The sequence below is a fragment of the Pseudarthrobacter sp. NPDC059871 genome (assembly GCF_042731175.1).
GTDB lineage: Bacteria > Actinomycetota > Actinomycetes > Actinomycetales > Micrococcaceae > Arthrobacter.
In genome coordinates this window covers 401566-597300 of record NZ_JBHWJV010000001.1, presented here as the reverse complement: position 1 = coordinate 597300, position 195735 = coordinate 401566, and the positions used below count along the sequence as shown (strand labels likewise).

Annotated in this window: 174 protein-coding genes, 9 tRNA genes, 1 other RNA gene and 2 riboswitches (1 of these 186 only partly in view); of the genes, 49 read left to right on the top strand and 135 right to left on the bottom strand. The window is 65.9% G+C overall.

Annotated features, from left to right (window positions below; all coding sequences use genetic code 11):
• Positions 1–196, top strand: a 196-nt coding sequence (locus ACFV4R_RS02715) for a hypothetical protein (protein WP_377202092.1), incomplete at its 5' end; no start/stop codon positions are given.
• Between the two features lie 172 nt (positions 197–368).
• On the opposite strand, the gene ACFV4R_RS02710 is transcribed toward ACFV4R_RS02715, so the two are convergent.
• The 16 genes from ACFV4R_RS02710 to ACFV4R_RS02635 all read right to left on the bottom strand — a co-directional run bounded on the left by ACFV4R_RS02710 (position 369) and on the right by ACFV4R_RS02635 (position 19524).
• The gene (locus ACFV4R_RS02710; RefSeq protein WP_377202093.1) at positions 369–1046 is read right to left on the bottom strand and encodes a DUF6308 family protein; all 678 of its coding nucleotides are present in this window, start codon (positions 1044–1046) and stop codon (positions 369–371) included.
• Between the two features lie 220 nt (positions 1047–1266).
• Positions 1267–2010, bottom strand: a complete 744-nt coding sequence (locus tag ACFV4R_RS02705) for a hypothetical protein (protein WP_377202094.1) — start codon at positions 2008–2010, stop codon at positions 1267–1269.
• A gap of 50 nt (positions 2011–2060) precedes the next feature.
• Entirely contained in the window at positions 2061–5486 is a 3426-nt protein-coding gene (locus tag ACFV4R_RS02700) for a DEAD/DEAH box helicase family protein (RefSeq protein ID WP_377202095.1), read from the bottom strand.
• Positions 5487–5606: 120 nt separating this feature from the next.
• The gene (locus ACFV4R_RS02695) at positions 5607–6542 is read right to left on the bottom strand and encodes a restriction endonuclease (RefSeq protein ID WP_377202096.1); all 936 of its coding nucleotides are present in this window, start codon (positions 6540–6542) and stop codon (positions 5607–5609) included.
• Positions 6542–7714 carry a restriction endonuclease subunit S gene (locus ACFV4R_RS02690; RefSeq protein ID WP_377202097.1) on the bottom strand — a complete coding sequence of 391 codons (1173 nt, stop codon included), beginning with the start codon at positions 7712–7714 and terminating at the stop codon, positions 6542–6544. The genes ACFV4R_RS02695 and ACFV4R_RS02690 overlap by 1 nt, the downstream gene beginning before the upstream one ends.
• Positions 7711–9207, bottom strand: a complete 1497-nt coding sequence (locus tag ACFV4R_RS02685) for an N-6 DNA methylase (protein WP_377202098.1) — start codon at positions 9205–9207, stop codon at positions 7711–7713. The genes ACFV4R_RS02690 and ACFV4R_RS02685 overlap by 4 nt, the downstream gene beginning before the upstream one ends.
• 70 nt (positions 9208–9277) lie before the next feature.
• Positions 9278–9715 carry an HIT family protein gene (locus ACFV4R_RS02680; RefSeq protein WP_377202099.1) on the bottom strand — a complete coding sequence of 146 codons (438 nt, stop codon included), beginning with the start codon at positions 9713–9715 and terminating at the stop codon, positions 9278–9280.
• Positions 9715–10455 carry a macro domain-containing protein gene (locus ACFV4R_RS02675; RefSeq protein WP_377202100.1) on the bottom strand — a complete coding sequence of 247 codons (741 nt, stop codon included), beginning with the start codon at positions 10453–10455 and terminating at the stop codon, positions 9715–9717. The genes ACFV4R_RS02680 and ACFV4R_RS02675 overlap by 1 nt, the downstream gene beginning before the upstream one ends.
• A 113-nt stretch (positions 10456–10568) precedes the next feature.
• The gene (locus ACFV4R_RS02670) at positions 10569–11078 is read right to left on the bottom strand and encodes a TIR domain-containing protein (RefSeq protein ID WP_377202101.1); all 510 of its coding nucleotides are present in this window, start codon (positions 11076–11078) and stop codon (positions 10569–10571) included.
• A 472-nt stretch (positions 11079–11550) separates the two neighbouring features.
• Positions 11551–12525 carry a class 1b ribonucleoside-diphosphate reductase subunit beta gene (gene nrdF, locus ACFV4R_RS02665; RefSeq protein ID WP_377202102.1) on the bottom strand — a complete coding sequence of 325 codons (975 nt, stop codon included), beginning with the start codon at positions 12523–12525 and terminating at the stop codon, positions 11551–11553.
• Between the two features lie 97 nt (positions 12526–12622).
• Positions 12623–14743, bottom strand: coding sequence for a class 1b ribonucleoside-diphosphate reductase subunit alpha (gene nrdE, locus ACFV4R_RS02660; RefSeq protein ID WP_377202279.1), 2121 nt, complete (start codon positions 14741–14743; stop codon positions 12623–12625).
• Between the two features lie 20 nt (positions 14744–14763).
• Positions 14764–15234 (bottom strand): class Ib ribonucleoside-diphosphate reductase assembly flavoprotein NrdI, encoded by a 471-nt coding sequence (gene nrdI, locus ACFV4R_RS02655; protein WP_056079970.1) that lies wholly within the window; start codon positions 15232–15234, stop codon positions 14764–14766.
• A 103-nt stretch (positions 15235–15337) separates the two neighbouring features.
• Positions 15338–15583 carry a glutaredoxin-like protein NrdH gene (gene nrdH / locus ACFV4R_RS02650; RefSeq protein ID WP_015937305.1) on the bottom strand — a complete coding sequence of 82 codons (246 nt, stop codon included), beginning with the start codon at positions 15581–15583 and terminating at the stop codon, positions 15338–15340.
• A gap of 397 nt (positions 15584–15980) precedes the next feature.
• Complete coding sequence (locus ACFV4R_RS02645; protein WP_377202103.1) at positions 15981–17351, bottom strand: class I SAM-dependent methyltransferase; 1371 nt, start codon at positions 17349–17351, stop codon at positions 15981–15983.
• Positions 17348–18112 (bottom strand): DUF1365 domain-containing protein, encoded by a 765-nt coding sequence (locus tag ACFV4R_RS02640; protein ID WP_377202104.1) that lies wholly within the window; start codon positions 18110–18112, stop codon positions 17348–17350. Before ACFV4R_RS02640 ends, ACFV4R_RS02645 begins: the two co-directional genes overlap by 4 nt.
• A 14-nt stretch (positions 18113–18126) precedes the next feature.
• Complete coding sequence (locus tag ACFV4R_RS02635) at positions 18127–19524, bottom strand: NAD(P)/FAD-dependent oxidoreductase (RefSeq protein WP_377202105.1); 1398 nt, start codon at positions 19522–19524, stop codon at positions 18127–18129.
• A 149-nt stretch (positions 19525–19673) separates the two neighbouring features.
• On the opposite strand from ACFV4R_RS02635, the gene ACFV4R_RS02630 reads away from it, so the two are divergent.
• On the top strand, positions 19674–20591 hold the full coding sequence (locus ACFV4R_RS02630; protein ID WP_377202106.1) for a LysR family transcriptional regulator: 918 nt from the start codon (positions 19674–19676) through the stop codon (positions 20589–20591).
• 45 nt (positions 20592–20636) lie between these two features.
• Positions 20637–21143 (top strand): DUF2004 domain-containing protein, encoded by a 507-nt coding sequence (locus ACFV4R_RS02625; RefSeq protein WP_015937310.1) that lies wholly within the window; start codon positions 20637–20639, stop codon positions 21141–21143.
• Positions 21144–21203: 60 nt separating this feature from the next.
• Here the strand turns inward: ACFV4R_RS02625 and ACFV4R_RS02620 are convergent, their stop codons facing one another.
• The 7 genes from ACFV4R_RS02620 to ACFV4R_RS02590 all read right to left on the bottom strand — a co-directional run bounded on the left by ACFV4R_RS02620 (position 21204) and on the right by ACFV4R_RS02590 (position 27680).
• A complete protein-coding gene (locus ACFV4R_RS02620) occupies positions 21204–22166 on the bottom strand; it encodes a methylenetetrahydrofolate reductase (protein ID WP_377202107.1) in 963 nt (320 codons plus the stop codon).
• 343 nt (positions 22167–22509) lie between these two features.
• A complete protein-coding gene (locus ACFV4R_RS02615) occupies positions 22510–23364 on the bottom strand; it encodes a hypothetical protein (RefSeq protein ID WP_377202108.1) in 855 nt (284 codons plus the stop codon).
• Positions 23361–24311 (bottom strand): VWA domain-containing protein, encoded by a 951-nt coding sequence (locus ACFV4R_RS02610; RefSeq protein WP_377202109.1) that lies wholly within the window; start codon positions 24309–24311, stop codon positions 23361–23363. The genes ACFV4R_RS02615 and ACFV4R_RS02610 overlap by 4 nt, the downstream gene beginning before the upstream one ends.
• Positions 24308–25318, bottom strand: coding sequence for a VWA domain-containing protein (locus tag ACFV4R_RS02605; RefSeq protein ID WP_377202110.1), 1011 nt, complete (start codon positions 25316–25318; stop codon positions 24308–24310). Before ACFV4R_RS02605 ends, ACFV4R_RS02610 begins: the two co-directional genes overlap by 4 nt.
• Complete coding sequence (locus ACFV4R_RS02600; protein ID WP_377202111.1) at positions 25309–25779, bottom strand: hypothetical protein; 471 nt, start codon at positions 25777–25779, stop codon at positions 25309–25311. Before ACFV4R_RS02600 ends, ACFV4R_RS02605 begins: the two co-directional genes overlap by 10 nt.
• Entirely contained in the window at positions 25769–26662 is an 894-nt protein-coding gene (locus tag ACFV4R_RS02595; protein ID WP_377202112.1) for a DUF58 domain-containing protein, read from the bottom strand. Before ACFV4R_RS02595 ends, ACFV4R_RS02600 begins: the two co-directional genes overlap by 11 nt.
• A gap of 10 nt (positions 26663–26672) precedes the next feature.
• Positions 26673–27680: an AAA family ATPase gene (locus ACFV4R_RS02590; protein ID WP_377202113.1), complete on the bottom strand. Its 1008-nt coding sequence runs from the start codon at positions 27678–27680 to the stop codon at positions 26673–26675.
• 150 nt (positions 27681–27830) lie between these two features.
• On the opposite strand from ACFV4R_RS02590, the gene ACFV4R_RS02585 reads away from it, so the two are divergent.
• The gene (locus ACFV4R_RS02585) at positions 27831–28034 is read left to right on the top strand and encodes a hypothetical protein (RefSeq protein ID WP_015937318.1); all 204 of its coding nucleotides are present in this window, start codon (positions 27831–27833) and stop codon (positions 28032–28034) included.
• Between the two features lie 30 nt (positions 28035–28064).
• Here the strand turns inward: ACFV4R_RS02585 and ACFV4R_RS02580 are convergent, their stop codons facing one another.
• The 3 genes from ACFV4R_RS02580 to ACFV4R_RS02570 form a co-directional block, all read right to left on the bottom strand.
• Positions 28065–29267 (bottom strand): ROK family transcriptional regulator, encoded by a 1203-nt coding sequence (locus ACFV4R_RS02580; protein WP_377202114.1) that lies wholly within the window; start codon positions 29265–29267, stop codon positions 28065–28067.
• Positions 29268–29431: 164 nt separating this feature from the next.
• Positions 29432–30604, bottom strand: a complete 1173-nt coding sequence (locus ACFV4R_RS02575; RefSeq protein ID WP_377202280.1) for a class I SAM-dependent methyltransferase — start codon at positions 30602–30604, stop codon at positions 29432–29434.
• Between the two features lie 74 nt (positions 30605–30678).
• Positions 30679–31761, bottom strand: coding sequence for an FAD-dependent oxidoreductase (locus ACFV4R_RS02570; protein ID WP_377202115.1), 1083 nt, complete (start codon positions 31759–31761; stop codon positions 30679–30681).
• An 80-nt stretch (positions 31762–31841) separates the two neighbouring features.
• Here ACFV4R_RS02570 and ACFV4R_RS02565 point away from each other — a divergent pair, with 80 nt between their 5' ends.
• Positions 31842–33209 carry a class I SAM-dependent methyltransferase gene (locus ACFV4R_RS02565; RefSeq protein WP_377202116.1) on the top strand — a complete coding sequence of 456 codons (1368 nt, stop codon included), beginning with the start codon at positions 31842–31844 and terminating at the stop codon, positions 33207–33209.
• Between the two features lie 57 nt (positions 33210–33266).
• Here the strand turns inward: ACFV4R_RS02565 and ACFV4R_RS02560 are convergent.
• From ACFV4R_RS02560 to ACFV4R_RS02500, 13 genes are all read right to left on the bottom strand, one after another.
• Positions 33267–33339, bottom strand: a tRNA-Ala gene (locus tag ACFV4R_RS02560).
• A gap of 211 nt (positions 33340–33550) precedes the next feature.
• Positions 33551–33623 (bottom strand) — tRNA-Ala (locus ACFV4R_RS02555).
• A 114-nt stretch (positions 33624–33737) separates the two neighbouring features.
• Positions 33738–34127, bottom strand: coding sequence for a ribosome silencing factor (gene rsfS / locus ACFV4R_RS02550; protein WP_091720725.1), 390 nt, complete (start codon positions 34125–34127; stop codon positions 33738–33740).
• A 37-nt stretch (positions 34128–34164) separates the two neighbouring features.
• Positions 34165–35613, bottom strand: a complete 1449-nt coding sequence (locus ACFV4R_RS02545; protein ID WP_377202117.1) for a hypothetical protein — start codon at positions 35611–35613, stop codon at positions 34165–34167.
• 7 nt (positions 35614–35620) lie between these two features.
• A complete protein-coding gene (gene nadD, locus ACFV4R_RS02540) occupies positions 35621–36271 on the bottom strand; it encodes a nicotinate-nucleotide adenylyltransferase (protein ID WP_268157358.1) in 651 nt (216 codons plus the stop codon).
• Positions 36272–36284: 13 nt separating this feature from the next.
• Positions 36285–36524: a hypothetical protein gene (locus tag ACFV4R_RS02535; protein ID WP_377202118.1), complete on the bottom strand. Its 240-nt coding sequence runs from the start codon at positions 36522–36524 to the stop codon at positions 36285–36287.
• Between the two features lie 79 nt (positions 36525–36603).
• Positions 36604–37983, bottom strand: a complete 1380-nt coding sequence (locus ACFV4R_RS02530; protein WP_377202119.1) for a glutamate-5-semialdehyde dehydrogenase — start codon at positions 37981–37983, stop codon at positions 36604–36606.
• Positions 37984–38009: 26 nt separating this feature from the next.
• Positions 38010–39161 (bottom strand): glutamate 5-kinase, encoded by a 1152-nt coding sequence (proB, locus tag ACFV4R_RS02525; RefSeq protein WP_377202120.1) that lies wholly within the window; start codon positions 39159–39161, stop codon positions 38010–38012.
• Complete coding sequence (obgE, locus tag ACFV4R_RS02520; protein ID WP_377202121.1) at positions 39151–40740, bottom strand: GTPase ObgE; 1590 nt, start codon at positions 40738–40740, stop codon at positions 39151–39153. The genes proB and obgE overlap by 11 nt, the downstream gene beginning before the upstream one ends.
• Before the next feature lie 113 nt (positions 40741–40853).
• Complete coding sequence (gene rpmA, locus ACFV4R_RS02515; protein ID WP_009372867.1) at positions 40854–41117, bottom strand: 50S ribosomal protein L27; 264 nt, start codon at positions 41115–41117, stop codon at positions 40854–40856.
• Between the two features lie 60 nt (positions 41118–41177).
• Positions 41178–41486 carry a 50S ribosomal protein L21 gene (gene rplU, locus ACFV4R_RS02510; RefSeq protein ID WP_015937330.1) on the bottom strand — a complete coding sequence of 103 codons (309 nt, stop codon included), beginning with the start codon at positions 41484–41486 and terminating at the stop codon, positions 41178–41180.
• Between the two features lie 334 nt (positions 41487–41820).
• Positions 41821–43350: a bifunctional hydroxymethylpyrimidine kinase/phosphomethylpyrimidine kinase gene (gene thiD / locus ACFV4R_RS02505; RefSeq protein ID WP_377202281.1), complete on the bottom strand. Its 1530-nt coding sequence runs from the start codon at positions 43348–43350 to the stop codon at positions 41821–41823.
• Between the two features lie 9 nt (positions 43351–43359).
• Positions 43360–43458, bottom strand: a riboswitch (TPP riboswitch).
• Positions 43459–43601: 143 nt separating this feature from the next.
• Positions 43602–46994 (bottom strand): Rne/Rng family ribonuclease, encoded by a 3393-nt coding sequence (locus ACFV4R_RS02500; RefSeq protein ID WP_377202122.1) that lies wholly within the window; start codon positions 46992–46994, stop codon positions 43602–43604.
• A gap of 439 nt (positions 46995–47433) precedes the next feature.
• Between ACFV4R_RS02500 and ACFV4R_RS02495 the strand changes: the two genes are divergently transcribed.
• A complete protein-coding gene (locus ACFV4R_RS02495) occupies positions 47434–48105 on the top strand; it encodes a vitamin K epoxide reductase family protein (RefSeq protein ID WP_377202123.1) in 672 nt (223 codons plus the stop codon).
• A gap of 98 nt (positions 48106–48203) precedes the next feature.
• Here the strand turns inward: ACFV4R_RS02495 and ndk are convergent, their stop codons facing one another.
• From ndk to ileS, 4 genes are read right to left on the bottom strand one after another with little or no spacing between them, the layout of a single operon-like run.
• Entirely contained in the window at positions 48204–48617 is a 414-nt protein-coding gene (gene ndk, locus ACFV4R_RS02490; protein ID WP_377202124.1) for a nucleoside-diphosphate kinase, read from the bottom strand.
• 51 nt (positions 48618–48668) lie between these two features.
• On the bottom strand, positions 48669–49127 hold the full coding sequence (locus ACFV4R_RS02485) for a DUF4233 domain-containing protein (protein WP_091720754.1): 459 nt from the start codon (positions 49125–49127) through the stop codon (positions 48669–48671).
• A 3-nt stretch (positions 49128–49130) separates the two neighbouring features.
• Positions 49131–50489 carry a bifunctional folylpolyglutamate synthase/dihydrofolate synthase gene (locus tag ACFV4R_RS02480; protein ID WP_377202125.1) on the bottom strand — a complete coding sequence of 453 codons (1359 nt, stop codon included), beginning with the start codon at positions 50487–50489 and terminating at the stop codon, positions 49131–49133.
• 3 nt (positions 50490–50492) lie between these two features.
• Positions 50493–53834, bottom strand: a complete 3342-nt coding sequence (gene ileS / locus ACFV4R_RS02475) for an isoleucine--tRNA ligase (RefSeq protein WP_377202126.1) — start codon at positions 53832–53834, stop codon at positions 50493–50495.
• A gap of 378 nt (positions 53835–54212) precedes the next feature.
• On the opposite strand from ileS, the gene ACFV4R_RS02470 reads away from it, so the two are divergent.
• Complete coding sequence (locus ACFV4R_RS02470; protein ID WP_377202127.1) at positions 54213–55256, top strand: endonuclease/exonuclease/phosphatase family protein; 1044 nt, start codon at positions 54213–54215, stop codon at positions 55254–55256.
• 46 nt (positions 55257–55302) lie between these two features.
• Here ACFV4R_RS02470 and ACFV4R_RS02465 read toward each other — a convergent pair whose 3' ends face one another.
• Positions 55303–56064, bottom strand: coding sequence for an SDR family oxidoreductase (locus ACFV4R_RS02465; protein WP_377202128.1), 762 nt, complete (start codon positions 56062–56064; stop codon positions 55303–55305).
• 149 nt (positions 56065–56213) lie between these two features.
• On the opposite strand from ACFV4R_RS02465, the gene valS reads away from it, so the two are divergent.
• On the top strand, positions 56214–58832 hold the full coding sequence (gene valS, locus ACFV4R_RS02460; protein WP_377202129.1) for a valine--tRNA ligase: 2619 nt from the start codon (positions 56214–56216) through the stop codon (positions 58830–58832).
• Between the two features lie 344 nt (positions 58833–59176).
• Here valS and ACFV4R_RS02455 read toward each other — a convergent pair whose 3' ends face one another.
• The 6 genes from ACFV4R_RS02455 to ACFV4R_RS02430 form a co-directional block, all read right to left on the bottom strand.
• Positions 59177–59791: a DsbA family protein gene (locus tag ACFV4R_RS02455; RefSeq protein ID WP_377202130.1), complete on the bottom strand. Its 615-nt coding sequence runs from the start codon at positions 59789–59791 to the stop codon at positions 59177–59179.
• 73 nt (positions 59792–59864) lie between these two features.
• Positions 59865–61145: an ATP-dependent Clp protease ATP-binding subunit ClpX gene (gene clpX / locus ACFV4R_RS02450; protein WP_056079756.1), complete on the bottom strand. Its 1281-nt coding sequence runs from the start codon at positions 61143–61145 to the stop codon at positions 59865–59867.
• 176 nt (positions 61146–61321) lie between these two features.
• Positions 61322–61981 carry an ATP-dependent Clp protease proteolytic subunit gene (locus ACFV4R_RS02445; protein WP_015937343.1) on the bottom strand — a complete coding sequence of 220 codons (660 nt, stop codon included), beginning with the start codon at positions 61979–61981 and terminating at the stop codon, positions 61322–61324.
• Between the two features lie 40 nt (positions 61982–62021).
• Entirely contained in the window at positions 62022–62642 is a 621-nt protein-coding gene (locus ACFV4R_RS02440; protein WP_015937344.1) for an ATP-dependent Clp protease proteolytic subunit, read from the bottom strand.
• A 234-nt stretch (positions 62643–62876) separates the two neighbouring features.
• A complete protein-coding gene (tig, locus tag ACFV4R_RS02435; RefSeq protein WP_377202131.1) occupies positions 62877–64271 on the bottom strand; it encodes a trigger factor in 1395 nt (464 codons plus the stop codon).
• Between the two features lie 82 nt (positions 64272–64353).
• Positions 64354–64428 (bottom strand) — tRNA-Pro (locus tag ACFV4R_RS02430).
• 131 nt (positions 64429–64559) lie between these two features.
• Here ACFV4R_RS02430 and ACFV4R_RS02425 point away from each other — a divergent pair.
• Positions 64560–64633 (top strand) — tRNA-Gly (locus ACFV4R_RS02425).
• A 37-nt stretch (positions 64634–64670) separates the two neighbouring features.
• On the opposite strand, the gene ACFV4R_RS02420 is transcribed toward ACFV4R_RS02425, so the two are convergent.
• The 3 genes from ACFV4R_RS02420 to ACFV4R_RS02410 all read right to left on the bottom strand — a co-directional run bounded on the left by ACFV4R_RS02420 (position 64671) and on the right by ACFV4R_RS02410 (position 67230).
• Entirely contained in the window at positions 64671–65636 is a 966-nt protein-coding gene (locus ACFV4R_RS02420) for an Fpg/Nei family DNA glycosylase (protein WP_377202132.1), read from the bottom strand.
• Positions 65636–66130, bottom strand: coding sequence for a ribose-5-phosphate isomerase (locus ACFV4R_RS02415; protein ID WP_377202133.1), 495 nt, complete (start codon positions 66128–66130; stop codon positions 65636–65638). The genes ACFV4R_RS02420 and ACFV4R_RS02415 overlap by 1 nt, the downstream gene beginning before the upstream one ends.
• Before the next feature lie 80 nt (positions 66131–66210).
• Positions 66211–67230 carry a hypothetical protein gene (locus tag ACFV4R_RS02410; RefSeq protein ID WP_377202134.1) on the bottom strand — a complete coding sequence of 340 codons (1020 nt, stop codon included), beginning with the start codon at positions 67228–67230 and terminating at the stop codon, positions 66211–66213.
• Positions 67231–67406: 176 nt separating this feature from the next.
• On the opposite strand from ACFV4R_RS02410, the gene pepN reads away from it, so the two are divergent.
• The gene (gene pepN, locus ACFV4R_RS02405; protein ID WP_377202282.1) at positions 67407–69959 is read left to right on the top strand and encodes an aminopeptidase N; all 2553 of its coding nucleotides are present in this window, start codon (positions 67407–67409) and stop codon (positions 69957–69959) included.
• An 18-nt stretch (positions 69960–69977) separates the two neighbouring features.
• On the top strand, positions 69978–70451 hold the full coding sequence (locus ACFV4R_RS02400) for an OsmC family protein (protein ID WP_377202135.1): 474 nt from the start codon (positions 69978–69980) through the stop codon (positions 70449–70451).
• Here the strand turns inward: ACFV4R_RS02400 and ACFV4R_RS02395 are convergent.
• Complete coding sequence (locus ACFV4R_RS02395) at positions 70448–71464, bottom strand: NAD-dependent epimerase/dehydratase family protein (protein ID WP_377202136.1); 1017 nt, start codon at positions 71462–71464, stop codon at positions 70448–70450. The two genes, ACFV4R_RS02400 and ACFV4R_RS02395, sit on opposite strands and share 4 nt — an antisense overlap.
• A 66-nt stretch (positions 71465–71530) precedes the next feature.
• On the opposite strand from ACFV4R_RS02395, the gene ACFV4R_RS02390 reads away from it, so the two are divergent.
• Both ACFV4R_RS02390 and ACFV4R_RS02385 read left to right on the top strand, forming a co-directional pair.
• On the top strand, positions 71531–72217 hold the full coding sequence (locus ACFV4R_RS02390; RefSeq protein ID WP_377202137.1) for a mechanosensitive ion channel family protein: 687 nt from the start codon (positions 71531–71533) through the stop codon (positions 72215–72217).
• Between the two features lie 2 nt (positions 72218–72219).
• Positions 72220–72669 (top strand): globin, encoded by a 450-nt coding sequence (locus tag ACFV4R_RS02385; RefSeq protein ID WP_315967719.1) that lies wholly within the window; start codon positions 72220–72222, stop codon positions 72667–72669.
• A 4-nt stretch (positions 72670–72673) separates the two neighbouring features.
• Here ACFV4R_RS02385 and ACFV4R_RS02380 read toward each other — a convergent pair whose 3' ends face one another.
• Positions 72674–73333, bottom strand: a complete 660-nt coding sequence (locus ACFV4R_RS02380) for a hypothetical protein (RefSeq protein ID WP_377202138.1) — start codon at positions 73331–73333, stop codon at positions 72674–72676.
• Positions 73334–73396: 63 nt separating this feature from the next.
• Between ACFV4R_RS02380 and ACFV4R_RS02375 the strand changes: the two genes are divergently transcribed.
• Positions 73397–74377 (top strand): acyl-CoA thioesterase, encoded by a 981-nt coding sequence (locus ACFV4R_RS02375; RefSeq protein ID WP_377202139.1) that lies wholly within the window; start codon positions 73397–73399, stop codon positions 74375–74377.
• A 145-nt stretch (positions 74378–74522) separates the two neighbouring features.
• Here ACFV4R_RS02375 and ettA read toward each other — a convergent pair whose 3' ends face one another.
• The 3 genes from ettA to ACFV4R_RS02360 all read right to left on the bottom strand — a co-directional run bounded on the left by ettA (position 74523) and on the right by ACFV4R_RS02360 (position 77554).
• Positions 74523–76205, bottom strand: a complete 1683-nt coding sequence (ettA, locus tag ACFV4R_RS02370; RefSeq protein ID WP_056079796.1) for an energy-dependent translational throttle protein EttA — start codon at positions 76203–76205, stop codon at positions 74523–74525.
• A gap of 61 nt (positions 76206–76266) precedes the next feature.
• Positions 76267–76686, bottom strand: a complete 420-nt coding sequence (locus tag ACFV4R_RS02365) for a DUF6993 domain-containing protein (protein ID WP_377202140.1) — start codon at positions 76684–76686, stop codon at positions 76267–76269.
• A gap of 313 nt (positions 76687–76999) precedes the next feature.
• Positions 77000–77554: a single-stranded DNA-binding protein gene (locus ACFV4R_RS02360; RefSeq protein ID WP_377202141.1), complete on the bottom strand. Its 555-nt coding sequence runs from the start codon at positions 77552–77554 to the stop codon at positions 77000–77002.
• 207 nt (positions 77555–77761) lie between these two features.
• Between ACFV4R_RS02360 and ACFV4R_RS02355 the strand changes: the two genes are divergently transcribed.
• Positions 77762–77834 (top strand) — tRNA-Arg (locus ACFV4R_RS02355).
• 120 nt (positions 77835–77954) lie between these two features.
• Here ACFV4R_RS02355 and ACFV4R_RS02350 read toward each other — a convergent pair.
• Positions 77955–78989, bottom strand: a complete 1035-nt coding sequence (locus ACFV4R_RS02350) for a TM2 domain-containing protein (RefSeq protein WP_377202142.1) — start codon at positions 78987–78989, stop codon at positions 77955–77957.
• A 163-nt stretch (positions 78990–79152) separates the two neighbouring features.
• Complete coding sequence (locus ACFV4R_RS02345; protein WP_377202283.1) at positions 79153–80328, bottom strand: ROK family protein; 1176 nt, start codon at positions 80326–80328, stop codon at positions 79153–79155.
• Positions 80329–80526: 198 nt separating this feature from the next.
• Here ACFV4R_RS02345 and xylA point away from each other — a divergent pair, with 198 nt between their 5' ends.
• Together xylA and xylB are read left to right on the top strand one after the other, a co-directional pair.
• The gene (xylA, locus tag ACFV4R_RS02340) at positions 80527–81714 is read left to right on the top strand and encodes a xylose isomerase (RefSeq protein ID WP_377202143.1); all 1188 of its coding nucleotides are present in this window, start codon (positions 80527–80529) and stop codon (positions 81712–81714) included.
• A gap of 2 nt (positions 81715–81716) precedes the next feature.
• A complete protein-coding gene (gene xylB, locus ACFV4R_RS02335; protein ID WP_377202144.1) occupies positions 81717–83135 on the top strand; it encodes a xylulokinase in 1419 nt (472 codons plus the stop codon).
• Between the two features lie 115 nt (positions 83136–83250).
• Here xylB and ACFV4R_RS02330 read toward each other — a convergent pair whose 3' ends face one another.
• From ACFV4R_RS02330 to ACFV4R_RS02320, 3 genes are read right to left on the bottom strand one after another with little or no spacing between them, the layout of a single operon-like run.
• Positions 83251–84090, bottom strand: coding sequence for a sugar phosphate isomerase/epimerase (locus ACFV4R_RS02330; protein ID WP_091720817.1), 840 nt, complete (start codon positions 84088–84090; stop codon positions 83251–83253).
• On the bottom strand, positions 84087–85301 hold the full coding sequence (locus ACFV4R_RS02325; protein ID WP_377202145.1) for a dihydrodipicolinate synthase family protein: 1215 nt from the start codon (positions 85299–85301) through the stop codon (positions 84087–84089). Before ACFV4R_RS02325 ends, ACFV4R_RS02330 begins: the two co-directional genes overlap by 4 nt.
• Complete coding sequence (locus ACFV4R_RS02320) at positions 85301–86470, bottom strand: Gfo/Idh/MocA family protein (protein WP_377202146.1); 1170 nt, start codon at positions 86468–86470, stop codon at positions 85301–85303. Before ACFV4R_RS02320 ends, ACFV4R_RS02325 begins: the two co-directional genes overlap by 1 nt.
• 169 nt (positions 86471–86639) lie before the next feature.
• On the opposite strand from ACFV4R_RS02320, the gene ACFV4R_RS02315 reads away from it, so the two are divergent.
• From ACFV4R_RS02315 to ACFV4R_RS02305, 3 genes are all read left to right on the top strand, one after another.
• Positions 86640–87728: a LacI family DNA-binding transcriptional regulator gene (locus ACFV4R_RS02315; protein WP_377202147.1), complete on the top strand. Its 1089-nt coding sequence runs from the start codon at positions 86640–86642 to the stop codon at positions 87726–87728.
• Positions 87728–88504 carry an alpha/beta hydrolase gene (locus tag ACFV4R_RS02310; RefSeq protein WP_377202148.1) on the top strand — a complete coding sequence of 259 codons (777 nt, stop codon included), beginning with the start codon at positions 87728–87730 and terminating at the stop codon, positions 88502–88504. Before ACFV4R_RS02315 ends, ACFV4R_RS02310 begins: the two co-directional genes overlap by 1 nt.
• A gap of 62 nt (positions 88505–88566) precedes the next feature.
• Complete coding sequence (locus ACFV4R_RS02305; RefSeq protein WP_377202149.1) at positions 88567–89280, top strand: DNA alkylation repair protein; 714 nt, start codon at positions 88567–88569, stop codon at positions 89278–89280.
• Here ACFV4R_RS02305 and mptB read toward each other — a convergent pair.
• Positions 89277–90833 carry a polyprenol phosphomannose-dependent alpha 1,6 mannosyltransferase MptB gene (gene mptB, locus ACFV4R_RS02300; RefSeq protein WP_377202150.1) on the bottom strand — a complete coding sequence of 519 codons (1557 nt, stop codon included), beginning with the start codon at positions 90831–90833 and terminating at the stop codon, positions 89277–89279. The genes ACFV4R_RS02305 and mptB overlap by 4 nt on opposite strands.
• 155 nt (positions 90834–90988) lie before the next feature.
• Here mptB and orn point away from each other — a divergent pair, with 155 nt between their 5' ends.
• The 3 genes from orn to def all read left to right on the top strand — a co-directional run bounded on the left by orn (position 90989) and on the right by def (position 92523).
• Positions 90989–91615: an oligoribonuclease gene (gene orn / locus ACFV4R_RS02295; RefSeq protein ID WP_082497387.1), complete on the top strand. Its 627-nt coding sequence runs from the start codon at positions 90989–90991 to the stop codon at positions 91613–91615.
• Positions 91616–91744: 129 nt separating this feature from the next.
• Positions 91745–91817, top strand: a tRNA-His gene (locus ACFV4R_RS02290).
• 133 nt (positions 91818–91950) lie between these two features.
• Positions 91951–92523, top strand: a complete 573-nt coding sequence (gene def / locus ACFV4R_RS02285) for a peptide deformylase (protein WP_056079837.1) — start codon at positions 91951–91953, stop codon at positions 92521–92523.
• Positions 92524–92540: 17 nt separating this feature from the next.
• On the opposite strand, the gene ACFV4R_RS02280 is transcribed toward def, so the two are convergent.
• The 5 genes from ACFV4R_RS02280 to rnpB form a co-directional block, all read right to left on the bottom strand.
• Entirely contained in the window at positions 92541–93338 is a 798-nt protein-coding gene (locus ACFV4R_RS02280) for an HNH endonuclease family protein (protein WP_377202151.1), read from the bottom strand.
• Positions 93339–93451: 113 nt separating this feature from the next.
• Complete coding sequence (locus ACFV4R_RS02275) at positions 93452–93661, bottom strand: hypothetical protein (RefSeq protein ID WP_377202152.1); 210 nt, start codon at positions 93659–93661, stop codon at positions 93452–93454.
• A gap of 74 nt (positions 93662–93735) precedes the next feature.
• Positions 93736–95214, bottom strand: a complete 1479-nt coding sequence (locus ACFV4R_RS02270; protein ID WP_377202153.1) for a glyceraldehyde-3-phosphate dehydrogenase — start codon at positions 95212–95214, stop codon at positions 93736–93738.
• A gap of 239 nt (positions 95215–95453) precedes the next feature.
• Positions 95454–95996 carry a TspO/MBR family protein gene (locus ACFV4R_RS02265; RefSeq protein ID WP_377202154.1) on the bottom strand — a complete coding sequence of 181 codons (543 nt, stop codon included), beginning with the start codon at positions 95994–95996 and terminating at the stop codon, positions 95454–95456.
• 45 nt (positions 95997–96041) lie between these two features.
• Positions 96042–96427, bottom strand: an RNA gene (rnpB, locus tag ACFV4R_RS02260) — RNase P RNA component class A.
• 56 nt (positions 96428–96483) lie between these two features.
• Here rnpB and ACFV4R_RS02255 point away from each other — a divergent pair.
• Entirely contained in the window at positions 96484–97248 is a 765-nt protein-coding gene (locus tag ACFV4R_RS02255; protein ID WP_377202155.1) for a YaaA family protein, read from the top strand.
• A 74-nt stretch (positions 97249–97322) separates the two neighbouring features.
• Here ACFV4R_RS02255 and ACFV4R_RS02250 read toward each other — a convergent pair whose 3' ends face one another.
• On the bottom strand, positions 97323–98060 hold the full coding sequence (locus ACFV4R_RS02250; RefSeq protein WP_377202156.1) for a zinc ribbon domain-containing protein: 738 nt from the start codon (positions 98058–98060) through the stop codon (positions 97323–97325).
• Positions 98061–98174: 114 nt separating this feature from the next.
• The gene (locus ACFV4R_RS02245) at positions 98175–99098 is read right to left on the bottom strand and encodes a Nif3-like dinuclear metal center hexameric protein (protein ID WP_377202157.1); all 924 of its coding nucleotides are present in this window, start codon (positions 99096–99098) and stop codon (positions 98175–98177) included.
• 101 nt (positions 99099–99199) lie between these two features.
• Between ACFV4R_RS02245 and msrA the strand changes: the two genes are divergently transcribed.
• From msrA to epsC, 3 genes are all read left to right on the top strand, one after another.
• A complete protein-coding gene (gene msrA, locus ACFV4R_RS02240; RefSeq protein WP_015937379.1) occupies positions 99200–99724 on the top strand; it encodes a peptide-methionine (S)-S-oxide reductase MsrA in 525 nt (174 codons plus the stop codon).
• 64 nt (positions 99725–99788) lie between these two features.
• Positions 99789–100724, top strand: coding sequence for a cysteine synthase A (gene cysK / locus ACFV4R_RS02235; protein WP_091720858.1), 936 nt, complete (start codon positions 99789–99791; stop codon positions 100722–100724).
• Between the two features lie 39 nt (positions 100725–100763).
• The gene (epsC, locus tag ACFV4R_RS02230; RefSeq protein ID WP_091720860.1) at positions 100764–101348 is read left to right on the top strand and encodes a serine O-acetyltransferase EpsC; all 585 of its coding nucleotides are present in this window, start codon (positions 100764–100766) and stop codon (positions 101346–101348) included.
• Between the two features lie 117 nt (positions 101349–101465).
• Here the strand turns inward: epsC and gndA are convergent, their stop codons facing one another.
• A complete protein-coding gene (gene gndA / locus ACFV4R_RS02225; protein ID WP_377202158.1) occupies positions 101466–102902 on the bottom strand; it encodes an NADP-dependent phosphogluconate dehydrogenase in 1437 nt (478 codons plus the stop codon).
• Positions 102903–103105: 203 nt separating this feature from the next.
• On the opposite strand from gndA, the gene ACFV4R_RS02220 reads away from it, so the two are divergent.
• On the top strand, positions 103106–103831 hold the full coding sequence (locus tag ACFV4R_RS02220) for a FadR/GntR family transcriptional regulator (protein WP_377202159.1): 726 nt from the start codon (positions 103106–103108) through the stop codon (positions 103829–103831).
• Between the two features lie 185 nt (positions 103832–104016).
• On the opposite strand, the gene ACFV4R_RS02215 is transcribed toward ACFV4R_RS02220, so the two are convergent.
• The 5 genes from ACFV4R_RS02215 to ACFV4R_RS02195 form a co-directional block, all read right to left on the bottom strand.
• Positions 104017–104307 carry a hypothetical protein gene (locus ACFV4R_RS02215; RefSeq protein WP_377202160.1) on the bottom strand — a complete coding sequence of 97 codons (291 nt, stop codon included), beginning with the start codon at positions 104305–104307 and terminating at the stop codon, positions 104017–104019.
• A 127-nt stretch (positions 104308–104434) separates the two neighbouring features.
• Positions 104435–104507 (bottom strand) — tRNA-Val (locus ACFV4R_RS02210).
• A gap of 114 nt (positions 104508–104621) precedes the next feature.
• Positions 104622–105542, bottom strand: coding sequence for a Sir2 family NAD-dependent protein deacetylase (locus ACFV4R_RS02205; protein WP_377202161.1), 921 nt, complete (start codon positions 105540–105542; stop codon positions 104622–104624).
• 5 nt (positions 105543–105547) lie between these two features.
• Entirely contained in the window at positions 105548–106039 is a 492-nt protein-coding gene (locus ACFV4R_RS02200) for a peroxiredoxin (RefSeq protein WP_377202162.1), read from the bottom strand.
• Positions 106036–106455, bottom strand: coding sequence for a DUF3052 domain-containing protein (locus ACFV4R_RS02195; protein WP_015937387.1), 420 nt, complete (start codon positions 106453–106455; stop codon positions 106036–106038). The genes ACFV4R_RS02200 and ACFV4R_RS02195 overlap by 4 nt, the downstream gene beginning before the upstream one ends.
• Positions 106456–106882: 427 nt before the next feature.
• Here ACFV4R_RS02195 and aceE point away from each other — a divergent pair, with 427 nt between their 5' ends.
• The 6 genes from aceE to ACFV4R_RS02165 all read left to right on the top strand — a co-directional run bounded on the left by aceE (position 106883) and on the right by ACFV4R_RS02165 (position 114923).
• Positions 106883–109624: a pyruvate dehydrogenase (acetyl-transferring), homodimeric type gene (gene aceE / locus ACFV4R_RS02190; protein WP_377202163.1), complete on the top strand. Its 2742-nt coding sequence runs from the start codon at positions 106883–106885 to the stop codon at positions 109622–109624.
• 224 nt (positions 109625–109848) lie between these two features.
• Entirely contained in the window at positions 109849–111093 is a 1245-nt protein-coding gene (locus tag ACFV4R_RS02185) for a CdaR family transcriptional regulator (RefSeq protein ID WP_045732889.1), read from the top strand.
• An 88-nt stretch (positions 111094–111181) separates the two neighbouring features.
• Positions 111182–112111, top strand: a complete 930-nt coding sequence (locus ACFV4R_RS02180) for an ACP S-malonyltransferase (protein ID WP_377202164.1) — start codon at positions 111182–111184, stop codon at positions 112109–112111.
• A complete protein-coding gene (locus tag ACFV4R_RS02175) occupies positions 112108–113169 on the top strand; it encodes a beta-ketoacyl-ACP synthase III (protein WP_377202165.1) in 1062 nt (353 codons plus the stop codon). Before ACFV4R_RS02180 ends, ACFV4R_RS02175 begins: the two co-directional genes overlap by 4 nt.
• Positions 113170–113252: 83 nt before the next feature.
• On the top strand, positions 113253–113498 hold the full coding sequence (locus ACFV4R_RS02170) for an acyl carrier protein (protein WP_009359314.1): 246 nt from the start codon (positions 113253–113255) through the stop codon (positions 113496–113498).
• A 189-nt stretch (positions 113499–113687) separates the two neighbouring features.
• A complete protein-coding gene (locus tag ACFV4R_RS02165) occupies positions 113688–114923 on the top strand; it encodes a beta-ketoacyl-[acyl-carrier-protein] synthase family protein (protein ID WP_377202166.1) in 1236 nt (411 codons plus the stop codon).
• A 124-nt stretch (positions 114924–115047) separates the two neighbouring features.
• Here ACFV4R_RS02165 and ACFV4R_RS02160 read toward each other — a convergent pair whose 3' ends face one another.
• The 17 genes from ACFV4R_RS02160 to ACFV4R_RS02080 all read right to left on the bottom strand — a co-directional run bounded on the left by ACFV4R_RS02160 (position 115048) and on the right by ACFV4R_RS02080 (position 128481).
• Positions 115048–115551 (bottom strand): DUF3145 domain-containing protein, encoded by a 504-nt coding sequence (locus ACFV4R_RS02160; protein ID WP_015937393.1) that lies wholly within the window; start codon positions 115549–115551, stop codon positions 115048–115050.
• A 244-nt stretch (positions 115552–115795) separates the two neighbouring features.
• Positions 115796–116683, bottom strand: a complete 888-nt coding sequence (locus ACFV4R_RS02155) for a tyrosine recombinase XerC (RefSeq protein WP_377202284.1) — start codon at positions 116681–116683, stop codon at positions 115796–115798.
• Positions 116684–116851: 168 nt separating this feature from the next.
• Complete coding sequence (dprA, locus tag ACFV4R_RS02150; protein WP_377202167.1) at positions 116852–118036, bottom strand: DNA-processing protein DprA; 1185 nt, start codon at positions 118034–118036, stop codon at positions 116852–116854.
• A 20-nt stretch (positions 118037–118056) separates the two neighbouring features.
• Positions 118057–119601, bottom strand: a complete 1545-nt coding sequence (locus tag ACFV4R_RS02145; protein ID WP_377202168.1) for a YifB family Mg chelatase-like AAA ATPase — start codon at positions 119599–119601, stop codon at positions 118057–118059.
• Positions 119602–119958, bottom strand: a complete 357-nt coding sequence (locus ACFV4R_RS02140) for a YraN family protein (RefSeq protein ID WP_091720888.1) — start codon at positions 119956–119958, stop codon at positions 119602–119604.
• A gap of 148 nt (positions 119959–120106) precedes the next feature.
• Positions 120107–120433 (bottom strand): DUF2469 domain-containing protein, encoded by a 327-nt coding sequence (locus ACFV4R_RS02135; protein WP_015937397.1) that lies wholly within the window; start codon positions 120431–120433, stop codon positions 120107–120109.
• Between the two features lie 79 nt (positions 120434–120512).
• Positions 120513–121304, bottom strand: a complete 792-nt coding sequence (locus ACFV4R_RS02130; protein WP_377202169.1) for a ribonuclease HII — start codon at positions 121302–121304, stop codon at positions 120513–120515.
• A gap of 2 nt (positions 121305–121306) precedes the next feature.
• Positions 121307–122179 carry a signal peptidase I gene (gene lepB / locus ACFV4R_RS02125; RefSeq protein ID WP_377202170.1) on the bottom strand — a complete coding sequence of 291 codons (873 nt, stop codon included), beginning with the start codon at positions 122177–122179 and terminating at the stop codon, positions 121307–121309.
• Complete coding sequence (gene lepB / locus ACFV4R_RS02120) at positions 122180–122857, bottom strand: signal peptidase I (protein ID WP_377202171.1); 678 nt, start codon at positions 122855–122857, stop codon at positions 122180–122182.
• A gap of 85 nt (positions 122858–122942) precedes the next feature.
• On the bottom strand, positions 122943–123302 hold the full coding sequence (rplS, locus tag ACFV4R_RS02115) for a 50S ribosomal protein L19 (RefSeq protein ID WP_015937401.1): 360 nt from the start codon (positions 123300–123302) through the stop codon (positions 122943–122945).
• Between the two features lie 237 nt (positions 123303–123539).
• Entirely contained in the window at positions 123540–124349 is an 810-nt protein-coding gene (gene trmD, locus ACFV4R_RS02110; protein WP_377202172.1) for a tRNA (guanosine(37)-N1)-methyltransferase TrmD, read from the bottom strand.
• Positions 124350–124895: a ribosome maturation factor RimM gene (gene rimM / locus ACFV4R_RS02105; RefSeq protein ID WP_377202173.1), complete on the bottom strand. Its 546-nt coding sequence runs from the start codon at positions 124893–124895 to the stop codon at positions 124350–124352.
• A 108-nt stretch (positions 124896–125003) separates the two neighbouring features.
• Positions 125004–125246 (bottom strand): RNA-binding protein, encoded by a 243-nt coding sequence (locus ACFV4R_RS02100; protein ID WP_015937404.1) that lies wholly within the window; start codon positions 125244–125246, stop codon positions 125004–125006.
• A 1-nt stretch (position 125247) separates the two neighbouring features.
• Positions 125248–125658: a 30S ribosomal protein S16 gene (gene rpsP, locus ACFV4R_RS02095; protein ID WP_377202174.1), complete on the bottom strand. Its 411-nt coding sequence runs from the start codon at positions 125656–125658 to the stop codon at positions 125248–125250.
• A gap of 225 nt (positions 125659–125883) precedes the next feature.
• Positions 125884–126324 carry a hypothetical protein gene (locus ACFV4R_RS02090; RefSeq protein WP_377202175.1) on the bottom strand — a complete coding sequence of 147 codons (441 nt, stop codon included), beginning with the start codon at positions 126322–126324 and terminating at the stop codon, positions 125884–125886.
• Positions 126325–126420: 96 nt separating this feature from the next.
• Complete coding sequence (locus ACFV4R_RS02085; protein ID WP_377202176.1) at positions 126421–127296, bottom strand: VOC family protein; 876 nt, start codon at positions 127294–127296, stop codon at positions 126421–126423.
• A gap of 102 nt (positions 127297–127398) precedes the next feature.
• Positions 127399–128481 (bottom strand): amidohydrolase family protein, encoded by a 1083-nt coding sequence (locus tag ACFV4R_RS02080; protein ID WP_377202177.1) that lies wholly within the window; start codon positions 128479–128481, stop codon positions 127399–127401.
• Between the two features lie 90 nt (positions 128482–128571).
• Positions 128572–128679, top strand: a riboswitch (TPP riboswitch).
• A gap of 12 nt (positions 128680–128691) precedes the next feature.
• On the opposite strand from ACFV4R_RS02080, the gene thiC reads away from it, so the two are divergent.
• Positions 128692–130491 carry a phosphomethylpyrimidine synthase ThiC gene (thiC, locus tag ACFV4R_RS02075; RefSeq protein WP_377202285.1) on the top strand — a complete coding sequence of 600 codons (1800 nt, stop codon included), beginning with the start codon at positions 128692–128694 and terminating at the stop codon, positions 130489–130491.
• Between the two features lie 48 nt (positions 130492–130539).
• On the opposite strand, the gene ACFV4R_RS02070 is transcribed toward thiC, so the two are convergent.
• On the bottom strand, positions 130540–131274 hold the full coding sequence (locus tag ACFV4R_RS02070; protein WP_091720919.1) for an alpha/beta fold hydrolase: 735 nt from the start codon (positions 131272–131274) through the stop codon (positions 130540–130542).
• Between the two features lie 100 nt (positions 131275–131374).
• Positions 131375–132958: a signal recognition particle protein gene (gene ffh, locus ACFV4R_RS02065; protein ID WP_377202178.1), complete on the bottom strand. Its 1584-nt coding sequence runs from the start codon at positions 132956–132958 to the stop codon at positions 131375–131377.
• 84 nt (positions 132959–133042) lie between these two features.
• Between ffh and ACFV4R_RS02060 the strand changes: the two genes are divergently transcribed.
• Positions 133043–134446, top strand: coding sequence for a glucose-6-phosphate dehydrogenase (locus tag ACFV4R_RS02060; RefSeq protein WP_377202179.1), 1404 nt, complete (start codon positions 133043–133045; stop codon positions 134444–134446).
• 129 nt (positions 134447–134575) lie between these two features.
• On the opposite strand, the gene ACFV4R_RS02055 is transcribed toward ACFV4R_RS02060, so the two are convergent.
• Positions 134576–134914 (bottom strand): P-II family nitrogen regulator, encoded by a 339-nt coding sequence (locus ACFV4R_RS02055; RefSeq protein WP_015937412.1) that lies wholly within the window; start codon positions 134912–134914, stop codon positions 134576–134578.
• Entirely contained in the window at positions 134911–136269 is a 1359-nt protein-coding gene (locus tag ACFV4R_RS02050) for an ammonium transporter (RefSeq protein WP_377202180.1), read from the bottom strand. The genes ACFV4R_RS02055 and ACFV4R_RS02050 overlap by 4 nt, the downstream gene beginning before the upstream one ends.
• 224 nt (positions 136270–136493) lie before the next feature.
• On the opposite strand from ACFV4R_RS02050, the gene ACFV4R_RS02045 reads away from it, so the two are divergent.
• The gene (locus ACFV4R_RS02045) at positions 136494–137762 is read left to right on the top strand and encodes an MFS transporter (protein WP_377202181.1); all 1269 of its coding nucleotides are present in this window, start codon (positions 136494–136496) and stop codon (positions 137760–137762) included.
• 3 nt (positions 137763–137765) lie between these two features.
• Here ACFV4R_RS02045 and ftsY read toward each other — a convergent pair whose 3' ends face one another.
• The 9 genes from ftsY to coaD form a co-directional block, all read right to left on the bottom strand.
• Positions 137766–138968, bottom strand: a complete 1203-nt coding sequence (ftsY, locus tag ACFV4R_RS02040) for a signal recognition particle-docking protein FtsY (protein ID WP_377202182.1) — start codon at positions 138966–138968, stop codon at positions 137766–137768.
• Positions 138969–139082: 114 nt separating this feature from the next.
• Positions 139083–142670 (bottom strand): chromosome segregation protein SMC, encoded by a 3588-nt coding sequence (gene smc, locus ACFV4R_RS02035; RefSeq protein WP_377202183.1) that lies wholly within the window; start codon positions 142668–142670, stop codon positions 139083–139085.
• Positions 142671–142811: 141 nt separating this feature from the next.
• Positions 142812–143930 carry a hypothetical protein gene (locus ACFV4R_RS02030; protein WP_377202184.1) on the bottom strand — a complete coding sequence of 373 codons (1119 nt, stop codon included), beginning with the start codon at positions 143928–143930 and terminating at the stop codon, positions 142812–142814.
• Positions 143927–145231, bottom strand: a complete 1305-nt coding sequence (locus tag ACFV4R_RS02025) for an MFS transporter (RefSeq protein ID WP_377202185.1) — start codon at positions 145229–145231, stop codon at positions 143927–143929. Before ACFV4R_RS02025 ends, ACFV4R_RS02030 begins: the two co-directional genes overlap by 4 nt.
• A gap of 140 nt (positions 145232–145371) precedes the next feature.
• Positions 145372–146343 carry a bifunctional DNA-formamidopyrimidine glycosylase/DNA-(apurinic or apyrimidinic site) lyase gene (mutM, locus tag ACFV4R_RS02020; RefSeq protein ID WP_377202186.1) on the bottom strand — a complete coding sequence of 324 codons (972 nt, stop codon included), beginning with the start codon at positions 146341–146343 and terminating at the stop codon, positions 145372–145374.
• Between the two features lie 6 nt (positions 146344–146349).
• Positions 146350–147078 (bottom strand): ribonuclease III, encoded by a 729-nt coding sequence (gene rnc / locus ACFV4R_RS02015; RefSeq protein ID WP_377202187.1) that lies wholly within the window; start codon positions 147076–147078, stop codon positions 146350–146352.
• 20 nt (positions 147079–147098) lie between these two features.
• The gene (gene rpmF / locus ACFV4R_RS02010) at positions 147099–147302 is read right to left on the bottom strand and encodes a 50S ribosomal protein L32 (RefSeq protein ID WP_009356569.1); all 204 of its coding nucleotides are present in this window, start codon (positions 147300–147302) and stop codon (positions 147099–147101) included.
• Positions 147303–147338: 36 nt separating this feature from the next.
• The gene (locus ACFV4R_RS02005; protein WP_091720936.1) at positions 147339–147863 is read right to left on the bottom strand and encodes a DUF177 domain-containing protein; all 525 of its coding nucleotides are present in this window, start codon (positions 147861–147863) and stop codon (positions 147339–147341) included.
• A 122-nt stretch (positions 147864–147985) separates the two neighbouring features.
• On the bottom strand, positions 147986–148486 hold the full coding sequence (coaD, locus tag ACFV4R_RS02000; RefSeq protein ID WP_015937423.1) for a pantetheine-phosphate adenylyltransferase: 501 nt from the start codon (positions 148484–148486) through the stop codon (positions 147986–147988).
• Positions 148487–148529: 43 nt separating this feature from the next.
• Here coaD and ACFV4R_RS01995 point away from each other — a divergent pair, with 43 nt between their 5' ends.
• A complete protein-coding gene (locus ACFV4R_RS01995) occupies positions 148530–149759 on the top strand; it encodes an aminotransferase class I/II-fold pyridoxal phosphate-dependent enzyme (protein WP_377202188.1) in 1230 nt (409 codons plus the stop codon).
• Positions 149759–150547, top strand: coding sequence for a spermidine synthase (locus ACFV4R_RS01990; protein WP_377202189.1), 789 nt, complete (start codon positions 149759–149761; stop codon positions 150545–150547). Before ACFV4R_RS01995 ends, ACFV4R_RS01990 begins: the two co-directional genes overlap by 1 nt.
• Positions 150548–150587: 40 nt before the next feature.
• Here the strand turns inward: ACFV4R_RS01990 and rsmD are convergent, their stop codons facing one another.
• Genes rsmD through ACFV4R_RS01970 form a run of 4 tightly spaced genes read right to left on the bottom strand, consistent with a single transcriptional unit; the run spans position 150588 to position 155560 of the window.
• The gene (gene rsmD / locus ACFV4R_RS01985; RefSeq protein ID WP_377202190.1) at positions 150588–151202 is read right to left on the bottom strand and encodes a 16S rRNA (guanine(966)-N(2))-methyltransferase RsmD; all 615 of its coding nucleotides are present in this window, start codon (positions 151200–151202) and stop codon (positions 150588–150590) included.
• A gap of 51 nt (positions 151203–151253) precedes the next feature.
• Positions 151254–153527, bottom strand: a complete 2274-nt coding sequence (locus tag ACFV4R_RS01980) for an ATP-dependent DNA helicase RecG (protein WP_377202191.1) — start codon at positions 153525–153527, stop codon at positions 151254–151256.
• The gene (locus ACFV4R_RS01975) at positions 153517–154509 is read right to left on the bottom strand and encodes a DAK2 domain-containing protein (protein WP_377202192.1); all 993 of its coding nucleotides are present in this window, start codon (positions 154507–154509) and stop codon (positions 153517–153519) included. Before ACFV4R_RS01975 ends, ACFV4R_RS01980 begins: the two co-directional genes overlap by 11 nt.
• A gap of 22 nt (positions 154510–154531) precedes the next feature.
• The gene (locus ACFV4R_RS01970; protein WP_377202193.1) at positions 154532–155560 is read right to left on the bottom strand and encodes a thiamine-phosphate kinase; all 1029 of its coding nucleotides are present in this window, start codon (positions 155558–155560) and stop codon (positions 154532–154534) included.
• 147 nt (positions 155561–155707) lie between these two features.
• On the opposite strand from ACFV4R_RS01970, the gene ACFV4R_RS01965 reads away from it, so the two are divergent.
• Positions 155708–156211, top strand: coding sequence for a DUF3515 domain-containing protein (locus ACFV4R_RS01965; RefSeq protein ID WP_377202194.1), 504 nt, complete (start codon positions 155708–155710; stop codon positions 156209–156211).
• Between the two features lie 39 nt (positions 156212–156250).
• Here the strand turns inward: ACFV4R_RS01965 and ACFV4R_RS01960 are convergent, their stop codons facing one another.
• The 6 genes from ACFV4R_RS01960 to leuC all read right to left on the bottom strand — a co-directional run bounded on the left by ACFV4R_RS01960 (position 156251) and on the right by leuC (position 162779).
• A complete protein-coding gene (locus ACFV4R_RS01960; RefSeq protein ID WP_377202195.1) occupies positions 156251–157399 on the bottom strand; it encodes a D-alanine--D-alanine ligase family protein in 1149 nt (382 codons plus the stop codon).
• Positions 157400–157401: 2 nt separating this feature from the next.
• A complete protein-coding gene (locus ACFV4R_RS01955) occupies positions 157402–158448 on the bottom strand; it encodes an NAD(P)H-dependent glycerol-3-phosphate dehydrogenase (protein WP_377202196.1) in 1047 nt (348 codons plus the stop codon).
• Positions 158445–159218: a lysophospholipid acyltransferase family protein gene (locus ACFV4R_RS01950; RefSeq protein ID WP_377202197.1), complete on the bottom strand. Its 774-nt coding sequence runs from the start codon at positions 159216–159218 to the stop codon at positions 158445–158447. Before ACFV4R_RS01950 ends, ACFV4R_RS01955 begins: the two co-directional genes overlap by 4 nt.
• Before the next feature lie 9 nt (positions 159219–159227).
• Complete coding sequence (murA, locus tag ACFV4R_RS01945; protein WP_091720961.1) at positions 159228–160553, bottom strand: UDP-N-acetylglucosamine 1-carboxyvinyltransferase; 1326 nt, start codon at positions 160551–160553, stop codon at positions 159228–159230.
• 159 nt (positions 160554–160712) lie between these two features.
• A complete protein-coding gene (gene leuD / locus ACFV4R_RS01940; protein ID WP_377202198.1) occupies positions 160713–161315 on the bottom strand; it encodes a 3-isopropylmalate dehydratase small subunit in 603 nt (200 codons plus the stop codon).
• Between the two features lie 9 nt (positions 161316–161324).
• Positions 161325–162779 carry a 3-isopropylmalate dehydratase large subunit gene (gene leuC, locus ACFV4R_RS01935; protein ID WP_377202199.1) on the bottom strand — a complete coding sequence of 485 codons (1455 nt, stop codon included), beginning with the start codon at positions 162777–162779 and terminating at the stop codon, positions 161325–161327.
• A 113-nt stretch (positions 162780–162892) separates the two neighbouring features.
• Between leuC and ACFV4R_RS01930 the strand changes: the two genes are divergently transcribed.
• Together ACFV4R_RS01930 and ACFV4R_RS01925 are read left to right on the top strand one after the other, a co-directional pair.
• Entirely contained in the window at positions 162893–163612 is a 720-nt protein-coding gene (locus tag ACFV4R_RS01930; protein WP_009356552.1) for an IclR family transcriptional regulator, read from the top strand.
• 56 nt (positions 163613–163668) lie between these two features.
• Positions 163669–164229, top strand: coding sequence for a DUF1697 domain-containing protein (locus tag ACFV4R_RS01925; RefSeq protein ID WP_377202200.1), 561 nt, complete (start codon positions 163669–163671; stop codon positions 164227–164229).
• Between the two features lie 9 nt (positions 164230–164238).
• Here ACFV4R_RS01925 and ACFV4R_RS01920 read toward each other — a convergent pair whose 3' ends face one another.
• The 4 genes from ACFV4R_RS01920 to ACFV4R_RS01905 all read right to left on the bottom strand — a co-directional run bounded on the left by ACFV4R_RS01920 (position 164239) and on the right by ACFV4R_RS01905 (position 167991).
• Positions 164239–165852, bottom strand: a complete 1614-nt coding sequence (locus ACFV4R_RS01920; RefSeq protein WP_377202201.1) for a GTPase — start codon at positions 165850–165852, stop codon at positions 164239–164241.
• On the bottom strand, positions 165849–167624 hold the full coding sequence (locus ACFV4R_RS01915; RefSeq protein ID WP_377202202.1) for a dynamin family protein: 1776 nt from the start codon (positions 167622–167624) through the stop codon (positions 165849–165851). Before ACFV4R_RS01915 ends, ACFV4R_RS01920 begins: the two co-directional genes overlap by 4 nt.
• 91 nt (positions 167625–167715) lie before the next feature.
• Positions 167716–167791 (bottom strand) — tRNA-Glu (locus tag ACFV4R_RS01910).
• 128 nt (positions 167792–167919) lie between these two features.
• A tRNA-Gln gene (locus tag ACFV4R_RS01905) sits at positions 167920–167991 on the bottom strand.
• A 308-nt stretch (positions 167992–168299) separates the two neighbouring features.
• On the opposite strand from ACFV4R_RS01905, the gene ACFV4R_RS01900 reads away from it, so the two are divergent.
• Positions 168300–169895, top strand: coding sequence for a hypothetical protein (locus ACFV4R_RS01900; protein ID WP_377202203.1), 1596 nt, complete (start codon positions 168300–168302; stop codon positions 169893–169895).
• A 61-nt stretch (positions 169896–169956) separates the two neighbouring features.
• Here ACFV4R_RS01900 and ACFV4R_RS01895 read toward each other — a convergent pair whose 3' ends face one another.
• From ACFV4R_RS01895 to ACFV4R_RS01880, 4 genes are read right to left on the bottom strand one after another with little or no spacing between them, the layout of a single operon-like run.
• Complete coding sequence (locus ACFV4R_RS01895) at positions 169957–170709, bottom strand: HAD family hydrolase (RefSeq protein WP_377202204.1); 753 nt, start codon at positions 170707–170709, stop codon at positions 169957–169959.
• Positions 170709–172223, bottom strand: coding sequence for a glutamate--tRNA ligase (gltX, locus tag ACFV4R_RS01890; protein WP_377202205.1), 1515 nt, complete (start codon positions 172221–172223; stop codon positions 170709–170711). The genes ACFV4R_RS01895 and gltX overlap by 1 nt, the downstream gene beginning before the upstream one ends.
• 50 nt (positions 172224–172273) lie before the next feature.
• Positions 172274–173050 (bottom strand): fumarylacetoacetate hydrolase family protein, encoded by a 777-nt coding sequence (locus tag ACFV4R_RS01885; protein ID WP_377202206.1) that lies wholly within the window; start codon positions 173048–173050, stop codon positions 172274–172276.
• Positions 173051–173053: 3 nt separating this feature from the next.
• Positions 173054–173878, bottom strand: a complete 825-nt coding sequence (locus ACFV4R_RS01880) for an MBL fold metallo-hydrolase (RefSeq protein ID WP_377202207.1) — start codon at positions 173876–173878, stop codon at positions 173054–173056.
• Positions 173879–174011: 133 nt separating this feature from the next.
• Between ACFV4R_RS01880 and ACFV4R_RS01875 the strand changes: the two genes are divergently transcribed.
• Entirely contained in the window at positions 174012–174605 is a 594-nt protein-coding gene (locus ACFV4R_RS01875; RefSeq protein ID WP_377202208.1) for a hypothetical protein, read from the top strand.
• A gap of 93 nt (positions 174606–174698) precedes the next feature.
• On the opposite strand, the gene ACFV4R_RS01870 is transcribed toward ACFV4R_RS01875, so the two are convergent.
• Both ACFV4R_RS01870 and ACFV4R_RS01865 read right to left on the bottom strand, forming a co-directional pair.
• Positions 174699–175811 (bottom strand): branched-chain amino acid aminotransferase, encoded by a 1113-nt coding sequence (locus tag ACFV4R_RS01870; protein WP_377202209.1) that lies wholly within the window; start codon positions 175809–175811, stop codon positions 174699–174701.
• A 104-nt stretch (positions 175812–175915) separates the two neighbouring features.
• Positions 175916–176968, bottom strand: a complete 1053-nt coding sequence (locus ACFV4R_RS01865) for a 3-isopropylmalate dehydrogenase (protein ID WP_377202210.1) — start codon at positions 176966–176968, stop codon at positions 175916–175918.
• A gap of 152 nt (positions 176969–177120) precedes the next feature.
• Here ACFV4R_RS01865 and ACFV4R_RS01860 point away from each other — a divergent pair, with 152 nt between their 5' ends.
• The 4 genes from ACFV4R_RS01860 to ACFV4R_RS01845 all read left to right on the top strand — a co-directional run bounded on the left by ACFV4R_RS01860 (position 177121) and on the right by ACFV4R_RS01845 (position 182422).
• Positions 177121–178314, top strand: a complete 1194-nt coding sequence (locus ACFV4R_RS01860; protein ID WP_377202211.1) for a sensor histidine kinase — start codon at positions 177121–177123, stop codon at positions 178312–178314.
• Between the two features lie 3 nt (positions 178315–178317).
• Positions 178318–179046, top strand: coding sequence for a response regulator (locus tag ACFV4R_RS01855; protein ID WP_377202212.1), 729 nt, complete (start codon positions 178318–178320; stop codon positions 179044–179046).
• Positions 179047–179147: 101 nt separating this feature from the next.
• Positions 179148–179924: an ABC transporter ATP-binding protein gene (locus ACFV4R_RS01850; RefSeq protein WP_377202213.1), complete on the top strand. Its 777-nt coding sequence runs from the start codon at positions 179148–179150 to the stop codon at positions 179922–179924.
• Between the two features lie 2 nt (positions 179925–179926).
• Complete coding sequence (locus tag ACFV4R_RS01845; RefSeq protein ID WP_377202214.1) at positions 179927–182422, top strand: FtsX-like permease family protein; 2496 nt, start codon at positions 179927–179929, stop codon at positions 182420–182422.
• Between the two features lie 74 nt (positions 182423–182496).
• On the opposite strand, the gene metG is transcribed toward ACFV4R_RS01845, so the two are convergent.
• From metG to ilvD, 8 genes are all read right to left on the bottom strand, one after another.
• The gene (metG, locus tag ACFV4R_RS01840; protein ID WP_377202215.1) at positions 182497–184056 is read right to left on the bottom strand and encodes a methionine--tRNA ligase; all 1560 of its coding nucleotides are present in this window, start codon (positions 184054–184056) and stop codon (positions 182497–182499) included.
• Between the two features lie 34 nt (positions 184057–184090).
• Positions 184091–184846: an ABC transporter ATP-binding protein gene (locus ACFV4R_RS01835; protein WP_377202216.1), complete on the bottom strand. Its 756-nt coding sequence runs from the start codon at positions 184844–184846 to the stop codon at positions 184091–184093.
• On the bottom strand, positions 184843–187638 hold the full coding sequence (locus ACFV4R_RS01830) for an FtsX-like permease family protein (protein ID WP_377202217.1): 2796 nt from the start codon (positions 187636–187638) through the stop codon (positions 184843–184845). Before ACFV4R_RS01830 ends, ACFV4R_RS01835 begins: the two co-directional genes overlap by 4 nt.
• A gap of 234 nt (positions 187639–187872) precedes the next feature.
• Positions 187873–189462 carry a phosphoglycerate dehydrogenase gene (gene serA / locus ACFV4R_RS01825; RefSeq protein WP_377202218.1) on the bottom strand — a complete coding sequence of 530 codons (1590 nt, stop codon included), beginning with the start codon at positions 189460–189462 and terminating at the stop codon, positions 187873–187875.
• Between the two features lie 145 nt (positions 189463–189607).
• Positions 189608–190633 (bottom strand): ketol-acid reductoisomerase, encoded by a 1026-nt coding sequence (ilvC, locus tag ACFV4R_RS01820; protein WP_056085271.1) that lies wholly within the window; start codon positions 190631–190633, stop codon positions 189608–189610.
• A gap of 85 nt (positions 190634–190718) precedes the next feature.
• Entirely contained in the window at positions 190719–191231 is a 513-nt protein-coding gene (ilvN, locus tag ACFV4R_RS01815) for an acetolactate synthase small subunit (protein WP_045730609.1), read from the bottom strand.
• Positions 191232–191233: 2 nt separating this feature from the next.
• Positions 191234–193141 (bottom strand): acetolactate synthase large subunit, encoded by a 1908-nt coding sequence (locus ACFV4R_RS01810; RefSeq protein WP_377202219.1) that lies wholly within the window; start codon positions 193139–193141, stop codon positions 191234–191236.
• Between the two features lie 328 nt (positions 193142–193469).
• Positions 193470–195188, bottom strand: coding sequence for a dihydroxy-acid dehydratase (gene ilvD, locus ACFV4R_RS01805; protein ID WP_377202220.1), 1719 nt, complete (start codon positions 195186–195188; stop codon positions 193470–193472).
• Between the two features lie 244 nt (positions 195189–195432).
• Here ilvD and ACFV4R_RS01800 point away from each other — a divergent pair, with 244 nt between their 5' ends.
• Positions 195433–195735, top strand: partial view of a hypothetical protein gene (locus ACFV4R_RS01800; RefSeq protein ID WP_377202221.1) — the 5' portion only. It continues 906 nt past the right edge of the window; 303 of the gene's 1209 nt are visible here — the first part of the coding sequence; the start codon lies at positions 195433–195435; its stop codon lies off the right edge, out of view.

The following is a 195735-nucleotide window of genomic DNA, read 5'->3' as shown; positions in this document are numbered from 1 at the left end:
CCTCGACAAGACCGGAAAATACGGCAGAATAACCAGCGTCAAAGTGGCTCAGTTTTCAGCCCGCGAAATGGCTCAGTTTTCGACCATCGCTGACATGTCCTCAGCATCCGTAGCACGCACCAGTGTCTTGCCAGACTTCCAAAATGTGCGCCCTGGCTTCGCCCAGAGGCGAATGTGGCATTCTCGCGGACTCTGAAGTCCCGGGTCTAGGCCGGACAGGTCCTCGGGTGTGGCTCGGACGGATATGGCGATTTATTCGCAGCGCTTTGTCACCTGGTAGCGTGCAGGGATCCGTCAACAGGAATGGGTGATTCCGCCCCGGGAGGCGGTCGGCGTTGCCTGTGCAGTCCCCAGCAAGATCCGCTCGGCTAACTATCGGATTCCACTGCGGCGTCCTTCCGAAACCCTTGCTGGCCGGCCCGCCATGCGACGATGTCCAACGCCCTCAACGCTGAGATCTTCTCGCCTGGAGCGATTGCCGCCAGAGCCTGCCAATGGTCCAACTGGTCGCTGAGGTCTTTCTGGACGGCTTGAAGCCAAGACCGGCTGTATGCTTCCCAGCTCCGCCCCTTCACCGGTGGGACTGGAGCATCCGTGCAGTCCGTATAGCAGTAAGCCACGTACTTGTCATAGATCGGGATGAGTCCTGGCCGCTTCCTTGCGAGCACCTTGGCGACCTTCGTCATCTTGACCCATTTCGGACGCTTGGGGTCGAGGACGCTGAAAAGCTTTGCGACGGCGTCCAAGGTGTCCGAGCTCGCCTCCTCCAGCGGCAGGTCGAATTCGACGCCCTGGAGGTGCTCGTTCAGCTTTGGTATGAGCGCTTCAAGGGCATAGTACGTAGGTATTGGGTTCCTTGAGACATTCAGCAAAGCGATTGCCAGAAGGTCCGCCTGCCTGACGTCGATCCTTTCCTTCCCGGCCCCCTCATATGTGTCGTAGGCGGGGTATCCGGAACCGCCTGGGTGGTTCACCAGATAGTCCGTAGCCCAGTTCTGGGCCTGCTCATAAGGGACGCTGAGACCGCCAACTCGAAGTGTCGTCATAGGGCCACGCTAACGGGCGCGTGAGCCGCCCGAGTCTCGGCACGCCGCTGTGGACCTCCAGGGAGCGCCGACGCGCGAATCCGCCTCGACACTTCTGCAGCGCAACACCGTGCGGGCACACCGGACGTTCGCGGACCGGTGACGCCGAAATAGAAATCCACACTGATTTCGACCTGGTCACCGCCGTTGGCGTGTATGGTCCCGGGGACGCTGCAGCCAACTACGCGTGCCAGGCAATCGACGAGCGTAGGGATTTCGCGAGGCGCTGGACGGACGCGTTGACGGACGGATCGGTCGTCGAGAAGTCCGCAGCCTGATTGCCAATCACGGCCGAGAGCTCCGTCCAGGTAATCCAGCAGAAGACATCGTGGATCCGTTCAACCAGCCCTTCCAACGCCAGCTGCTCGTTGTTAGCGCGTAGTAGTACGGACTCAAGTTCGGCGGAAATGGCGTCTTCGAGGGTCATTCGGCCACGGCCTCGGACCAGAACCGGAGGGGCCGCGCCCAGCAACAGGATCAGAGGGGTGCGCGTAGCTGCATGCGCCATCGTTGCCACGTATTCCTTTGCCAGCTGCTGTGGTTGGAATGAACTCGATCGAACGCGCTTGGCCTCAACGAGGACAAAAGAGCCCGGAGAAGTGACGAGAGCGTCTGGCTGCACCACGAGCTGGTCAGTTCCTGACCGGTTCGGGGCGAGCGCCATATCCCCCGGCAGGAATCGAAGTTCGGCTTCTTCGATCTCTTTGGCCAGGACATTCCTGGCGTGGTCGGCGCCCTTGGCGGCACGAATTGCCGCACCGAGGAAGCGGTCGCGGGGAAGGAAGTCGAGCGCCATCAAGACTTCTGCGCTGAGCACATTCTCCCGGCCCCGGCCGCCTTGACGGTAACTGGTCGCGTGTTCCCACGAGACTTCCTCAAGCAGCTTTCCGACCATCGACATGGCAATACCCGGCACGGCTTCCACAGAGATTCCTTTCCGACTCGGCTACTGCAAACCTGACCGTGACCGCCGGCTTACCCCACCATCGCGGAGACGCGTACTCGATTCAACGCGTCGGCGAGCAGATCCACATCCGCCTCCGGGAACAAGCTCTCCGGCCCCGCAGGCGCAGCGTCGCTGTAGGGAGACTCGTAGAGAGCGCCGACGTCCACGACACCGTTCTCGGTGAGCTGCTGGACGATCATATCTACGAAGTGCAGCTGATTGGCGTTCAGGGTCTTGTCCCCCACGAACTCCGACAGGGAATCCAACGCCGCCTGGCGGTCCATACCCACCAGAGACCGGACAAACAGTCCAAGTCCCTCGGCTTGTGCAGTGGCTGCTTCAAGCTCCTCGGGCGAACCCGCGCCACTCTCGACCAGCATGCGCTGGAGTTCGGCAAGATCTGTCTCGGTCAGGGGCAGCCCGCGGCGTAGGCGATGGATTGCCATGTGGTCCAGGAACCCCTGGAGATACATCCGGGCCTTCTCGCGGTACCGGACCAGATCTACCGATCCGGTCACGGTCCCCTTCAGCTCACCTTCCACGATCTCGCCGAGGGTGTCTTCGAAGTTCGTGTAGACCACCTTGCGGCGCTTCTTCTCGATCAGGTGCACCAGCCCCCGGAGCCGCACGCGGATCAGCTCAAGCCACTGCGGCGAGACCTGGCCCCATTCCCCTCCCTCCAGGATCGACTGGATCAGAAGCATCTGGGCCGCGATAGCGGGGATGTTCGGCTGATCCTGCAGGGCGGAGGCAATCTCGACGATTTTCTTGCGGTACGGTTCGACGGCGGCCGCGGAGGTCAGCGAAGCCAACTGCGCCTGATACATCAGCAGGTCGAAGCGTTTGGCTTCCTCCGTATCGGCGGCGGAAGCCAGCGTCGCCAAGGGTGCCAGCCTGGTCTGCAGGTCCGTCAGATCCTGCGTGCCAAGGGTGCCCCAGGAAGCGGGCTTCGAGAACTTCTCCACCCACTCCAACTGCGGGCGTACCAAGAAGTTCTCCCGGGGCAGCCCCGCTACTTGCCCCGCCAGGCCGGATTGAAGTGCCGGCACGAAGTCGCCGTCGAGCCCGACCGTGCTGGCTTCGGCCAGCAGCTGTGCCCGGACGGCGAAGCTGCGGTGCGCCAGGGACTGTCCCAGGGACCCCTCGGAACCGGGCAGCTCGGCGTTGAAATATTCAATGTTCTGGCAGACGTCAAAGATGAAGAAGTCCTGCTTGTCCTCACCAGGTCCATACAGCTCCGGCCGGAGCCGGGTACCCCGGCCCACCATCTGCCAGAATTTTGTCTTGGAGCGCACCACCTTGAAGAAGAGCAGGTTGACCACTTCGGGCACGTCGATTCCGGTGTCGAGCATGTCCACGGACACGGCGATGTGCGGGCTGTCCTCGGCGCGGGCGAAGGCGTCGATCAGGGTGGAGACGTAGTTGACGCTGTGCGTGATGATCTTCGCGAAAGTGCCCGCATACTGGGGGTAGTTGGTGTTGAACCGTTCGGCGATGAATTCTGCGTGCTTCTGGTTCTTCGCGAAGATGATCGTCTTTCCGAGCCGGTCTCCCCCGGCGACCTTGTGCCCGCGGGTCATCAGCACTTCTAGTGCCTTGTCCACGGTGTTGGCGTTGAACAGCCACGTGTTCAGGATGGCCGGATCCACGGCGTCGGGGATCTCTCCATCCTCATCCCATTCGGCGGAGTCCCACTCCTCCTTTTCCTCCTCCGAAAGTTCCTCGTATCGGATTCCATCGACCGGGAACTTCAGCGGAGTGGATACGGTCCGGGGCGGTACGAGGTAGCCGTCGGAGATCGCCTGCGTCAGCTCGTAAGCGAACGTGGGGACGTGGTCCTCGATGTCGAACAGGGAATAGGTGTTGCGGTCCACTTCGGACTGCGGTGTGGCGGTCAAGCCCACCAGATACGCATCAAAGTAGTCAAAGATGGCCCGGTACTTCTGGTACACGGAGCGGTGGGCCTCATCGATGACGATCAGGTCGTAGTGGCCGATCCCGAACCGTTGTGTCAGGACCGAGTCGTCGTCCGTCCGTTCGTTGATCAGGTTCATCATCGTCGGGTACGTGGCGATGTGGATGCGGCTGTCAGCCTCCACATCCCGGCCCAGCACCACCGGGGATGATCCGGGGAGATTGGTTTTGAAGGCGCGGGCCGCCTGGTCCACCAGGGCGACCCGGTCGGCCAGGAACAGAACGCGTTTGGCCCAGTTCGCCTGCATCAGCAGGCTGGAGAGCGCGACGACGGTGCGCGTCTTGCCGGAACCGGTCGCCATCACCAGCAGCGCCTTGCGTTCCTTATCCGTTTCCAGGGCATGCGTGACGGCCCGGATGGCGGCCTGCTGGTAGCTGCGGCCCGCGATCTCGGTATTGATGGCCGCAGTGGCGAGGGGTTTCCGGGTGGTGCGGCGGTCCACCATGAGCTGCAGCTGGTCCCGCGTGTGGAAGCCTTGAACAGGGCGGGGAGGATAGCCGGAGGCGTCGTCCCAAATCCAATGCTCGTAGCCGTTGCTGTAGTAAATAACCGGGCGCTGGCCCCTCTCCTTCTCCAGCGCATCGGCATAAAGCTTGGCCTGCTGCTGCCCCTCGTAGGGTGACTTGGCTGACCGCTTGGCCTCGACGACGGCGAGTGGCTGGCCGTCGGATCCCCACAGGACGTAGTCCACAAACCCGGTTCCGGTTGTGGGGCCGGCGTGGGTAGGCATGTGGTGGACTTCGAATTCGCGGTCCTCGGATTGGTCGAGTGCCCACCCTGCTTCGCCCAGGTACAGATCGATGTAGACCCTGGTTTCGGCTTCGGAATAGTCGTGGCTGTCCGGGAGCTTCTTGTTTTCTTCCTTCGCCCGGGCGATCTGTGCGCGCAGGGCCTCAAGCTGGGCGTGCAGCTGCTCGTTGTCCTGCTTCTGCGCGGCCAGCGCTGCGTCCTTGGCCGCCAGTTCTTCGGCGAGTTTGGCCGTCTGGTCCGCAGTGCGGGGCTTCTCGGCGGACACCGGAACGCCCGGCTTAGGGATCGGGCTGAGGAACTGTCCGTTGAACTCAACAGTTGAGGCCGGGCGGTTGGCAGGATCCCGGGTGTAGCGAAGCGCCAGCCAGATGCAGACGTGGAAGAGTTCCCGAACAGTCTGCTCAGAATGCTGGACGGTGATGGCAGCACTGGTGTGGATGGCGCTGTTCGCGACCTTGCGGATAAGGTGGAACTTGCTGACGACCGTCTCGCCCGCGAGCCGCTTGAATGTCGGTTCCGACATCAGGCCGTTGAGATCGCTCTTGTAAGGCACCGTCAGCGAGTCGTCGGCGTCGTACAGCCAGGCCAGCAGCGCTTCGACGGACCGCCGCGCGTAGAGCAGCGAAGACCGAGGGTCTTTCCGCGCATACAGCTCGGCTAGCCGCGCTTCTTTCGCAATAACCGGCCACTCCGCCTGCAGTACAGCGAAGTTGCTGTTCACATCCCCCACTGCCACTCCTCTGTCGAAATTCTCTCTAGAGCCTAAATGGTGGTGACCGGCATGTGGCCCGGCAACACCGCTTTCAGCCCAAACCCGCCGCAAGGCGAAATCGGTTCCATAGGCTTGTGGCTACTCAAAGAAGTCCTCGTCGAGCTCGACAATGTCGTAGCTCTGCTTCACTTGGACACCCACTCTGTACTTGATCATCAGCCCCAGAAGCCGGGGACCGTCGATCAGAATGATGCGCGACGGAACGGCCTTGACGTAGTCCCGTGCGCCCGAGGTGAAAGCGCTGGTGGTAATAAACACGCCGCGCGAGGCTCCGACACCATGGAGAGCGCCAACGAAGGCCTGAATAGATTCACGCCCCACCGTATTGCCTTCGGCGTAACGTTTAGCCTGCACATAGATGCTGTCCAAGCCCAGCGCGTCTTGGTCGATTACCCCGTCGACGCCGCCGTCATTGCTGCCGCCGATACGCTTCCCACGCTGTTCGGCTCCGCCGTAGCCCATCCTGAGGAGCAGGTCGACCACCGCCTGCTCGAAGAAATCGGGGTGACTCTCCCGGAGACGGGTCAGGAGTGCATCGCCGACGTCAGAGTGAATGCGGTTGATCCCGGATTCAATCTGTTCGATCGGGTCAATATCCTCCACGAGCGTCTCATCGACGATGGACAGCATCGGCTTCTGCGCATCCGACTGGGGCCAGAAGGGCGCGAACAGCGTCCGCGCCGTGGAAAAGTCACTGATACCTTCCGGGTGTTTGGAGAACCACTCCCGTCCTGCATCGGTGATGCGGTAATTGGCCCGGACCGGCCGTTCAATCCACCCGGCCTTGAGGAGATTGCTGATAGCCCAGCCGAGTCGCTGCTCTGACCGGAGGCCACCAGTGTTCAAGGTCTCCACCCTTGCCCCGCCAGAGAGGTCCGCAGAGTCGATGGCGCGGCTAACGATGTCTCGCCGGTGCAGTGTTTCGCCGTCGGACAGTGCGCGAAGCACATGAGTCACAAAGAGCGGCCAAATCGGTACCTCCGAGTCGGTGATCACAGACGTCGTCTCCCTCATCAGAGTTCGCCCTTGAACGCTCGGCTCTGAAGCGACGCGAAAAGGGCGTCAGTCTCGGACAACTGAATGCGGTGTTGGTTCTTCAAGTGTTCGATAGCAGAGATCCTCGCCGCAAATTTGTGCTGCGCGGCAAGAGGAGGAACTGGGACAGCTAGGTTTCGAAGGTCCTTGACGTTGAGGTGTTTGGAGGTTGCTCCCACCATCAGATTAGAGATTCTGACAGGGCTGAGCGTGAACAGAAGATAGTGGAGGAGCATCAGGGGTACAACAATTTCCGGATTCGGGCGCACTTGGACTAACCGCTGCCCAAGAGAAGCGACCATGCCTTCTGGGACGATTGCCGCCACACCCACAGTTCCCTCTCGGCTCAAGATGATGTCCTCTGGCTCCAAGTAGGCACGTTTTGAGCGTTTATGATGTTCACCCTCGGAGACGAATCGGTGATCGTTCCAGTCCCAGCCTCCGAAGCCGAGATTGGATGTACGCAAGCAGGTCACTCCCGTTTCTGTCCACTGAGGCGTCGTGTGTGGGCAGTCGATGACCGCCGTTACGACTTCTTCGAGTCGGCGCCGTTCGGACCCCGAGTTTTGGCTCAACAGATCGTGGAACATTGACTGAGTGAGAATATCGAGGTGGGCGAGGGCCTGACGTCGTTGGGTGCGGAGCTCGTCGGCCTGGTCCAGTATGGCCGCAATCCGGCGCTGTTCTGCAAGGGGCGGGAGCGGAATCTTCGTGGACAGAAATTCTCGCCGATTCACATGCTTCATTGTCGCCCCGTGCAGGTGCTCCTCCATGTCTACAAGCGCCCCGGTCAACATGTGCCGAAGGTAGCCCTTGACGACTTTCGAGGAGTCGGGGACAACGCGAAAAATATGCTGGTTCAAAACCGCAACGTCTTCGTTTGCCCAGGTGAAGACGCCGAGAGACGCCGACCATGAGACCAGTAGATCACCAGGGCGGACCTTCAGCTTCTCGGGAACGTCCTTGGTCGTGCGATTGAAAGGCTTCGTAGAGTCGTTTAGATTTTGGATCCGGATTATCCGACGCCCCTCGTCGCCCCAATCCGTCGGCTTGAATGCCGCCCCGTTTATGAATTCGGCCACATCTCCTAAAGGGACTCGCAAACCGTCGTGGCGTTCTCTGGGCTTCAGATGCTCGATTAAGGCTGTCACTTGAGCAGCACCTTCAGCTCGGCCAATCCCACAGTGATTTCCTGCTCAAGGGCCTCAACCGCGGCGATGATCTCGGCCGGATCCTTGTGGTCGACCTCTTCGTGGTCAACTTCTTTGTACCTGTTGACCGAAAGGTCGTAGCCGTTCTCGGCGATCTCAGATTTTGGGACCAAAAACGACTGATCGGTGCGCGCCCGGCCGGCTTCAGTCGTCGTCCGCTGCCGCCATCGAGACACGACGTCATCAAGGTCTGAGGTTCCCACCGGGGTGCGCTTGTCGTCGAGACTAAAGCCGTCCGCGGTCACTTCGTAGAACCAAACGTTGTCGGTGCCACCAGAGTTAGTCTTTGTGAAAAACAGGATCGCGGTGGAGACGCCGGCATAAGGTTTGAAGACGCCGGAGGGGAGTTTGACCACGCCTTCGAGTTTGTGGTCTTCGACCAGCATTTTCCGGAGCGCCCTGTGTGCCGTCGACGAGCCGAACATCACGCCGTCGGGCACGATCACGGCGGCCCGGCCGCCGGGCTTAAGCAGCCTCAGGAACAGGGCCAGGAAGAGGAGCTCGGTCTTTTTGGTCTTGACCAGGGACAGCAGGTCCTTGGCGACATTATCGTAGTCCAGGCTGCCGGCGAACGGCGGGTTGGCGAGGACGACGTCGTATTTTTCCTCCTCGGAACCGTGCAGGTCGGCCAGCGAGTCCCGGTACGTGATGTCGGGGTTTTCCACCCCGTGCAGGAGCATGTTCATCGAACCAATGCGCAACATGGTGCTGTCGAAGTCGTACCCGTGAAACTGGCTGTGGTGGAAAAACTTGCTCTGCTCCGGAGCGGTGAGCAGGTTCGGGTTCTGCCTCCTCAGGTACTCCCCTGCCTGGACGAGGAACCCAGCAGTGCCGACGGCCGGGTCGCAGATCGCTTCCAACGGCTGGGGAGCCGTCATCTTCACCATGAGGTCGATGATGTGGCGGGGAGTGCGGAACTGGCCGTTGGTTCCCGCCGAGGCGATCTTGCCGAGCATATATTCGTAGAGATCGCCCTTGGTGTCGCGCTCGTCCATGGGGATTTCGTCGATGATGTCGACGACTTTTTCCAGCAGCCCGGCGTTGGGGATAGTGAATCTGGCGTCTTTCATGTGCTGGGCGTAGGAGGATTCCTCGCCGTTGGCCAGCTGAGCCAGCCCGGTGCGGAGGAACGGGAAGATGTGCTCGGCGAAGACGGTGTACATCTCGTCGCGGGAGAAGTTCTTGAACTTGCTCCAGCGGAAGTCCTGGTAGGAGCGGCCCTTCTCGTCCAGGCCATCGGGGAAGACAGGTTTTTCGACCGGCTTGCCGGTGCGGTTGGCCTTGTTCTCCGCACGCGTCTGGTTCTCGTCCAGACGCTTCAGGAAGAGCAGATACGTGATCTGTTCGATCACCTCCAGAGGGTTGGAGATGCCCCCTGTCCAGAACGCGTTCCAGACCTTGTCTACCTGAGATTTGATTTCGCCTGTTATCACCGTCTGAGTTTAGTGGGTATTCGATGCTCGGTCCCGCAGCCTCGCGGCGCTGCCGGACCGGCATGTCACTTCACACTCCGCGGCGCAGGATGTCGGCGATTTCGTCGGTCTCCTGGACCGATACCTCTCGAACTTCACCCCAATTGGTTCCACCACCCGGGAGGGTTCCAGCCACATGAAAGTGAAGGTGCGGAATGTCCTGATGGGCAGGTACACCGTTGTTCTGCCACACGGCAATGCCGGGACGGCTGAAGTTGAGGTCGATTGCTCGGGCGGCGGCGACAACGCCATCCATCAGCGCCTTGGACTCCTCACTGGTCACGTCCAAGATTGTTGGGCAATGACGCTTAGTCACGACCAAGAGATGAGGTAGTCCGCGCTGCTCTCGCGTGACCAATGTTGCGATAAGTGGCCCCGACCATAGCACCGTAAACGGCCGTCTGCCGCTCAGATAGTCGCAAAAAGCACAGGAGTCTTTTTCAGGAACCTCCAGGTTGGAATCGGTCACTAGGACATCCGCAGCGACTTGAGGAAGGCCTGTATCTCCAACATATCAATGCTGGGAGCATCCTGAGGTCGAACAACAATATTCAATTTGTCACAGACCTTTTCCTTGCGGGACGCCAAAATGAAAGACATGGCAATGAACCGAATAGAGTCTTGGGCTGGCAATTGCTGAGAAATCCGAGCCTGCCCCCCTCCGATTACCGGAATTGAGACCTCTCCGCCATTTGCGTGCTTTCTGACTTCATCCCACAGATTCTCGAGGCTACTCCACAGAGAACCCACTGTCGTGCGGGCCTCATTGTGCTCATTCATCTCCGTGTACGCGAAACAGAAATAGCATGTTGCGCCTGCTCGTACCCGCGCAACAGTTCCCCACGGGTATTGATCCGTTTTACCTGCCTTTGTGATTGTGCCGACAGGCGAAACACCAGCCAACGCAGAGGAAAGTTCGCTATTCAGCTTTGCGACATCGCTGCGGAACACGCGAGTCAGCAACTGTCCCTGAACACTATTGGTCTGGATAATGTCTGGAATTGCCGTATCGAAGGTATTCGCCATACCAACCACAATGTTCTCCGGCTGGGCGAACAAGTCCCCCTCTATGATCCGAATCTCCGTGTTGGGAGTGGAAAACTTCTGCTCGATAGGACGAGGCCAAGCTCGATGAAGGCTCCATATCAGCGATAACAGGACCACCGATGCTGGCCCAAAGCCACCAAATTTATCGAGGGTGTCTTTCACGAATATATCTAGGAGCCCAATGACAGCGCCCAACAGACCGAAGCAGGCCAGAAAGTGGATCGAAAGAGTCCGCCAGAACCGGGCGGTCCGAAGATCTCTAGCGACTCCCCTGTTCAAAGTCCAAGCCTTGAATAGACAGGTTCTTGATAATAATGCGGTCCGGACTTGCCGCTGGAGCCGAAGCTCGGTGCGTAACCGTCCAGGGCGTGCATGATGATCTTTGGCTGGAAAGACACCGATAGAGTGTAGTAGTTGGTGTTCAAAAAGGGCTGTGGGATGAACTTTCTGTCAATGCTTCTATCGCCGTCCAGGTTTGCTACGACCACAGGCAACTTCAGCTCGATGGCCGTTTCGATTTCGTAGGACAGGAAGGACTGGCCGTCGCCACCTTTTCTTCTGGCATGGTCACTGCCGAGAAGTACAACCTGCTTCGTGTTATTCAGCCGCTCGCGCAAACGCCGACGGATCGTTGCCGGCAGACTCGTATCCAGGGCCGTGACTAGGTCGTGTGCGTCCGAGAAGTCGAACCCGATGTGGTCGTTGTCGCGCCAAGCTTCCATGAGACGGTAGTACCGGATGTCTTCGCTAGCGAATGCTACGTAAGTCTTGTTCCTATAAGACACTGCTCAGTCCTCTGCGGCTCGGCGATTTTAGACGGTGTACTCGGTATTGCTCGGCTCAGGCGGCACGTGCTGCCCAATCGTGTATGCCGGGCAGCGTGCCCCGTTGCCTTTGGCAGGGGACGGCAGAAGTTCGAGCTGTGACGGGGTCAGCGGTCCCGGGACTCGATCTGGTGTGCTAACCGCCGACCAGACTCAGACGTCAACTTGCCAGTCCAGGTTCGCCACCTACCGCGCGAACCGCCGACCAGCGCCTCCGACCTCACAGCTCAAGACTTCCAAGCGGACGAGCCATTGGCGGTCCGCAATATATGACGGAGCCGCCAACCACCCTTCGTCCAAACCGCTGCCAACTAACTTGTCACGGATGCCATGTCGTTTGTCACTCGCCAACTAACTTGTCACTTGTGCCAACTAACTTGGCAACTCACACCCGATGGAGCTGGGGGCCATTTGCTCTGCAAAAAGGAACGACTTAGAAGTCCCAGTCCTCATCCTCTGTGTTCACGGCCTTGCCGATCACGTAGGAGGATCCGGAGCCCGAGAAAAAGTCGTGGTTCTCGTCCGCGTTCGGGGACAGTGCCGAGAGGATGGCCGGGTTCACGTCGGTGACGGACGCCGGGAACATGGCCTCGTAGCCCAGGTTCATCAGGGCCTTGTTGGCGTTGTAGTGCAGGAACTTCTTGACGTCCTCTGCCAGGCCAACGCCGTCGTAGAGATCGTGGGTGTACTGGACCTCGTTCTCGTACAGCTCGAAGAGCAGCTCGAAGGTGTAGTCCTTGATTTCCTGGCGCTTCTCCTCGGAAACCCTCTCCAGGCCCTTCTGGAATTTGTAGCCGATGTAGTAGCCGTGCACGGCTTCGTCGCGGATGATCAGGCGGATCAGGTCAGCCGTGTTCGTCAGCTTGGCGCGTGAGGACCAGTACATGGGCAGGTAGAAGCCCGAGTAGAACAGGAAGCTCTCCAGCAGGGTGGAAGCCACCTTGCGCTTGAGGGGGTCGTCTCCTTGGTAGTAGTCCATGACGATCTGGGCCTTCTTCTGAAGGTTCTCGTTCTCGGTGGACCAGCGGAACGCTTCGTCGATCTCCTTGGTGGAGGCCAGCGTGGAGAAGATGGAGGAGTAGCTCTTGGCGTGCACAGACTCCATGAACGCGATGTTCGTGTAGACGGCTTCCTCGTGCGGGGTCAGCGCATCCGGGATCAGGGAGACAGCGCCCACGGTGCCCTGGATGGTGTCCAGCAGGGTGAGGCCGGTGAAGACGCGCATGGTGAGCTGCTGCTCGACGGGGGTCAGCGTGTTCCATGACTGGACGTCGTTGGACAGCGGCACCTTCTCCGGCAGCCAGAAGTTGTTCACCAGGCGGTTCCAGACGTCGACGTCCTTATCGTCCTGGATGCGGTTCCAGTTGATGGCCTCGACGTGGCTAAGCAGCTTGACCTTCTCGGTCATGTCATCCCCTAAGCGTTGGGTGGGTTTCTCTAAGTCAAAGCGTACGACGGCGGGCGGGCACCCGCCGTCGTACGGAGCTAATTAGTTGAATCTACAACTACAGCATGCAGGAGACGCAACCCTCCACTTCCGTCCCTTCCAGCGCGAGCTGGCGGAGACGGATGTAGTAGATGGTCTTGATGCCCTTCTTCCAGGCGTAGATCTGGGCCTTGTTGATGTCGCGGGTGGTGGCGGTGTCCTTGAAGAACAGCGTCAGAGACAGGCCCTGGTCCACGTGCTGGGTGGCGGCGGCGTAGGTGTCGATGACCTTCTCGTAGCCGATCTCGTACGCATCCTGGTAGTACTCCAGGTTGTCGTTCGTCAGGTACGGCGCCGGGTAGTACACGCGGCCCAGCTTGCCTTCCTTGCGGATCTCGATCTTGGACGCCACCGGGTGGATGGAGGAGGTGGAGTTGTTGATGTAGGAGATCGAGCCGGTGGGCGGGACAGCCTGCAGGTTCTGGTTGTAGATGCCGTGCTCCATGACGGAGGCCTTGAGCGCCAGCCAGTCAGCCTGCGTGGGGATGTGCACGTCCTTGAAGAGCTCGCGGACCTTTTCGGTCTGCGGCACCCATTCCTGCTCCGTGTACTTGTCGAAGAACTCACCCGAGGCGTACTTGGACTTCTCGAAACCGCCGAACGTCTGGCCGGTCTCGATGGCCAGCAGGTTCGAGGCGCGGACCGCGTGGAACACCACCGAGTAGAAGTAGATGTTGGTAAAGTCCAGGCCCTCTTCCGAGCCGTAGTGGACCCGCTCGCGGGCCAGGTAGCCGTGCAGGTTCATCTGGCCCAGGCCGATGGCGTGGCTCTGGTCGTTGCCCTTGGCGATGGAGGGCACGGAGGTGATGTTGGACATGTCGGACACTGCGGACAGCGAACGGATGGCCGTCTCGATGGTCAGGCCGAAGTCCGGCGAATCCATGGTCTTCGCGATGTTCAGCGAGCCAAGGTTGCAGGAGATGTCCTTGCCGGTGGCATCGTAGGACAGGTCATCGTGGTACGTGGTGGGCTGGGAAACCTGGAGGATCTCCGAGCACAGGTTGGACATGATGATCTTGCCGTCGATCGGGTTGGCCCGGTTCACGGTGTCTTCGAACATGATGTACGGGTAGCCGGATTCGAACTGGATCTCCGCGAGGGTCTGGAAGAACTCGCGGGCCTTGATCTTGGTCTTCTTGATCCGGGAGTCGTCCACCATCTCGTAGTACTTCTCGGTGACCGAGACGTCGGAGAACGGCATGCCGTAAACCTTTTCGACGTCGTACGGAGAGAACAGGTACATGTCCTCATCCTTCTTGGCCAGCTCGAACGTGATGTCCGGGATGACAACACCCAGCGAGAGGGTCTTGATGCGGATCTTCTCATCCGCGTTCTCGCGCTTGGTGTCCAGGAACCGGTAGATGTCCGGGTGGTGCGCGTGCAGGTAGACAGCACCGGCACCCTGGCGGGCACCGAGCTGGTTGGCGTAGGAGAAGCTGTCCTCGAGGAGCTTCATCACGGGGATGACGCCGGAGGACTGGTTCTCGATCTGCTTGATGGGCGCGCCCACCTCGCGGATGTTGGTCAGCGCAAACGCCACGCCGCCGCCGCGCTTGGACAGCTGCAGGGCGGAGTTGATGGAGCGGCCGATCGACTCCATGTTGTCTTCGATGCGGAGCAGGAAGCAGGAGACCAGTTCGCCGCGCTGCTTCTTGCCGGCGTTCAGGAATGTGGGGGTGGCCGGCTGGAAGCGGCCGTCGATGATCTCGTCCACCATCTGGAGGGCAAGCTTTTCGTCGCCGCGGGCCAGGTGCAGGGCCACCATGCAGACGCGGTCCTCGTAGCGCTCCAGGAAACGCTTGCCGTCGAACGTCTTCAGCGTGTAGGACGTGTAGAACTTGAACGCGCCGAGGAAGGTCTCGAAGCGGAACTTCTTCTTGTACGCGCGGTTGAAGAGATCGCGGATGAAGTTCATCGTGTACTGGTCGAGCGTCTCGCGCTCGTAGTAGTCGTTCTTGACCAGGTACTCGAGCTTCTCTTCCAGGTCATGGAAGAACACGGTGTTGTTGTTAACGTGCTGCAGGAAGTACTGGTGCGCTGCCTCGCGGTCGGCGCCGAACTGGATCTCTCCGTTCGGGCCGTACAGGTTAAGCATCGCGTTCAGCTCGTGATAGCCCAAACCCTTGTAGGCGGCAGGCATCTCCGGCTTCTGGGCCATGGTTACTTCTGTGTCTGCGACAGTCGTGTCCAAAACGTGTCCAATCCTTGGTTGACCCGGGTGACGTCTTCCGGCGTTCCCATAAGTTCGAATCGATAAAGGTGGGGTACCTGGCATTTGGCGGCGATGATGTCCGCCGCCAGGCAGTAGTTGTCCCCGAAGTTTGTGTTTCCGGCGCCGATCACTCCGCGGAGCAGCTGCCTGTTCTGCGGGTTGTTCAGGAACCGGATGACCTGCTTCGGGACGGACCCCTCTCCCCCGGTGCCGCCATAAGTGGGCACCACCAGCACGAACGGCCGGGTGGCGAGGAGGGGTGCGTCCTTCGCGTAGAGCGGGATCCGGGCCACTTCCCGGCCGAGCTTCACAACGAAGCGGCTGGTGTTCTCGGAAGTCGAGGAAAAGTAGATGAGCTGGCTGCCGGTCCGGACTGCTTCGGTTTCATCCGATGCCCGGACGGGCGGGGACACCTCCACGCGCTGAGCCGCGTGGTTGCGCAGGGCCCTGCGTCCCTGCTGTGCTGCTGGTGCTGCGATGGAAGTCACCTCAGCTGGCTGGTTTGAAGGAAAAGCGGATTTCCTAGGCCACGGAGGAAACTGCGGAAAGCGCCAGTTCCTCGATCTTGTCCGGGCGGAAGCCGGACCAGTGGTCCTGGTCGGTGACCACAACGGGAGCCTGCATGTAGCCCAGCGCCTTCAGGCGGTCGAGTGCCTCGGCGTCCTGGGAGATGTCAACGCTCTGGTAGGTGATGCCCTTTTTATCAAGAGCGCGGTAGGTGGCGTTGCACTGAACACAAGCAGGCTTCGTGTAAACCGTTACGGTCATTGTCCCTGTCCCCTTAGTCGAAATCTTCGCTGGTCCGGTGTCCCCGTCCAAGCTGTATGTCGATACTACATGTAGTGCAGACGCCGCTTAGGAACCCCTAGATGATGTATTACAAGTATGTCATTTAATGCACCTTTAATCCACAGGCGGGCCCCTTCAAAATGTCCGGAATCCCGGCGATTTCGTGGACGCCATCCACACCCTGTGGAGTACTTAGCCACATTTAAACCCCAGCGTGTCGGGGAAAAGACGGCGTGTCGCGGCCGTCCGCGGGACCGTTCCGGACAGCCAAAAGGGGGTCCCGAAGTGACCTTCGGAACCCCCTTGGGTGAGCAAACGCACGACGGCGGCAGGCCGGCGTCGTGCGCCCCCCAGCTTTCACCCGGGGAAGGTGGCGCTAGAGCTGCGCCTCCCGCCGGTCCAGCACGATCTGCTGGACATCCAGGTAGCCGGACTGGAACCCGGCACGCGAATAGCAGAGGTAGAAGAGCCACATCCGCTGGAACACCGCATCGAAGCCCAGCCCGTCCACTTCGGCGGACCTGGTCAGGAAGCGCTCCTCCCACAGGCGGAGGGTGGCTGCGTAGTGGTCACCCATTCCCATGCGCTCCCGCACGCGGAGGGTGGTGTGCTGCTGCGTAACCCCTTCGATGGCCCGCACTGACGGCAGGAACCCGCCCGGGAAGATGTACTTGTGCACCCAGGTGTAGGCGTTGCGGGTGGCCAGCATCCGGCCATGGGGCATGGTGATCGCCTGGATGGCCACCTTCCCGCCCGGAGCCAGGACGCGGTCGATGGTCTGGAAGTAGATGGGCCAGTACTCGTAGCCCACAGCCTCGATCATCTCCACGGACACCACGGCGTCGTACTCGCCTTCCACCGCGCGGTAGTCCTGCAGTGCCACGGTCACCTTGTCCGCGTACCCGGCATCGGCGATGCGCGCCTGGGCCAGCGCCTGCTGCTCGCTGGAGAGCGTCACGCTGTAGACGGTGGCGCCGCGGGCTGCGGCCCGCAGGGCAAGTTCGCCCCAGCCGGTGCCGATTTCCAGGAGCCTGGTGCCCTCGCCAACGCCGGCCTTGTCCAGCAACCTGTCGATTTTCGCCTGCTGCGCCTCCGCCAGGACGCCGAAGTCCACGGAGTCCAGCGGTCCCGCCCCTGACGGGAACAGCGCCGACGAGTAGCTCATGGTGGTGTCAAGGAAGTTGGCGAACAGCTCGTTGGACAGGTCGTAGTGCCGTGAGATGTTGCTTCGCGTGTTCTGCTCCGCGTTCCGTTCCTGCCGGGGCGTGCGCGGCAGGTAGAGCGTCCGGAGCTTCTGCAGCGGCATGGGAATCAGGCTGTCAACGGAGGCAGCAAAGACCTCCAGGACGGCTGCGAGGTCGCTGGCTTCCCAGTCGCCGGCCATGAAGGATTCGCCGAGCCCGATCAGGCCGTTGTCACCGATCCGGACTTCGAAGGCTTCCGGACGGACCATCGTCATCACCGGCGCGTCGGGACCGCCCGTGCCCAGCACCGTTCCGTCCGGGTACGCCACGCGGAGGGGAAGCCGTTTGGCGGCCCCTTTGAAGAGCAGGCCTGCCGCCTTGCCGGCCACGGCAGCTTTGGCTCCCGACGGCGGCTGGGCAACTCCCGGCCAGATCTCCGGATCGATGGTGGCGGGCGATGCCGGCACTCCGGTGGGCGTCCAGGTGGCGGGGCCGTTGCCCTCACCCGGTGTGCCTGCCTTGGAGTGGGCTGCGGCGGTGCCGTTGTCGTCCGTCATTGTCATTGAACTGCCTCCTGTGAGGTGTGGTGTGGCTTGGTGACGACGGGCAGGCGTCTTGCCCAGAGTTTAATGCCCTGCACCCTGATCAGGGCGGATACCAGCAGCGGCGCGGCCGGGACCTGGATGGCGGCGGCGATGATGTTCCGTGCGGTAGCAGGACGCCGCCGCCCGTCCATGGTGGCCACGAAGGGCCGCTGGCCTTCGCGCTCCAGCACGATCGAGACCGCCAGCCGCTCCCCCGGCGCAGGCAGCTTCATCCGGTACTGCCCGTCGACGTCGTTGAAGGGTGAGACGTAGAACGCTTTGGGTACAGAGGCCCGGCCTGCCGAGTCCGTCCGGAGCAGGTAGCAGTGGCGCTCACCGTACGTGTTGTGGACCTCGGCAACGACGCATTGGAGGTCGCCATCGCTCCGGTAGCACCAGAACAGGGACAGCGGGTTGAAGACATAGCCGAAGACCCGGGCGCTGGTCAGCATCCGGATGGCGCCGCCGTCGGGCTCTATGCCCTGGGTCCGCAGGTAGCGTTCCACGTTTGAGCGGATGCTGTCTTCCGGGTTTCCAAGGTGGTCGCCGGCATGGAATCCCGCCAGCGGCCGCAGCCAGGCGGGGACGCGGGGCAGCCGGTCGACGTCGACGAACCAGCTGTAGCTCCGGTAGGTGAACGCGTTCTTCAGCGGGCTTTGCCGAACGTGTGAAATCGAGGTCCGGTAGATGGCCGCCGCAGGTGCCGCGGCACCATCGGTGGTGGCTGTGCCCGCGTTCATGGCTACACCGTAGCTCACGAGGGTTCCGCCGCCTGGGCGAACTCGCGCTCCCCCTCGTCGGCAACATCCGTGGGGCCGGCCTGGACGGGAGCCCACTGGCGGCCCAGCTTCTCCGCGGCGCGGACTCCTGCGAGGGCTCCGTCTTCGTGGAATCCCCACCCGAGGTAGGCGCCGGCAAAGGCAACTTTGCTGTCGCTCAGGGCCGAAATCGCTTCCTGTGCCTTCAGCGATTCGGGCGTGTACTGGGGGTGTTCGTACACCATCCGCTCCAGCACGGTGCCATCGCCGATGAGATCGGACTCGCCGAGGCTGACAAGGTAGGGGCGGCCGTCCTGCGGTTCAAGCCGCTGCAGGCGGGTGAGGTCGTAACTGACCAGGACCCTGTCCGGCCGGGCATCACAGGACGGCAAACGGTAATTCCACGAGGCCCTCGCGTTCTCCGCGGACGGCAGCACGGCCGGGTCGCGGTGGAAGACCGTCTGGTTCACGGAATAGGGCATGCCGCCCAGTGCTTCCTTCTCCTCCGGGGTGGCGTCGGCAAGGAACCCGAGGGCCTGCGCCGGATGGGTGGCAATCACGACGGCGTCAAAGCCTTCCAGCGTGTCTCCGGCCGCGAGCTCCACGCCCGAGTCGTGGCGCCGGATGGCGGTAACGGGCGTGTTGAGCCGGACGTCCGGCAGCGTCGCCGCCAGCTTTTCCACGTACCGCGCCGATCCGCCCGTGACCGTCCGCCACTGCGGCGAGCCCTTGAGGCCGAGCAGTCCGTGGTGGCCAAGGAAGGTGAACAGGTAGCGGGCGGGGTAGTTCAATGCGGTGGTCGGATCGCACGACCACACCGCGCTGACCACAGGCGTCATGAAGTGGGAAATGAAGTACTGGCTGAAGTTTTCGCGGGCCAGGAACTCTCCGAGCGTAGGTTCCGGCGTCTTCGGGTCGCCGCTGACGGAAGAGGCCGGGGCAGTCTTCAGCAGAGCGCGGGCCCTCCGGTAGAACCGGGTGACTTCCAGCAGCATCAAGAGATAGCGTCCACGCAGCAGGCTGGACGGCCGGGCAATGATGCCGCGGGCTCCGTCACGGGCCCCCGCGTACTCCAGGCCGCAGCCGTCGCAGCGGATGGACATGCTCATCTCGGAGTCCTGGGTTTCGACACCAAGCTCGGCAAACAGCCGCAGGAGGGTGGGATAGGTGCGTTCGTTGTGGACAATGAACCCCGTATCCACGCCCATCAGGGAGCCGTCCGGCTGGGGCATGTCGTGGGTGTGGGCGTGCCCGCCCAGGCGGGAATCGGCCTCGAACAAGGTGACGTCGTCCTGCCGGTTGAGGACGTAGGCGGCGGTCAGGCCTGCCACTCCGCTGCCGATGACGGCAACGCGCCGCCTCTCGCCCCCACTCGCTGCTGGGTTAGGTGACAATCCATGCTCCTCTGCTGAACATCTGCCGCTGGACGGCTATACAAACGGCTATTCGGCGCCGGACCCGAAGCGGATGGGCTGATTGCCGCGCTTCTTGTCCAACTTTCTGTCCAACCCTATGGGCACGGCACTCGGAGTACTGTTGGCTGGTGGTCAATCCGGTACACCTGAAGACACTGATGGAGGTCACCCGCCTGGGCTCATTTGCTGCAGCGGCGGCAACCCTGGGCTACACGGCGTCAGCGGTGTCCCAGCAGATGTCTGCCCTGGAGCGGGACACGGGCACCATACTGTTCCAGCGCTCGGCGCGCAGCGTGGTGCCCACGGAGGCGGCCGTCGTCATGACCCGGCATGCGGCCAAGGTGCTCACCGACATCGAGGCCCTGATGGCCGCCGCGTCGAAGACCCAGGATGCCGCCAGCCAGGAACTCCGGCTGGGCATCTTCCCCAGCCTTGCCACCTATGTCCTCCCCCGGATCCTCAAGAATCCGGCCTGGAAGAACCTCGGCATTGACCTCCGCGTCTCGGTGGCCGAGCCGGGACAAACCATCCAGGGGCTGCGCGCGGGCGGAGACCTGGACCTCGCCGTGGTTTTCCAGGTGGGGCAGACCGGGGTGGCGTGGCCGGCCACCATTAACAGGCAATGGATTGGCGATGACGACTTCCGGGTGGTCCTTCCGCGTGACTGGGGATTCCGGCCGGATGCCGGGGTGGCGGCCGAACACCTGTCCGAGCTGCCGTGGATCATGCATCACCCCGGCACCAGCGACGCGATGGTGATCGAACGGCTGTTTGCCGGCTGCAACCTCCATCCCCGCGTCGTGGCGCACAGCGACGACTTCCACGCCAGCCTGGAAATGGCGGCCGCCGGACTGGGTGCAGCGCTGGTCCCCGAACTGGCGCTGCGGAACAAGCCCGCCGGCGTCGTGGTACTCGACGTCCCCGAAATCCGGCTTGCGCGCAACGTTTTTGCGCTCCTGATCAATGACCGGAAAACGGCCCGGGTGCAGTTGTTTGTCGACCTGCTGGCGGAGACACTGGCCGGAATGCGCACCGCGGTGAATTAGGCCTGAACGCTGGAATGCGCTGCCCTTGGGGGCTATGTTGAAACTATGAACAAGGTAGCCAGCCAGCATTTTGGCGAGATTGAGCTCAATCACGGCAGGGATCACCTCTTTGCCGCCAAGCATGAGCTGCGTGGCCACCCGCTCAAGATTGACCTGAATGTCACTGCCCACGACCACTTCGATGAAGCGGCCCTGCGCAAGGTGGACTACCGGCTCCGTTTCCTGCCTGAACTCGTCGATGAAGTGCGCGAGATGATCGCCGAGGAACTCGACCAGGAAGGCACCAGCCCGCAGGAGTACCTGCACTTCCACTGCAACGCCCTCAAGGACGAGCACCTGCAGAAGGTGTTTGGTGTGGAGGAACGCAGCCAGCTCACCAACGATGTCTTCCTCAAGGCTCTGAAGCTGGGGCATCTCGCTATCTACCCCGGGCAACCCGAGCGCTACTTTGTCCTGGACTTCACGCTGGGCGAGCACTTTACGGACGAGGTGCTGGTTGCCTCTGCCGACGAGGACGGCGTGGTGGACGACGAAATCGTCTGGGAATCCTGATTAGAGCACGACGGCGGCGGGGCACCATCAAGCGAAAGTGACGCAGCGCCGCGAAGCGGCTCAGCTGGCGAGCTGTCCCCGGTTGGCGATGCTGCGGCTGCCGGAGCGGCTGTGGCGTGGAAGGGCCAGCTTGTCCAGCACCTCGAGGGCGCTCTGGTGCTCGTTGAACGTGTAGAGGTGGATTCCGGGAGCGCCGGCGTCCAATGCCGCGTTGGCAAGGTCCACGGTGGCATCGACGCCGACGCGGCGGCGCTCGGTGTCCGTGTCGGCCGCGGCCAGCCGCTCCGTGAGTTCCGCCGACGGTTCCACGCCTGCGAGTTCACCCAGGCGCTTGACGCGCCGAAGGCTGGTGAACGGCATGACGCCCGGGATGATCGGGATGGTCACTCCGGCACGGCGTGCCCGGGTGAGGAGGTTCAGGTACTGCGAGGAATGGAAGAACACTTGGGTGATGGCGAAGTCGGCGCCGGAGCGCTGCTTGGCCAGCAGAACTTCGACGTCGTGTTCCTCGCTGGGTGATTCCGGGTGGCGGGCGGGATACGCCGCCACGCCCACCGCAACCTTGCCCGCACACAGCAGGGCCGACCGGCGCTGCTCCACACGGCGGATCAGATCGATCAGGTCCTGGGCATAGCGCAGGGAGCCGTTGACCGGCTGGCTTGCGTCGCTGGAAAAGTCACCGCGGAGGGCGAGGATCCCACGGACACCGGTGTCCAGCAGTTGGCCGATGACGCCGGCAAGCTGTTCCGGCGTGTTCCCCACGCAGGTGAGGTGCGCCAGCGGCCGGAGGGTGGTTTCCAGGAGGAGCCGGTCGATCAGCTCGATGGCGTTGTCCCGGTTGGATCCGCTGGCACCGTACGTGACAGAGACGTAGTCCGGTTCCGTGGTTTCCAGTTCCCGGATGGTGGTCCACAGCGTTTCGGCAGCGGCCGGCGAACGGGGTGGGAAGAGTTCGTAGGACAGCGCCACCGGAGCGGCGTCTGAGGGGTTTGGCTGTGTCTCAATAGGGCTTGGCGGTGACATTTGCGTCCTTGGCTTTGGGCCATTGGAGCTCCCCGCGGATGATGCTGCAGGGAACCGGCAATGAATTTGAGTTTGGGAAATACGGAAGAACTCCACAGGGACGCAGCCGGGACTGTTACGCCTGTGTTGAAGTTGTCCGTGAGCAAATGTCAGGCCCACATGGGGGCACCCACACCCTCCGAACGGAGGATCGCTGACACGTTACCAGGTAACTTGCCTACGACTCTATGAGCGGGCTGGCGGCCCGTTCAAGTCACCCCCGAATTAAGACGCAGTCTTACGCCCGGTTTCGACGCGCTGCTGAAGATTGTTCGCTCCAGCTGCCCCACCGGGGTCCGCACGCCTACCAGGGCCGGTCCGGGCCCTGGTTGTACCCGGTGTCGTTGAGGTAGTCCTCCCGTTCCCGTCCGGTGTTGCGTTCGCGCTGCGACTGCCGTGCGCTCTCCTCAAGCTGTTCCAGCTGGCTTTGCTGCGGAGAGTCCGCTTCCTTTTCAAGGGGGCCTGGATCTTCGGTGGGCTGCTGTGCTGCGTCACCGTCCTTCCCGGCGGCTTCCAGTTTCCCGGCCAGGCGTCCGCCGGCTTCGTCCAGCCGCTCCCCCGCAGAACCATCACCTGTCCCCGAGGGACTGGCGAAGCATCCGTCCGGTGCAGCCTTGACCACGTCCAGGGCGTCGGAGAAAAGCGCTGCGGCCGACGCCGGGTCCTCCGCGCGCAGCTTGTCGTCGCCCAGGCGTTCGGTCGCCAGCACGAGGTTCACCCTGATGACGCAGGCATCGGCGGACCCGGCGGCGGCTCCGGGAACCAGGTCCAGGGCTTCGGCGAAACGTTGCCGGGCGGCGTCGAAGTTCCCGCCGAGGACTTCGGCGTCCCCGGCGGCGAACGGGGCCTTGTGGGGCTCAGGAATATTGAGGGGCAGCAGCCACCCGGCGGCGGCCCGGGCAGCGCGGGCATCCTTGGCGTCGAATGCCGCCGCTGCCTGGCCACCGAAGACGCCCAGGCTCAGGAGCTTAGCGGCGATGCCGAGTACCAGGATGACCGGCACGGCCGAGCCCACCAGCAGCAGGCGTCGTTTCCGCAGACGTCGAAGGCTCTGCTGAGGACCCTGGTGTTGGTCCTTCCCGTTGGCCCGGCTCCCGTGTGCCGTTTCCGCCGTGTGGCCCTGGGGGCCCCGGGGTGGCAAGGGTTTGGTGGCGGTCATGGGACGCGCTCCCCCCGTTCGACTGCCTTGGCCGGGGCGGGGGACGCTGCGCGGGGCAGCTCCCGGTACCGGCGGATGATCATCACAGCATCCGGCAGGGCGAGCGCAAAGGCGCCCGCCGCAAACAGCCAGTACAGCTCCGACCGGCCTTCCAGGGAATCGCCGCTGCGCTCGAGGGTGCCCGGACGGGCCTCCTGCATCATGGGGCCAACGGGGTCTCCGGCTTGCCGGTGCACATATGGGACGCCCAGTTGCCCGGCCACATCCTGTAGCCGCGGCTCATCGATGCTGGACAGGGCGTCTGCCCCGGCACCGTCACGCACGTAGGGCCCGTCAGCAGCTTCACCCGGATTACCGGAGTTTTCCTTCATGCGTGCGCCGGCGGCGGTGCCGTACCCCAGTACCGCTCCCCCGGCCACCAGGCTGCCGTCCAGGTTGAAGCGTTCCGGCTCCTTTCCGCTGGTCTGCTCGCCGTCGCCCAGGTAGTAGACCAGCCGCGGGCGCTCCGGGTGGCTCCCACGCGCGGCGTCGAGGCGCTTGGAAAGGACCTGGCGGGCGGCCGTGATGCTGCTGCCCTTGGCGAAGGCTGTCACCTGCGGCTCCAGGACGGTGACCACGGTCTGCAGTGCCAGGGTGTCAGTGGTCAGGGGCATCCGGACAAAGGCTTTCGTATCGAAGGTAATCAGCGAGAACCGTGCCCCGGGCAGTTCCTTGGCAATGGCCATGATGTCCTGCCGGACACCATCCATCCGCGGAGCTGAGGTCCCGTAATCCTCGGCCACCATGCTGGTGGTGGTGTCCACTACAAAGAACACGTTCAGGTCCGTAGTGGCTGCCTGCGAGGTGCCCCCCGGCAGGGCAGGGCGGCACAGCGCCGCCACCAGGAACACTGCCAGCACGCCGCGGCGCAGCCAGGGGCGCCGCCCCGTCAACCGGATCCGGTTCATAGCCGCATCCTCCATAGTGCGGCTCCGAGCGTTATCCCGGACAGGACGGCCACCCCCAGCGGAAGGGCCGGCTGGTCTGAGACCACTGCCCTCGGGGCGCCTTTCAAAGTGGTGGCCTCCGTTTCTTGCACTGCGGCAACGATTCCCGGCACTGCCCCGGGGTTGTCCAACGCGTAGTAGGAGCCCCCCGTGGATTCCGCTGCCTTCCTGAGCTGAGCCCCCGGCTGCCCGGCATCGGGACCGTAGTCCAGGTCCCCCGGGTTCAATGCGTACACGCGAACTGTCCTGTCCTTGGCCAGCGACGCTGCCTGCGAAAGCGTCAGGATCGGATTGCCGGATACATAGTTGTCAGTGGCAAGCACCACCGACCGGGATCGTTTCGCTGCCGTGCCGTCCGCGCCTGCGTCACTGTCCTGGGTACGGGGGAACCCGCTGAGGCAGGAGGCCAGCCCGTCGCCGATGAGCGAGGAGCCGCGTCCGCCCCAGGTGCCGTCCAGGAAACCGGAGCTACCCGGTTTACCGTCGAAGGCATCGCGTGCCAGCAGCAGCTGGTCGCGGGCATACCCGTAGTCGTCCGTCAGCGGGAAGACCTGGCTGCCGCTGCTGTCGAAGACGGTCAGCCCGATCCGTTCACCATCGAATTCCCGGGCCAGCTCGGCGAAGACTTCCACCACGGCAGCGTCGGCGCTGCTCATGGAGCCCGAAACGTCCAGGCACAGCATGATGTCCCGGTTGCGTTGCTCCGGCACCGTGGTGGTGAGCTGGACGGGCCGCGCCGCTGCAACGGCGGCCGATGTCAGCAACGCGGCGCAGGCAAGCCCTGCCACGGCCAGCCACCGGCGGTGGCGGCGCAGGGCGTCCTGGTATTCGGGCAGCATGGTGAGGCGGTCGCTGTGGGCGGCAGGACGGCGTCGTACGTCCGCCTGCCGGTGGCGCACGGCGATCCAGGCTGCTGCACCGGCCGCCAATGCTGCTCCAGGGAGCAGCCACCAGAACATCAGCTCCATGCCCGCACCGTCTCCCGGGCCGTGGCCGCGGTGGCCGATACGGGCGGCAACGGCTCAGGACCGAATTCTCCCGGGTAGATGGCTCCGACGGCGGCGGCCGCCGCCGGCAGGGGATGCCGTTCCAGGTCGGCGTGCGTCATCCGCGGGGCGTCCACTCCTGAGGCGTCGCGGACGAAGCGGCGCAGCAGGTGGCTGATGTCCTGATGGGCCGCACGGGCATCCGTGCTTCCGGCCGCGGCGTCCTGCTCAGCGTCGTTGATGCGCTGGATATAGGCGGCCTTGAGGGCGGCGAGGTCGGTCAGCTGGGCGGGCCGCTGGTTTTCGGGCGCGGCGCGTGGCGGACGGGTGGAGGCGAAAACGAAGACGTACCACGCTGCCACGAGCGCGATCAGGGCGAAGCCGGCCCACATCCATGCCGGGCTGTACTGGAGGGGGCCGAAAAAGGCGGGCTCATCCTGCACGGCGGTGCCTTTCCAGGAGTGCGAAGAGGGCACTGACTACGTCCTGGCTGCCGTCCACTGTCCCCTCGGTGATGCCGGCCCGCCGCAGCATAGTGTTGCGGCCCGCATCCCGCTCGGCCGCGGCATTGGCGTAGGCGGCGGCAATGGCCTCTGTGGCGGCAAGGTGCATCGGGAGGACAGCGGAGTCGCTGACACTGAAGTACCCGGCACCGTCGCCGGGCCTGGCTCCGGAGGGCACCAGATCCGCGTCCCGGATGGTGAGCCAGAGGATTTCGTGTTGGGCCCGGAGCCTGCGGAGGAGTTGCTCCAGGGCAGGGGACGCAGGGATTTCGTCAGCGACGACGAAGAGGAGGTTGCGTCCTTTGATGGTCCGCGCCACGTGGTCCAGCTGGTCCTCAATCCTGCTGGGGGCAGCATCCAGGCCCGCACGGGAGTCGATATGCCGGAGGAGCCGTTCCAGGTGGGCTTCGCCGGCCTTCGCGGGGATGGTGCCGGTGGCGGCAGAGTCGCCGCTGACCAGCCCCACCACGTCGCCGTGCCTGTAGGCCAGGTATCCTGCCACGCCCAGGGCCATGACGGCGATGTCCTTTTTCACTTCGCCTGACCGCGAGACAGCTGCCATGTTCCGCCCGGTGTCGGTGACCAGGATGACCGTCTGCCGCCGGACAGCGACGTAGCGGCGGATCAGCGGCGATCCGTGCCGGGCCGAGGCTTTCCAGTCGATATCGCGGACTTCGTCGCCGGGGACGTAGGCGCGCAGGTCATCAAAGTCGAGGCTGCGTCCGCGGAAGACTGAACCGTACTCGCCGTCGAGCATTCCCCGGGCTTTGCGGTGGGCGAAGATGGCCATCTTCGATTTCACCCTGTGCAGGAGGCTGGTCATCCCGGCAGCCTTAGGGGGTCTGGACGGCGGCTACGACGGCGTCAATCACCGTTTCCACCGGCACCTGCTCCGCGACGGCGTCAAAGTTGAGGATGATCCGGTGGCGCAGCACCCGGTGCGCCAGAGCCTTGACGTCCTCAGGAATAACGTGGTCGCGGCCGTGCAGGAGGGCCACGGCCCGGGCGGCTTGGCTGAAGGCGATGCTGGCACGTGGGCTGGCGCCGAACTCGATGAAGTCCGCCAGCCGCCGTTCAATGTACTGGCCCGCGTTGCGGGTTACGAACACCAGTCCCACGATGTAGTTGACGATCGCGGGGTCGAGGTAGATGCGCCGGACCAGGTCCTGCGCAGCCCTGACCGCGTCCAGCGATACGGCGGCGGCCGGGACCTGCTCCGGGCTGAAAACGCCGGCGTCGATGCGCCTGATGATTTCTGCCTCTTCCGCGGGCGATGGATAGTCCAGCACGTCCTTGAGCATGAACCGGTCCATCTGGGCTTCGGGCAACTGGTAGGTGCCCTCCTGCTCGATGGGGTTTTGCGTGGCCAGCACCAGGAACGGGGACGGCAGTTTGTAGTCCTGGCCGCCGATGGACGTCTGCCGCTCCTGCATGGCTTCGAGCATGGCGCTCTGGGTTTTGGCGCTGGAGCGGTTGATCTCGTCCAGCAGCACGATATTGGCGTGGACCGGGCCAAGCTGCGTGACGAAGGTGCCCTTGGCGGCGTCGTAGATCTGCGTTCCCACGATGTCGCTGGGCAGGAGGTCCGGGGTGCACTGGATGCGGCGGAATCCTGCGCTGACCGCCTCCGCCACGGTTTGGGCTGCAGTTGTTTTGGCCAGCCCAGGGACGCTTTCGAGCAGGACGTGGCCGCCGGTCAGCAGGCCAACCAGCAGGGATTCGCGGAGCCTGGCCTGGCCCACCACCTTGGCCTCGAAGCTGCGGGAAATGCCGGCCACCACCTGCTGCGCCCGGGCCAGTTCGGCCGGTTCGATTCTCGCGGACGCGCTGGTTTGAAGCACTGGATTCCCCCTGGTGGATGTTCGTGGCGCGGCGGGCCTGCCCGCTGCGCTCCGCCAGCAATCCTATCCACATCCGGTGCGCCACGTCCCGGTAAGACAGCCCGATGGGGACCCCTCCCCATCCAGGGCACGCAGGTCTATCCTTTTGCCATGAGCGAGCTTCCAGCCAGTTACAAGGAATTTCTTTCCGACAAAAGCGAGCTGTTCATCAGCACGGTAAAGCCTGTCCTGCAGCAGTCGGCAGCGGACAAGCTCCACGGCGTCCGGGTCACCTACAACCCCGGATCCACCGGCCACCAGGCGCATGTGGATGACACCCTGCCGTTCGGTGTGGTGTTCGAAGACATCGACTGAAGCGGGCTGAACCGGCCGTACACGGCGCCCCTAGCTTTCCAGCAGGAGCCGCTGCGCCCGGGGCGCCAGGGTGTGTTCGAGGACAAGTGACGCTGCGCCGATCGCACCCACGTCTTCGCCCACGCCTGTGCCGACTACTTCGATGGGATGGATGAGCCGGGCGGCGCTGTTTGCTTCGAGCAGCTGGGGCACCTTGGCCAGGAACCGGTCCGCCATGCCGCTCCAGAAGGGTCCGCCGAACACTACCCGTTCCACGTCCAGCGTATTGGTCACCACGGAAATGGCGCGGGCCACAAGCGTGGCAGATTTGTCGATGATGGCCATGGCGCGTTCGTCACCGGCGTCGGCCAGTTCACACAGCCTCGCGAAGCTCTGCTGGACCTCCGCGCCGCTGTTGCCGGGCCGGGTGCCGTTGAGGATGCCTGCGGCCTCCGCCTCGGCCACCAGGACCTGCGGGATGCAGGACGATTTAACACAGCCGCGCAGCCCGCAATCGCACGGGGGTCCATCCGGATCCACCATGATGTGGCCGATTTCCCCGGCGTTGCCAGACGTGCCGCGGATGACTTCGTCATTGAGCACAATGCCGCAGCCGATGCCGGTGCCCATGTACATGAAGACGAAGCTGCCGGCCCCGCTCGGACCGCCGGCCCAGGTTTCGGCCACGGCGGCGCTGGTGACGTCCTTGTCCACCAGGACGGAGTATCCGGTGGCCTCGGACAGGGCGTTGCGCAGCTCCACCCGGTCCCACCCCGGAAGCAGCGGCGGGTCCACCACGGTTCCGTTGTCCAGGTCGATGGGGCCGGGCGCCGCCACGCCGAGTCCGGCGATCCGGTCCCGGTCGACACCGGACTCCTCCACTACCCGGGCAACCTGGGCGGCGATGGTGGCAATGACGGCTGACGGATCGTTGCCGCCGGGAGTGTCGATCCTCGCGTGCTGGACCACTGATCCCACCAGGTCCATCACGACGAAGGTGGTCACGGCGGGGTCGAGATGGACGCCAACGGCGTACATGCCCTTGGGGTTGAGGCGGAGGATGGTCCGGGGTTTACCCGGGCCGCTGCCTTCCTTGCCTGCTTCGACAATCAGGTTCTGGTCCAGCAGGCGTCGGGAGATGTTGGAGATGGTCTGCGGGGACAATCCGACGATCTGGGCCAGTTCAACCCGGCTGAGTCCGCCCGAGGTCCGGCGGATGGCGTCGAGGATGACTGTGAGGTTGAAATCCCCCATCCGTGGCAGGTTGGTTCCGCGCCTCGGTGAGGATTGGCGGATTTCAGACACGGTTACCCCTAAACGTCTTGGGCCACGTAGTTGTGGTGCTGCTTGAATCGTACGTTACGCGTGGTCACAGACACATAGCCGGGTTGGCTGCCCGGCGTGGCGGCGGTCCGTGGCTATCTGGCGGGCCGCCGGACACTGCGCGTGACAGTGAATTTGGGGTTGTTTCCTTCCACAGTGGTGGGCCCCACCTCCCGCTCCAGGGCAGGAAGGTAGGGGAGGTGCCTGTTGTAGACGGTCCAGAGTTCACCGCCGGGAGCAAGGACACGCCCGGCCGCATCAATCAGCTTCAGGCCCGCCCCCGCGTGGACCCCTGCACCGACGTGGAACGGCGGATTCAGCAGGACCAGGTCCGCGCTGGCGTCGGGCATGGTGCCCAGGGCATCATCCTGCAGCGCGCTGATCCGCTCGCCGAGCCCGTTTGCCCGGGCGGTGGCAAGTGCCGAGGCAACAGCCGCGGCCGACTGGTCCGTGGCGGTCACCTGCGCCTCCGGGTATTTCCTGGCGTACATGGCGGCGAGGATTCCTGTCCCGCAGCCAAGGTCCACCGCATGCCGGGCCGGTTTCATGGCCGGAAGGAAGGTCAGCAGGAACCGGGTGCCGATATCCAGTTTGGGGCCGGCGAACACGGCTCCGTGGGCTGCCACATCCAGGCCGAGTTCGTCGAGGTGCACGACGACGGGAAAGGACGTTGGCGGCTGGCCCTCCTTCGCGTGGGAAGCCACAATGACGCGGGACTTTTGCCGGGCGAGCTGAGGCTGGACCGAGTCGAAATACCGTTCGAGGACGCCGTTCATGCCGAGCGACATGTGTTTCACCCGCCCGCCGGCGAGCAGCATCGCCCCGGGCGCCGCGTGCCGGGCAACCGCGGCAGCCACTTCCTCCAACTCGGCCAGGGTTTTCGGCAACTGCAGCAGCACCACCTCTGCTCCGGTGAGGAGTTCGGCGCCGAGCGGCAACTGGCGGAACGCCGGCACCCGGCCGCTGCCGGCGTCGTCCGTTTCCTTTTCCGCTTGCCATGCGACGGCGTTTTGCTGCAGCGCCCGTTCTCCGGTGACCAGGTCCTGGTGCACGCGAAGCGTGGCAGGTGCCAGCAGGTCCAGGGCACCCAGCGTGAGGGCACCGTAGCGGTCGCCGATGATGGCGACAGCGCTGCCGGGACGTGCCGAAGCTGCGGCAGTTTCCAGGAGGAGCCTGTCCGTGGCGTCCCATGCCTGCAGGTTGGGCGCTTCCACGTCCGGGTGCCGGCGGAGGATCCCGAAGATCCGGTCAAAACTGTCTGTCACCACGTGTTCCCTGCCGTTGTTCGTTAGCTGCCGGGTGTCCTCCACCCGTGAATTGGCCGTGCTCCATTCCCTCCGGGTCAGCCCCAAGGTGCCGGCTCCGGGGACGGGGCTAATCCGGGCAGCTTGAGGATCTCCGCCACTGCCGCCCGGCCGGCCCGGTTGGCGCCGATGGTGGACGACGACGGGCCGTAGCCCACCAGGTGGACGCGCGGCTCGGCTGCCACCCGGGTTCCGTGCATGGCGATTCCGCCGCCCGGCCCGCGAAGGTGCAGCGGAGCCAGGTGTTCCAGCTCTGCCCGGAACCCGGTGGCCCACAGGATCACGTCCGCCGCAAGGAATCCGCCGTCCGCCAGCCGGACTCCGCCGGGCTCGATCGCGGTGAACATGGGCTGCCTGTCGAGGGCGCCGCGTGCCGCAGCGGCCCGGAGCGCCGGCGTCCTGATAAGCCCGGTCACTGACACCACGCTCTGCGGCGGCAGGCCTTTCCGGACCTGCTCCTCGACGAGTGCCACGGCGTCGTGCCCGGCGCGGGCGTCAAATTCGTCGGCGCGCCAGACCGGCTCGCGGCGGGTGAACCAGCTGGTGGTGGTGACCTGGGAGATTTCGTCGAGGAGGCCGACAGCCGAGATTCCCCCGCCCACCACAATGACGTGCTTGCCAACAAATTCGGTGGCGGAGACATAATCCGCCACGTGCAACTGCCTGCCACGGAAGCTGTTCCGCCCCGGGTAGATGGGCCAGAACGGCCTGGTCCAGGTGCCTGTGGCATTGATGAGTGCCTTGGCGCTCCAGTCCCCGCTAGAGGTGCGCACGCGAAGCCGGCCTGCCGGGTCATCGTCTTCGCGGCTGACTGATGAGACCTTGACCGGCCTGCGGACCGTCAGGCCCAGTTCCTGCTCGTAGTCCCCGAAGTAGCGGGTGAGGAATTCGGAACTGGGTTCGCGGGGATCCACTGCGGGCTTGGCGATGTCCGGCAGATCGCTGATTCCGTTGACTGTGCCCATGCGGAGGCTCTTCCAGCGGTGGCGCCATGCGCCGCCGGGCCCGGCCTCGGCGTCGAACATCTCGTATGCGAGCCCCCGGCGCTGCAGGTGGAAGGCGGCGGAGAGTCCGGCTTGCCCCGCACCGATCACTACGACATCGGTTTGGGCAGCAATCACTCCCCCATGATAGCCGGGCGGGATGTGCTGGCCTTAGGGTTGGCCCATAGAGGCCCGGCCAGCGATACCGGAGGACGATGATGGCAGGAAGAGCACGCAGCGCAGCGGACACCGGCAGGAGCAGTGCGGCCAGGCTGGCGAAGGCTTTGGCCATTGTTCTGGGCACACCTGATGTGCCCTTGCGGCTGAAAGCCTGGGATGGTTCCGAAGCAGGACCCCCGGATGCTCCCGTCCTGGAGTTTCGGTCGCGTCGGGCGCTGCGGCGGATCCTGTGGTCGCCGGGCCAGCTGGGACTCAGCCGGGCTTATGTGGCCGGGGAGCTCGACGCGCCGGGCGACGTTTTCGCCGCTTTCACGGCCCTGAGTTCGGCGGGCAAGTTTGCCGAGCCGGGACCGTTCCGCCGGCCGACGCTTGCTGAGCTGTGGACGCTCGCGGCTACGGCCGTACGGCTGGGCGCTGTGGGACCCAACCCGGCGCCTCCGCCCGAGGAGGCCCGCGTGGCCCGCAGAGGCCGGTTGCACTCCCGCCACCGTGACGCCGCGGCCATCTCCCACCATTACGACGTCGGCAACGACTTTTACGCCCTGGTCCTGGGCAACTCCATGGTCTACTCCTGCGCGGTCTGGCCTGAGGCGCCTGGTGAAGCCAGGGAGGGCAGCACCAGAGAGAGCAGCACTGGTGGCCGCCGAACCGGCGCCGACGGCCTGGACGCCGCACAGGAAGCCAAGCTGGATCTGGTGTGCCGGAAGCTGGGCCTGAAGCCCGGAATGCGCGTGCTGGATGTGGGCTGCGGCTGGGGCAGCTTTGCCCTGCATGCGGCGGGAAAATACGGCGTCACCGTGCTGGGCGTGACGTTGTCTTCGGAACAGGCCAACCTGGCACGCAAGCGGGCAGCCGAGGCGGGGCTTACGGAGAAGGTGGAGATCCGGGTCCAGGATTACCGGGATGTGGCGGACGGGCCGTTCGACGCGATCAGCTCGATTGGAATGTCCGAGCACGTGGGCCGTGAGCAAACACCCGGCTACGCCTCCTCCCTGTATTCACTGCTCCGCCCCGGCGGGCGGCTCCTTAACCACGCCATTTCCTGGAATGCCGGCCCCACCGATCCGGACCCGGACTCGTTCATTCCCCGGTATGTGTTTCCGGACGGGGAGATGATCAGCCTGGGTGAGATGGTGGTGGCTCTCGAGGGAGCCGGGTTTGAGGTCCTTGATGTTGAGGCGTTGCGGCAGCATTATGCCCTGACGCTGCGTGCGTGGGTGCGGCGGCTGGAGGAGAACTGGGACCAGGCTGTTGCCCTGGCCAGCGTTGGCCGGGCACGGATCTGGCGGCTGTACATGGCCTCGAGTGCCATAGGCTTTGAAAATGGCCTTACCGGGGTGAACCAGGTCCTGGTGCAACGCCCGGGCGGCGCCGAGCCTCCGCTTCGCCGCACGGCGTGGATGTGACGCCACCGCCGGAAACGTAAAAGGGAACCATCACAAGTGATGGTTCCCTTTTTTCCGTGGAGCTGAGGGGACTCGAACCCCTGACCCCCTGCATGCCATGCAGGTGCGCTACCAGCTGCGCCACAGCCCCGGAAAATTTGCTGTCCCGGTCGGTTTCCCCGGAGCAACCTGACCAGCTTAATGCACTTTCCGCGCAGCACCAAATCGCTCCAGCGAGCGGGCCGCCGGGGTCCCCTGGCAGATGCTTGCGCCCCCTCCGGCCAGGCCTCCGGAAACCCGCCGGCCCATCGAACGCATAAAAAAATCCACCGGAATCATGATGATTCCGGCGGATTGTCCGGTGGAGCTGAGGGGACTCGAACCCCTGACCCCCTGCATGCCATGCAGGTGCGCTACCAGCTGCGCCACAGCCCCGAACTGCTGCCGCTCCTGAGAGCTTTTTTCGGGTTTCCCCGAAGCAACTCCAATATCTTAGATCAGCGGTTCCAAGAATTCCAAATCGGGAATACTCCCCGGAGCGGCGCGGGTTTATTCGCTTTCGGACGCAGCCGCAGCGGCGTCTTCCAGCTGCAGGTCCACCACGGGGCAGTCCTTCCAGAGCCGCTCCAGCGCGTAGAAGACCCGGTCCTCTTCGTGCTGGACGTGGATGACGATGTCGGAGTAGTCCAGGAGTACCCAGCGGCCGCCGGAACGGCCTTCGCGGCGGACGGGCCGCAGGTCCTGCTTGGCAAGTTCTTCCTCGATCCCGTCTACGATCGCGTTGACCTGGCGCTCGCTGGGGGCCGATGCGATGAGGAAGACGTCGGCCAGTGCCAGGCGCTCACTCACGTCAAGGGCAACAATGTCATGGGCAAGCTTGTCCGCGGCAGCCTTTGCGGCGTCGCGGGCAATGGTGATGGATGTATCTGATGCAGTCACGGGACTCCTCGTTGATGGAAAAACAGGGTGCGGCAGGTCAGGGGGTAATGCCGCTGATGATAAGGACGACGCCGGACACCAGGGCCACGACACCGAAGGCCAGGATGCAGAGCTGCAGGATGCGGTTGCGCCTCGCGCGGCCCAGGCCGGCGGTGGCTGCATCCAGGGGTTCAAGCCCGTAGGCCGAGCTGGCCGGGACCCGCGGAACGTCCTCGAAGGTGGCCTGGCTGTCCGGGAAGACAACTGGCTTCGGCCGGGTGGCCGCCTTGGCCGCCGCTTCGGCCCGCGCAATGACCTGCGACCGGCCGGACACCGGCTCGGCCGTGCGGCCGGTCCTGCCAGCAGGCTTCTTCTTGCCGCCGGCTGCAGGAACCTTGGTTCCCGGCCGGGTGGTGACCGGAACGTGGGATGTGGCCGGCGGCTTCATGACGGGACGGTCCAGGCCGGGAACCTGGACGAATTCCAGCGGCGTGACCATGGCCAGGTTGCTCGTGGTGGACGGGCCCGGCCGGTCCTTGGGCGGATTTGCCCCTGGCTGGCTTGCCTTCGGCTGGGAAGCCATAGGCGATGCCGCCTTGGGCGCCGGGTTCCCGAAGTGCGCGGCCTTGGGCTGGGCCGGCGTCGTTGAGGCGTCCGCAGTCTGGCTCTCGCCGGGGGCAGCAGCTCCGCCGGCCTGCTCCGCGAGTTTCTGCCGGGCCATCGCACGCCGGTTCAGCACTGCCGCACGTTCCGCCAGGGCGATCTGCTCGGCAAGGATCCCGGGATCCACCGCCTCCGGATCCATGGAGGCGATGTGCTCCATCTTGGCGATCTGGTTCTTGGCCTGCTCGGCAATCAGGGAACGGGCAGCAAGCGCCTGTTCCACTGTCATCCCTGCGGGGCCGGAAGGAACGCCGGCAGCCTTCGGGGCTGGAGCGACGGAAGGCGCACCCGGCGCCGCCGGTGCCTTGCCCTCTCCCCCGGCGGAGGGTGCAGCTTTACTGTCGACGACGGGTCCCGGCCGGGCAGGCGCCTTCGACGGGACACCAGGCGCAGTGGCGGCGGGTGGAACGATCGGGTTGGCCGAGGTGAGGGCCTGCTCCTTGAGCTGCTGCAGGCGGAGCTGACGGCGGGTGGGAGGACCGCCGGCGGCAAGCTGGCCTTCCTTTTCCTCCAGATCCTTGATGGTGCGCAGGGCTGCCCTGTCCCTGGCACGGATTTGCGAGGACCGTTGTGTGTGCGCCGGCACCGCGGCGGGCTGGTCCACGGGCTGCTGGTCCTGGTCCGGAGCGGCGGCAGGCTTCGCGGCAACAGGTTTGGCGGGCGCAGGCGCAGCGGCGGCCACGGGCTGTTGGGGCTTCCCACCTGTCCCGTCCGGCGCGGAGGGCGACGGTTTTGTGGCAGGCGAAAGGAGGTCCTGACCCGTGGGGGCGGCCGACTCCTGGGCGGCGTCCCGCGCCTTCCGGAGTTCCCGGCGGCTGCGGATGGGGGGCTGTTCCTGGCTCATGGAGAACTCATTCAGTGCTGGCTCGTTCGCGTGCTTCGGAAGATTGATCGTCCCCGGCTGCCGGGGCGTACAGGCCATACTTCGCGATGTACTGCACCACGCCATCAGGTACCAGGTACCAAACGGGATCGTTCCCCGCTACCCGGGTGCGGCAGTCCGTGGAAGAGATGGCCATGGCCGGCACTTCGAGGAGGCTGACGTCGTCGCGGCCCATCCCGTCAAGGACGTGGCCCGGACGGGTAACTCCAACGAAATGGGCCAGGGACCACAATTCGTCGATGTCCTTCCAGGACAGGATCTGCGCGAGGGCGTCTGCGCCGGTGATGAAGAACAGGTCTGCGTCCGGCCGCTGCGCGCGAAGGTCGCGCAGGGTATCGATGGTGTACGTGGGGCCGGGCCGGTCCACATCCACCCGGCTCACCGTGAACCGCGGATTGGAGGCGGTGGCGATGACTGTCATGAGGTAGCGGTGTTCCGGCTCGGTCACCCGTTTATGGGACTTCTGCCATGGCTGTCCGGTCGGGACGAAAACCACTTCGTCCAGGTCAAATTCGGCAGCCACCTCACTGGCGGCAACAAGGTGGCCGTGATGGATGGGATCAAACGTCCCGCCCATCACGCCCAGCCGGATCCGGCCCTTGTCACTGCTCCGGCGCAAAGTGCGGGAAATGTTAGTGGCCCTGCCCGTGATCGTGCTTGTTCGGGTGCTGGCGGTGCGGGTCCGCGTGCTCCTCGGTGGCGGTGTGGCGGTTGCCTAGGTTGTTGTAGGACAGCGTGATGAACATCATGACCATGAGGATCGCAAACATGACGATGCCGAAGACCCACGGCTCAGCCCACAGCGGCGCGAGTTCCTCGTGTTCTGCTTCGCCTGCTGCGGCGATGGTCGTGGCGATCTGCTGGAACAGCATGTTCTCCCCTAGGTTCAAGTATTTTGGGGCAGCGGACTTTTCCGCTGCTTTTTGGCGTCTGGTCTATGTTACCGCGTTGCTACCCGCGGACCTGGCCTTCGCCTTGGACGATCCACTTGGTGGTGGTGAGCTCGGTGAGCCCCATGGGCCCGCGGGCGTGCAGCTTCTGGGTGGAAATGCCCACCTCGGCGCCGAGCCCGAGCTCCCCGCCATCGGTAAACCGGGTGGAAGCGTTGACGATCACCGCAGCCGAGTCCACCTCGGCGATGAACCGTTCTGCGTTGGCGAGGTCGTTGGTAAGGATGGCCTCCGTGTGGCCCGTGGACCACTTTCGGATGTGGCGGACGGCGTCATCCAGGCTGTCCACCATCGCCACGGCAAGGTCAAGGTCCATGTACTCCGTGCCCCAGTCCTCATCCGTGGCGGCATCGGCAGCTACCGAGGCCGGCAGGGCCGCGCGGATGCGTTCATCGGCATGCAGGCGGACGCCGGCCTTGCTGAGCGCTGTGGCCACAGCGGGGAGGACGGAGGACCCGGAGTGAACCAGGAGGGTTTCCACGGTGTTGCAGACGCTGGGCCGCTGTGTCTTGGCGTTGAGGAGGATCTCCACCGCCATGTCCTCGTTGGCCGATTCGTCGATGAAGATGTGGACGTTGCCTTCGCCCGTTTCGATGACCGGCACGGCAGAGTTGGTCACTACCGACTGGATGAGGTCGCGGCCACCGCGCGGAATCAGGACGTCCACCCTGCCGCGGGCACGCATCAGGACGTTGGCGCCCGCACGGCCGTACTGGTCCACTGTTTGGACGGCGTCGGCGGGCAGTCCCACGGACTCCAGGGCTTCGCGCAGCACCCGGACCAGGACTTCGTTGGTTGACTCCGCTGCGCTGCCGCCGCGGAGGATCACGGCGTTGCCGCTCTTGAGTGCAAGTCCTGCGATGTCCACGGTGACGTTGGGCCTGGCTTCGTAAATAGCCGCCACGACTCCCATGGGAACGTTGACCTGGCGCAGGCGCAGTCCGTTCGGAAGGGTCTGGCCGCGGACCACGTTGCCTACGGGGTCCGGCAGGTTGGCGAGGTTCTCCAGGGCGGCAACCAGGCCGTCGATGCGGGCGTCGGTGAGGGTCAGCCTGTCCAGCAGCGCTGCGGACGTACCGTTGGCTTTGCCGTTGGCGACGTCGCGCGCGTTGGCGTCGAGAATGGCGCGCGCGTTCGCCTGCAGTGCCGCCCCCACGGCGCGCAGGCCGCGGTCCTTCGAGGCCCGGTTGGCCATGGCCATGCGTCGGGCGGCGTGGCGGCTGCGGTCGGCAATGGCGTGTACCGCGGATTCGATCCCGGCGTCGGTGAGCGGAGCGTCGGCCGGGTCAGGAGCTGCTGAGGGGGCCTGCTGCTGCGGGGTGGTCGCGGCGGCGGTGTCTGCGGGGTTGTCGGCAGTCGTGTGGATCAGGGCCTCAGTCATGGTTCAAGTTTAGGCGAGGCCCCGGTTCAAACCAGCACCAGGTCGTCAACATGAACAACTTCACGGTCGTAGCCGGTGCCGAGTTCCTCGCCGAGGTCGCGCGTGGAACGTCCCAGCATGCGGGGCAGCTCTTCGGAGGAGTAGTTGACCAGGCCGCGGGCCACGACGGTGCCGTCGGCACCTGCGATCTCGACGGCGTCGCCCGCTTCGAAGACGCCTTGCACGGCTGATATGCCGGCCGGCAGCAGCGAGGTCCGGTGGTGGCGGACGGCCCGGACCGCGCCCTCGTCCAGGACAAGCCTGCCCTGGACAGAGGCTACGTGGGCCAGCCACAGCAGCCGGACGGGTTTGCGGGCGCCGTTGACGGTAAACCAGGTCCCAACGTCCTCACCGTTGAGTGCGGCGGCAGCGTTGGGCGTGGAGGTCACCAGGGCGTGAATGCCGGATCCTGCGGCCATGCTGGCCGCCTCAACCTTGGTGAGCATGCCGCCGGTGCCAACTCCGGCTTTGCCGGCCTTGCCGATGGACACTCCCTCAAGGTCGTGCGGGCCGGCCACCACGGGAATGCGCTTGGCCCCGTGGGCCGGCGGACCGTCGTAGAGCGAGTCGACGTCGGAGAGCAGCACCAGCGCGTCGGCGCGGACCAGGTGCGCCACGAGGGCAGCCAGCCGGTCGTTGTCGCCGAAGCGGATTTCGTGGGTGGCCACGGTGTCGTTCTCGTTCACCACCGGAACCACGCCCAAGTTCAGGAGCCGATCCAGGGCCCGGAAGGCGTTGGTGTGCTGGCTCCGCCGCATCAGGTCCTCTGCGGTGAGCAGGACCTGGCTGACGGTGACGCCGTGGGCGCCGAACGCCTGTGTGTACCGGGCCATGAGGAGTCCCTGCCCCACGCTGGCAGCAGCCTGCTGGGTGGCGAGGTCCCGGGGACGCTTCGGGAGGCCAAGGGGTGCCAGCCCGGCAGCGATGGCGCCTGAGGAAACCAGGATGATTTCGGTGCCACTGTTGCGTTTGGCAGCCAGGGCATCCGCGAGGGCCGTGAGTGACTCCTCGGAAATGCCGCCCTTGATGCTTGTCAGCGACGAGGAACCGACCTTCACCACAACCCGGCGGGCGCCGGCCAGCACGCTCCTGTCCACGGAACCGGAAGCCGGTCCCGTGGCTGTTGCCCTAGGACTCATCGCCGGAGTCCAGGCCACTTTCCTTAATGGGCTGGGCCGCGCGCCGTCCACTGACGGACTCTGTCCAGATGCCGGCCTTGCGTTCGGCTTCGAGTTCGGCGCGGGCTGCGGCCTTGGCATCCCGGCGTTCCTGCTGCTCCTCGCGCTTCTGGGTGCGGGTGGGGCGGTCGCCGGTGTCGGCGAAACGGATGTCGGTGCCGCGCGGCGATGCCAGCAGTTCGGCGCCAGCCATCATGGTGGGTTCCCAGTCGAAGACCACGCCATCGTCTTCACCGATCACCACGGTGTCGCCCGGCTTGGCGCCCATCTTGAACAGCTCGGTTTCCACGCCCAGCCTTGCGAGCCGGTCGGCCAGGTATCCGATGGCCTCTTCGTTGGTGAAGTCTGTCTGCTTGACCCAGCGGACGGGCTTGTCGCCGAGGACGCGGAACAGCGGCTCGTTGGCCTTCTCCTCGCGGCGGATCCGGAATCCGGTTTCGTTGACGGCGCGCGGACGCAGCACCGTGGGGGTAACCTTCGGCGGAGCCGCTTCTACGGCATCCCGTGCCGCCTTGACGATCTCGGCCATGGCGAAGCCGAGCTGGCGCAGGCCCTCGTGGCTGGTGGCCGAGACTTCGAAGACCCGGTATCCGCGGGACTCCAGTTCAGGGCGGACGAATTCAGCCATGTCCTTGCCGTCCGGCAGGTCCACTTTGTTCAGTGCCACGAGGCGGGGCCGGTGGTTCAGCGGGACCACTTCGCCGTCCTGGCCGGCGTAGCTCATGTCCACCGCGTACTTTTCAAGCTCGGTCTCGATGATGGAGAGGTCAGAAAGGGGATCGCGTTCGGATTCGAGCGTGCCGCAGTCCAGGACGTGCACCAGGGCGGCGCAGCGTTCCACGTGCCGCAGGAAGTTGTGGCCGAGGCCCTTGCCTTCGCTGGCACCTTCGATAAGTCCCGGGACGTCCGCGATGGTGAACCGGACTTCGCCTGCCTGGACCACACCCAGGTTGGGGATGAGGGTGGTGAACGGGTAGTCGGCGATCTTGGGGCGCGCGGCGGACATGGCGGCGATAAGGCTGGATTTGCCGGCGGACGGGAATCCCACCAGGGCGATGTCTGCAATGGACTTCAGCTCAAGGACGATGTCGCTGGATTCACCCTCGATGCCGAGCAGGGCGAAGCCTGGCGCGCGTCGCTTCTGCGACGAAAGGGCAGCGTTGCCCAGACCGCCGGGCCCGCCGGCGGCGGCGATGTACTCTGTGCCCTCCCCCACCAGGTCTGCCAGGACGGTGCCGTCCTTTGACTTCACCACGGTGCCGTCGGGGACAGGCAGGACCAGGGTTTCGCCGTTCTTGCCGCCGCGCCAATCGCCCATGCCGGGACCGCCGTTGGTGGCGTGCCGGTGCGGAGCGTGGTGGTAGTCGAGGAGGGTGGTGGTCTGGTGGTCCACGCGGAGGATGACGTCGCCGCCATTGCCGCCGTTGCCGCCGTCGGGCCCGCCAAGGGGCTTGAACTTCTCACGGTGGACGGAGACGCAACCGTGGCCGCCGGTACCGCCGGATACGTGCAGTACTACCCGGTCTACAAAGCTGGCCACGTAAATCTCCTCAGTGTCGTGTGGGCGCCCATGGACGCCCTATCGATTGTAATGCGCTTAAAAGAACAGTGGAGCGGGCCAACTGGCCCGCTCCACCGCTTCAGAACTGGTTGTTACTCTGCAGCTGCAGCAGCAACGATGTTGACGACGCGACGACCGCGGCGGGTACCGAATTCAACGGCGCCCGGGGTCAGTGCGAACAGGGTGTCGTCGCCGCCGCGGCCAACGCCGGCGCCCGGGTGGAAGTGGGTGCCACGCTGGCGGACGATGATCTCGCCGGCGGAAACTACCTGGCCACCGAAGCGCTTGACGCCGAGGTACTGTGCGTTGGAGTCACGACCGTTGCGAGTGGAGCTCGCGCCCTTTTTATGTGCCATCTGAAATGCCTGCCTTTAAATTCTGGGGAATCTGCTGAAAACCTGAACAGTAACCAGTGGTTACTTGATGCCAGTGATCTTGACCTTGGTCAGTTCCTGACGGTGACCCTGGCGCTTCTTGTAACCGGTCTTGTTCTTGAACTTCTGGATGACAATCTTAGGACCACGGAGGTCCTGGAGGATTTCAGCCGTAACGGTCACCTTGGCCAGGTCAGCAGCGGCAGTGGTGATCTTGTCACCATCAACCAGGAGCAGTGCGGGCAGCTCAATGGTGCTGCCAGCCCCACCGGCGACGCGGTTCAGGGTAACGAAGTCTCCAACGGAAACCTTCTCTTGGCGGCCGCCTGCGCGGACAATCGCGTACACCACTTGGGAACTCACTTCTCTCGACGTTTATAACTAAAATTGCGTGCGGCACCCGTTGCACTGTTTGGCTGGGTTCCCGCTGTGCCTCAACGCCGTGGATTTCCCGAAGGTCTCCATGAGTTATCCCGCAGGACTGCCTTGTGTTATCCACGTTGGCATGTTCCCGGGGTCATAACCCAAGTGTTGGCGTAAGCACCGAAGATCTAGAATACGCTAATTCCGTCTCCGGCCGCAAATGAGGCTGGCTCCGGCGGGTCGGCCGTGATAGGAACCACAGACATCGTCCGCCACCGGGGCCGTGCCACACCATAGTACCGGCAGCACGGCCGGGGCAGGTTCAGGCGTAGAGCCGCGGCGCGTCGAAGAACTCCACTTCCAGCCGGCAGGACTGCCGGAAAGCGGTAGCCATGGCGTGCCGCTCGTCATCGGAGGCCTTGCGTGCCGCTTCGTCCACCACAGCGATGGCCCGGCGCGTTGCCTCCGCGAAATCCTCGTCGGCATACGTGCGGAGCCAGTCGGCGTAGGGGTGTCCTGCCGGCTCCCCCTCGGCAAGGAACCTGGCATGGAGCACCTCCCCGGCGTCCGCATACAGCCAGAAGCACGGGAGGACAGCTGCTGCCAGGACTGCATAACTGCCCGACGCCGAAGCGGCGGTCAGGTGGTCCACGTAAGCCTTGGTGACAGGCCCCAGTTCGGGGCGGACGGTGCGGGTGCTGAGCCAGGAACGGTGCAGTTCCGACTCCACTTCGAGGCACTGCTGGGCCGACGCCGCCCAGAACAGCTGCTCGGCTTCCGTGGGAGCCAGCGCGCTGGCCCGGGCGAGGACGCGCGAGTACCCGTTCAGGTAGATGGCATCCTGCGCAAGGTAATACGCGAACTCGCCCTCCGGAAGTGTCCCCGAGGCCAGGGCCTGGATGAAGTCCAGGGAGTAGATCGATTCAAGGTGGGCGTCGGCATCTTTCCGCAGCTGCGCCGTGAAGTCGCCTGGCCGAAGCGCTTGGCGGATGTGGTGGAAATGGTGGACGGGCCCGTTGCCGGTTCCCACCTCCAGCACGGCAGACGCCGCCAGCGCCCCCGCAAGCCAGGGTTTCACTTCCCGCAGGGCCACTTCCCAGTTGCCTACCTGCGCCTGGACCGTGGCCATGGCGGAGGACAGGGTACAACCTGTGCCATGGCTGTTGCGCGTTGCCACCCGCTCCCCCGGGATTTCGACGACGTCCGCTGAAAGCATGCCGGCCGGGCCAACCAAGGCGTCCGGGCAGGTGCTGCCCTGCAGGTGGCCGCCCTTGACCAGCACGGCAGCGCCGGTGGCATCAGCAAGCCTCCTGCCCTGTTCCAGGGCTGCCTCCCACGTGTCCTGCACGTCTTCGTCCAGCAGCATGGCCAGCTCGGCCAGGTTGGGGGTGACCAGGTGGGCCAGCGGCACCAGGTTGCGGAGCGCAGCTTCGGCGCTCTCCTGCAATAGCCGGTCTCCGCTGGTGGCAACCATGACGGGGTCGAGGACTACGACGGCGGGGCGCACCTTCTCCAGCCAGGTGCGCACGGCGGCAATAACGTCGGCGTCGCCGAGCATGCCGATCTTGACGGCGTCCACGTGGATGTCGTCACTGATGGCTGCCAGTTGCTGTGCCAAAAAGGATGCCGGAGGAACATGGACCGCGGTCACCCCGTGGGTGTTCTGGGCCGTGAGGGCAGTGATGGCGGCCATGCCGTAGCCGCCGTGGGCCGCGATGCTTTTGAGGTCCGCCTGGATCCCGGCCCCTCCGGAAGGGTCCGAGCCCGCGATGGCAAGGACACGGGGCATGTCCCGTCCGGCAGCCGGCAATACGGTCGCGGAGGGATTCGGCAGCGGGGTGGCTGCAGGCATGGCAAGGGTCGAAGACAAAAGAGACATCCCTTCGCCGGTACTAACCGGACAGGTTCAACGGGTGTGGATCTCAGCCGGGCCTGGTGCGCGGCACCCCGTGTCGGTTCCCCAGCCTAGCCGCTGGACGGCAGTCAACCGAAAGGTGACTGCACCTGTTAAGTGCGCTGCCGAGGGCCGTTCCCGGTTAACGGCAGATGCCCGGCCCCACCACAAGGAGTGGAGGGCCGGGCATCTGCAGTGCCTGGGTCGGGTCAGAGCTCGGAAGCAGGAACCCCTACGCCAAGGATGATGGGCGCATCGGCTTTGGCCGCAGGTTCTGCCGGCGCGGCATGCTGGGGCGCCTTGGCGGCATGGGAGTGGCCTTCGCTGGCCGACGGGACGTTCTCATGGTGTTCCACGGTGGTCTCGTTGGCTGCGCCCTGCGCCCTGCTTGCACTGCGGTTACGCCGCGGACGGCGCTGCCGGGACAGGTCGGGGGCGGCAGTCGCAGCGGGCTGCTGGGGTGCCGCAACCGCTGCCTCCACCGATTCAGCGGTGGCCGGCGCGGCCTGGGCCGTGCCGGACTCCCGTGACGGGCTGCCTACAGGCGAAGCCGGCTGGCCCAGGTGGGCGAACGCTTCGGCCAGCCGGTCAAGCGACAGCGCAGGTGAGGCCTGGTGCTCGTCTGCGTGCTCAACGAAGGGCAGCGCGACCTTCTCGCCGCCGAACGTCAGGACAGCTGCCGGGCGTGCCGGCGTCCCGTCGTCGTGCTTTTCCGTTGCGCCCGTGTCCTGCTGGGCTGGGGCTTGACGGGCCGCCACCTCGTCATCGTGCAGGTGTGCGGCGTGGGCAGCAGCGGCAATGTTGGCCAGGGCCAGCCTGGTGGCTTCAGCCTTGGCGTGGCGTTCGGCCTCGTGCGGGTCCGGCTGGACGGGGTGGGCAATCACGGCTGCGGGTGCGGGTGCGGGTTCGACCGGCTGGCCGCCACGTCCGCGGCGGCGCTTGCGTTCGCCGCGCGTACCTTCCTGGCTGCTGTCGGTGCGCTGGCCCTCATTGCGCTGGCCCTCGCTGCGGTTACCCTCGCTTCGGTTCCCGCTGGGGCGGGAATCGGAGCGGTTGTCTGAGCGGTGGACGTGCTGTTCGGCTGCCACGATGTTGGCGCGGCGGTGCTCCACGGGGTCGTCATGGGTGACGACGCCGCGGCCCGCGCAGGCTTCGCACTGCTCGCCAAAGACTTCCAGGAGCCCGGTGCCCATGCGCTTGCGGGTCATCTGGACGAGTCCCAGCGAGGTAACTTCCGCCACCTGGTGCTTGGTCCGGTCGCGGCCCAGGCATTCCACCATGCGGCGCAGGACGAGGTCGCGGTTCGATTCCAGGACCATGTCGATGAAGTCGATCACGATGATGCCGCCGATGTCGCGCAGCCGCAGCTGGCGCACCACTTCCTCGGCCGCTTCAAGGTTGTTCTTCGTGACGGTTTCTTCGAGGTTGCCGCCGCTGCCGGTGAACTTGCCGGTGTTGACGTCCACCACGGTCATGGCTTCGGTCCGGTCGATCACCAGCGAGCCGCCGGAGGGCAGGAAGACCTTGCGTTCGAGGGCCTTGTGGATCTGCTCATCAATCCGCCAGGCAGCGAAGATGTCCTGGTCCTTGGTCCACTTTTCCAGGCGTCCCACCAGGTCCGGGGCCACATAGGTGACGTAGGCCTCGATGGTGTCCCAGGCTTCCTCACCGGAGACGATCAGCTTGGAGAAGTCCTCGTTGAAGACGTCACGGACCACCTTGATGGTGAGGTCGGGCTCGCCGTACAGCAGCTCCGGAGCCAGGACCTTGGTGGAGGAGGACTGGCTTTCGATGCCTTCCCACTGGGCGCGGAGCCGGTTGATGTCGTGGGTCAGCTCCTCCTCGGACGCCCCTTCGGCCGCCGTGCGCACAATGACGCCCGCCTGCTCCGGCAGGCGGTCCTTGAGGATGCGCTTGAGCCTGTTCCGCTCGACGTCGGGCAGCTTGCGGGAGATTCCGGTCATGGAACCGCCGGGGACGTACACGAGGTAGCGGCCCGGCAGCGAGATCTGGCTGGTCAGGCGGGCGCCCTTGTGGCCCACGGGGTCCTTGGTCACCTGGACCAGGACGGTGTCGCCGGACTTCAGCGCGTTCTCGATACGGCGCTGCTTGCCTTCAAGGTTGACGGCTTCCCAGTTCACTTCGCCCGCGTAAAGGACGGCGTTGCGGCCGCGTCCGATGTCCACGAAGGCAGCCTCCATGGACGGCAGCACGTTCTGGACCTTGCCCAGGTAGACGTTGCCGATCAGCGAATCCTGCTGGGTCTTGGACACGAAGTGCTCGGCCAGGACGCCGTCCTCGAGGACGCCGATCTGGATTCTGTCGTCGCGCTGGCGGACGATCATCTGCCGGTCCACGGATTCGCGCCGGGCCAGGAACTCCGCTTCGGTGATGACGGTGCGGCGGCGGCCCGTGTCCCGGGATTCGCGCCGGCGCTGCTTCTTGGCTTCCAGCCGGGTGGAACCCTTGACGCTGGTCACCCGGTTGTTGGCGGGTGCCTCGCTGACGGCACGCGGTGCGCGCACGCGGGTAACTGTGTTGGGCGGATCGTCGTCGTTTCCGCCAGTCAGTTCAAGGTCCTGGTCACCGCGGCGGCGGCGACGGCGACGGCGGGACGTCACGCCGTCCTCGGCCGGACCGGCTTCTTCCTCGTCAGATTCGTCAGCGGCGTCATCCGCCTCGGAGCCATCAGTTCCGGCGTCGTCGCGCTCGTCCAGCCGGCTGCGCCCCCGGCGGCCACGGCTGCGGCGCCTGCGGCGGCCGGAGGATTCCTCGGATTCGTTGTCCTCGGCGTCGTCCTCGTCCTCGACCTGCTCCGCTGCGGCGGGCGCAGCGGGGCGGACGACGGTGCTCAGGTCCGGTGCCTGGAACAGCACGGAGGTGGGCGAGGCGGGCTCAAGGAAGAGGGAGGCAAACGCGCCAGGTTCCTCGACTGCCGCGGCGACTGCCGTGCCGGGAGCCTCCTCCGGGGCGGCCTCGGCTGCAGCTTCGCCGGTGGCGGGCTCCTGTTCCGCGGGCTTCGTTGCTGCTGCCTCTACGTCCGCCGCCCGGGCCACGGCGCCCTGGTCCGCCGTTTCAGCGTCCGGCGCGGCAGCGGTGGCCGGCAGTTCCTGGGCAGGGGCCGGCGTTTCGGCGGGCGCCGGTGTTTCCGCGGGGTCGCCCGCAGGAGCAGCCTTCCGCGTGGCAACGCGACGGCGGCGGACCGGCTTGGTCGCGGCCGGTTCCGCGGGCACTTCGCCGGCCGCGGTCGCTTCTACGGCGGAGGCAGCTTCGGCGGGAGCCGCGTCAGCGGCCGCACCGGATTCAGCGGGGTCCGCATCGGTGGCGAAGGCGGGCAGCGGCTCGGCGGCCTCTGCCTTCTTCTTGGCCCGGGGCCGGCGGGCGGCGGTTTTAACCGGGGCCGCGGGGGCGTCCGCAGTGCCGGGCGCCGCAACAGCGGCTGGAGCATCGTCCGGAGCCACCTCGGCGGCGGGGGCGGCGGCTACGGCGTCATCGGCCTTCGGCGCTGCCTTGCGTCGGGTCCGGGGAGCCTTTTTGGGTTCGGCCGCGGCTTCCACAGCCGCTTCAACCTCGTTAACGGAAAGCTCAGTTTCATTGTTCATCTGTGGCAACACTCCTGCCCCTGACGTACCGCCACATCCGGCACCCATTGGGGCACATATTGTCAAAACCCGCAGGCGCTGACAGAAGTCAAGTGGATGCTCCCAGGTTCGCACCGGCATTGGGGTGCGGCAGCCCGTGGGAGCCAGTGGAAAGTTCTGAAACCCGTTGTTCTACATGCCACAACCAGGTGCCGTCCAATGGAGATTGCGGGAGTGTCGGAACGTTCCGAAGCCTGCCCTGCTCGTCATTGGCGGTCTTGGGAACAAACCACCGGACCGGAGACCGAATGTGGTTCGGCTTCCAGCCACGTTCATTCTCTCACACGCGGGGTAAATCACGTGGGAAGGTACCGGGGGCATTCTGTTTCCTGGGCGTTGCGTCCAGCCGCCGGCGTTACAATCAGGCTCAGGAGCACCGGACGAAAAGGACGCCATACCAATGCCCAGCATCTCCCCCGTCAGCGGCACACCAGCCCAGGAGCGGACCATCACCCCGGACAGCGCCCCGGCGGCCAACACGCCGGTGATGGCCCGGAACCGGCCCTTCGGCTGGCTCCTGGTGATTACCGGAGTTATCGGCTGGCTCGCTTCCGGAACCCTGGTCCTGGAAAAGCTCGCGGTGCTGCAGGACCCCAACCACACCACCGTGTGCGACGTGAACCCGTTTATCTCCTGCGGCGAGGTGATGAAGACCTGGCAGAGCTCACTCTTCGGCTTCCCCAACATGTTCATCGGGATCGTAGCGTTCGCCATCATCATCACCGTAGGCATGGCCCTGTTGTCCGGCGCCACGTTCGCCCGCTGGTACTGGATCGGGCTGCAGACCGGCGTTACCCTCGGCTTCATCTTCGTGGCGTGGCTGTGGTCCCAGGCCCTGTACGACATCCACGTCCTGTGCCCGTTCTGCATGATCGTCTGGGCCGCGATGATCCCGCTCTTTGTCTGGACCACCATCCGCAACATCTCGGCAGGAGTCATTCCCGTCCCGTCGGGTGCCGCCCGCATCGTGGGAGATTCCGGCTGGATCATCGTGGCGCTGATCTACGTGGGCGTGATTGCCAGCATCTTCTTCGCCTTCATCCAGGTGTTCGCCGGCACGTCAGGGTTCTAGCCGTCCAAACCCCGAAGCAACAGATAAGGCCAATGTTCACGAAGAACATTGGCCTTATCTGTTGGTCCGCACCACCATGGCGGTGCGGAGGGCGGGTCCTAGAACCAGATCTTGATCTCGCGCTCAGCGGAGTCCGTGGAGTCTGACCCGTGCACAAGGTTCTGCTGCACCTTCAGACCCCAGTCACGGCCGAAGTCACCGCGGATGGTGCCCGGAGCCGCGGTGGTGGGATCGGTGGTGCCTGCCAGTGAACGGAAGCCTTCGATGACGCGGTGGCCTTCGAAGATCGCGGCAACTACCGGGCCGCTGAGCATGAACTCCACCAGCGGCTCGTAGAACGGCTTGCCCGCGTGCTCTTCGTAGTGCTGTTCCAGGAGCTGGCGGGTGGCGTTCACCTTTTTGAGTTCGGCCAGGACATAGCCCTTGGCTTCGATCCGGGCCAGGATGGCGCCGGTGAGGTTACGGGCGACGCCGTCGGGCTTGATCAGGACGAGGGTGCGCTCAGTGGTCACAACTGCTCCAATGCGTTGGTGGGGTTTCGGGTCAAGTCTACGGGGGCTGCCCTACTGGGCCGGACCGGATCCGGCGGGCTGGTCCGGGTTGGCTGCCTCCCACGCGGCCTGTTCACGTTCGCGCTGCCCGGCCTCGCGGTCCAGCCTGATTCCCGTGCGGATGCCGTACCACCAGCAGATGGCGAACAGTACGCCCACCAGGAACATGGCAGGTTCGAAGATGCCGGTAAGGATCAGCACCACCTGCAGCACCCAGCCAAGTCCGATGCCCCAGGGCTTGCGGAGGAACGCGCAGGCCAGCACCATGACCACGCTGAGGGCTATCCCGACACCCAGGATCAGCGCCGGCGGGAACTCGCCGCGGCGCAGGCCGAACACTGCAAGGGTGGCAAAAAACATGACGAACGCCTCCAGCAGGAGGACCGTCGAGGCGAACATGACCTTGGTGGAGCGCCGCTTCTTCGGCATGCCCGGGCGCCATTCGCGCTGGGCCTTGGTCAGCCTGGCCATGTTTTACGCCTCCGTCTTTCCGAGCAGGATGCGGGCCTCGGCCACGAGGGTGATCGAACCCGTGACCAGGACACCGCCGGAGAGGTCGTCGTTTGCTTCGGCCCGTTCCACCGCCCATTCCAGGGCGTCGTCGAGCTTTTCTTCAACATGCACGTTGTCCTCGCCGAAGCCGAGGTCAATGGCCAGCTCGGCCAGTTCGGCGGCCGGCACGGCCCGCGGCGAGTTGGACTGCGTGAAGCAGAATTCCTCTGCCACGTCTCCCAGGGATTCCTTGAGTTCACGGAGGATCTCTTCCGCGTCCTTCTCCTTGAGCACGCCCACCACGGGGACCAGCCGGGAGAAGGTAAAGGCCTCCTTCAGGGCCGCTGCCGAAGCCTTGATGCCGTCCGGGTTGTGGGCAGCGTCCACAACGATGGTGGGCGCAGACCGCACCACTTCCAGCCTGCCGGGCGAGGTTGCAGCGGCGAAGCCCTCCTGCAGGACGTCGAAGGGCAGTTCCTTTTCGCCGCCAAAGAACGCCTCCAGGGCCGCCACGGCCACGGCTGCGTTCTGCGCCTGGTGGGCGCCATGGAGCGGCACCAGCAGGTCCGGGTAGCGCCCGGCGATGCCTTGGATGGTGACCATCTGGCCGCCCACGGCAACGGTGCGGGATTCAACGCCGAACTCCACGCCCTCGAAGCGGAACGGCACGCCAACTTCCTTGGCTTTCTCCAGCAGGACCTGTGCGGCGTCCAAGGGCTGCGCGGCACTGACCAGGAAACCGCCCGGCTTGATGATGCCGGCCTTTTCGTGCGCGATGTCCTCGGTGGTGTCCCCCAGCAGGTCCGTGTGGTCCAGCGAGATCGGGGTAATCACCGATACCTGTCCGTCGCCCACGTTGGTGGCGTCGGTGATGCCGCCCAGGCCCACTTCGATGATGGCCACGTTGACGGGCTGGTCGGCGAAAACAGCGAAGCCCAGGATGGTGAGGCATTCGAAGTACGTCAGGCGGGGCTGCCCTTCCGCCTCCAGCTCGGCATCCACGATCTGCAGGTAGGGACGGATCTCGTCCCAGATCCGAACGAACGTTTCGTCGGAGACCGGGTGCCCGTCGATGCTGATCCGTTCCGTGACCTTGGACAGGTGCGGGCTGGTGTAGCGCCCGGTGCTCAGGCCCTGGGCCCGCAGCACGGACTCGATCATGCGGGATGTGGACGTCTTGCCGTTGGTTCCGGTCACGTGGATGATCGGGAATGCCTTGTTGGGTTCGCCGAGCACATCCATGGCGCGGAACAGCGGAGCGAGCCGGGGTTCCATCTTGTTTTCCGGCGCACGCCCCAGCAGTTCGGCGTAGACGCTTTCCACGGAAAATTCGTCAGTCATGCCTTAGGCCTCCACTTTTTCTACGACGACGGCGGGCTCCGGCACATCTGCCGGTTCGGCCGTCAGGTCTACCGTCAGCGTCTCCCCCTTGACCAGTTCCGAGTTGGCCTGCAGGGCGTCCACGACGTTCTGCGCGGCGGTAACGGTGGTCCGGATGCGGTCGCTGACGTTGAGCCCGGCGTCCTTGCGGGCCTGCTGGATGGCGCGGACCATGTCGCGGGCCAGGCCTTCTGCTTCCAGCTCCGGTGTGACCTCGGTGTTGAGGACGACGAAGCCGCCGCCGGGGAGGACTGCGACAGCAGAAGACGCAGTGGAGGCGGCAGCACCGCCGTCGGACTCTGCAACCACCGTCTCGAGGGTGTATTCCTGCGGCTCGAGCTGCAGGCCCCCGGCGGTGACGACGCCCGAGTCATCCACAGACCAGTCCCCGGACTTGGAGCCCTTGATGGCCAGCTGGACGTTCTTGCCAAGGCGCGGCCCTGCGGCGCGGGCGTTGACCACCAGCTTTTGCTGGATGCCGAACTCCTCCGGGGAGGCTGTGGCGGCGTCGAGGAGGCGGACGGAGCGGATGTTGAGTTCATCCGCGACGACGGCGGCGAAGCCTTCCAGCGCGTCCGCACCGGGTGCCACCACGGTGAGTTCCTGCAGCGGCAGGCGGACACGCAGGTTGGCGGCCTTGCGGAGGGAGGACCCGGTGGAGCAGATCTGCTGCACCTTGTCCATGGCGTCAACGAGGTCCGGGTTGGCCGGGAAGAGGTTTGCGTCCGGCCAGTCAGCCAGGTGCACGGAACGGCCGCCGGTCAGGCCGCGCCAGATTTCCTCGGTGACCAGCGGCAGCAGCGAAGCAGCGGCACGGGAAACAGCCTCCAGGGCAGTGAACAGGGCGTCGAATGCATCCTGGTCCTCGTCGAAGAACCGCTGGCGGCTGCGGCGGACATACCAGTTGGTGAGCATGTCCAGGTAGCTGCGCAGCGCGTCGCAGGCGCCTGAGATGTCGTAGTCATCCAGCCGCTCCGTCATGCTGCGGACCAGGTCTCCGGTGTTGGCCAGCAGGTACTGGTCCATCGTGTCGGCGTAGCCGTCGTAGCGGAGCCTGGCGTCGTAACCGCGCCCGCCGTCGGCAGCGTTGGTGTACAACGTGAAGAAGCTGTAGACGTTCCAGAGCGGCAGGATCACCTGCCGGACGCCGTCGCGGATGCCCTGCTCGGTAACCACGAGGTTGCCGCCGCGGAGGATGGGGCTGGACATCAGGAACCAGCGCATGGCGTCGGAGCCGTCACGGTCCAGCACTTCGGACACGTCCGGGTAGTTCCGGAGGCTCTTGGACATCTTTTGCCCGTCGGAGCCCAGGACGATGCCGTGGCTGATGACATTGCGGAACGCCGGCCGGTCGAACAGCGCGGTGGAGAGGATGTGCAGCATGTAGAACCAGCCGCGGGTCTGGCCGATGTACTCGACGATGAAGTCCGCGGGGTTGTGGGTGTCGAACCAGGCTTCGTTTTCGAACGGGTAGTGGACCTGGCCGTACGGCATGGAGCCGGAATCGAACCAGACGTCCAGGACGTCCTCCACGCGCCGCATCACGGACTGTCCCTCTTCCGGGGTGCGGGGATCGTCCGGGTTGGGCCGGGTCAGTTCGTCGATGAACGGACGGTGCAGGTCCACCTGGCCGTCCTTGTTCAAGGGCAGGCGGCCGAAGTCCGCTTCGATCTCCGCGAGGGAGCCGTAGACGTCGGTGCGAGGGTACTCGGGGTCGCTGGACTGCCACACCGGGATGGGGCTGCCCCAGTACCGGTTGCGGCTGATGGACCAGTCGCGGGCATTTGCCAGCCATTTGCCGAACTGGCCGTCCTTGACGTTCCCGGGGATCCAGTTGATCTCCTGGTTCAGTTCGGACATGCGGTCCTTGAACTTGGTGACCTCCACGTACCAGGAGGACACCGCACGGTAGATCAGCGGGTTGCGGCACCGCCAGCAGTGCGGGTAACTGTGCTCGTAACTGGCCTGGCGGACCAGGCGGCCCTGGGCGCGGAGCACCTGGGTGATGGGTTTGTTGGCCTCGAAGACCTGCAGGCCGGCGATGTCGTGGAGGTCGCCGTGCTTGAACAGCGGCAGGAACTTGGCGCCTTCGTCGACGGAGAGGACCACCGGAATGCCGGCTTCCTCACACACCTTCTGGTCGTCTTCACCGTAGGCGGGAGCCTGGTGGACGATGCCGGTGCCGTCAGTGGTGGTCACGTAGTCGGCCACGAGGAAGCGCCAGGCGTTTTCCATGCCGTACTTTTCGTTGTCGCTGAAGTCGTCCCAGAGCCGCTGGTACTGCAGCCCCTCAAGTTCGGTACCGGTATGGGTGGACAGCACTGCCGCTTCCGCGTCTTCGAATCCGTCGTAGCCGAGGTCCTTGGCGTAGGCGGCGATGAGGTCGGCTGCCAGGAGGAAGGTGCCCGTGACAGGGGCATCGGCGGATGCAGCTTTGATGCCGTTGGGTCCGGCGGGCAGCACGGCGTACGTGATGGAAGGCCCGACGGCGAGCGCGGCGTTCGTGGGAAGGGTCCAGGGGGTGGTGGTCCAGGCGAGGGCCTGTACGCCTTCCAGTTGCCGGGAGAGTTCCGAGTCACCCGCGAGGATGGGGAACGTGACCGTGACGGTCTGGTCCTGGCGGTTCTTGTAGACGTCGTCGTCCATGCGCAGTTCATGGTTGGACAGCGGCGTCTCGTCCTTCCAGCAGTAGGGCAGGACGCGGTAGCCGTTGTAGGTGAGGCCCTTCTCGTGGAGCTGCTTGAAGGCCCAGAGGACGGACTCCATGTACTCGACGTTGAGCGTCTTGTAGTCGTTGTCGAAGTCCACCCAGCGCGCCTGGCGGGTGACATATGCGCGCCATTCGTCGGCGTATTTCATCACGGAGGCGCGGCAGGCGTCGTTGAATTTGTCGATGCCCATGGTTTCGATCTGGGTTTTGTCGGTCATGCCCAGCTGCTTCATGGCTTCGAGCTCTGCCGGGAGGCCATGGGTGTCCCAGCCGAAGCGCCGCTCAACGCGCTTGCCGCGCTGGGTCTGGAACCGGCCCACCAGGTCCTTGGCGTAGCCGGTGAGCAGGTGGCCGTAGTGCGGGAGGCCGTTGGCGAACGGCGGACCGTCGTAGAACACGAATTCGTTGCTGCCGGGCTCGCCGCCGGGCAGGTCTGCGCTGCGCTGGTCGATGCTGGCCTGGAAGGTGCCGTCCCGGTCCCAGTACTTCAGGATGCGCTCTTCGATCTCCGGAAACTTCACGGAGGCGGAAACGCCTGCGCGGCCGTCGGACGGGCCGCCGCTGGTGGAGGCTGAGGCCTTGGGATAATACGTCATTCTCGACATCCTGGGTTGAGCTGGGCTAACCGGCAGTTGCCGGCCACTTTCCGGGATGCGAGGACGGCTTGCTGTGCGGTCCAAGGACTGCACGCTTACCGCGGTACCACCTCACTTACCGGCGCAGTGTGTTCCACAGGAACGGTGCTGCCCCGGCCTCTCATTACTGCTGTAACGGGCTTACCCGTCCGGTTCTACTGGCACGCACCGCGAGCTGCGGTGGTGGGTTCTTCCGGAAGCTCACCGGTGATTGCCGGGTCATAGCCTTTGACGAGTCTACTATCGGGTCCGCCTGCATTTCCATTCCCCGGGGCTGGCCCATGGCGGCGCACTGGTCAGCCGCGGGTTCGGGCGCCTGCAGTGCCTAGACTCACTTCCATGACTGCTTCCGGCCGGCGGGTCCCCTCGCGCCTCTCCACGGTGTGCACGTGGTTATCGGTCCTGGCTGCAGTGCCCGTGCTGGTGATGTCCGTATTCCGGGCGGTCGGCGCGGAATGGCCGGTCCTGGTGGTCCAGCTGCTCGCCTTCACGCCATGGCTGTCAGTCCCTGCGGGCGTGGCCCTGGTCCTGTCAGTGTTCGGAGGACGGAGGTGGCTGCAGCTGGTGACGGCAGCGCTCCTGGTGTGCCAGCTTTTCTGGCTGTTTCCCCTGGACGTTGCCCGACCCTCCCCCGCTGCTGCCGCAGCGCCGGCGGCGTCACCAACAGAGCAGCAGCCACCGGCCACGGTGGAGCTGAGCGTCATGAGCATCAATTCCCAGTATGGCCGGGCGGACGCCGCCACCATTGTCCGGCTGGTGAGGGAGAAGAAGGTGGCGTTCCTCGCCATCCAGGAACACTCCCAGGCTCTCCAGGAACGGCTGGCCGCCGAAGGCCTGGACGCGCTGCTGCCCCACAGGATCAGCCAGCCCACGGATGACGGCGCGGGCAGCGCCGTGTACTCCAGTCATCCGCTGGAGCAGGTGGGTGTGCTGCCGGACACGCCGTTCCTAATGCCGACGGTCAGGCTCACGGCCACCGGAAGCGGAGCCGATGCCAGTGCCGTGCTGGAACTGACCAACGTCCATACCCTGCCCCCGGTGGACACCCGGGTGGGTCAATGGCGGAGCGACCTCACGGCCTTGTCCCGGGTGGCGGAACGGCCCGGCCACAGGCTGTTGATGGGTGATTTCAACGCCACCTACGACCATGCGGAATTCCGGACCCTCCTCCGGGCTGGAGAGGAAGGCCTGGTGGACGTGGCTGCCGCCGCCGGGTCCAGGCTCCTGCCTACGTGGCCCATGGATGGCACCCGCCTGCCCGGCATCGCCATCGACCATGTGGTGACAAGTCCCCGGGTGGGCAGCAGTGGCTACCAGGTCCACAGGGTTCCCGGCACTGACCACGCGGCTATCTTCGCAACGGTCGCGGTTCCGGCCGCCTGAACACCCAGGAAGGCTGTGGGGCTGTGGCGGTGGCCTGCCGGCGGGCTCAGCCCTTGCGGATCAGCTTGTGGTTGGCGGCCTGGGCAACTGGCCGGATGACTATTTCGTCCAGGTTGACGTGGTGCGGGACGCTGACGGCGTACCGGACGACGTCGGCCACGTCCGCCGCGGTCAGCGGCTTCTCCACGCCTTCGTAGACCTTGTCCGCGGCCTGTTCGCTGCCGAGGCGGTTGAGCGCGAATTCCTCGGTCTGCACCAGGCCGGGCGCTACTTCGACCACCCGGATGTTGTTTTCCACTTCCTCCAGCCGGAGCGCATTGGTGAGGGCGTGCTGGGCGAACTTGGCCGCGTTGTAGCCGCCTCCGCCTTCGTAGGCTGCAATCGCGGCAGTGGAGGTCAGGTTCAGCACCGTTCCCTCGCCGTTGGCACGGAGCATCGGCAGGAACGCACGGGTCAGTTTCATGGTGCCCAGCACGTTGACCCGGTACATCCACTCCCAGTCCGCGGTGCTGGCTTCCGCCACCCGGTCCGCTCCGCGGGCGCCGCCGGCAATGTTGATGAGCGTATCGATACCCCCGGCAGCGGTGACCTTTTCCAGCAGCCGGGACACGTCGTCGTCCTCGGCAATGTCGGCGGGAACGGCGACGGCGCCGGTCTCGGCCGCCAGGGACGCGAGGCGGTCTTCGCGGCGGGCTACGGCGAACACCGTCCAGCCGTCCGCGCGCAGTGCGCGCACTGTCGCTTCACCAATACCCGTGCTTGCACCGGTCACCAGGGCTGCCTTGCTGTGCTGCAATTCGTCAGTCATGGGACCACCCTAATGGGAGGTTCCCGCAACAGGCGGACCGCGCGTTACACAGCGTCAAGGGGACGCCCTGTGGGCCGGATCTACCGCAGGATGCTGCCCAAGCCACTGGCGTTTCTCCGGGATTGAACGGAGCATGAAAGAATTGCCCAATGGCTGAAGACATACAGGGTACAGACACGCCCACCACCGCCCCCATCAACGTTCCCGACAAGCCGGCACTGGAAGGCCTCGAGGCTGCCCTGACCCGGCGCTGGCTGGATGAAGGAACCTACAGGTTCAACCCGGACACCACCCGGGAGCAGGTCTACTCGATCGACACTCCCCCGCCGACGGCGTCGGGTTCGCTGCACGTTGGCCACATGTTCTCCTTCACGCAGACCGATGTCCAGGCGCGGTACATGCGGATGACCGGGAAGAACGTCTTCTACCCCATGGGCTGGGACGACAACGGGCTGCCCACCGAACGCCGGGTGCAGAACTACTACGGTGTCCGCTGCGATCCCGCCATCCCGTACAACGCCGATTACCGGCCGCCGGCGCAGCCTGCCAAGAACCAGCGCGACTTTGACGTCGTCTCGCGCCAGAACTTCATCGAGCTGTGCGAGGAACTGGCCGTTGAGGACGAAAAGGTCTTCGAAAACCTGTTCCAGACCCTCGGCCTGTCCGTCGACTGGAACCTCACCTACCGCACCATCGACGACACCTCCCGCGCGGTGTCCCAGCGCGCGTTCCTGGCCAACCTGGCCGCCGGTGACGCCTACATGGCCGAGGCACCCACCCTGTGGGACGTCACGTTCCGTACCGCCGTGGCCCAGGCCGAACTGGAGGACCGCGAGGTTCCCGGCGCCTACTACCGCTACCCCTTCTTCACCGAAGCCGGCGACAAGATCTTCATCGAGACCACCCGGCCGGAGCTCCTGGCCGCGTGTGCCGCGCTGGTGGCAAACCCCGACGACGAGCGGTACCAGCCGCTGTTCGGCAAGACCGTGCGGTCTCCCCTCTTCGACGTCGAGCTTGAGGTCAGGCCCCACCCGCTGGCCAAGGCTGACAAGGGCTCGGGCATCGCCATGGTGTGTACCTTCGGCGACCTCACCGACGTCACCTGGTGGCGTGAACTCCAGCTGCCCACCCGGGCCATCATGGGCCGCGACGGCCGCATCATCGCCGAAACCCCGGACTGGATCACCACAGAAGCCGGCAAGGAAGCCTACGCTGCGATCGCCGGCAAAACGGCGTTCTCCGCGAAGGAAGCTGTGGTGGAACTGCTCGGCGCTGCGGGCCTGCTGGACGGTGAACCGAAGAAGATCACCCACCCGGTGAACTTCTTCGAGAAGGGCGACAAGCCGCTCGAGGTTGTGACCTCACGCCAGTGGTACATCCGCAACGGCGGCCGCGACGAAGAGCGCCGCGAACGCCTGATCGCCAGGGGCCAGGAGATCAACTTCCACCCGGCCTTCATGCGCTCCCGCTACGAAAACTGGATTGCCGGCCTGAACGGTGACTGGCTGGTATCCCGCCAGCGGTTCTTCGGCGTGCCCATCCCCGTCTGGTACCCGCTGGACGCCCAGGGCAACCCGGACTACGACAACCCCGTCATGCCCTCCGATGACATGCTGCCGGTGGACCCCGCAGCGGACGCAGCCCCGGGCTTCGACGAATCCCTGCGCGACCAGCCCAACGGCTTCACCGGCGACGCAGACGTCCTGGACACCTGGGCCACGTCCTCGCTGACCCCGCAGATCGTTGGTGGCTGGAGCCGGGACGAGACCCTGTTCGACAAGGTCTTCCCCTTCGACCTCCGCCCCCAGGGCCACGACATCATCCGCACCTGGCTCTTCTCCTCCGCTGTCCGTGCCGATGCACTGCAGAAGACCGCACCTTGGAAGCACGCAGCCATCTCCGGCTGGATCCTGGACCCGGACCGCAAGAAGATGTCCAAGTCCAAGGGCAACGTGGTGGTACCCACGGATGTCCTCAATGAGTTCGGCTCGGACGCCGTCCGCTACTGGGCGGCCTCGGCCCGCCTGGGCGCCGACACCGCCTACGAGATCGCCCAGATGAAGATCGGCCGCCGCCTGGCCATCAAGCTCCTGAACGCCTCAAAGTTCGTGCTGAACCTTGGTGCCACCGAGAACTCTGTGGTGTCCGGCGATCTTTCGGTGCTGACCAACAAGCTGGACCGTGCCCTGCTGGCCCAACTGTCCGACGTCGTTGCCCAGGCCACGAAGGCGTTCGATAACTACGACTACGCCCGGGCGCTGCAGCTGACCGAAACGTTCTTCTGGCAGTTCACGGACGACTACGTGGAGCTCATCAAGGACCGTGCTTACGGCGCGGCCGGCGAAGCGGAGCAGGCATCGGTGCTGGCGGCCCTGGCCACCACGCTGGATACGCTGCTGCGCCTGTTCGCGCCGTTCCTGCCGTTTGCCACCGAGGAAGTCTGGGGCTGGTGGCGCACGGGCTCGGTACACCGCGCCGCATGGCCGGCCGGCGTCGAGGTGGACGGCGACACCACCATGCTCGCCACCGTCGGCAACGCACTGAGTGGTGTCCGCAAGGCAAAGTCCGAGGCAAAGGTGAAGCAGCGGACCGAGGTCCTCTCTGCCACCATCAGCGCCTCGGAGGCTCTGACCACCCAGCTGCAGGCCGGTCTGTCCGACCTCAAGGCGGCGTCCAACGCGCGGGAGATCACCCTGGTGGTGGGCGAAGGGGAACTGACCGTGAGCGACGTGACCCTGGCTGCCCCCGAGGAGACAGCGGCCGTCTAGTCCGGTGCACGCCCTGTTTCAGGGCAAAGGGGAAGCCCCATCAGCGTTTTGCCGTTGGTGGGGCTTCGACTTTTCGGCCATCTCGTGACGAACTTGATGGTCTGGCAGAATCCGGGGATTTCCAGGTCTTCCTACCTCGTCACTGGTAGCTCGTATCCGACTTCGCCAAAGGCTGCGTCGAATACATTTCACTGGATCTTTGGTTCCTGCGTCCCCCTTCTTTCGAAGTTGGTAAGAACTATTTTGATCCTGTGCGCAGGCGAGCACAAGGGCCCCGGAAGAACTACATGGCAGTAGTTCTTCCGGGGCCCTTGAAGACTATGGAGCGGCAGCCGCGCGCCGGCTCAGCCGAACTCGGGGCGTTCGCTGCGGCTGCGCTTCAGCTCGAAGAAGTGCGGGTAGGAGGCAATCGCAGTGGTGGCATCCCACAGCTTGCCGGCCACCTCACCGCGCGGGATGCGGGTGAGGACCGGCCCGAAGAATGCCGTTCCGTTAAAGGCGACCACAGGGGTGCCGACGTCCTGGCCCACGAGGGAAATGCCTTCTTCGTGGCTGGCACGGAGCTTGGCATCGTAAGCGTCAGACTCAGCAGCCTCTGCCAGGGAGGAGGGAAGCCCGCACTCGGCCAGGGCCTTGGTGATGACAACTGAACGGTCCTTCTCGCCGCCCTCGTGGATCAGGGTGCCCATGGCATCGTAGAGAGCCTTGACGGTGGCGTCACCGTGTTCCTGCTGGGCGGCGATAATCACGCGGACCATGCCCCACGCGTTGTCCATGGACTTGCGGTACTCGGGGTCGAGGTCGCGTCCTTCGTTGAGGACTGCCAGGCTCATCACGTGCCAGACGGTTTCGATGTCGCGGACGGCTTCCACCTCGCCGATCCAGCGGGAGGTGATCCAGGCGAACGGGCACAACGGATCAAACCAGAAGTCGGCCCGGTTCTTAGCGGTTTCAGTCATGGCTAATCCTTCAGGTAGGGGTGGCTGCACAGGCGGCAGCCACCGCTGACGGGGGTGTTGCGGGCAACGCGGCTCAGGCGGACTTCCGCCGCTTGGTCACGTGCGGGATCATGGTGGGCTCGGCGCCGCGGAGGACGACATCCTCGGTGATGACGACGCTGGCCACGTCTTCCCGGCTGGGAAGATCGAACATCACCGGAAGCAGGACTTCCTCGAGGATGGCGCGCAGGCCGCGGGCGCCGGTGCCGCGCTCCAGGGCTTGGTCCGCGATCGCATCCAGGGCGCCGTCGTCGAAGACCAGCTCCACGCCGTCAATCTGGAACATCTTCTGGTACTGCTTCACCAGTGCGTTCTTGGGTGTGGACAGGATCTGGATCAGGGCGTCCCGGTCCAGGTTGGAAACCGTGGTGATGACCGGGAGGCGGCCAATGAACTCAGGGATCAGGCCAAACTTGAGCAGGTCCTCCGGCATCACTTCGCCGTAGGAGTCCACCTTCTTGCTCGCGTCATTGAGCGGTGCACCGAAGCCGATACCCTTGCGGCCGGACCGGGATCCGATGATCTCCTCGAGTCCGGCGAAGGCACCTGCCACGATGAACAGGACGTTGGTGGTGTCAATCTGGATGAATTCCTGGTGCGGGTGCTTGCGGCCGCCCTGCGGCGGCACCGAGGCAACAGTGCCTTCGAGGATCTTCAGGAGCGCCTGCTGTACGCCTTCACCGGAAACATCGCGGGTGATGGACGGGTTTTCGCTCTTGCGCGAGATCTTGTCGATCTCGTCGATGTAGATGATGCCCTGCTCAGCCTTCTTGACGTCGTAGTCCGCGGCCTGGATGAGCTTCAGGAGGATGTTTTCGACGTCTTCGCCGACATACCCGGCCTCGGTCAGTGCGGTGGCGTCGGCGACGGCGAACGGCACGTTGAGGCGGCGGGCCAGCGTCTGGGCGAGGTAGGTCTTTCCGCAGCCCGTGGGGCCGATCAGCAGGATGTTCGACTTGGCGATCTCGACGTCGTCGTGGTGGCCGCCGTCGCCGAGGTTCCCGGACTTCGGCGCGTGGCCGGCCTGGATGCGCTTGTAGTGGTTGTAGACCGCCACGGCGAGGGACCGTTTGGCCGGTTCCTGGCCAATGACGTATTCCTGCAGGAAGTCGAAGATCTCGCGTGGCTTGGGAAGTTCGAAGCTGCCGAGGTCGGCGACCTCGGCGAGTTCCTCTTCGATGATTTCGTTGCACAGTTCGATGCACTCATCACAGATGTAGACACCGGGCCCGGCAATGAGCTTCCGCACCTGCTTCTGGCTCTTTCCGCAGAAAGAGCACTTCAGCAGATCCGTGCTCTCGCCAATCCGAGCCATATGTGAACCCCTTAGTATCCTGCTGCCGCGCAGCTTGCACCGTTGCTGGAATCTTCCCCGGACCGTGCGGGCCGGTTTGTGACAACTTCCACTCTAGGTCACATTGGCTCCCAAGGGTGGAAGGAAAAGGCCGGCGGGGCCAAAATGAACTGGCCCCGCCGGCCTTTTGGGTACTGCTACCTCGTAATTGCCTGAGGTTTGATCTTGCGTGAATCCAGGACCTGGTCGATCAGGCCGTAGGACTGTGCCTCTGCCGCGGTCAGGATCTTGTCTCGCTCGATGTCGTTGTTGACCTGCTCGGACGTCCGGCCGGAGTGGTGGGCGAGGGTGTCCTCGAGCCAGGACCGCATGCGCATCACTTCGGCTGCCTGGATCTCCAGGTCCGATGCCTGTCCACCCTGGCCGCCGGACAGGGCGGGCTGGTGGATCAGGACGCGGGCGTTGGGCAGTGCCAGGCGCTTGCCCGGGGTTCCTGCAGCAAGCAGGACCGCTGCGGCGCTGGCGGCCTGGCCCAGGCACACCGTCTGGATCTCCGGGCGGATGTACTGCATGGTGTCGTAGATGGCAGTCATTGCCGTGAACGAGCCGCCGGGAGAGTTGATGTACAGGGTGATGTCGCGGTCCGGGTCGGTGGACTCGAGCACCAGCAGCTGGGCCATGATGTCATCGGCCGAGGCGTCGTCCACCTGTACGCCGAGGAAGATGATGCGGTCCTCGAAGAGCTTGGTGTACGGGTCCTGGCGCTTGAAGCCGTAGGGTGTGCGTTCCTCGAACTGCGGCAGGACGTAGCGGCTGGACGGAAGATTACCGGCGGACCACCCGAAGTTGTAGTTCATAGTTATTGCTCCTGATCGAAAGGGTTCTGGTAGCCGGGAATTAGTTTTCGGAGGACGACTGGCCGGAGCCGTTGGAGGTTCCGCCGCCGCCGGAGACGGAGCCCGCGTGCGCGGCGATCTTGTCGAAGAAGCCGTACTCGAGCGCTTCGGCGGCCGTGAACCACTTGTCGCGGTCGTTGTCCTTGAGAATGGTCTCGACGGTCTGGCCGGTCTGGTCGGCGGTCAGCTCTGCCATGACCTTCTTCATGTGCAGGATGAGCTCAGCCTGGATCTTGATGTCAGAGGCAGTGCCGCCGATGCCGCCCGAGGGCTGGTGCATCAGGACGCGGGCGTTGGGGGTCGCGTAGCGCTTGCCCTTGGTGCCGGAGGAGAGCAGGAACTGACCCATGGAAGCCGCAAGGCCGGTAGCCACAGTGACGACATCGTTGGGGATGAACTGCATGGTGTCGTAGATGGCCATGCCGGCCGTCACGGATCCGCCGGGAGAGTTGATGTACAGGTAGATGTCCTTCTCAGGGTTCTCGGCGGAGAGGAGCAGCAGCTGCGAGCAGATGGCGTTGGCGTTGTCGTCACGCACCTCCGACCCGAGCCAGATGATGCGCTCCTTCAGGAGTCGGTTGTAAATGTAGTTGTCCTGGGCTGCGGGATCGACGGTCGCCATCCGGGGGGCCTCTTGGTGCTGTGACATGTTTACTTACCTCTCGCTGGTGACGGTGACATCACTGAAAATCACTACTTGGACACTAACCGGTTTCACCGACATTTTGTTCGCGCCCCTGCGGCTGTTCGCTGACGGCGCACGATGCCGGCGCCCGGCGCCCCGCCGCGGGGTTTCAACGCGAACGGCCCCCGGATCAGAAGATCCGGGGGCCGTTCGTCGATGCCTGTGTGGAGGCTATGCCTTGGCTTCAGCCTTCTCGTCCTCGGCAGGAGCCTCAGTGGCTTCGCCCTCTGCGGCGTCAGCCTCAGTGACCTCGGCAGCCGAAGCTTCTTCTTCGCCGCCGGGGCGGACGAAGTCGCTCAGGTCAACGGTGTTGCCTTCGGAGTCGGTGACCGTGGCCTGGCCCAGCACAACTGCCAGCGCCTTGCGGCGGCGGACCTCGGAAACCATCATGGGGACCTGGCCGCTCTGATCGATAATCTGGGCGAACTGGTTGGGGTCCATGCCGTACTGGCTGGCCGTGGTGACGATGTAGTCGATCAGCTCGTTCTGGCTGACGTCGACTTCTTCCTTCTCGGCGATGGCGTCGAGGATGATCTCGTTCTGGAAAGCGCGGGCGGTGTTCGCGCGCACTTCCTCGCGGTGCTCCTCGGTGTCGTGCTCGCCTTCGCCGTGGCCGTTACCTTCCTTGAAGTGGGCCTCGAGCTGCTCTTCGACAACGCTGTCCGGCACGGGGACCTCGACCAGCTCGACGAGCTTGTCCAGGACCTTGTCGCGGGCCTCGACACCCTGCTCCACGACCTTGGATTCAGCAGCCTGCTTGGCCAGGTCTTCGCGCAGTTCGGCGAGGGTGTCGAACTCGGAAGCCAGCTGGGCGAAGTCGTCGTTGGCCTCAGGCAGCTCGCGCTCCTTGACGGCCTTGACGGCAACCTTTACCTGCGCGGCTTCGCCGGCGTGGTCGCCGCCCACCAGGGTGGTGTCGAAGATTGCGTCTTCGTCCACGCTGAGGCCGGTCACTGCCTCGTCCATGCCCTCGAGCATGGTGCCGGCGCCAACCTGGTAGGACAGGCCTGCGGCGGAGTCAACCTCTTCGCCGTCGATCGTGGCGGTGATGTCGATGGTGAGGAAGTCACCATCGGCGGCCGGGCGGTCAACTGACTTCAGCGTGCCGAAGCGGCCGCGGAGTTCGTCCAGGGCCTTGTCAACGTCTTCGTCGGAGGACTCGGCCGCGGCAACCTCAACCTTGATGCCGGCGTAGTCAGGCAGCTCGATCTCGGGACGGACGTCAACTTCGGCAGCGAACTTCAGGCCGCCGTCGGTGGCGGTGGGGTCCGGAACCTCGGTGATCTCAACCTCGGGACGGCTCAGCGGGCGGATGCCTGATTCCTGCACGGCAGCCTGGTACCAGCCGTTGAGGCCATCGTTGATGGCGGTTTCGAGGACATAGCCGCGGCCGACGCGCTGGTCGATGAGCTTTGCGGGGACCTTGCCCTTACGGAACCCAGGGACCTGGATCTGCGAAGCTACGGTCTTGTAAGCCGAGTCGATGCTGGGCTTCAGTTCCTCAAAGGGAACCTCAACGTTGAGCTTGACCCGCGTGGGGGTGAGGTTCTCGACAGCGCTCTTCACGGTCTAAGTACTCCTGGGATTGTGGGATGGGTCTCTGCGAAACGCAATGTTCCTGCCCGATCCGAGTGGCCGGGCCGCAGAGTCGGGGTGACAGGATTTGAACCTGCGACTTCCTGCTCCCAAAGCAGGCGCTCTAGCCAAGCTGAGCTACACCCCGTAAGTGCACAGGCAAGTCTACGGTGATACGCGTCGCGAATGCACATTTGACACGTGGGCCATGGATTAGGTTTAGTTGTATCCGGCTTGAACAGCCAGCCCGAAGATTCCGCGAAAAACGGAGCTTCCTTCGGGGACGTAGCTTAATGGTAAAGCCTCAGTCTTCCAAACTGATTACGCGGGTTCGATTCCCGTCGTCCCCTCCAACCAGCAAGGGCCCCTCCTCGGAGGGGCCCTTGTGCTTTAAGCGTGTGCCTGCGACTGCTGGCAGGACGGGCACCAGTACAGGTTGCGGCCCGCGAGTTCGGCGATCAGCACCAGGGTGCGGCAGACCCGGCACGGCAGGCCCTGCCGTTTGTAGACATAGTGGGCGTCCTCGCCCCGCGGAAAGCTGCCGCTCTTGGCCGGAACGTCCTGCCCGGCACGCGCAGCTTTTGCCGCCGTGGTGCCGTTGACCGCCCAGTACCGCGGCGGCGTGGTGATGATCCTGCCGTCCGCCACGCCGTCGGTCATGACGCTGACGACGTCGCGCCACAGGGTCCGGGCGTCCGGTTCCGTCACGTCCGTCCCCGGCATCCAGGGGTCCAGCCGGCGGCGGAACAGGACCTCCGCACGGTAGACGTTGCCCACGCCGGCGATGATCTTCTGGTCCATCAGCAGTGCCGCGACGGGAGTCTTGCGGGTGCGGAGGTTCCTTGCGAAGCGCCCCGCGTCACCGCGCAGGTTCCGGAGTGGATCCGGCCCCAGGCGTGCCAGCACGGCATCGGCTTCAGCGGCAGTAATGGTTTCGCACGTCGTGGCACCGCGCAGGTCAGCCCAGCCATGGCCGCTGGCCAGCCGGACCCGGACGGCACCCACGGGGGCGGGCGGCCCCGCGTAGGCGGCCCCGGCGTCGGCCTCACTGCCTGCAGGGGACTCCTGCTCACCTACCCGGCGGGGCGCTCCGATGCTGGAAGACCCGGTGAACGTCCGGTCACCGCCAAAGCTCCACGCGCCGTACAGGCCAAGGTGGACGTGCAGCACCAGGGCGTTGTCGAAGTGCAGGAACAGGTGCTTGCCGTGTGCTTCGGCGGCCACCAGGGCGTGGCCGTCCAGCAGGGCCGCTCCCCCGCTGAACCGGCCCTGCGGGCTGGAGACAGCGAGGCGCTCTCCCGTGAAGACGTCCCCGAACTGGCGGGCCAGGCGGCGGACGGAGTGGCCTTCCGGCACTACTCGATGACCTCGCCGGTGGTTTCGTAGGCCGCGATTTTGCCGATCCGGCGGACGTGGCGTTCGTCGTTGCTGAACGGCTCTGCCAGGAACGCCTCGATCAGCACGGTGGCTTCCTCCACGGAGTGCTGGCGGCCGCCGACGGCAACCACGTTCGCGTCGTTGTGTTCACGGGCCAGCGTGGCGGTGGAGAGGTTCCACGCCAGTGCTGCCCGAACGCCCTTGACCTTGTTGGCAGCAATCTGCTCGCCATTGCCCGAGCCGCCCAGCACGATGCCCAGGGCGTGGACGCCTGACTGCTGGTCGGCCACGACGGCGAGGGCTGCGTTGATGCAGAAAGACGGGTAGTCGTCCTGGGCGTCGTAGGCCTTGGGTCCGTGGTCCACCACGTCGTAGCCCTTGGCGGTGAGGTGGGAGACCAGGTGGGCGCTGAGCTCCATTCCTGCGTGGTCGGTGGCGATGTGGACCCGCGGGAAGGAAGGGGATGAGGTCACGTTCAGGGTTCCGTTCGGTTTGGCGGCACTGGCGGCCGGCGGGGTGGGCGCCGGCCCGGGAAACAACACGGACAAGGATACTAGGAGCCCGGGCCTTGCCCGCCGGATGACGGGTTTCCGCCCTTCCGGGCCCTGGCGGCCACCCGGGTGAGTACGTCTGCAAGGCGCGCGGCGGATGCCTGGCTGCCGCCGCTGACGGCAAGGCGGCGGCCGTCGGTTTTGCTGACGACGACGGCGGGGCCGCTGCCCACCAGCATGGCGTCGGTGCCGCCGTGGTGCCGGTAGCCCCACCCGCCGTAGTCCGCGGCCTTCAGGTCTGCTGCGCTGGCGGCGGTGATGGATCCGGCCGGAACATCCATGACCGGCAGGACGCCCGCCAGCAGGACCTTCAGCCCATACCTGTCCGCCTTCACCCGGGCGAAGAGGAAGCCCGCACCCACCACCGCGAGGAGTACCAGGAGGCCACCGAGCCAGGGCAGCGCGATGGCAATCAGCGCGGCGGGGAACAGGGACGCAATGCCGATCATGACGAAAACGGAACTGCGGGCGTGGACCCACAGCCGTATGGTGTCCCGGTTCAGGTCCGGGTCCCCTTCCGTCGTCACCGCCCGCCGGAGCGCCCGGTCGTCATCCACGGACCAGTGCTGGTCCGCCTTGTAGACCATGGCCAGGGTGACCCCCAGGGAAACCGCCGCCCCGCTTCCCAGCGCCAGGACTGTCGCGTCCACGTGCGAAGTGCGGGCATCGGTCACGCCGGCCTGGCCCACCAGGCCGGCGGCCAGCACGGTGGTGACGAAGAGGCACAGGAACAGTCCGACCCCCATCATGATCCGGCGCATGATGGCCGGGCGGGACAGGGGAAGCGCCTGTGACAGGACCAGCCACCCGGTGGCCAGGATCATGGCTGCGCCCCAGCCCACGTAGATGCCGTACGGCGCAAAGGCGGCACCGCCGTCGTCCGTCCACTGGATGGCGAGCGGCTCCGGAAGGTCACGCCGCAGCAGCGACGCGCAGAAGACGAACGCACCGGCCAGGACCACGGGGAAGCCGATGGCGAAACGCAGCGCCTTCCGGTCCACCCTGTCCAGAATCTTTCCCATGGATTAACGCTACCCCCGCCGGCGGGCACTCCCGGAGGGATCGGAGCGAAAGGTGCAGTGGGGACGTGACCTGATCAACGTGCCGGGCTCCGGGCAGTGTAAGAATGATCTGAGCCGGAGCCGGCTACCGCCGGCGCCGCAGCAGCCAACGTCTTCTGGAGGTCTCCTTGCCAGGCATGAACCTGACGCGCGATGAAGCCCGCGCCCGCGCCGAACTGATAACCGTCGAGTCCTACGAGGTCAGCCTGGACCTGACCCGCGGCAGTGAGGTCTTCGGCAGCACAACGACCGTGAAATTCGGGGCCGTTGCCGGGGCTGAGACGTTCATCGACGCCGTGACGCACACGGTGCACAGCGTCACCCTGAACGGCCAGAGCCTGGACCCCGCCGCTGTGGCCGACGGCGTGCGGATCGAGCTGCCCGGCCTGCAGGAGCACAACGAGCTGACGGTGGTTGCGGATGCCCCGTATATGAACACCGGCGAAGGCCTGCACCGCTTCGTTGACCCAGTGGACAATGAGGTCTACCTGTACACGCAGTTCGAAGTGCCGGATTCCCGCAGGATGTTTGCCGTCTTCGAGCAGCCGGACCTCAAGGCAACGTTTGCCTTCACGGTCACCGCACCCTCGCACTGGGACGTCATCTCGAACTCCCCCACGCCCGCACCCGCCGAAACCTCTGCCTCCGGCGACGGCGGAGCCCGCTCTGTGTGGACCTTCGCGCCCACGCCCCGGCTGTCCTCCTATGTGACAGCCCTGATCGCAGGCCCCTACCAGTCGGTCCGCAGCGAGGTCACAAGCTCCGACGGGCGGGTCATCCCGCTGGGCGTCTTTGCCCGCAAGTCGCTGATGCAGTACCTGGATGCGGACAACATCTTCGAACTCACGCGCCAGGGCTTCGGCTTCTTCGAAGCACAGTTCGGCTGCCCCTACCCGTTCGAAAAGTACGACCAGCTGTTCGTGCCGGAGTTCAACGCCGGCGCCATGGAGAACGCAGGTGCCGTGACCATCCTGGAGGGCTACGTCTTCCGGAGCAAGGTGACGGGGGCGCAAATTGAACGGCGCGCCATCACGGTGCTGCACGAGCTCGCCCACATGTGGTTCGGCGACCTGGTGACCATGCGGTGGTGGAACGATTTGTGGCTGAACGAGTCCTTCGCCGAGTACATGTCCCACCTGGCGGCCGTGGAGGCCACATCCTTCACCAGCGCCTGGACCACTTTCGCCTCGGTGGAGAAGTCCTGGGCCTACCGCCAGGACCAGCTGCCCACCACCCACCCGATCTTCGCTGAGATCAATGACCTTCAGGACGTTGAGGTGAACTTCGACGGCATCACCTACGCCAAGGGCGCCTCGGTCCTGCGGCAGCTGGTGGCCTGGGTGGGTCCGGAACAGTTCATGGCCGGCGTGAGGGAATACTTTGCCAAGCACTCCTGGGCCAACACCGAGTTGAGCGACCTGCTGGTGGAGCTGGAAAAGGCCAGCGGCCGCGACCTGGACGACTGGGGACGGCAGTGGCTGGAGACCGCCGGCGTGAACACCTTGGTTCCCGAACTGGACGTGGACTCCGACGGGACGCTGCGCTCCTTTGCCATCCTGCAGTCCGCCGTACCCGAGTGGCCCACCATCCGTCCGCACCGGCTGGCTGTGGGCTTCTACAACCTGAACGCCGCCGGAAAGCTTGAACGCGTGCACCGGGAGGAACTGGACGTCGACGGCGAACGCACCGACGTGCCCGCCCTGGCCGGGCTTCAGCAGCCGGACCTCATTCTGGTCAACGACGACGACCTCGCCTACGCCAAGGTCCGCCTCGACCCGAAGTCCCTGGCCACCGCGACGGCCCACCTGAAGGACTTCCAGGAAAGCCTGCCACGCACCCTGGTATGGAATTCGGCGTGGGACGCAGCACGGGACGGCGAAACTCCGGCGCGTGCCTACGTGGAGCTGGTCCTCGCCAACGTGGCCGCAGAAACAGATTCCTCCGTCATCCTGGTGCAGCTGCGCCAGCTGGCCACCACGCTGAATTTCTATGTGGCCGAGGAACACCGCGAAGCCACCACCGCCGCGGCCGCGGACCGGCTCTGGGACCTGGCGCGGGAAGTTGCCGGCGGATCCGACGCGCAGCTCCAGTTCGTTAAGTCCTTCGCCCTGCTGGCCGGCAGCACTTCACAGCTGGAGCGGGTGGCCGGACTCCTGGACGGGTCAGTCGCTTTGGAGGGCCTCACCGTGGACCAGGACCTGCGCTGGGAGCTGGTGGCTTCGCTGGTGGCCGGCGGCAGGCTCGGCCAGGACGGAATCGACGCCGAGCTGGAACGGGACAGGACCGCCAGCGGGCAGAACGCTGCGGCCCTGGCCACGGCTGCCATCCCCACCCCCGAGGCCAAAGCCGCCGCCTGGGAGTCGATCGTGGTCAAGGGCGATCTCTCCAATGCGTTGCAGGGTTCGGCCGTGGCCGGGTTCATGCGGGTGCTGGACCGGTCGCTGCTGGAACCCTACGCGGAGAAGTATTTCGCCGCTGTCCCGGGCATCGTGGCCACCCGCACGCACGCCCTTGCCCAGCAGATCGTCGTCGGGCTCTACCCGGCGCTGCTGACCACCCAGGCCACGGTGGACCGCACGGACGGATTCCTGGCCTCGCTCCCCCACGAGAGCGCCGCGCTGCGCCGGATGATGCTGGAAAACCGCGACGGCGTGGCCCGGGCACTGCGCGCCCGCGCCGCGGACGCCTGACAGGAAGGGAACGCAGCCATGGGCCTGCACGAACACAAGTACGCCTTGACCGTCCAGTGGACAGGTAACCGCGGTGAGGGGACCTCGTCCTACCGCGGTTACTCGCGGGACCACGACGTCGCCATTCCGGGCCTGCCGGTACTGAAAGGCTCGGCGGACCCTACCTTCCACGGTGACCGTGAGCGGTACAACCCGGAGCAGCTGCTGCTGGCCGCACTGGCACAGTGCCACATGCTGTCCTACCTTCACGTCGCGGTGAAGCACGGCGTGGTGGTCACGGACTACCGTGACGACGCCACCGGGGAGATGGTGCTGAACCGCGACGGGAGCGGCCAGTTCCAGAGCGTGACCCTGCATCCGCAGGTCACCGTGGCGGACCCGGGGCAGGTGGAACTGGCAGCGTCACTGCATCATGAGGCGAACAAGGTCTGCTTCATTGCCCGGAGCGTCAATTTCCCGGTAGGCCACGAACCCGTCACAGCGGTGGCTTAGGCGACGCTGCCGGCGCTGGCCCGCCCTTCCGCAGGGAACTGGCGGGCCAGCCTGGCTTCGGTCTCGGGTGCCAGCCCGGCATTGCGTGGCCGGTGCAGGCCGCGGGCACGCTCATCCCGCAGGACATCCGTGATGGTTTCCTGCCAGGGGCGCAGCACAAGCCCCGTGTCCCTGGCTGCCTGGTTGCTGCGGGCCATGAACCCGTCGTGGCCGGCCGGAAGCCACAACGGCAGCGAATCCGGCCCCGACCAGTAAGCGATGCCCTGGCCGGCGAGCCACTCCGGCGGGGCTTCCAGAATGGGGCCGGTGCGGCCTGCGGCCTCCCGCGATGCAGCCACGTACGCGGCAAAAGGAACCTGGTCCCCCAGGGCGTTCAGAGCGCCCGTGATGCCCTGGCCGGCGGCTTTGAGGATCCATGCCGCGAGGTCCCGGACGTCGATGACCTGGGTGGGGGCGGCGCCGATGCCAGGGACTACAGCAGGCATGTTGTCCCGGGCGAAGCGGGCGGGCCAGTAGCCGTAGCGGTCCGACCCGTCGCCGGGGCCTGCGATCAGGCCCGCACGGACAATAAGGGCCTTACCGCCGGCTGCTTCCGCGGTGGCCGCTTCAATGGCTGCTTTGGACTCGCCGTAGGTCTCCGGCGTCGAGGCCTCCCCGTCGGGCAGCGGCTGCAGCAGTGCCGCGTCCTCTGCGGCGCCGGGCACGGAATGGTCCGCATACACCGAGCAGCTGGACACCAGCGTCCAATGTCCAGCGCGTGCCGCGAGGCTCGCCAGCGCATCGCGTGCGAGGGCGGGGTCGCGTGCCACCTCGATCACTGCATCCCATTCCCCGGCCGCGTCGTCGTAGGCGTTCGCGCCCAGTGAACGGTCGGCCTGCAGCCACACCGCGCCCTTCGGCGGCCGCCCGGACGCGCCCCTGGCCAGGCACGTTACGCGCTGGCCTGCGGCTATGGCCTGGCGGGCGATTTCTGCTGACAGGAAGGCGGTTCCGCCCAGGACGAGGATGCGCATTGCTCCACGCTACGGCGCTAGGGTTGAAGGTGAACAGAGCCAAGTTTCAAGGAGTACTTCCCCCCTATGGTCAGCATGTTGTCAGTCCTTCCGTCCGCCGCCACCGATCCGAACGGCATCAGCATTACCGGGATTGTGATCAGCCTCGGTGTGGGTGTTGCCGTCTGGCTGGTGGCGACGTTCGTTATCTCGCGGATCACCACCCGCGTGGCAGCCGGAAGCAACTTCTTCAAGAAACGCACCTTCAAATGGGTGGCTCCGGCGCTCCGGGCGCTGGACCACGAACGTCGCGTACAGCGCGCGGAAACCATCGGTTCGTTGCTGAACAGCGTGGTGGGCGTACTGGTGGTGGTCATCACCGGCATGTACGTGCTCCAGAACCTGGACATCAATATTGCGCCGCTGCTGACCAGCGTGGGCATCCTGGGTGTGGCCATCGGCTTCGGCGCGCAGCAGCTGATCCGCGATTTCCTGGCCGGAATCTTCATCACCATTGAAGACCAGTTCGGCATCGGCGACGTCATTGAAACCAGTGAGGTAGTGGGAGTGGTGGAATCCATGGGCCTGCGCATCACCCGGGTCCGGTCCGACGACGGCGCCATCTGGTATCTGCGCAACGGTGAGATCCTGCGGGTGGGCAACCGTTCGCAGGGCCGTTACGTGCCGCTGCATGAAGGGCCTACGGGCACCACTGACCAAAGCTCTGACCACGGCGCCGAGAACACGAAGACCGAGCAGAAAGCCGGAGAGTAGCCATGAGCCTCCCCATTGAGCCGCAGCGGCCCCAGCTGATGCAAAACGATCCCTTCAGCCAGCCGGCCTACACCGACAGCTTTTACGACGCCGTGGGCGGCCACGATACCTTCGTCAAACTGATCGACGTGTTTTACGACGGCGTGGCCACCGACCCGCTGCTGCGCCCCATGTACCCGGAAGAGGACCTCGAGCCGGCCAAGCGGCGTTTCCTCATGTTCCTGGAGCAGTATTGGGGCGGCCCCACCACGTACGGCGAGGAACGCGGCCACCCCCGGCTCCGGATGCGGCATATGCCGTTCAGGGTGACGCCCGAGGCCAAGGACCGCTGGCTGTTCCACATGCGCGCCGCAGTGGACGCACTGGAGCTGCCGGCACTCTACGAGGGCACGTTGTGGGAGTACATGGAGCGCGCGGCGCTGTCCATGATCAACAGTCCGTCGGGCGCGTAGCCGCCTAAAGGAGTCCGCTGCCGGTCCGCGCCAGGACATGGCCGCGGCTGCCGGAGAGGCGGAACCAGCGGCCGGCCCGGTAGAGCTTCTGGTCTCCATCGGCGAGGAACCCAAGGGCCAGCGCGGCAAATGCGGCACCGGCCGGCAGCCCGGTGGCGTCCAGTTCCCTGCCCCACACTGCGGCTCGGGCGTTGTTCACTATCAGCGCTCCGGGATTGTTGGGCACGGCGCCGGCCACCTCGCCAATGCCGGCCTCCGCGGCGGACTTAAGCTCGGCGTCCGGAACCGAACCCAGCAGCTCCCAGCCGCCCCGCGGGGCACCGACGCCCGTCCACGATTCGGTGACGGTGGTGGGTGGAACGGGCAGTTCAACGTCGTCCGCCCCTGCCCGGGCCAGCCGGTCCAGGACCGCCGCCAGCGGCACCGTGACATCGGTTTCCGACGGCGCGGCAAGCTCCATGGTGCGCAGGCCAAGGATGGTGGGGGTGGCTTCGCCCAGGATCCGCGGCCGCAGCACGCAGACGTAAGCTGCCAGCACGGAGCCCGCCGCCTGCAACCTGATGGCGCCGTCGTCAATCGCTTTAGCGCGGGCCGCGAAGGTCTTCAGGTCAGCAAGATCCCGCGGGTCGGCGAAGCGGAAGGACGAAGTAAGAAGATCAGACACACCAAGAACACTACCGGCTGCGCCTTGTTTGAGCGCTGCCGGGGGTCCGTCTAGAGTCAAACCATGACTGAAGCCGAAGCCGGAATCCTGGCTCTTCCCGGCGATGACCCTACGTCGTCGCTCATTAACCTCCTGGACCTGGGCGAGCTGGAAGGTGCGCGGACGGACGAGGATATTTTCCTTGGTCCGTCCCAGCAGCAGCCGCATCACCGGGTGTTCGGCGGCCAGGTGCTGGCACAGTCGCTCGTTGCGGCCACGAGGACGGTGGAGGAAGACCGCGCTGTCCACTCCATGCACGGGTACTTCCTCAGGCCCGGTGACGCCAACAAGCCCATCACGTTCGGTGTCCAGCGACTCCGTGACGGCCGGTCCTTCTCCGCCCGGCGGGTCCACGCCTACCAGGAAGGCACACCCATCCTGTCGATGATCGCGTCCTTCCAGACTGAGGACGAAGGCATCGAGCACGAGTCTGCGATGCCGGCCGGGATTCCCGACCCCGAAACCCTTCCCACCACGGCCGACCTGCTGGGGAAGTTCGACCACCCCGTGGCCCGGCACTGGGCCTATGAGCGGCCGTTCGACATCCGGCACGTCAATCCCCCGCTGTATGTTTCGGCGACGGGCGAGAAAGAGGCCGCCAACGCCGTCTGGATGAAAACCTTCGGCCCCATGCCGGACAACCCGAACCTGCACCGTGCTGCCCTTGCCTACGCCAGCGATTACACACTCCTGGAATCCATCCTGCGGCGCCACGGCCTCAGCTGGATCACTCCGGGCATGAACGTGGCCAGCCTGGACCATGCCATGTGGTGGCACCGCCCGGCGCGCGTGGACGAGTGGCTGCTGTACGTCCAGGAGTCACCCAGTGCGCAGTCAGCCCGGGGCCTGGCAACAGGAAAGATCTTCAACAGGGCCGGACAGCATGTTGCCTCCGTGGCCCAGGAGGGCATGGTCCGCGTGCCCTCGGACCTGAAAAGCAAGGTGGCAGGGGCCGTGCAGTCCAAGGTGCTGGAACACCAGCTCCGCAAGGCGGGCCGGGCGTAGGGCTCCGGCCGCCGGGTTCCTTCTGGCCCGCTGGCCCGCTGGCCCGCTGGCGGCGCTTTACCACACGGCAAAGGCCGGCGCAGGTGGACCATAGTCCACCTGCGCCGGCCTCTTTGTGCCCGGAGCCGGGGCCCCGGCGCATGACTTAGTCGCGGGTCAGGCGGCGGTGGGTCACGCGGTGGGGCTTAGCGGCGTCGGGGCCGAGGCGCTCCACTTTGTTCTCCTCGTAAGATTCGAAGTTGCCCTCGAACCAGTACCACTTCGACGGGTTCTCCTCGTCGCCTTCGTAGGCCAGGATGTGGGTGGCCACCCGGTCCAGGAACCAGCGGTCGTGCGAAACCACCACGGCGCAGCCGGGGAATTCGAGCAGCGCGTTCTCCAGGCTGCTGAGGGTTTCGACGTCGAGGTCGTTGGTGGGTTCGTCAAGGAGCAGGAGGTTGCCGCCCTGCTTCAGGGTCAGCGCCAGGTTCAGGCGGTTGCGCTCACCGCCGGAGAGCACACCGGCCTTCTTCTGCTGGTCCGGGCCCTTGAAGCCGAATGCTGCCACGTAGGCGCGGGACGGCATTTCGACGTTGCCCACCTGGATGAAGTCCAGGCCGTCGGAAACGACCTCCCACAGCGTCTTGTTGGGGTCAATGCCCCCACGGCTCTGGTCAGCGTAGGAGATCTTGACCGACTCGCCGATCTTCAGATCGCCGCCGTCGAGCGGTTCCAGGCCCACGATGGTCTTGAACAGCGTGGTCTTGCCGACGCCGTTGGGGCCGATGACGCCAACGATGCCGTTGCGCGGCAGGGTGAAGGACAGCCCGTCGATGAGCGTCCGGTCCTCAAAGCCCTTCTGGAGGTTCTTGGCTTCCAGGACGACGCCGCCCAGGCGCGGTCCCGGCGGGATCTGGATCTCTTCGAAGTCCAGCTTGCGGGTCCGGTCGGCTTCGGCAGCCATCTCCTCGTAGCGGGCCAGACGGGCCTTTGACTTGGTCTGGCGGCCCTTGGCGTTGGAGCGGACCCACTCAAGTTCCTCGGTGAGGCGCTTGGCCTGCTTGGCGTCCTTCTTGCCCTGGACTTCCAGGCGTGCACGCTTCTTTTCGAGGTACGTGGAGTAGTTGCCCTCGTACGGGTACAGGTGGCCGCGGTCAACCTCGGCGATCCATTCGGCCACGTGGTCGAGGAAGTACCGGTCGTGGGTGACGGCGAGCACTGCGCCGGGGTAGCTGGAGAGGTGCTGCTCGAGCCACAGCACGCTTTCGGCGTCGAGGTGGTTGGTGGGCTCGTCGAGCAGCAGCAGGTCCGGCTTCTGCAGCAGGAGCTTGCACAGTGCCACGCGGCGGCGTTCACCACCGGAGAGGTTGGTGACGTCAGCATCAGCCGGCGGGCAGCGGAGGGCATCCATGGCCTGCTCCAGCTGGGAGTCGAGGTCCCAGGCGTCTGCGGCATCAATGGCTTCCTGGAGCTTGCCCATCTCGTCGAGGAGGGTGTCGTAGTCAGCGTCGGGGCTGGCCATTTCCTCGGAGATTTCGTTAAAGCGCTGGATCTTGCCGTAGATCTCGCCCACGCCCTCCTGGACGTTGCCGAGGACAGTCTTTTCCTCATTCAGGGGCGGTTCCTGGAGCAGGATGCCCACGGTGTAGCCGGGGCTCAGCCGGGCCTCACCGTTCGATGGGGTGTCCAGCCCGGCCATAATTTTCAGGATGGTGGACTTACCGGCACCGTTCGGACCCACAACGCCGATCTTGGCGCCCGGGAAAAAAGACATGCTTACGTCATCGAGGATGAGTTTTTCGCCAACGGCTTTGCGGGCCTTGGTCATTGTGTAGATAAATTCCGCCATGGTTCCAAATCTAGTGGGTTGGCGGGCATATCTCACATTTGCGTTGAATGGGCCACCGGCCTCATGAGCCCACGAAGCACTTGCCGCTCGCGAGAACGGGGAGGACCGTCACGGTGACGGACCCTTCGCGGACCTGGCCGATCACGCAATCCTTTCCCTGCAGCACGGCGGCTTCGATGGCATCTGCTTCAAGCCCTGTTGGTGTCCGGCTTTGCGATACCTGAAGCGCTGCGGGGGCGATACCGGCCGCCGTGAGCACCTCTGTGACCTGGGCAGTTGCGGGTTTTGGTGTGCCTGCTGCCAACCCGGTGAGGGTCTGGGTCACCGTACGTTTCATTGCTTCGGTGGCGGCTTTGTCCGCGTCGGATGTGGTTGCCGGCGCCTGTCCGCTGGGCGTGGCCGCCACTTCAGGAGAGGCCGAAGGCGGGGTGCCGCCTGCCTGCTGCTCCGGGGCCGGCTGGCTCGGCGCCTGCTGGTCCATGGCCGGATTGTCCGCGCCCGGACCGGCAGGCGAAGGGCCACTGACGCACCCTGACAAAAGCAGCATCAAAGCTGCTCCCGTTGTGGCGGTGAGACGGGAGGTTACAGAGTGCCGCATGGTGTCATTCTGCCATGTGCCGGGCTGCCACCCGGTCGCGGCGGTATCCCGGCAGTCCCAGGTTGGCACGGGCCGCCGTATCCGGTTGCGGGCTCCGCTTGAGCGCCGGCAGCGTGTGGCGGGCGGACGGAATGCGGCCGGGGTGTGCCGCGTTCCGTCCGCCCGGGACTGGCAGGACGGTGAACTCTGATGGGCCTTAGACTTCGGCGAGTTCCCCCGTTTCGAGATCGAGGGAAGCGAGTTCGCCATTGCTGTCCTCGATGACAACGGCTGGTTGGGCGTCGTCGTCGGGATGGTCGAAGTCGTGGTCTTCTGCCTCGTCCTGGGTCAGGCCCACGTCTGCCTGAGGGTCGTCGGGAACGGCGGGTGGCTCCACCAGGGACAGCGGGGGCTTGGACGACGTGCGGGTGAAGTTTGCCGAGCCGAGCGAAAGGTCGTGGCCCACAGCATCGGCGTAGATGACTGTCGAATGGTAGACGCGTCCCTCCTTCTCCCAGGTGCTGAGCCGTAGTTTCCCGACCACGATGACCGGCTGGCCCTTCCTGATGCTGCACCCGATGGTCCCCGCAAGTTGGCGGTACCCGTGGACGGTAAACCAGTTGGTGTGCTCGTCCACCCATGCCTTGGCGGACTCGTCGAAGCGGCGCGAGGTAACCCCTACACGGAAGGATGCCTTCGCGGTGCCCCGCCCGGTGGTGGAACTCGTTACATCCGTGGCCACGAAGCCCCGGATGGTCATTAGGTCTTTCATCTTTCACGTCCTGTCTCAATGGTGGTGCCCTTGCAGGCAGTACCAGCATTGCGCCGCCAGGCAGCCGGAAGGAGGGGCCGGTTGGGCTATGTGCATAACGCACCGGCGCAGGCGGATGTGGAGGAAGAGTCACCCGTAGATGACGGCACCGGCACCCCGGGCAGGGTAAACTTTTTGAGGCACTGGCCGAGAGGCCGGAGACCGGATGCCTCAGTAGCTCAGGGGATAGAGCAGCGGCCTTCTAATCCGCCGGTCGGGGGTTCGATTCCCTCCTGGGGCACCGAAAAGAGGTCCTGGCCTTGCGCATGCAGGCCAGGACCTCTGTTGCTTAAACGGCCCGCAGGAATCCGGCCGGGTTATCGCATCCGTGTGAACGCAAAGCGCGGTGCTTCCATACCGGCTAACCCCGGTGGCTCGCAGCGCGAAGCGATACCACTCCTGCCTGCGGGACCGGGGCGGGGTCAACCGACCAGTCGCCATCTGAAACGATCTGAATGTAACCCGGGGTGGTGAGCTTCACCGTGCCGGAGAATCTGCCCGTGGTTTCGACCGGGACTTCGGTGAGCTCAGAGCCGAACCCCCTGACGATAAAGCGGCCTTCACCGTTGTTCGTTAACCCGGCTTCGGTTCCCTCGGTATCGAGATACAACACGGCGTCGCCATGGCCTTCGACGCGGCCATCCCACGCCGGGATGTCTGATAGATCCCGCACCGTCAGGGACCAGTGACCCGCCGCGGTGACCTCGAATTCATCAGTGATGGATCCGTCGAAAATGTCTATCAGGTGCTCCCCGAGATACGGCCCGGTGGTGTCCACCAGAATCCCTTCGAGCCCGTTGGCCCGCAGCGTGATACTGCCTGTGCAGTCATCACACCGGAAAGTCACAACCGCGGGCAGCCCGTCAAGCTCCAGGGTGTTCACGCGGTCGGGCCCGAAACCAGTTACGGTCTGGGTGGCGACCGTGGTGAACTGGCCCATCGGGCCATGGGTCGGCGCAGGCGGCGACACCAGGGCAGAATCAGCGTGTGCGCTGCCAGGTGCCTGCGTCGCAGACGCGTGCAGGCCTGCGACAAAGAGAATGACACCTACAACCGCTGCGGCGACGAAGTTCAAAACGACAACAACACCGGTGACCACAAAAGCAGGCACCCTATGGCGTCCGTAGTCGCGCAAGGGAAGCCCGAGCGCATCTGTTTGCCTATTGGCCAATACCAGCACAAGGTCCACCAGGGTCCAGATTCCCAGTCCGCCCAGGGTCAGCAGCTTTGCTATCCCGGTGCCGGTCCGGCCCAGGTAGAACCGGTCCGCGCCCAAGCCACCCAGAAACAAGGCGAAGAGCCAGGTGGCGACGAAGGACCTGCTACTGACAGTTGGCGCGGAGCCATAACCCTGAACTGCATGCGCGGAGACATACCCCGGCTGGTCTTGCTGCATCGATCCGTGTTCCTTCCGGCGCCACCGCCCGCCCCAAAAACGTTGACGTGGAGACCCACACAAGTGGATGATACCTTCCCGAAATCAGCCAACGGCAAGGATATGCGCAGGTGTTTGTCCGTGTCTCGGGATGGATCGGCGAGGTCATTGGCCTACCCCGCGGCTAGCGCTGCAGCAAGTGCGGCGCGTCTACCAGCGAGCGCAGGACGCTTCCCGCCGCGCCCAGGAGCGCGCCCTCCTCACCCACGGCTGAGGTGACAACATGGTCGGCGGCCAGCTTGCCTGGCGCATACGTGGAAAGGCTGTGAAGCAGCGGAGCCCGCAGCCACTGGTCAAGGACGGCAAAGTGGCCGCCGAGCACCACCGAACCGATGTCCACCACCCGCGCAGTTGAGGCGAGGGCAATGCCCAAGTACTTGCCGGCACGTTCGACGGCGGATATCGCCCGGGTATCCCCCGCGGCGAGCGCTGCAAGGAGGCTTCGCATGGCTGCGGAGCGGCTTTCGCCGCTCGTTTCGACGCCGGCGGCAGCGAAGATGGCATCCTGGCCGGCAATTGTTTCCAGGCAGCCGGTCCCTCCGCACGAGCAGCGGCTTCCCGCCGGGTCCACCACCACGTGTCCTACTTCGCCGGCATGGCCGGCGGGCCCGGTGAAGAGTTCGCCGCCCAGGACCAGGCCGCCGCCAACGCCCACCTCGCCGGAGACGAACAGGAAGTCGGCGTCATTGCCTGGCCTGTGCCGGAGTTCAGCCAGGGCCGCAGCGTTCGCTTCGTTGAACAGGGCGACGGCCAGCGGGGCTTCCGGAAGCAAGGCACCAGGGTCAAGGTCAACACCGGTCCACCCCAGGTTGGGGGCGGTCAGGATTCCCGTCCCTCCGTGTCGCACCAGCCCGGGCACGGCGAGGCCGCCGCCGAGGATTTCCACGCCCCGCTCCCCCGCGTCGCTGCGCGCTTTGGCCGCCAGGACAGCGAGCGCCTCCAGGACGGGTTCAGGTTGGCTTCCACGGTTGTCGCGTTCCCGGACTTCCAGAAACACGACCGTCCCGGAAAGGTCCATCACGCCGGCAGCTATGTAGTCGACGTTGACCTCCATACCCATCACGGCCCGCATGGTGTTTAGGTCCAGGCCCACCCCGGGACGGCCACGCTCCCCCCGTGCATTGAGTCCGACCTCGCGCACCAGGCCTGCGTCGAGAAGGTCCGTCACCATGCTTGAGACCGACGCCTTGGTCAGGCCGGTGGCGGCAGCAACCTGGGCCCTGGTGGGGAACGCTCCCCGGGGCGCACCGGCGATGGCACCGAGAACCAGGGAAAGGTTGCTCCTGCGCACGTCCCCCATGCTCCCCGGAGCCGTTGGCCCGTGGGGCGTCGACGCCGGTACCGGCAACCTCATGGCACTCCTCGCTGCGGATCCCGCCAAAGAAAATCTGTTGGTCCGCACCGCCGGACCCTTGACCACAGCCTACGTCCACCCATAAAGTTCAAGCAATAAACTAAACCTCCGCCAATCGCGGACCATCGATCGCAAGGACGCATCATGACTCTCGCCCCCACCCCTGCCGACAAGTTCACCTTTGGCCTTTGGACGGTGGGCTGGACCGGCGCCGACCCATTCGGTGTGGCCACCCGCGCAGCCCTTGACCCGGTGGAGGCGGTCCACAAGCTGGCGGACCTCGGCGCCTATGGCATCACCTTCCACGACAACGATCTGGTCCCCTTCGACGCTCCGGCGTCCGAGCGCGAACTGATTCTCAAGAACTTCCGCGCGGCACTGGCCGAAACCGGACTCAAGGTGCCGATGGTCACCACCAACCTGTTCAGCCACCCGGTATTCAAAGACGGCGGCTTTACTTCCAACGACCGCTCTGTGCGCCGGTTCGCCCTGTCCAAGGTCCTCCGCAACATCGACCTCGCAGCAGAGCTCGGCGCAGAGACCTTCGTCATGTGGGGCGGCCGCGAAGGCAGCGAATACGACGGCTCCAAGGACCTCGCGGCCGCACTGGACCGCATGAGGGAAGGCGTGGACACGGCCGCCGGTTACATCAAGGACAAGGGCTACAACCTGCGCATCGCCCTCGAGCCCAAGCCCAACGAACCCCGGGGAGATATCTTCCTGCCCACCGTCGGCCACGGCCTGGCCTTCATCGCCCAGCTGGAACATAGCGACATCGTGGGCCTGAACCCCGAAACCGGACACGAACAGATGGCCGGACTGAACTTCACCCACGGCATCGCCCAGGCACTCTGGGCGGGCAAGCTCTTCCACATCGACCTCAACGGCCAGCGCGGCATCAAATATGACCAGGACCTCGTCTTCGGCCACGGCGACCTCACCAGCGCCTTCTTCACCGTGGACCTGCTCGAGAACGGCTTCCCGGGCGGCGGCCCCACGTACGAGGGCCCCCGCCACTTCGACTACAAGCCCTCCCGCACCGACGGCTACGACGGCGTCTGGGAATCCGCCAAGGCCAATATGGCGATGTACCTCCTGCTCAAGGAACGGGCGCTGGCCTTCCGCGCGGACCCGCAGGTTCAGGAAGCCCTCAAGGCATCGGGCGTCTTCGAACTCGGCGAACCCACCCTCAACGTCGGCGAAACCACAGCAGACCTGCTCGCTGACGCCGCCGCATTCGACGACTTCGACGCCGATAAGGCAGCCGAACGCTCGTTCGCGTTCGTCCGGCTCAACCAGCTTGCCATCGAGCACCTCCTCAACGCCCGCTGACCATGGCGCTGGTCGCGGGAATCGACAGTTCCACCCAGTCCTGCAAGGTAGTAATCCGCGATGCCGGTACAGGCGTTTTGGTCCGGCAGGGCCGCGCGCCACATCCCGAGGGCACCGAGGTCCACCCTGAGGCTTGGTGGGACGCACTCCAGGACGCCGTCGCCCAGGCCGGCGGCCTCGACGAGGTCGCCGCCATCTCCGTCGCCGGGCAACAGCATGGCATGGTCTGCCTTGACGCCGACGGCGCGGTGGTCCGCCCTGCCCTGCTGTGGAACGACACACGGAGCGCCGGTGCCGCCGCGCAGCTCATTGACATGGCGGGCGACGGCGATGCTGCCGCCGGCGCCCGCTTTTGGGCACACGCCACCGGGACAGTTCCGGTAGCGTCGCTGACGCTGACCAAGCTGCACTGGCTCCGGGAAAACGAACCGGAAAACGCAGCCAGGGTTGCCGCCGTCTGCCTCCCGCACGACTGGCTGACCTGGCGCCTGGCCGGGTACGGACCGGGGAGCGGAACGGCTGGGCTTGATGCGCTGGTGACGGACCGCTCGGACGCTTCAGGGACTGGCTACTTCTCGACGGCGGAAGGAAAGTACCTGCCCCACCTCGTGGCCGCATCGCTTGGCCACACACCGACGCTGCCGCGGGTCCTTGGTCCGTTGGAAGCAGCGGGAAGGACGCCGGCCGGCAGCCTTCTCGCATCGGGCGCGGGCGACAACGCTGCAGCCGCACTGGGTGCTGGTGCAGGGTTGGGCGACGTGGTGATGTCCTTGGGCACGTCCGGCACCGTCTTCGCGGTTTCGGAGACGCCGGCGGCCGACGCAACCGGACTGGTGGCCGGGTTTGCGGATGCGGCGGGGCACTACCTGCCCCTCGTGTGCACGCTGAATGCCACGCGCGTTTTCGATGCAACAGCAGCGCTCCTGGGAGTGGACCTGGCCGAATTCAACGGGCTGGCCCTGTCAGCGCAGCCTGGCGCGGGTGGCCTGACACTGGTGCCCTACTTCGACGGGGAACGCACCCCCAACCTGCCGGATGCCACCGGTTCCCTGCACGGCATCACACGGGCAAACTACACGCCGGCGAACGTGGCGCGCGCCGCCGTCGAAGGCGTGGCGTGCTCCCTTGCGGACGGGCTGGCCGCGCTCGTGGAACAGGGCGTGGAGGCCAGACGCATCGTCCTGGTGGGCGGCGGCGCGCAGTCGGAGGCCGTCCAGGACGCCGCGGCACGGCTGTTGGGGGCCGCCGTCGCCATACCGCGGCCGGGAGAATACGTGGCCGACGGCGCTGCCCGCCAGGCCGCCGCAGCGCTCACTGGCGCTTTCCCTGCCTGGGCGTCAGACGCTGTCGTGCTCCCCCGGAGAACGGACGACGCCGGTGTGCTGGCGGCATACCGGCGGTTCGCCTCCCTGTACGCCTGACTTGGGGATAGGCAGAAGACCCGGACCGCAAGCGGTCCGGGTCTTCTGTATGTGGAGCGCAGGCCACTGCCTGTCACTTTCGAGAGCGCGGCAGCGGCCCGCGGCGTGGACCAGGTCAGGCGTACGGCAGGACAAGCTCCGCGTAGCGTTCCTTGACCGTGGACAGGACGGTGTTGCCGTCGGTGTCCCAGATCTCCTGGTTGAAGATTTCGACTTCGATGTCGCCGGTGTAGCCGGCGTCCCGCACCCAGGTGCCGATGGTGGCGAAGTCCACGACGCCGTCGCCCATGTATCCGCGGGAGAGCAGCGGATCAGCGGCAATGGGCATGTTGAAATCACACACCTGGTAGGAAGCGATGCGGTTTTCCCGTCCGGCGCGCTCGATCTGCGCCTTCAGCTCCGGATCCCACCAGACATGGAAAGTATCGACGGCGACGCCCACCGTCGCGGCATCGAAGGGCGCCGCGAGGTCCAGCGCCTGGCCAAGGGTGGAGATGAGTGCGCGGTCCGCGGCGTACATCGGGTGAAGCGGTTCCAGCACCAGCCGGACCCCGTTTTCCGCAGCAAACGGAACAAGGTCCGCCAACCGGTCCGCCACTCGCTGCCGTGCCGCCACGACGTCCTTCTCCCCCGGCGCCAGGCCGCCGACCACCAGGAACAGTTCCCTGGTGTCCAGTGCCACGGCCTCGAGGATTGCTGCGCGGTTGTCAGCGAGCGCGGCCGCCTGCCCCTCGGCGTCGGCCGCGGTCAGGAAGCCGCCGCGGCACAGCGAGGAGACCCGCAGGCCTGCATCCTTGATCAGGCGGGCAGCCTTGTCCAGGCCGGCCTCCTCCACGCGGTCCCGCCACGGGCCGATGGAGGGAATGCCGGCGTTGACGCATCCCTCGACCACCTGGGCGAGTGTCCATTTCTTGGTGGTGGCGCTGTTGATGGCCAACCTTGAGAAGTCGCTCATACGCCCACCCCATTGATCCGCAGGTAGTCGGACATCCGGAAGGCGGCGAGGGCGGGATCCTTCAGCAGGCCGGCCTGGTCGGCGAGTTCGAAGGTCTTGGCCAGGTGGCAGACGGAGCGGCCGGAGTGCAGGCCGCCCACCATCTGGAAGCCCGGCTGCTTGCCATTGAGCCAGGACATGAACGCAATGCCGGTCTTGTAGTAGAACGTGGGCGCGCTGAAGATGTGCTTGCCCAGTTCGCGGGTGGAGTCCAGGATCTCGCGGGCCTTGGCGGCGTTGCCGGCGTCGTAGTTCTGCAGGGCTACCGAGGCGGCCGGGTAGATGGCTGCGAAGATGCCGAGCAGTGCGTCCGAGTGGTGCGTGCCGTTTCCGTCGATGAGCTCGGGGTAGTTGAAGTCATCGCCGGTGTAGAGACGGACGCCCGCGGGCAGGGCCGCACGCAGTGCCACCTCGTGGCTTGCATCGAGCAGGGAGACTTTGACGCCGTCAACCTTGTCCGCGTTGTCCTTGATGAGGCCCAGGAAGGTCTCGGTGGCAGCAGCGACGTCGTCGGAGCCCCAGTAGCCGGCAAGCGCTGGATCGAACATGGTGCCGAGCCAGTGCAGGATGACCGGCTGGTCAACTTCCTGCAGCAGCGTGGAGTACACGTTCAGGTAGTCCTCCGGACCGCTGGCCACCTTGGCCAGGGCACGGGAGGCCATCAGGATGACCTTCGGCCCGGCTTCGCTGATGACGGCAATCTGTTCGCGGTAGGCCTCGAGGACAGCCTTGAGGCCGGCTTCGCCCACGGGAAGGGAGTCGATGTCCAGCTGGTCGGTCCCTGCTCCGCAGGACACGAGGTCACGGACGGACTTGCCGGCGGTGGCCGCGTTGTTCGCTGCGACCACGGACGCCGCCTCGACGCCGGTGCGCTTGATGAGCTGCTGGGTGGCTGCCCAGTCAAGGCCCATGCCCCGCTGTGCGGTGTCCATCGCATCGGCGACGCCCAGGCCGTAGGACCACAGTTCGTGGCGGTAGGCCATCGTGGCGTCCCAGTCCAGGCGTGCCGGGGCGCCGGGGGTGTTGTCGGCAAGGACCTCGGGGATGACATGGGCTGCGGCGTACGCCCGCCGCGCCGTCAGGGGGGCAGCGGGGCGGGCCCAGGTGGTGCCGCCCTGCAGGCGGTATTCCCTGGTGCCGCCGTCGTGGGAGGGAAGGATGAGGGACGTCATTAGAGCGTGATCTCCGGGATGTCGATGGTGCGGCGTTCGTCGTTGGACTGCAGTCCGAGTTCTGCAAGCTGGACACCCCGGGCGGCGGAGAGCAGGCCGAAGCGGTGTTCGCGGCCGGCGACGACGTCGCGAAGGAATTCTTCCCACTGCAGCTTGAAGCCGTTGTCGAGTTCGGCGTTGGCGGGAACTTCCTGCCACTGGTCGCGGAAGGATTCGGTGACGGGCAGGTCCGGGTTCCATACGGGCTTGGGGGTGTGTGCGCGCTGCTGGGCAACGCACTTGTTGAGGCCTGCGACGGCGGACCCGTGGGTGCCGTCAATCTGGAATTCCACCAGCTCGTCGCGGTAGACGCGGACGGCCCAGGACGAGTTGATCTGGCCCACGACTGCGTCTCCCGCGGGGGTCTCAAGCTCGAAGATGCCGTAGGAGGCGTCGTCGGCCGTTGCCTTGTATTCCTTTCCGGCCTCGTCCCAGCGGGCGGGGATGTGCGTAGCGGTCTTGGCGCTGACGCTCTTGACCTTGCCGATGATGCCTTCGAGGACGTAGTTCCAGTGGCAGAACATGTCCGTGGTCATCCCGCCGCCGTCTTCCTTGCGGTAGTTCCAGGACGGGCGCTGGGCTGCCTGTACGTCGCCTTCAAACACCCAGTAGCCGAACTCGCCGCGGATGGAGAGGATGCGGCCAAAGAAACCTTCGTCCACCAGGCGGCGGAGCTTGACCAGGCCCGGGAGGTACAGCTTGTCGTGGACGACGCCTGCGGTGACACCGGCTTCCTTGCCGATGCGGGCCAGTTCGATGGCTTCTTCCAGGGTTTCCGCGGTGGGCTTTTCGGTGAAGATATGCTTGCCGGCCAGCATGGCCTTCTTCAGGGTGGCCGCACGCAGGCTGGTCATTGAGGCGTCGAAGATGACGTCAACCGTGGGATCGTTGATGACCGATTCCAGGTCGGTGGTCCATTCGGCAACTTTGTGCTTCTCCGCCAGTTCGCGGATCTTCGCCTCGTTGCGCCCCACCAGGATGGGCTCAACCTGCACGCGGGTGCCGTCTGCCAGGGTGAAGCCGCCGGCGTCACGGATCGGCAGGATTGACCGCAGCAGGTGCTGGCGGTATCCCATGCGGCCGGTGATGCCATTCATGGCGATGCGGATCGTCTTTGTTTCGAAGCCCATGTGTCCTCCACGGTGAGTGAGCAAGTTTTACTCAAGCCTGATTGGGAAAGCGCATTCCCACTTGTTCCATCATGCACCGCGCGCGCCGAGGTTGGCAAGCGCTTTCCGGAAGAACTTTCAACTGCCATAATGTGGTGACCGTTATCTTCCTCGACGTCCAGGAGCTGCTGTGGCTGCTAGTACCCTCACCGAGGTGGCCCGGCTTGCCGGGGTGTCTCCCGCCACCGCCTCCCGCGTCCTTAACGGCTCAGCGCGCAAGCCCGGCAAGGACATCGCCGAGCGGGTCCGCCAGGCGGCAGATTCACTGGGCTACATTCCCAACGCGCAGGCACAGGGACTGGCGAAGTCGAGTTCCGGCCTGATCGGCCTGATCGTCCACGACATCGCGGACCCCTACTTCGCGGCAATTGCCAGGGGCGTCCAGGAGGCTGCCCGCGAACAGCGCCGGATGGTGCTGCTGGCCACTACAGGCGGAGCTCCCGGGGAAGAAAAGGAAGCAGTTGCCGCCTTCGCTGCGCGGCGCGCAGACTCGATCGTGATCGCCGGCTCGCGCTCGTCGCGGGCTGAGGATGGGGACGGGAACGCGGAACTGGCCGCGGAGCTGGACCGCTACTGCCGCAACGGAGGGCAGGTTGCTGTGGTGGGACACCCCGTAGTGGGCGCCTCCGCCCCGGAGGGCTACCACGTGGTGTCTGTCCCCAACCAGGAACTTGCCGCAGACTTGGCCGCGGAACTGGCCGCGGGGTGGGACGGCGACTTCGTCATCATCGGCGGCCCGGAAGGGCTCTTCACCTCCGATGACCGGATCCGCGGCTTCCAGGAAGGGCTCAGCCGGGCAGGCCGCGGCCCCGCCGAGGTACTGCGGAACTCCTTTAACCGGTCCGGAGGATACGAGGCCGGCCTCAAGCTGGCGGCACGGATCAAGGCCGGCGGAACGGGCGGGAGCGGCCGGCCGGCCGGCCAGGGGCTGGGTATTTTCGCTGTCAATGACGTCATGGCCATCGGTGCTGCGGCCGCTTTACGGGAAGAAGGCCTCCGCATCCCGCGTGATGCACGGATCGCGGGCTTCGATGACATTGAGACCCTGCGCGATTTCAGGCCTGCGCTTTCCACGGTCAGCCTGCCGTTGGAGGAGATTGGCCGGCTCGCCACCAGGGCCACTGCACCACTAACAGCCGACGGCGACGAACAGGATTCCGCACCGCTTCCGGTGACCGGCAGGGTCATGTTGCGCCGCAGTACGGAGGCCACGGACTGATGGTGCCGAACGGCCTGACCTTCATTCCCGCCAGTTGCCCCGGCAGGGGGTTGCGGCCCGCCGTCCTGGTCCTGCCCGGCGGCGGCTATGCGCGGCAGGCCGACCATGAGGCCGAACCCGTGGCCGAATGGCTCTCTTCGCTGGGTATTCACGCCTTTGTCCTGCGCTACCGGGTAGCTCCCCACCGGCACCCCGCTCCCCTGGCGGATGCCAAGGAAGCCATGCTGTACATCCGCGGCGGCGCCCATGGCCTGGCGGTGGATCCGGAAAGGATCGGGGTGCTGGGATTCTCGGCGGGCGGCCACCTCGCTGCAACACTGTCGACGGCGGTTTCCACGGGAGTCCGGGCCCTCGATGTCCCCGGCGCCGTGCCCAACCTGGCAGTGCTGTGCTACCCCGTGGTGTCGTTGACCCGGGACGTGCACCAGGGGTCCGTAGACAACCTCGTGGGCCACGCACCGTCCCCGGACCTGCTCTCGACTCTTTCCGCGGACCGTCAGGTGACCTCCCAGACCCCGCCGGCTTTCCTGTGGCACACGGCCGACGACGAGGCGGTGCCCGTCAGCCACAGCCTGGGATACGCGCAGGCGCTTTTCGACGCCGGCGTCCCCGCAGAACTCCACGTCTTCCCGCATGGCCGGCACGGCATCGGCCTGGCAGCCGGAGCACCGGGCGCCGAGGAGTGGCCGGCACTGTGCTCGGCGTGGCTGGAGCGAGCCGGTTGGACGTATCCCGGCCAGCCAGCCGCCCCCGAACCTGCAACAGCGGCGCCCTGAGCGTTACCGGGGCTGTGGAGGCCGTGGCTGCGATGGCCCGGCGGGCTGGCTAAGGTTGCCTCATGGGAAGCCCAGCAACTTCCAACCCCGAGGTGCTCGCAGCAATCCGGTCTGAACTGCGGGAACATGCCGATCCCGCGCGGGCAGCGGGGGCCCAGGCGTACATGAGGTCGAGCCTTCCCTCGCTGGGAGTCCGGGTGCCGGAAGTTCGCCGGATCGCGAAGGACGCGGCTGCCGCGGCGCCGTTCCGGTCCGGGGAGGAACTGCGTGCCACAGTCCTCGATCTGTGGCGCCACTCCGAGGTGCGCGAGGAGCGGTACGCCGCCATTGATTTGACCGCGAACAGGATGGTGTCCCGGGACCTGCACATGCTGCCGGTCTACGAGGAAATCATCCGTACCGGCGCCTGGTGGGACTTCGTGGATGGCGTTTCTGGGCGCATCTTCGGCCTGCTTCAGGCCCACCGCGAGGAAATGACTGCGGTGCTGCGCGCTTGGAGTACCGATGAGGACTTCTGGTTCAGGCGGGCATCCATCATCGCCCAACTGAAGGCCAAGGCCGCCACGGACACCGCACTGCTGGCCGCGGTGATCGAACCAAACCTGGGAGACGGGGAATTTTTCGTCCGGAAAGCCATCGGATGGGCGCTGCGGGAGTACGCCAAAACCTCACCGGACTGGGTGGCGGCCTTCGTGGCTAAGCACTCGGCCGTCATCAGCCCCCTGTCGCGGCGGGAAGCGCTGCGAAGGCTCAACGGCCGGGCCGCGCGCCGCTAAATCACCGGGCGTACAACAACCAGGTCGCTGGACTTTCGGAACAGCCGTTTCGTCGAGGGATCCCAGAAAATCAGGTAGAGGCCGAACAGCAGGCCGGTCACAGCCGCCGCGACCCGGGCCAGGGTCAGCGCGAAGCCCAGGTCATCGGCCTGGAGGTACGGGAAGACTTCAAGCTGGTCCGAGATGGCGTAGATCATGAAGAAAGACACCACAAAGTAGAGCGCTTTGACCTGCCAGTCGTTGCGGATGCCGGTGACCGCAAAGAGCGGAATGAGCCACACCACGTACCAGGACTGGATGATGGGGGCCAACAGGACGATGGCGGCGAATCCGAGCGTAAGCCGCCGCATCAGCCGGTCATAGTCGCCCCGCAAAATCAGCCAGGCCACGATGCCCACCGCCAGGAGCTTTCCGGCGTCGAACACCCACCCTGCGAAGACGCTGCCGTCCAGGCCAAACGAAGTCGCCAGCGAGGCCACGATCATCCCGATCAGGCCCACCGGGGCGTACCAGATGGCGATGCTGCCGGGGGCCGAGAGCCCGTTGATCCACCCGAACCCGAACCCGTTCACCAGGCCCATCAGGACCAGGAGGCCCAGGCTGATGCCGGCCGTCAGCGCCCAGAAGGAAAACTTGCGGACCCAGCCGGCATTCTGCCCGGCCCACAGCAGGCCGATGAAGGGCAGGAAGACTATCGTGATGGGCTTGACCGCGATGGACAGCGTTACCAGGACAATGCCGCGCACCACCCGGTGCGTGGCGCAGTAATACAGGCCGGCGAGGGCCAGGCCGATCATGAGGGAATCGTTGTGGACGCTGGCGATGAAGTTGGTCAGGAACAGCGGGTTGGCCGCCGTCAGCCAGAGCGCCCGGTGCGGGTTGACGCCGTGCAGTTCGGCCAGCTTGGGTACGTAGATGACGCACAGCACCACCCCCGCTACCGCCACCAGCCGGAACAGCATCACGCTGGCTTCGGGCTGGACATTGGTGGACCAGACAACGAACTGCTCGATCCATAGGAACAGCTGGCCGTAAGGAACCGGCGCTTCGGTCCACATTTTGTCGGCGCCCAGCTGGAAGTAGTTGGACAGTGCTGAGATGCCGTTCTCGTAGGGGTTGAACCCCTCAACCATGAGTCGGCCCTGGCCGATGTAGGCATAAACGTCCCGGCTGAACAGCGGGACGCAGACCACCATGGGCAGGCCCCATGCCAGGATCGCCTTGAGCGTGGCGCTGCGCGCCTGCGGCCCCCACACGTGGACTTTCTGGCCCAGCCGAAGCCAGGCCCGCACCAGGAGCATGCCGCCCACCGCCAGCAGGATGATGGACAGCGCCACCCCGGCGGCCTCGGCGCGCATCCAGATGAACAGCGGCATCCTGCGCAGTTCGGAAACAGGCGCCAGCCAGCCGACCCCCAGGGATCCAGCCAGCATGAACATGGAGCCAACGAAGCCTGCAAGGATCGGCGACCGGGGATCGTCCATCTCGGCACCGCCGTTGACGGCCGGGGCGGCGGCAGCCATTCCGCCCGCCGCGGGCAAAGGCGCCGTCATATCAGGGTTGTCCAATCTTTGTGCGTTTTCGCAGGCCGCGCCCGCTGGCCGAAGGGCCTGTCCGGGGCGCGTTTCCACGCGGTGGGGTGACCCGCCACGTATTCGAAATCCTAGCACCGGCCGGTTGGCAGGAGGTGTAACGGTAGGCTGGTCCGGTGCCTATAACAAACGAAAGAATCGTCTGGATTGACTGCGAAATGACCGGTCTGGACATCAAGAACGACGCCCTGATCGAGGTGGCCGCGCTGGTCACCGACTCCGAGTTGAACATCCTCGGCGAGGGGGTCGACGTCGTCATCAAACCCGATGACGCCGCCGTCGCGCAGATGAACGACTTTGTCCGGGACATGCACACCAAATCCGGGCTCCTCAAGGAACTCCCGGCGGGCAAGACGATGGCCGAGGCAGAAACGGCAGTGATGGAGTACATCGCCGAATGGGTGCCGGAGCCTCGGAAGGCACCGCTGGGCGGCAACTCGGTGGGAACAGACCGGGTCTTCCTGTCCAGGGATATGCCCGCCATCGTGGAGCACCTGCACTACCGCGTGATCGACGTCAGCACCATCAAGGAACTGTCCCGCCGCTGGTTTGCCCGCGCGTACTTCCAGTCCCCGGCCAAGAAGGGCGGCCACCGCGCCCTGGGTGACATCCGGGACTCCATCGACGAACTCCGCTACTACCGGGACGCAGTCTTCGTACCGGCGCCCGGCCCGGACAGCTCAACGGCGCAGAAAATCGCCCGGCGGATTACCAGCCCTGAGGCTGGCCTGCCCGAAAAGTAATCTGCGCCACACTTTCAGGTTTTTTTGCTGGAAACGCCAAAAGTGGACAAAGCATCCCCAAAGAGCAGGTAAGCTATTTGAGTTGCCTTTCCAGAGGGCCGGGAAGCCGGTCACACTGCGGGGCACATGGTGGGCTTAGCTCAGTTGGCAGAGCGCCTGGTTGTGGTCCAGGAGGTCGCGGGTTCAACCCCCGTAGCTCACCCTCAGAGGGCGGTATTGCAGCCGCCCAAAGGAGGCCGCATCGGATTATTCCGGTGCGGCCTCCTTTCTTTTTACTATTTTTTGCATCACCGCCCTGCGCCCGCTGCGGGGCCGCAAGCCGAAGGACAGCGAAGATGACCGTTCTGCCCATCACCATCTGGGGCGAACCCGTGCTGCACCGCCGGGCTTCCGAAGTGGAAGTTTTCGACGACGAACTGCGCACCCTGATTGCGGACATGTTTGAGACGAACGATGCCGCCAACGGCGTGGGGCTGGCAGCACCGCAGGTAGGGGTGGGCAAGAGGATCTTCGTCTACAAGTACGCGAACGACGACGACGCACCCGCCAGCGGCGTTTTGGTCAACCCTGTGCTCACGCTGTCAAAGATCTCCGGAGCTGCTCCCGACCCCGATGAGGAAGAGGAAGGGTGCCTGTCGTTTCCCGGCGACCAGTACCCGCTCAAGCGCGCCGAGTGGGCACGGGTGGAAGGTTTTGACGGCAACGGCGAGCCCGTGAAGTTCGAGGCCACCGGATGGTTCGCCAGGGTCATCCAGCATGAATACGACCATCTGGACGGCAAACTGTACGTCAACCGACTGATGGACAGGTATGCCCGCAAGGCCAAGAAGACGGCAAAGAAGAATGGTTGGGGCGTTCCCGGCCTGACTTGGCTGCCGGGCGTGGACCCGGACCCGTTCGGGCACTGACCGGCCGGTGACCTGGCTCAGGGTGCCCTGATGGTCTGCTGGCCGGGGCACGAGCCCAGGACCCGCTTCATCGCGTCCTTCTCGGCCTCCGTCACCCACAGCCCGTACGCCGCTTTGACGGAGACCTGCCGGGCTACGTAGTGGCACCTGATGGACTTGTTCTTCGGAAGCCAGGTGGCGGCGTCGCCCGCGCCCTTTTGCTGGTTGCTGGGGCCGTCTGCAGCGATCAGGTTCAGGGGATCATTCGCCAGGTTTTGCCGCTGGCGCGGGGTCAGGGCTTGAGCGCCCTTCTGCCAGGCGTCGGAGAGGGCCACCACGTGATCGATCTGTACGGCGGCGCTGCTGTCCTGGCCGCGGCGGAACTCGGTGGGCTTGCCCGTATAGGGCTCTTGGAAGTGCCCTGCGGAGATGCGGCATTTCGAGCCCTCCGCAAACACAGCGCCGGCCAGGTCCCGGCGAAGGATGTCATTACGCGTGTCGCAGCCGTTGCGGTCAACGTCGAGCCAGGCCTGCCCGAAAGCCTCGCGGGTGTAGTTGTCCTTGCCTGCCCGGCCTTTGACGGGAAGGTCTTCCAACGCATCCGCGGCTGAGCCCCGGGGCACTTCATGGACCGCCGCCACCGGCTTCATCCAGGAAGCATCGAATACGGGAGCCGCTGAGGGGCCCTCCGCCGCGGGTGCCGCAATGTTGAATTGCCCCGCGGTGAAGAACCAGCCCAGCAGCCCCAGGGCGGCGGCACCGCCCACTATCAACAGTGCCCAGGCCTGCCGGGAACGGCGTCGCGCCCGCCGGTAGGCGGACCAACTGACGGTCACTGGGCTGCAGTTCGGGGGCGGGAGCGGTGCACCCCATGAGCCTAGGTCAGAGGGAACCGCCGCCCTCGGATATCCACAGTGTGCAGGACGAGTGAGGGTTCACGCCGTGACCGCTACAACTCCCGTGACACCCTCTTGAGATCCTCCTCGGCGACGGCCAGCAGACTTTCAAGCTGCTGCACCCGTTCCGCGGTGACGTCACCGGACGCATGGGCCGCCTTGGCGCCGTCCAGTAACCGTAGCGCTTCCTTGAGGTTGGCCTTGGCTACATCAAATGCGTGTTCCAGCGTGGTTTCGTGCTCAAGTGTCTGATCGTTTTCCATTCCCCAAGTGTGGTCCCGATTCCCGGCTGATTCCAGAGAATCAGCCGGGAATTCACCCCACGAAACAGGAAAGATCAGACGGCGATGGCCGCCAGGGCCTTGGCGCTCTCCTTGGCCGGGAAGGACGGCGGGTTTACCCCGGCCATTTCTTCCATGACCCGGACCACCTGGCAGCTGTAGCCGAATTCGTTGTCGTACCAGACGTAGACCACCAGGTTCTTGTCAGTGGAGACGGTAGCGAGGCCGTCAACGATGCCGGCGCGGCGGGAACCGACGAAGTCGGTGGAGACTACTTCAGGGGAATCGATGTAGTCGATCTGCTTGCGCAGATCTGAGTGCAGCGACATCTCGCGGAGGTAGTTGTTGACCTCGTCCTTCGTGGTCCCGTTTTCCAGGGTCAGGTTCAGGATGGCCAGCGATACGTCCGGGGTGGGGACGCGGATGGAACTGCCGGTGAGCTTGCCGAGCAGCTCGGGCAGGGCCTTGGCAACTGCCTTGGCCGCACCGGTTTCGGTGATGACCATGTTCAGGGCGGCGGACCGGCCCCGGCGGTCGCCCTTGTGGAAGTTGTCGATCAGGTTCTGGTCGTTGGTGAACGAGTGGACCGTCTCAACGTGGCCGTGGATCACGCCGAACTTGTCGTTGAGGGCCTTCAGCACCGGGGTGATGGCGTTCGTGGTGCAGGACGCCGCGGAGACGATCGTGTCCGTGTCCTCGATGGTGCCGTGGTTGATGCCGTGGACGATGTTCTTCAGCTCGCCCTTGCCCGGTGCGGTGAGCAGGACTCGGGCGGCGCCCTTGCTCTGCAGGTGCTGGGACAGGCCCTCGGCGTCGCGCCAACGGCCGGTGTTGTCCACCACCAGGGCGTTGGTGATGCCGTAGGCGGTGTAGTCGATGGTGGCGGGATCGTTCGAGTAGATGACCTGGATCCGGACGCCGTTGGCCGTGATGGTGTTGGCCTCCTCGTCGACGCGGATGGTGCCCTCGAAGGAGCCGTGTACGGAGTCGCGGCGCAGCAGGCTGGCGCGCTTCAGCAGGTCGTTGTCGGAGCCGCGGCGGACCACGATGGCGCGCAGGCGCAGGCCGTGGCCGCCTCCGGCCTTTTCTACCAGCAGGCGGGCGAGGAGCCGGCCAATGCGTCCGAAACCGTAGAGGACGACGTCGGTGCTGGTGCGGTCGTCGCCGCCCCGCTTGCCCACGACGTCGGCCAGCTCTGCGCGGAGGAACTCTTCAAGGGTGGCGCCGTTGCCCTCTTCCTTGAACTTCTGGTTGAGCCGCGCGATGTCGATGGCCGCGGCGCCGAGCTCCAGCCCGGCAAGGGTGTTCAGCAGGGGTGCGGTCTCCTCCAGGAGGAGTTCGTCCTTGCTCATCCGGCGGGCGAAGCGGTGTGCCTTGAGGATGTTCATGGTGGACTTGTTGATCAGGCTCCGGCCATGGATGCTCGTGACCACGTTGTTTTCGCGGTACAGCCGGCCGATCACCGGAATCATGGCCTCGGCGAGGGCCTCGCGGCCCATCCACGTATCAAGACAAGAATCTGACGTCTGGCTCACAGAAATACCTTCCTCGGTTCAGCCGCATACGTCCTCGTATGCGGATGTAGGCCACCTGATGATGTCCAGGGGCATCCACGCCTGCGGGGTTCGGCCCCCAGGCGCCTGGATCGTGTGCAAAGAAAAACCGCCGGATGCGAACGCGATTCCAGCGGAAGAACCCCTACGTCCGGAATCCATTCTAATTTGGCGCGGCCCGGGGAACAGGCCCGCCGGGCGTGAAATCACTCACACGGCGCTCAGTTGTGAAGTGCGGCGTAGAGGTTGAGGCTGCAGGAGAAGAGCACCCAGGAGAAGTAAGGCAATACCAGCAGCCCGGCCAGTCCGTTCACCGGTCCAAACCGCAGGATCAGGAACACAAGGCATCCGGCCAGTCCGGTGAGGACCACCAGCGCAGCCCAAAGTGCAGCCGGCCCCAGCAGGGGGTAAAGGCCGAAGTAGCTCAGCGGCCAGGCTGCATTGAGCAACAGCTGGAGCAGGTAGCCGGCCATGGTGCCGCCGGTGAGCGCCCCTTTCCGCCAGACCAGCCAGGCGGCAACGGCAATACTGCCGTACAGCAGCAGCCACACGGAGCGGAACATCCACTGCGGCGGCATCCAGGGTGCCTGCACGGAAGCCGCGAACCAGCCGTGCATGTTCAGCAGGATCGGAACCGTGGCCAACGCCCAGGCCGTGACGGAGAGGGCAACGAACGCCAGCAGGCCCAGGACCTGCGTGGGCAGGTTACGGGCCTGGGGTCCGGCGGGTCGGCCGGCCGGCTGCGGATCGGTATTTGCGGGCACGGTTCAGGATCCCCAACACATCTTCCAAGGTCAAACCGGGTTGTGCGGATGGGACAGCCGGTACGCCGGGTTCTGTTCCCCCGTGCCGTTGCCGTCACGGGGGCGACGGCCATCCATCTACGGGTACCGTTGCCGGCACCCTCTAGCGGCCTACCCGGACACTCGGGCGGGCAGCCCTCAAACGTGCCCTGTCTGGCCTTGCTCCGGGTGGGGTTTACCTAGCCTTCCCGGTCACCCGGGAAGCTGGTGGTCTCTTACACCACCGTTTCACCCTTACCTGCCACTCTCCGAAAACGGAAAGGGCAGGCGGTCTATTCTCTGTGGCACTTGCCTGCGGGTTACCCCGAGTGGGCGTTACCCACCACCCTGCCCTGTGGAGCCCGGACGTTCCTCGAGCCACTTTCGTGACGCGCGGCCGCCTGGCTGTCCCATCCGCTTCCAGTCTACCGGCGCCGGCGGCTGCTGTTGCCGCCGGTAGGATCGGACGGTGCTGATCCTGCTCCCCCCTTCAGAAGGCAAGACCCCCGCGGTCAACGGTGCCGCCGTCGAATGGTCGTCCTTGGGCTTTCCGGGCCTCAACCCTGCGCGGGCAAAGGTGCTGGAGGCGCTGGGGACCGTCAGTGCCCACGAGGACGCCCTCGACCTCCTGGGCGTGGGCGCATCGCTGCGTGACGACGTCGTACGCAATACGCGGCTGCACGCTGAACCGGCGGCCCCTGCGCACCGCATCTACTCGGGCGTCCTTTACGACGCCCTTGGATACGGGACCTTGACGCCGGCCCAGCGGCGCAGGGCTGACGAGTCGGTGCTGGTGGTATCGGCGTTGTGGGGCGCCATCCGCTTCGGCGACTCCGTGCCCGCCTACCGGCTGTCCATGGGGACGGCACTGCCCGACGTCGGACGCCTCGCCACGTTCTGGAAGCCGCAGCTTTCGGAGGCCCTCGCCTCCGTGGTGGCGGACCATCTGCTGGTGGACTGCCGGTCCAGCACCTACGCGGCCGCGTGGGCTCCCCCGGCAGGACAGACGGTGTCCGTGAATGTCTTCACCGAAGCCGGCGGCGTGCGGAAGGTCGTCAGCCACTTCGCCAAGCACACCCGCGGCGAGCTGGCTCGGCACCTGCTCTCGCGCCGCGGCAAAGCGCCCTCAACGCCGGCCGGCCTTCTGAAGGCCGCACAGGAGCGGTGGACTGCGGAGCTCGTTCCCGGAACAGCCCGGAAACCGCATGCGTTGAACATCATCCTGCCCGGCTGAGGCTCCCCTGCCCAACGGTTAGCGCCACGCGCCGTTTGGCCCGGGAAGACGGCGCCAGCTGCTGCGTACCTGGGTCAGGCCCACTCCTCCGAGCGGACCAGGATGGCACCTGAATCGGGGCAGAAGACGATGTCGTCTACGGAAGCGGCGGTGATCTCCGCAAGGTCGCCGGGGCTCAGCTTCATGCCCGAGGCCTCCGAGGTCCCGTGGAACAGCCGGGCAGCGCCCACACCGCGCTTGGCCAGGGTCTTCTCATAAATGGCCAGCATCCCGGCGTCCAGTCCGGCGGCGAACTCATTGCGCCTGCCCCGCACGTCTGCGGCCTCCGCGTCGACAGCGGCGAGCTCCTTGTCCAGTTCCGCGCGGATGCTGCCGAACGAGCCCTGGATATCGTCCACGATCTGCTGCTGCGCAGACTGCCGCTCGCGGAGCGTGTCCAGGCGTTCCAGGACTTCCAGCTCCACGTCTTCAAGGTCCGAACGCCTTCTGTTAAGCGAAGCGATGTCCTTCTGGAGTGCCACAAGGTCCTTGGACAGACCCGTTCCGCTGTTCAGGCGCGCCTCATCCCGCTCAATGCGCGTGGCCACCTGTTCAACGTCAGCCTCAGCCCGCTTCAACTCTGCCTCGGCATCGTGCACTGCCACTTTTGCGGCACCGAGTTCGCCGCTGGCCACGGAGAGGGCAGCCTCAAGGTCTTTGATCCGGGGATCGTTTTCCAGCGAGCGGCGGCGGCTGGAAAGGGCTTTGAGCTTTGCATCCAGGCCTTGCAGGTCGAGCAACTTGATCTGTTCCGCCGGTGCTGCCTTCGCCACTGTTACCTCCGCTTGATCCCTCCGGCCGCGGCCGGGCACCTAACCGGCGCTTCCTCGACTCTAGCGCCTGGCCCGCGTCCCTGCCTCGCCAGACCGCACCGGACCCGTGGCGGGTCAGCCGGGCGTAAGGATGAAGTCCCAGGGATCGCTGTTGGTGGTACTGACCTGGATTTCGACGTCGTGCCCCTGGTCGGCGAGGACGTTGCCCAGGGCGGCCGCGGCGGCCGGAAGCCAGAGCCATTCGCTGGCGAAGTGGGACACATCCACGAGGTAGGGGCGTCCGTTCAGCGCGGCTTCCCGCGCCTCCGAAGCAGGGTGGTGCCGAAGGTCGGCCGTGACGTAGACGTCGGCGTTGCTGGCCCGGACCTCGTTGAACAGCGAGTCGCCCGCGCCACCGCACACAGCGATCCGCCGGACCAGGCCGTCCTTGTCACCGGAGACGCGAACTCCCCCGGCTACGGACGGTAGGATGCCGAACACCCTGGCCGCGAAATCGCCCAGTGTCATGGCGTCCTCGAGGTCCCCTACGCGTCCGATTCCCTCCTCCGGCAACCCGTTGGCCGCCAGCGTCAGCGGGGCAACGTCCTGGAGGCCCAGCGCGTCAGCCAGCACATCAGACACACCCCCGACGGCGGAATCACCGTTCGTGTGAACCGTCAGCAGGGCGGTTCCGGACTCGATCAGCCGGTGGACCGCCCGGCCTTTGGGAGTCGTGGCCGCCACGGACGTGACCCCTTTAAGAAGCAGCGGATGATGGGTGATCAGGAGCTCTGCACCCCATTCGACGGCCTCTTCGATCACCTCCAGCGTGGGATCGACGGCGAACATCACCTTGGTGACCGGCGCTGCAGGGTGGCCCGCCACCAGGCCCACTTCGTCCCAGCCTTCGGCCAGGGATTCAGGCCACAGTTCCTCCACGGCGAGCAGCAGGTCTCCGAGGGTGGGAGCCCCGTCCGGCTCGTCGCCGGCCTGCCCGGCAAAGGAGGTGTCGCCGTCGTGCTCGTCCGGACCGGTAACGTCGGTGTCCACAGGTTCCATAGTCTTAGTTTTACCCCATCGCCCGGCAGGCGCAGGCATGCCGCCGGTGTGACGCGGGACGCGCGGGGAATCATCCGGCGCTGCCAACCATTGAAGAGGTCATGAAAACTTTTGTTCTAGGCGGAGGCTGCTTCTGGTGCCTCGACGCCGTCTACCAGAAAACAAAGGGTGTCACGGCGGTGGTGTCCGGCTATACGGGCGGCCACGATCCGTACCCTGACTACTACTCAGTCTGCAGCGGCACCACCGGTCACGCCGAGGTGGTCGCCGTGACCTTCGACGAGGAGATCATCCCGGCCGAGGTCATCCTGGACATGTTCTTCGCCCTGCACGACCCCACCACGCTGAACCGGCAGGGCTATGACGTGGGGACCCAGTACCGCTCCTCGATGTTCTATGAAACCACCGAGGAGAAAATCCTGTTCGAGGAAGCCATCGACCGGAACCAGGCCCTGTGGAGCCATCCGATCGTCACTGAGGTCAGCCGCCTCCCCCGGTTCCATGTTGCCGAGGAGTTTCACCAGGACTACTACGCAAAACATCCCGAGCAGGGCTACTGCCAGGTCATCATCAACCCGAAACTCGCCAAGGCCAGGAAATATTACTCTGCATGGCTTAACGCTTAGCCAGCATTACGCGGCCTCGTTAGGCTGACCTCAGTATTCACCCCTCAGAGATAGGCGTATCTACATGGCACGGATTTATGACGACGTAACGCAGCTGGTAGGCCGCACCCCGCTGGTCAGGCTGAACCGGCTCAGCGAGGGGCTGGGTGCCACCGTTGCCGTAAAGCTTGAGTTCTACAACCCGGCCAACAGCGTGAAGGACCGCATCGGTGTGGCCATCATCGACGCTGCCGAAAAGTCAGGTGCGCTGAAGCCGGGCGGCACGATCGTCGAAGGCACCTCCGGCAACACCGGAATCGCCCTGGCCATGGTGGGTGCAGCCCGCGGCTACAAGGTCATCCTCACCATGCCCGAAACCATGTCCACGGAACGCCGTGTGATGCTTCGGGCCTTCGGTGCCGAAATCGTTCTGACGCCTGGATCCGAGGGCATGCGCGGTGCCGTGGAAAAGGCCCAGGAAATCGTGGCCAACACCGAAAACTCCATCTGGGCGCAGCAGTTCGCCAACGAGGCCAACCCGCAGATCCACCGCGACACCACTGCCGAGGAAATCTGGGCCGACACCGACGGCGACGTGGACATCTTCGTCTCCGGCATCGGTACCGGCGGCACCATCACCGGCGTGGGCCAGGTCCTCAAGGAGCGCAAGCCCGGCGTCCAGATCGTGGCAGTCGAGCCCAAGGACTCCCCCATCCTCAACGGCGGCGCTCCGGGCCCGCACAAGATCCAGGGCCTGGGTGCCAACTTCATTCCCGAACTGCTGGACACCAACGTTTACGACGAGGTGCTGGACGCAACGCTGGAGGACTCCGTCCGCGTTGCCCGCGAACTGGGCGTCAAGGAAGGCATTCTGGGCGGCATCTCGTCCGGTGCCATCGTCTGGGGCGCCCTGGAACTGGCTAAGCGCCCCGAAAACGCCGGGAAGCTGATTGTTGCCATCGTCTGCGATTTCGGTGAGCGTTACATCTCCACCGTTCTCTATGACGACATCCGCGGCTGATCAGACCGCCCTCCGCCCGTTTCCTGTAGAAAGAAGTTTGTGGGCTTTTTTGCACGACTAAAGGAAGACCTCGACGCCGCCAGGTCGCATGACCCGGCGTCGAGGGGTTCCGTCGAGAACTTTTTCGCCTATTCCGGCCTGCACGCCATCTGGATCCACCGGCTGACACACCGCCTGTGGCAGAACCCGGCGCTGCGTTTTCCTGCCCGGCTCATTTCACAGCTTGGCCGATTCACCACCGGAATCGAGATCCACCCCGGCGCCACCATCGGCCGCCGGTTCTTTATCGATCACGGCATGGGCGTGGTCATCGGTGAAACCGCCGAGATCGGCGAGGACGTCATGATCTACCACGGCGTCACGCTGGGCGGCCGCTCGCTGGCCCGAATCAAGCGGCACCCCACCATTGGTGACCGCGTGACCATTGGCGCCGGCGCGAAAATTCTCGGCCCCATCACCATCGGCCGGGACAGCGCTGTGGGCGCCAACGCCGTGGTGGTCAAGGACGCTCCGCCGGAGTCGATCGTCACCGGCGTGCCTGCCAAATGGCGGCACCGCGACGCGCAGCGGGAGACCAAACCCGCCGTCGACCCCGCCGAGTACGACATCGAATACCGCATCTGACGCCCGGCCGGGCGCACCCAAATGAAGCTGGACGCACCATGGCCGGAGGCACGCAAAAGGCGGGCAGTACCAGGATTATCCTGGAACTGCCCGCCTTCTGCTTTGTGTCAGCGGATGCTAGTGGGTGTCTACCGCTTCGATCTCGGACTTGTCTTCGCCCCAGAGCGTGTGGAACGTACCTTCGGCGTCCACGCGGCCGTAGGTGTGGGCACCGAACAGGTCGCGCTGGCCCTGGATAAGGGCGGCGGCGACGCGCTTGCGGCGCAGGCCGTCGTAGTAGGCCAGCGAGGACGAGAACACAGGCACCGGGATGCCCAGCTGCACAGCGGTGGCCACGACGCGGCGCCAGGCCGGCAGTGCGTCCGCGATGGCCTTGGTGAAGGCCGGTGCAAACAGCAGGTTGGCGGGCTTCTCGTCGGCGGCGTAGGCCTTGGTGATGTCCTTGAGGAGTTCCGCACGGATGATGCAGCCGGCACGCCAGAGCGAGGCGATCTCGTCCAGCTTCAGGTCCCAGCCGTATTCCTTGGCCGCGGAGGTCAGCATGTCCAGGCCCTGGGCGTAGGAAACGAGCTTGGAAGCGTAGAGCGCCTGGCGGACGTCTTCGACGAACGTCTCCGGGATTTCAACCGAAACCTCGTTGCCGGCCAGCAGTTCCTGGCCGAGCTTGCGCTGGCCCGCCTGCGAGGACAGTGCACGGGCGAAGACTGATTCGGCGATGCCGGACACCGGCGAGCCGAGTTCCAGTGCGGAGATAACGGTCCAGCGGCCGGTACCCTTCTGGCCGGCAGCATCCACCACGACGTCGACAAAGGGCTTGCCGGTCTTGGCGTCCACGTGCCCCAGGACCTCAGCGGAGATTTCGATCAGGAAGGAGGACAGGTCGCCCTTGTTCCACTCCGTGAAGATCTTGGACTGTTCGGCGGGCTCGATGCCTGCGCCGGAGCGGAGCAGGTCGAAGGCCTCACCGATAACCTGCATGTCGGCGTACTCAATGCCGTTGTGGACCATCTTGACGAAGTGGCCGGCGCCATCGGTGCCAACCCAGGCGCAGCAGGGCTCGCCGTCAACCTTGGCGGAGATCTTTTCGAGCAGGGGGCCGAGGGCCTTGTAGGACTCCTTGGAGCCGCCGGGCATGATGGACGGGCCGTTCAGGGCGCCTTCCTCGCCACCGGACACGCCAACGCCCACGAAGTGCAGGTCCTTCTTGGCCAGGGCCGCTTCACGCCGGCGGGTGTCCTCGTAGTGCGAGTTTCCGGCGTCAATGATGATGTCGCCCGCTTCGAGAAGCGGCTCAAGCTGCTCGATGACCGAGTCGACCGGCTTGCCGGCCTTGACCATGATCAGCACCCGGCGGGGCTTCTCCAGCGAATCGACAAGCTCCTGCAGGGTCTCGGTGCGGACGAAGTCGCCTTCGGTACCGTACTTTTCCAGCAGGGTGTCCGTCTTTTCCACGGACCGGTTGTGCAGGGCCACGGTGAAGCCGTTGCGGGCCAGGTTACGGGCCAGGTTGGCGCCCATCACCGCGAGGCCGGTGACACCGATGTGTGCAGACATCAAAACTCCAATTCATTGCGTACGACGGAAAGTGCGGCTGGCCTGCCCCGGCGGGGTGGCGCTGCGCTGATCAAGCTGTCGGAATAAAGCATATATATTCTTCGGGTCACAGGAAAGTAACGCCCATCCAGTGGACCAGACCGGGCGTGCCGCGGTCCATCCCCGGAGCATGGCCCGGCGCTGCTGCGCACTAGGCTTGCAGCATGACAAGCAGCCTGCACCACCGTGCCATCGAAAATCTTGGCACTCGCATCATCTCGGGTGATCTGCCCGCAGGCCACCTCATGCTTGCCGAACAGCTCGAAGTCGAGCTGAAAGTTTCCCGCTCGGTGATCCGGGAAGCTGTCCGTGTACTGCAGTCCCTGGGACTGGTGGAGACCACCAAACGGGTGGGCATCCGTGTCCTGCCCGCCAGCCGGTGGAATCCGTTCGATCCGCAGGTTATCCGCTGGCGGCTGGCAAGCAACGCCCGCGGGGCCCAGTTGCGGTCCCTTGCCGAGCTCCGCGCGGCCGTAGAGCCAGTGGCAGCTGAGCTGGCGGCCCAGAACGCACCCGCGCCGCTGCGCCTGGAATTGGTTGACGTTGCCTACGCCATGCGCGACGCCGGCAACAAAGGTGAGGTGCCCCGCTTCCTCGAGCTCGACATCCACTTCCACTCACTGCTGCTTTCCGGCTCCGGCAACGAGATGTTCGCCAACCTGATGGGCCAGGTAGCCGAGACGCTGACCGGACGCACGGTCCACGGCCTCATGCCCGACCATCCGCACGAGGCCGCCCTGCAGTGGCACGTGGATGTTGCCGAAGCAATCTCGCGGGGCGACGCAGCCGCTGCCCGCGAGGCATCCGACCACATCATGCGCAGGACGATGTCGCAGATGTCCGATTCCTGGACAGAACAGCCTCGGGTTTTCATCCCGGTCAAGCACTGAGCCGCACGGGCAGCCGCAGGTTGGCCGCTTTCTCCGCTTTCCCGGCGACACACATTCCGGAATGACTTCTTGTTTCCGGAACTTCACTGTATATTCATTTCAGGCCCTCCACCGCGGCATCCCCCAATAGTCGCGGTGGAGGGTTTTCCAATGCCCTGAAGCCCCGCGCTGCCTGTTCTGGCCCCTTAAGCGGCGTCCGCCACGGCGTCCCGCAGCCGCCATCCTCCGCCGAGCCCGTCGCGCTCAAGCAGCATGGTGGTCAGCGCTGAGCCTGCGTTGCTTCCCAGGCGTACCTGGACCTGCAGGACCTCTACGTCCACCCTGCTCCGGCCCTTGGGCATCCGGCGGTTGGTCTCCCACCAGTTGACCCGTTCAAACCACCTGACCGGTTCGGCGCCCACCAGCCACTCCCGGCCCCGGCAAACCACAGATGCAGGTATTCCATCGCCGTCGTCGCGAACTATCACGTGTTCCATGCCCTGTACGTTATGGCGAGGGTCTGACACCGCACTCCGGGTGGACCATGCCGGCACTGTGCCAGGAAAAGAGAAAGAAAAAACCCGCCTCGCGTGCTTCAATGAAGCACGCGAGGCGGGTTGTTTGTGGGTCCTACCGGGATCGAACCGATGACATCCACGGTGTAAACGTGGCGCTCTACCAGCTGAGCTAAAGACCCTTGCCGATTGGCTTGCTTTCGATAAGCCGCAAACCAACGAACATAGACTCTACCCGACAGAGGCGGCTAAACGCGAATCGGGATCCCGCCCCGCCTTCCGGGTCTTCCGGCCGGTCAGAGCGGCGGAAGCCGCTCCGCCAACCACATCAATGATTCGCTCACGCCAGCCTCAAGCTTGATGGTGGCTTTGTCGTCCCCGCGGGTCTCGCCGCGGTTGATGATCACCACCGGTTTGCCGTCCTTGGCTGCATGGCGGACAAAACGCAGGCCGCTCATGACCGTCAGTGATGAACCGGCCACCAGCAGGGCCGCTGCCTCATCCACCATCGCATAAGACCGTTCCACACGGTCCTTGGGCACGTTCTCGCCGAAATACACGAAGTCAGGCTTCAATGTCCCGCCGCATGCAGGGCAGACTGCAACGACGAAGCTGCCGATCAGGCCCAGGTCTTCCACCGTGGCGTCCGCGTCAGGGGCCATCTCCACGAGGCCTGATTCCTCGGCCTGCTCCAGGAAACCCGGATTAAGTTCACCCAGCATTCCAGCCAGGAGCCCGCGGGAGTAGGTACGGCCGCAATCGAGGCAGACCACCTGGTCATACCTGCCGTGGAGGTCCACCACATTGGTGCTTCCCGCGTCCTCATGGAGCCGGTCCACATTCTGGGTGATGAGGCCCGTCAGGTATCCCCGGCGCTCGAGCTCTGCTGCTGCGAGGTGTCCATGGTTGGGGTCTGCATGGCGGAGGTGGGACCAGCCGATGTGGTTCCGCGCCCAGTACCGCTGCCTGTTGGCCGGGTCCCTGACGAACTCCTGGTAGGTCATGGGTGAGCGTGGCGGGGACCCCGGACCGCGGTAGTCGGGAATCCCGGAATCAGTACTCAGGCCAGCCCCTGTGAGCAGGGCGAACGGCGCTCCCGACAGGAGGTCGCGGATCAGGCCCAGGGCCTCAAGTTCCCTTTTGGAAGGGTGCGCCGGATCGACGCGCGGCATGCTGGCGAACCCGGTGAGTCCGACCCCATGCCGCGGCTTGTCCACTGCTGTCAGGCCCGTTCCAGCCCGGACAGCGCTTCGCGGTAGGCAGAGAAGTTACGCGCCTCGCCGCGGGGGTTGACCACGGTGTACCGGATGACGCCGCCGGCGTCGATGATGAACGTGCCACGCTTGGCCATCCCGCTGTCTTCATCGAAGACTCCGTACGTGCGGGCGACGCCGCCGTGTGGCCAGAAGTCTGCGAGCAAGTCGAAGCTGTAGCCTTCCTGGCCGGCATAGGCCCGGAGGCTGAACTTGCTGTCGACAGAGACAGCCAGGACGGCGGCATTCGAGTCCTCAAACGAGGCAAGGTTATCCCTGATCTCGCAGAGTTCGCCCGTGCAGATGCCGGAAAAGGCAAACGGATAGAAGACCAGAACAACGTTTTGGCCCCGGAACGACGACAGCCGGACCGGTTCGCCAAACTGGTTGGAAAGTTCAAAATCCGGCGCCGGGTCGCCAACCGCCAGCAGGGATGCAGCAGCAGCGGGCGCCTGCGTCACTTGTTCTTCCTGCTGACCAGCCTTGTTGCGCTCCAGTCCTTGGAGACCCCGGCCGACGTGGTGACGTGCAGGCCAGCGGTGGGCGCTGCTTCCTGGATGTCGGCAGGCGAGACGTATCCGTCCCGGCCCGACTTCGGCGTCAGGATCCAGACCACGCCGCTTTCGCTGAGGGTGGTCAGCGAGTCCATCAGGCTGTCGACAAGGTCGCCATCGCCGTCACGCCACCAGAAAATGACGGCGTCCGCCACTTCATGGTCATCCTCGTCGAGCATGTCTGCGCCGGTAAGGTCCTCGATGTCGTCACGCAAGTCGAAGTCGACGTCGTCGTCGTAACCGAACTCCTGAATCAGATCCCCATTTTTGAAACCCAATTTTTCCGCCACATTTACCGAAGTGGCGGCGTCGGCCTCGCTCACGTGTTCCTCCAATACGTTTCATATGCACTCTGCATAGTGATTTCCATTACTCCCAAGCCAACACCCTTTGTGCCTGCGCTTCAAGCTGGCATACCCGGAATTGCGCATATTCTGCGTCACACCGGGGGTTCCTGCCTGCGTCGCAGCGGCCCTTCGTCACACAACCAGTATGACGGCGAAATACAACTGTCGCGCCCAAGCCACGGCTACGCATCGGCTTGCCCCGACGGTTAGAGTGGCTGATGACGACTATGCCTGCAGGACAACAACCTTGTAACTCCGTGCAGACGTAGGAGCTCTAGGAACCCTGCCCGGCACACATGACCGGGCTGATGTAACCGATACGTCGCACACGGCGTACGTTTGCCGGGCAGTCACCCTGCCTGGCCTGAGTGCGCCGATCTATGCGCGCAAAGAGAGGTTGGACGTGGCTGCAGGAGAAGATACCTCCCATATCCTCAGCGGGTTGACTGACCAGCTGCCTGATCGTGATCCGGAAGAGACTGCGGAGTGGGTTGAGTCCCTGGATGCGTTGATCCGGGAACAGGGTACCGAGCGTGCCCAGTACATTATGCGAAGCCTGCTGCAGCGTGCGGGCGCGCAGAGTGTCGGGGTGCCGATGGTGACCACCACCGATTACGTGAACACGATCCCCGTGGACCAGGAAGCACCGTTCCCGGGCAACGAAGAGTACGAGCGCCGGTACCGGGCGTACATGCGGTGGAACGCCGCGGTCATGGTGCACCGGGCGCAGCGGCCCGAGATCGGGGTGGGCGGGCATATTTCCACCTACGCCGGTGCCGCGACCCTGTACGAGGTCGGCTTCAACCACTTCTTCCGTGGCAAGGACGCCCCCGGCGGCGGGGACCAGGTCTTCTTCCAGGGCCACGCGTCCCCGGGCATGTACGCCCGCGCGTTCATGGAAGGGCGCTTGTCCGAGGAGGATCTGGACGGGTTCCGGCAGGAAAAGTCCCGGGCCGGCCACGCCCTGTCCTCCTACCCGCACCCGCGCCTGATGCCGGACTTCTGGGAATTCCCCACCGTGTCCATGGGTATCGGCCCGATGAACGCGATCTACCAGGCCCAGTCCAACCGGTACCTGCACAACCGCGGCCTGAAAGACACCTCCGACCAGCAGGTCTGGGCGTTCCTGGGCGACGGGGAAATGGACGAGCCCGAGTCCCGCGGCCTGCTCCAGCTCGCCGCGAACGAGAACCTGGACAACCTGAACTTCGTGATCAACTGCAACCTCCAGCGCCTGGACGGGCCGGTCCGGGGCAACGGGAAGATCATGCAGGAACTCGAAGCGTTCTTCCGCGGCGCGGGCTGGAACGTGATCAAGGTCGTCTGGGGCCGGGAATGGGATGACCTCCTCACCCAGGACACCAACGGGTCCCTGGTGAAAATCATGAACGAAACCCCCGACGGGGACTACCAGACCTACAAAGCCGAATCCGGCGGCTTCGTCCGCGAACACTTCTTCGGCAAGGACCCCGCCACCAAGGACATGGTCGCGGACCTCACCGATGACCAGATCTGGAACCTCAAACGCGGCGGCCACGACTACCGCAAGGTCTACGCAGCCTACAAAGCCGCCACCGAATTCAAGGGCAAACCCACCGTCATCCTCGCCAAAACCGTCAAAGGCTACGGACTCGGACCGCACTTCGAGGGCCGCAACGCGACCCACCAGATGAAGAAGCTGACCCTTGATGACCTGAAGAAGTTCCGCGACCACCTGCGGATCCCGGTCACCGACGAGCAGCTCGAGCAGGACACGTACCGCCCGCCGTACTACCACCCGGGCACGGACGCTCCGGAAATCAAGTACATGATGGAGCGCCGCGCAGCCCTTGGCGGGTCGGTGCCGGAACGCCGTTCCAAGCACGCCGAGATCGTCCTGCCCGAAGCGAAGACCTACGAGGTTGCCAAGCGCGGCTCGGGCAAGCAGCAGGCGGCCACCACCATGGCGTTCGTCAGGCTCCTGAAGGACCTGATGCGGGATAAGAACTTCGGTAAGCACATCGCCCCGATCATCCCGGATGAGGCCCGCACGTTCGGCATGGATGCGTTCTTCCCCACCGCCAAGATCTACAACCCCAAGGGCCAGAACTACCTGTCCGTGGACCGCGACCTCGTCCTGGCCTACAAGGAATCCCCCGCCGGCCAGCTCATCCACCCCGGCATCAACGAAGCCGGCGCCGTGGCAGCCTTCACCGCCGCCGGAACCGCCTACGCCACCCACGGCGTACCCCTGGTCCCGGTCTACGTGTTCTACTCCATGTTCGGCTTCCAACGCACCGGCGACGCCTTCTGGGCAGCAGCAGACCAAATGACCCGCGGCTTCATCATCGGCGCCACCGCAGGACGGACCACCCTCACCGGCGAAGGCCTCCAACACGCCGACGGCCACTCCCCCCTGCTCGCATCGACGAACCCGGCCGTCGTCACCTACGACCCCGCCTACGGCTACGAAATGGGCCACATCATCCGCGACGGCCTCGAACGCATGTACGGGCCCGACTCGGACGACCGGAACCTGATGTACTACCTCACGGTCTACAACGAACCCATCGTGCAGCCGGCAGAACCTGCCGAGCTCGACGTCGAAGGCGTCATCAAGGGCATCTACCTGCTCGCCCCGGCAAAGATCGACGGTCCGCGGACCCAGATCCTGGCCTCCGGCGTGTCGGTGCCCTGGGCCATCGAAGCCCAGCGCATCCTCGCCGAAGACTGGTCCGTCTCCGCCGACGTCTGGTCCGTCACCTCCTGGAACGAACTCCGACGCGACGGACTCGCCGCCGAAGAAGAAGCCTTCCTCAACCCCGAACAACCCGCCCGGGTCCCGTTCGTCACCCAACAACTCGAAGGCGCCACCGGCCCCGTCGTCGCCGTCTCCGACTACATGAAAGCCGTCCCCGACCAGATCCGCCAATTCGTCCCCAACGAATACGCCACCCTCGGCGCAGACGGCTTCGGCTTCTCCGACACCCGCGCAGCAGCCCGCCGCTTCTTCAAAAACGACACCCACTCCATCGTGGTGCGTGCCCTGGAGATGCTGGCACGCCGCGGCGAAGTGGATGCCGGCGCCCCGGTCAAGGCGATCGAGAAGTACAAGCTGCTCAACGTCAATGCCGGCACCACCGGCAACACCGGCGGCGAGGCCTGACCTTTCCCTTAGGGAATTCGACCCGTTTTGCGGACTTCGGCGGTGCTGAAGCGGCATAACTGACCACGAACTCCTTCCGGCAGCAGCAACGACGGCGGCCCCCGCACCAAACGCGGGGGCCGCCGTCGTCCGTTTCCGGGCACTGCCCGCTGTGACGCAGGGCAAAGCGTGTTGTAGCCTTCGCACAAATGGAGCTTGCCGGTTGCTGGCCGTATGCTCGGAGGATGCCAGCACCATCCACGCAGCCTGCGAAGCGTAAACCGAGCCAGCCGAAGGTCACTCCGGAGAAGTCCGAGACCCTGAAGAAGCTGCGGGCCAACGTGGGCCAGCTCTCCACCACCACCATGCGGCAACTGGAACAGTCGCTGCCCTGGTACAGCCGGCTGAGCGCCGATGAACGGTCGGCGCTGGGCATGGTGGCCCAGAACGGCATCGCCGCATTCGTCACCTGGTATGAGCGCCCCAGCTCCCCCTCCTGGATCCTGACCGACGTTTTCGGCACCGCCCCCACCGAGCTGACGCGATCCATCAGCCTGCAGAAGGCGCTCCAGCTCATCCGCATCGTGGTGGAAGTGGTCGAGGACCAGGTGCCGGTGATCGCGCCCGAGGCGGACCAGCCTTCGCTGCGGGAAGCGGTGCTGCGGTATTCGCGGGAAGTGGCTTTCGCTGCAGCCGATGTCTATGCCCGCGCGGCTGAATCCCGGGGTTCCTGGGACACGCGGCTCGAAGCGCTCATTGTCGATGCCATCCTGCGGGGTGAAAACACGGATGCGCTGCGCTCCAGGATCGCCGCGCTCGGCTGGAAGGCGCAGGAGCGTTTCACCGTAATGGTGGGCAATTCCCCTTCAGAGCCCAGCGCCAGCTATGTCAGTGAACTGCGGCGGATGGCGGGCCGGTATGCCGAAGATGCGCTGGTGGGAATCCAGGGCGACCGGCTCATCCTCATCCTCGGCGGCGTCCAGGACCGCGAAACCGCATATGTGAAGCTCAGCGAAATGTTCGCCCCCGGGCCAGTGGTGTACGGCCCGGAAGCCAGTTCGCTGCTGGAGGCAAGCGGCTCGGCGCAGTCAGCGTTCGCAGGCCTGACGGCGGCACGCGCCTGGCCCTCGGCGCCGCGTCCCGTGGCCGCGGACGACCTCCTTCCCGAGCGCGTCATCTCGGGTGACGACGCGGCACGCCGCTCCCTCGTCAAAAACATCTACCGCCCCCTCCTGGCCGCCTCCAACGGCCTGGTGGAGACGCTCGGGACGTACCTTGAACTGGGCCATTCGCTGGAGGCCACAGCACGGGAACTGTTCGTCCATGCCAACACGGTGCGGTACCGGCTGAAGCGGGTTTGTGACGTCACGGGGTGGGATCCGCTCCTGCCGCGCGAAGCATTCGTCCTGCAGGCGGCACTCGTCGTGGGGCGCCTTTCAGGCCCGCCGAAGTCCGCCACGGAGCGGCAACCGTCCCGGAATCAGACCTAAGGCGTTGTAGACTTCCTACAACCTGACCCCGTGAGGTTGGTGCGGACAAACACCGCTGGACCACACAGTAATTTGGAAAGCTGGTTACGTGCTTGCAATAGTCTGCCCTGGACAGGGCTCACAGACCCCGGGTTTCCTTGCCCCCTGGCTGGAACTGCCCCAGGTGGCAGGCCAGCTGGCCGCCCTCAGCGAGATCGCCGGGATCGACCTGGCGGCCCACGGGACCACCTCGGATGAGGAAACCATCAAGGACACTGCCGTTGCGCAGCCCCTGATCGTCGCCGCCGGACTTATCGCAGCTTCCTCGCTTTTCGACGTTGAACTCAGTTCCCTGCCGGTGGTCCTCGCAGGCCACTCCGTCGGCGAAATCACCGCCTCGGCCCTGGCCGGCGTCCTTACCCAGGACGAAGCCATGACGTTCGTCCGCGAACGCGCAAACAGCATGGCGGCCGCCGCTGCCGTTACTCCCACGGGCATGAGCGCCGTCGTTGGTGGCGATCCCGCGGAAGTCCTGGCAGCCATTGAGGCTGCCGGCGCCACGCCCGCCAACGTCAACGGGGCGGGCCAGACCGTAGCTGCCGGTACCTTCGAACAGCTCAAGGCCCTGGCGGATAACCCGCCGGCCAAGGCGCGGGTCATCCCGCTCAAGGTCGCGGGTGCCTTCCACACGAGTCACATGTCCCCCGCCGTCAGCGCCCTGCAGGCCATTGCGCCGCAGCTGAAGCCGCAGGCGCCGACCGTACCGCTGCTGTCCAACTACGACGGCGGCGAAGTCACCGACGGTACTGCCGCCGTCGAAAGCCTGATCGCCCAGGTGTCACGGCCGGTGCGCTGGGACCTCTGCATGGAATCCCTGGTCAAGCGCGGCGTCACCGGAGTCATCGAACTGGCCCCGGCAGGCACCCTGGCCGGGCTGGCCAAGCGCGGCATGCCCGGCGTCAAGACCGTCGCGGTCAAGACTCCCGATGACCTCTCCGCCGCGCTGGCGCTCTTCGCGGAACTGGAGGGCGGCGCATGAGCGTTCCCACGCTAAAGCAGGCTCCCCTGCAGGAGCACACCCGCATCCTGGGTCTTGGCGCCTACCGCCCCGATGTCATTGTCACCAACGACGACGTCTGCCAGTGGATCGACTCGTCGGATGAGTGGATCCGCCAGCGCACGGGCATCGTGACCCGGCACCGTGCCGCAGCGGACGTCAGCGTCATCGACATGGCCGAGGGCGCTGCCCGTGAAGCCCTGGCGAAGGCAGGCATTGAAGCCACGGACCTTGGCGCCGTCATTGTGTCCACCGTGACGCACCCCTATGCAACCCCGTCCGCCGCGGCAAGCCTGGCTGACCGGCTCGGGGCAACGCCCGCGCCCGCCTTCGACATCTCCGCGGCCTGCGCCGGGTACTGCTACGGCATCGCCCAGGCTGACGCGCTGGTCCGCTCCGGGGCCGCGAAGTACGTCCTGGTGGTCGGCGCCGAGAAGCTCTCCGATGTCATCGACAACCGCGAACGCACCATTTCCTTCCTCCTCGGTGACGGAGCCGGCGCCGTGGTGATCGGCCCGTCCGACACGCCCGGAATCGCCCCCTCCGTCTGGGGCTCGGATGGCAGCAAGTGGGATGCCATTGGCATGACCCGTTCCTTGCTTGATGTCCGGGACCTGGGCATGGCCGCCCGCCAGTCCGACTCCACCGGCGACCTTGCCCTGCTGGAAGAAGCACAGGAGCTCTACCCCACTCTCCGGCAGGACGGCCAGACCGTATTCCGGTGGGCTGTGTGGGAAATGGCCAAAGTCGCCCAGCAGGCGCTTGACGCCGCCGGCGTGGAGGCCGAAGACCTGGTGGCCTTCATTCCCCACCAGGCGAACATGCGCATCATCGATGAGATGGTCAAGAAGCTGAAGCTGCCCGAGACGGTTACAGTTGCACGGGACATTGCCGACGCCGGCAACACGTCCGCGGCTTCCATTCCGCTGGCAACCCACCGCCTGCTGCAGGAAAACCCGGAGCTTAGCGGCGGGCTGGCCCTGCAGATCGGCTTCGGCGCGGGCCTGGTTTTCGGCGCACAGGTTATTGTCCTTCCCTAGCATCGTCCCATCAAAGGGGCCGCATCCGCGGCCTGATCCATTTCCGGCAGCCCCTGCCGGCAATACAAGAAAAGGAGCCATCAATGGCTAGCAACGAAGAGATCCTGGCCGGCCTGGCTGAAATCGTCAACGAGGAAACCGGCCTGGCCCCCGAGGCCGTGGAGCTGGACAAGTCCTTCACCGAGGACCTGGACATTGACTCCATCTCGATGATGACCATCGTGGTCAACGCCGAAGAGAAGTTCGGCGTCCGTATTCCGGACGAAGAGGTCAAGAACCTCAAGACCGTTGGCGACGCCGTCAGCTTCATCGCCGGCGCACAGGCCTAGTTACAGCTTCCGCCGCTCCTGCGGCATGGCCAGGGCTGCCGGTCCGGATGACCGGGCCGGCAGCCCGCCGTATTTCCAGCCACTTTTTGCTTTACCTGGCGCCGGCCTCCACACTGGCGGCGCCGGCCATCAAGATGCGGGACCCTCCGGCAAACGGAGACGGTTTCCCACCGACGAAAGAGTGATCCCATGACACGCAAAGTAGTCATCACCGGACTGGGTGCCACCACACCCATCGGCGGCGATGTACCCACAATGTGGAAGAACGCGCTCAAGGGGGTCTCCGGTGCCCGCACCCTGGAGGACGACTGGGTGGCCAAGTATGAACTTCCCGTGCACTTCGCGGCACGCTGCAGCACCCCCGCCCTCGACGTCCTTTCGCGCGTCGAGGCCAAGCGCATGGACCCCTCCACCCAATTCGGCGTGATCGCGGCCCGCGAGGCGTGGGCCGACTCAGGCATCACCGAGATCGACCAGGACCGGCTGGCCGTGGCATTCGCCACCGGCATCGGCGGCGTCTGGACGCTGCTGGACGCCTGGGACACGCTGAAGGAAAAGGGCCCCCGCCGGGTCCTGCCAATGACCGTTCCCATGCTCATGCCCAACGGTGTTGCCGCAGCCGTCAGCCTCGACTTGGGTGCCCGGGCCGGCGCCCACACTCCTGTCTCGGCCTGCGCTTCGGGCACCGAGGCCATGCACCTGGGGCTGGAACTGATCCGCTCCGGCAAGGCTGACGTGGTCATGTGCGGCGGCGCCGAGGCAGCCATCCATCCCATGCCCCTGGCCGCTTTCGCGTCCATGCAGGCCCTGTCCCGCAGGAACGACGACCCGCAGCGGGCGTCCCGTCCCTACGACATCGACCGCGACGGCTTCGTTATGGGCGAAGGCGCCGGTGCCCTGGTCCTTGAGGCAGAGGAACATGCCCTCGCCCGCGGCGCCCGCATCTACGGTGAACTGGCCGGCACATCCGTCACCGCTGACGCGTACCACATCACGGCTCCGGACCCTGAGGGCCTGGGCGCCACCCGAGCACTTAAGGCTGCAATGTTCGACGGCCGGATCCAGGCCGAGGACGTTGTGCACGTCAATGCACACGCCACGTCCACGCCCGTTGGCGACAAGCCCGAATACACCGCCCTGCGCGCCGCCCTCGGTTCCCAGCTTGAGAGTGTGGCCGTCTCCGCAACCAAGTCGCAGATGGGGCACCTGCTTGGCGCCTCTGGCGCCGTGGAGGCTGTCCTGACGGTCCTGGCCGTCTACGAGCGCAAAGCGCCGGTAACGATCAACCTGGAAAATCAGGACCCCGAGATCCCGCTCGACGTCGTAACGTCCGCACGGGACCTTCCGGCCGGCAACATCGTGGCACTCAGCAACTCGTTCGGCTTCGGTGGCCACAACGCCGTCGTTGCCATCCGCAGCGTCTAGGACTTCCGGCCGCCCGCTCTCCGGGCCGGCACTGCCGCACAAAGGAGGAGGCCCCGCCATCAGGCGGGGCCTCCTCCTTTTGCTATGGAGCTTTGCGGTACTGCAACGGGGGGAACGACGGCGGTCAGCCCACCTGGTGGAGCCAGCGCACAGGTGCGCCCTCCGCTGCGTGACGGAACGGCTCGAGTTCCTCGTCCCACGCCTCGCCCAACGCGAGCGAGAGCTCGTGGTAGACGGCGGACGGATCGCCGGCGCCCGATTCGTAGGCATAGCGGATCCGGTCCTCGGAGACCATGATGTTTCCGTGCACATCCGTGACCGCGTGGAATATGCCCAATTCCGGAGTGTGGGACCAGCGGCCGCCGTCGACACCCTGGCTGGGTTCCTCAGTGACTTCGTAGCGCAGGTGGGCCCACCCTCGAAGCGACGACGCCAGTTTGGACCCGGTGCCGGGAGTTCCGGCCCAGGACAGCTCGGCCCGGAACATTCCGGGCGCGGCAGGCTGAGGGGTCCACTCAAGATCCGTGCGCTTGTCCACGACGGATCCAATGGCCCACTCGACATGAGGGCACAGGGCCGTAGGGGCCGAGTGAACGAACAGCACACCGCGGGTCATTGCAACAGACATTCCATCCTCCATAGCTCTAGGTACGTCTTCCCCAACGACCTGTGCCTGGATGGAACTTCTGCGCCTCGTGCTGCGGCGGCTGTGCCCTGCCTGGTTATTTAGCTGTATCAGATAAAACAGTGTCCGGACTCGATGTGCCTCATGAGACCTGAGAGCTTCAAGAGGCACTTGAAAGTTGCCGGACGTGACTCTTATTGTGCCGTACCCCGCCCGGTTACGCCAGTGCGATGCGCCTCATCTCAGCTCAGGCCCTCGGGTGGGCCTGCTGGTAGCTTTTCCGCAGCCGGTCCACCGACACATGGGTGTAGATCTGGGTGGTTGCAAGGCTGCTGTGGCCCAGGATTTCCTGGACGGCACGCAAGTCCGCTCCGCCATCCAATAGGTGGGTGGCCGCCGAGTGCCGCAGTGCGTGCGGACCCGAGGCGGAGGTATCCCCCATCGCTTCGAAGAGGCCATGGACAACGGTACGGACCTGGCGCTGGTCCACCCGGCCGCCCCGGAGCCCGAGGAACAATGCCGGCCCGCTGGTGTCCTTGGCCATCAGCGGCCGCCCCCGGCGCAGCCAGTCGTCGACAGCCAGGGCAGCCGGCACGCCATAGGGAACAGTGCGCTCCTTGTTGCCTTTGCCGATCACCCGAAGTGTCCTGCGGTCCGGATCCAGGTCGTCCACGTCCAGGCCGGCGAGCTCACCCACACGGACGCCGGTGGCGTAAAGGAGTTCGACGATGGCACGGTTCCGCACTGCCATCGGATCACCATCGGCAGTGCTTTCCTCGAGGTCCTTCAATAGCCGTTCGAGCTGTGCGGCCTGGAGTACCCCCGGGAGCGACCGCTCACGCTTGGGCGCCTTGAGCCGGAGAGCAGGATCGGCGTCGAGGCGCTCTTCCCGCAGGGCCCAGGCGGTGAAGGCCCGGATTGTGGCGGAGCGCCGCGCCAGTGTTGCCCGGGCCGCCCCGGCCTGGCTCTGGGCGCCCAGCCAGCGGCGGAGGGTTCCCAGTTCGAGGTCCTGGAGTTCGGTGGCCCCCTCGGACGCAGCGAAAGCCAACAGGCTCTCAAGGTCGCCAAGGTATGCGCGCCGGGTGTGGGGGGATACTGCCCGTTCGCCGGAAAGGTACGCGGCAAACCCTTCCATGGCCTGCAGGAGTGTCGGGGGCAGCCCGGGGGGCTGTTCAGCATGTTCCACCCTCCTACTTTCTCAGGTGCCGGCCCCGCAAGGCTGCCGGACACGGCCCACCAGCGATCCGGGGCCACCGGTGAAGTGATGCTGACGTGTTGCCGGCCGGCGCCGGGTTGTATTCAGTCAGTCGGTTGCTTTGCCCCGCTTCCAGCCGCCCCGCTCCGAGACTGCCAGCCCCAGGAGGCCCAGGCGGCCCAGCCCGGCCCGGACAGAGTCGTGGCCCAGTCCGGCGACCGCCGCCAGCTTCTCCACCGATGTGGTGGAGCGAAGGGGCAGTGCGTCCAGGAGGATCAGGTCCTCAAGCGTCAGCCCGTCCTGGACCTGTGCAGCAACCTGCCTCTGGTCCGGGAGGGCAGTCCCGCTGGGCGCGGCAAGCTCGGCGACCTCGGCGGCGTCGGTCACGCAGACCGCTCCCCCATCGCGGAGGAGCCTGTGGCAGCCGGCCGAATTGGCGCTGTGCACCGAACCGGGAACCGCGGCGACGGCACGGCCCAGGGTTTCGGCGTGGTGCGCGGTATTGAGCGCCCCGGACCGCCACCGCGCCTCAACCACCACTGTGACAGCTGAAAGCGCGGCTATCAGGCGGTTCCGCTGCAGGAACCTGTACCGCGTTGGCGCCGAGCCCGGAGGCACTTCGGCGAGCACAGCTCCCCGGTTGCAGACAGCCCGGAGGAGGTCCTCGTTTCCTGAAGGGTAGAAGCGGTCCACCCCACCGGCCATGACGGCGATGGTGGGAACGGCTCCCGAGCCGCCGGCAAGTGCGGCCCGGTGGGCATGTGCATCAATGCCGTACGCTCCGCCGGAGACCACTGTCATCCCCCGCTGCGCCAGGGAGTACGCAATATCGCCGGTAACCGAGGCCCCGTAGCTTGTACTGTCGCGGGACCCCACCAAGGCGATACTGCTCTCCAGGGCGGGAAGAGGCTGTTCGTGGCCCCGCCACCAGAGGCAGATGGGTTCCTGGATGCCGAGATCGGCGAGCTGTGCAGGCCAGAGCCCGTCTGCAGGAATGATCAGGCGGCCGCCGAGCCGGGACATGGTGGCCAGGTCCCGCTCGGGTGCGAGGTCCGGGATCCGCGGTTGCCACCGTTTCAGGGCCGCAGCCAGGCCGGACCAACTTGTGGACGGGCCGTTGTCCGCCAGCAGGACTGAAATTTCCTGTTCGAGCCCCGGCCCCGCGGCCACCTGGCCCGTGGCAATCCGAAGCCCGTCCACTGCTCCTGCCACCTGCACCAAGGCAAGGCCTGCGGCATCCTGCGGTTCCATCAGACGCGAGAGCGCAGCACGGGCGAGACGTTCCGGGGTCATGGTTGCTTCCGTGGCGCCGGTCATGCCGCGGCCGCCGTTGCCTGCCGCAGGCCCAGCGCCTGCCCCACGTCATTGGCATCCGGAGCGTCCCGCAGCGCAAGGTCGGCCAGCGTCCAGGCCAATCGAAGGACGCGGTCGTATCCCCGTGCCGTCAGTATTCCCCGTTCCAGCGAATGGTCCAGAATCCGAGTAACACCGGGCGGCAACCGCAGCTCGCCACGAAGGACCCGGCCGGACACCTGGGAGTTGGTCTCCAGCCCGAAGGGACCAAGCCGCTGTACCTGGCGTCGGCGTGCGTCCCTGACCCGGCGGGCCACTGATGCGGTGTCTTCCTCGGCGCCGGCCTGCCCGAAGTCGGCCAGGGAAACACGCTCCACCTGCAGCTGGATGTCTACCCGGTCCAGCAGGGGCCCGGACATCCTGGCAAGGTACCGGCGCCGCATCATCGGCGTGCAGGTGCAGTCCAGTCCCTTACCGGAAGCCTTGCCGCAGGGGCAGGGATTCGCTGCCAGCACCAGCTGGAACCGTGCCGGGTAGGCTGCTGTCCCGGCTGACCGGTGAATCACCAGCTCGCCGCTTTCCAGCGGCTGCCGCAGCGCATCGAGCACCCTGCGTTCATACTCGGGCGCCTCGTCGAGGAACAGCACACCGCGGTGGGCGCGGGATGCAGCCCCAGGACGTGGCAGACCGGAGCCGCCACCAATAATGGCCGCGGCGGTAGCTGTGTGGTGCGGGTTCTCGAAGGGCGGCCGCCGCAGCAGCTGGACCTGTGACGAGGGCAGTCCGCAGAGGGAATGGATGGCCGTCACCTCCATGGACTCGCGGTCCTCGAGGTCCGGCAGGATCCCGGGCAGCCGCTCCGCCAGCATGGTCTTCCCCGCTCCTGGCGGCCCGGTGAGCAGCAGGTGGTGGGCCCCCGCCGCCGCCACTTCCAGCGCCCTGCGGGCCTCTCCCTGCCCGGACACGTCTGCCATGTCCGGGCAGGGGGCCGCTTCCCCCGACGGTCCTGCATCGTCGTCGGCGTCGTCGGGCTCGAAGTCCAGGGCAAGCTCCTGGGGGTCGGCACCGAAATCGAGGGCGAGCCGCGCCAGGGTCCGGTATCCGCTGACGTTGGCTCCGGGCACCAGCGAGGCTTCGGCGAGGTTTGCCTGCGCCACTACGACATCGCGGTAGCCGGCCTGCACGGCCGCCATAACCGCAGGGAGTATGCCGCGGACAGGCCGGAGCCTGCCGTCAAGGCCCAGTTCGGCGATGAAGACGGTACGTCCTGTGGGCCGGATGTCATTGGCCGCCCGGAGCACCGCCATGGTCACGGCGAGGTCAAAACCGGAACCGCGCTTGGGCAACGAGGCAGGGATAAGGTTGGCGGTGATCTTGCGGCGGCTGAGGGGTATCCCCGAATTCTTTGCCGCAGAGCGGATGCGCTCCCTGGCTTCGTTCAGCGCCGCATCCGGAAGTCCCAGAATCACGAACGCCGGAAGGCTTTGGCCAATGTCGGCTTCGACCTCAACCATGTACCCGTTCAGGCCCACGAGCGCCACCGAATAGGTGCGTCCAAGCGCCATTCAGCCCACCCCCTTGAGGTGTTCCACCACGGGGTTGCCGCCGCCGTCGTCCACCACGGCGATGACGTCCACGCGGCGCAGCGGCATCCTCAGCTCACGGTCCCTGCACCAGGCCGCGCCGAGCCGGTGCAACCGGGCAAGCTTGTCCGGTCCCACCGCCTCGAACGGGTGGCCGTAGTCGAGGGACCGGCGCGTCTTCACCTCGGCGATGACCAGCGCGTCCCCGTCCAGCGCGACGACGTCAATTTCGCCCTCGCTGCAGCGCCAGTTGCGCTCCACTATCAGCATGCCGAGGGTCTCGAGATAGCCGACGGCGAGGTCTTCGCCATGCCGGCCCAGCAAATCTTTGGCTTTCATTTCTACCTCCGCAACCAGCCTGCGGGCGTGGGGTTGCGGAGGACAGGGAGCTCATCCCCTATGTGCATGACGGCGGTGGTGTGGAGGGATAGTCCACGTGAGGACCAGTAGCGCCGTGGACCCGGGGCCCTACTGGAGCCGGCCTACCCTAGTTGCCCAGGTCGACGTCTTTCGGCAGTGCCAGTTCCTCGTTCCGCGGAAGTTCTTCCACGTTGACGTCCTTGAAAGTCAGGACGCGGACGCTCTTGACGAACCGTGCGGAACGGTAGACATCCCACACCCATGCATCAGAGAGGGTCAGGTCGAAGTACACCTCGCCATCGGCGCTGCGGGCTTGCAGGTCCACGTGGTTGGCCAGGTAAAAGCGCCGTTCGGTCTCGACTACGTAGCTGAACAGTCCGACAACGTCGCGGTATTCACGGTAGAGCTGCAGCTCCATGTCGGTCTCATAGTTTTCAAGGTCCTCGGCACTCATGCTTCCATCTTGCACCATGTCCGACAGTGCCGGAGCCGCAACGGTCCCGGAGCAGGCGCAGAGGAGGCCGGGAAAGGGGTCAGTCCCCGCCCTGCATGTCACCGGCGGCCTGGAGTTCCCCGCCCAGGAGGCGCCAGCTCACCCGGTGGTAGGGAGTGGGTCCGGCGGTACGCAACGCATCGCGGTGCAGCACCGTGGCGTAGCCCTTGTTGACGTCCCAGCCAAAGTCGGGGTACTCGACGTGGAGTTCACGCATGGTCCGGTCCCGCTCCACCTTGGCGATGACGCTGGCTGCGGCCACGCTCAGGCACTGCATGTCCGCTTTGATCTTGGTGTGCACAGGAGCGTCGCACGCTGCCTCCGGCACCGCCTGGTCGAAGAGCGACAGCTGCTCTGCCGGTGACAGCCAGTTGTGGCTTCCGTCCAGCAGCACCATGTCCGGAATGACACCGGTGGACAGGATGTCCTGCCAGGCCCGCGTTCCCGCCAGCCGCAACGCCGCAATGATTCCCAGGGCGTCAATCTCGTGCGCCGAGGCGTGCCCCACGGCGGAGGCCACGCTCCAGCGGCGTACCAATGGCTCGAGCCGCTCGCGCTCGGGGGCGCTGAGGAGCTTGCTGTCGCGTACGCCTGCCAGGGGCTTCTGGCGTTCAAGGTCGACGACGGCGATCCCCACGCTCACGGGACCGGCCAGTGCACCGCGGCCCACCTCGTCCACCCCTGCAAGAAGCCGCACGCCCTGCGCCTTGAAGGTCCGCTCATGGCGCAGGGTGGGTGCTTTGCCGCGGCCCGTGACCTTTGATGATCCGGACCGTGGCTTCGCGGGCGCTTTGACCGCCCCTGCCGGTACTGCCCGTACTGCCTGGGTCATGGTCAGGGCGCCGCAGGGACGTCGCGGAACACCTCGGGGTAGTTGCCCAGGGTGGTGATGCGGTTGAGCGGCCAGGCGATCACCGCTGCTTTGCCTTCAAGGTCGCTGAGGTCGATGAAGCCGCCATCGGACTCCATGTGGGAGCGGGAGTCGGCGGAGTGGTTCCGGTTGTCGCCCATCACCCACACCTTGCCTTCCGGGACCGTGACGTCGAAGTTGCGGACCTGCGGGACTTCTGCCGGGTTGATGTAGGCCTCATCGACCGCGGTGCCGTTAATGGTCAGTTTACCGCCGGCGTCGCAGCACACCACGTGGTCGCCCGGCAGCCCGATGACCCGTTTGACGAGGTGCTGGTCTGTATTGTCGGGGAGCAGGCCGACGAAGGTCAGGCCGTCCTGGACCCAGGTGAACGGCCCCTTCGCCTCGGGTGCTGCCGGCGGAAGCCAGCCCTTGGTATCACGGAAGACGACGACGTCTCCGCGGCTGAGGGCGAAAGGTTCCGGCACCAAGAGGTTGACGAAGATCCGGTCGTCAATGTCCAGGGTGTTCACCATGGACTCGGAGGGGATGAAGAACGCGCGGAACAGGAAGGTCTTGATGAGGAAGGACAGTACGACGGCGATCACCACCACTGTGGCTACTTCCTTGAGCCAGGCAAACACCGGGCTGCCCGAGTCCTTGCCGGACGGCTTGCCCGCGGCCTTGGCAGCCGAGCGGCTGGGAGCCTGGCTGGGCTCCGCGTTGCCGTGCGCTGCTTCGGCCCCGGTGTCAGGCGCGGGATCCGGGGCCGCGGCGGGTTCGGATGACTGCCCGGCGGGCTCGTCCGCGGCTCCATCGCGCCGCGGCTCGGGTGTCCGCGCGTGGTTCTCGGGCATCTACTGTCCGTTCTCTGGGGTTGGTGCAGCCGCAGCCGGCCTTGGTACTGGAGCAAATCTATCAAGCGGCCAGACGATCTGGACGGGCCGGCCGATGACACGGTCCAGGGGAACCATGCCACCACCGGGGGCGCCCAGCAGGCTTCGCGAGTCGGCGGATACGGACCGGTGGTCGCCCATGAGCCAGAGCCGGCCTGCCGGGACCACTGAGTTGAATTTCTGGGTGCTGGGCACGTCTCCCGGGAAGACATAGGGTTCGTCCACGGGGTCGCCGTTAACGGTGACTTTGCCGGCTGCATCGCAGCACACCACGGCATCCCCGGGCAGTCCAATGACCCGCTTGACGTACGTGGTGTCGCTCCCTGTCAGCCCCAGCCACCGGGTGGCCGCGGCCGCTGCGTCGGCCAAGGGCCCCTTGCCGCTGTTGAGCGGGGCGAACGTGCCGCGTCCGTCGAAGACCACCACGTCCCCGCGCCGGATGGGTTCGGCCGTGAAGTCGGTCCGGGACACCAGGATCCGGTCCCCGCCTTCCAGCAGGGGCTCCATCGATTCCGACGGGATGAAGTAGATGTCCAGCCACAGTGACCGGACCAGGCCGCTGATGACGACGGCGAGGAGAAGCGCCAGGAACGCAAAACGCCAGCCCGGTTTCCTGGGCTGGCGTTTTGTCTGGTCCATAAGTCCGTATCCTGGGCGCTGGTGCTGATGGCTCCGGCGCGGGCCGGCTACGGCTGCGGCCCAGCCTTCGTAGGTCCGGAAGGACTTACTTGGCAGAGGTGAAGTCGCGCTTTTCCTTGATCTTTGCAGCCTTACCGCGCAGTGCACGCATGTAGTAAAGCTTGGCGCGGCGGACGTCGCCCTTGGTGACAACTTCGATCTTGTCGATGATCGGGGAGTGTACCGGGAAGGTACGCTCCACGCCGACGCCGAAGGACACCTTGCGGACCGTGAAGGTCTCGCGGACGCCGTCACCCTGGCGGCCCAGGACGAAGCCCTGGAAGACCTGGACGCGGGAGTTCTTGCCTTCGATGATGTTTACGTGCACCTTGAGGGTGTCACCGGCGCGGAACGCGGGGACGTCAGTGCGCAGCGAAGCTGCATCGACGGAATCGAGAATATGCATAATTGCACTCCTGGTGAACGCCACAGGTCATTCACTTTAGGTCACGGCCGGGAAAGCCCTGCGCCGATGGCGCATTGGGAGTATCCCGCCCGAAGTTAAGTGGTCCGGCCGCCTCACTGGTTGACGAGGCCGGTTGTCAGGCTGTTGGTTGCGCTCCCCCTGTGGCAGGTGCGGACCCAGCAGACACAAGGACTAATTTTGCCACAGCGGCGCCCGTACAGCCAATCCTGCGCGGCTTCAGCCGGCGGGTTCCGTCTTGCCGGGCCGCCGGACCGGCCTGCCGTCGACGATGTCGTAGCCGAGTTCCTGCAGGGCCGAGCGGTCGGCCCTCGGAAGCTTCCCGGCGTCGAACGCCTCCAGCAGGTCCGGACGCCGCTCGGACGTCCGGCGGAACTGTTCATGCCGCCGCCACTGGGCGATCTTGCCGTGGTTTCCGCTCAGCAGGATGGCGGGCACCTCACGGTCGCGCCAGACGGCGGGCTTGGTGTACACCGGGTACTCCAGGAGGCCGTCGGAATGGGATTCCTCCACCAGGGATTCGGGGTTTCCCACGACGCCGGGCAGCAGCCGCCCAACCGCCTCCACCATGGCGAGTACGGCAACTTCCCCCCCGTTGAGGACGTAGTCGCCCAGGCTTACGGGCCGCACGTCGAAGTGGTCGCCGGCCCATTCGATCACGCGTTCATCGATGCCTTCGTAGCGTCCGCAGGCGAAGGCAAGGTGCTCCTCGCCTGCCAGCTCGTGGGCCATGGCCTGCGTGAAGCGCTCCCCCGCGGGTGAGGGAACGATGAGGACGGGCTTGCCCTGGTGTCCGGGCCGTGCATCGGCAACGGCCGTAAGCGCCAGGGACCACGGCTCCGGCTTCATGACCATGCCCGCGCCGCCCCCGTAGGGAGTGTCGTCCACGGTACGGTGCCGGTCCGTGGTGAACGACCTGAGGTCGTGGACATGCAGGTCCAGGATGCCGTCCTGGCGTGCCTTGCCGATCAGGGACAGTTCCAGGGGCGCCAGGTACTCGGGAAAGATACTGACGACGTCGATGCGCATCTAGTCGGTGCCTTCCGGTTCCGCCGGTGCGGCTTCGCCGGAGTTGACTTCGAAGAGCCCGTCCGGCGGGGTGAGGAGGATGTAGCCTTCGCTGATATTGACTTCGGGGACGATCTGCTCGACGAAGGGGATCAGGATTTCCTCGCCGCCCGGGGTGGTGACCATCAGCAGGTCCTGCGCCGGTGCGGTGTTAAGGGCAGTCACCTTGCCCACGACCGTGCTGCCCACACGGGCTTCGAGGCCCACGAGCTCATGCTCGTACCAGCCGTCTTCATCGTCCTCGTCCAGTTCCGCTGTTTCGATGAAGAGCTTGGCGCCGCGGAGCGTCTCAGCCTGGTTGCGGTCTTCGATTTCCTCAAAGGCCAGCAGCAGGATGTCCTTGTTCCAGCGGGCGCTGCTGACTGTCAGCGGCCCGGACTGCGCCGGCTCCACCACGAACTCCACTCCGGGGACGAAACGGTCCCCAGGGGCGTCGGTCATTACCTGGACCGTGACTTCCCCGCGGATGCCGTGGGGCTTGCCGATGCGGGCCACCTGGAGCTGCATATGTTCCTCTGTTCGGGTTGGTGCACATTGTGTTGGTTCGTGAAAAAACTCCGGCCCCTCCACCGTGTGGTGGAGGGGCCGGAGAGCAAAACTGGTGTTGCCGGACGCTCAGCGGCGGCGGTCGGTGTCGACAACGTCGACCCGGACCGGCTCGCCACCGGCCAGCGCTGCCACGACGGTGCGCAGTGCACGCGCCGTGCGGCCCTGCCGGCCGATCACCCGCCCCAGGTCATCCTGGTGAACACGAACCTCGAGGGTATCCCCGCGGCGGTTGTTCTTCGAATTGACCGTGACGTCGTCCGGGGAATCAACGATTCCGCGGACCAGGTGCTCCAGCGCGTCTGCCAGCAACTTACTCAGCCTCGGTTGTCTCTGCTTCGGCTTCGGCTGCCTCAGTCTTGGAAGCCTTCTTGGTGATGGCTTCCGGGATGATGACGGAACCCTTCTCCGGTGCGACGAAGGCTTCCTTCTCGCCCTTGGTCTTCAGGGTGCCTTCCTGGCCCGGGAGGCCCTTGAACTTCTGCCAGTCACCGGTGATCTTGAGGATGGCGGCAACCTGCTCGGACGGCTGGGCACCGACGGAGAGCCAGTACTGTGCACGCTCGGAAGCGACCTCGATGTACGAGGGCTCTTCGGTGGGGTGGTACTTGCCGATCTCTTCGATGGCACGGCCGTCACGCTTGGCGCGTGCGTCCATGACGACGATGCGGTAGTACGGGGCGCGCATCTTGCCGAAGCGCTTAAGGCGAATCTTTACGGCCACTTTTGTGGTCACTCCTGTTTCAGAAAAGGGGTGAACCCGGCGTTCTGCACCCGTGGGGCGGGCCATACTTGCGGGTTCGAAGGACAGGATCCGGACGCGGAGAGAGGGGCCACGCAGATCGAGTACCTGTCTATTGTGCCAGATCAGCGGGAGGATTTCGACTTGGCACCCTGCGCCTGCGGGGGCGGCGCCGGACCCAGCCCAAACTGCACTGCCCGGGGAAGGTCAGGCGGACCAGACGTACAGTCCCGACCGCTCCGAATCGTCGATTCCGCCGGCCAGTTCCGCAACCTGCCGGACGTAGGCCTGCGCCTGCCCGGCGTCGAACGGCATGTCGTCCTGCGCCGCCCACTGCGCGGCGACGTCCTCGAGGACATCGCCCTCGCCTTCGGTTTCGTAGGTGAGCAGGTCAGCCAGGGCCCGGACCATGGCCGGCGGGACGGCCAGCAGGGAATCGCTGGCCACGTCCACCATCGTCAGCTCGTAGTCGGCGCCGCCCGCGTGGACCGCGGTGCCGGCCAGGTCTCCAAGCTGCTCCACTTCGAAGTCGCTGATACCCGGGATCCGGACGGCGTCGGCGGCCGGCGGGGTGCCCCCGCCGTCAAGGGTTCCGGCGCGCTTCAACGCGGCATCGTGGGTGGCTACGAAGATTTCGGTAAAACCCATGGGAAGTGACCTCTTCCGTGTACGGTCCGGCGCGCCGGGGATACCTGCCTGGACTCCACGGCCTATCGGCTTCAGCCTAGTACGCGGAAGGGGTGCTCAGCGCACCGCAACCCGGATGCGGTTGCGCCACGGATCCTCGAAGCGCAACTCAGCGCCGGTGTGGTGCGAGGAGACCCCGGCGACCTTCAGGCGGTCAGCGAGCGCGCCGACGTCGTCACCGGACGGCACCTCGATGAGGACCTCGCCGAGGCCCAGGGTGTCTTTCCGCGGACCGGCGCCGCGGCTGTTCCAGACGTTCATGGCCATGTGGTGGTGGTACCGGCCCGCGGAGACGAAGAGGGCCTGCCCGTGCCAGCCGGCGGTCTTTTCGAACCCGAGCGTTCCCACGTAGAAATCGCGGGCGGACTGGACGTCGCCCACCTGGAGGTGGACGTGGCCCACGCCGGCGGTGGTCTGCCGCTGCCCCTGGAGGGATTCTTCGGAGAGGTGCTGTTCCAGGTAGCGCTGCGGCGGCAGCGCCAGGCTGTCCATGACCACGTCAGTGCCGTTCCAGGACCAGTTGCTTCGCGGGCGGTCCCAGTAGAGCTCGATGCCGTTGCCTTCGGGATCACTGAAGTAGAAGGCCTCGCTGACCAGGTGGTCGGCACTGCCCGTGAAGGAGCGGGGCTCGAGCTGGGCTGCGGTGGCCACAGTAGCGGCGAGCGCCGCCTGGTCCTCGAACAGGAGGGCCGTGTGGAACAGGCCCGCCTCTCCCCTGCCGGGAATGTTCAGGCCGGGGGCCGGGGCCAGATGGACCAGCGGCTTGCCGAGCCGGCCGAGGTACAGTCCGCCGTCCTGCTCAGCGACCACCTCGAGCCCCAGTGCGCGCTGGTAGTAGTCGGTCATGACCTTCATGTTGCCGACCTTGAGCATCACGGTGCCCATGGCGAGGTCGGCAGGAAGAAGATCCTGGCTGGTGGCTTCTGCAGTCATTGAACGCTCCCTCTACTGGAGGCCGTCCGAATGAGGCGGCCTGTCATGAGTTAAAATTACTTGAAGCTTCAATTTATTCCAAGTGCAGGGTGGATGTTTTGCTTAGCGGACCACGCGGCCGCCTAAAACCACGTGGGATGGGTGCGCCACGGTGTCCAGGGTCCTCCGGGGATCGTTCCGGAACAGCACGACGTCGGCGCGCGCCCCTTCTGCAAGCCCGTCAGCGCCCAGCCAGGCCCGGGCAGCCCAGCTGGCAGCGTTGAGCGCTTCGGCTGCGGGCAACCCGGCCGCGTGCAGGGCAAGGATTTCGTCCGCAATCCTGCCGTGGCGGATCACGCTGCCGGCGTCCGTTCCGGCGAAGATCTGCACCCCGGCTTCCCAGGCCTCACCTATCCGTTCCAACCGTCGTTCCCAGAGCGCCAGCATGTGGTCGGCGTACACCGGAAACTTGGGCCTGGCCTGGGCGGCAATATCGGGGAATGTGGCGATGTTGACCAGCGTCGGAACGATGGGTACGCCCTGTTCCACGAACCGCGGCAGGTGCCGTGGCAGCAGGCCGGTGGCGTGCTCGATGCAGTCGATCCCGGCATCGAGCATCTGGTCCAGGGTGTCCTCGGCGAAGCAGTGGGCGGTCACGCGGGCACCTTCGTCGTGTGCGGCACTGATCGCATCGCGGACGACGCCGGCGGGAAAGGAGGGTGCGAGGTCGCCGGCGCTCCGCTCGATCCAGTCCCCGACGAGCTTGACCCAGCCGTCGCCGTCGCGGGCTTGCTTGCGCACGGCCTCCACAAGGCCTTCAGGCTCGACCTCGTGGGCGAAGCCCCGAAGGTAACGGCGGGTCCTGGCGACGTGCCTGCCCGCCCGAATCAGCAGCGGAAAGTCGCGGCCGCCCTGCATCCAGCGGGTGTCCGCGGGCGATCCCGCGTCCCGGATCAGCAGCGTTCCTGAGTCCAGGTCGGCACGGGCCTGGGCTTCGGCCTCACCGGCGTCCACAGGCCCGGCAGGGCCCAGGCCAATGTGGCAGTGGGCGTCGACGAAGCCGGGCAGCACCCAGCCATCGAGCACAACGTCCGGACTGGCTTCCGGGCGGGTAAACGTGAGGCGACCGTCCACGGACCAGAGGCCGTGCCTTTCGCTGTCCGGTCCCGTGAGGGCGGTGCCGCTAAAAGCGATGATGTATGGCATGGATGCCTCCTCTTCCTGCCCGGTCAGGCTAGCACCGGCAAATATGACAGGGCTGTAAGCGCTTGTCCCCGCAGCGTGTGGTAGCTTCGTTCCTGACCACACGGGTGCCCCTGCAGGGGCTGAGATCGGGCTGACGCGGCCTGCGACCGTTGAACCTGTCCGGGTAATGCCGGCGAAGGAAGTGAGTACTCCTTGAATACACCCAAAACAATGCTGCCCCCTGCCCAAAACCACCCCGCCGGAGCCACGCGTGAAGCACCGGTGACCCAGTCCCTGAAGTCGCACTCGCTGGCCTACATCGATGATCCGGAGCACGGGATCCGTGTCCCGGTCACGGAGATCGCGCTCGAGTCCTCGCCCAACGGGCAGCCGAACGCCCCTTTCCGCACCTACCGGACAGCGGGGCCGGGAAGCGATCCCGTCCGCGGTCTCAGCCCCTACCGGTCGGACTGGATTGAGGCGCGGGCTGATACGGAAGCGTACGGCGGAAGGGAACGGAACCTGCTCGACGACGGCCGCTCGGCCGTACGCCGCGGCGCCGCCTCCGCGGAATGGAAAGGCGGGCGCCCGGTGCCCCGCCGCGCCGTCGAAGGCCGGACTGTCACACAGATGCACTACGCCCGGAAGGGCGCAGTGACGCCGGAAATGCGGTTCGTGGCGCTGCGGGAAAACTGCGATCCGGAACTGGTCCGGAGTGAGGTTGCGGCCGGACGGGCCATCATCCCCAACAACATCAACCATCCGGAGTCCGAACCGATGATCATCGGGAAGGCTTTCCTGGTGAAGATCAACGCCAACATCGGCAACTCCGCCGTCACCAGTTCCATTAGGGAAGAAGTGGACAAGCTGCAGTGGGCCACGCGGTGGGGTGCCGATACGGTGATGGACCTGTCCACTGGCGACGACATCCACACCACCAGGGAGTGGCTCATCCGCAACTCCCCGGTGCCGATCGGCACCGTGCCCATCTACCAGGCCCTGGAAAAGGTCAACGGCGAGGCGAACGAGCTTACGTGGGAAATCTTCCGCGACACCGTCATAGAACAATGTGAGCAGGGCGTGGACTATATGACTGTCCACGCCGGCGTCCTGCTCCGCTACGTGCCGCTCACCGCAAACAGGGTCACCGGCATCGTGTCCCGGGGCGGGTCGATCATGGCGGGATGGTGCCTGGCGCACCACCAGGAGAATTTCCTGTACACGCACTTCGATGAGCTGTGTGAAATCTTTGCCCGGTATGACGTCGCATTCTCGCTGGGTGACGGCCTGCGCCCCGGTGCCACCGCGGATGCCAACGACGCTGCTCAGTTCGCGGAACTGGACACGCTGGCCGAGCTGACGGAGCGCGCCTGGAAGCATGACGTGCAGGTGATGGTGGAAGGGCCGGGCCACGTCCCGTTCCATCTGGTGCGTGAGAATGTAGAGCGCCAGCAGGAACTGTGCAAGGGCGCGCCGTTCTATACGCTGGGGCCGCTGGTTACCGATGTGGCTCCCGGCTACGACCACATCACATCAGCCATCGGCGCCACCGAGATTGCCCGCTACGGCACCGCCATGCTCTGCTACGTCACGCCCAAGGAGCATCTGGGACTGCCCGACAGGGATGACGTGAAGACCGGGGTCATCACCTACAAGATCGCCGCGCACGCCGCCGACCTGGCCAAGGGCCACCCCGGGGCGCACGAACGGGACGACGCGTTGTCCAAGGCCAGGTTCGAGTTCCGCTGGCGGGACCAGTTCGCGCTCTCGCTTGACCCCGAGACGGCCGAAGCGTTCCATGATGAAACGCTGCCGGCCGAGCCCGCCAAGACGGCACACTTCTGCTCCATGTGCGGGCCGAAGTTCTGCTCTATGCGGATCAGCCAGGACATCCGCAACGAGTACGGGTCGGCGGAAGCCCAGGCCGCGATAGCAGAAGCGGCAGCCGGGATGCAGGAGAAGAGCCAGGAGTTCCTGGAATCCGGCGGCAAGGTATACCTTCCCGAGCTGAAAGTCCCGGCCGGAAGCTGAGCCTGCCGCCGGCGGTGACCGGCGGGTTGCTGTGGCCGGCCCTGGCGGCTAAGACGCCCGGGCCGGTTCACTCCGGCTGACCTCGGCGAGGAACTGCCGGATGGCCCGGTTGCCGTCAGCCGAGTCGTGGGGCCGGTGCCCGCCGGCCGCGACACGGTGCAGGGCACCGGTCTCCCTCAGATAACCGGCGATTTCTTCGTACAGCGGTTCCCAACCCCCGGTAAGGACAAGGGTGGGGACTCCGGGAACGATGTGAAGTGGCGCCTCCCATGACGGTGACTGCAGCCGCAGCCGGCGGGCAGAGCGCTTCTCCTCCAGGGTGGCTGGCTGGTGCAGGTCAGCGGCGTAGACGCGGCGGACGAACTCCCGCTGGAAGTCCTCGTCGCTGAGTTGGTGGCGAACGTCGAACAGCGGCTTCATCATCCGGATGTGGGCGGCTGTTGCGGGCAGCTCCGCGGTGAGGGAAAGGCAGGCCGGCTCCACGAGGGTCAACGAATGCACGAGGTCCGGGCGCTCCACGGCCGCCATCATGGCCGGAATTGCTCCCTGCGCGTGAGCCACCACGTGTCCGCCGGCAGCACCACGCCCGTCATCGCCCAGGGAACGCAGCACGATGGCCGTGTCCTCCGCAAAGGAGGACTCCAGGGGTTCGGCGGTGCTGTGGTATCCGTGCCGGCGGAGGAACAGGGCGTCGTACATCAGCGCCATGCCGTGCTGCCGGGGCCAGGCGGCGGCGCCGAAGCTCCCCGAGCCGTGCACGAACACTACCCTCTGCTTGAACATCCCCCAACCCTATTCCACGGCGCCGACATCTTAACGAAACAGCGCCAAGTGTCGTTGGGACGTTTCCAACGACACTTGGCGCTACTTGGCGGGAGTGTTCCTAGTTGCCCAGGAACTTGTCAAAGCCCTTGGGCAGGTTCAGCTGGGACGGGTCAAAGTCACCGGACTGCTGGCCGAAGGAGGCCCCGGTGGGCAGCGCCTTGGATGCGTTGGCGCGCCGGGCTTCGGCGTCCTTGCGTTCCTGGGCGGCCTTGGCCGGGTTTCCGGACCGGGCCTTCTTCTTCGGCGCGTTCTTCGCGTTCTTGCGGGCGCCGCCGCCGGCACCGGGCAGGCCGGGCATGCCTGGCATCCCGGGCATGCCGCCCTGGGCCATTTTCTTCATCATCTTCTGGGCCTGCGCGAAGCGTTCCAGCAGGCCGTTGACCTCGGAGACGTGCACACCCGAACCGCGGGCGATGCGGGCGCGGCGCGAACCGTTGATGATCTTGGGGGCCACGCGTTCGTGCGGGGTCATGGACCGGACGATTGCTTCAACGCGGTCGATCTCGCGTTCGTCGAACTGCTCCAGCTGCTGGCGGATATTCTGGGCGCCGGGCATCATCATGAGCATTTTCTTCATGGAGCCCATGTTGCGGATCTGCTGCATCTGGGCCAGGAAGTCGTCCAGGGTGAAGTCTTCCTGGTCGGCGAACTTCTTCGCCATCCGGGCAGCTTCGTCTTTGTCCCAGGACTTTTCGGCCTGCTCGATGAGGGTGAGGACGTCACCCATGTCCAGGATGCGCGAGGCCATCCGGTCCGGGTGGAAGAGCTCGAAGTCGTCCAGGCCTTCACCGGTGGATGCGAACATGACGGGCTTGCCGGTGACCGACGAGACGGACAGCGCGGCACCACCGCGGGCATCGCCGTCGAGCTTGGACAGGACGATGCCGGTGAAGTTGACGCCCTCGTCAAACGCCAGGGCCGTGTTCACGGCGTCCTGGCCGATCATCGAGTCGATGACGAAGAGGACTTCGTTGGGCACGATGGCCCGGCGGATCTGGCGCGCCTGCTCCATCATGTCCGCGTCGACGCCGAGGCGGCCTGCGGTGTCCACGATGACGACGTCGTGCAGTTTCTGGCGGGCTTCCTCCACGCCGGCCCGGGCAACGGCCACGGGATCGCCGGCCGGCTGTTCCAGCTCGGTTGAGGTGGCACCCGGGTGAGGGGCGAAAACAGGGACGTTGGCACGCTGGCCCACTACCTGCAGCTGGGTAACAGCGTTGGGCCGCTGCAGGTCACACGCCACCAGCATGGGGCTGTGGCCCTGGGACTTCAGCCACTTGGACAGCTTGCCCGCAAGGGTGGTCTTGCCGGCGCCCTGGAGGCCGGCAAGCATGATGACGGTGGGGCCGTTCTTGGCCAGGCGGATGCGCCGGGTCTCGCCGCCGAGGATCTCCTTGAGTTCCTCGTTGACGATCTTGACGATCTGCTGGCTGGGGTTCAGCGCCGCTGAAACCTCGGCGCCCAGGGCCCGTTCGCGCACGCGGCCGGTGAATTCCCGCACCACGGGAACGGCAACGTCCGCGTCCAGCAGGGCGCGGCGGATCTCCCGGACGGTGGCATCGACGTCGGCCTCCGTCAGGCGGCCCTTGCCGCGGAGATTCTTGAAGGTTGCTGTCAACCGGTCAGAGAGTGAATTGAACACGCGCCGTGAACTTCTTTCAGGAGATGATCGGGACTCGACTATCTAGGGTACCAAGTCGGGCACGCCAGATGGCATGCTGGCAAAATGACGAGCCAAACAACTGTCAAGACCCTGCTCATCCTCGGCGCCTCCGGCGACCTCACAGGCCGGCTGCTCCTGCCGGGGCTGGCCCGGCTGGTGGCCGCCGGCCGGGCGGACGGCCTCCGCCTGGTGGGTGCCGGATCCGACCCCTGGACGCCGGAACAGTGGCGGGAACGGGTGCGGTCCTCCTTCGCCGCAGCTGCGGAGACCGCAGGGCCGGACGGCAAGGACGCGCTGGCTGCGCTGGAAAAGGACACGGCGTACCACCAGCTCGATGTCACAGCCGCCGGCGCCCTCGCTTCCCTGCTGGAAAGCCTCGACGGCCCCACCGCCGTCTATTTCGCGCTGCCACCCCGGATCAGCCAGCTGGCGTGCGAGGCGCTGCAGCCCGGGGAGGTGCCGGCGGGGACGCGGTTGGTGATGGAGAAGCCCTTTGGCTCCAGCGAGGAATCGGCGCGGTCCCTGAACAGGACGCTTGCCCGGCTGGTTCCGGAGGACCACATCCACCGCGTGGACCACTTCCTGGGGAAGGCCACGGTCCTGAACATCCTGGGACTGCGGTTCGCCAACAACTTCTTGGAGCCGGTATGGAACCGGCGGCACGTGGAGAAGGTGGAAATCTTCTTCGACGAGGATCTCGCACTGGAGGGCCGGGCACGGTACTACGACGGTGCCGGCGCCTTGCGGGACATGATCCAAAGCCACCTTCTGCAGGTGATGGCCCTCCTGGCCATCGAACCGCCGGCAACCCTGGGTGAGCGGGATCTTCGCGACGCCATCGCCGCAGTCCTTCGCGCGGCCAGTGTGGCGCCGCCCTTTACCGATTCCACGCGGCGGGCACGCTATGGAGCGGGCACGGTGGGAGGCAAGACGGTACCGGATTATGCCAGCGAAGACGGCGTGGACGCGGACCGCGGCACAGAGACTTTGGCTGAGATCCGGATTGGAATCGACAACTGGCGCTGGAGCGGTGTTCCGTTCATCCTCCGGTCCGGCAAGGCGTTGGGCAAGAAGCGGAAGGAGGCTGTCATCACTTTCCTTCCGGTGCCGCACCTGCCACAGGGCTTCACGGGCGTCGACTCGCCGAACCAACTGAGAATCGGATTCGGGCCGGACACCCTTGAGTTCGATGTTGACGTCAACGGCCCCGGAAACATCTTCAGCCTTGGCCGGGTCACCCTCGAAGCGGAGCTGAGCGCCTCCGACCTCCTTCCCTACGGTGAGGTCCTTGAAGGTGTGCTGACCGGGGACCCGTTGTTGTCGGTGCGGGGTGACACCGCCGAGGATTGCTGGCGGATTGTTGAACCGGTACTTCAGGCCTGGGCGCGGGGTTCCGTTCCCCTTGAGGAGTACGACGCCGGCTCGGCGGGTCCGGCGTCCTGGGCCACTTCCCGGGAAGGGAAGTGAGCGGGCGCCGGCGTTGAGCCCGGCCGCGCTCGTTAAATGCGAAACGGGTTGGGCGTGAACCTTCCGGTTCCTGCCCAACCCGTTTCCGCCTTCTTCCCCCTTGCAGCAGGGGCCGGCCGGAGGACTCTCCTAGATGGCGGCTACGCCGCGTTCGCCGGTCCTGACCCGGACTGCCTCAAAGACATCCATGGTCCAGACCTTTCCGTCACCAGCCCTGCCGGTGTTGGAACTGGCGATGATGACGTCCAGGATGTCATCCGCCTGCTCGTCCGTAGCCAGCACCTCTACCCGGATCTTGGGAAGGAGGTCCACGTTATACTCGGCGCCGCGGTACACCTCGGTGTAGCCCCGCTGCCGGCCGTAGCCGCTGGCTGCGCTGACCGTCAGGCCCTGCACTCCGTAGGCCTCCAGGCCCTCCCGGATTGCTTCAAGCTTCTCGGGCCTGACGATTGCGGTGATCAGTTTCATGCCCCCACACTTTCCTTGCCTGTTGCGGTTTCTGACTTCTTGGCATCTGCTGCAACGGCGCTGCCGGCCGCTTCTGCCTGGTTCTTGCCGGTGATCATGTCATGCAGCGGCTGGAAGCTGCCGCCGTGTCCGGAGAGGCCGAACTCGTAGGCGGTCTCGGCGTGCAGGCTGAGGTCCACACCCACCGTTTCCTGTTCCTGCGAGACGCGGAAGCCCATGGTCTTGTGGATGGCCAGCGCGATGATGGTGGTCATGACGGCCGAGTAGGCGATGGCGATGCCGGCAGCTGCGAGCTGGGCCCAGAGCTGGGCGAATCCGCCGCCGTAGAAGAGGCCGCCACCCGCACCGTCGGCGGGCAGTGCAATGAAGCCGAGGGCCACGGTACCGATGATGCCGGAGACAAGGTGTACGCCGACGACGTCCAGCGAGTCGTCGAAGCCCCAGCGGAACTTGAGACCGACGGCCAGGGCGGAGGCCACGCCGGACACGACACCGAGGCCGAGGGCGCCGACGGGGCTGACGTTGGCACATGCCGGGGTGATGGCCACGAGGCCGGCCACCACGCCGGAAGCGGCGCCGAGGGAGGTGGGGTGGCCGTCGCGGATCCGCTCAGTGACGAGCCAGCCGAGCATTGCCGCTGCCGGAGCTGCCAGGGTGTTGACCCAGATGAGGCCGCCCTGCTCTGCCGTGGTGGCGGCGCCGCCGTTGAAGCCGAACCAGCCGAACCACAGGAGGGCAGCGCCCAGCATAACGAAGGGGATGTTGTGGGGGCGGTGGTTCGGGTCCTTGCCGAAGCCCTTGCGGTTGCCCACGATGAAAACGAGGATGAGTGCCGCTACGCCGGCGTTGATGTGCACCACGGTGCCGCCGGCGAAGTCGATGGCTTCACCCAGTGCGGCACCGACGGCGCCTTCTTCGCTGAAGAGGCCGCCGCCCCACACCATGTAGGCGAGGGGGCAGTACACCAGGGTCACCCAGACGGGGACGAAGACGCTCCAGGCACCGAACTTTGCCCGGTCTGCGATGGCGCCGCTGATGAGGGCCACGGTGATGATGGCGAACGTTGCGCCGAAGCCCACCATGATGAGGCCGTCAGGGGTGTCGATGTTTGCAAGGCCGAACTTGGCGAACGGGTTGCCCACCATCTGGAGGAAGCCCTCGCCGGAAGACATCGAGTATCCCCAGAGGACCCATACGACGCCGACCATGCCGATGGAGATGAAGCTCATCATCATCATGTTCAAAGCCGCTTTGGCGCGTGTCATGCCGCCGTAGAAAAATGCCAGCCCCGGTGTCATCAGCAGCACGAGTGCTGCGGACACCATGACCCAAACGTGACCTGCGGTAAGTTCCATGGTGCACGTCCTCTCTTCCGAATCTTGCGGAATCCTCCGCCTGCCAACGCCCTTTGCGTCCTGTAACGAGTGTGTCGGCGGCGTGTTTCGCCCGCAGAGGATTTAGATTGCCGGACTGTTACAACAACCTCTAGGAAGTAAATGGTGCATATCCGCCTTGTTACGGTTATGTTTCACCACTCCCGCCGGCAGCCGGCGCCCCAGCCTGCAAGGAACTGTGCACCATGACGGCAGAAGCCCGCCCCGGCGGCACCGCTTCAAGGATCCTGGCCCGCCTGCGGCCCCGCCGCGACAAACTCCCCCGCGATATCAAGGTGATGCTGGCCGCCGCGTTCCTGATCGCGCTGGGATTCGGGCTTGTTGCGCCCGTATTGCCGCAATTCGCCACAACCTTCGGTGTGGGCAACACGGAAGCGGCCGTAATCGTGGCGATCTTTGCGTTCATGCGGCTGGTCTTCGCCCCGGCCGGCGGTGCCCTGATCGCCAAGCTCGGGGAACGGCCGGTCTATGTGGCCGGGCTGCTCATCGTGGCGGCCTCAACGGCGGCCTGCGCCTTTGCCGGGAGCTACTGGCAGCTGTTGCTGTTCCGCGGACTGGGCGGCGCGGGTTCGGTGATGTTTACGGTCGCTTCCATGGCCCTGGTGGTCAGGCTGGCGCCGCCGGAGAGCCGGGGCAGGGTGTCCGGCGCGTACGCCTCCGCATTCCTGATCGGCAACGTCTGCGGACCGATCGTCGGCGGCCTGCTTGCGGGGTTTGGCCTGCGGGTTCCGTTCCTTGCCTACGCGGCGGCCCTGGTCATCGCGGCGGCGGTGGTGCAGACGCAGCTGAGCCACCAGCGGCGGGACTCCGGCCTTGCGGCCAAGCGGGCGCCGGATATGCCCTTCGGCGAGGCCCTGCGGACCGGGGCATACCGGGCTGCGCTGGCATCCAGTTTCGCCAACGGGTGGGCTACGTTCGGCGTCCGGATGGCCACGGTCCCGCTGTTTGCTGCGGCGGCCTTCGGCGCCGGTCCCGAGGCGGCCGGGCTGGCCCTGGCCGTATTCGCGGCAGGCAATGCGGCGGCGCTGTCATTTTCCGGCCGCCTGGCAGATTCGCTGGGACGCAGGCCCATGATGATGTGGGGGCTGGCGGTGGCGGGGCTGGCCACTGCGGGCATCGGTTTCGCCCAGAGCCTGCCCTGGTTCCTTGCCGCCTCCGCTCTCGCCGGCATCGGTTCGGGCCTGTTCGGCCCTGCCCAGCAGGCCGCCGTCGCAGATGTGATCGGCAGCGGCCGGTCCGGCGGCAAGGTGCTGGCGGTCTACCAGATGACGTCCGACGTCGGTGCGATCGTTGGTCCCGTCCTGGCAGGCTTGCTCGCGGACCGGCTGGGCTTCGGCTGGGCATTCGGTGTTACGGGCGGGGTCCTGCTCTTGGCCGTCCTTGCGTGGCTGGCCACCCCGGAAACACTGCGGCCCGCCGCTTCACAGGACGCAGCGGGCCAAAAGAAGGGTTAGCGGCTAGTTCAGCAGCGCGTCGACGAATTGCTCGGCGTCGAACGGGGCGAGGTCGTCCGCGCCTTCGCCCAGGCCGATCAGCTTGACCGGGACGCCGAGGGTCTTCTGAATGGCGACGACGATGCCACCCTTGGCGGTGCCGTCCAGCTTGGTCAGGACGATGCCGGTGATGTTGACCACCTCGGAGAAAACGCGGGCCTGGTTGAGGCCGTTCTGGCCGGTGGTGGCGTCCAGGACCAGCAGGACCTCGTCAACTTCGGCGAGCTTCTCCACCACTCGCTTGACCTTGCCAAGCTCGTCCATGAGGCCCACTTTGTTTTGCAGCCGGCCGGCGGTGTCGATCATGACGACGTCGACCTCCTGGTCGATGCCTGCCTTCACGGCTTCGTAGGCCACCGAGGCGGGGTCGGCACCGTCAATGTCGGACTTGACGGTGGGAACGCCCACCCGCTGGCCCCAGGTCGCCAGCTGCTCAGCGGCAGCGGCACGGAAGGTGTCTGCGGCACCGAGGATCACGTCTTTGTCTTCGGCCACCAGCACGCGCGCCAGCTTGCCCACCGTGGTGGTCTTGCCAACGCCGTTGACGCCCACCACCATCATGACGGCCGGCTTGTCCCCGTGGCGCTGGACATTCAAGGTGCGGTCCATGGTGGGGTCGACAACCTTGACGAGTTCCTCGCGGAGCATGGCCTTGACGTGCTCCGGGCTGCGCGTGCCGAGCACCTTGACGCGTTCGCGGAGGGCATCCACCAGCTGCATGGTCGGTTCGGTGCCGAGGTCCGCCAGGAGGAGGGTTTCTTCCACCTCGTCCCAGACGTTCTCGTCGATTTTGTCGCTGGAAAGCAGCGCCAGCAGGCCCTTGCCCATGACGCTGTTGGACCGGATTAGGCGTTCGCGCAGCCGGGTCAGGCGTCCCGCTACGGGCAGGGGGGTTTCAACCGGAATGACTTCCAGTCCGGCGGCATCGTCGGGGACCGTGGTGTCCACGCCCTCAAGGTCCGCCTCTGCGGGTGCTGTCCGCTCCGTGGTGGCAGTGTCGCCGGCCACGAGGGTGCTGCCACCGGCCCGGATCTCGGGGTCGTTCGCGTCGCGTGTTCCCGGGTAGCGGTTGGTGTTTTTCCGCGTCTTCACCAGGACCGGGATCAGGGCTCCGACAACCACCAGGGCACCGAGAATGGACAGGATTATGGGAAGGATGTCATTCACTCCCCTAGCTTCTCACAACCGCCGGAGCCCTTTTCCCGCTCCGGCAGGGAGCTGACCTGCCCCGACTCAGCCGTCCACCCGGCGACGTCGCAGCGTTGGTCAACCAACCACCGTTCAGTTGTCGCTGCCCAGGCGCTGGCTGATCACCGTAGAGACGCCGTCGCCGCGCATGGTGACTCCGTACAGGGCATCTGCCACTTCCATGGTGCGCTTCTGGTGGGTGATGACAATGAGCTGGCTGGACTCGCGGAGCTCTTCGAAGATGGTGATCAGCCGGCCCAGGTTGGTGTCGTCGAGGGCGGCCTCCACCTCATCCATGACGTAAAACGGGGAGGGCCGTGCCTTGAAGATGGCCACGAGCAGGGCCACAGCCGTCAGTGACCGCTCCCCGCCGGACAGCAGTGACAGCCGCTTGATCTTCTTGCCCGCGGGACGGGCCTCCACTTCGATTCCTGTGGTGAGCATGTCCGCAGGGTCGGTCAGGACCAGCCGGCCTTCGCCGCCGGGGAACAGCCGGTCAAAAACCCTAACGAACTGTGCCTGGGTGTCCTCGAATGCCTCGGTGAACACCCGCTGGACCCTGTCGTCCACTTCCTTGATGATGTCCAGCAGGTCCTTGCGGCTTGCCTTGAGGTCCTCCAGCTGGGTGCTGAGGAACTGGTGGCGCTCCTCCAGTGCCGCGAATTCCTCCAGCGCCAGCGGATTGACCTTGCCCAGGCTGGACAGGTCGCGTTCTGCCTTCCGGAGGCGTTTCTCCTGTTCAGCCCTGACGAACGGCACGCCTTCGGCGATGGCTTCACCGGTTTCGTCCACCGGCGCACGGAGGGCAGCCCACTTGTCACCCGTATCCCCCGCCGGAACCGGAACTGCAACGTGGGGGCCGAACTCCGCCACCAGGGCGTCAGGGGTGATCCCGAGTTCATCAACGGACCGCGTTTCCAGTGCTTCGATGCGGGCGCGCTGCTGGGCCCTGGCGAGCTCGTCACGGTGGACGTTGTCGGTCAGTTCGGCAAGCTCCTTTGCAAGCAGCTCGTTCGCGGCGCGGAGTTCCTGCAGCTCACGGTCCCGGCGTTCGCGGTTTTCTTCTGCCAGGTCACGCGCGTGCCGCGCCACATCGACGGACACGTCCACGAAGTCCAGGGCCGAGTCCACGGCGGCCCGGACCGCGGCGGCCCGCCGGGCCTCGATGCGCCGGCGCCGCGCCCTTTCAGCTGCCTCCTCGCGGGCACGCCGCTCAGTGGCGGCGGCACGTTCCAGTGAGGCAACGCGGTTGCGTGTGGCCGCCACCTGCTCCTCGGTGCTCCGCAGTGACAACCGGGCCTCCACCTCGGCAGCACGGGCGGCAGAGGAAGCCTTCGCGAGGGCATCACGCTCCGCCGTTGACGGTTCCTGCTCGAGCGGCACCTCCTGGGCGGCGGCAAGCCGGGCGGTGATGGCCGCGAGCGCCTGCTCCTCGGACTCCACGTTGGCCTCGGCACGGGCCAATGAGGCCGCCAGCCGGTCACTTTCGCCCACTGCGCTGCGCAGAACTGAGTTGAGGTGTCCCAGCCGCTCGGCTACTGCGGCCAGCCGCGCGTCGGACTCGTGCAACCTGTCCAGGGCGGCATCCGCCTTTTCCTGCGCTTCGGCGCGCTTCGCCTCGGCGCCGGCCAGGGCGAACCTGTTGCGCTCCAAGGCCGCGGTTACCTGCCCAAGCTCCCTGTCGGCGTCGTCCACGGCGGCCTGGACTTCCAGGAGTGACGGAGCCTTCGCCGAACCTCCGGTAACGGACACGGCGGTGAAGACGTCACCCGCGTGGGTAACTGCTGTCAGGCCGGGCTGTTCCGCCACGAGGGCCGCGGCGGCCCGGATGTCGGGTACGACGGCGGTCCGGCACAGCAGGTGCCGCACCAACGGGGTGTAAGCGTCGGCGGCGTCCACGAGTCCGGCGGCCGGAACCGCATCTGCCGGGAGTGCAGGGGCCGGCGGAAGGTCTTCGTGCAAAGTGCCGGCGGGTGCCAGCAACAGCGAGGCCCGGCCGGCGTCGTCGTCCTTGAGCATCTGCAGGACGGACTCCGCGGTGGACGGGTCCTCGACCAGGAGCGCCTCGGAGGCTTCCCCGAGTGCCGCGGCGATGGCGGTTTCAAATCCGGCCTGCACCCGCAGCTCACCGGCGAGCGCGCCCTGGACCCCGCCAAGCCCGGACTGCAGGACGTGCCTGGCTGCGTCTTTCCGCTCCAGGCCGAGCTTCAAGGCCTCAAGGCGGGCTGCGAGGGCATCGCGCCGGCGGATGCCCTCGTTGACTTCGGATTTGAGGTCCGAGATTTCCTGCAGCAGGGTATCCAGCGCTTCGCTGGCGGCCTCGTAGTCGGCGTCGAGGGATTCCTCGCCTTCTTCCACGCCCGCCACCTGGTTTTCCAGGGCGGTGAACTCTTCCTGTGCCCGGGCACGCCGCCCGGCACCTGCTGCCAGCGACTCGCGCAGCCGGCCGAGTTCTGCCTGGGCGGACTCCACCCGGGAGCGTGCGGCTCCAACCTGGCCGGCGAGGCGCGCCAGGCCTTCCCTGCGGTCGGCGACCGCACGCAGTTCAGCGGTGAGCCGCTGGTCCTCGTCCTGGGCTGCACGCTCCGCGTCCGCTTTGGCCGCCGTTGCTGCTTCAAGGGCGGTCCGCCGGCCGGCCAGTGACTGCTCAAGTCCGGCCAGTTCGCTGCCTACGCGCGCTGCCTGCCGTTCCAGCTGCTCGGGATCCCGCCCTCCGGACGGTGTGTCGTCCACGGATCCGAGCACGCGGCTCCGTTCCTGGGCCAGCGATCCGAGTGAACGGAGCCGCTCCCGTGCGGCGGTGAGCCGGTACCACGTGTCCCGGGCCGCGTTGAGGCGGGGCGTTGCCTCTGCTGCGAGCTGCTCCAGTGCTGCTTGTTGCCGGCGCCCGGACTCCAGTTCCTGCCCCACGATGGTGCGCCGCTCCTTCAGTGCGGCTTCGTCGGCGACGTCCTGCTCCAGGACCTGCTGCAGCTGCACCAGGTCATCGGCCAGCAGGCGGGCGCGGGCGTCCCGGACGTCGAACTGGACGCGTTGGGCGCGGCGTGCCACCTCGGCCTGCTTGCCCAAGGGCGTTAGCTGGCGGCGGATCTCACCCGTCAGGTCCGTGAGGCGCTGCAGGTTCGCCTGCATTGCCTCGAGTTTGCGCACCGTCCGTTCCTTGCGCCGGCGGTGTTTGAGGATTCCGGCGGCTTCTTCGATGAAGCCCCGGCGGTCCTCGGGGGTGGCGTGCAGGACCCGGTCCAGCTGGCCCTGGCCCACGATGACATGCATTTCCCGCCCCATGCCGGAATCGGAGAGCAGTTCCTGGATGTCGAGCAGGCGGCAGCCGGCACCGTTGATGGCGTATTCCGAGCCTCCCGTCCGGAACAGCGTCCGGGAGATGGTGACTTCGCTGTACTCAATGGGCAGGGCACCGTCAGTGTTATCAATGGTCAGCGACACGTGTGCCCGTCCCAGTGGAGGGCGGCCGGAGGTGCCGGCGAAGATCACGTCCTCCATTTTGCCGCCGCGGAGGGTCTTGGCGCCCTGCTCCCCCATCACCCAGGCCAATGCGTCCACCACGTTGGACTTGCCGGAGCCGTTGGGGCCCACCACGGCAGTGACTCCCGGTTCGAAGTCGAAGGTGGTGGCGGAGGCAAAGGACTTGAACCCCCGGACGGTCAGGCTTTTGAGGTGCAAGGCTTTTCGGGTCTCCTGGACGGGGCTGGGCGGCTGCTTGGCGGTCCTAAATCTACCGGGTTGCCGCCGAAAGTCGCGGATCCGGCGCCGCCTGTCCCGCACGACTCCGCGGGAATCCGCCAGCAGTTGGGCCAGGACGCGTCATCGGACCACGGCAGGAGACCAGGCATGCTCGATGAAGAGCTCCGGTGTTGCTCCGGGCCGTGCGGACAGGGACCAGATGTCGCTGTCCTGCCCGGTGTCATCGCGGGGAAGGCCATAGAGGATGGTGTTGCCGTCCAGCCATTCGATCTGGTCGTCAATGTTGCGCTGTTCGTCCAGCACGGTGACGTTCCCCGTGGCGAGGTCCAGCACGGCGGGGTGGCGATCACCCACCAGGGTCTCCGAGTCACTTTTCTTGAACGCGATCCGCTTGCCGTCCGGGGAGATGGACGGGCATTCAACCCCTGAAGCAACCACTGTCAGCGTCCGCTCTGCCAGGTCGCCGCGGACCAGCCAGATGTTCCCCTGGGATGAGGCAGTGGCGTAGAAAGCGTTGGGCGAGCCGGGGACGAACGTCACGCCCCAGATGTTCCGGTCCGTGGCCTTGATCCGGTTGCCGTCCGACATCAGGGCGAAGGTCTCGAGGTTTCCGTGGACGGTGCCGTCTGCGCCGCGGATCACGGTCTCCGTGGAAAAGCCGGCGGACGCGTAGGAGTGGCCGGCGACGAAGACCGTGCTGGCCACGAGGGCTCCGTCGGGACTGATCCGGGTCCGGCTGGGAATGCCCCCGAGTGCCCAGCCCTGCAGCGGCTGAAGCGCAGGGCCTAAAAGGCTTGCCTCGAATCTGGTGGGAATCCCGTTCTGCGTCGCCAGGCAGCTGACGATTTCCCGGGTGGCATAGACGCGGTCGCATGCGTGGCCGGAGAGGTACCGTTCCCCCGACGGATTGGCGAGTGGTGCAAAGGCGGCTTCACCGTAGCCCCGGCCTGCCGCTGTGTTGCGAAACATCACGAAGGGTTCCGCGGGGAGGGCGTTTGCAGCGGCGACCTGGACCGCGGGTAAGGCAGCCTGGCTGTTTCTGGCCTCCTGGAATGCCGCGGCGGCGTAGGCGCCGGCCGAGGCCAGTGCCAGGAGCGTGACCGCCAGCAGCGCCGCTATCCGCCAGGGGACGCCGGCAACGGACCGACGGTGGTGACCCGAGGCTTCAGCCGGCACGCCGCCGTCGTCGCCCGTTCCTTTCTGGTGGGCGGCCCGAACCTGCTGGGGCCGGCCGCTCATGACACGGCCCGCGGGGTGCGGCGCAGGAGGACCGTCGCTGCGCCAAGGGCCGGGAGAAGGAGGACAGCCACGCAGGCCGCCGCCGGTGCGGGCCCCACGGCGTACCACAGCACGCCAAACGCCGCTGCGGACACCATCCGGCTGAGGGCCACCACAGTTTGGGCCGTCCCGAGCGCCGCGCCCAGATGTTCCGGTACCGCCAGTTGGGAGACCAGGGCGGCCAGGACCCCGTCCGTTGCGGCATAGAACAGCCCGAGCAGCAGCAGGCAGCCGAGGGTGGCTGCCGTGCCACCGGCCGGGCCGGCAGCCAGCACGTAACAGGAGAAGAGCGCCAGGTGGCCGGCCAGGAACACCGGCACCCGGCCCCAGCGGTCGGCGACGCGTCCGATGGGGATCGCGAAAACCAGGAAAGCGGCGTTGGTGCCCACGAACAGGAGAGGGAACCACTGTGCGGGGAACGCTTCGCGGCTTTGCAGCAGCAGGTACACGAAGCCGTCACCAATGGTCAGAAGGCCCAACAGACCTGCTGCCACGAGCAGCCGTGGGAGGCACTGGACCTTGAGGGCCCGCCACGAGGTCCGCGGCCAGCCCGCTTTCGGTTGCCGCGCAGGTGCTCCGGCCAACTGTTCCTTGGTGCCAGGCTCCCGCGCAGGTGCCTTGCCGGGCCATACCGTCCTGTTGGGCACCGTCAGCAGCAGCACGGCGACACCGATGACGGCAAACGCCAGCGACACCACGAAGACGCTGCTGTACCCGTTGGGAATGAGTGACAGCAGCGCGAACGCAATCAGCGGCCCTGCGGCCGCGCCGATGTTATCCAGCATCCTGTGGACACCGAAGGACCGCGCAAGGTAGTCGGGCTGGGCTTCCGCAGCAATCATGGCGTCGCGCGGGGCGGTACGGATGCCCTTGCCAACCCTGTCACCGGTAACGATGGCTGCGACCGACCAGAACCCGCCGGCGAAGAGGAAGCCCACGCGGGCCACCATGGAGAGCCCGTATCCGGCCACGGCCACGCTCTTGGGCCGGCCGGTCCGGTCGGAGACCCAGCCGGCGCCAATCCGGACGATGGCGCTGGCGCCCTGGTTGATGCCGTCGATAATTCCGAAGGCAATGGTGGAAAGTCCCAGGAACCCCGTGACATAAAGGGGAAGGACGGCGGCCACGGACTCGGAAGAGATGTCGGTGGCCATGCTGACGACGCCAAGCCAGATGATCACCGGGGAAAGGCGGAATGCTGTGCGGGTGGCGGCAGGGACAGTGTCCGCCTGGTCCTTGCGGCCGCCTTTGCGGTCCGACATCGATATGTACAACGGCTGCCCGTCCCTCAATGAGCTGGGATGGCGTTGCACTGCCGCGGGCCGCGCACCGCCTGTTCCGGGCCAGCATTTCAGCCGGTGGCCGGTTGGGGAATCAAGAAAGCCGAAACTTTTGGTTGGGGCTACCAGCGTCCGTTGCGGGGACGCGGCTGGCACACCGGGCACGTGTAGGAGGACCGGTTCATGAACTGTTCACGCCGGATGGTGGCGTGGATTCCTGCGGCCGCGCATCGCTTGCAGGGCTCGCCTTCCCGCCCGTAGGCGTTGAGCGACCGGTCGAAGTATCCGGAGGCGCCGTTGACATTCACGTACAGGGAATCGAAGCTGGTTCCGCCGGCGGCCAGGGCATCGAGCATGACCTCACGGGCGCTTTCGATCAGGCGGAGGACGTCTGGCCGCCGGAGCTTGTCTGTGGGCCGCGCGTAGTGCAGCCGCGCACGCCAGAGGGCCTCATCGGCGTAGATGTTCCCGATGCCCGAAACCAGCCCCTGGTCCAGGAGCGCCCGCTTCAACCCGGTCTTCCGCCCGCGCAGGCGCTGATAGAAAAGGTCGAACGAGAACGCCGGGTCCAGGGGATCCCGGGCAATATGGGACGCTTCTTCGGCGATCAGCGGAAGGGGCGACTCCGCGAGGCCGCCGGGGCCGCCGTCGTCTGTGGGAACCAACGCGGTGACGAAAAGCCCACCGAAAATGCGCTGGTCCACGAACCGCAACTGAGCGGGCATGCCGTCACTGGGGCTGAGATGGAGCCTGACTTTCAGGTGCTTCTCGTCCGGGACGTCCGCATCCTGCATGAGCAGCTGCCCGCTCATGCCAAGGTGGGCCATCAGTGCCACCACCGGTGGTGGGGCATGTCCGTTGCCTGCTGCCTGCTGGCGGACAGAACCATCGCTTAACGGGAGCCAAAGGAATTTACCGCGCCGGACGACGTCGGACACAGTGGCACCCTGCAGGTTGCCGATGAAGTCCTCCACGCCCAGGGCGTGGCGGCGGATGGAGCGGGGGTCCAGGACATCGACGGACTCAACGGTCCTGCCGCGGACCCAGCTCACCAGGCCGCGGCGGACCACCTCCACCTCGGGCAGTTCAGGCATGGCAGCCTACTTGGCAGCGGCGGAACCGGAGGACTTTACGGCGCCGTCAGCAGCACCCGGTCCGGACAGGACGCGCCACGCATCCGCCGCGGCCTCCTGCTCCGCTTCCTTCTTGGAATGGCCCGTGCCCTTGCCGTACGGCTTGCCGCCGATGTTCAGGACAGCACTGAAGGTGCGTGCGTGGTCCGGCCCCGCACCCTCCACTGCATAATGGATGGATCCAAGCTGCCGGCTCGCCGCAAGCTCTTGGATGCTCGTCTTCCAGTCGGTACCGGCGCCCAGCACTGCGGCATCCTTGAGCATCGGCCCGATCAGGCGCATGACCAGCTGGCGCGCGGTCTCAATGTCGTTGGAGACGTAAGTGGCACCGATCAGCGCTTCCATGGTGTCAGCGAGGATGGAGGCTTTGTTCTTACCCTCCGTGAGTTTCTCGCCCTGTCCCAGGTAGATGAACTCGCCGATGCCAAGGCTCCGGCCGATGTTGGCAAGCGCACGCGTGCTGACAACGGCCGAACGACGCTTGGCCAGCTCGCCCTCGGGAAGATCCGGATTGTCCCGGTAAAGGGAATCCGTGACCGAGAAGCCCAGGATTGAGTCCCCCAGGAATTCCAGCCGCTCGTTGGTGGGGATCCCGCCGTTTTCGTAGGCGTAGGAACGGTGTGTGAGCGCAAGACGAAGCGTCCCGGCGTCAATAGTGACACCGAGACGCTTCAGAAGCTCTTCAGTTGAAGACATCAGTCAGCCTGAGTGGCCAATTAGACGTCAGCGACCTTGCGGCCCTTGTACTCAAGGAACAGCGCAGTGCCAGCAGAGTCGGTAACGACCTTAGCCTGGTGCGGCAGGCTGTAGGTGACCTGGCCGTTTTCAACGGTCTTCACCAGGTGGGGGGCGGTCGCCTTCCACTGCGAGCGGCGGGCGCGGGTATTCGAGCGAGACATTTTCCGCTTGGGAACAGCCACGGCTAACTCATTTCTCTCTAGACAAACACGTACAAATCAATTTTGCCGGTCAGGCTTAGCCATATCAGCTAGGGCAGCCCAGCGAGGATCCAAGACCTCGTGGTGGTGCCCCGGCTCGTCTTCCAGGCGTACTCCGCATTCGGAGCAAAGGCCCTGGCAGTCTTCCCGGCACACCGGCTGGAACGGCAGGTTGGTGACAACCGCGTCCCGCAACACCGGTTCAAGATCGATTACATCGTGCTCGACTCGACGTTGCTCTTCATCTTCTTCTCCGTCAGAAAGCTCAACGCCTTCGTAGAAGAAAAGTTCTTGCACATTGACCTCAAGGTCATACGCAAGGGGATCCAGGCATCGGCCGCATTCCCCGGTTACACCGGCGATGACGGTTCCTGATACCAGAATTCCTTCGTGTACGGCCTCCAGCCTCAGGTCCAGCTCGACATCCGAGCCTTCCTGAACGCCAATGAGTGCCACACCAAGATCACCCGGTGCGGGTACATGTTCCTTCAGTGTCCGCATGCTTCCCGGGCTGCGCCCGAGGTCCTTGACGTCGAACGCCAAGGGCGAACCAGCATCTCTTTTAATGAGAACTCCTGTTGAACATATGACCGACGTACCATCTTAGCCTGAAGAGCCACGGGGACTCAAACCGGCCGGCGATACCGCCGAAGTACCGGACCAGCCTACCGCCTGGGCTGCTGATTCGCCGAAGGCTCGCCCGCCAGCAGCCTCCGCAGCACGGAACGGGGAACGTACTCGGAGACGTTGCCGCCCAGCCCGGCCACCTCCTTGATGAGGGTCGACGACAGGTGGATGTAGTGCGCTTCGGCAGGCAGGAAAACAGTTTCCACGCCGCTCAGCTGCCTGTTCATCGTGGCCATGGGCAGTTCATAATCAAAGTCCGAGGAGGACCTGAGGCCCTTGACGATGGCCGAGACGCCCCGCTGCCGGCAGTATTCAGCCAGCAGACCTTCCCCTACGGGTTCCACGACTATTCCCTTGAGGGACGCGAGGGTCTCGCGCGCCATTTCGAGCCGCTCATCGAGGCTGAACCGGTACTTCTTCGCGTAGTTGGTGGAGATGGCCACAATGACTTCGTCGAAGAGACCGGCAGCGCGGGCAATGACTTCGAGATGGCCGTTATGGATGGGATCAAAGGATCCGGGGCAGACAGCTCGTCTCATGCTCCGAACCTACCCCATGCAAAGCCCGGGATACCATGACTGGATGCATGCGTCACGGGAACTTTCCGCGCCTTCTGCCCCCGCCCCATGGCAGCGAACCGCCCTGGGAGCGAACCTGCTGGCCGCTGACGGCGGGCTTGGCGTCACGATCTTCGAGGAGATGACCAACCTCGCGGTCCAGACCGGGGCGATCAACCTGGGCCAGGGTTTCCCCGACGAAGACGGCCCGCAGGAAATCCTCGACGCCGCCCGGGACGCCATCGCAGCGGGCGCCAACCAGTACGCGCCCGGTAAAGGTATCCCCCAATTGCGTGCCGCGGTGGCCGCCCACCAGGAACGTTTCTACGGGCTGACCCCGGATCCTGACACGGAGGTCCTGATCACCACCGGTGCCACCGAGGCCATCGCCGCCGCGCTGCTGGCATTTACCGGACCCGGAGATGAAGTCCTCACCCTTGAACCGTTCTACGATTCCTACGGCGCAGTGATCGGACTGTCGGGGGCCACGCATGTCACTGCGCCGCTGCTCGCGCCCGATTTCATGCCGGACCTGGCCGCCCTTGAGGCCGCCTTCAGCGAACGGACCCGCGTGGTCCTGCTGAATAATCCGCACAACCCCACCGGGGCGGTCTTTCCCCGTGAGGTGCTGCAGAAAATCGTGGACCTGGCGCAAAAGCACGACGTTCTGATCATCACCGATGAGGTCTATGAGCACCTCACCTTCGGCGTCCGCCATATTCCGGTGGCGTCCCTGCCCGGTGCGGCCGAACGGACCATCACCATCTCCTCAGCCGGGAAGACCTTCTCCCTCACGGGCTGGAAGATTGGGTGGCTCACCGGGCCCGAAGAGCTGGTGGCCGCCGCGCGGACCGTCAAGCAGTTCCTGACCTACAGCTCAGGCACTCCGTTCCAGCCCGCCATAGCAGCAGGGCTGGGCCTCCCGGACAGTTTCTACCAGGGAATAGCGGCCTCGCTCGAGCACAAGCGCGACATCCTCAGTGAGGGGTTGCGCGCCGCCGGCTTCGGCGTCTACACCCCGCAGGGCACGTACTTCGTCAACGTCGACACGGCGCCCCTGGGCATCACCGATTCGGTGGACCTCGCGCGGCGACTGCCCGGGCTGGTAGGGGTGGCTGCCATCCCGGTGCCCGTGTTCTGCCACCCGGAAGGTGCTGAACGCACGCGCAGCCTGCTCCGCTTCGCCTTCTGCAAGAAAGCGGACGTCCTCGAAGAGGCAGCCGGGCGGCTGGCCACGCTCAGCAGCAGGCTCTGATGGCGGCCGGCAAACCCGGAAACGCCTCCCGGTTCCTCCGCGGCACCGGCCAGCACGCCACCATCGAGCCGGACGCGTTCACCGACGGCAGCTATGTGCTCAGCATCGGCGGGGCAGAGCAGTCGCATGTGAACCTGTCCCACCCCGAAGACATCTTCTACGAGTACCTTCGCCGGATCGGCCACCTGGTTGACCTGGCGGCACCCGCAGGAGCGCCTGTCCGTGCGCTGCACCTGGGGGCGGGGGCGCTGACCCTGGCCCGCTATATCCAGGCCACCCGCCCCGGCTCAAAGCAGTACGCGGTGGAGCTGGAACGCGAGCTGCTGGATTTCGTCCTGCGGGAACTGCCCCTGCCTGAGGGAACGGACCTGCACGCAATCATCGGCGACGCCCGGCAGGCACTCGGCGAGCTTGACCCGGGGCTCACGTTCGACGTCGTCATCCTGGACATCTTCTCCGGCCCGGAAGCGCCGGCGCACATCGCCTGCGCCGACTTCTACGGCGAAGTCCGGGCGAAGCTGGAACCCTCGGGGCTGCTGGTGGTCAACGTGGGAGACGAGCCCGCGCTTACCCTGGTCCGAAGCCAGGTGGCCGCGCTGCGCGAGACCATGGCTGACGTTGCGGCCTTCGCCGAAACCGGCATGTTCGAGGGCCGTTACCCCGGCAACATCATCCTCGCCGGGACCCAGGGGGCCTGGCCGCAGGAGTGGTCCGCCCAACTCACTGCCCGCGGCCCGCACCCGGCGAGCGTGCTGGCGGGAGTGGACCTGGACCGCCTCGCCCCATAGCCGCCCGGCCCCTCAGCGTTATCCGGGCAGCAGGAGGCTGCTAGGACTCCGCAGCGGCCGGAAGGTCATCGCTGTCAATGGCGTCCGGCACGTAAGGCTCAGCGAACCAGAGCCGGGTCTCGCCGTACTTCTTCTCGGCGAACCGTTCTAGTTCGGCGGGCCAGTCCGGTTCGGGCGAGCGGGAGGATCTTTCCACGACGACGACGGCGGACGGCGCAAGGTGCGCCGCGAGTTTCCGCAGCACCGCGGCGAGGGCCACTTCGTCGAGCGGGTACGGCGGGTCCAGGAATACCAGGTCCCACGCTGCCGACTCCGCGGCGCGGTCAAGGAAGGGCTCAACTTTGGACCGGTGGACGGTTACTGCCTTGCGGCCCGCAATGCCGTTGATCAGGTCTGCGTTGCGCTGGCACACCGCACTTGCCTTGGCGTCGGATTCGACAAGGTCCACGCTGCCGGCTCCCCGGCTGCCGCTCTCAACCCCCAGCGAACCGGACCCGGCGTAGAGGTCCAGTACGCGGGCTCCGGCGATGACGTCGAAGGCATCCAGGCGGGAGAAGAGTGCCTCCTTGACGCGGTCGGTAGTGGGGCGGGTCATCGAGCCTGGGACGGAGGACAGCGGGGTGCCGCCGGCCGCCCCTGCAATGATCCGGCTCATGCGGGCACCCGCTGTCCGGCCGCGGTCCTGCTGATTCCGGCACGGTGCTTGCTAACCGCGTTCAAGGAACGCCTCCTTCTCAGGGTTGAGGTATCTGTCGATGGCATCCGCCAGTTCTGGGTGGGCAGCGAGGGACGGATCGCCGGTGACGATTTCCTGGGCGTCGGAACGCGCCTGGGCAATGATGTCTTCGTGCTCCAGGACGCGGAGGAGCCTGAGCGTGGACCGCCCGCCGGACTGGGAGGCGCCAAGGATGTCGCCCTCCCGGCGCAGCTTGAGGTCCTCCTGGGACAGGACGAAACCGTCGGTTGTGGCCGCTACCGCCTCAAGACGACGCCGGCTGGGATGCCCGCGTTCCAGCGAGGTGACGAGGAGGCAGGTACCCGGAAGCCCGCCCCGGCCCACCCGGCCCCGAAGCTGGTGCAACTGCGAGATGCCGAACCGGTCGGCGTCCAGGATAACCATCATCGTTGCGTTATGGACGTCCACGCCCACCTCGATGACGGTGGTGGAAACGAGCAGTTTGACGGAGTTGGCCGCGAAACCTGCCATGGTGGCCGATTTGAGGTCAGGGTCCTGGCGTCCATGCAGCGGGGCCACGGACACGCCGGCAATGGATGGTTCGTCCTCCAACTGCTCGACGACGGCTGTCACGGAGGCAAGCTCCCGTCCGTTCTCCTCGAGGTCGGCGGCGGCCGGCTCCGCTTCCCCCGGACTGAAGTCGCCGTCGTCGTCGGTGCCGATCTTGGGGCAGACAACATAGACCTGGTGGCCGGCATCAATTTCCTCGCGGGCACGGGCCCAGATCCGCCCGGCCCAGCCCGGGTTCTCCGCCAGGCCGACCAGATGGGTGGAAATGGGGGCACGGCCCTTGGGAAGTTCGTCCAGGGTGGAGGTTTCAAGGTCGCCAAAGACGGTCATGGCCACGGTGCGCGGGATGGGCGTAGCGGTCATCACCAAGAGGTGCGGGGGTTTCCTGGCCTTGGCCCGCAGGGCATCGCGCTGCTCCACGCCAAAGCGGTGCTGCTCGTCCACCACGATCAGTCCCAGATCGTAGAAGGACACGTTGTCACTCAACAATGCATGGGTACCGATGACGATCCCAGCTGTCCCTGACGCGGCGTCCAGCATGGCCTGCCTGCGGGCCGCGGTAGGCATGGAACCCGTCAGCAGGCTGACCTGCACCGCTTCCCCGTCCGTGCCGCCGAATGCGCCGAGCAATCCATCCCTGGACAACGGGCCGAGGGTCCGGCGGATGGAGTCGAAATGCTGGGCGGCGAGGACTTCCGTTGGAGCCAGCAGGGCGGCCTGGCCTCCGGCGTCCACCACCTGCAGCATGGCCCGCAGCGCCACCACGGTTTTACCTGAACCCACTTCGCCCTGCAGCAAGCGGTTCATGGGGTGGTCAGCGGCGAGCCCGGCCGCCAGGGTTTTTCCGACGGCAGCCTGGCCGTCGGTCAGCGTGAAGGGAAGGTTGCGGTCGAATGCGGCCAGCAGGCCGTCCCGGACCGGACGCCTGGCCGTTGCTTCCTCAGCGGCCAGCTGGGACCGCCGCCTGGCCAGGGCAGACTGCAGCACCAGCGCCTCCTGGTAGCGGAAGCGGTGCCGTGCGCGTTGCCAGTCCGCGGCCGTCTCCGGCTCATGGATCAGCCGGTAAGCCTCCGCGAGCGGCAGGAATTCCTCCCGCGCGGCGACGGTCTCCGGAACGGGATCCGGAAGGGCACCGAGGTCCACGGTTTCGATCAGCGTGGCGATGACCTTCTGGATCTTCCAGCTGGGCAGCTTTGCCGTGGCCGGGTACACGGGTATGGGCATGGCCGCGAGTTTCTCCGGGTCATCGCCGCCGGCCGTGAAGGGGTCCGAATCCAATACCTGGAAATCGGGGTTGGTCAGGCCGAGGGACCCCTTGAAACTGGTGACCTTGCCGGAGAACAATGCCCGGCGGCCGGGCTGCAGTTCGCTCTTGGCCCGGAAGGCGTTGAAGAAGCTGACCTTCAGGGTCCCGGGGACCTTGCCGTGGAAATCAGTACCGCCAACCAGCTTAAGACCGTTGCGGCCGTCGTCGTCTGAGATAACGACGTCGGTAATGGTTCCCTTGCGTGACTGCATGGAACGGGTATTGCTCGAGAGTACGCGCGCGATGAGGGTCACTTCTTCGTCACGCGGCAGTTCGCTGATGGGTGTCAGTTCACCGCGCGCCATGTACCGCCGCGGAAAATAGTTGAGCAGGCCCTCAACCGTACTGATGTTGAGGTGTTTTTCGATGACCCCCGCTGAACGCTTGCCGATGCGGCGTTCGAGGGCGAGGCCGGGCTCAGCGTTCATGCCCACCGGAGTCCACTGCCTCCTGGAGCGCCTGGTTCAGGTGGCCGGACGTGTCAGACAGGGCGCTGATGGACATGTCGGTGGGCGTACCCAGGGTGCGGATCAGTTCCACGGCAGGACCCGGCGTGGGGACGTGCACGTGGACCCGCCACCGGTAGGTGCCATCGCCGGCTTCCCCACCGCCCAGCTGGCTCATGATGACCGAGTCGCCCAACTCGTCCAGGTGCTGACGGAGCGTGGCTGCGTCCAGGGGCGAAAGGCTGATGGTGCACATGACCTCCACGCCTTCGTCCACCGGCATGCTGGTGTGGATGTGGGGGTCCTGGACGCTGTAGCCGTGAAGGTCATCGAGCAGCGTACCCTGCAGCTCCTCCCCCAGGACCACGGAACGGAGGCAGTCCAGGATTAGCAGCAGCCCCACGCCGCCGGCATCCACCACCTTGGCTGCCTGCAGGGCATCGAGCTGGTCCTCCGTGGAGACGACGGCGGCCAATGCTGCGGCCACCGCTGCGTCCAGCGTCACCCCGAGGGCGTGGTTACTGTCGTCTCCGGGATGCAGGGCGTCGATCTCTCCGGCCGCCAGGGACGCGGCTTCCATGACAGAAAGCATGGTGCCGGGCACGGGATCGCTCAACGCAGTCCAGGCACGGATCTGGGCCCGGTGCAGGGCTGTTGCCAGCAGGGCCGAACTGAGGCGCTGCTGGCCCGCGAGGGGTTCCGCCGCCGCGCAGAGGAAGACGGAGAACAGCGTCCCGGAGTTGCCCCGGGCTTTTTCCAGGGCTGCCTGGCCCGCATGGGTAAGGACGGCGCCGACGTCCGTGACTGACGGGTCCAGCGCGTCCAGGGCATCGGAGGCGGCCCGGACCGTGAGGTAGAGGTTGGTGCCGGTGTCGCCGTCCGCGACAGGGAAGATATTGATGGCATTGAGGCGGTCGCTGTGGTTGCCCAGCGCGGTTTCCGCTTTGTTGAGCCACCGCCTCATAGCCTGGGCATTGGCGGCGATCTTAGTCTGCAAAGTGGTCCCATCCCCCGGTGTCCGCGGCCCGGCCCGCAATCGTCACGCGCGGACCTTCGTCGATTCCCAGTGCTTGTACCGAGCCTATCGCAGTGAATCCGGGAGGAAGCTGAACGTCCGGCGGGAAGGTGGCGAGCAATCCATGGTCCTCGCCCCCACCCAGCAACCACGCCCCTGGATCCGTCTGCAGCAGGGCCGCGGCAGGTTCCAGGGCAGCAGCCAGCAGCTCCAGGCTGTCAGGATCAAGGTCTACGGAGACGCTGCTGGCCAATGCGATCCGGTTTCCATCCCGCAGCAGGCCATCCGAGATGTCCAGCATTGCGGTGGCACCCGCCGCCCGCGCCGCGGGCCCGGCCCCGAGCGGCGGTACGGGACGGCATTGGAGGTCCACCAGGCTGCGCTGTTGCGGGTCCAGCCGTCCTATCTGGACCTGGGACTCCAGGAGGGCCAGGCCCGCCGCGGCGCGGCCCGCTGTACCTGCCAGGGCAAGGACGTCCCCTGGCCTGGCGCCCGAGCGGAGGACCGGCTTCCCGCCGTCGAGCGTGCCGAGCACTGCTACGGTCACGGATATTTCCCGGCCCCGGCCAAGGTCGCCGCCAGCCACCGAACAGCCTGACGCTCCCAGTTCCCGGATCCCGGCGGTGAGGCCGTCGGCCAGCTGCTCCACCCAGGCCACCGGAGTGTCCGGCGGCAACGTGAGGCTTACCACCATGGAGGTGGCCCGGGCACCCATGGCATTGATGTCGCTGAGGTTCTGGGCGGCAGCCTTCCAACCGACGTCAAACCCGGTGGTGCAGTATCCGTTGGGCCAGGTGAGGCGGAAGTCCTGGTCCTGGACCTGGGTGTCGATACTGATGACCGTCCTGGCGTCAGGCGCGCTGATGATGGCGGCGTCGTCGCCCGGGCCGAGGAGGGTGGCGGCGGAATGCCCTGCGTCCATGGCCAGCCGGGGGAAGATCCGGGCCAGCAGCTCGGCCTCGGAAAGGGCCGCAACCACCGGGGAATCTGCTTCAGTCATAGGCTTTTCAGGCACCCCACTACGCTACAGCGCGGCACTGACATTCCCGGCAGGGCAAGTGGTCACACGAGCTTGGGTGAGCTGCCAGCTGTTCCGGAAGGGTGGGGGAATGTCCGGAACACTCCGTTCCGGCGATAGGCTTGGACTATGCCCCGCCCCCACCTGTCCCTGCCCCGCCGTGCTGCCAGGACGGTGCTCATTGGGGCCATGGTGGCCCTCCCGCTGGCAGGCTGTTCTCCCGCCGTCGACGTTGCCCCCGCCCAGGACGCCGCCAACCCCGCCTGCGCGCCGATGATGGTGGCCCTCCCGGACACCATTGGTGAGGCAAAGCTGCGGCAGACCAACAGCCAGGCCACCGCGGCCTGGGGCGATCCCTCGCTGGTGATCCTGCGCTGCGGCGTGAACGTTCCTGGCCCCACCACGGACCGCTGCGTCACGGTCAACGGCATTGACTGGGTCATCAAAGAGGGCGATACGGTGTGGACGCTCACTACCTATGGCCGCGAACCCGCCACCGAAATCCTGATGGACCCGGACAAGATCAGCTCCGCTACAGTGCTGGCCGACCTCGCCACGGCGGCAGGCAAGGTGCCGGCCGGCCGCAACTGCGTGGGCCAGCAGGAGCTGCAGGACCTGCCCCAGAGCCAGTAGGCAGGTTTCGGCACGCCCGGACTCCCGGGAAAACGCAGGTCAGCGCAGTCCGGTCTTCCTGTTCAGGGCCAGGTGGATCAGCTCGTCGATCAGATCGGCATAGCCAAGCCCGGACGCAGCCCACATCTGCGGGTACATGCTCTTGGGCGTGAACCCGGGCATGGTGTTGATCTCGTTGATGATCAGTTCGCCGTCAGGCGTGTAGAAGAAGTCAACGCGGCTCAGGCCTTCGGCCCCGACAGCATCGAACGCTGCAGCGGCGAGGTCGCGCACCCGGGCGATGGCTTCATCGGGAATGTCTGCCGGGCAGCTCAGCGACGCGGCGTCGTCCTCGACGTACTTGGCGTTGAAGTCGTAGAACTCGTGGCCGCCACCGGCCACGGAAATCTCGCCGGGCATGGAGGTCCGGGGCGCATCGGTTCCACGGCCTTCCAGCACGGCACACTCGATTTCACGGCCCACGATGCCGGCCTCGATGACCAGTTTGAGGTCGTGCCGGCGCGCTTCCTCGATGGCTGCATCCAGCCCTTCCAGCGAGTCGACTTTGGAGATGCCCATGGAGGAGCCTGCCCGTGCGGGCTTGACGAACACGGGGAAGCCCAGCCGGTCGACCTGCTTCCGGACAGCCTCGGGGTCCTTCTGCCATTGCCTGTCGGTAACAGCGACATAGGGCCCAACATGGAGGCCGGCTGATTCGAAGACAACCTTCATGTAGTGCTTGTCCATGCCTACGGCGGAAGCCAGGACCCCGGCGCCGACGTACCGGGTATCAGAAAGTTCCAGGAGACCCTGGATGGTTCCATCTTCACCAAAGGGCCCGTGAAGGAGGGGAAAGACCACGTCCACCGTGCCCAGTTCCTGCGGAACCTCATTGGGGGCAGCGACGATCAGCTGATGCTCTCCACCGATCTCAGCCAGCGTGACAGTCTGGTCGGACGGTGCCACCTCAGGCAGCGCCGCGCCGGCAAGGGACCACTGGGCAGTGTCACCGGCGGCCAGCACCCACTGGCCCGATTTGGCGATCCCGATGGGGATGACCTCGTACTTGTCCTTGTTAATGGCCCCGAGAACTCCGGCGGCGGTGACGCAGCTGACAGCGTGCTCGCTGGACCGGCCGCCGAACAGGACCGCTACCCGCGGTTTCGGAAGCCGGGCCGGCTCCCCTGACGTCAGGTTGTTGTGGGACATCGTCAGTCATCACCTTCAGGTTTCAATTCCCGGGACAGCAGGACGGGTCCCAGTTGGTCAACGGACAGCTTGCCGGCCAGCACGGCCACAACGGCGGCGGTGATGGGCATTTCCACGCCCAGCTTGCCTGCCAGTTCATGCACGGCCTGGCCGGATTTGATGCCTTCGGCGGTCTGGGTCATCTTCTGGCCCACCTCCTCGAGCGTGAGGCCCTGGCCCAGCAGCCGTCCCGCGGTGTGGTTCCGGGACAGCGGCGATGAGCAGGTGGCCACGAGGTCGCCCAGTCCGGCAAGCCCGGCCATGGTCTTGGCTTCTCCGCCGAGGGCAAGGGCCAGGCGTGACGTCTCGGCCAGGCCGCGGGTTATGACGGAGGCCTTGGTGTTGTCCCCCATCTCCTTGCCTTCGCAGATTCCGACTGCCAGCGCAATCACGTTCTTGACGATCCCGCCGATCTCCACGCCCACCACGTCAGATGTGGTGTAGGGACGGAAGTAGGGGGCCGTGCAGCTGCGCGCCAGCCAGCCGGCGACGGCGGAATCGGCGCAGGCGACCACCGAGGCGGTGGGCTCCTCCCGCGCAATTTCCATGGCCAGGTTGGGACCGGAGACGACGGCGATCCTGCCGGCCTCGAGGCCGAGCTCCTCGCTGATGACCTGGCTCATGCGCGCATCCGTGCCGAGCTCGAGGCCCTTCATGAGCGAGACCACCACAGCATCAGGGGCGACGAGGTGGCGCCACTCCCGCAGCTGCGGGCGCAACGACTGGGCGGGGACGGCAAGGACTACGAGGTCGGCCCCGTGGAGCACGTCCCCGACGTCGGTGGACGCCGTGATGCTGGCCGGCAGCGGCACGTCCTTGAGGTACTGGTGGTTGCGGTGGCTGTTGTTGACCTGCTCAACCACTTCACCCCGGCGGCCCCACAGCCTGATCTCACGCGGGGTACCTGCCGCCGTGGCGGCGTCGGCCAGGATCTTCGCGAAGGTTGTTCCCCAGGAACCGGCGCCCAGGACGGCGACGGAGCGGGCTGAACCCGCCAGGTTGAGGGTCACTGCTCGTCCGGCCCGTTGCCGGGGTGCTGGCCGCCACGCTCCATGAAACGACCGTGCTTGGACTGCTGCTTCCTTGACGGATCCCAGCGCTCGGCGGGCGGTTCCTCACCCCTCAGGCCGGCGAGGAGGCCGGTGATGGAATCCATGATGGCTTCGGTGGCTTCCGTCAGCGTGGCCTTGTCCAGCGGCCGGCCGGCGAAGGCGCTCAGGTCCACCGGGTCACCGATGACGACCCTTGATGTTTTGCGGGGGAAGATGTGGAACCTTTTGCCGTAGCGCGGAAACACCTCGTGCGCTCCCCAGTGGGCGATCGGGACCACCGGAATACCGCCTTCGAGCGCGAGCCTGGCTGCTCCCGTGTGGCCCTTCATCGGCCACAGGTCCGGGTCACGGGTGAGGGTGCCTTCCGGGTAGATGATGATGGCGCCGCCTTCCGCCACGATCTCCTGGGCCACCTGCAGCGACCGGTTCGCTCCCGCCGTCGAGCGTTCCACCGGGATCTGCTTGGTGGCGTGCAGGAGCCACCCGAGTGCGGGAACCTTGAACAGGCCTGCTTTGGCGAGAAAATGCGGCGCCCGCTTCTGGTTGTACAGCATGTGCCCCACCACCAGCGGATCGATCTCCGTGCAGTGGTTGGGCGCGGCGATGAATCCACCGGCGGGAAGCTTTTCAATGCCTTCCCATTTCTTGCCCATCATGAGGTTCAGCAGCGGCCGGGCAATGCCGGCGATGAACACAAATGTGGCCCTGCTCTTGGCAGATTCCTTCACGGCAGCCCGCTACTTCGCGGCAGTGATGTCGAAATCGGCACCCAGCCCGGCCAGCTTCTCAGTGAAGCGCTCGTAGCCGCGGTTGATGATGTCGATGCCCGTCACCCGCGAGACGCCGGTGGCGGCCAATGCGGCAATGAGGTGGCTGAACCCGCCGCGCAGGTCCGGCACGTCAATGTCGGTGCCCTTGAGCTGCGTGGGCCCTGAGATGACCGCCGAATGCAGGAAGTTGCGCTGCCCGAACCTGCAGGGCACGCTGCCCAGGCATTCGCGGTGCACCTGGATGCTGGCACCCATCCGGATGAGCGCGTCGGTAAAGCCGAAGCGGTTCTCGTACACGGTTTCGTGGACGATCGAGACGCCCTCGGCCTGGGTCAGTGCCACCACCAGCGGCTGCTGCCAGTCGGTCATGAAACCGGGGTGCACGTCGGTCTCGAGCACCAGTGGGTTGAGCTTCCCCCCGGGGTGGTAGAAACGGATGCCGTCTTCGCCAATGTCCATCCCGCCGCCCACCTTGCGGTAGGTGTTCAGGAAGGTCATCATGTCGCGCTGGGAAGCACCCTCGACGAAGATGTCGCCGCGCGTGACCAGGGCAGCGGACGCCCAGGACGCCGACTCATTGCGGTCGGAGAGGGCACGGTGGTTGTAGCCGCCGAGGTCGCGGACGCCCTCGATGCGGATGGTGCGGTCGGTCTGGACGCTGATGATGGCGCCCATCTTCTGCAGCACGGCGATGAGGTCGATGATCTCCGGCTCCGTGGCGGCACCACTGAGTTCGGTGATGCCCTCGGCGCGGGTTGCGCTGAGCAGGACCTGCTCGGTGGCGCCCACGGACGGGTAAGGCAGGGAGATCTTGGCGCCGTGCAGGCCCTTGGGGGCAGAAATATGGATGCCGCCCGGGCGCTTTTCCACCACGGCGCCGAACTGGCGGAGCACGTCCAGGTGGTAGTCGATGGGCCGGTCCCCGATTTTGCAGCCGCCAAGGTCCGGGATGAAAGCTTCGCCAATGGCGTGGATCAAGGGGCCGCACAGCAGGATGGGGATCCTGGAGTCCCCGGCGTGGGCGTCAATGGCTGTGCTGGACGCCGTCTTAGCGGCCTTCGGATCAAGGGTAAGGTCCCCGCTGACCGGGTCCTTCTCGACCGTCACGCCGTGGAGCTGCAGGAGGGAGGTGACAACCTCCACGTCCTTGATCTCCGGAACGTTCCGCAACACCGACGGTTCGTTGCCTAGCAACGCCGCCACCATTGCCTTGGGGACAAGGTTCTTGGCCCCCCGGACGGTGACGCGGCCAGTTAGCGGGACTCCGCCGCGGATTGTCAGAACACTACTCATATACCGGTTTCCTCACGATTACTCGCCCCCAAATCCTTGCAAAGGCTCCACCCAAGCATAGGAGGTCGCGTTACCGAACCGAAATACGCAGGCTCCTTGGCCGGGGCGTGGCGGCGAAGTACGGCGCCCCGCGCAGGGCCAAGGAGCTGGGCGCTGGCCCTAGGAAACCTTGGCAGGCAGGGTCTTGGGCTTGAAGGAGGGCCGGGTGGCCTCGTAGGCCGTGATATCGGCCTCATGCTGCAGGGTGAGGCCGATGTCGTCCAGGCCCTCGAGCAGGCGCCAGCGCGTGTAGTCGTCAATCTCGAAGGGGGCCACGATGTTGCCGCACACCACGGTCTTCGACTCCAGGTCAACGGTCACATGGGTTCCCGGCGCGTTTTCCAGTTCCTTCCAGATCAACTCGATGTCGTCCTGCGCCACCTGGGCGGCCAGCAGTCCCTGCTTGCCCGAGTTGCCGCGGAAGATGTCGGCGAACCGGGAGGAGAGCACCGCCTTGAAGCCGTAGTCCTTCAGTGCCCACACCGCGTGCTCGCGGGAGGAACCGGTGCCGAAGTCGGGACCGGCCACCAGGACGGAGCCGGCGTTGAAGGGCTCCTGGTTGAGGATGAAGGAGGAGTCCTTGCGCCAGGCAGAGAACAGGGCGTCCTCGAAGCCGGTGCGGGTGATGCGCTTGAGGTACACCGCGGGGATGATCTGGTCCGTGTCGACGTTGCTCTGGCGCAGCGGAACGCCGATGCCGGTGTGCTTGGTGAACTTTTCCATGGTTGCGTCCTAGGCTGCGTCGGTGTGGATGGCGGCGGATTCGGGGGCAGGATCAAGGTCCGACGGCGAGCTGAGCGTGCCGCGGACTGCCGTAGCCGCTGCCACCACCGGGGATACCAGGTGGGTGCGGCCGCCCTTACCCTGGCGGCCCTCGAAGTTGCGGTTCGAGGTGGAGGCGCAGCGCTCCCCCGGTTCCAGCTGGTCCGGGTTCATGCCCAAGCACATCGAGCAGCCGGCGAAGCGCCACTCGGCACCGAAGTCCTTGAACACCCGGTCCAGGCCTTCAGCCTCCGCTTCGAGGCGGACGCGTGCAGAGCCCGGCACCACGAGCATGCGGACCTTCGGGTCCTTTTCGCGGCCGCGGATGATGTCCGCGGCGGCCCGGAGATCCTCGATGCGGGAGTTGGTGCAGGAACCGAGGAACACGGTGTCCACCCGGATGTCCTTCATTGGTGTGCCGGCTTCCAGCCCCATGTACTGCAGGGCGCGTTCGGCGGCGGCCTTGGCGTTTTCATCGCCGAAGTCCTCGGGGGACGGAACGGCCTGGGACAGGGACACGCCCTGGCCGGGGTTGGTGCCCCAGGTGACGAACGGCTCCAGCGTGTCGGCGTCCAGGTCCACCTCGACGTCGAAGGTGGCGTCGTCGTCGGTCCGCAGGGTGTTCCAGTACTCGACGGCGGCAACCCAGTCAGCGCCTTCGGGGGCGTGCGGGCGGCCCAGCATGTAGGCGTAGGTGGTCTCGTCCGGCGCCACCATGCCGGCGCGGGCGCCGGCTTCAATGGACATGTTGCAGATGGTCATGCGGGCATCCATGGACAGGGCACGGATGGCGGATCCACGGTATTCCAGGACGTAGCCCTGGCCACCGCCGGTACCAATCTTGGCGATGACCGCCAGGATGATGTCCTTGGCCGTGACGCCGGGGCGCAGCGTGCCCTCAACGTTGATGGCCATGGTCTTGAACGGCTTCAGGGACAGGGTCTGGGTGGCCATGACGTGCTCCACCTCGGAGGTGCCGATACCCATGGCCAGCGCGCCGAAAGCGCCGTGCGTGGAGGTGTGCGAGTCGCCGCAGACCACCGTCATGCCCGGCTGGGTGAGGCCCAGCTGCGGACCCACCACGTGGACGATGCCCTGTTCGGCATCACCGAGGCTGTGCAGGCGGACACCGAACTCGGCGCAGTTGTTGCGCAGCGTCTGGATCTGGGTCCGGCTGGTGAGGTCGGCGATAGGCTTGTCGATGTCCAGCGTGGGAGTGTTGTGGTCCTCCGTGGCAATGGTCAGGTCCGGGCGACGCAGCGGGCGCCCTGCCAGGCGCAGGCCCTCAAAGGCCTGCGGGGACGTGACCTCGTGGACCAGGTGAAGGTCGATGAAGAGAAGGTCGGGCTGGGCGTTGGCACCTGCGCCGTCGCCTTTGCGCACCACGTGCGCGTCCCAGACTTTCTCGGCCAATGTCTTTGCCATGGCCATCTCCCTTCACTGCTGTTTGGCTGAATGCTTCAACTGAAGCAGGACGGCTCCGTACTGCGCCAGCCGAAAGATTTGCATCTCAGATAATGAGACGGCAATATCATTACATGGACAATTCTAGTGGAGTCGGCGTCATTGATAAAGCAGCACAGGTGCTTGACGCGCTCGAAGCCGGCCCCACCACGCTGGCACAGCTCGTAGCGGCCACCGGACTGGCCCGTCCCACTGTCCACCGCCTCGCCCTCGCACTGGTCCACCACCGGCTGGTAAGCCGCGACATCCAGGGCAGGTTCGTGCTTGGCAGCCGGCTGGTTGAACTGGCATCGGCGGCCGGCGAGGACCGCCTCATCGCTTCTGCCGGCCCCGTCCTGATGCAGCTTCGCGACGCCACGGGCGAGAGCGCACAGATCTTCCGCCGCCAGGGCGACTGGCGGGTCTGCGTGGCGTCGGCCGAGCGCCCCATCGGCCTGCGCGACACCATTCCGGTCGGCACCCAGCTGTCCATGAAAGCCGGCTCCGCTGCCCAGGTCCTGCTTGCCTGGGAAGACCACGACCGCCTGCTTGAGGGCCTGCAGTCCGCGCGCTTCACGCCGACAGTCCTGGCAGGCGTACGACGGCGGGGCTGGGGCCAGAGCCTCGGCGAACGCGAGCCGGGGGTCGCCTCGGTCTCGGCACCGGTGCGCGGACCGTCCGGCCGCGTCATTGCGGCCGTATCGATCTCCGGCCCCATTGAGCGGCTTACCCGGCAGCCCGGCAGGTTGCATGCTGAAGTGGTCTGCAACGCCGGGCGCATCCTCACCGAAGCGCTGCGCAAGAACAACGACTGACCGCCGTCGGGCCAAACCCGCACCCAACCCGCCCTCCGCCGGTTAGGCTGTGGCCCATGGGCAGCTACGCAGTATTTCTCCGCGGCATCAACGTGGGCGGCATCAACATCAAAATGGCGGACCTTCGGGACGCGCTGAACAGCAGCGGCTTCGCGGACGCCAAGACACTGCTGGCCAGTGGCAACGTGGTCCTTGCCAGCGGACTGGACGCCGCCGGCGTGAAACGGGAGTGCGAGAAGGCCCTTCGCGCCGCGTTCGGCTACGAGGCCTGGGTGGTGGTCCTCCCGTCCGGCAGGGTGGCTGAGCTGGTGGCGGCGTGCCCGTATCCGGAGGACGACAAGTCCACCCATTCATACATCACACTGTCCTCCGACCACGCAGTCCTGGACGAACTGGACGCTGCGGGCCAGGCACTCGGGGACATCCACAGGCAACACCGGCTTGGCCCGGAAGCCCTCGCCTGGCTCGCACCGGCCGGCGGTACCCTGGACAGCCCGTTCAGCAAGATTTCGTCAAAGGCCAAATTCAAGGCGGCGACCACTACCCGCAACCTGCGCACCATGATCAAGGTGCGGGACGCTGCTGCCGGCCTGGAAGCCGCCGGCGCCAAGGGGTGAGTCCCTCCCCTAGCCCGCCGCCACCTTCAGTGCCGCGTTAAACGCCGCAAGCCTGCTGACCTCCACCTCAACCGGCTCCACCACGAGATTCCGCGCAACCCCGGCCACGGCCGCTTCCAGCCGTTTCCGTGCCCTCGATGCCCGTGCCGCGGCGGCTCCTGCGGCAATAAAGCGGCCGGCCAGGGCCAGCACGATCCCCAGCACCACTCCGAACGCCGCCATCAGGGTGGGCACCGGCCACCCTTCCACCCGTGGTGGCTCCGGCGCCGGCATCTGGAAATACTGCAGGGCCGCGAGGCCGCCCAGCCAGCCGAGGCCACCCAGGACGGTCAGTAGGGCCAGCCACTGGACCACGTTGAAGACGCCCCACCACCAGGATTTCCGGTTGGCTCCGAGGTCGGTCCCGGCGATGGCCTGGTCAAGGGCGTCCGGAAGCCGCTCCCGGCCCTCCCGGGCTGCGCTGCGGATGGCGGCCCGCCAAGGGCCCGGCGCGCCGGCGCTGGCGGCGTCGGCAAACTCCCTGACGGCCGAGTCGGTGCGCGCCCGCTCAGGGGCACTGGCGGGCGGAAGCGACGTGCGGTTGAGTTCGGCCGGAGCGTCCCTGCGGAGGTTGAGCCTGCGCAAGGGGTCGGGCCGGAACCTCGAAAGCCATCGGGTGGCGGGCCAGCCCGTCCGCCGGACGGATTCGAGGCGGTAGGAACGGGCCACGGCACTGACAACCACCGGCACGTTGGCTGCCGCCGCCAGCTCCGTACCCAGTCTGGCCGTCGCCTGGTTCCGGACGCCGGCGGCTTCACCGTCCCCTGACGCGTCCCGCAGTTCCCTGGAAGCCTTCGCGACGTCGGCCTCCAGCCGCTGCGAGCGGGCCTTGCGCTGCACCACTACGTTCCTGATCGCAGCACGCACGCCGTCCACGCCCTGGCCCGTCAGCGCAGAAGCGGCGAGGACCTTCACTTTGCCCAGGCCCTCGGCGGCAAGGATCCCGCGGAGGGATTCCAGCACCGGCGGCACGTCGTGGGCGGGGAGCCTGTCCACCTGGTTGAGGACCACCAGGGTGACGGCGCCGTGCGAGGCCAGCGGGGCGAGGAAATCCTGGTGGACGGCCGCGTCCGCATACTTCTGCGGGTCAAGCACCCAAACGAGCACATCCACCAGTCCCACCATGCGCTGGACCACTTCACGGTTGGCCGCCCGGGTGGAATCGAAATCCGGCAGGTCCAGCAGGATCAGGCCGGTGTCCTCGCCAGCAAAGCCTTCCACGGGAGCTGCGTGGTGCCGGTTCCGGACATCAAGCCAGTCCAGGAGCGGTTCGCTGCCGTCCACCCCCCAGACCCCCGCCAGGGGCTCCGATGTTGTGGGACGGCGCGCCGCCGTCGTCGCGATGTCACCGCCGCTCACGGCATTGAACAACGAGGACTTTCCGCTGCCGGTGGCACCGAAGAACCCCACCACGGTGTGTTCCGCTGACAGGGAGCGGCGCGATCCGGCCCGCTCCAGGATCTGGAAGACCTCCTCCAGCTGCGCGTCCGGAAGGACACCACCGGCCAGCTGCCGCGCATCGTTCAGTGCTTCCAGGCGCCGGTCCAGCCGTGATGAATCCCGGGCGCCGCTGTGCCGGCTCACGCGGTCCCCGCCAGGCGGGCCAGTGCGTCGGCCTGGCTGTCGAGTACGCCGGCAGCCATCGTGTCTGCTGCCGGGAGCCGGACCAGGAACCTTTGCTGCTCCTCCTCGAGCAGCAGCTGGCAGCGGGCCGCCAGGTCCGTGCGTGCCTTTTCGGCCATCCGGCGCACAGCGTCTTCACCGAACACGGCCTCCAGCAGGCGCTGGCCCACGACGGCGGTTCCCCCTGCCACGCCGACCTCCAGCCCGGTCAGGCCTGCTGTCATAGAGAAGACGACGATCATCAGTGCGGCACCCAGCCCGTTAATACCGAAGGAGAGCCACCGGGCCTGGGTCCGTTTTCCCTGGCCCTCCGTGCGGATAAGTTCCATCAGCGCCTCCTGCCAGGCGCGGATCTCCTGTGCTGCGCGGTCCGCGAACCCGGGACCGGTCCCCGAAAGGTCGTCTGTGCCCAGCAGTTGCCTGCCGGCCGGGTCAGACCGCCAGCGGTGGTCGGTTTCCTCGGCGGCGTTTGCTGCCTCGTCGACCATAACGGCCTGCAGGCCCGTTTCGATGGCTGCTTCGACCTTGATGGCCGGCGGCGGTTCACCCCGGAAGAACGCACCCAACCGGTCGCGGAAGGGGCCCACGTTCTGCTCGAGAGTCCGGAAGAACTCACCCGTGCCCACAAAGTCCTGCCAGCGGGCCAGCACTTCCCCGCGGAGAAGTGCGCCGTCGCGCGTGGCGTCGAGGATCCTGCTGCCCGCGTCCCTGTAGGCGGCACCAACGCCTGCCTCCAGTGCATGCGCCGCGCGCTGCTGCTCTGCGGCGCACGCGGAGATCGCTGCAACCCTGCCGGCCAGTGCCCGGACCGCACCGTTGAGGGTGCGGCGCGCGACGTCGGCCCGGCCTGCGGCGTCAGCGGCGAGGCCGGTGAGCCAGTTCCGCAGCGGAAGGACAGCTCCGGCGGGCAGCATGCCCAGCGGATCCAGCGTGGACTCAGGGATGACAAAGAGCTGGGCACCGGCCAGGCCCTCGCGGTCGAGGAGTCTCCGCAGGTCCTCGCTGACTTCTTCCTCCGCGCCGGACGGTACCCTGTCCAGGACCACCGCCACCATGATGTCCCTCGCCGCCGCATCCAGGAGCAGCCGCCAGGGGACGGCGTCCGCGTACCTGTTGGCTGTGGTGACGAAGATCCACAGGTCAGCGGCCGCGAGCAGCTGTCCGGCGAGCTTCCGGTTGTCATCAGAGATGGAATCGACGTCGGGGGCGTCGAGGAGCGCAATGCCCGCCGGAACGGCCTCATCGGCTAGCAGGACCAGCGAGGAGACGGCAGCGGCGTCCGGTCCCGTCACCGTTTGGGCTGCAGGGACAGGTCCGTCGGACAAGGCACCGCGGATCCGGCCCAGGCCCGGCAGGACCCGGCTGCCCTCGAACCAGGCGGCTTCGGCAGGGTGGTGCAGGAGGATCGGCTGGCGGGTGGTGGGGCGGATGGCACCCGAGCGGGTGACGGGGTGGCCGGCCAGCGCATTCACCAGGGTTGACTTTCCGGCACCGGTTGACCCGCCGACGACGGCAAGCAGCGGGGCATCGAGGCTGCGGTAGCGGGGAAGGATGTAGTCGTCGAGCTGGGCCACACCGGCCGCGGCGTCATGCCGCCCCTGCTCCGCCCCCGGCAGGACCAGGGGCAATGCCACCTCCGCCAGGGTGCCGCGGACCTGTTCAAGCAGGGACACGGCTGCCGTGTTCCGCTGCTCCTGCCGGTCCGCGTGGCGGTCCTCATTCGGTGAGCTCACAGCAACATCATGCCAGCTGATGGCAGAGGAAGAATTGAATATGGCCGGAAATACAAAATGGCCCCGGGTTTATTGCCCGGGACCATTTCATTGGTGACCCCAGCGGGATTCGAACCCGCGTTACCGCCGTGAGAGGGCAGCGTACTAGGCCGCTATACGATGGGGCCAAGTACCTTTTTTGGCGTTTCCGCCGTTCAAGCTCAGTCATTGTTTCATACACTTCGCTTTAGTTTCAAATCGGCGAACCGGCTGAAACTGCCTGGCATGAAGAGGGAAACCCATATTCAAACCAGAGCTGGGATACCAGGACTCGAACCTAGAATGACGGTACCAGAAACCGTAGTGTTGCCAATTACACCATATCCCAATGGAACTTTCGGGCCCGGTCTTCAAGGCTTTCGCCCTGCTCCGTGCGCCTCAGCACGAGAAAATACTCTACCCGAGACTTTCGGCTCGCACAAATCGAGGCGGCCGGACCTTCCGCCGCGCCCGACACCACCCCGGAATTAACCCTTGCCCATGGGTCAAATTTAAAGTTACTGTCGGGTAAGTTACTCATCGGTAACTAGATGCATGCCCTGCCAACCGGGCACCTCCGAAGAACTGGAACCGTTCCAACCACCATGGTCTTCGCCGCCGGGCAGCGTCGTCCGGTGGCGGGTTAGGAAGTCAGCGTTGACAACCCGTACAGCAGCCATTGCGGCAGACGGCCGCAAGAGCCGGTCCCAATCCATCGCAATTTTCGCTTTATCCCTGTTGCTAGTTCTAGTCCTTGCCTTCTACACCTATCTCACCGGCCAGATATCCGGTGGCGCCGCCCGGCTCAGTGATGGCGCCGCCAGGGCAGCGGCCGGCGCGGCCCAACTCAGGGACGGCTCTGGCCAGCTCGCCACCGGGGCCGGGGCAGCCAACTCGGGCGCCGTCCAGGTCAGGGACGGCTCAGCAAAAGTCGAGGACGGGACAAAGGCACTGAACACCGGCGCCGTGGCCCTCCAGTCCGGGGCGGGCGAGATCTACTCCGGAGTCCGCGACAAACTGGCACCCGGAGCGGACAAGCTGCATTCAGGTACCACCAAGCTCCGCAACGACGTAGTCAACAGGCTCGTTCCGGGCGTCTACCAGGTCGATGACGGCGCCCGGAAGCTCCAGGCAGGTGCCGTCGAGCTTTCCACTGCTTTGACCCCCTCGCCGGCCGGGAACGCGCCAAACAACCTTGCTGACGGCGCCGGGCAATTGGCGGCAGGAGCCGGCCGCCTCGCTGCGGGCGCAGGACAGTTGGACACCGGTGCGGGCACCCTCAACGCCGGCGCGGAGGCCCTGCGTGGCGGCACAGCCCAGCTCAAGGCCGGAACGGATCGGCTTGAGGGATACCCGGGCGCGGGCAACGACCCCGCGAAGGGAGATGGGCTGGCTGCTCTCAGCCAGGGCCTTGACCAGCTCGAGTCTGCGGCGAATGGTCCCCAGGGCCTGGTGCCGATCGGCCTGCTCAAGGACAAGATTGCCAAGCTTGCCGAGGGCGGCCGCAGGGCCTATTCGGGGGCAGCCCAGCTCAATGCTGGTGCCGGAACGCTCGACTCCGGGGCGGTTGCCCTCAGCGACGGCGCAGGCAGGCTCAAAGCCGGAACCAGCACCCTCGCTGAGGGAGCGGACGAGCTGAATTCCGGTGCGGGCAGGCTCACGGCAGGCTTTGCCACGCTGGCGGAGCGGCTCAACTCCACGGACCCGCACAACCCGGGAGTGGTCCTGGGCACTTCCCTGCTGGCAGACGGCACGGCCAAGATCCGCACCGGCATGGACGGCGTGCCCGGGGACCCGGAGAGGCCGGGACTGATCTACGCCGCCAACACCCTCAATGACGGCACCGCCAAGCTCATGACAGGGATTAACGGCGACGGCGACCCGTCAAACCCCGGCCTCCTCGCTGGGGCGCAGGCCCTCTCCGACGGGACCATCCAGCTGAGCGCCGGGGCAGGCAGGCTCCAGGCAGGCAGCAGCCAACTGGCAGAGGGCACGGGAAAGCTCGCCGAGGGCAACGGCAAGCTGGACGACGGTTCGGGAAAGCTGGCGGAGGGCGCAGGCACCCTGGCTAACGGGAACTCACAGCTTGCCGCCGGTACGGAAGAGCTGCACGCCAAGGTGGCGGCAGTATCGCCGTCGTCATGGCTGAAAGGCCCTGCAACGGCGCTTCTGCTCGTCGGGTTGCTGCTGGCCGCCGGCGTCGCCGCCTTCCTCGTCCTGCGCCGCCGCGCTGCCCGTCCGGGAACGGACTAAGCGATAAGGGTCTCAGCGGTGGCGGCCTGGGCGACGGCGGCCCTGCTGCACTGACCCGGCACTAACCCTGTTGGAAGAGCGGGAGCAATTCCGCCAGCGTGGAAACCGCGGCACCTGAAAAATGCGCCGCGGTTTCCGCGTTCCGGTTCAGCCAAACGCCCTGCAGCCCGGCCGCCGTCGAACCCTCCGCATCGAGCAACCTGTTGTCGCCCACGTAGAGGGTTTCAGAGGGTGCTGTGCCCAGGAGCCGGACACCTTCGAGGTAGATTGCCGGGTTGGGCTTGGCAACCCCCAAGGTGTCGGTGCCCACGAGGTGCGCCACCCGCTCCAGGCCGGCGCCGTCCAGTTTCGCCCGCTGGTAGTCATGGACGTTGTTGCTGACGGCCCCGTACGGGATCCCTGCCCGGTCCAGGACATCGAGCAGCGGCAGGACGTCCGGGAACGGCTTCACGTAGGACGGCTGCTTCTGGATGTAGGCGGTCAGCCACTGGTGCGACTCCTCGCCGTCGGCCAGTTCGATGCCGAAGTGTCCCAGCGCAGCCCGGCCCCGGAGGAGGCGCTGCTCATTGAATGTCAGCTCACCCGCAAGGTACTGGTCGTAATAGTGCGTGGTCTCATGGGTGAAGATGCGGCCGAACCGCTCCCACCCTGACTGGTCGAGCCCGGGCAGGAGATGCTCGCTGACCTCACGCAATGCGGTGGTCATGGAGTATTCGAGATCCACGAGGGTGTCGTCGATATCGAACAGGACACCCCGGACGGTGCCCACTTGGGCCTCCAGGAGGCCGCCGGCAGCGGAACTGGCCACAACCATCAGCCGCGGAAAGCCCGAAGCCTGCGGAGTGAGGCATCCTTGCCCAGGATCACCATCGACTCGAACAGCGGCGGCGAGATGCGGCGGCCGGACACGGCGGTGCGGACCGGTCCGAAGGCCAGGCGCGGCTTCAGTCCCAGGTCCTCGACGAGGGCCTGCTTGAGGGCTGCCTGGATGGTCTCCGGATTCCATTCCTCGAGGGGCTCAAGGGCACCGATCGCTGCGTCCAGGACTTCGGCCAGGTTCTCCGGCAGGCCCTTGCGCGCGTCGTCGGCAACGTCAATGGCGTCATCGGCCTTGAACAGGAACGCGATCATTTCCGGTGCCTCGCCCAGCAGGGTGATGCGCTCCTGGATCAGGGGCGCGGCCTCGGTGACGATCTCTTCTTCGCGGTCAGTCAGGATCTCCCCCACCAGTCCGGCTTCCCTCAGGTAGTGCGCCACCCGGTTCCGGAAATCCTCCGGGGCGAGCAACCGCACATGCGTGCCGTTGATGGCTTCGGCCTTCTTCAGGTCGAAGCGTGCCGGGTTGGCCAGGACGTCGTGGATATCGAAGTTCTCCACCAGCTGCTCCACGGTGAAGATGTCCTCGTCGGCGCTGAGGGACCAGCCCAGCAGGGACAGGTAGTTCAGCAGGCCCTCCGGGATAAAGCCCCGCTCGCGGTGCAGGAAGAGGCTGGACTCGGGGTCGCGCTTGGAAAGCTTCTTGTTGCCCTGGCCCATGACGTAGGGCAGGTGGCCGAATTCGGGCATGTACTCGGCAACACCCACTGCGTGGAGCGCGCGGTAGAGGGCAATCTGGCGCGGGGTGGAGCTGAGCAGGTCTTCGCCGCGGAGCACGTGGGTGATGCCCATCAGCGCGTCGTCCACCGGGTTGACCAGGGTGTACAGGGGGTGGCCGTTGGCCCGCACCACTGCAAAGTCCGGAACCGAACCGGCGCGGAAGGTAATCTCGCCGCGGACCAGGTCAGTGAAGGTGAGGTCTTCGTCGGGCATCCGGAGGCGGAGGACGGCCTGGCGGCCCTCAGCCCGATACTGGGCCAGCTGCTCTTCCGTCAGGTGCCGGTCGTACCCGTCGTAGCCGAGCTTGGGGTCACGGCCGGCGGCGCGGTGGCGGGCCTCAATCTCGTCCGGAGTGGAGTAGGACTCGTAGATGAAGCCGCCCTCATGCAGCCGCTTGATGACGTCCTGGTAGATATCGCTGCGCTGGGACTGCCGGTACGGTTCGTGCGGGCCGCCCACCTCGACGCCCTCGTCCCAGTCGATGCCGAGCCATTTCAGCGCGTCCAGCAGCTGGTGGTAGCTCTCCTCGCTGTCCCGCGCCGCGTCCGTGTCCTCGATGCGGAACACCAGGGTGCCCTTGGTGTGCCGTGCGTAGGCCCAGTTGAACAGGGCAGTACGGATCAGGCCCACGTGCGGGGTGCCGGTGGGTGAGGGGCAGAAACGGACCCGTACGGGTGTTTCCGGGGTAACGGGCGGGATGGAGGCGGCAGGCGACGAAGAAGCGATAGTCATAGTGGCTTCAACTTTACCGTCTGGTGCCTGCCGCCATCACGGCCTGTCCCTTAGCGGCGGACGATCGGGTTGGACAGCCGGCCGATGCCTTCGATTTCCACTTCATACCGGTCACCGGCGGTGACCAGGCCGACGCCGGCGGGAGTGCCGGTCATAATCACGTCACCGGGCAGCAGGGTGAACGCCTGGGAGACGATGGAGACCAGTTCCCGGACGCCGCGGATCATCTGGTTGGTGTTGCCGTCCTGGCGTATTTCGCCGTTGAGCTTGCCCTGGATCTGCAGGTCCTCGGTGTCCAGCTCCGTTTCAATCCACGGGCCGAGCGGCGCGGAAGTATCAAACCCCTTGGCACGGGTCCACTGCAGGTCGGTCTTCTGGACGTCGCGGGCCGTAAGGTCGTTGCCGCAGGTGTAACCGAAGATGACGTCGTCAACGCGGTCTTCGGGGACGTCTTTGCAGATCCGGCCGATAACGACGCACAGCTCGGCTTCGAAGGAGATCTCCTCAGAGAACTCCGGCAGTACGACGGGATCATTCGGGCCGACGACGGCCGTGTTCGGCTTGAGGAACAGCAGCGGCTGGGCAGGGACATCGTTGCCGAGCTCGTGGGCGTGCTCCACGAAGTTCCGGCCGACGCCGATCACCTTGCTGCGCGGAATAATCGGCGCCAGCAGCCGGACGTCCTCCAGCTTGTGGCGGACCGACGTGCGCTCCACGCCATTGAAGAACGGGTCACCCTGGATGACAGTAATTTCCTCGCTGCCGGCGTCACCTTCAACAACGCCATACAGGGGATCGGAATCGACGACAAACCTCGCAATACGCATGGTTCATACCCTACCGTTTCCCCGGTGGGGCCCCGTATTGCCGGGCCCCTCCCGCAGATAGTGCAGCTGCGCGGCTACTGACATCTCGGCGGCGCGCCGGACGGAACGTCCGACGTCGGAATAGACGGCGTCCGCCACGTCGCCGACGGACGCGTCCCGGCCCAGCCAGTCCAGGGTTGCGCGGATCTGGGCCAGGCGTTCGTGGCGGTGCGTCCGGTAGCCGCGGGCTACGTCTGCCAGGGAGGGCAGGACAGGTCCGTGGGCCGGCAGGACGGTGGCCGGCCCCATGGCCTCGAGCCGGTCCAGGGTGGCCAGATAGTCCCCCAGCGTCCCGTCGGGATAGTCCAGCATGGTGGTTCCCCTGCCCAGGATGGTGTCCCCGGTCAAGACCGACCCGTCCGGCCCATCGCCGGGCAGGTGGAAGCAGACGGAGTCGGAGGTGTGCCCCGGAGTGGCAAGGACGGTCAGCTCGAGTCCCGCGGCCCGGACCACCTCGCCGTCCTGCAGCGGCGCTCCCCCGCCGTGGCAGTGGGCGGGATCCGCGGCGCGGACAGGGGCGCCGGTCAGCTCGTGCAACCGCGCCGAACCGGCCGTGTGGTCGGCGTGCCGGTGGGTGATGAGGACGAGTTCGACGGCGGCCGCGCGCGCCAGCGCCAGAAGGTGGACTTCGTCGTCCGGTCCGGGGTCCACCACCACCGCGGTGGCGCTGCCGGGACCGGCAAGGACATAGGAGTTGGTCCCGTCCAGGCTCATGGGCCCGGGATTGGGCGCAAGGATGAACCGGGTCAGGTCGGAACTGCGCTGCAGGGCGGCGGCATCTGGAGTCACTGCCCCATCCTTGCACCGATGGACCCGGGCTGCCCGATCCCCGGCGCCGGATCACGGTCCGGAATAGATCGAACACCCGAGTGGGTTGACCACAAATGACGCCCCACCCACCACCAGGAAGCCGGATACATCCATGACCAGCGCACCCAGCCTTGCAGAACTCATCGCCAACGCAGAAGCGGACAGCCACGACCACTCCTCGACGGAGAAGAGCACCGGGCTCCTGCACATCCACAACCATGCGGCAGGGACCGTGGTCTGGTTTCCCACCTGGAAGACGTTCCGCGGGACAGCCGACTGGAGTGAAGCAGTGGACGCCGCCGGGGCGGACCTCGCCGAGTCGGAGGCAGCCGACGCACAGGCGGCCGGTATCCTGGCCGGCGAACTGGAGGAACTGCTGAAGCATGCCGCTGTGTCGGGTGACGCCGCAGCTTTCGCCAGTGAAAACCTCACCGCGCACCTGACCCGCACCTGGGCGCTGGGTGACGCGGCCGCCAAGGCCACGGGCAGGGACCTATACACCGCCGGTGCCATCCCCGCGGCCTTCGAGGGCTATCCCTACGAGGTGTACGCGCAGGACGGCGGCGTGTTCGCCTCCTCCCTGTTCAACGACATCATCGACGCCCGGCGCCAGCACGCACTGGCTGAAGAGGCGGCCCGGAAGGCCCTGAAGCCGGTCTCCCGTAAAGCCCAGAAGAATGCCGCCCGCAAGGCAGCCCGGCGCTGACCGCCGGGCCGGTGATGGGCTTAAACGCAAACGGCGCCTGCAGGGACCGAAGTCCGGCAGGCGCCGTCGTGCGTTTCTAAGCCGTCAGCCCGGTCAGGCGAGGCGGGTCAGCCAGCCGTGGGTGTCCGGAACGGTGCCGGTCTGGATGCCCAGCAGCTGCTCACGGATGGCCATGGTGGTTTCGCCGGCCTTGGCGTCCTCCGAGCCGATGAATTCGGTGGCGTCCTTGAGGACACCGATGGGGGTGATGACGGCCGCGGTTCCGCAGGCAAAGACCTCTGTGATCTCACCGGAGGCAACGCCTTCGCGCCATTCATCGAGGGTGATCTTGCGCTCGGTGACGTCCCGGCCCATGTCCTTCGCCACCTGCATGACGGACATCCGGGTGACGCCTTCGAGAATGGTGCCGGTAAGGGCGGGCGTGACCAGGGAGCCGTCCTTCATGACGAAGAAGACGTTCATGCCGCCGAGCTCTTCCACGGCGTCGTCGTTGAAGTGGTCGAGGAACAGTACCTGCTTGCAGCCGTTGGCTTCGGCTTCCTGCTGGGCGATCAGTGACGCGGCGTAGTTGCCGCCGCACTTCGCATCACCGGTTCCGCCGCGCCCTGCACGGGCGTATTCGCGCGAAATCCAGATGGAAACCGGCTTGAGCTCGCCGCCGAAGTAGTTCCCGGCAGGCGACGCGATGACCCGGAAGGAGACCTCGCGTGCGGCGCGGACGCCGAGGAACGCCTCGGTGGCGATCATGAAAGGCCGCAGGTAGAGGGCTTCGCCGTCACCGTTAGGAACCCAGTCCTTGTCCGCGGCCACAAGCTCGCGGATGGCGCCGAGGAAGTACTCCACGGGCAGTTCGGGCAGCGCAAGCCGGCGTGCAGACTTGTTCAGCCGGGCCGCGTTGGCTTCCGGACGGAAGGTCCAGACGGAACCGTCTGCGTGGCGGTAGGCCTTCAGCCCTTCGAAGATCTCCTGGCCGTAGTGGAAGACGGCCGCAGAAGGATCCAGGACGATGGGTCCGTAGGCTTCGACCCGGGGGTCGTGCCAGCCGCCGTTGCCGTCCGCGTCCACGCTGTAGTCGACGACGGCGGTGTGGTCGGTGAAGTAGTTGCCGAATCCCGGGTTCGCCAGGATGGCTTCACGCTGTTCTGCGGTCTTCGGGTTCGCCGAAGGCTGCAGGCTGAATTCGACGCCATGGGCAGTCTGGGTCATGGTTCCTCCACGATCGGCCGCCGGGGGTTCAGCGCTGAACGACAGTGGCGGCATTTGGTAATTCGAGACAAGCTTACGCCCGATGCCGGTGGCTCCGGCGCGGGTCAGAGTCCAGCGGCGATGGCGTCGCCGACGGCGGTGGTGCTCCGGGCGGTGCCGTCGCGCTTTTCGACGTCGGCCACTACGGCGGCTTCGATCTTCCGGGCCGCTTCGGCATAGCCAAGGTGGTCCAGCAGGAGCGCGGCGGAGAGAATGGCCGCCGTCGGATCTGCCTTGCCCTGGCCGGCAATGTCCGGAGCGGAACCGTGGACGGGTTCGAACATGGAGGGCGCAGTGCGGTCCATGTTGATGTTCCCGCTGGCGGCAAGCCCGATGCCGCCGGTAATGGCGGCAGCAAGGTCCGTGAGGATGTCACCGAAAAGGTTGTCGGTGACGATGACGTCGAAGCGGGACGGATCCGTGACCATGAAGATGGTTGCGGCGTCCACGTGCAGGTAGTCGTGGGTGACCTCGGGGAACTCCTGGGCCACGGCCTCGACGGTGCGCCTCCAGAGGTGCCCGGCGAAGACCAGGACGTTGTGCTTGTGGACCAGGGTGACGTGCTTGCGTTCGCGGGCGCTGGCGCGGCGGAAGGCATCGCGGACTACGCGCTCCACGCCGTGGGCGGTGTTCAGGGACACCTCGGTGGCTACCTCGTGCGGGGTGCCGGCGCGCAGGCTGCCGCCGTTGCCAACGTAAGGCCCTTCGGTTCCTTCACGGACCACAATGAAATCAATGGTGCCCGGGTTGGCGAGGGGGCTGCCGACGGTGCCGTACAGCCTTGACGGGCGCAGGTTGACGTAGTGGTCGAGGCTGAAGCGCAGCTTCAGGAGCATCTCGCGCTCGATGATGCCGGACGGGATGCGGGTGTCGCCGGGGGCTGCGCCGACAGCGCCGAACAGGATGGCATCGCGGGTCCGCAGGTCCGCGAGGACCTCGTCCGGCAGGGTTTCGCCGGTGGCCAGCCAGTGCTCAGCACCAAGCTTGTAGTGGGTCTGCTTGAGCTCCACTCCCTCCGCGGCCACGGCCTTTTCCAGCACTTTGACTGCCTCGGCAATGACTTCCGGGCCGATGCCGTCGCCGGGGATTACTGCAAGGTCAATGGAGGATGCGCTCATAATTTCAGGGTAGCCAAGACATCCATATGCTGGTCAACCTGTCTCACTATTCAGACACGGCGATGCTTTGCGCATCTCCGGTATGCCCAACGGCGGCGAGATCAGCCTCCGGTATGAGGCGTCGTCCGGCCCCAACAGCATAGAGTTCCCGGGTGGAACGACGGCACAAGATCTATCAATGGCTCCGGGTCAACACCTTCCGGGTGGACCTGGCCGTCATGTTTGCCGTCCTGGTGTTCTGCGGCCCGGTCTATCTCCTCGCCGACAGGCCAGGCCACTTTGTCCTGTCCAGCGCGCTGGTGGTTCCGCTGGCCTGGCGGCGGACCAGCCCGGTCCGTGCCGCAGCAGCCATCGTGCTCGCTTGCCTTGCTCTGTGGGCCGCCGGGCTTGAGCCGCTGGCGGGCCTGGTGGCCGTTCCGCTGATCATCTACGCCGTTGCCGCCTATGGTCCAGCCTGGGCCAGCCGCTCCGTGCTTGGCCTGGGCCTGCTCGGCGGGGTGCTCCTGACCAGCCGCAACCTCAGCAGCACCGCCGAAACCGGAGTCCTTGGCCTGACCATCAGCGCGGTGTATACGGTGCTGATCTGGATGTTGGTCCTGTTCAGCTGGACCCTGGGCGACCTGACCCGAGTGCGGCGCCAGCAGCTCCAGACCCTGTCGGACCGTGCCCGCAGGCTCGAGATCGAACAACAGCAGGAACGGTCACTCGCCGCCGCCGATGAACGCGCCCACATTGCCCGGGAAATGCACGACATCGTGGCCCATTCCCTCTCGGTGATCATCACCCAGTCCGACGGCGCCAGGTATGCCGCCGCGGCCAACCCTTCGGTTGCCACCGAGACTTTGGCCACTGTCGCCGCCACGGCCCGGACCTCACTGGCGGAAATGCGGCGCCTGCTGGGCGTGCTGCGGCACGGCGATGAGGCCACCACCCGTCCGCTGCCCGGGTTGTCAGATGTGGACGAGCTGTTCCTCGGCTTCCGGGCGGCAGGCCTTCCCCTGGCCTTTGAACAGCAAGGCTCCCCGCGCCGGGTCCTTCCGCCCGGTGCAGAACTCACCGCCTACCGGGTGCTCCAGGAGGCGCTCACCAACGTCCTTAAGCACGCGGGGCCGCGGGCCAGCGCCAGTGCCGCCATCCGGTGGCAGCAGCGGGGGCTGCAGATAGAGGTGTACGACGACGGCCGGGGCGCCTCCGCGGACCACGCCGGCGGTGCTGCGGAAAACGGCGGCAACGGCCTGCGCGGAATGCGGGAGCGGATCAACCTCTACGATGGTTCGTTGGCGGCCGGACCGGCCGCGGGCGGGGGCTTCCTGGTCTCGGCTTTCCTCCCCTACACAGAGGCCTGAGCAATGACACTCCTGGAAGAACACCCGCCTGCGGACAGGATCAGGGTTGCCCTGGTCGATGACCAGCAGCTGGTCAGGTCGGGATTTGGCATGCTGATCAACTCCCAGCCGGACCTCGACGTGGTGGTCGAAGCGGGCAATGGGCTTGAAGCGCTGCAGGCGCTCGGCGCGGTGGCCGCCGACGTCGTCCTGATGGATGTCCGGATGCCGGGCATGGACGGAATTGAAGCCACCCGCCGGCTGATGGAAAGCGCGCTTGCCGCCCCAGCCGGTTCGGCCAGGGCAGAGCTCCGGGTGGTGGTGCTCACAACCTTCGACCTTGACGAGTACGCTCTGGCAGCCATCCAGGCCGGCGCCAGCGGATTCCTGCTCAAGGATGCTCCCCCGGAGGAACTGCTGGAGGCCATCCGGACCGTACACCGCGGAGACGCCGTCATAGCCCCGTCCACCACCCGGCGGCTCCTGGACCATGTGGCACCGCTGCTGCGCAGCCAGGGCAATGAACGTCCGGAACACCATGCGGCCGTCCAGCGGCTCACCGCCCGCGAGCGCGAGGTATTCCAGCTGATTGCGCAGGGACGGTCCAATCCCGAGATCGCGGCAGGCCTGTTTGTGTCCGAGGCCACGGTCAAAACCCACGTGGGGCATATCCTGGCCAAGCTGGGAGCCCGCGACCGGGTCCAGGCTGTGGTGATCGCGTACGAGACCGGGGTGGTCACCCCCGGAGGCTAGTTCCCGCAGCAGCGGGCTCAGACCACGGTATGAGCCCGTCCCCGGCAGGACCAGACCCCAGGCCGATCCCCCGGCCGGGTGCCGGCCCATAGCGTGGAACCATGACAACTTCCGTGCATGACCACCCTGGTTTGAACAGGGATAACGCCACTTCCTCCCCCGCTGTCCAGGCACTGTCCCTCACCAAGAACTACGGCCGCGGCGCCACCCGCGTCAGCGCCCTGCGCGAGGTCAGCGTCACCTTCGACGCCGGCCGCTTCACCGCAATCATGGGACCCTCCGGCTCGGGCAAGTCGACCCTGATGCACTGCCTCGCCGGCCTGGACACCGCGGACTCCGGGCAAATCCTGGTGGGCGGGACGGAGATCACGGCCCTGAACGACAAGCAGCTCACCGAGCTGCGCCGCGACCGGATCGGGTTTGTCTTCCAGGCGTTCAACCTGGTTCCGACCCTGACGGCCGAACAGAACATCACCCTCCCGCTGGCGCTGGCCAACAAAGCCACGGACAGCGCCTGGTTCGACACCGTGGTGTCCACACTGGGCCTCAAGGACAGGCTCCGGCACAGGCCGCATGAACTCTCCGGCGGCCAGCAGCAGCGGGTTGCCGTGGCCCGGGCCCTGCTGACCCGGCCCGACGTGGTCTTCGGGGACGAACCCACCGGCAACCTTGATTCGACAGCCGGCGGCGAAGTCCTGTCACTACTGCGCCGGAGCAGCCGCGAAATGGGCCAGACCATCATCATGGTCACGCACGATCCCGTGGCAGCCAGCTACGCCGACCGGGTGGTCCTGATGAGTGACGGCAACCTGGTGGGCGAGATCGCCGAACCCACCGCCGCGTCCGTCCTTGCCGCCCTCGGCCAGCTGGGAGGCTGAGCGTGCTGCACGTTGCCCTCTCCCAATTCCAGTCCCACAGCCGGCGGTTTATAGCCGTCGGCCTGGCCGTCATGCTGTCGGTGGCCTTCCTGTCCACCACACTGATGGTGGGTGCCAGCACCAGGGCGTCGCTGGGCGCCAGCCTTGGCGAGGCCTACAGCAGGGCGGAACTCATCGCCACACCGGACAGAGGTACTTTCAACGGTGCGGCCCTGGCAGCGGTCCGCGGGGTCCCTGGCGTCAGCGAAGCCTACGGTCGCCTTCAGGCGTATGCGGAATTCACGGCAGGCGGCCAGGAAGTGTTCGCGCAGGCCCGCAACCTGGCGCCCGATGCCCTGGAAACAGCAGCCGTTACCGATGGCGCCCTGCCGGTGCGTGCCGACGGCGTCGCCGTGGACAGCGACACTGCCGGGCGCTACGGGCTGCATGTCGGCGACGCCCTGGAGCTCAGGGCTCCGGACGGCGCCACCACCACGGCGATGACCGTCACCGGGATCCTCCGCGCCAGCCATGATCCATTCGCCTCCGCCCTCCCGCAACTGCTGGCCGGAACTCCTGCGGTCAGTGCGCTGGCGGCGGACGGCCAGGCCCCCGGCGCCGGCCCTGGCGCCGAGGATGGCTATGCCAGCATCCAGCTTGCCCTGGCGCCGGGCACCGACGCTGCCGCGGCCAAAGCGGGCGCGCTGGCAGCGATTGCCGGCACCGGAACCCCAGCGCAGGTCAAGACCGCGGACGAGCAGGTCACGGCCCAGGTGGCCCTGATGACCGGCGGCCAGGACGAACTGACGGTGGTCCTGCTGGCTTTCGCCGGAATCGCCCTGCTGGTTTCCGGCCTGGTGGTTTCCAACACATTCGCAGTGCTGGTGGCCCAGCGCACCCGGGAACTCGCGCTGCTCCGGTGCCTGGGCGCCGCCCGGGCGCAGGTGCGCAATTCCGTCCTGGCCGAAGCCCTCGTGGTGGGCCTGGTGTCTTCCGTGGCGGGGGTGCTCGCCGCCGTCTGCCTGATGGCAGCCCTGATTGGCTGGGCCGGGACGCAGCCGGACATGGCCTTTGCCACCATGGCGGTGCCGCCGTCGTCCATCGTGGCGGGCCTGGCCGTGGGTACGGTCCTGACCGTGGCCGCCGCCATGGTCCCTGCCAGGGCGGCGACCGCCGTGGCGCCGCTCGCTGCCCTGCGCCCCGCCGACGATGCCGGCATCGGGAACCGGCGCGGCCGGGTACGTCTGGTCATGGGCCTTGCCGCCCTCGCCCTGGGAGTTCCGCTGCTCGCCTTCGGCGCGGCCAGCGTGATGCTGGTCGTGGCGTTCGCCGGCGGCGTGCTGTCCTTCATGGGGGTGTTGCTCTGCGCCACACTGTTCGTGCCCCGGCTGGTAGGCCTGGCGGGACGGCTGGCCGCTCCCGCCGGCGTCCCCGGCAAGTTGGCTGCGCTCAACGCCGTCCGCAACCCTGGGAGGACATCGGTGACGGCTGCCGCGCTGCTCATCGGCGTCACGCTGGTGGCCCTGATGATGACCGGGGCGGCCACCGCACGCCAGGCATTCGATGACGCCCTCGCCGAGACCTACCCGGTGGACATGGCCGTCACCGCTGAGCACCTGACCACGGCCCAGCAAGACGCCGTGGCGCGCATCGATGGCGTTGCGGCCGCGGCGCTGCTGCCCGCGGCGGGGCGTTTTGAGCAGCAGGGCGCCGAAAACCCCGTCTACGCGGTCGGCGCAGCGGAGGCCGGACGGCTGCTCCGCGACACCACACTCGTCCTGGAGCCCGGGAAGATCTACCTGCCCGAGGGCGCCCAAGCGGGGCGCGTCGACGTCAACGGCGCATCCGGTACGGCCACCCTGGAGGCAGTGGTCCTGCGGACCCGCAACATTCCGGCGCTCGTCTCCGCGGAGACCGCGCAGCAGTCCGGCCTGCCGGGCGATGCCACGGCGGGCAGCACCGTGTGGGTGCGCCTTGCAGACGCCCCCGGCGGCGGGCAGCTGTCCGGGGACCGCATCAAGGACATCCAGTCCGCCGTTGCCACGGCAACCGGGGTGGCCAGCGGGGCGGTCAGCGGTGCGGCCATCGAGCGTGTCACCTTCAACGAGGTCATCGACGTGCTGCTCCTGGTGGTCACAGGCCTCTTGGGGGTCGCGGTGCTGATCGCGCTGATCGGCGTGGCCAACACTCTGTCCCTGTCCGTGCTGGAGCGGACGCGTGAGAACTCCCTGCTGCGGGCGCTGGGCCTGACCCGAGGCCAGCTACGCGGAATGCTTGCCCTGGAAGCCGTCCTGGTTGCCGCCGTCGCGGCGCTGCTCGGTTCAGCCCTGGGAACGGTGTACGGATGGCTGGGCGCCCGTTCGGCGCTCGGCAGCCTGGCCGCGGTCACGCCGGTGGTTCCGTGGCTGCAGCTGGCGGGAGTGCTGGCGGTGGCAATCGCCGCCGGGCTGCTGGCATCGGTCCTTCCCGCCAGGCGGGCGTCCCGGCTGTCACCGGTGCAGGGGCTCGCCACCACGTAGATCCGCCGGAGGCTACTACAACAGAAGGGCAGGAGCCGCGGAAATCCCGCGGCTCCTGCCCTTTCCTGAACCGGCTAGGCCTCTGCCGGTTCCTCATACTTGGGGAACACCGGCGCCGGTGCAGGCAGCAGCGTCCCGGCGGCGATGGGCGTGGCAATCGCGGCGAACTGGCGTGCGTCCCCTTCCGGCTGGCCGAGGGCATCAAGCAGCCGCGCCGTCGAGCCCGGCATCACCGGCTGCGCGAGGATGGCCACGATGCGCAGCACCTCAAGGGTGACGTAAAGGACGGTGTTCATGCGTTCGACGTCGGTCTTCCGCAGCACCCAGGGCGCCTGCTCGGCGAAGTAGGCGTTGGTGTCGCCAAGGACAGCCCAGATGGCCTCGAGGGCGCGGCTGAATTCCTGCTTCTCGAAGGCAGCCCGCGCTGTGTCCAGCAGGCCACCGGCCTGTTCCAGGATGGCGGTGTCAGCGTCCGTGAAAGCACCCGGGGTGGGAACCGCTCCCCCGCAGTTCTTGGCCACCATGGAAAGGGAACGCTGCGCCAGGTTGCCGAAGTTGTTCGCCAGGTCCGAGTTCATCCGGCCAACGATGGCCTCATGGTTGTAGCTGCCGTCCGCTCCGAACGGCACCTCACGGAGGAAGAAGAACCGTACCTGGTCCAGGCCGTACTGCTCCACGAAATCGGCCGGTGCCACCACGTTGCCCAGCGACTTGGACATCTTGACGCCGTTGTTGTGCAGGAAGCCGTGGATCATGACGCGCTTGGGCAGTTCCAGGCCGGCGCTCAGGAGGAAGGCGGGCCAGTAAATGGCGTGGAACCGGGAGATGTCCTTGCCGATCACATGGACATCGGCCGGCCAGAACCGGCGGAACTTCTCCGAGTCCACGTCCGGGTAGCCCACACCGGTGAGGTAGTTGGTCAGCGCATCCACCCACACGTACATGACGTGGTTGCTGTTGCCCGGAACCGGGACGCCCCAGTCGAAGGTGGTGCGGCTGATGGACAGGTCCTCCAGGCCGCGCTTAACGAAGCTGATCACTTCGTTGAACCGGGACTGCGGGGCACCGAACTCAGGCTGCGCTTCGTAGAGCGCCAGCAGCTTGTCCTGGTACGCGGACAGCCGGAAAAAGTAGCTCTCCTCGGCCGTCCACGTCACCTCGGTGTCCGTCTCTTTCGAGTAGCGCACGCCGTCGTCCTTGACCACGGTCTCGTCCTCGCCGTAGAACGCTTCGTCCCGGACGGAGTACCAACCCTCGTACTTGTCGAGGTAAATGTCGCCGTTGGCTTCCATCTTCTTCCAGATGGCCTGCGACGCCGCGTAGTGGTCCTCGTCCGTAGTGCGGATGAAGCGGTCGTACGTGATGCCGAGGGCTTCGTGGGCCGCCTTGTAGACTTCCGCGTTCCGGTCCACCAACTCCTTGGGAGTGATGCCTTCCTTTTCGGCCGTCTGGGCGATCTTCATCCCGTGCTCGTCCGTGCCCGTCAGGAACATCACATCGTAGCCGTCCAGCCGCTTGAAGCGCGCCATGGCGTCGGTGGCGATGTACTCGTAGGCATGGCCGATGTGCGGCACACCGTTGGGGTAGGTGATGGCCGTGGTGATGTAGAACGGCGTTTTCTCTGAAGCAGTCACGTGCGGACAGTTACCTTCGATGCGGAGGGACGGGCTAGATCAGTTCAGTCAGGCTATCGCTCAGCCGGACCAGTTCGTGGTCGTGTGACGCCACCAGGACGGCGATGCCGTCGGAGGTGGTGTCCTTGAGGATGCTGATGATGCGGTTGGCAGAGGCGCGGTCCAGGCTGGCCGTGGGCTCATCCACCACCAGGACGCGGGTGCCCAGGATCAGGGCGCGGGCAATGGCGACGCGCTGCCGCTCACCGCCGGAAAGCTGCGCGGGCCGGTGCCGCATGCGCCGGCCCAGGCCCACCAGGTCCAGGAGGTCCTTGGCCATGTCGCGGCGCTGGTCCACCTCGCCGTCGGGGACGGCGGGCAGGAGGACGTTCTCCAAGGCGCTCATGCCGTCGATCAGTGCACCGCCCTGGTCCACGTAGCCGATCAGCGCGCGACGGCGGTCGGCGATTTCGTCGTCGCTCATGCTTTCAAGGGAATCGCCTTCCCAGAAGACGCGTCCCGACGTCGGCAGCGTCAGTCCCGCGCCGACGGTTAGGATGCTGGTCTTGCCCGAGCCGCTTCGGCCGGCGACGCAATGCATCTCGCCTGCGTGCAGCGTCAGGTCGAAGCCCTCCACAACGCTGACGGCTTCGGCCCCGCCCTTGCCGCCACCATAGCGGATGGTGATGTCACTCAGTTCCAGCGGGGTGGCGTGGTCAGCCGCCTTGACGATGGTGTTGGCGCGGGTCTGCAGGGGAACCTCGCCGGAGCCGCCCCTGCGGCTCCGCTGGACATTCGTCGGGTTTGTCATTGGACCACTTTCGTTGCAATTGGAATCCAGCAAAGTACTGCCACGAGGCCGGCAACGCCTGCCCACAGCGCGGCGTAGGGGGCCAGGAGGAGGCCGATGCCGAGGGCGCCCAGCACGCCCAGGGGCAGGGCGACGGTTCCCACCAGCGCGTTTTCGAACAGGCGGACCTGCCGCAGCATGTCGGGGTTCCAGCCCATGGCTTCAAGGATGCCAAGGTACTGGCGCTTGGCGTTCAGTTCGAACCTGCCGGTGACAAGGGTGAGGACGAGCCCCACGGCCACACCGGCGATGGCCAGCAGGATGCTGGGCAGCGCCACGCTGGCTGCGGCAAGTCCGCTCAGCGCGCTGGCGCCGGCAGCGCGGGGAATGTCGATCAGCAGTGCGATCAGTCCGCCCACGGCGGCCCCGAAGACACCTACTGCCACGGCCAGGGACAGCGTGTTGAACTTGTTGGTGCCCAGCTGGCGGTTGGCGAAGGTCAGCGGCGAGTCCACCGGGATAAGCCGTTCGTCGTGCTGCGGTTCCTGGTCGATGACGTCGCGGTGCTTGAGCTGCTGTGCGGCAAACAGTGCTGCGGCGGCATAGAGCACCAGGACCGCGGCGCACACCAGTGCGGTGGACAGGCTCCAGCTGATGAGGCTCAGGGCGATGCCGGCCACGGCCAGCAGGACCGCGCCAACGCCGAATTCCTCGAGCACCCAGCTGCGGATCCTCCGCTGGGTCCAGCCCATGGCGCGAAGGGTTCCGGCCTCGCTACGCCGTTTGCGGATGTAGCTGACCGTTGATGCCCCGGTGAGCAGGGCGGCCCCACAGAGGGTCAGGAACAGCAGGGTGAGGTTGGTGCCGGACAGCGATCCGGTGACGGCGTCGGCGGCGTTCTGCCGGACCCACGACTGCTGCACGGTGCCCAGCGGCGATTCCTTGCCGGCGTCGTCTTTGGAGTAACCGGGGACGAAGATGCTGGCGTCTTCACGGGCTGAGCCTGCCACGATGGTGGCTTCCAGTCCCATGTTGCGGATCTCCTCGGCGAGCTTCTCGACGTCGGGCTGTGCTTCCTTCCAGCTGCCCGGCGCCTTGGCGCGGACCCGGATGGCATCAATGACGTTGGCATTGTTGGTGTAGCCGCGGGCTGCGGCCAGGCCATAGTAGTCCGTGATGGCGCCCGCGGACTGGCTGGCCAGTCCCGTGGCGCTGAGGGAAGGCTGAAGCTCCGTGGCCGGAACATCCTTGCCCTCGGCATCCTTGACCATCGTGAACGGCGTGGGGTCGTAGCCGCCCAGGGGCAGCTTGTTGACGTCACCGGAGGCCTCGGCCACTGCTGCGGGGTCGAACGTGCCGTACACCATGGCCAGCGGCGAAGCCTGCTTCTGCCCGGTGGAGAGGTTGTCCCGGTAGGACCGCTCGTCCACAGGCTCGCGCTGGGTCTGGTCCACCGGGGCGCCGTTGGCGCTCTTTTCGGGCAGGCGGTTGACGGTTACCCATTCACCGGGGACGGCGTTCTTGTCCACGGCACCGTTGGCCGCCGTGCCGGCGTCGGTGTACTTGGGAGCTGCCGCAAAGTCGGTGCTCCATTTTGCTGGCGTGTAGAGGCCCTGGTTGAAGTTTCCGTTGGCGCCCAGCAGCGACGTGTGGTCGGTCGAGCCGGGCCAGGACAGAGCGAAGGGGTCCTTCGAGACGAACGGGAGGTAGTCCTTGTCGAGGGAGCGTGTGGCGGTGCCCACCTCGTTGACGACCTTGCCGGAGTCGTCGATCTCTTCGATCTTGACGTTGTACTTCAGGTCAAGGGAGGTGCCGGAGCGGACCACCAGGGGGATGGCCTGGGAGTCGGACGTCAGCTGTCCGGTGCGCTTGGCCTGCTGGTACTGGGTCATCAGCGGTGCCCAGTATTTGAGCTTTACGCCGAGGAAGTCCGGCCCGTCCTTGAGTTCGTCGACCCCGATGCCGTTGGTGAAGAGGCCTTCGAGGTAACGGCCGACGGCGCCGGCGTTACGGGCATCTGCAGGCGGCGCTTTTTCGAGCGGGGCTAGGAAGTCCCCGGCAGTGCCGAGGAGGGCGCGCTCCGATGCGGGGTCGACGGCCACCACGGATTCCGTCACCTCGGGGGCGAGGGGCAGGGAAACGGACAGGTTGAACAGGTTGTGCTCGGAACCGCCGGCCGGTGACGGGAATTTGATGCCGGTTTCGCCGGCGGGCGCAGCGATGCGGATGCTGCTGCCCCCTGCGGCCTTCTCCTCAACGAGCTTGGCCTTGCCAAGGGTTCCCTCGGCGGTGGACTTGAAAAGGGTCTGTTCGGAAACGCCGTCCGAGCTCACGGCGCTGGCGGTCAGGCGGTACTTCTTGGCTTTGTCGCTCAGGACCGATTCCGCGGCAGGCCACTGGTCCGGGGACGTGGCTCCGGCGGCTTGGTCGGCCGTTGCCGTCCCGGCGAGGCCGGCGTTGTAGCCGAGGTAGTCCATGGCGTCCAGCCGGGGCGCCTCAAGGTTCTGCGTCACGCGGGACACGAGGCTGATGGGGGCAGCCACCGACGTTTCGGAGAGCTTCCGGATCGAATCCAGCTGCTCGAAGCTGATCCCACCGGTGCCGTTGGCAATCTCGGGCTGCAGCATGGCTCCGGCAGGAGCCTTGGCCTGGACCAGCACGTCGTACAGGCCGCGTGAATTTTCATCCACGGTCCTGTTGAGTGCAGCCTGTGACTGGCTTTGGACGAGGACCGACAAGCACATGGCTGCGATCAGGATGGCCGCGGTCAACAGCAGCACTTTGCTCCTGATGAACCTCTGGACGGCGTTCATTGAACTCCCTGAAACCTGGATTGCGTGGCGCACACCCGTGTCGACCACGTGGCGGCAGCGGACATGGACGATTACGGACGGATGTGCAAAAAGTATTGGCCGGCCTGCCGGACCGGTCCCGAGACGGGACCAGGCCATACTAAGCAGACCGGCCAATCATACGTGGCCGCGCCGGGACGCGCCGAGCGGAGACGTGTCGTTCGGCGTTTCGCGCGACCTAGTGACTGATTACGGCTAGTCCTCCAGGTCCACTTCGCGGACCATCTCGGCGCCGATGCCGGCCTTGATGGCGTCCAGGACCTGCTGCGGGACGGAGCTGTCGATGGTCAGCAGCGCCAGCACCTGTCCGCCTTCGTCGTGGCGGGCCACCTGCATGCCGGCAATGTTGATGTTGTTCATGCCCAGGATGTGGCCGATGGTGCCGATGACGCCGGGACGGTCGGCGTAAGCCACCACCACGAGGTGTTCGCTGATGGGGATTTCCACCTCGAAGCCGTTGATGCCCACCAGCTTCTGGATCTGCTTGGGACCGGTCAGGGTGCCGGCCACGGAGATCTGGCTGCCGTCACTCAGGGCGCCGCGCAGGGTCAGCACGTTGCGGTAAGACTCGGTATCCGGGGTGGTGATCAGGCGGACGTTGATGCCGCGCTGCCCGGCGATCACCGGTGCGTTGACGTAGGAAACCTGCTCGGTGACCACGTCGGCGAAGATGCCCTTCAGTGCCGCCAGTTCCAGGACCTTGACGTCCAGTGAGGAGATTTCGCCGGCAACTTCAATGTCGAACTGCGTCAGCGAATCGTGGGTCAGCGCGGTGAAGATGCGGCCCAGCTTCTCAATGAGCGGGATGCCGGGGCGCACATCGGGGGCGATGACGCCGCCGGCGACGTTGACTGCGTCCGGGACCAGTTCGCCGGCGAGGGCCAGGCGGACCGATTTGGCAACGGACACGCCGGCCTTTTCCTGGGCTTCATCGGTGGAGGCCCCAAGGTGCGGGGTGACCACCACGTTGTCGAGCTTGAAGAACGGAAGGTCCGTGCTCGGCTCCTTGGAGAAGACGTCGACGCCGGCACCGGCGATGTCGCCGTCCTGCAGGGCCGTGAACAGGGCCTCTTCGTCCACCAGGCCGCCGCGGGCGACGTTGATGACGTAGGCGGTGTTCTTCATCTTCTTGAAGGCATCCGCTCCGAGCATTCCCACGGTCTCCGGGGTCTTCGGCATGTGGATGGTGATGAAGTCGGACTGGGCGAGCAGCTCATCCAGGGTGACCAGCTGGACGCCGAGCTGGGCTGCGCGGGCCGAGGTGATGTAGGGGTCGTACGCGAGGATCTTGGTGTCGAAGCCCTTCAGGCGTGCTGCCACGAGGGCTCCGATGCGGCCGAGGCCGATGATGCCGATCTTCTTCTCGAACAGCTCAATGCCGGTGTACTTGGACCGCTTCCATTCGCCGTCCTTGAGGGCGGCGCTGGCCTGCGGGATGTGGCGGGCAAGGCTGAGGATGTGGCCCACCGTGAGTTCGGCCGCGGAGACGATGTTGGACGTGGGTGCGTTGACCACCATGACGCCGGCCTGGGTGGCGGCCTTGATGTCCACGTTGTCCAGCCCCACGCCGGCGCGGGCGATGACCTTAAGGTTCTTCGCCGCTGCGATGGCTTCAGCGTCCACCTGCGTTGCGGAACGGACCAGGATGGCGTCAACATCACCAATCGCGGAAAGCAGCTGGGAACGGTCAGCGCCGTCGGCCTGGCGGATCTCGAAGTCCGGGCCGAGGGCCTCGACGGTGGCGGGGGAAAGTTCTTCGGCGAGCAGTACTACGGGTTTTGACACGGCTGATCCTCTGCGTTGCAGTCCTGGGGATGGGAACAAGTCTAGGCCGACGGAAAGGCCGGGCTCACATTGTTAAGTGTGAACCCGGCCTCATCGCGGCACTTTAGCTGGCTGTCGCGCGTTCGCCTGGCGGCGAGCGGTGGCCTTAGCGGGCTGCGGAACCTTCGACGTAGTCCGCGTCCTGCTGCTGCCAGGAGAAGAGTGAGCGAAGTTCGCGGCCAACCTCTTCGATGGGGTGCTGCTCTGCCTTGGCGCGCAGTTCCTTGAACTCAACGCCGCCGTTGTCCTGGTCCTCGATGAACCGCTTGGCGAAGGCGCCGGACTGGATGTCGGCCAGGACTGCCTTCATGTTTTCCTTCACCTCGGGGGTGATGACGCGCGGGCCGGAGACGTAGTCGCCGTATTCTGCGGTGTCGGAAACGCTCCAGCGCTGCTTGGCGATGCCGCCTTCCCACATGAGGTCCACGATGAGCTTGAGCTCGTGCAGCACCTCGAAGTAGGCGATCTGCGGCTGGTAGCCGGCTTCGGTCAGGGTCTCGAAGCCGTACTGGATCAGCTGGGACACGCCGCCGCACAGGACGGACTGCTCGCCGAAGAGGTCCGTTTCGGTCTCTTCGGTGAAGGTGGTCTTGATGACGCCGGCGCGGGTGCCGCCGATGGCCTTGGCGTAAGACTTGGCCAGGTCCCAGGCGGAGCCGGAGGCGTCCTGCTCCACGGCGATGATGTCGGGGATGCCGCGGCCGGCCTCGAATTCGCGGCGCACGGTGTGGCCGGGAGCCTTCGGGGCAACCAGGATGACGTCTACGCCCTCGGGCGCCTGGATGTAGCCGAACCGGATGTTGAAGCCGTGGGCGAAGGCCAGTGCCTTGCCCGGGGTCAGCTTGTCCTTGATGGAGTCGTTGTAGATCGAGCGCTGGTACTGGTCCGGCGCCAGGATCATGATGACGTCGGCCCATTCGGCGGCGTCGGCAACGTTCTTGACCGTGAAGCCGGCGTCCTCGGCCTTGGCGGCTGACTTGGAGCCGTCCTTCAGGGCGATGACAACCTCGACGCCAGAATCGCGAAGGTTCAGTGCGTGGGCGTGGCCCTGGGAGCCGTAGCCCACGATGGCAACCTTGCGGCCCTGGATGATCGACAGGTCGGCGTCGTCGTCGTAGAACATTTCAGTCACTTGCGTAACTCCTCTTGAGTGGTTTTGTAGATGGTGGTCTTGCGGTGCTGCGGTTACGGGCAAACGTCCCGCCGTGGCGTGCTGCCTAGGCGGAGCGCAGTGCCCGGTCACTCATGGAGCGGGATCCCCGTCCAACGGCCAGGGTGCCGGACTGCACAATTTCGCGGATGCCAAAGGGCTCCAGCACTGAAAGCAGTGCCGTGAGCTTTTCGGGATGGCCGGTTGCCTCGATGACGACGGAGTCTGTGGACACGTCGACCACCGAGGCGCGGAACAGGTCTGCAGCCTGGGTCACCTGCAGGCGTGTTGCGGCATCCGCACGTACTTTGACCAGGATGTGGTCGCGCTGTACGGAAGATTCGGAGGTCAGTTCAACGATCTTGATCACGTTCACCAGCTTGTTGAGCTGCTTGGTGACCTGTTCGATGAGCTCACCATCGGCGTCGACCACCACTGTCATCCGGGAAATGCCCGGGACTTCGGTGGGGCCGACGGCCAGGGAGTTGATGTTGAAGGCCCGGCGGGCAAAGAGGCTTGCAACGCGGGTGAGGACGCCGGGCTTGTCTTCAACCAGGACGGAGAGTGTATGGCGGCTCATGGTCAGTCTTCCTCTTCCCAGTCCGGGGTCATGTTGCGGGCAACCTGGATCTGGTCGTTGCTCACGCCGGCGGGCACCATCGGCCACACCATGGAGTTGGGGCTCACCACGAAGTCGATCACCACGGGGCGGTCGTTGATTTCGAGGGCCTTCTGGATGGTGGCGTCGATGTCCTCGTCGCGTTCGCAGCGGAACGAGGCGCAGCCGTAGGCCTCCCCCAGCTTGACGAAGTCCGGGATGCGGACGGTGTCATGGCCGGTGTTGAGGTCGGTGTTGGAATAGCGGCCCTCGTAGAAGAGGGTCTGCCACTGCCGCACCATGCCCAGCGACGAGTTGTTGATGACGGCAACCTTGATGGGAATCTTGTTGATGGCGCAGGTGGCCAGTTCCTGGTTGGTCATCTGGAAGCAGCCGTCGCCGTCGATGGCCCAGACCACGCGGTCCGGCTCCCCCACCTTGGCGCCCATGGCTGCCGGCACGGCGTAGCCCATGGTTCCCGCGCCGCCCGAGTTCAGCCAGGCGTGCGGGCGTTCGTACTTGATGAACTGCGCGGCCCACATCTGGTGCTGGCCAACGCCCGCCACATAGATGCCTTCGGGGCCGGTCAGGGCACCGATGCGTTCGATGACCTTCTGCGGTGCCGTGAGCCCGTCCTCGGGTTCGGTGAAGCCCAGCGGGTAGGTTTCCTTGAGGTTGTTCAGGAAAGCCCACCAGGTGGTGAGGTCCGGGTTTCCGGCTGCCTCGAACTGGGCCCGGACGGCCTCGGTCAACTCAGGAATGATCTCCTTGACCGAGCCCACGATCGGAACGTCGGCGGCACGGTTCTTGGAGATTTCCGCGGGGTCGATGTCTGCGTGGATCACCTTGGCGTGGGGCGCAAACGTCTTCAGGACACCGGTGACGCGGTCATCGAAGCGGGCGCCCAGGGTGATCAGCAGGTCTGACTGCTGCAGGGCGGTCACCGCCGAGACAGTACCGTGCATGCCGGGCATGCCCACGTGCTGCGGGTGCGAGTCAGGGAACGCACCCTTGGCCATCAGCGTGGTCACCACCGGTGCACCGGTGGCTTCGGCCAGGGCCCGCAGTTCGGCGCTGGCGTGCGCCTTGACCACACCGCCGCCAACGTAGAGGACCGGCTTGGAAGCCGCCGCGATGAGCTTTGCAGCCTCGCGCACCTGCTTGTTGTGGCCGCGGGTAACAGGCCGGTATCCGGGCAGGTCAACGCGCGGCGGCCAGGAGAAGGTCATCTGGCCCACCTGTGCGTCCTTGGCAACGTCCACGAGGACGGGGCCCGGACGGCCGGTGGAGGCCAGGTGGAAAGCTTCGGCCATGACATGCGGGATGTCGTTGGGGTCGGTCACCAGGAAGGAGTGCTTGGTGATGGGCATGGTGATGCCCACGATGTCCGCTTCCTGGAAGGCGTCGGTGCCAATGACACCGCTGGACACCTGGCCGGTAATGGCCACCAAGGGCACGGAGTCCATGTGGGCATCCATGATGGCGGTAACGAGGTTGGTGGCGCCGGGGCCGGAGGTGGCGATGCACACGCCCACCCGTCCCGTCACCATGGCGTAGCCTTGCGCGGCGTGGCCGGCTCCCTGTTCGTGACGGACCAGCACGTGGTTCATGCTGGAGGCCATCAAGGGGTCATAGGTGGGCAGGATCGCGCCACCAGGCAAACCGAAAATATCGTCGACGCCGAGTTCTTCGAGCGAGCGGACAATAGCTTGCGAGCCGGTCATCACCGTTGGGGGTACAACGTTGTTCGGCCCAAGGACAGGAGAGACAGCAGCAAGGTCAGCGACGACGGCGGCATGCTCAGCCGTCCGGTCGGCGCGTTCCGGAGCCTTGGGGGCTCCAGGGGACTTGGCAGCCATCAGCGAGGGGCTGATCGGCGATCCTTTGCTCATCGGACTCTTCCTTGTGGATCATCAATAACGGTGAAACTGCGGGGAATAAAAAAACCCCTCAAGCCGTGGTGGCTCTTCGAGGGGTTTGCGCGTGACAGTTCGTTGCCGGGGCTAGTGAGCCACGCGCTTGGTAAGGACGACGACTGCAACTGCGCAGTTGGTAACGAAAGTCATGCGTTCAGTTTTCCCTCTGGTGTGACGGGTGTCAACGCGGGATCATCCCATCTCACCATGTGGACTCCAATGTCCACCCCTTGATCATATGGCATGAGCAGCGCAGGTTTCGACAGGCTCAACCACCGGCCGGCGGTTGAGCCTGTCGAACCCGTCAGCCGCAGTATGCGCCGGTGCTGGCGCTGTGTACCAGCTTGGCGTACTTGGCCAGGACGCCCTTGGTGTAGCGGGCCGGCAGCGGCTCCCAGCCAACCTTGCGGGCTTCAAGCTCAGCGTCATCCACCAGCAGGTCGAAGCTGCGCGCTGCGATGTCCACGCGGATCCGGTCACCGTCCCGGACGAAGGCGATAGGGCCGCCGTCGACGGCTTCCGGTGCAACGTGGCCGATGCACAGCCCGGTGGTCCCGCCGGAGAACCGGCCATCGGTCAGCAGCAAAACGTCCTTGCCAAGGCCCGCGCCCTTGATGGCGCCGGTGATGGCCAGCATCTCCCGCATACCCGGGCCGCCCTTGGGCCCCTCATAACGGATGACCACAACGTCGCCAGCGTGGATTTCGCCCTTGTCCAGGGCCTGCAGGGCACCCTGCTCGCGGTCAAACACGCGGGCGGTCCCCTCGAAGACGTCGGCGTCGAAGCCTGCACTCTTGACCACGGCGCCTTCCGGAGCCATGCTGCCGTGCAGGATGGTGATGCCGCCGGTCTTGTGGATCGGGTTGTCCAGGGCGCGCAGGATCTTGCCGTCAACGTCGGGCGGGTTGATGGCCTCGAGGTTTTCCGCCACGGTCTTGCCGGTGACGGTGAGGCAGTCGCCATGCAGCAGGCCGGCGTCGAGCAGTGCCTTCATGATGACCGGAACGCCGCCGATCCTGTCGACGTCGGTCATGACATAGCGGCCGAACGGCTTGAGGTCGCCCAGGTGCGGGATCTTGTCACCGATGCGGTTGAAGTCGTCGAGGGTCAGCTCAACCTCGGCCTCGCGGGCGATGGCCAGGAGGTGCAGGACCGCGTTGGTGGACCCGCCGAACGCCATGGTGACGGCGATGGCGTTTTCGAAGGCCTCCTTGGTCATGATGTCGCGGGCGGTGATTCCCTTGCGGAGCAAGTTGACCACCGCTTCGCCGGACTTGCGCGCAAAGTCGTCACGACGGCGGTCTGCCGAGGGCGGGGCGGCAGAGCCGGGCAGGGACATGCCCAGGGCCTCACCGATACAGGCCATGGTGTTGGCCGTGTACATGCCGCCGCAGGCGCCTTCGCCGGGGCAGATGGCCTTCTCAATGCGGGTGAGGTCCTCCATGCTCATTTTGCCGGCGGCGCAGGCGCCCACGGCTTCGAAGGCATCAATGAGGGTGACTTCCTTCTCGGAGCCGTCCTCGAGCTTTACCCAGCCGGGCATGATCGAGCCGGCATAAAGGAACACGCTGGAGAGGTCGAGGCGGGCAGCGGCCATGAGCATGCCGGGGAGGGACTTGTCGCAGCCGGCGAGCAGCACTGAACCGTCAATCCGCTCGGCCTGCATGACGGTCTCGACGGAATCGGCGATGACTTCGCGGGACACCAGGGAGAAGTGCATGCCCTCGTGGCCCATGGAGATGCCGTCGGACACAGAGATGGTGCCGAACTGCATGGGAAACCCGCCGCCGGCGTGGACGCCTTCCTTGGCTCCCTGGGCAAGCCGGTTCAGGGAGAGGTTGCAGGGAGTGATTTCGTTCCACGAACTCGCAACGCCCACCTGGGGCTTCGCGAAGTCGTCGTCGCCCATGCCCACGGCACGGAACATGCCGCGCGCCGGTGCGGCGTGGATGCCGTCGGTGACCACCCTGCTGCGGGGCTTGATGTCAGGCTTGCTCTCGGTTTCGATCTGGCTCTCACTCATGAGGGAAAGTCTATGACCCCCGCAGTGCCAAACGGACTGAAGCGCGACGGTTAAAACCGGATCGCTGGACGTGCTGCCCGCCGTCGGCCCCCACTACTAAGCGCGGCAACTCCCTAAGCCCGCGCCGCGGCCCTGGCCAGCCAAGGCATTCCCCCGCCCGCCACTGCGGCAAACCTAGACAGCCATGGTGACCCGACGTAGCGTCGGGGCAGAACGCGTTGTCAGCCAAATTGAAGGGATTGCCATGGATATCGTCATGTGGATCGTGGTAGCAGTCATCGTCATCGGCGTGGTGTGGTGGCTGGTCAGCCGCAACAGCCGCGCAAAGGGCTCCGGTGCAGGCCCTGCCGGGAACACCCGGCCAGACGCAACACGGCCTCCGGGTTCCCCAACAGACCATCGAACGGACGGGGCCCTTTCCGGCGGCAGCGCCGCTGCATCGGCCGAAGCAGCGGGAACAACCGGGATTGCCTCCGCTGCCGGCTTCGGACGTCCCGCCGAACCAGCGGCACCCACAGCCGCCGACGAGCCTGCGGATTCGGCAGCA

Excerpts from the sequence above, each read along its gene's own strand:
- ACFV4R_RS01865 (WP_377202210.1), bottom strand. The coding sequence starts at position 176,968 with ATGAGCGCATCCTCCATTGACCTTGCAGTAATCCCCGGCGACGGCATC.
- ACFV4R_RS01995 (WP_377202188.1), top strand. The coding sequence starts at position 148,530 with ATGCATGCGTCACGGGAACTTTCCGCGCCTTCTGCCCCCGCCCCATGG.
- ACFV4R_RS02395 (WP_377202136.1), bottom strand. The coding sequence starts at position 71,464 with ATGCGCATCCTCGTCCTGGGCGGAACCGCCTTCCTGTCAGCAGAAATC.
- coaD (WP_015937423.1), bottom strand. The coding sequence starts at position 148,486 with ATGAGACGAGCTGTCTGCCCCGGATCCTTTGATCCCATCCATAACGGC.
- nrdH (WP_015937305.1), bottom strand. The coding sequence starts at position 15,583 with ATGACCGTAACGGTTTACACGAAGCCTGCTTGTGTTCAGTGCAACGCC.
- ACFV4R_RS02165 (WP_377202166.1), top strand. The coding sequence starts at position 113,688 with ATGACACGCAAAGTAGTCATCACCGGACTGGGTGCCACCACACCCATC.
- ACFV4R_RS02025 (WP_377202185.1), bottom strand. The coding sequence starts at position 145,231 with ATGTCGGACCGCAAAGGCGGCCGCAAGGACCAGGCGGACACTGTCCCT.
- ACFV4R_RS02185 (WP_045732889.1), top strand. The coding sequence starts at position 109,849 with ATGCCAGCACCATCCACGCAGCCTGCGAAGCGTAAACCGAGCCAGCCG.
- ACFV4R_RS02605 (WP_377202110.1), bottom strand. The coding sequence starts at position 25,318 with ATGGAGCTGATGTTCTGGTGGCTGCTCCCTGGAGCAGCATTGGCGGCC.
- msrA (WP_015937379.1), top strand. The coding sequence starts at position 99,200 with ATGAAAACTTTTGTTCTAGGCGGAGGCTGCTTCTGGTGCCTCGACGCC.
- rnc (WP_377202187.1), bottom strand. The coding sequence starts at position 147,078 with ATGTCTTCAACTGAAGAGCTTCTGAAGCGTCTCGGTGTCACTATTGAC.
- rplS (WP_015937401.1), bottom strand. The coding sequence starts at position 123,302 with ATGCATATTCTCGATTCCGTCGATGCAGCTTCGCTGCGCACTGACGTC.
- ACFV4R_RS02625 (WP_015937310.1), top strand. The coding sequence starts at position 20,637 with ATGAACAAGGTAGCCAGCCAGCATTTTGGCGAGATTGAGCTCAATCAC.
- gltX (WP_377202205.1), bottom strand. The coding sequence starts at position 172,223 with ATGACTATCGCTTCTTCGTCGCCTGCCGCCTCCATCCCGCCCGTTACC.
- ACFV4R_RS02345 (WP_377202283.1), bottom strand. The coding sequence starts at position 80,328 with ATGGGGGACGTGCGCAGGAGCAACCTTTCCCTGGTTCTCGGTGCCATC.
- ACFV4R_RS01930 (WP_009356552.1), top strand. The coding sequence starts at position 162,893 with ATGGACAATTCTAGTGGAGTCGGCGTCATTGATAAAGCAGCACAGGTG.
- ACFV4R_RS01980 (WP_377202191.1), bottom strand. The coding sequence starts at position 153,527 with ATGAACGCTGAGCCCGGCCTCGCCCTCGAACGCCGCATCGGCAAGCGT.
- ACFV4R_RS02695 (WP_377202096.1), bottom strand. The coding sequence starts at position 6,542 with ATGAGGGAGACGACGTCTGTGATCACCGACTCGGAGGTACCGATTTGG.
- ACFV4R_RS02030 (WP_377202184.1), bottom strand. The coding sequence starts at position 143,930 with ATGAGCGGCCGGCCCCAGCAGGTTCGGGCCGCCCACCAGAAAGGAACG.
- cysK (WP_091720858.1), top strand. The coding sequence starts at position 99,789 with ATGGCACGGATTTATGACGACGTAACGCAGCTGGTAGGCCGCACCCCG.
- ACFV4R_RS01960 (WP_377202195.1), bottom strand. The coding sequence starts at position 157,399 with ATGTCCCACAACAACCTGACGTCAGGGGAGCCGGCCCGGCTTCCGAAA.
- ilvD (WP_377202220.1), bottom strand. The coding sequence starts at position 195,188 with ATGAGTGAGAGCCAGATCGAAACCGAGAGCAAGCCTGACATCAAGCCC.
- ACFV4R_RS02215 (WP_377202160.1), bottom strand. The coding sequence starts at position 104,307 with ATGGAACACGTGATAGTTCGCGACGACGGCGATGGAATACCTGCATCT.
- lepB (WP_377202171.1), bottom strand. The coding sequence starts at position 122,857 with ATGGACCAGACAAAACGCCAGCCCAGGAAACCGGGCTGGCGTTTTGCG.
- rpmA (WP_009372867.1), bottom strand. The coding sequence starts at position 41,117 with ATGGCACATAAAAAGGGCGCGAGCTCCACTCGCAACGGTCGTGACTCC.
- ACFV4R_RS01975 (WP_377202192.1), bottom strand. The coding sequence starts at position 154,509 with ATGAGGCGGTGGCTCAACAAAGCGGAAACCGCGCTGGGCAACCACAGC.
- ACFV4R_RS02140 (WP_091720888.1), bottom strand. The coding sequence starts at position 119,958 with ATGAAAGCCAAAGATTTGCTGGGCCGGCATGGCGAAGACCTCGCCGTC.
- ACFV4R_RS01850 (WP_377202213.1), top strand. The coding sequence starts at position 179,148 with ATGACAACTTCCGTGCATGACCACCCTGGTTTGAACAGGGATAACGCC.
- rimM (WP_377202173.1), bottom strand. The coding sequence starts at position 124,895 with ATGCAGCTCCAGGTGGCCCGCATCGGCAAGCCCCACGGCATCCGCGGG.
- ACFV4R_RS02220 (WP_377202159.1), top strand. The coding sequence starts at position 103,106 with ATGACAAGCAGCCTGCACCACCGTGCCATCGAAAATCTTGGCACTCGC.
- ACFV4R_RS02145 (WP_377202168.1), bottom strand. The coding sequence starts at position 119,601 with ATGGCGCTTGGACGCACCTATTCGGTGGCGCTCGTGGGCCTGAACGGG.
- dprA (WP_377202167.1), bottom strand. The coding sequence starts at position 118,036 with ATGACCCCGGAACGTCTCGCCCGTGCTGCGCTCTCGCGTCTGATGGAA.
- ACFV4R_RS02390 (WP_377202137.1), top strand. The coding sequence starts at position 71,531 with ATGGTCAGCATGTTGTCAGTCCTTCCGTCCGCCGCCACCGATCCGAAC.
- rsmD (WP_377202190.1), bottom strand. The coding sequence starts at position 151,202 with ATGAGCCGGATCATTGCAGGGGCGGCCGGCGGCACCCCGCTGTCCTCC.
- ACFV4R_RS01875 (WP_377202208.1), top strand. The coding sequence starts at position 174,012 with ATGACCAGCGCACCCAGCCTTGCAGAACTCATCGCCAACGCAGAAGCG.
- ACFV4R_RS02245 (WP_377202157.1), bottom strand. The coding sequence starts at position 99,098 with ATGGAACCTGTGGACACCGACGTTACCGGTCCGGACGAGCACGACGGC.
- leuD (WP_377202198.1), bottom strand. The coding sequence starts at position 161,315 with ATGGAAAAGTTCACCAAGCACACCGGCATCGGCGTTCCGCTGCGCCAG.
- ACFV4R_RS02465 (WP_377202128.1), bottom strand. The coding sequence starts at position 56,064 with ATGACTGACGAATTGCAGCACAGCAAGGCAGCCCTGGTGACCGGTGCA.
- ACFV4R_RS02090 (WP_377202175.1), bottom strand. The coding sequence starts at position 126,324 with ATGGGTTTTACCGAAATCTTCGTAGCCACCCACGATGCCGCGTTGAAG.
- ACFV4R_RS02410 (WP_377202134.1), bottom strand. The coding sequence starts at position 67,230 with ATGGGAAAGATTCTGGACAGGGTGGACCGGAAGGCGCTGCGTTTCGCC.
- ACFV4R_RS02470 (WP_377202127.1), top strand. The coding sequence starts at position 54,213 with ATGACTGCTTCCGGCCGGCGGGTCCCCTCGCGCCTCTCCACGGTGTGC.
- ACFV4R_RS02620 (WP_377202107.1), bottom strand. The coding sequence starts at position 22,166 with ATGTCACCGCCAAGCCCTATTGAGACACAGCCAAACCCCTCAGACGCC.
- ACFV4R_RS02155 (WP_377202284.1), bottom strand. The coding sequence starts at position 116,683 with ATGGAAGGGTTTGCCGCGTACCTTTCCGGCGAACGGGCAGTATCCCCC.
- ACFV4R_RS02445 (WP_015937343.1), bottom strand. The coding sequence starts at position 61,981 with ATGAACTACAACTTCGGGTGGTCCGCCGGTAATCTTCCGTCCAGCCGC.
- ACFV4R_RS01885 (WP_377202206.1), bottom strand. The coding sequence starts at position 173,050 with ATGCGTATTGCGAGGTTTGTCGTCGATTCCGATCCCCTGTATGGCGTT.
- ACFV4R_RS02580 (WP_377202114.1), bottom strand. The coding sequence starts at position 29,267 with ATGGGGGATTTCAACCTCACAGTCATCCTCGACGCCATCCGCCGGACC.
- ACFV4R_RS02310 (WP_377202148.1), top strand. The coding sequence starts at position 87,728 with ATGGTGCCGAACGGCCTGACCTTCATTCCCGCCAGTTGCCCCGGCAGG.
- ACFV4R_RS02500 (WP_377202122.1), bottom strand. The coding sequence starts at position 46,994 with ATGAACAATGAAACTGAGCTTTCCGTTAACGAGGTTGAAGCGGCTGTG.
- ACFV4R_RS02080 (WP_377202177.1), bottom strand. The coding sequence starts at position 128,481 with ATGCCATACATCATCGCTTTTAGCGGCACCGCCCTCACGGGACCGGAC.
- ACFV4R_RS02360 (WP_377202141.1), bottom strand. The coding sequence starts at position 77,554 with ATGAAAGACCTAATGACCATCCGGGGCTTCGTGGCCACGGATGTAACG.
- def (WP_056079837.1), top strand. The coding sequence starts at position 91,951 with ATGACCGTTCTGCCCATCACCATCTGGGGCGAACCCGTGCTGCACCGC.
- ACFV4R_RS02400 (WP_377202135.1), top strand. The coding sequence starts at position 69,978 with ATGGGCCTGCACGAACACAAGTACGCCTTGACCGTCCAGTGGACAGGT.
- ACFV4R_RS02350 (WP_377202142.1), bottom strand. The coding sequence starts at position 78,989 with ATGCAGCAAGACCAGCCGGGGTATGTCTCCGCGCATGCAGTTCAGGGT.
- ACFV4R_RS01965 (WP_377202194.1), top strand. The coding sequence starts at position 155,708 with ATGCCCCGCCCCCACCTGTCCCTGCCCCGCCGTGCTGCCAGGACGGTG.
- ettA (WP_056079796.1), bottom strand. The coding sequence starts at position 76,205 with ATGGCGGAATTTATCTACACAATGACCAAGGCCCGCAAAGCCGTTGGC.
- ACFV4R_RS02710 (WP_377202093.1), bottom strand. The coding sequence starts at position 1,046 with ATGACGACACTTCGAGTTGGCGGTCTCAGCGTCCCTTATGAGCAGGCC.
- ACFV4R_RS02135 (WP_015937397.1), bottom strand. The coding sequence starts at position 120,433 with ATGAGTGCCGAGGACCTTGAAAACTATGAGACCGACATGGAGCTGCAG.
- ACFV4R_RS02455 (WP_377202130.1), bottom strand. The coding sequence starts at position 59,791 with ATGACTGAAACCGCTAAGAACCGGGCCGACTTCTGGTTTGATCCGTTG.
- ACFV4R_RS01810 (WP_377202219.1), bottom strand. The coding sequence starts at position 193,141 with ATGAGCAAAGGATCGCCGATCAGCCCCTCGCTGATGGCTGCCAAGTCC.
- ACFV4R_RS02170 (WP_009359314.1), top strand. The coding sequence starts at position 113,253 with ATGGCTAGCAACGAAGAGATCCTGGCCGGCCTGGCTGAAATCGTCAAC.
- ACFV4R_RS01835 (WP_377202216.1), bottom strand. The coding sequence starts at position 184,846 with ATGACAAACCCGACGAATGTCCAGCGGAGCCGCAGGGGCGGCTCCGGC.
- ACFV4R_RS02545 (WP_377202117.1), bottom strand. The coding sequence starts at position 35,613 with ATGAGCCAGGAACAGCCCCCCATCCGCAGCCGCCGGGAACTCCGGAAG.
- ACFV4R_RS01870 (WP_377202209.1), bottom strand. The coding sequence starts at position 175,811 with ATGACCCAGACTGCCCATGGCGTCGAATTCAGCCTGCAGCCTTCGGCG.
- ACFV4R_RS01830 (WP_377202217.1), bottom strand. The coding sequence starts at position 187,638 with ATGAACGCCGTCCAGAGGTTCATCAGGAGCAAAGTGCTGCTGTTGACC.
- mutM (WP_377202186.1), bottom strand. The coding sequence starts at position 146,343 with ATGCCTGAACTGCCCGAGGTGGAGGTGGTCCGCCGCGGCCTGGTGAGC.
- trmD (WP_377202172.1), bottom strand. The coding sequence starts at position 124,349 with ATGCGCATCGACGTCGTCAGTATCTTTCCCGAGTACCTGGCGCCCCTG.
- ACFV4R_RS02060 (WP_377202179.1), top strand. The coding sequence starts at position 133,043 with ATGACGAGCCAAACAACTGTCAAGACCCTGCTCATCCTCGGCGCCTCC.
- thiC (WP_377202285.1), top strand. The coding sequence starts at position 128,692 with ATGCTGCCCCCTGCCCAAAACCACCCCGCCGGAGCCACGCGTGAAGCA.
- ACFV4R_RS02640 (WP_377202104.1), bottom strand. The coding sequence starts at position 18,112 with ATGAACGCGGGCACAGCCACCACCGATGGTGCCGCGGCACCTGCGGCG.
- ACFV4R_RS02595 (WP_377202112.1), bottom strand. The coding sequence starts at position 26,662 with ATGACCAGCCTCCTGCACAGGGTGAAATCGAAGATGGCCATCTTCGCC.
- gndA (WP_377202158.1), bottom strand. The coding sequence starts at position 102,902 with ATGTCTGCACACATCGGTGTCACCGGCCTCGCGGTGATGGGCGCCAAC.
- ACFV4R_RS02480 (WP_377202125.1), bottom strand. The coding sequence starts at position 50,489 with ATGACTGACGAATTTTCCGTGGAAAGCGTCTACGCCGAACTGCTGGGG.
- ACFV4R_RS02375 (WP_377202139.1), top strand. The coding sequence starts at position 73,397 with ATGACTGAAGCCGAAGCCGGAATCCTGGCTCTTCCCGGCGATGACCCT.
- ACFV4R_RS01925 (WP_377202200.1), top strand. The coding sequence starts at position 163,669 with ATGGGCAGCTACGCAGTATTTCTCCGCGGCATCAACGTGGGCGGCATC.
- ACFV4R_RS02645 (WP_377202103.1), bottom strand. The coding sequence starts at position 17,351 with ATGACAATGACGGACGACAACGGCACCGCCGCAGCCCACTCCAAGGCA.
- leuC (WP_377202199.1), bottom strand. The coding sequence starts at position 162,779 with ATGGCAAAGACATTGGCCGAGAAAGTCTGGGACGCGCACGTGGTGCGC.
- ACFV4R_RS01855 (WP_377202212.1), top strand. The coding sequence starts at position 178,318 with ATGACACTCCTGGAAGAACACCCGCCTGCGGACAGGATCAGGGTTGCC.
- ACFV4R_RS02365 (WP_377202140.1), bottom strand. The coding sequence starts at position 76,686 with ATGGACCAGCAGGCGCCGAGCCAGCCGGCCCCGGAGCAGCAGGCAGGC.
- ACFV4R_RS02385 (WP_315967719.1), top strand. The coding sequence starts at position 72,220 with ATGAGCCTCCCCATTGAGCCGCAGCGGCCCCAGCTGATGCAAAACGAT.
- ACFV4R_RS02085 (WP_377202176.1), bottom strand. The coding sequence starts at position 127,296 with ATGACTGCAGAAGCCACCAGCCAGGATCTTCTTCCTGCCGACCTCGCC.
- ACFV4R_RS02485 (WP_091720754.1), bottom strand. The coding sequence starts at position 49,127 with ATGGCCAGGCTGACCAAGGCCCAGCGCGAATGGCGCCCGGGCATGCCG.
- ACFV4R_RS02055 (WP_015937412.1), bottom strand. The coding sequence starts at position 134,914 with ATGAAACTGATCACCGCAATCGTCAGGCCCGAGAAGCTTGAAGCAATC.
- ACFV4R_RS02160 (WP_015937393.1), bottom strand. The coding sequence starts at position 115,551 with ATGTCTGTTGCAATGACCCGCGGTGTGCTGTTCGTTCACTCGGCCCCT.
- ACFV4R_RS02045 (WP_377202181.1), top strand. The coding sequence starts at position 136,494 with ATGACGGCAGAAGCCCGCCCCGGCGGCACCGCTTCAAGGATCCTGGCC.
- ACFV4R_RS02530 (WP_377202119.1), bottom strand. The coding sequence starts at position 37,983 with ATGACTGAGGCCCTGATCCACACGACTGCCGACAACCCCGCAGACACC.
- clpX (WP_056079756.1), bottom strand. The coding sequence starts at position 61,145 with ATGGCTCGGATTGGCGAGAGCACGGATCTGCTGAAGTGCTCTTTCTGC.
- xylB (WP_377202144.1), top strand. The coding sequence starts at position 81,717 with ATGGCGCTGGTCGCGGGAATCGACAGTTCCACCCAGTCCTGCAAGGTA.
- nrdE (WP_377202279.1), bottom strand. The coding sequence starts at position 14,743 with ATGCCTGCCGCCTACAAGGGTTTGGGCTATCACGAGCTGAACGCGATG.
- ACFV4R_RS01895 (WP_377202204.1), bottom strand. The coding sequence starts at position 170,709 with ATGGTTGTGGCCAGTTCCGCTGCCGGCGGCCTCCTGGAGGCCCAAGTG.
- ACFV4R_RS02585 (WP_015937318.1), top strand. The coding sequence starts at position 27,831 with ATGAGCGAGCTTCCAGCCAGTTACAAGGAATTTCTTTCCGACAAAAGC.
- valS (WP_377202129.1), top strand. The coding sequence starts at position 56,214 with ATGGCTGAAGACATACAGGGTACAGACACGCCCACCACCGCCCCCATC.
- xylA (WP_377202143.1), top strand. The coding sequence starts at position 80,527 with ATGACTCTCGCCCCCACCCCTGCCGACAAGTTCACCTTTGGCCTTTGG.
- ileS (WP_377202126.1), bottom strand. The coding sequence starts at position 53,834 with ATGACGTATTATCCCAAGGCCTCAGCCTCCACCAGCGGCGGCCCGTCC.
- murA (WP_091720961.1), bottom strand. The coding sequence starts at position 160,553 with ATGAGTAGTGTTCTGACAATCCGCGGCGGAGTCCCGCTAACTGGCCGC.
- ACFV4R_RS02565 (WP_377202116.1), top strand. The coding sequence starts at position 31,842 with ATGGCAGGAAGAGCACGCAGCGCAGCGGACACCGGCAGGAGCAGTGCG.
- pepN (WP_377202282.1), top strand. The coding sequence starts at position 67,407 with ATGAACCTGACGCGCGATGAAGCCCGCGCCCGCGCCGAACTGATAACC.
- ACFV4R_RS02325 (WP_377202145.1), bottom strand. The coding sequence starts at position 85,301 with ATGACGTCCCTCATCCTTCCCTCCCACGACGGCGGCACCAGGGAATAC.
- ACFV4R_RS02320 (WP_377202146.1), bottom strand. The coding sequence starts at position 86,470 with ATGGGCTTCGAAACAAAGACGATCCGCATCGCCATGAATGGCATCACC.
- ACFV4R_RS02050 (WP_377202180.1), bottom strand. The coding sequence starts at position 136,269 with ATGGAACTTACCGCAGGTCACGTTTGGGTCATGGTGTCCGCAGCACTC.
- ACFV4R_RS02175 (WP_377202165.1), top strand. The coding sequence starts at position 112,108 with ATGAGCGTTCCCACGCTAAAGCAGGCTCCCCTGCAGGAGCACACCCGC.
- mptB (WP_377202150.1), bottom strand. The coding sequence starts at position 90,833 with ATGACGGCGCCTTTGCCCGCGGCGGGCGGAATGGCTGCCGCCGCCCCG.
- ACFV4R_RS02440 (WP_015937344.1), bottom strand. The coding sequence starts at position 62,642 with ATGGCGACCGTCGATCCCGCAGCCCAGGACAACTACATTTACAACCGA.
- ACFV4R_RS02610 (WP_377202109.1), bottom strand. The coding sequence starts at position 24,311 with ATGAACCGGATCCGGTTGACGGGGCGGCGCCCCTGGCTGCGCCGCGGC.
- ACFV4R_RS02615 (WP_377202108.1), bottom strand. The coding sequence starts at position 23,364 with ATGACCGCCACCAAACCCTTGCCACCCCGGGGCCCCCAGGGCCACACG.
- ACFV4R_RS02330 (WP_091720817.1), bottom strand. The coding sequence starts at position 84,090 with ATGAGCGACTTCTCAAGGTTGGCCATCAACAGCGCCACCACCAAGAAA.
- thiD (WP_377202281.1), bottom strand. The coding sequence starts at position 43,350 with ATGCCTGCAGCCACCCCGCTGCCGAATCCCTCCGCGACCGTATTGCCG.
- ACFV4R_RS02305 (WP_377202149.1), top strand. The coding sequence starts at position 88,567 with ATGGGAAGCCCAGCAACTTCCAACCCCGAGGTGCTCGCAGCAATCCGG.
- lepB (WP_377202170.1), bottom strand. The coding sequence starts at position 122,179 with ATGCCCGAGAACCACGCGCGGACACCCGAGCCGCGGCGCGATGGAGCC.
- ACFV4R_RS02070 (WP_091720919.1), bottom strand. The coding sequence starts at position 131,274 with ATGTTCAAGCAGAGGGTAGTGTTCGTGCACGGCTCGGGGAGCTTCGGC.
- ACFV4R_RS02495 (WP_377202123.1), top strand. The coding sequence starts at position 47,434 with ATGCCCAGCATCTCCCCCGTCAGCGGCACACCAGCCCAGGAGCGGACC.
- ilvN (WP_045730609.1), bottom strand. The coding sequence starts at position 191,231 with ATGAGCCGCCATACACTCTCCGTCCTGGTTGAAGACAAGCCCGGCGTC.
- ACFV4R_RS01970 (WP_377202193.1), bottom strand. The coding sequence starts at position 155,560 with ATGACTGAAGCAGATTCCCCGGTGGTTGCGGCCCTTTCCGAGGCCGAG.
- ACFV4R_RS02535 (WP_377202118.1), bottom strand. The coding sequence starts at position 36,524 with ATGCTGTTCCAGCAGATCGCCACGACCATCGCCGCAGCAGGCGAAGCA.
- ACFV4R_RS02275 (WP_377202152.1), bottom strand. The coding sequence starts at position 93,661 with ATGGAAAACGATCAGACACTTGAGCACGAAACCACGCTGGAACACGCA.
- ACFV4R_RS01990 (WP_377202189.1), top strand. The coding sequence starts at position 149,759 with ATGGCGGCCGGCAAACCCGGAAACGCCTCCCGGTTCCTCCGCGGCACC.
- proB (WP_377202120.1), bottom strand. The coding sequence starts at position 39,161 with ATGAGTCCTAGGGCAACAGCCACGGGACCGGCTTCCGGTTCCGTGGAC.
- ACFV4R_RS02130 (WP_377202169.1), bottom strand. The coding sequence starts at position 121,304 with ATGACCCAGGCAGTACGGGCAGTACCGGCAGGGGCGGTCAAAGCGCCC.
- nrdF (WP_377202102.1), bottom strand. The coding sequence starts at position 12,525 with ATGACCGAGAAGGTCAAGCTGCTTAGCCACGTCGAGGCCATCAACTGG.